Origin of the sequence: Kitasatospora sp. NPDC048298 (assembly GCF_043201465.1) — a bacterium.
In the GTDB taxonomy this organism is placed as follows: domain Bacteria; phylum Actinomycetota; class Actinomycetes; order Streptomycetales; family Streptomycetaceae; genus Kitasatospora.
In genome coordinates this window covers 1-228,111 of the sequence record NZ_JBICYZ010000008.1, presented here as the reverse complement: position 1 = coordinate 228,111, position 228,111 = coordinate 1, and the positions used below count along the sequence as shown (strand labels likewise).

At 72.7% G+C, this 228,111-nt stretch carries 145 protein-coding genes and 5 pseudogenes; 72 read left to right on the top strand and 78 right to left on the bottom strand.

From position 1 onward, the window contains the following. Window positions 1-188 precede the first annotated feature (188 nt). From ACGF0D_RS09995 to ACGF0D_RS09975, 5 genes are all read right to left on the bottom strand, one after another. On the bottom strand, window positions 189-404 hold the full coding sequence (locus tag ACGF0D_RS09995) for an MbtH family protein (RefSeq protein WP_392878922.1): 216 nt from the start codon (window positions 402-404) through the stop codon (window positions 189-191). Between the two features lie 3 nt (window positions 405-407). After that, window positions 408-24,380 (bottom strand): non-ribosomal peptide synthase/polyketide synthase, encoded by a 23,973-nt coding sequence (locus tag ACGF0D_RS09990; protein ID WP_392914580.1) that lies wholly within the window; start codon window positions 24,378-24,380, stop codon window positions 408-410. 103 nt (window positions 24,381-24,483) lie between these two features. Continuing rightward, window positions 24,484-26,736, bottom strand: a complete 2,253-nt coding sequence (locus tag ACGF0D_RS09985; protein WP_392914579.1) for an ATP-binding cassette domain-containing protein — start codon at window positions 26,734-26,736, stop codon at window positions 24,484-24,486. A gap of 232 nt (window positions 26,737-26,968) precedes the next feature. Beyond that, window positions 26,969-27,313: a DUF5132 domain-containing protein gene (locus ACGF0D_RS09980; RefSeq protein WP_392914578.1), complete on the bottom strand. Its 345-nt coding sequence runs from the start codon at window positions 27,311-27,313 to the stop codon at window positions 26,969-26,971. A gap of 309 nt (window positions 27,314-27,622) precedes the next feature. Continuing rightward, window positions 27,623-29,311 (bottom strand): DUF885 domain-containing protein, encoded by a 1,689-nt coding sequence (locus ACGF0D_RS09975; protein ID WP_392914577.1) that lies wholly within the window; start codon window positions 29,309-29,311, stop codon window positions 27,623-27,625. Window positions 29,312-29,551: 240 nt separating this feature from the next. On the opposite strand from ACGF0D_RS09975, the gene ACGF0D_RS09970 reads away from it, so the two are divergent. Genes ACGF0D_RS09970 through ACGF0D_RS09950 form a run of 5 tightly spaced genes read left to right on the top strand, consistent with a single transcriptional unit; the run spans window position 29,552 to window position 36,086 of the window. Continuing rightward, entirely contained in the window at window positions 29,552-31,135 is a 1,584-nt protein-coding gene (locus tag ACGF0D_RS09970) for an ABC transporter substrate-binding protein (protein ID WP_392914576.1), read from the top strand. Between the two features lie 14 nt (window positions 31,136-31,149). Next, window positions 31,150-32,118 carry an ABC transporter permease gene (locus ACGF0D_RS09965; protein WP_392914575.1) on the top strand — a complete coding sequence of 323 codons (969 nt, stop codon included), beginning with the start codon at window positions 31,150-31,152 and terminating at the stop codon, window positions 32,116-32,118. A gap of 1 nt (window position 32,119) precedes the next feature. Then, entirely contained in the window at window positions 32,120-33,997 is a 1,878-nt protein-coding gene (locus ACGF0D_RS09960; RefSeq protein ID WP_392914574.1) for a dipeptide/oligopeptide/nickel ABC transporter permease/ATP-binding protein, read from the top strand. Beyond that, window positions 33,994-34,770, top strand: coding sequence for an ABC transporter ATP-binding protein (locus ACGF0D_RS09955; RefSeq protein WP_392914573.1), 777 nt, complete (start codon window positions 33,994-33,996; stop codon window positions 34,768-34,770). The genes ACGF0D_RS09960 and ACGF0D_RS09955 overlap by 4 nt, the downstream gene beginning before the upstream one ends. Then, window positions 34,770-36,086, top strand: a complete 1,317-nt coding sequence (locus tag ACGF0D_RS09950; protein WP_392914572.1) for an NAD(P)/FAD-dependent oxidoreductase — start codon at window positions 34,770-34,772, stop codon at window positions 36,084-36,086. Before ACGF0D_RS09955 ends, ACGF0D_RS09950 begins: the two co-directional genes overlap by 1 nt. On the opposite strand, the gene ACGF0D_RS09945 is transcribed toward ACGF0D_RS09950, so the two are convergent. The 3 genes from ACGF0D_RS09945 to ACGF0D_RS09935 all read right to left on the bottom strand — a co-directional run bounded on the left by ACGF0D_RS09945 (window position 36,076) and on the right by ACGF0D_RS09935 (window position 38,983). Next, window positions 36,076-37,158 (bottom strand): alpha/beta fold hydrolase, encoded by a 1,083-nt coding sequence (locus tag ACGF0D_RS09945; RefSeq protein WP_392914571.1) that lies wholly within the window; start codon window positions 37,156-37,158, stop codon window positions 36,076-36,078. The genes ACGF0D_RS09950 and ACGF0D_RS09945 overlap by 11 nt on opposite strands. 98 nt (window positions 37,159-37,256) lie before the next feature. Next, a complete protein-coding gene (locus ACGF0D_RS09940; protein WP_392914570.1) occupies window positions 37,257-37,814 on the bottom strand; it encodes a GNAT family N-acetyltransferase in 558 nt (185 codons plus the stop codon). Beyond that, window positions 37,811-38,983: a type III PLP-dependent enzyme gene (locus ACGF0D_RS09935; protein ID WP_392914583.1), complete on the bottom strand. Its 1,173-nt coding sequence runs from the start codon at window positions 38,981-38,983 to the stop codon at window positions 37,811-37,813. Before ACGF0D_RS09935 ends, ACGF0D_RS09940 begins: the two co-directional genes overlap by 4 nt. Before the next feature lie 554 nt (window positions 38,984-39,537). On the opposite strand from ACGF0D_RS09935, the gene ACGF0D_RS09930 reads away from it, so the two are divergent. Further along, window positions 39,538-40,878 (top strand): glutamine synthetase, encoded by a 1,341-nt coding sequence (locus tag ACGF0D_RS09930; protein ID WP_392914569.1) that lies wholly within the window; start codon window positions 39,538-39,540, stop codon window positions 40,876-40,878. Between the two features lie 313 nt (window positions 40,879-41,191). Here ACGF0D_RS09930 and ACGF0D_RS09925 read toward each other — a convergent pair whose 3' ends face one another. Then, the gene (locus ACGF0D_RS09925) at window positions 41,192-42,052 is read right to left on the bottom strand and encodes an enoyl-CoA hydratase/isomerase family protein (protein WP_392914568.1); all 861 of its coding nucleotides are present in this window, start codon (window positions 42,050-42,052) and stop codon (window positions 41,192-41,194) included. Window positions 42,053-42,206: 154 nt separating this feature from the next. Between ACGF0D_RS09925 and ACGF0D_RS09920 the strand changes: the two genes are divergently transcribed. Both ACGF0D_RS09920 and ACGF0D_RS09915 read left to right on the top strand, forming a co-directional pair. Then, entirely contained in the window at window positions 42,207-42,806 is a 600-nt protein-coding gene (locus tag ACGF0D_RS09920) for a TetR/AcrR family transcriptional regulator (protein WP_392914567.1), read from the top strand. A gap of 396 nt (window positions 42,807-43,202) precedes the next feature. Then, window positions 43,203-44,306: an acyl-CoA dehydrogenase gene (locus ACGF0D_RS09915; protein ID WP_392914566.1), complete on the top strand. Its 1,104-nt coding sequence runs from the start codon at window positions 43,203-43,205 to the stop codon at window positions 44,304-44,306. A 354-nt stretch (window positions 44,307-44,660) separates the two neighbouring features. Here ACGF0D_RS09915 and ACGF0D_RS09910 read toward each other — a convergent pair whose 3' ends face one another. The 5 genes from ACGF0D_RS09910 to ACGF0D_RS09890 form a co-directional block, all read right to left on the bottom strand. Beyond that, window positions 44,661-45,170, bottom strand: a complete 510-nt coding sequence (locus tag ACGF0D_RS09910; protein WP_392914565.1) for a hypothetical protein — start codon at window positions 45,168-45,170, stop codon at window positions 44,661-44,663. Window positions 45,171-45,322: 152 nt separating this feature from the next. Beyond that, window positions 45,323-45,772: a hypothetical protein gene (locus ACGF0D_RS09905; protein ID WP_392914564.1), complete on the bottom strand. Its 450-nt coding sequence runs from the start codon at window positions 45,770-45,772 to the stop codon at window positions 45,323-45,325. 78 nt (window positions 45,773-45,850) lie between these two features. After that, the gene (locus ACGF0D_RS09900) at window positions 45,851-47,026 is read right to left on the bottom strand and encodes a hypothetical protein (protein WP_392914563.1); all 1,176 of its coding nucleotides are present in this window, start codon (window positions 47,024-47,026) and stop codon (window positions 45,851-45,853) included. A 701-nt stretch (window positions 47,027-47,727) separates the two neighbouring features. Next, entirely contained in the window at window positions 47,728-50,061 is a 2,334-nt protein-coding gene (gene secD, locus ACGF0D_RS09895) for a protein translocase subunit SecD (protein WP_392914562.1), read from the bottom strand. 176 nt (window positions 50,062-50,237) lie between these two features. Continuing rightward, window positions 50,238-50,651, bottom strand: coding sequence for a hypothetical protein (locus ACGF0D_RS09890; protein ID WP_392914561.1), 414 nt, complete (start codon window positions 50,649-50,651; stop codon window positions 50,238-50,240). Between the two features lie 488 nt (window positions 50,652-51,139). Here ACGF0D_RS09890 and ACGF0D_RS09885 point away from each other — a divergent pair, with 488 nt between their 5' ends. Further along, a complete protein-coding gene (locus ACGF0D_RS09885; RefSeq protein WP_392880795.1) occupies window positions 51,140-51,664 on the top strand; it encodes a hypothetical protein in 525 nt (174 codons plus the stop codon). 94 nt (window positions 51,665-51,758) lie between these two features. On the opposite strand, the gene ACGF0D_RS09880 is transcribed toward ACGF0D_RS09885, so the two are convergent. The 3 genes from ACGF0D_RS09880 to ACGF0D_RS09870 all read right to left on the bottom strand — a co-directional run bounded on the left by ACGF0D_RS09880 (window position 51,759) and on the right by ACGF0D_RS09870 (window position 55,647). Then, window positions 51,759-53,090: an NADH-quinone oxidoreductase subunit D gene (locus ACGF0D_RS09880; protein ID WP_392880793.1), complete on the bottom strand. Its 1,332-nt coding sequence runs from the start codon at window positions 53,088-53,090 to the stop codon at window positions 51,759-51,761. A gap of 475 nt (window positions 53,091-53,565) precedes the next feature. Beyond that, a complete protein-coding gene (locus ACGF0D_RS09875) occupies window positions 53,566-53,838 on the bottom strand; it encodes a hypothetical protein (RefSeq protein WP_392880791.1) in 273 nt (90 codons plus the stop codon). A 741-nt stretch (window positions 53,839-54,579) separates the two neighbouring features. Beyond that, on the bottom strand, window positions 54,580-55,647 hold the full coding sequence (locus ACGF0D_RS09870) for a protein kinase family protein (RefSeq protein ID WP_392914560.1): 1,068 nt from the start codon (window positions 55,645-55,647) through the stop codon (window positions 54,580-54,582). A 990-nt stretch (window positions 55,648-56,637) separates the two neighbouring features. On the opposite strand from ACGF0D_RS09870, the gene ACGF0D_RS09865 reads away from it, so the two are divergent. Continuing rightward, window positions 56,638-57,759, top strand: a complete 1,122-nt coding sequence (locus ACGF0D_RS09865) for an IS630 family transposase (RefSeq protein ID WP_392914559.1) — start codon at window positions 56,638-56,640, stop codon at window positions 57,757-57,759. A gap of 35 nt (window positions 57,760-57,794) precedes the next feature. Here the strand turns inward: ACGF0D_RS09865 and ACGF0D_RS09860 are convergent, their stop codons facing one another. Further along, the gene (locus ACGF0D_RS09860; protein WP_392914558.1) at window positions 57,795-58,073 is read right to left on the bottom strand and encodes a hypothetical protein; all 279 of its coding nucleotides are present in this window, start codon (window positions 58,071-58,073) and stop codon (window positions 57,795-57,797) included. A gap of 63 nt (window positions 58,074-58,136) precedes the next feature. Here ACGF0D_RS09860 and ACGF0D_RS09855 point away from each other — a divergent pair, with 63 nt between their 5' ends. The 3 genes from ACGF0D_RS09855 to ACGF0D_RS09845 are packed head-to-tail and all read left to right on the top strand — an operon-like array spanning window position 58,137 to window position 59,451. Then, window positions 58,137-58,688, top strand: coding sequence for a hypothetical protein (locus tag ACGF0D_RS09855; protein ID WP_392914557.1), 552 nt, complete (start codon window positions 58,137-58,139; stop codon window positions 58,686-58,688). 39 nt (window positions 58,689-58,727) lie between these two features. After that, window positions 58,728-59,177 carry a hypothetical protein gene (locus ACGF0D_RS09850; RefSeq protein ID WP_392880779.1) on the top strand — a complete coding sequence of 150 codons (450 nt, stop codon included), beginning with the start codon at window positions 58,728-58,730 and terminating at the stop codon, window positions 59,175-59,177. A gap of 37 nt (window positions 59,178-59,214) precedes the next feature. After that, entirely contained in the window at window positions 59,215-59,451 is a 237-nt protein-coding gene (locus ACGF0D_RS09845) for a hypothetical protein (RefSeq protein ID WP_392880777.1), read from the top strand. Window positions 59,452-59,690: 239 nt separating this feature from the next. Here the strand turns inward: ACGF0D_RS09845 and ACGF0D_RS09840 are convergent, their stop codons facing one another. The 3 genes from ACGF0D_RS09840 to ACGF0D_RS09830 all read right to left on the bottom strand — a co-directional run bounded on the left by ACGF0D_RS09840 (window position 59,691) and on the right by ACGF0D_RS09830 (window position 60,907). Further along, window positions 59,691-59,927, bottom strand: a complete 237-nt coding sequence (locus ACGF0D_RS09840; protein ID WP_392914556.1) for a hypothetical protein — start codon at window positions 59,925-59,927, stop codon at window positions 59,691-59,693. Window positions 59,928-59,967: 40 nt separating this feature from the next. Beyond that, entirely contained in the window at window positions 59,968-60,279 is a 312-nt protein-coding gene (locus tag ACGF0D_RS09835) for a hypothetical protein (protein WP_392914555.1), read from the bottom strand. A 337-nt stretch (window positions 60,280-60,616) separates the two neighbouring features. Beyond that, window positions 60,617-60,907, bottom strand: coding sequence for a hypothetical protein (locus ACGF0D_RS09830; protein ID WP_392914554.1), 291 nt, complete (start codon window positions 60,905-60,907; stop codon window positions 60,617-60,619). On the opposite strand from ACGF0D_RS09830, the gene ACGF0D_RS09825 reads away from it, so the two are divergent. Then, a complete protein-coding gene (locus tag ACGF0D_RS09825; RefSeq protein WP_392914553.1) occupies window positions 60,863-61,834 on the top strand; it encodes a DUF4157 domain-containing protein in 972 nt (323 codons plus the stop codon). The two genes, ACGF0D_RS09830 and ACGF0D_RS09825, sit on opposite strands and share 45 nt — an antisense overlap. A gap of 84 nt (window positions 61,835-61,918) precedes the next feature. On the opposite strand, the gene ACGF0D_RS09820 is transcribed toward ACGF0D_RS09825, so the two are convergent. The 3 genes and pseudogenes from ACGF0D_RS09820 to ACGF0D_RS09810 all read right to left on the bottom strand — a co-directional run. Continuing rightward, window positions 61,919-63,232: an ATP-binding protein gene (locus ACGF0D_RS09820; protein WP_392914552.1), complete on the bottom strand. Its 1,314-nt coding sequence runs from the start codon at window positions 63,230-63,232 to the stop codon at window positions 61,919-61,921. Further along, window positions 63,232-63,954, bottom strand: a complete 723-nt coding sequence (locus ACGF0D_RS09815; protein WP_392914551.1) for a response regulator transcription factor — start codon at window positions 63,952-63,954, stop codon at window positions 63,232-63,234. The genes ACGF0D_RS09820 and ACGF0D_RS09815 overlap by 1 nt, the downstream gene beginning before the upstream one ends. Window positions 63,955-64,030: 76 nt before the next feature. Continuing rightward, window positions 64,031-64,297: pseudogene (locus ACGF0D_RS09810) on the bottom strand (alpha/beta fold hydrolase); the annotation flags it as partial. A 505-nt stretch (window positions 64,298-64,802) separates the two neighbouring features. Between ACGF0D_RS09810 and ACGF0D_RS09805 the strand changes: the two are divergent. After that, window positions 64,803-65,192 carry a hypothetical protein gene (locus tag ACGF0D_RS09805; protein WP_392914550.1) on the top strand — a complete coding sequence of 130 codons (390 nt, stop codon included), beginning with the start codon at window positions 64,803-64,805 and terminating at the stop codon, window positions 65,190-65,192. 116 nt (window positions 65,193-65,308) lie between these two features. Here ACGF0D_RS09805 and ACGF0D_RS09800 read toward each other — a convergent pair whose 3' ends face one another. Genes ACGF0D_RS09800 through ACGF0D_RS09785 form a run of 4 tightly spaced genes read right to left on the bottom strand, consistent with a single transcriptional unit; the run spans window position 65,309 to window position 108,976 of the window. Beyond that, a complete protein-coding gene (locus ACGF0D_RS09800) occupies window positions 65,309-66,472 on the bottom strand; it encodes a macrolide family glycosyltransferase (protein WP_392914549.1) in 1,164 nt (387 codons plus the stop codon). Further along, window positions 66,472-68,724, bottom strand: coding sequence for a cytochrome P450 (locus ACGF0D_RS09795; RefSeq protein WP_392914548.1), 2,253 nt, complete (start codon window positions 68,722-68,724; stop codon window positions 66,472-66,474). The genes ACGF0D_RS09800 and ACGF0D_RS09795 overlap by 1 nt, the downstream gene beginning before the upstream one ends. Further along, window positions 68,721-86,180: an SDR family NAD(P)-dependent oxidoreductase gene (locus ACGF0D_RS09790; protein ID WP_392914547.1), complete on the bottom strand. Its 17,460-nt coding sequence runs from the start codon at window positions 86,178-86,180 to the stop codon at window positions 68,721-68,723. Before ACGF0D_RS09790 ends, ACGF0D_RS09795 begins: the two co-directional genes overlap by 4 nt. Before the next feature lie 2 nt (window positions 86,181-86,182). Further along, a complete protein-coding gene (locus ACGF0D_RS09785) occupies window positions 86,183-108,976 on the bottom strand; it encodes an SDR family NAD(P)-dependent oxidoreductase (protein WP_392914546.1) in 22,794 nt (7,597 codons plus the stop codon). A gap of 788 nt (window positions 108,977-109,764) precedes the next feature. Between ACGF0D_RS09785 and ACGF0D_RS09780 the strand changes: the two genes are divergently transcribed. Further along, complete coding sequence (locus ACGF0D_RS09780) at window positions 109,765-110,934, top strand: cytochrome P450 (protein ID WP_392914545.1); 1,170 nt, start codon at window positions 109,765-109,767, stop codon at window positions 110,932-110,934. Between the two features lie 186 nt (window positions 110,935-111,120). Here ACGF0D_RS09780 and ACGF0D_RS09775 read toward each other — a convergent pair whose 3' ends face one another. Both ACGF0D_RS09775 and ACGF0D_RS09770 read right to left on the bottom strand, forming a co-directional pair. After that, entirely contained in the window at window positions 111,121-113,916 is a 2,796-nt protein-coding gene (locus ACGF0D_RS09775) for a VWD domain-containing protein (RefSeq protein WP_392914544.1), read from the bottom strand. Between the two features lie 245 nt (window positions 113,917-114,161). Continuing rightward, on the bottom strand, window positions 114,162-114,656 hold the full coding sequence (locus tag ACGF0D_RS09770; RefSeq protein WP_392914543.1) for an EF-hand domain-containing protein: 495 nt from the start codon (window positions 114,654-114,656) through the stop codon (window positions 114,162-114,164). 228 nt (window positions 114,657-114,884) lie between these two features. On the opposite strand from ACGF0D_RS09770, the gene ACGF0D_RS09765 reads away from it, so the two are divergent. Then, complete coding sequence (locus tag ACGF0D_RS09765) at window positions 114,885-116,225, top strand: cytochrome P450 (protein ID WP_392914542.1); 1,341 nt, start codon at window positions 114,885-114,887, stop codon at window positions 116,223-116,225. A gap of 12 nt (window positions 116,226-116,237) precedes the next feature. Further along, window positions 116,238-117,359 carry a hypothetical protein gene (locus ACGF0D_RS09760; protein WP_392914541.1) on the top strand — a complete coding sequence of 374 codons (1,122 nt, stop codon included), beginning with the start codon at window positions 116,238-116,240 and terminating at the stop codon, window positions 117,357-117,359. 363 nt (window positions 117,360-117,722) lie between these two features. On the opposite strand, the gene ACGF0D_RS09755 is transcribed toward ACGF0D_RS09760, so the two are convergent. The 6 genes from ACGF0D_RS09755 to ACGF0D_RS09730 form a co-directional block, all read right to left on the bottom strand. After that, a complete protein-coding gene (locus ACGF0D_RS09755; protein WP_392914540.1) occupies window positions 117,723-118,892 on the bottom strand; it encodes a copper resistance D family protein in 1,170 nt (389 codons plus the stop codon). Between the two features lie 157 nt (window positions 118,893-119,049). Next, window positions 119,050-120,471: an MATE family efflux transporter gene (locus ACGF0D_RS09750; RefSeq protein WP_392914582.1), complete on the bottom strand. Its 1,422-nt coding sequence runs from the start codon at window positions 120,469-120,471 to the stop codon at window positions 119,050-119,052. Between the two features lie 23 nt (window positions 120,472-120,494). Then, on the bottom strand, window positions 120,495-121,523 hold the full coding sequence (locus ACGF0D_RS09745; protein ID WP_392914539.1) for a cysteine synthase family protein: 1,029 nt from the start codon (window positions 121,521-121,523) through the stop codon (window positions 120,495-120,497). 22 nt (window positions 121,524-121,545) lie between these two features. Then, window positions 121,546-122,874 (bottom strand): Y4yA family PLP-dependent enzyme, encoded by a 1,329-nt coding sequence (locus tag ACGF0D_RS09740; protein WP_392914538.1) that lies wholly within the window; start codon window positions 122,872-122,874, stop codon window positions 121,546-121,548. Next, complete coding sequence (locus ACGF0D_RS09735) at window positions 122,865-123,854, bottom strand: ornithine cyclodeaminase family protein (protein ID WP_392914537.1); 990 nt, start codon at window positions 123,852-123,854, stop codon at window positions 122,865-122,867. Before ACGF0D_RS09735 ends, ACGF0D_RS09740 begins: the two co-directional genes overlap by 10 nt. A 43-nt stretch (window positions 123,855-123,897) precedes the next feature. After that, the gene (locus ACGF0D_RS09730; protein WP_392914536.1) at window positions 123,898-124,887 is read right to left on the bottom strand and encodes a TauD/TfdA family dioxygenase; all 990 of its coding nucleotides are present in this window, start codon (window positions 124,885-124,887) and stop codon (window positions 123,898-123,900) included. A gap of 381 nt (window positions 124,888-125,268) precedes the next feature. On the opposite strand from ACGF0D_RS09730, the gene ACGF0D_RS09725 reads away from it, so the two are divergent. The 4 genes from ACGF0D_RS09725 to ACGF0D_RS09710 are packed head-to-tail and all read left to right on the top strand — an operon-like array spanning window position 125,269 to window position 130,122. Then, window positions 125,269-126,828, top strand: a complete 1,560-nt coding sequence (locus ACGF0D_RS09725) for an ABC transporter substrate-binding protein (protein ID WP_392914535.1) — start codon at window positions 125,269-125,271, stop codon at window positions 126,826-126,828. Then, window positions 126,825-127,823 (top strand): ABC transporter permease, encoded by a 999-nt coding sequence (locus ACGF0D_RS09720; protein ID WP_392914534.1) that lies wholly within the window; start codon window positions 126,825-126,827, stop codon window positions 127,821-127,823. The genes ACGF0D_RS09725 and ACGF0D_RS09720 overlap by 4 nt, the downstream gene beginning before the upstream one ends. Continuing rightward, window positions 127,820-128,662, top strand: a complete 843-nt coding sequence (locus tag ACGF0D_RS09715) for an ABC transporter permease (RefSeq protein ID WP_392880669.1) — start codon at window positions 127,820-127,822, stop codon at window positions 128,660-128,662. The genes ACGF0D_RS09720 and ACGF0D_RS09715 overlap by 4 nt, the downstream gene beginning before the upstream one ends. Continuing rightward, a complete protein-coding gene (locus tag ACGF0D_RS09710) occupies window positions 128,659-130,122 on the top strand; it encodes an ABC transporter ATP-binding protein (protein ID WP_392914533.1) in 1,464 nt (487 codons plus the stop codon). Before ACGF0D_RS09715 ends, ACGF0D_RS09710 begins: the two co-directional genes overlap by 4 nt. A 75-nt stretch (window positions 130,123-130,197) precedes the next feature. Here ACGF0D_RS09710 and ACGF0D_RS09705 read toward each other — a convergent pair whose 3' ends face one another. The 5 genes from ACGF0D_RS09705 to ACGF0D_RS09685 all read right to left on the bottom strand — a co-directional run bounded on the left by ACGF0D_RS09705 (window position 130,198) and on the right by ACGF0D_RS09685 (window position 134,011). Next, window positions 130,198-130,773 (bottom strand): hypothetical protein, encoded by a 576-nt coding sequence (locus ACGF0D_RS09705; RefSeq protein WP_392914532.1) that lies wholly within the window; start codon window positions 130,771-130,773, stop codon window positions 130,198-130,200. 112 nt (window positions 130,774-130,885) lie between these two features. Further along, window positions 130,886-131,827 carry a M56 family metallopeptidase gene (locus tag ACGF0D_RS09700; RefSeq protein ID WP_392914531.1) on the bottom strand — a complete coding sequence of 314 codons (942 nt, stop codon included), beginning with the start codon at window positions 131,825-131,827 and terminating at the stop codon, window positions 130,886-130,888. Further along, window positions 131,824-132,243, bottom strand: coding sequence for a BlaI/MecI/CopY family transcriptional regulator (locus tag ACGF0D_RS09695; RefSeq protein WP_392914530.1), 420 nt, complete (start codon window positions 132,241-132,243; stop codon window positions 131,824-131,826). Before ACGF0D_RS09695 ends, ACGF0D_RS09700 begins: the two co-directional genes overlap by 4 nt. 348 nt (window positions 132,244-132,591) lie before the next feature. Beyond that, complete coding sequence (locus tag ACGF0D_RS09690) at window positions 132,592-133,392, bottom strand: hypothetical protein (protein ID WP_392914529.1); 801 nt, start codon at window positions 133,390-133,392, stop codon at window positions 132,592-132,594. Window positions 133,393-133,447: 55 nt separating this feature from the next. Then, window positions 133,448-134,011, bottom strand: a complete 564-nt coding sequence (locus tag ACGF0D_RS09685) for a hypothetical protein (protein ID WP_392914528.1) — start codon at window positions 134,009-134,011, stop codon at window positions 133,448-133,450. A 129-nt stretch (window positions 134,012-134,140) separates the two neighbouring features. Here ACGF0D_RS09685 and ACGF0D_RS09680 point away from each other — a divergent pair, with 129 nt between their 5' ends. Together ACGF0D_RS09680 and ACGF0D_RS09675 are read left to right on the top strand one after the other, a co-directional pair. Beyond that, on the top strand, window positions 134,141-134,818 hold the full coding sequence (locus tag ACGF0D_RS09680; protein ID WP_392914527.1) for a response regulator transcription factor: 678 nt from the start codon (window positions 134,141-134,143) through the stop codon (window positions 134,816-134,818). Between the two features lie 16 nt (window positions 134,819-134,834). Beyond that, window positions 134,835-136,286, top strand: coding sequence for a sensor histidine kinase (locus tag ACGF0D_RS09675; protein ID WP_392914526.1), 1,452 nt, complete (start codon window positions 134,835-134,837; stop codon window positions 136,284-136,286). 58 nt (window positions 136,287-136,344) lie between these two features. On the opposite strand, the pseudogene ACGF0D_RS09670 reads toward ACGF0D_RS09675, so the two are convergent. The 4 genes and pseudogenes from ACGF0D_RS09670 to ACGF0D_RS09655 all read right to left on the bottom strand — a co-directional run. Continuing rightward, a pseudogene (locus ACGF0D_RS09670) lies at window positions 136,345-136,785 on the bottom strand (flavodoxin family protein); the annotation flags it as partial. Window positions 136,786-137,365: 580 nt separating this feature from the next. Further along, complete coding sequence (locus ACGF0D_RS09665) at window positions 137,366-138,148, bottom strand: hypothetical protein (protein WP_392914525.1); 783 nt, start codon at window positions 138,146-138,148, stop codon at window positions 137,366-137,368. A 136-nt stretch (window positions 138,149-138,284) separates the two neighbouring features. Further along, window positions 138,285-139,856, bottom strand: coding sequence for a CATRA conflict system CASPASE/TPR repeat-associated protein (locus ACGF0D_RS09660; protein WP_392914524.1), 1,572 nt, complete (start codon window positions 139,854-139,856; stop codon window positions 138,285-138,287). After that, window positions 139,846-140,178 (bottom strand): CATRA system-associated protein, encoded by a 333-nt coding sequence (locus ACGF0D_RS09655; protein ID WP_392914523.1) that lies wholly within the window; start codon window positions 140,176-140,178, stop codon window positions 139,846-139,848. The genes ACGF0D_RS09660 and ACGF0D_RS09655 overlap by 11 nt, the downstream gene beginning before the upstream one ends. Window positions 140,179-140,365: 187 nt before the next feature. On the opposite strand from ACGF0D_RS09655, the gene ACGF0D_RS09650 reads away from it, so the two are divergent. The 4 genes from ACGF0D_RS09650 to ACGF0D_RS09635 all read left to right on the top strand — a co-directional run bounded on the left by ACGF0D_RS09650 (window position 140,366) and on the right by ACGF0D_RS09635 (window position 152,285). After that, complete coding sequence (locus ACGF0D_RS09650; RefSeq protein ID WP_392914522.1) at window positions 140,366-143,623, top strand: CHAT domain-containing protein; 3,258 nt, start codon at window positions 140,366-140,368, stop codon at window positions 143,621-143,623. 348 nt (window positions 143,624-143,971) lie between these two features. Continuing rightward, a complete protein-coding gene (locus tag ACGF0D_RS09645; RefSeq protein WP_392914521.1) occupies window positions 143,972-149,986 on the top strand; it encodes a tetratricopeptide repeat protein in 6,015 nt (2,004 codons plus the stop codon). A gap of 5 nt (window positions 149,987-149,991) precedes the next feature. Beyond that, window positions 149,992-151,251, top strand: a complete 1,260-nt coding sequence (locus tag ACGF0D_RS09640) for a CHAT domain-containing protein (RefSeq protein ID WP_392914520.1) — start codon at window positions 149,992-149,994, stop codon at window positions 151,249-151,251. Next, complete coding sequence (locus tag ACGF0D_RS09635; RefSeq protein WP_392914519.1) at window positions 151,248-152,285, top strand: hypothetical protein; 1,038 nt, start codon at window positions 151,248-151,250, stop codon at window positions 152,283-152,285. The genes ACGF0D_RS09640 and ACGF0D_RS09635 overlap by 4 nt, the downstream gene beginning before the upstream one ends. A 1,272-nt stretch (window positions 152,286-153,557) precedes the next feature. On the opposite strand, the gene ACGF0D_RS09630 is transcribed toward ACGF0D_RS09635, so the two are convergent. From ACGF0D_RS09630 to ACGF0D_RS09620, 3 genes and pseudogenes are all read right to left on the bottom strand, one after another. Further along, window positions 153,558-153,743, bottom strand: a complete 186-nt coding sequence (locus ACGF0D_RS09630) for a hypothetical protein (RefSeq protein WP_392914518.1) — start codon at window positions 153,741-153,743, stop codon at window positions 153,558-153,560. Between the two features lie 402 nt (window positions 153,744-154,145). Further along, window positions 154,146-154,349: pseudogene (locus tag ACGF0D_RS09625) on the bottom strand (flavodoxin family protein); the annotation flags it as partial. 472 nt (window positions 154,350-154,821) lie between these two features. After that, complete coding sequence (locus ACGF0D_RS09620) at window positions 154,822-155,151, bottom strand: hypothetical protein (RefSeq protein WP_392914517.1); 330 nt, start codon at window positions 155,149-155,151, stop codon at window positions 154,822-154,824. A gap of 207 nt (window positions 155,152-155,358) precedes the next feature. On the opposite strand from ACGF0D_RS09620, the gene ACGF0D_RS09615 reads away from it, so the two are divergent. From ACGF0D_RS09615 to ACGF0D_RS09600, 4 genes are all read left to right on the top strand, one after another. Then, window positions 155,359-155,739 (top strand): hypothetical protein, encoded by a 381-nt coding sequence (locus ACGF0D_RS09615; protein ID WP_392914516.1) that lies wholly within the window; start codon window positions 155,359-155,361, stop codon window positions 155,737-155,739. Between the two features lie 92 nt (window positions 155,740-155,831). Beyond that, window positions 155,832-157,499 (top strand): relaxase/mobilization nuclease domain-containing protein, encoded by a 1,668-nt coding sequence (locus tag ACGF0D_RS09610; protein WP_392914515.1) that lies wholly within the window; start codon window positions 155,832-155,834, stop codon window positions 157,497-157,499. Next, a complete protein-coding gene (locus ACGF0D_RS09605) occupies window positions 157,496-158,632 on the top strand; it encodes a hypothetical protein (protein WP_392914514.1) in 1,137 nt (378 codons plus the stop codon). The genes ACGF0D_RS09610 and ACGF0D_RS09605 overlap by 4 nt, the downstream gene beginning before the upstream one ends. Window positions 158,633-158,693: 61 nt before the next feature. Then, entirely contained in the window at window positions 158,694-160,484 is a 1,791-nt protein-coding gene (locus tag ACGF0D_RS09600) for a prolyl oligopeptidase family serine peptidase (RefSeq protein WP_392914513.1), read from the top strand. Here ACGF0D_RS09600 and ACGF0D_RS09595 read toward each other — a convergent pair. Then, a complete protein-coding gene (locus ACGF0D_RS09595) occupies window positions 160,462-161,799 on the bottom strand; it encodes a helix-turn-helix transcriptional regulator (RefSeq protein ID WP_392914581.1) in 1,338 nt (445 codons plus the stop codon). The genes ACGF0D_RS09600 and ACGF0D_RS09595 overlap by 23 nt on opposite strands. Window positions 161,800-162,079: 280 nt before the next feature. Between ACGF0D_RS09595 and queC the strand changes: the two genes are divergently transcribed. From queC to folE, 13 genes are all read left to right on the top strand, one after another. Further along, the gene (gene queC / locus ACGF0D_RS09590) at window positions 162,080-162,790 is read left to right on the top strand and encodes a 7-cyano-7-deazaguanine synthase QueC (protein ID WP_392914512.1); all 711 of its coding nucleotides are present in this window, start codon (window positions 162,080-162,082) and stop codon (window positions 162,788-162,790) included. Beyond that, window positions 162,787-163,188 carry a 6-pyruvoyl tetrahydropterin synthase family protein gene (locus ACGF0D_RS09585; RefSeq protein WP_392914511.1) on the top strand — a complete coding sequence of 134 codons (402 nt, stop codon included), beginning with the start codon at window positions 162,787-162,789 and terminating at the stop codon, window positions 163,186-163,188. The genes queC and ACGF0D_RS09585 overlap by 4 nt, the downstream gene beginning before the upstream one ends. Continuing rightward, entirely contained in the window at window positions 163,185-163,895 is a 711-nt protein-coding gene (locus tag ACGF0D_RS09580) for a 7-carboxy-7-deazaguanine synthase QueE (RefSeq protein WP_392914510.1), read from the top strand. Before ACGF0D_RS09585 ends, ACGF0D_RS09580 begins: the two co-directional genes overlap by 4 nt. A gap of 160 nt (window positions 163,896-164,055) precedes the next feature. Next, entirely contained in the window at window positions 164,056-164,838 is a 783-nt protein-coding gene (locus ACGF0D_RS09575) for a reverse transcriptase domain-containing protein (RefSeq protein WP_392914509.1), read from the top strand. Window positions 164,839-164,849: 11 nt separating this feature from the next. Then, entirely contained in the window at window positions 164,850-165,413 is a 564-nt protein-coding gene (locus ACGF0D_RS09570; protein ID WP_392914508.1) for a formylglycine-generating enzyme family protein, read from the top strand. Next, entirely contained in the window at window positions 165,410-165,853 is a 444-nt protein-coding gene (locus tag ACGF0D_RS09565; protein WP_392914507.1) for a hypothetical protein, read from the top strand. Before ACGF0D_RS09570 ends, ACGF0D_RS09565 begins: the two co-directional genes overlap by 4 nt. Further along, window positions 165,853-166,890 carry a glycosyltransferase gene (locus ACGF0D_RS09560; RefSeq protein WP_392914506.1) on the top strand — a complete coding sequence of 346 codons (1,038 nt, stop codon included), beginning with the start codon at window positions 165,853-165,855 and terminating at the stop codon, window positions 166,888-166,890. Before ACGF0D_RS09565 ends, ACGF0D_RS09560 begins: the two co-directional genes overlap by 1 nt. Then, window positions 166,887-167,834, top strand: a complete 948-nt coding sequence (locus ACGF0D_RS09555) for a radical SAM protein (protein ID WP_392914505.1) — start codon at window positions 166,887-166,889, stop codon at window positions 167,832-167,834. Before ACGF0D_RS09560 ends, ACGF0D_RS09555 begins: the two co-directional genes overlap by 4 nt. Beyond that, on the top strand, window positions 167,831-168,388 hold the full coding sequence (locus ACGF0D_RS09550) for a phosphoribosyltransferase (protein ID WP_392914504.1): 558 nt from the start codon (window positions 167,831-167,833) through the stop codon (window positions 168,386-168,388). The genes ACGF0D_RS09555 and ACGF0D_RS09550 overlap by 4 nt, the downstream gene beginning before the upstream one ends. After that, a complete protein-coding gene (locus ACGF0D_RS09545) occupies window positions 168,385-169,518 on the top strand; it encodes a glycosyltransferase family 4 protein (protein ID WP_392914503.1) in 1,134 nt (377 codons plus the stop codon). The genes ACGF0D_RS09550 and ACGF0D_RS09545 overlap by 4 nt, the downstream gene beginning before the upstream one ends. Continuing rightward, on the top strand, window positions 169,518-170,381 hold the full coding sequence (locus tag ACGF0D_RS09540; RefSeq protein WP_392914502.1) for a 5'-3' exonuclease H3TH domain-containing protein: 864 nt from the start codon (window positions 169,518-169,520) through the stop codon (window positions 170,379-170,381). Before ACGF0D_RS09545 ends, ACGF0D_RS09540 begins: the two co-directional genes overlap by 1 nt. Next, the gene (locus ACGF0D_RS09535; RefSeq protein WP_392914501.1) at window positions 170,375-170,995 is read left to right on the top strand and encodes a PIG-L deacetylase family protein; all 621 of its coding nucleotides are present in this window, start codon (window positions 170,375-170,377) and stop codon (window positions 170,993-170,995) included. Before ACGF0D_RS09540 ends, ACGF0D_RS09535 begins: the two co-directional genes overlap by 7 nt. Before the next feature lie 54 nt (window positions 170,996-171,049). Then, entirely contained in the window at window positions 171,050-171,643 is a 594-nt protein-coding gene (gene folE / locus ACGF0D_RS09530; protein ID WP_392914500.1) for a GTP cyclohydrolase I, read from the top strand. A gap of 106 nt (window positions 171,644-171,749) precedes the next feature. Here the strand turns inward: folE and ACGF0D_RS09525 are convergent, their stop codons facing one another. Continuing rightward, on the bottom strand, window positions 171,750-172,775 hold the full coding sequence (locus tag ACGF0D_RS09525) for an NlpC/P60 family protein (RefSeq protein WP_392914499.1): 1,026 nt from the start codon (window positions 172,773-172,775) through the stop codon (window positions 171,750-171,752). 219 nt (window positions 172,776-172,994) lie between these two features. Between ACGF0D_RS09525 and ACGF0D_RS09520 the strand changes: the two genes are divergently transcribed. The 8 genes from ACGF0D_RS09520 to ACGF0D_RS09485 all read left to right on the top strand — a co-directional run bounded on the left by ACGF0D_RS09520 (window position 172,995) and on the right by ACGF0D_RS09485 (window position 181,222). Continuing rightward, a complete protein-coding gene (locus ACGF0D_RS09520) occupies window positions 172,995-173,411 on the top strand; it encodes a hypothetical protein (protein WP_392914498.1) in 417 nt (138 codons plus the stop codon). A gap of 3 nt (window positions 173,412-173,414) precedes the next feature. Beyond that, the gene (locus ACGF0D_RS09515; RefSeq protein WP_392914497.1) at window positions 173,415-173,699 is read left to right on the top strand and encodes a hypothetical protein; all 285 of its coding nucleotides are present in this window, start codon (window positions 173,415-173,417) and stop codon (window positions 173,697-173,699) included. Between the two features lie 317 nt (window positions 173,700-174,016). Next, entirely contained in the window at window positions 174,017-174,502 is a 486-nt protein-coding gene (locus ACGF0D_RS09510) for a hypothetical protein (RefSeq protein WP_392914496.1), read from the top strand. Beyond that, window positions 174,499-175,950: a hypothetical protein gene (locus ACGF0D_RS09505; RefSeq protein WP_392914495.1), complete on the top strand. Its 1,452-nt coding sequence runs from the start codon at window positions 174,499-174,501 to the stop codon at window positions 175,948-175,950. The genes ACGF0D_RS09510 and ACGF0D_RS09505 overlap by 4 nt, the downstream gene beginning before the upstream one ends. After that, a complete protein-coding gene (locus tag ACGF0D_RS09500) occupies window positions 175,950-177,398 on the top strand; it encodes an SCO6880 family protein (protein WP_392914494.1) in 1,449 nt (482 codons plus the stop codon). The genes ACGF0D_RS09505 and ACGF0D_RS09500 overlap by 1 nt, the downstream gene beginning before the upstream one ends. A gap of 281 nt (window positions 177,399-177,679) precedes the next feature. Continuing rightward, a complete protein-coding gene (locus ACGF0D_RS09495) occupies window positions 177,680-178,924 on the top strand; it encodes an ATP-binding protein (protein ID WP_392914493.1) in 1,245 nt (414 codons plus the stop codon). After that, entirely contained in the window at window positions 178,921-180,654 is a 1,734-nt protein-coding gene (locus ACGF0D_RS09490; RefSeq protein WP_392914492.1) for a type IV secretory system conjugative DNA transfer family protein, read from the top strand. Before ACGF0D_RS09495 ends, ACGF0D_RS09490 begins: the two co-directional genes overlap by 4 nt. Then, window positions 180,647-181,222 (top strand): DUF4913 domain-containing protein, encoded by a 576-nt coding sequence (locus ACGF0D_RS09485; RefSeq protein WP_392914491.1) that lies wholly within the window; start codon window positions 180,647-180,649, stop codon window positions 181,220-181,222. Before ACGF0D_RS09490 ends, ACGF0D_RS09485 begins: the two co-directional genes overlap by 8 nt. Before the next feature lie 10 nt (window positions 181,223-181,232). Here the strand turns inward: ACGF0D_RS09485 and ACGF0D_RS09480 are convergent, their stop codons facing one another. Together ACGF0D_RS09480 and ACGF0D_RS09475 are read right to left on the bottom strand one after the other, a co-directional pair. Beyond that, a complete protein-coding gene (locus ACGF0D_RS09480; protein ID WP_392914490.1) occupies window positions 181,233-182,888 on the bottom strand; it encodes a hypothetical protein in 1,656 nt (551 codons plus the stop codon). Continuing rightward, the gene (locus ACGF0D_RS09475) at window positions 182,885-183,271 is read right to left on the bottom strand and encodes a hypothetical protein (protein WP_392914489.1); all 387 of its coding nucleotides are present in this window, start codon (window positions 183,269-183,271) and stop codon (window positions 182,885-182,887) included. Before ACGF0D_RS09475 ends, ACGF0D_RS09480 begins: the two co-directional genes overlap by 4 nt. Before the next feature lie 855 nt (window positions 183,272-184,126). On the opposite strand from ACGF0D_RS09475, the gene ACGF0D_RS09470 reads away from it, so the two are divergent. Then, window positions 184,127-184,273, top strand: coding sequence for a hypothetical protein (locus tag ACGF0D_RS09470; RefSeq protein ID WP_392914488.1), 147 nt, complete (start codon window positions 184,127-184,129; stop codon window positions 184,271-184,273). 572 nt (window positions 184,274-184,845) lie between these two features. On the opposite strand, the gene ACGF0D_RS09465 is transcribed toward ACGF0D_RS09470, so the two are convergent. Both ACGF0D_RS09465 and ACGF0D_RS09460 read right to left on the bottom strand, forming a co-directional pair. After that, the gene (locus ACGF0D_RS09465; protein WP_392914487.1) at window positions 184,846-185,067 is read right to left on the bottom strand and encodes a DUF397 domain-containing protein; all 222 of its coding nucleotides are present in this window, start codon (window positions 185,065-185,067) and stop codon (window positions 184,846-184,848) included. After that, window positions 185,064-185,909, bottom strand: a complete 846-nt coding sequence (locus ACGF0D_RS09460; RefSeq protein WP_392914486.1) for a helix-turn-helix domain-containing protein — start codon at window positions 185,907-185,909, stop codon at window positions 185,064-185,066. Before ACGF0D_RS09460 ends, ACGF0D_RS09465 begins: the two co-directional genes overlap by 4 nt. 339 nt (window positions 185,910-186,248) lie before the next feature. On the opposite strand from ACGF0D_RS09460, the gene ACGF0D_RS09455 reads away from it, so the two are divergent. After that, window positions 186,249-186,800 (top strand): ATP-binding protein, encoded by a 552-nt coding sequence (locus ACGF0D_RS09455; protein WP_392914485.1) that lies wholly within the window; start codon window positions 186,249-186,251, stop codon window positions 186,798-186,800. Between the two features lie 133 nt (window positions 186,801-186,933). Here the strand turns inward: ACGF0D_RS09455 and ACGF0D_RS09450 are convergent, their stop codons facing one another. The 5 genes from ACGF0D_RS09450 to ACGF0D_RS09430 all read right to left on the bottom strand — a co-directional run bounded on the left by ACGF0D_RS09450 (window position 186,934) and on the right by ACGF0D_RS09430 (window position 192,219). Beyond that, on the bottom strand, window positions 186,934-187,128 hold the full coding sequence (locus ACGF0D_RS09450; protein WP_392914484.1) for a hypothetical protein: 195 nt from the start codon (window positions 187,126-187,128) through the stop codon (window positions 186,934-186,936). Between the two features lie 56 nt (window positions 187,129-187,184). After that, on the bottom strand, window positions 187,185-187,415 hold the full coding sequence (locus ACGF0D_RS09445; RefSeq protein WP_392914483.1) for a hypothetical protein: 231 nt from the start codon (window positions 187,413-187,415) through the stop codon (window positions 187,185-187,187). A gap of 91 nt (window positions 187,416-187,506) precedes the next feature. Beyond that, entirely contained in the window at window positions 187,507-188,955 is a 1,449-nt protein-coding gene (locus tag ACGF0D_RS09440) for a carboxylesterase/lipase family protein (protein WP_392914482.1), read from the bottom strand. Window positions 188,956-189,096: 141 nt separating this feature from the next. Further along, window positions 189,097-190,911, bottom strand: coding sequence for a glycoside hydrolase family 3 protein (locus ACGF0D_RS09435; protein ID WP_392914481.1), 1,815 nt, complete (start codon window positions 190,909-190,911; stop codon window positions 189,097-189,099). 54 nt (window positions 190,912-190,965) lie between these two features. Next, complete coding sequence (locus tag ACGF0D_RS09430; RefSeq protein WP_392914480.1) at window positions 190,966-192,219, bottom strand: MFS transporter; 1,254 nt, start codon at window positions 192,217-192,219, stop codon at window positions 190,966-190,968. A 236-nt stretch (window positions 192,220-192,455) separates the two neighbouring features. Here ACGF0D_RS09430 and ACGF0D_RS09425 point away from each other — a divergent pair, with 236 nt between their 5' ends. Next, the gene (locus ACGF0D_RS09425; RefSeq protein ID WP_392914479.1) at window positions 192,456-193,133 is read left to right on the top strand and encodes a TetR/AcrR family transcriptional regulator; all 678 of its coding nucleotides are present in this window, start codon (window positions 192,456-192,458) and stop codon (window positions 193,131-193,133) included. A gap of 242 nt (window positions 193,134-193,375) precedes the next feature. Then, a complete protein-coding gene (locus ACGF0D_RS09420) occupies window positions 193,376-194,773 on the top strand; it encodes an NAD(P)/FAD-dependent oxidoreductase (protein ID WP_392914478.1) in 1,398 nt (465 codons plus the stop codon). Between the two features lie 207 nt (window positions 194,774-194,980). Here ACGF0D_RS09420 and ACGF0D_RS09415 read toward each other — a convergent pair whose 3' ends face one another. From ACGF0D_RS09415 to ACGF0D_RS09385, 7 genes are all read right to left on the bottom strand, one after another. Then, entirely contained in the window at window positions 194,981-195,952 is a 972-nt protein-coding gene (locus ACGF0D_RS09415) for a Gfo/Idh/MocA family oxidoreductase (protein ID WP_392914477.1), read from the bottom strand. 4 nt (window positions 195,953-195,956) lie between these two features. Further along, on the bottom strand, window positions 195,957-197,264 hold the full coding sequence (gene ligA, locus ACGF0D_RS09410) for a protocatechuate 4,5-dioxygenase subunit alpha (protein ID WP_392914476.1): 1,308 nt from the start codon (window positions 197,262-197,264) through the stop codon (window positions 195,957-195,959). A gap of 27 nt (window positions 197,265-197,291) precedes the next feature. Beyond that, a complete protein-coding gene (locus tag ACGF0D_RS09405) occupies window positions 197,292-198,212 on the bottom strand; it encodes an amidohydrolase family protein (protein ID WP_392914475.1) in 921 nt (306 codons plus the stop codon). A gap of 2 nt (window positions 198,213-198,214) precedes the next feature. Continuing rightward, complete coding sequence (gene ligK, locus ACGF0D_RS09400) at window positions 198,215-198,904, bottom strand: 4-carboxy-4-hydroxy-2-oxoadipate aldolase/oxaloacetate decarboxylase (protein ID WP_392914474.1); 690 nt, start codon at window positions 198,902-198,904, stop codon at window positions 198,215-198,217. Window positions 198,905-198,921: 17 nt separating this feature from the next. Then, the gene (locus ACGF0D_RS09395) at window positions 198,922-199,944 is read right to left on the bottom strand and encodes an amidohydrolase family protein (protein WP_392880705.1); all 1,023 of its coding nucleotides are present in this window, start codon (window positions 199,942-199,944) and stop codon (window positions 198,922-198,924) included. A gap of 26 nt (window positions 199,945-199,970) precedes the next feature. After that, entirely contained in the window at window positions 199,971-201,182 is a 1,212-nt protein-coding gene (locus ACGF0D_RS09390; RefSeq protein WP_392914473.1) for a 4-hydroxybenzoate 3-monooxygenase, read from the bottom strand. A 105-nt stretch (window positions 201,183-201,287) separates the two neighbouring features. Further along, window positions 201,288-202,055 (bottom strand): IclR family transcriptional regulator, encoded by a 768-nt coding sequence (locus ACGF0D_RS09385; protein WP_392880700.1) that lies wholly within the window; start codon window positions 202,053-202,055, stop codon window positions 201,288-201,290. 74 nt (window positions 202,056-202,129) lie between these two features. On the opposite strand from ACGF0D_RS09385, the gene ACGF0D_RS09380 reads away from it, so the two are divergent. From ACGF0D_RS09380 to ACGF0D_RS09360, 5 genes are all read left to right on the top strand, one after another. Beyond that, window positions 202,130-202,831, top strand: a complete 702-nt coding sequence (locus ACGF0D_RS09380) for a substrate-binding domain-containing protein (RefSeq protein WP_392914472.1) — start codon at window positions 202,130-202,132, stop codon at window positions 202,829-202,831. Window positions 202,832-203,188: 357 nt separating this feature from the next. After that, on the top strand, window positions 203,189-203,983 hold the full coding sequence (locus ACGF0D_RS09375) for a crotonase/enoyl-CoA hydratase family protein (protein ID WP_392914471.1): 795 nt from the start codon (window positions 203,189-203,191) through the stop codon (window positions 203,981-203,983). Further along, window positions 203,980-205,950, top strand: a complete 1,971-nt coding sequence (locus ACGF0D_RS09370) for an acetoacetate--CoA ligase (RefSeq protein WP_392914470.1) — start codon at window positions 203,980-203,982, stop codon at window positions 205,948-205,950. Before ACGF0D_RS09375 ends, ACGF0D_RS09370 begins: the two co-directional genes overlap by 4 nt. Next, complete coding sequence (locus ACGF0D_RS09365) at window positions 205,947-206,831, top strand: 3-hydroxyacyl-CoA dehydrogenase NAD-binding domain-containing protein (protein ID WP_392914469.1); 885 nt, start codon at window positions 205,947-205,949, stop codon at window positions 206,829-206,831. The genes ACGF0D_RS09370 and ACGF0D_RS09365 overlap by 4 nt, the downstream gene beginning before the upstream one ends. 8 nt (window positions 206,832-206,839) lie before the next feature. Beyond that, window positions 206,840-207,700, top strand: a complete 861-nt coding sequence (locus ACGF0D_RS09360) for an amidohydrolase family protein (RefSeq protein WP_392914468.1) — start codon at window positions 206,840-206,842, stop codon at window positions 207,698-207,700. A gap of 60 nt (window positions 207,701-207,760) precedes the next feature. On the opposite strand, the gene ACGF0D_RS09355 is transcribed toward ACGF0D_RS09360, so the two are convergent. Together ACGF0D_RS09355 and ACGF0D_RS09350 are read right to left on the bottom strand one after the other, a co-directional pair. Then, window positions 207,761-208,165: a carboxymuconolactone decarboxylase family protein gene (locus ACGF0D_RS09355; RefSeq protein ID WP_392914467.1), complete on the bottom strand. Its 405-nt coding sequence runs from the start codon at window positions 208,163-208,165 to the stop codon at window positions 207,761-207,763. Continuing rightward, window positions 208,162-208,827 carry a class II aldolase/adducin family protein gene (locus ACGF0D_RS09350; protein ID WP_392914466.1) on the bottom strand — a complete coding sequence of 222 codons (666 nt, stop codon included), beginning with the start codon at window positions 208,825-208,827 and terminating at the stop codon, window positions 208,162-208,164. Before ACGF0D_RS09350 ends, ACGF0D_RS09355 begins: the two co-directional genes overlap by 4 nt. A gap of 125 nt (window positions 208,828-208,952) precedes the next feature. Between ACGF0D_RS09350 and ACGF0D_RS09345 the strand changes: the two genes are divergently transcribed. Further along, complete coding sequence (locus ACGF0D_RS09345; RefSeq protein WP_392914465.1) at window positions 208,953-209,345, top strand: MerR family transcriptional regulator; 393 nt, start codon at window positions 208,953-208,955, stop codon at window positions 209,343-209,345. A gap of 157 nt (window positions 209,346-209,502) precedes the next feature. Here ACGF0D_RS09345 and ACGF0D_RS09340 read toward each other — a convergent pair whose 3' ends face one another. After that, the gene (locus tag ACGF0D_RS09340) at window positions 209,503-210,504 is read right to left on the bottom strand and encodes a LacI family DNA-binding transcriptional regulator (RefSeq protein WP_392914464.1); all 1,002 of its coding nucleotides are present in this window, start codon (window positions 210,502-210,504) and stop codon (window positions 209,503-209,505) included. Window positions 210,505-210,755: 251 nt separating this feature from the next. On the opposite strand from ACGF0D_RS09340, the gene ACGF0D_RS09335 reads away from it, so the two are divergent. Then, window positions 210,756-212,492, top strand: a complete 1,737-nt coding sequence (locus tag ACGF0D_RS09335; RefSeq protein WP_392914463.1) for an amidase — start codon at window positions 210,756-210,758, stop codon at window positions 212,490-212,492. Between the two features lie 266 nt (window positions 212,493-212,758). On the opposite strand, the gene ACGF0D_RS09330 is transcribed toward ACGF0D_RS09335, so the two are convergent. The 6 genes and pseudogenes from ACGF0D_RS09330 to ACGF0D_RS09305 all read right to left on the bottom strand — a co-directional run bounded on the left by ACGF0D_RS09330 (window position 212,759) and on the right by ACGF0D_RS09305 (window position 216,743). Continuing rightward, entirely contained in the window at window positions 212,759-213,976 is a 1,218-nt protein-coding gene (locus ACGF0D_RS09330) for a cytochrome P450 (RefSeq protein ID WP_392914462.1), read from the bottom strand. 93 nt (window positions 213,977-214,069) lie between these two features. Next, complete coding sequence (locus tag ACGF0D_RS09325) at window positions 214,070-214,288, bottom strand: ferredoxin (RefSeq protein WP_049653036.1); 219 nt, start codon at window positions 214,286-214,288, stop codon at window positions 214,070-214,072. Window positions 214,289-214,505: 217 nt separating this feature from the next. Beyond that, a pseudogene (locus ACGF0D_RS09320) lies at window positions 214,506-214,795 on the bottom strand (ATP-dependent DNA ligase); the annotation flags it as partial. A gap of 209 nt (window positions 214,796-215,004) precedes the next feature. Next, window positions 215,005-215,406, bottom strand: a complete 402-nt coding sequence (locus tag ACGF0D_RS09315; RefSeq protein ID WP_392914461.1) for a hypothetical protein — start codon at window positions 215,404-215,406, stop codon at window positions 215,005-215,007. Between the two features lie 815 nt (window positions 215,407-216,221). Next, window positions 216,222-216,545: pseudogene (locus tag ACGF0D_RS09310) on the bottom strand (flavoprotein); the annotation flags it as partial. Between the two features lie 6 nt (window positions 216,546-216,551). Then, window positions 216,552-216,743, bottom strand: coding sequence for a hypothetical protein (locus ACGF0D_RS09305; RefSeq protein WP_392914460.1), 192 nt, complete (start codon window positions 216,741-216,743; stop codon window positions 216,552-216,554). A gap of 91 nt (window positions 216,744-216,834) precedes the next feature. Between ACGF0D_RS09305 and ACGF0D_RS09300 the strand changes: the two genes are divergently transcribed. Genes ACGF0D_RS09300 through ACGF0D_RS09290 form a run of 3 tightly spaced genes read left to right on the top strand, consistent with a single transcriptional unit; the run spans window position 216,835 to window position 221,419 of the window. Then, the gene (locus tag ACGF0D_RS09300; RefSeq protein WP_392914459.1) at window positions 216,835-217,791 is read left to right on the top strand and encodes a hypothetical protein; all 957 of its coding nucleotides are present in this window, start codon (window positions 216,835-216,837) and stop codon (window positions 217,789-217,791) included. A gap of 11 nt (window positions 217,792-217,802) precedes the next feature. Beyond that, entirely contained in the window at window positions 217,803-219,149 is a 1,347-nt protein-coding gene (locus tag ACGF0D_RS09295; protein WP_392914458.1) for a cytochrome P450, read from the top strand. Window positions 219,150-219,193: 44 nt separating this feature from the next. After that, the gene (locus ACGF0D_RS09290; RefSeq protein WP_392914457.1) at window positions 219,194-221,419 is read left to right on the top strand and encodes a haloacid dehalogenase-like hydrolase; all 2,226 of its coding nucleotides are present in this window, start codon (window positions 219,194-219,196) and stop codon (window positions 221,417-221,419) included. Window positions 221,420-221,590: 171 nt separating this feature from the next. Here the strand turns inward: ACGF0D_RS09290 and ACGF0D_RS09285 are convergent, their stop codons facing one another. Further along, entirely contained in the window at window positions 221,591-222,043 is a 453-nt protein-coding gene (locus tag ACGF0D_RS09285; RefSeq protein ID WP_392914456.1) for a nuclear transport factor 2 family protein, read from the bottom strand. 179 nt (window positions 222,044-222,222) lie between these two features. On the opposite strand from ACGF0D_RS09285, the gene ACGF0D_RS09280 reads away from it, so the two are divergent. The 3 genes from ACGF0D_RS09280 (at window position 222,223) to ACGF0D_RS09270 (ending at window position 224,569) form a co-directional block, all read left to right on the top strand. Next, a complete protein-coding gene (locus ACGF0D_RS09280; protein ID WP_392914455.1) occupies window positions 222,223-223,065 on the top strand; it encodes an MBL fold metallo-hydrolase in 843 nt (280 codons plus the stop codon). Window positions 223,066-223,085: 20 nt separating this feature from the next. Next, on the top strand, window positions 223,086-223,796 hold the full coding sequence (locus ACGF0D_RS09275; RefSeq protein WP_392914454.1) for a flavin reductase family protein: 711 nt from the start codon (window positions 223,086-223,088) through the stop codon (window positions 223,794-223,796). A 152-nt stretch (window positions 223,797-223,948) separates the two neighbouring features. Further along, entirely contained in the window at window positions 223,949-224,569 is a 621-nt protein-coding gene (locus ACGF0D_RS09270) for a CGNR zinc finger domain-containing protein (protein ID WP_392914453.1), read from the top strand. Between the two features lie 19 nt (window positions 224,570-224,588). On the opposite strand, the gene ACGF0D_RS09265 is transcribed toward ACGF0D_RS09270, so the two are convergent. Both ACGF0D_RS09265 and ACGF0D_RS09260 read right to left on the bottom strand, forming a co-directional pair. Then, a complete protein-coding gene (locus tag ACGF0D_RS09265) occupies window positions 224,589-225,506 on the bottom strand; it encodes an alpha/beta hydrolase (RefSeq protein WP_392914452.1) in 918 nt (305 codons plus the stop codon). A 92-nt stretch (window positions 225,507-225,598) separates the two neighbouring features. After that, window positions 225,599-226,318 carry a hypothetical protein gene (locus ACGF0D_RS09260; RefSeq protein ID WP_392914451.1) on the bottom strand — a complete coding sequence of 240 codons (720 nt, stop codon included), beginning with the start codon at window positions 226,316-226,318 and terminating at the stop codon, window positions 225,599-225,601. A 155-nt stretch (window positions 226,319-226,473) separates the two neighbouring features. Here ACGF0D_RS09260 and ACGF0D_RS09255 point away from each other — a divergent pair, with 155 nt between their 5' ends. Continuing rightward, a complete protein-coding gene (locus ACGF0D_RS09255) occupies window positions 226,474-227,334 on the top strand; it encodes an enoyl-CoA hydratase/isomerase family protein (RefSeq protein WP_392914450.1) in 861 nt (286 codons plus the stop codon). Window positions 227,335-227,400: 66 nt separating this feature from the next. Beyond that, window positions 227,401-227,955: a TetR family transcriptional regulator C-terminal domain-containing protein gene (locus ACGF0D_RS09250; RefSeq protein WP_392914449.1), complete on the top strand. Its 555-nt coding sequence runs from the start codon at window positions 227,401-227,403 to the stop codon at window positions 227,953-227,955. Window positions 227,956-228,111: the final 156 nt, after the last annotated feature.

Genomic DNA, 228,111 nt, shown 5'->3' with positions numbered 1-228,111 from the left:
GCGATGCGGGGTTTAGACGGGTTCGGGGGGGGGGGGGGCGGGGGGGGTGCCCTGGTCGGGGGGGTGGTCTGGGGGCGGGGGGTGGGGGGGGGGGGGGGGGGTGTGCTGGCCGGGGGGGGGGGGGGGGGGCGGGGGGGGGCCCGCGGTGTCGCGGGCCCCGTCCGTGGTGTCGGTGGTGGTCACGTCGGCTACCGCCGGGCGTCCATGGCCTCGGCCAGGCTCCTGGGCCGCATGTCGGTCCAGGACTTCTCGACGTACTCCAGGCAGGCCGCGTGGGTGTCCGGGCCGTGGGCGACGGTCCAGCCGGCCGGGACGTCCGCGAACTGCGGCCACAGCGAGTGCTGGTTCTCGTCGTTGACGAGCACGAGGAAGGTGCCGTCCTGGTCGTCGAAGGGGTTGGTCATGGGTCAGTCCTCCTGGTGGTGGGAAACGGTGGCGTCGCCGGTGACGTCGGCGATCCTGGCGGCCAGGACCGGTCCGATCTGGGCCAGCGAGCCGGGTTGGGTCATCCGGTTGTGCCGGGTGGTGACCTCGTGCGATTCGATCCGGCCGGTGACGTAGGGCTGCCAGATCCCCGGCCCGGCGTTGTCCTCGGCGCTCCGGTCGATCGTGGAGTTGAAGAGCAGCAGGTCCCCGTCGAACGTCCCGGGGACGAAGTCGACCGCCAGCTTCGCGTTGTTGATCATGATCTGGACGACCACCTCGACCTGCCGCTCGGTCAGGCCGGCCAGCGCGCTGCCCCGCCGGTTCAGCACCTCGGCGACCTCCGCGTAGGTGATCTCCCGGTCGCCCAGCTCGTCCGGGTCGACGTCGAGCACCCCGACGAGCACGTCCCGCTCGGTGGGCACCGGCACCTCCTCGAACTTCACGTCCTTCACCGGGTAGGCGTCGAGGATCGCCAGCAGCGCGGTCCGCTCGCCGCGCGACTGCAGCTCGCAGGCGAGCGCGTGGGCGATCAACCCGCCGGCGGACCAGCCGAGCAGCAGGTACGGGCCCTCCGGCTGGATCTTCCGGATGTGGTCGGCGTAGTCGGCCGCCATCTCCTCGTAGGACGTCGGCAGCGGTTCGGGCCGGCCGAGGCCGCGCGCCTGGATCGCGTAGACCGGGTGCTGCGGGCCGACGTGGTTCAGCAGCCCGCTGTACGACCAGCTGATGCCGCCGCCGGGGTGGACGCAGAACAGCGGCGTGCCCGTCCCGGTCGAGCGCAGCGGCAGCACCACGTCCAGCGCGTCGTCGGGATCGTTCATGACCAGGCGCTCGGTGAGCCCGGCCACGGTCGGCGCCTCGAACAGCATGCGCAGCCCCAGCTCCAGGCCGAGGGTCTCGCGGACCCGGGAGGCCAGCCGGGCGGCCAGCAGCGAGTGCCCGCCCAGGTCGAAGAAGTTGTCGTCGATGGACACCAGCTCCCGGCCGAGGACCTCGGCGAACAGGCCGCACAGCAGCTGCTCCTGCGGCGTCCGGGGGCCGCGGCCGGCGTCCGACGTCCCGTACTCGGGGGCGGGCAGGGCGGCCCGGTCGAGCTTGCCGTTGGCGGTCAGCGGCAGCGCGTCCACGGTGACGAACGCCGCCGGCACCATGTAGTCGGGCAGTTCGCGGCGCAGCCGGCCGGACAGCTCGACCGCCTCGGGCGCGCCCTCGGCGGCGGGCACCAGGTAGGCGACCAGCCGCTTGTCGCCGGGCCGGTCCTCGCGGGCGACCACGGCCGCCTGGGCGACGCCCGGGCAGCCCGCCAGGACGGCCTCGATCTCGCCGGGCTCGATCCGCAGACCGCGCAGCTTGACCTGGTGGTCGGCGCGTCCGGCGAACTCCAGGGTGCCCTCGGGCCGCCACCAGGCCAGGTCGCCGGTGCGGTACATCCGGCTCCCGGACGGCCCGTACGGGTCGGCGGTGAAGCGCTCCGCGGTGAGGCCGGGCCGGCCGTGGTAGCCGCGGGCGACGCCGACCCCCGCGAGGTACAGCTCGCCGACCATCCCCGCGGGCAGCGGCCGCAGGTGGTCGTCGAGCACGTAGGCGCGCATGTTGGCCATCGGGCCGCCGATCGGCACGGAGGCGGCCTGCTCGGGCAGGTCGCGGACCGGGTGGCAGGTGGCCAGGGTGGTGGCCTCGGTGGGGCCGTAACCGTTGACCACCTCGATGCCGGGGCAGGCCTCCAGCACCCGGGCGGCAGCGGCCGGGGAGACCACGTCGCCGCCGGTCCACACCTCGCGCACCCCGGCGAGCAGGCCGGGGCGCTCCTCAGCCACCAGCCGGAAGAGTCCGGCGGTGAGCCACAGTCCGGTCACCCCGTGGGTGCCGATGGTGTGCTGGAGCAGGTCGAGGTCGAGCTGCTCGGGCGGTGCGACCACGATCCGGCCGCCGTTGAGGAGTGGCACCCACAGCTCGTAGGTCGAGAGGTCGAAGGCCGTCGGGGAGTGCATCAGCACCCGCTCGTGTCCGCCGCCGCGCCATTCGGGGGTCAGCGCGTGGCCGACCACGTCGCGGTGGGTGACGGCCACGCCCTTCGGCCGCCCGGTCGAGCCCGAGGTGTACATGATGTACACCAACTGCTGTGGCTCACACGTGACTTCGACGTCGGACGGATCGGGTTCGGCGTCCACCAGAGCGGCCAGCACCTCCTCGGTGAGCACCAGGGCCGCGCCGCTCTCCCGCAGGATCAGTTCGATCCGGGACGCCGGGAAGCGCGAGTCCAGCGGCACGTAGGCGCCGCCCGCCCTGACGATCGCCAGGATGGCCGTGACCAGGTCCGCCGAGCGTTCCATCAGCACCGCGACGGGTGTCTCCCGCCGGACGCCCCGGCGGACCAGTGCCCGGGCGAGCCGGCTGGAGCGCCGGTCGAGCTCCCGGTAGGTCAGCTCGGTGCCGGCCGCCACGACGGCCACCGCGTCCGGGGTGGCCCGCACCTGGCGGGCGAACAACTCCGGCACCGCGGCCCGGGGCAGCTCGGCGGCCGTGTCGTTGAACCCGTGCAGCAGCCGGTGGCGTTCCGCCTCGGAGAGGAGGTCGATCCGGCCGATCGGCCGGTCCGGGTCGGCGACCGCGGTACGCAACAGCCGGGCCAGGCGGTCGAACAGCAGCTCCACGGTGGGCGCGTCGAACAGGTCGGTGGCGTACTCCACCGCGCCGACCAGGCCGTCGGGGGCACCGTCCGGGCCGAACTGCTCGGCCAGACTGAAGGTCAGGTCGACCCGGGAGGTCCCGGTCGGCGCCTCCAGGTGGCCGGTCTCCAGCCCCGGCAGCGCGAACTCGCCCAGCGGCGCGTTCTGCAGGGCCAGCATGACCTGGAACAGCGGGTGGCGGGCCAGCGACCGCGCCGGGTTGACCACCTCGACCAGGTACTCGAACGGCACGTCCTGGTGGTCGTACGCGGTGAGCGCCTTCTGCCGCACCCGGCCGAGCAGTTCGGCGAATCCGGGGTCGCCGCCGGTGTCGGTGCGCAGCACCAGGGTGTTGACGAAGAAGCCGACGAGCTCGTCCAGTGCCTGGTCGGTGCGGCCGGCGATCGGGCTGCCGATCGGGATGTCGGTGCCGGCGCCGAGCCGGGTGAGCAGCGCGGCGAGGCCGGCCTGGAGCACCATGAACATGCTGGCGCCGCGCTCGGTGGCGAGGTCCCGCAGGGCCTGGTGCAGTTCGGCGTCCAGCCGGACCGCGACCCGGTCGCCCAGCTGGGAGGCCACCGGCGGGCGGGGCCGGTCGGCGGGCAGCTGGAGCTGCTCCGGCATTCCCGTCAACTCGTCCTTCCAGTAGGCCAGTTGCCGGGCGAACAGGCTGTCCGGGTCGGCGGCGTCGCCGAGCAGGTCGCGCTGCCAGCCGGTGTAGTCGGCGTACTGCACCGCCAGCGTGGTCCACCGCGGCTCCTCGCCCCGGCAGCGGGCCGCGTAGGCGGCGGCCAGGTCGGCGGAGAGCGGGCCCATCGACCAGCCGTCGGCGGCGATGTGGTGCACCACGACCAGCAGCGCGTGCCGGTCGGGCGCGAGCGCGTACAGCTCCGCCCGCAGGGGCGGCTCCGCGGCCAGGTCGAAGCCGCGCCGGGCCGTCTGCGCCAGCCGTTCGGCCAGGCGGCCCTCGTCGAGCTCGACCAGCGGCAGCTCGGGGTACGCGTCCGCGGCGCTCAGCACGACCTGGTACGGCACGCCGTCCGTCTCGCGGAAGACCGTCCGCAGGCTCTCGTGCCGGGCGACCACGTCCGCGAGCGCGGCGTGCAGGGCCGGCGGGTCGAGGTCGCCGGTCAGGCGCAGCGCGAGCGGCATGTTGTAGGTGGCGCTCGGCCCGTCCATCCGGTGCAGGAACCACAGCCGGCGCTGGGCGAAGGACAGCGGCACGTGCTCGGGGCGGGACTGGGCGGTCAGCGCGGGCCGCGCCGTTCCGGAGCCGTCCAGGCGGGCCGCCAGGGCGGCCACGGTCGGGGTCTCGAAGAGCGTGCGGACCTCCAGTTCCGCGCCGAGGGTCGCCCGGACCCGGGAGGCCAGCCGGGTCGCCAGCAGGGAGTGGCCGCCCAGGTCGAAGAAGCTGTCCTCGACCCCGACCTGCGCCAGGCCGAGCACCTCGGCGAACAGCTCGGCGAGGAGCTGTTCCTGCGGGGTGCGCGGCGCCCGCCCGGCCACGGCCGGGCCGAGGTCGGGGGCGGGCAGGGCACGGCGGTCGAGCTTGCCGCTGGCGGTCAGCGGCAGCGCGTCCAGCGCCACGAACGCCGAGGGGACCAGGTAGTCGGGCAGCCGGCCCCGCAGCCAGTCGCGGAGTTCGCCGATGAGGGCGCCGGTGCCCCGGCTGCCGGTCGGGCGGTTGGTCAGCGAGGACAGCGCGGTGCCGCCGCTGCGCACCGGCCGGTAGGCCTCGACGGGTGCGTCCGCCGGCCCGTCGGTGGAGGCGGTGGAGCCGGTGAAGAGCGCGTCGAGGGCTTCGGGCGCGTCGGCCGACCAGGTGAGGTCCACCCGGCGGCCGAGCTCCCCACCGAGGGCGTGGAAGTCCTCCGGGTCGGGCAGGTCGGCGCCGTCCGGGCCGTGCAGCCGCTCCAGCAGCCCGGCGAGTGTGCCGTCGCCGTCGCGCACCGCCCGGGCCAGCTCGGCCTCGCGCGCGACGCGGCGGTTCGGGATCCCGGTAAAGCGCACCGGGCCAGTGCCCGGTCGCCCGAGCAGTTCGCGCAGCTCCGCCAGGCCGGCGACGTCCCGGCCCCAGGCCAGGTCCAGCGGCCGGACGGGTACGGCGGGCCGCTTGTGCAGCGTCACGTCGTAGCGGTAGCGGCTCAGTTCGTTGTGGTGGCGGCCGCGCTTGACCTCCACGGCCACCGCGCCGATGTCCGTGCCGTGCTCCGCGCCACGCTCCCGCAGGACGGTGAAGAAGTCCGGGTCGACCAGGAGTTCCTTCTCGACCCGCAGGGCCTGCTCCACCGCGCGGCGCACGGCCGCGAGGTCGGCGCCGTCCCCGGCCCGGTGCAGCTGGACGGCCGTGGCCAGCGGGCGCAGCAGCCTCAGGTTGCGGACGTCACCGATGAACAGCGCGCCACCGGGGGCGAGCAGCGCCGTCAGCTTCCCGATCACGTCGGCGAGGTACTCGGCGGACGGGAAGTACTGCACCACCGAGTTGATCACGATGGTGTCGAACGCCCCGGCCGGCAGCCCGTCGGTGTCGTGTGCCGGGCGGGTCCGGAGCACGACGCGCTCGGCCAGGTCCGGTCGGCGCGCCACCTGGGCGGCGAGCGCGTCGATCGCGGTGGCGGAGAAGTCGGTCGCCCAGTAGGTCTCACAGTGCGGGGCGATCCGGGAGAGCAGCAGGCCGGTGCCGACGCCGACCTCCAGGACCCGGCGGGGGCGCAGGGCCAGGATGCGGGAGACGGTCGCGTCGCGCCACTCCCGCATCTGCTCGACGGGGATCGGGGCGGCGTCGTAACTGCTGTTCCAGCCGACGAAGTTCTGGCCGAACGTGGCTTCCTCGGGGGTGATGGGCAGGGCGTCGTAGATGCCCCGCCACTCGTCCACGTGGTCGGCCTCGATGCCGCTGTCGCGGGCGGGTTCCTGGCGCGGGACGACGTAGCCGATGAGCCGGTCGTCCTGGGCGAGGACGGCGGCCCGGGCGACGGCGGGGTGCTCGGCCAGGGCCGACTCGACCTCGCCGGGCTCGACCCGGAAGCCGCGCACCTTCACCTGGTCGTCGGCCCGGCCGAGGTACTCCAGCTGGCTGTCGGCACGAAAGCGGACCACGTCACCGGTGCGGTACATCCTGGCGCCCGAGGGATCGAACGGGCAGGCGACGAACCGCCCGGCCGTGAGACCGGGCCGGTTCAGGTACCCGCGCGCCAGCCCGGCGCCGGCCACGTACAGCTCCCCCGGCACTCCCGGCGGCACCGGCCGCAGCCGCTCGTCCAGCACGTAGACGCGGGCGTTGGTGATCGGACGGCCGATCGGCGGCACGCCGGACGCCGGCGACAGCGGGTCGCTCATCGTCGCGCACACGGTCGTCTCGGTCGGACCGTACGCGTTGATCATCCGCCGGCCCGGCGCCCAGCGGTCCACCAGCTCCGGCGGGCAGGCCTCACCGGCCACCACCAGCGTGGACACCGCCACCGAGCACACCGGCAGGGCGGCCAGGACGGACGGCGGCACGGTCACATGGGTGACCGCCAGGCGCGGGTCGGTCAGCGCGGACACCGGCTCGGCCGCCGGGGGCAGCACCAGGGCCGCGCCGCGCAGCAGGGCGGTGAAGATCTCCGACACCGAGGCGTCGAAGCTGGGCGAGGCGAACTGGAGCACCCGGCTGCCGGGCTCGATCGCGAACCGCTCGATCTGGGCGGCCACCAGACTGGCCACACCGCCGTGGCCGACCACGACGCCCTTGGGGCGGCCGGTCGAACCGGAGGTGTAGATCACGTACGCCGGGTGCCGGACGTCGAGCGCGACCTCCGGGTCGGTGTCCGGCCAGTCCCCGCCCGAGACCATCGCCGGATCGTCGACCAGCAGCGCCGGACGGGCGTCGTCCAGCATGAACGCGATCCGCGCCGGCGGGTACGCCGGATCCACCGGCAGGTACGCCGCCCCGGCCTTCAGCACACCCAGGACGGCCACCACGGCCTCCACCGAGCGCGGCAGCGCCACCGCCACCAGCCGCTCCGGGCCGACACCGCGCGCGATCAGCGCATGCGCGAACCGGTTCGCCCGCGCGTTCAACTGATGATACGTCAGCTCGATCTCGCCATGGACGAGCGCGACCGCGTCCGGGGTCGCCGCGACCTGCGCGGCGAAGGCCCGCGGCACCGGGACGGCGTCCACCTCGCGGGCGGTCGCGTTGCCGCGCTCCAGCAGCCGGTGCCGCTCGTCGGCGCCGAGGAGGTCGATCCCCTCGATCGGCTGTTCCGGGTCGGCGGTGACCGCCTCCAGCAGCCTGGCCCACCGTGCGGCCAGGGTGGCGACCGTCGAGCGGTCGAACAGGTCGGTGGCGTACTCGACCGCGCCGACGATCCCGGCGGGGCTCCCGTCCGGGCCGAACTGCTCGACCAGGCTCACTCCGAGGTCGAACTTGGCGGTTCCGGTGGCCACCGCGTAGGTGGCGACGTCCAGCCCGGGCAGCGAGAACCGGCCCATCGGCGCGTTCTGCACGGCCAGGATCGTCTGGAACAGCGGGTGGTGGGACAGCGAGCGGGCGGGGTTCAGCACCTCCACCAGGTGCTCGAACGGCACGTCCTGGTGCGCGTACGCCGACAGCGCCGTCTCCCGCACCCGGCCCAGCAGCTCGGCGAAGCTCGGATCACCGCTGGTGTCGGTGCGCAGCACCAGCGTGTTCACGAAGAACCCGACCAGCTCGTCCAGCGCCTCGTCGGTACGACCCGCGATCGGGCTGCCGATCGGGATGTCCGTCCCCGCACCCAGCCGGGTGTACAGCGCCGCCAGCGCCGCCTGCAGCACCATGAACAGACTCGTCCCGGTGCGCCGCGCCAACTCCGTGAGGGCGGCGTGCAGTTCGGCGTCGAGCCGCAGGCCGACGTGGTCCCCGTGCCAGCCGGCGACGGCCGGCCGGGGCCGGTCGGTGGGCAGCGCGAGCAGCTCCGGGAGGTCGGACAACTGCCGCTTCCAGTAGCCGAGTTGCTCGGCGAACCGGCTCCGCGGGTCGGCGGCGTCGCCGAGCAGCTCGCGCTGCCACAGCGTGTAGTCGGCGTACTGCACCGGCAGCGGGGCCCACTGCGGCTCCTCACCCCGGCTGCGGGCCGCGTACACCTCGGCCAGGTCCCGGGCCAGCGGGCCGGTGGACCAGCCGTCGCCGGCGATGTGGTGCATGACCAGCAGCAGCACGTGCTCGTCGGCCTTGTCCGCGAGCGCGAACAGCCCGATCCTCAGCGGGGGTTCCGCCGCCAGGTCGAACGGCTGCCGGGCGAACTCGGCCAGCCGCTCGAAGAGTTCGGCCTCCGGCACCTCGGTCAGCCGTGCCCGGGGGCGGGCCGCGGCCGGGTCCAGGACGCGCTGGCAGGGGACGCCGTCGATCTCCGGGAAGACCGTCCGCAGGCTCTCGTGCCGGGCCACCACGTCGGCCAGCGCCTGGTCCAGCGCCGCCCGGTCCAGCGTCCCGGTCAGCTGGAGCGCCAGCGGGATGTGGTAGGTCGCGGCGGCGGCGTCCATGCGGTGCAGGAACCAGAGCCGGCGCTGTGCGAAGGACAGCGGCACCGCCTCCGGTCGCTCGTGCGGCGTCAGCGCCGGACGGGCGTGGCCGGCGCCGGTCAGCGCCTCGGCCAGGCCCGCCACGGTGGGCGCCTGGAAGAGCGCGCGCAGCCCCAGCTCCACGCCGAGCACCGAGCGCACCCGAGCGGCCAGTCGGGTGGCGAGCAGGGAGTGCCCGCCCAGGTCGAAGAAGTCATCGTCGACGCCGACCTCGGCCACGCCGAGCACCTCGGCGAACAGGCCGCACAGGATCTGCTCCTGCGGGGTGCGCGGCGCCCGGCCCGCCTCCGTGGTCGCGGCCTCCGGCGCGGGGAGCGCGGCGCGGTCCAGCTTCCCGTTCGGCGTCACCGGCAGCGCGTCCAGCACCACGAACGCCGACGGCACCAGATAGTCGGGCAGCCGCTCGCGCAGGTGCGCCGCCAGCTCCGCCGGCCGGACCGCCGCGCCGGGACGGGCCGCCACATAGCCGACGAGCCGGTCGTCCCCGGCCACGGCAGCGGCCTGGGCGACGGCGGGGTGGTCGGCCAGGGCGGCCTCGACCTCACCGAGTTCGACCCGGAAGCCGCGCACCTTCACCTGGTCGTCGGCGCGGCCGACGTACTCCAGCTCCCCGCCGGCACGGCGCCGCGCCAGGTCGCCGGTCCGGTACATGCGGTCGCCGTCCCCACCGAACGGGCAGGCGACGAACCGCCCGGCCGTCAGACCGGGCCGGTTGAGGTAGCCGCGCGCCAGCCCGGGGCCGGCGACGTACAGCTCCCCCGCCACCCCCGGCGGCACGAGACGCAGCCGCTCGTCCAGCACGTACGCCCGGAACTCCGCGACCGGCCCGCCGATCGGCGGCACGCCCGCCCCCGGCGACAGCGGCTCGCTCATCGTCGCGCACACCGTCGTCTCCGTCGGACCGTACGCGTTGATCATCCGCCGGCCCGGCGCCCATCGGGCGACCAGCTCCGGCGGGCAGGCCTCGCCCGCCACCACCAGGGTCGACGCGGTCACCGCGTCCTCCGGCAGCGCGGCCAGGGCCGAGGGCGGCAGGGTGACGTGGGTGACGTCCAGCCGGTGGTCCGTCAGGGCCTCCAGCGGGGCCTCGGCCGGGGCCAGGACGAGGGCGGCACCGGTCAGCAGGGCGCCGCACAGGTCCCAGAAGGAGGCGTCGAAGCCGGGCGAGGCGAACTGGAGCACCCGGCTGCCCGGCGCCACGCCGAGCCGCTCGGTCTGCGCCGCCACCAGGCCCGACACCCCGCTGTGGCTCACTGCCACGCCCTTGGGGCGGCCGGTCGAGCCCGAGGTGTAGATCACGTACGCCGGATGCCGGACGTCCACCACGACACCCGGGTCGGTGTCCGGCCAGTCCCCGCCCGAGACCATCGCCGGATCGTCGACCAGCAGCGCCGGACGGGCGTCGTCCAGCATGAACGCGATCCGCGCCGGCGGGTACGCCGGATCCACCGGCAGGTACGCCGCCCCGGCCTTCAGCACACCGAGGACGGCCACCATGGCCTCCATCGAGCGCGGCAGCGCCACCGCCACCAGCTGCTCCGGGCCGACGCCGCGCGCGATCAGCGCATGCGCGAACCGGTTCGCCCGCGCGCCCAGCTGACGGTACGTCAGCTCTGTGTCCCCGCAGACGAGCGCGACCGCGTCCGGCGTCGCCGCGACCTGCGCCGCGAACAGCTCCGGCAGGCTCGCCGCGGCCGCCTCGCCGTCGACGGCGGGCAGCAGCTCGCGCCGCTCCTCGGCGGACAGCAGGTCGATCCCGCCGATCGGCCGGTCCGGGGCGGCGGCGACGGCCGCCAGCAGCCTGGTCCACCGGGCCGCCAGCGCCTCGACCGTCGAGCGGTCGAACAGGTCGGTGCTGTACTCGACCGCCCCGCTGAGCCCGGCCGGCGCGCCGTCCGGCCCGTGCTCCTCCGCGAATCCGAAGGTCAGGTCGAGCCGCGCGGTCCCGGTGAGCACGGTCACCCCGGAGACCCGCAGGCCGGGGAGGTCGAAGTCGCCGCCCGGCGCGTTCTGCACGACCAGCCCGGTCTGGTACAGCGGGTGGTGGGACAGCGAGCGGGACGGGTTCAGCGCCTCGACCAGGTGCTCGAACGGCACGTCCTGGTGCGCGTACGCGGAAAGCGCCGTCTCCCGCACCCGACCCAGCAGTTCGGCGAACGACGGATCACCGCTGGTGTCCGTCCGCAGCACCAGCGTGTTGATGAAGAACCCGACCAGCTCGTCCAGCGCCTCGTCGGTACGACCCGCGATCGGGCTGCCGATCGGGATGTCCGTCCCCGCACCCAGCCGGGTGTACAGCGCCGCCAGCGCCGCCTGCAGCACCATGAACAGGGTCGTGCCCGAGCGGCGCGCCAACCCCACCAGCGCGGTGTGCAGTTCGGCGTCGATCCGGAGTTCCAGCAGGTCGCCGCCGTACGACATGGTGGCCGGGCGCGCCCGGTCGGCGGGCAGCCGCAGCTGCTCGGGCAGCCCCGCCAGCGCCTCGCGCCAGTAGCCGACCTGGCGGGCGAACACGCTGTCGGCGTCCTGCTCGTCGCCCAGGATCTCGTGCTGCCACAGGGTGTAGTCGCCGTACGTCACCGGCAGCGGCGGCCAGGTCGGCGCCCCGCCACCGTGCCGGGCGGTGTAGGCGGCGGCCAGGTCGCGGGCCAGCGGGCCCATGGACCAGCCGTCCCCGACGATGTGGTGCATCACCAGCAGCAGCACGTGCTCGTCGGTCCGGTCCGCCACCGCGAACAGCTCCGCCCGCAGCGGCACCTCGGAGGTGAGGTCGAAGCCGCGCACCGCAGCCTCGCGCAGCAGGGCGGGCAGTTCCGCCTCCCCGGCCGCGCGCACGGTCAGCGGGACGGCGGCCTCGGCGGCGTCCAGCACCCGCTGGTACGGGACTCCGGCGAGGTGCGGGAAGACGGTGCGCAGGGTCTCGTGTCGGGCCGCCACGTCCGCGAGCGCGGCGCTCAGCGCGGGCCGGTCGAGGTCGCCGGACAGCCGCAGGGCGAGCGGCATGTGGTAGGTGGCGCTCGGCGCGCCGAACTGCTGGAGGAACCAGAGCCGGCGCTGGGCGAAGGACAGCGGCATCGGGTCACGGCGGGGCCGGGGCACCAGGGCCTGCCGTGCGGTGCCGGCGTCGTGCAGCCCGGCCGCCAGTCCGGCAGGTGTCGGGGTCCGGAACAGGCTGCGCAGCTCCAGCTCGACCCCGAGGGTGGCGCGGACCCGTGAGACCAGCCGGGTGGCGAGCAGGGAGTGCCCGCCCAGGTCGAAGAAGTCCTCGTCGACCCCGGCCCGGGCCACTCCCAGCACCTCGGCGAACAGCCCGCACAGGATCTGCTCCTGCGGGGTGCGCGGCGCGCGGCCACCGGTCGTGCCGGTCGGCTCGGGCGCGGGCAGCGCGGCGCGGTCCAGCTTGCCGTTGGGCGTCAGCGGCAGCGCGTCCAGCAGCACGATCGCGGACGGCACCAGGTAGTCGGGCAGCCGCTCGCGCAGGTACGCCGCCAGCTCCGCCGCCGTCGCACCGGTCCCGGCCGGGGGGACGACGTACGCGACGATCCGGGTCTCGCCCGGCCGGTCCTCGCGGGCGAGCACGGCCGCCTGGGCGACGCCCGGGTGGGCCGTCAGCTCGGCCTCGATCTCGCCCGGTTCGATCCGGAAGCCGCGCACCTTCACCTGGTGGTCCACCCGGCCGGCGAACTCCAGTTCCCTGTCGGCGCGCCAGCGGGCCAGGTCGCCGGTGCGGTACATCAGCGCGCCCGCCGGGCCGTACGGGTCGGCGACGAACCTGCTCGCCGTCAGCCCCGGCCGGTTCAGGTAGCCGCGGGCCAGCCCCGCCCCCGCCAGGTAAAGCTCTCCCAGCACCCCGGGGGCGACCGGTCGCAGAGCCGAATCCAGCACGTACACCCGGCAGTTGGCGATCGGCCGGCCGATCGGCACCGGCAGCGGGCAGTCCGCCGGGTCGGCCGGCAGCGGGTAGGCGGTGATCACATGGGTCTCGGCGGGGCCGTAGTGGTTGTGCAGCACCCGGCCCGGGCGGCGGGCCCGGAAGCGGCGCACCGCACCGCCGAGCCGCATCGCCTCGCCGGCCTGGGCGACCAGCCGCAGGTCCGGCAGCTCCAGCCCGGCCTCCTCGGCGGCCTCGGCCAGCGCCTCGACCACCAGGTTGGGCGCGAAAAGCTCGCCCACCCGGTGCCGGTCCAGCCAGTGCGCGAACAGCTCGGCGCTGCGGCGCTGCTCCTCGGTCGGCACCACCAGGGTCTTGCCGTACAGCAGCGCGGAGAGCAGCTCCTGCACCGAGACGTCGAAGCTGATCGCGGTGAACTGCGCGGTGCGGGTGCCGGGTTCGCCGCCGACGGCCTCGTGGTGCCAGGCCAGCAGGTTCAGCAGCCCGCCGGCGGGCATCACCACGGCCTTGGGCCGGCCGGTGGAGCCGGAGGTGTAGATGACGTAGGCCGGGTGCCGGGCGTCCACGGCGACGGCCGGGTCGTGCTCCGGCCACTCCCCGGCCGGGGTGACGGCGGCGAGGTCGTCGAGCACCACGGCCGGGCGCGCGTCCTCCAGCATGTACGCGATGCGGGCGGCCGGGTAGTCCGGGTCGACCGGCAGGTACGCCGCACCGGTCTTCAGCACCGCGAGGACGGCGACCACCAGCTCGGCGGAGCGCGGCAGCCGCAGGGCGACGACCTGCTCCGGCCCGACCCCGCGGGCGATCAGCGCGTGCGCCAGGCGGTTGGCCCGGCGGTTCAGCTCGCGGTACGTCAGCACGGTGGACTCGAACACCACCGCCTCGGCCTCCGGGGTGGCCCGGACCCGCGCCTCGAACAGGGCCGGCAGCGTGGCGGCGGGGACCGGCCGGGCGGTGTCGTTGCGCGCGACCAGCAGCTCGTGCCGCTCCTCGGCGGTGAGCACGTCGATCCGGCTGAGCGGCCGGTCCGGCTCGGCGACCACGGCCGCCAGCAGCCGCAGCCACCGGGCGACCAGCGCCTCCACCGTGGCGTGGTCGAACAGGTCGGTGCTGTACTCGACCCGCCCGACGACGCCCTCGGCCGGCCCGCCGGTGCCGCCGCGCTCCAGCAGGTGGAAGCCGAGGTCGAACATCGTCGTCGGCGTCCGCACCGGGACGATCCCGGCGGCCAGACCGCTCAGCGCGAACTCGGTGCGAGGTGTGTTCTGCAGTGCGAGCAGCACCTGGAACAGCGGCTGGCGGGCGAGCGACCGGGACGGGTTGAGCGCCTCCACGACCTGCTCGAACGGCAGGTCCTGGTGGGCGTACGCGCCGAGCGCGCCCTCCCGGACCCGGCCCAGCAGCTCGGCGAAGGTCGGGTCGCCGCTGGTGTCGGTCCGCAGCACCAGGGTGTTGACGAAGAACCCGACGAGGTCGTCGAGCGCCTGGTCGGTCCGGCCGGCGATCAGGCTGCCGAGCGGGATGTCCGTGCCCGCGCCGAGCTTCTCCAGCAGCGAGGCCAGGGCGGCCTGCAGCACCATGTACACGCTGGCGCCGTGCTCCCGGCCCACCCGGACCAGCCCGGCGTGCAGCTCCGCGTCCAGTTCGACCGCGAGGTGGCCGCCGGAGTGGGAGGGGGTCGCGGGGCGGTGGCGGTCGGCGGGCAGCCGGATCTGCTCCGGCAGGTCCGCCAGCGTCCGCGTCCAGTAGTCCAGCTGACCGGCGAACAGGCTGTCCCGGTCGGCCGCCTCGCCGAGCAGCTCGCGCTGCCACAGGGTGTAGTCGGCGTACTGGACGGGCAGCGGCGCCCACCGCGGCTCCTCGCCCCGGCGGCGCGCCGCGTACGCGGTGGCCAGGTCGGCGGCCAGCGGGCCCAGCGACCAGCCGTCACCGGCGATGTGGTGGATCACCAGGAGCAGCACGTGCTCGTCGGTCCGGTCCGCCACCGCGAACAGCTCGGCGCGCAGCGGCGGTTCGGCCCCGAGGTCGAATCCCCGCGCCGCGACGGCCGCCAGCCGCCCCGGCAGCTCCGCCTCGCCGACCCGGGTGACGGGCAGCCGCGGCGGGGCGGCCGCGGCGTCCAGCACGTGCTGGTGGGGCACCCCGTCGGCCTGGGGGTAGACCGTGCGCAGGCTCTCGTGCCGGGCGACGACGTCGCCGAGCGCCGCGTGCAGGGCGGCCCGGTCGAGCTCGCCGGACAGCCGCCACGCCAGCGGCATGTTGTAGACCGAGCCGGCGTCCTCCAGCTGGTGCAGGAACCAGAGCCGCTGCTGCGCGAACGACAGCGGGACGGTGCCGGGCCGCTCGGCGCGGCGCAGCGCGGCCCGTGCCCGGCCGGCCCCGGCGAGCCCGGCGGCGAGCCCGGCCACCGTCGGGGTCTCGAACAGGGTGCGCAGCTCCAGCTCCACCCCGAGGGCCGCGCGCGCCCGGGCGACCAGCCTGGTCGCGAGCAGCGAGTGCCCGCCGAGGTCGAAGAAGTCCTCGTCGACCCCGACCCTTGCCACGCCCAGCACCTCGGCGAACAGCTCGGCGAGGACGTGCTCCTGCGGTGTGCGCGGGGCCCGGCCCGCCCGTGCCGCGGTGTACACGGGCTCGGGCAGGGCCCGCCGGTCCAGCTTGCCGCTGACCGTCAGCGGCAGGCTCTCCAGGAACACGAACGCGGCCGGGACCATGTAGTCCGGCAGCCGCTCGCGCAGGTGCGCCCGCAGCGCCTCCGGCTGGAGTTCCGCCCCGGCGACGGGCACCGGGTAGGCGACCAGGCGCCGGTCCTCCGCCCGGGCCTGTCGGACGAGCACGGCGGCCCGGGCGACCTGCGGGTGTTCCGCCAGGGCCGCCTCGATCTCGCCGAGTTCGATCCGGAAGCCGCGGACCTTGACCTGGTCGTCGGTGCGGCCGAGGAACTCCAGGTTCCCGTCCGCGTCCCAGCGCACCAGGTCCCCGGTGCGGTACATCCTGGACCCTGCCGGTCCGGACGGGTCCGCCACGAACCGTCCCGCGGTCAGCCCCGGCCGGTTCAGGTAGCCGCGCGCCAGCCCCGCGCCGGCGATGTACAGCTCGCCCGGCACGCCCGGGGGCACCGGCCGCAGCGCGGCGTCGAGCACGTGCAGCCGGACCCCGCCGAGCGGCCGGCCGATCACCGGGCGCGGGCTCGACTCCAGCGGCGCGGCCACCGAGTCCACCGTGCACTCGGACGGCCCGTAGTAGTTCAGGGCGAACACCCCGTCGGCCGCCCGCAGCCGCTCCCACAGCTGCTCCGGAACGGCCTCGCCGCCCAGTCCGACCATCGAGGGGCGCCACTGCGGGTGGTCCAACAGGCCGCGCTCGACGAGGACCTGGAGGTAGGACGGGGTTCCGCCGACGGTGGCAAGACCGGTCCGCGCGGCGTACTCGAGGTAGGCGTCCGGGTCGGTCCAGGTCGCCTCGTCCAGGACGTGCAGCTCGTGGCCGGCGAACAGGGCGAACAGCTGGTCGCAGGAGGCGTCGAAGGACACGGAGGTGGTCAGCCCCACCCGCATCCGCTCCCCCGTCCGGAAGACCAGCGGGCGCTGGTCGGCGAACAGGTTGGCCAGGCCGCCGTGCGTCGCCACCACGCCCTTGGGCCTGCCGGTGGAACCGGAGGTGTAGATGACGTACACGGGGTGGTTCGGGTCGACGGCCACCGCCGGGTCCGTCGCCGGGCCGCCCGCCACCAGGCGGGCCGTCTCCGGATCGTCGACCACCAGCCACCCGGCCGGACCGTCCGGGCCGTCCGGCAGCCGGCCCCGGAGGGCGGCGTCGGTCAGCCCCAGAACCGGCCGGGCGTCGTCGAGCATGTGCCCGATCCGCGCGGCCGGGTACTCCGGATCGACGGGGAGGTACGCGGCGCCGGTCTTCAGCACCGCGAGGATCGCCACCACCAGCTCGGCCGACCTCGGCAGCGCCACGGCCACCAGCCGCTCCGGCCCCGCCCCGCGCGCGATCAGCGCGTGCGCCAGCCGGTTCGCCCGGGCGTCCAGCTCCGCGTACGTCAGCGAGGCCTCCGGTGCCACCACGGCGACGGCGTCCGGGGTCGCCCGCACCTGGGCCCGGAACAGTTCCGGCAGGCTCGCGGTGTACGGCCGGGCCGCCGGGCCGGTGCCCAGCGCCGTGAGCTCGTCGTGCTCCTCGGCGGTGAGCAGGCCGATCCGGCTGAGCCGCCGCCCAGGGTCGGCGACCGCGGCGCGGAGCAGCCGCTCCCACCGCTCGATCATCGTCTCGACGGCGGCCGGGTCGTACAGGTCGGCGGCGTACTCGACGGACCCGTCGATCCCCTCGGGGGTGCCGTCCTCGGCGTGCCGCTCGGACATGGTGAGGATCAGGTCGAGCTTGGCGGTGGTCGACGCCGACGGCACGTCCTCGACCCGCAGCCCGGGCGGCGCGAAGTCGGCCCGGGGGGCGTTCTGCAGCACCAGCATGACCTGGAACAGCGGGTGGTGCGCCAGCGACCGGGCCGGGTTGAGGAGCTCGACCAGGTACTCGAACGGAAGGTCCTGGTGGGCGTACCCGGCCAGCGCGGTGTCCCGGACCCGGCCCAGCAGTTCGGCGAAGGTCGGGTCGCCCGAGGTGTCGGTGCGGAACACCAGGGTGTTGACGAAGTAGCCGACCAGCTCGTCCTGCGCCTGGTCGGTCCGGCCGGCGACCGGGCTGCCGACCGGGATGTCCTCGCCCGCGCCGAGCTTGCCCAGCAGCGCCGCCAGCCCGGCCTGGAGCACCATGAACAGACTGGTCCCGTGCGCGCGGGCGAGCTCGCGCAGGCCGCGGTGCAGCCCGGCGTCCAGCCCGGCGGGCACGGAACCGCCCCGGTGCGAGGAGACCGCCGGGCGGGGCCGGTCGGTGGGCAGCTGGATCCGCTCCGGCAGTTCCGCCAACTGTCGGGTCCAGTAGGCCGACTGGCGGGCGAACGGACTGTCCTGGTCGGTGGCGTCGCCCAGCAGCTCGTGCTGCCACAGGGTGTAGTCGACGTACTGGACCGGCAGCTCCTCCCAGCGGGGCTCCTCGCCCCGGCGGCGCGCCGCGTAGGCGGCGGTCAGGCCCTGCGCGAGCGGGCCCAGCGACCAGCCGTCACCGGCGATGTGGTGGAGCACCAGCTGGAACACGTGGTCGTCCGGTGCCAGCTCGAACAGCCCGGCCCGCAGCGGCACGTCGACCGCCAGGTCGAACGGGCGGTCCTTCGCCGCCGCCAGCGCGGCCGGCAGCCCGGCCTCGGTGGTCGGGCTCACGAGCAGCCGCGGGCGGGCCGCCGCGACGTCCAGCACCCGCTGGTGCGGCACGCCGTCCACCGCCGGGAAGACGGTGCGCAGGCTCTCGTGCCGGGCCACCACGTCCGCCACGGCGCCCTCCAGGGCCCGCCGGTCCAGCGCCCCGGACAGCCGCCAGGCGAGGGAGATGTGGTAGTTCGCGCCGGCGCCCTCCAGCTGGTGCAGGAACCACAGCCGCCGCTGGGCGAACGACAGCGGGATCGCCTCGGGGCGCTCGCGCCGCACCAGGGCGGCCTGCGCCGGTCCGGCCGCCACCAGGGCGGCGGCCAGGCCGGCCGGGGTCGGCGCCTCGAACAGGGTGCGCAGCGGCATCTCCACGCCGAGCGTGGCGCGGATCCGGGCGGCCAGGCGGGTGGCCAGCAGCGAGTGCCCACCGAGGTCGAAGAAGCCGTCCTCGACACCGGCCGACGCCACGCCGAGGACCTCGGCGAACAGCTCGCAGAGGATCTGCTCCTGCGGGGTGCGCGGCGCGCGGGAGGCGGCCGCCGGGGCGAGGTCGGGGGCGGGCAGGGCGCGGCGGTCGAGCTTGCCGTTGGCGGTCAGCGGCAGCGCGTCCAGCGGGACGAACGCGGACGGCACCAGGTACTCCGGCAGCCGCTCGGCCAGGTACCCGCGCAGCTCGGCCGGGCGCGGCGCGGCCGCGGCGGCCGGCACCAGGTAGGCGACCAGCCGGGTGTCGTCGGCGCGGTCCTGCCGGGCCAGCACGGCGACCTGGGCGACGCCGGGGTGCGCGGCGAGGGCCGCCTCGATCTCGCCGAGCTCGATGCGGAAGCCGCGGACCTTGACCTGCTGGTCGGCCCGGCCGACGTAGCGCAGGCTGTGGTCCGCCGCGCGGCGCACCACGTCGCCGCTGCGGTACATCCGGGAGCCGGCCGGCCCGAAGGGGTCGGCGAGGAACCGCCCGGCGGTCAGGCCGGGCCGGTTCAGGTAGCCGCGGGCCAGGCCGGGGCCCGCGACGTACAGCTCGCCCGCGACGCCCGGGGCGACCGGGCGCAGGCCGGCGTCGAGCACGTACGTCCGCAGGTCCGGTAGGGCCGTGCCGATCTGCCCGGCGGCGGCGCCGGAGCCGTCGAGGGCAGCGTGGGTGACGTGCACGGTGGTCTCGGTGATGCCGTACATGTTGACCAGCCGCGGCGCGTCCTGCGGGTGCCGCTCGTACCAGCTCGCCAGCCGGGCGTGCTCCAGCGCCTCGCCGCCGAACACCACGGTGCGCAGGGCGAGTTCGGGCCCCGCCTCCTGGTCCGCCCGCATCAGCTGGTAGAAGGCGGAGGGCGTCTGGTTGAGCACCGTCACCCGCTCGCGGGCGAGGAGTTCCAGGAACGCGTGGGGCGAGCGGCTGGTCTCGTGGTCGACGACCACCAGCCGGCCGCCGTGCAGCAGCGGGCCCCACAGCTCCCACACCGAGAAGTCGAAGGCGTAGGAGTGGAAGAGCGTCCAGACGTCCTCGGCGGAGAAGCCGAACAGCTCCTGGGTGGTGTCGAACAGCCGCACCACGTTCCGGTGCGGGACCACGACGCCCTTGGGGTTGCCGGTGGAGCCGGAGGTGTGGATGACGTAGGCCGCCTGGCCGGGGTCGACCGCGACCTTCGGGTCGGTGTCCGGCTGTCCGGCCAGGTCGGCGGTGTCCAGCGGCAGCCGGTCCACGCCGTCCGCCCCCGGCATCTCACCGGCCGCGCCGGTCGTCACCAGCAGCGCGGGCCGGCCGTCCTGGAGCAGGTAGGCGATCCGGGCGGCCGGGTAGTCCGGGTCCACCGGGAGGTACGCGCCGCCCGCCTTGAGCACGGCGAGCACCGCCACGACCTGCTCCGCCGAGCGCGGCAGGGCCAGTGCGACGAGCTGCTCCGGGCCCACCCCCCGGTCGATCAGGGCGTGCGCGAGCCGGTTCGCCCGGGCGTTCAACTCGCCGTAGGTCAGGGTGACTTCGCCGTCCGTGAGGGCGGCGGCGGCCGGGTTCGCCCGCACCTGCCGCTCGAACAGCGCGGTCAGGCCGAGTTCCGGCGGCTGCGTGCCCCGGTCGGTGCGGGCCGGGAGCAGCGCGCCGAGTTCCTCGGCGGACAGCACGTCGACCCGGCCGATCCGCCGGCCGGGGTCGGCCGCCACGGCGCGCAGCAGTCGCAGCCACCGCTCGACGATCCCGGCGGCGGTGGCCTCGTCGAAGAGGTCGGTGCTGTACTCCAGGACGCCCGAGAGCCCGTCGGGCTGTTCGGCCAGGACGAAGGTCAGGTCGCACTTGGCCGTCCCGGTGTGGACCAGGTCGGTGGCCACCCGCAGCCCCGGCAGGTCGAAGGTGCCGAGCGGCGCGTTCTGCAGGGCCAGCATGGTCTGGAACAGCGGGTGGTGCGCCAGTGTCCGGGTCGGGTTCAGCGCCTCCACCAGGTGCTCGAACGGCACGTCCTGGTGCGTGTACGCGGCGAGGGCGTCGGCGCGCACCCGCCCGAGCAGTTCGGTGAAGGACGGGTCTCCGGAGAGGTCGGTGCGCAGCACCAGGGTGTTGACGAAGAAGCCGACCAGGTCGTCCACGGCCTCGTCGGTGCGTCCGGCGATCGGGGTGCCGATCGGGACGTCGGTGCCCGCGCCGAGCTTGCCCAGCAGGGCGGCCAGCCCGGCCTGGAGCACCATGAAGAGGCTGGCCCCGCCGTGCCGGGCGAGCGCGCGCAGGCCCTGGTGCAGCTCGGCGTCGATCCGCACCGGCAGGTGGGCGCCCCGGTAGGACATCGCGGCCGGCCGGGGCCGGTCGAAGGGCAGCTCGACCTGCTCCGGGAGGTCCGCCAACTGTTCACGCCAGTAGGCGAGTTGGCTGTTCAGCAGGCTGTCCGGGTCGGCGCCGTCGCCGAGCAGCTCGCGCTGCCACAGGGCGTAGTCGGCGTACTGGACGGGCAGCGGCGACCACTGCGGCTTCGCGCCCTCCGCGCGGGCCGCGTAGGCGGTCGTCAGGTCCCACGAGAGCGGCCCCATCGACCAGCCGTCACCGGCGATGTGGTGCACCACCAGCAGCAGCACGTGCTCCTCGGCCGCCGTCCGGAAGAGTTCGGCGTGCAGCGGCGGTTCCCCGGCGAGGTCGAAGCCGTACCGGGCCGCCGCCGCCAGCCGCTCCGGCAGCTCGCGCTCGGCGGTCTCGGTCACCCGCAGCCGCGGCCGGGCCTCCTCCGGGTCCAGCACCCGCTGGCACGGCACGCCGTCCGCCGCCGGGAAGACGGTGCGCAGGCTCTCGTGCCGCTCGACCAGGTCCGCCAGGGCGGCCGCCAGGGCCCGCTGGTCGAGGCTTCCGGACAGCCGCAGGGCCAGCGGGATGTTGTACGTGGCGCTCTGGGCGGGTTCCATGCGGTGCAGGAACCACAGCCGCCGCTGCGCGTAGGACAGCGGTACGGTGTCCGGCCTCTCGCGCCGCCGCAGCGCCGGGCGCGCCCGGCCCGCGACGTCCACGGCCGCCGCCAGTTCCGCCACCGTCGGCGCGTCGAACAGGTCGCCGAGCCGCAGTTCCACGCCGAGGATCGAACGGGCCCGGGCGACCAGCCGGGTGGCGAGCAGGGAGTGCCCGCCGAGGTCGAAGAAGCTGTCGTCCAAGCCGGGTTCGGACACCCCGAGCACCTCGGCGAACAGCCCGGCGAGCAGGTACTCGGTCGCGGTGCGCGGAGCGCGGCCCCGGACGGCGGTGGTCTGCTCGGGCGCGGGGAGGGCCCGGCGGTCGAGCTTGCCGTTCGGGGTCAGCGGCAGCGCGTCCAGCAGCACGTACGCGGCCGGCACCATGTGCCGGGGGAGCCGGTCCCGCAGGTGGTCGCGCAGGACGGTGTCGGTCAGCGCGGCTCCGGGCTCCGGAACGGCGTAGGCGACCAGCCGGGGTTCCTCCTCGGTGCGCACCAGCACGGCGGCCCGGGCGACCAGCGGGTGCTCGGCGAGGACGGCCTCGATCTCGCCGAGTTCGACCCGGAAGCCGCGGACCTTCACCTGGTCGTCCGTGCGGCCGAGGAACTCCAGGTTCCCGTCCGCGTCCCAGCGCACCAGGTCCCCGGTGCGGTACATCCGGGAGCCGGCCGGCCCGAAGGGGTCGGCGACGAAGCGCCCGGCGGTCAGCCCCGGCCGGTTCAGGTAACCGCGCGCCAGCCCGGCGCCCGCGATGTACAGCTCACCCGCCGCGCCGGCGGGCAGCGGCCGCAACGCGCTGTCCAGTACGTGCAGCCGGGCGTTGGTGACCGGCCGCCCGATCACCGGGCTCGGGCTCGAACCCACCGGTGCCACCACCGAGTTGACGGTGCACTCGGACGGTCCGTAGAGGTTGAGGCAGCGCACCCCCTCCGCCGCCCGCAGCTGCTCCCAGAGCCGCTCCGGGACGGCCTCGCCGCCCGCCGCGACCACGGCCGGCCGCCGCCGCGGATCGCTCAGCAGCCCGTGCTCGACGAGCACCTGGAGGTAGGACGGGGTCGCCTCGACGAAGTCCAGCCCGCACCGCGCGGAGTAGGCGACGAAGGCGTCCGGGTCGGTCCAGGTCGCGTGCTCCAGGACGTGCAGCTCGTGGCCCCCGAACAGGGCGAGCAGCTGGTTCCAGGAGGCGTCGAAGGACACCGAGGTGGTCAGCGCCACCCGCAGCCGCTGCCGCTCCGCGAGCACCGGCGCGAGCTGCACCTGGCGGAGGTCGGTGAGCAGGTCGAGCAGGCCGCCGTGGGTCGGCAGCACGCCCTTGGGCCGCCCGGTGGAGCCGGAGGTGTAGATGACGTACGCCGGGTGGTCCGGGTCGACGGCCACCATCGGGTCGGTGTCCGACAGCCCGTCCAGGTCGGCGGCGTCGAGCACCAGCCGGTCGACGGGCCCGGCCTCCGGGAGCCGCCCCTCGCTGCGGGAGTCCGTGACCAGCAGGGCCGGCCGGGCGTCGTCGAGCAGGTAGGCGATCCGGGCGGCCGGGTACTCCGGGTCGACCGGGACGTACGCCGCGCCGGTCTTCAGCACCGCGAGGATCGCCACCACCAGCTCCGCGGAGCGTGGCAGGGCCACCGCGACCCGCCGCTCCGGCCCGGCTCCCCGCTCGATCAGGGCGTGCGCCAGCCGGTTGGCCCACCGGTCCAGCTCCGCGTACGTCAGCAAGATGTCGCCGCAGACCAGCGCGACCAGGTCCGGGGTGGCCCGCACGTGCTCCCGGAACAGCTCCGGCAGGCTCGTGGCCGGGGCCGGCGCGACCGGACCGGCGCCGAGCACCGCCAGTTCGCGCCGCTCCTCGGCGGTGAGCAGTTCGATCCGGCCCACCGGCTCGTCCGGGTCGCAGTCCGCGAGGGTGTCCAGCAGCGCGAGCAGCCGCTCCTGGTGGCCGGCGAGGTCCTCGTCGCCGTAGGCCTCCGGCGAGCCGTGCAGCCGCAGCAGCGGGGGGTTGCCGTCCCGGTAGTCGAAGACCCAGACGGCGAGGTCGGTGGTGGACCCGGACACGAAGTGGTGCACGTCGGCGGGGTGCCCGCCGAAGCTCGGCCGGGAGTTGAAGGCCATGATGTTGACGATCAGCGGGAACGCCGTGCCGATGCTGCCGGGTGCGCCGAGGTCGCGCAGCAGGTCCTCGCTGCGGTAGCGCTCGTGTGCGACGGCCGTCTCGACCTCCCGCGCCGCCTGGGCGACGAGCTCGCGCCACGGCAGGTCCGGCCGCACCGTCAGCCGCAGCGGCACCACGTTGGACATGGTGCCCGGCACCGCCGTCAGGTCGCGGTCGGCGCCCCGGCGCGCGGTGACGGGCATGGCGAGCACCACGTCCTGGTCGCCGGTCAGCCGGTGGGCGTAGAGCGCCGTCGCCGCGATCACCAGCCGGGACCACCGGACGCCGGAACGCCCGGCCGCCGCCCGCAGGGCGTCCGGGCGGCGCAGTTCCCGCTCCTCGGCCAGCCGGAGGGCGCGGTGCGGGTCGGTGGCGGAGGTGTCGGTGAGCCGGGTCGGGGCGGGCCGGTCGGCGAAGCGCCCGGTCCAGTGGGCGCGGTCGGCGGCGAAGTCGGCGGACGCGCGGTAGGCGGCGTCGCTGTCGACCAGGTCCCGTAGCGAGCCGAACGGGCACGGCGGCACGGCGCCGCCCTCGGCGAGCGCCGAGTACACCTCGCCGACCCGCTGCCGGAGCATGGAGCTGCTGATCGCGTCCAGCACGACGTGGTGGTAGTTCAGGTACCAGAGGAACTCCGTCGGCGACGCCTTGATCAGCGCGTGGCCGAACAGTGGGTCGCGGGCGAGGTCCAGCGGGCGCAAAAGGTCCCGCTCCATCCATGCCACGGCCGCCGCGCGGGGGTCCGGCTCCCCGCTGAGGTCGAGGTGCGCGGGCGCCCAGTCCCAGCTCTCCCGGAGGACCTGGCGCGGGCCCTCGCCGTCCTCGACGAAGGTCACGTGCAGGGCGTCGACCTCGTCGACGACCCGGCGCAGCGCGGTCTCGAAAAGGTCCCGGTCCACCGGTCCGTGGATCTCCAGGCACTCGCCGACGCGGTAGCCAGGGATCGGTGTCCGGGAGCGTTGCTCGGCGAGCCAGATCTCGCGCTGGGCCGCTGTCAGCGGCAGGACGTCGCCGTCGCGACGGGACATGGGGGTACCTCCAGAAGTGTGGGCAGGCATGGGGGCAGGGCGCGCCGGGCCCCGCCGACCGCGGTGGCGTCACGCGGTCGGCGGGCGGGCGCCGCTGCTGTGGTCAGGCGGCGAGTTCGCCGGCCTGGAGCTGCCAGAGGGATGCGTAGAGCCCGTGCAGGGCGAGGAGTTCGTCGTGGGTGCCCTGTTCGGCCACCACGCCGCCCTTGTCCATGACGTAGATCCGGTCCGCGTGGCGGACGGTGGAGAGCCGGTGGGCGATGACGACCATGGTCCGGTCGGCCGCGAAGCCGCGCAGGGTGCGCTGGATGGCGGCCTCGGTCTCGTTGTCCACGGCGGAGGTGGCCTCGTCGAGGATCACCACCGGCGAGTCCTTGAGGATCGCCCGGGCCAGGGCGATCCGCTGCCGCTGGCCGCCGGAGAGCGCGGCGCCGCGTTCGCCGATCAGGGTGTCGTATCCGTCCGGGAGAGTCGCGACGAAGGTGTGGGCCTCGGCCATGGTGGCCGCCCGGGCCACGGCCTCGTCCGAGGCCCCGAAGCTGCCGTAGCGGATGTTGTCGGCGATGCTGCCGTCGAAGAGGAACGGGTCCTGGGCGACGAAGCCGATGGCGTGGCGCAGGTCGTGCCGCCGCAGCTCCCGGACGTCCTGCCCGTCGAGCAGCACGCTGCCGGACTCGGCGTCCTGGAAGCGCATCAGCAGCTTGGCGACCGTGGTCTTGCCGGAGCCGGTGGCGCCGACGAGGGCGGTGACCTGCCCGGCGGGGATGGTCAGCGAGAGGTCCTCCAGCACCGGCGGCCGGCCGGGGTAGGCGAAGGTCACGTCGTCGAGGACGATCTCGCCGCGCACCTTGTCGCTGTCGAGCGGGTCGCCGGTGCCCTCGGCCTCGACGGGCAGGGCGCGCAGCCGGTGCACCCGGTCGTAGGCGGCGAGGGTGCGCTGGTACTGGTCGACGATGCCGCCGAGCCGGTTCATCCGCAGCAGCACCATCTGGGGCAGCCCGATCAGCGGGCTGAACACCTCGAACGGCAGGCTGCCGTTGAGCACCGACCGGCCGCCGATCAGCAGGGTGCCGGCCATCGAGCTGGTCGTGCAGACCCGGACGGTCTCGGCGTGCCGGATCGTGCTCCGGTCGGTCTGCTGGGTGCTGTCCTGGGCCCGCGCGCTCAGCCGGTCGACGCGTTCGGCCTCGTAGTCCTCGGTGCAGAAGCTCTTGACGGTGGCGCCGGCCTCCAGGGTGTTCACCAGCTGGCTGTGCAGCCTGGCCCGGTCCTCGCCGGCGGCGGCGTAGTCGGCGGTGACCTTCTCCTGGTAGCGGAGCGACAGCCAGGCGATGACCGGGATGGGCAGGAAGGCGATCCAGGCGATCTGCGGTGCCAGCAGCAGGAACACCGGCACCAGGACGGCCAGGCTGGTGCCCATCTGGAGCACGTCGCTGGCCGAGGTGGCGAAGAAGGCGCCCAGCTGGCGGGCGTCGTCGGTGAGCACTCCGGCGATCCGGGTGGTCCGTTCGCCCTCCAGGTGCCGCAGTTCGAGGTGCTGCACGTGCTCGTAGGTGCGGCTGCGCCAGTCGTGCTCGATGTCCTGGCCGAGTTGGCGCCACTGGAGGTTCGAGGAGTAGGACAGGCCCGCGACGGCGGCGCAGGCGACGGCCACCAGCCCGGCCAGGCCCCAGAGTTGGGCGGAGGCGGTGGTCAGGCCGAGGTGGACCAGCGGTGCGGCCTCGCCCTTGATGAGGACCAGGGCGGTCCAGCCGAGGAAGGTCGCGAGCGCCATCTCGGAGAACTGGCAGGCGACGGAGAGCGCGGAGGCGCGCAGGAGCCGCCGCCGGTGCGGTCCGACGATCTCCAGCAGGGGATGGCGTTCGTCCGCGAGCCCGGCCGGTTCGCCGGCCGTGTCGACGGTTCTGCGCCAGGCCTTCCGCAGGACGGCCACGGTCGCGGCGGCGACCCCGCCGAGTGCGACCAGCTGCTTACTGAGCGCCGATCCGCGGATCAGCGCGACGCCGGCCGCCACCCCGCCGCCCACGGCGAGGACCGGGCGCACGACGGTGCCACGGTCCGGGCGCGGGGCCGGCGCGGCGGCGGGCCGGGCCGGCGGCGGGGTGGCGGCCGGCCCCTGGGTGACCAGGGCGACCGCCCTGCGGATGATCCGGCCGACGTCCGCGGCGCGCACCCGCGCGTCGTACCGGACGAGGACCCCACCGGTGATCGGGCTTGCCTGCGCCTCGGTGATCCCGGGGACGCGCCGCAGCGCGGCGGCGAGGATTTCGGCGGTCCGGGGCCGGCCGAGGACCGGCTTGACGTCCCAGCGCTGGCGCCCCGGGACGACCGAGCGCGGGCGCACGTCCGAATCCACGGAAAGGTTCCCGACTGCGGCACCCAGCAGAGATGGCATGTGTACGATCACCTGTTTGCGGAGGTCGCGGATGGGCCGTCATTGGGCATGGCGGAGCACTGCGACGAAGTGGGAAGTCTGAAGGGGAATGCGGTTCGGCCTGCGGGCCGACGGCCGACCCGCCGCTTGGACACATCCTCCGGGTTCGGCCGGAACATGCGCCCAGGCGGTGGGTCGGGCCCGCAGCGGGACGTCAGTTCGTCTTGGCGCCGGCGCCGGCAGTCGCGCGGATCTTGGGGGCCCTCGCCTCGTTCTCGGCCCGGTGGACGGACTCGTCCTCCTTCTCGCCGTTCGGCGTGGCGCTCTCGGCGGCCCTGTGGTGGTGCTCGTCGGACGCGACCTGCGCGGCCACCATGTCGGCGGCCACCTCGGCCGCGAGGTCGTGGATGTTCTCCCCGGCCTCGTGGGCCGCCTTCTTCACCTCCATCACGATTCCGACGGACGTCTTGACGACGCCGCGCACCAGCGGCTTGAGGAGGCGCTTGGCCAGTGGCGCGACGATGAGGCCGACCAGGAAGGGCGGTACTACGGGCGGCATGTTGCTCCAACCTCTCTACGCAGACGGATGACAGGGGACCCCGGGGGCACTGCGAACTCCGGAGCACACACAACAGAGCGGACCGAAGCACCCATGTCCGGAATTCTCGATTCCCGTGCCGGATTTCCCTGCTGGGCCGAATTCCTCGTCGATGGGGTCCACCGCCCGCTCCTTGGCCACCGTAGTCGAGCCGGGCCCGTCGGGACCAAATATCCTCGGCGGATTCACCCGTGCGAGTGCTTTACAAGGCCCCTTCCATGGGTTGCGACATACAGAACCGTCGAATTAACACATGATCCGACTTTCAGATCAATACCGATTGTCGGCCTCCCGCTCCACCCTCCGCCCCAGCGCCGGAAACGGCAGCCCACCACCCCCCAGCACCGCCTCGTGGAAGGCCCGCACCTCGAACCCGGCGCCCAGCCCGGCCTCCGTCCGGGCCCGCAGCCGGACGAACTCCAGGTAGCCCGCCCGGTAGGAGAGCGCCTGCCCGGGCAGGTCCGTCGCGTAGCGCAGCAGGTCCGAGGCGATCTGGCCCTCCGCCTCGGTGGAGTTGGCGCGCATGAAGTCCCGGGCCTGCTCCAGGCCCATCGTCCCGAGGTTGAGCCCGGTGTCGACGACGAGGCGCTGCGCGGTGAACCGCTCCTGCGCGAGGCGCCCGTAGGCGTCCCACGGGTCGTCGTAGAGGCCCATCTCCCAGCCGAGGCCCGCCGCGTACTCGGCCCAGCCCTCGTTGAAGGCGCCGAACTCGGCCACCTCCCGGCGCAGCTGCGGCAGGGCGCGGTTCTCCGCCTGCCGGGCGAGGTGGAAGTGGTGCCCGGGAGCCAGCTCGTGGTGGATCAGGGAGGCCGCACCGATCAGCGAGCGCCCCTCCAGGCCGGACCCGTTGTAGCGGTAGCGCCCGACCGGCGTGGCCGGAGTCGGCTGCTCGTAGTACCCGAAGGTCATCCCCGCCTCCAGCGCCGGATCCAGCCGCGCCAGCCCGTACGGCGCGTCCGGCAGCACCGTGAACCAGCGCGGCAGCAGCGGGGCGAGCCGGTCGAGGTAGCCCTGGTAGCGGGCCTCGACCTCCTCGGGGGTCCGGGCGTACAGCCGGGGCTCGGTGCGCAGCCGCTCGTGGAACTCGGCCTCCGAGCCGTGGAAGCCCAGCGTCGCGCGCACCTCCCGCATCCGCTCGGCGAGTTCCAGGCACTGCTCGCGGCCGAGCTCGTGCAAGCGCTCGGGCGGCGTGTCGCCCCCGCTGTGGGTCCGGGCGAAGTCCCGGTAGGCCTCGTCGCCGCCCTCGTACCGCGCCCAGCCGACCTCCCGCGGCGCCTCACGCAGGTAGTCCGGGTCGTCGAGGAGGGCGAGCAGCCGGTCGAACCCCGGCACCAACTCGGCCTCCACCAGCCGCCGTACGCCGTCCCAGAGGTGCCCGCGCTCGGCCGCTCCCAGCCCACCGAGCCGGCCGTCGTCCACCTCCACCCGCTGCGCCACGGAGGTCCGCAGGCCGACGAGGGTGGCGCGCGCGCCGGCCAGGGCCGGGGCGGGCACCCGGAAGCCACGGGCGGCCTGTTCCGCCGTCCGGTCGGCGATCGAGCCGACCACCCGGGCCAGCTCGCGCACCAGCGACACGTACCGTTCGGAGTCGGCCCGTTCGGCGAAGACGAACGGGCGGAACACCGCGTCGACGTACAGCGACAGCGGGAAGAGCCGGTACGGCGTGGCCGCGGGCGTCAGCCAGTAGCAGCGCTGGGCGCGCACCTCCTGCTCGGCCAGCCCCGCGAGGAATCCGACGGTGTCGGCATCGGTGCCGGACAGCTCCGCGCCGTCGAGCGCCCGCACCCCGGCCAGCACCCCCTCGGCGAACCGCGCCCGCTCCTCGGCCTCGACGGGCGAGGCCGGGGGCAGCGTCTCGACCGGCAGCCCCTGGCGGACTCTCAGCAGTGGCTCGCGCTCCAGCAGGAACTCCCAGTAGCGGTCGGCCAGATGGCCCGGCTCGTTCGTCCTCACGGTCATGCGGCCAGTGTGGCGGTGACGGGCCGCCCTGCCGCCCGGTCCACGGGACGGCAGCCCCCGTGTCCCTCGAACGGGTGAGGCGAGGGGTGCCGTCCCGGCGCGGGCTTCCAGTGGGGCACCCTCCGCCTCCGCCTCCGCCTCCGCCACGCCTGACCCCGATCGCCACGCGACATTCGAACACGCTTACTGTGCAGGCGAGTTGACTCGCCAGCGGCAGAACTCGGTGGCACCATGACGCCCATGCCCCGTCGCACCCCGTCGGCCGCCCGCTCCCTCACCGCCGCCGCACTGGCCCTCGCGACGGCCGGTTGCGGGGGTGCCGCCCCGTCCTCGACGAGCACTCCGCTCGTGGAGCACGGCACCGTCCGGATCGCCGCGTCCAGCGAGACGCCGAGCTTCGACCCGTACTCCACCTTCGGGGCCGGTCAGGCCCGTTTCTCCTACGACTCGCTGGTCAACCTCGCCCCCGACGGCACCGTGGTCTCCGGCCTCGCCTCCTCCTGGCAGGCCTCCACCACCACGGCCACCTTCACCCTCCGCCCGGACGTCACCTGCTCCGACGGCACCCCGCTCACCGCCTCCGCCGTGGCCCGGGCGCTGACGTACGCGAGCGACCCGGCCAAGCAGCTGGCCGGCGCCCAGACCGTCCTGCCGAACGTCCCGTTCACCGCGAGCGCCGACGACCGGGCCGGCACGGTGTCGGCCACCACCACCGCGCCCTTCCCCTTCCTCACCCGCTCCCTCGGCCTGCTGCCGATCGTCTGCCCCGCCGGGTTCGACGATCCGCGGTCGCTCGGCCGCGCCACCCGGGGCACCGGCCCGTACGTGCTCACCCGCTACTCCCCCGGCGGGCCCTACGAGTTCACCGTCCGCGAGGGCTACACCTGGGGCCCGGCCGGGGCGACCACCGCGGCGCCCGGCCTGCCGGCCCGGATCGTCCTCTCGGTGGTGCCCCAGGCGGCGACCGCGGCGAACCTGCTGCTCACCGGCGGCATCGACATCGCGAGCGTGAACGGTCCTGACCGCGCCCGGCTCACCGGCCACGGCCTGACCGCCGAGGACGTGGCGACGGTGGTCGGGCTGACCTTCTTCAACCAGCGCCCCGGCCGCCCGCTCGCCGACCCGGCCCTGCGCCGGGCCCTGGTGTCCGCCCTCGACCGCCAGGGCCTCGCCAACGTCGCCGTCGGCGGCACCGGCCACCCGGCCGGCGACTTCGGCGCCGAGGGCGCCGTCTGCCACGCCGACCTCGCCGCCGCCAACCTGCCCGCCCGGGACGCCGCCGAGGCCCTGCGCGCCGCCGGCTGGGCCCGCGGGCCGGACGGCCGGCTGGCCAGGGACGGCCGGCCGCTGCGGCTGCGCCTGATCACCAGCCCCGACCTCGGCCCCACCCTGCCGCCCGCCGCCGAGCTGATGGCCCGGACCTGGACGTCGCTCGGCGCGGACGTCAAGCTGGTCACCGAGAGCCTGCCCGCGCTCGTCAACGTCATGTACCAGACCGGCGACTTCGACGTCGTGGTCGGCACCACCCCGGGCTTCGCCCTGCCGGTCGGCTTCATCCCGTTCTTCTCGGGCCCCACCCCCGCCCAGGGGCTGAACTTCGCGGGCGTCACCAACCCCGAGTACGACGCCCTGGTCGCCCAGGCCCTCCGGGAGCCGGACACCGAAGGCTGCGGCACCTGGAACCGGGCCGCCGCCGCGCTCTTCCGCTCGGCCGACGCCCTGCCGATCGCCGACGGCCGGAGCACCGTGTACGGCCGGAGCACCACCTTCACCACCACCTTCGGCGGCCAACTCGTCCCCACCAGCATCCGCCTCCACCGGTGACCGGGAGGCCGACCGTGTCCCTGCCCCGCCTGCTGCGAAACCCCTGGACGGCGTTCCTCGGCCGCCGCACCGCCCGGCTGGTCCTCTCCCTCGGAATCGTGCTCACCGCCTCCTTCGCGATGATCCGCCTCGTCCCCGGCGACCCGGTCCGCGCCGCCCTCGGGGTCGACGCCGCCCCCGCCCTGGTCGCCGCGCGCCGACACCAACTCGGCCTCGACGCGCCGTTCCCGACCCAGTTCCGGCACTACCTGGGCGGCCTCGCCCACGGCGACCTCGGAACGTCGCTGGTCACCGGCACGCCGGTCGCCGAGCTGGTCCGTACCCGACTGCCGGCCACCCTGGAGATCGCCGGCCTGGCCTTCCTGGTCACCCTCGCCGTGGCCCTGCCCGGCGGGCTGCTCGCCGCGGTCCGCACCCGCGACGGCCGGCGCCCGCGCAGCGAGCTGGCGTTCACCGTGGTCACCGCCGGCCTGGCCGGGGTGCCGGACTTCGTGCTGGCCGCCGGGCTCACCGCGCTGCTGGCCGTCGGCCTCCAGCTGCTGCCGGTGGCCGGCGCGGCGGGTGCCGAGTCCTTCGTGCTTCCGGTCCTGGCGCTCGCCCTCGCGCCGACGGCCGTCCTGCTGCGCATCGTCCGGGTGGAGGCGCTGAAGGTGCTGGGCGAGGACTACCTGCGCACCGCCCGCGGCAAACGGCTGTCCCCCGCCCGCCGCTACCTGCGGCACGCCGCGCCGAACATGGCCACCGCCGCGCTCACCGTCGCCGGGAGCCTGCTGCCCGCCATGATCGCCGGCACCGTCCTGGTCGAGAAGGTGTTCGCCTGGCCCGGCATCGGTTCGGCGATGGCCCAGTCCGTGGTCAGCCAGGACTATCCGGTGATCCAGGCGATGGTGCTGATCCTGGGCTCCACCGTGCTGCTCTCCGGCCTCCTGGTCGACGTGCTGCTGGCGGTGCTGGACCCGCGTTCGACGATCCGGGAGAGCTGAGATGTCCCTTCCCGCCCGGTACCTCCGCTCACCGATGGCCTGGACCTCGGCGGTCATGCTGGCCTCGCTGCTCCTCCTCGCACTGGTCGCACCGCTCCTGTGGGGCACCGCGGCCGACCGTCCCGACCCCTTCGCGGTACTCCAGGGCCCTTCCACGGCCCACCCGTTCGGCACCGACAACCTCGGCCGGGACGTGCTCGCCCGGGTCCTGACCGCCACCCGGCCCTCCCTGCTGCTGGCCCTGGCCGCCACCCTGCTCGGCGCCACCGGCGGCGTCCTGCTCGGCGCGGCCACCGCCGTGGTCGGCCACCGCGCCCGCCGGCTGCTCACCGCGCTGATCACCCTGCTGCTCGCCTTCCCCGCACTGCTGGTCGCGATGTTCCTCGCCGTCGTGTTCGGCGCGGGCGCCGCCGGAGCGGTGCTCGCCCTCGCCGTCGCCGGCGTCCCCGGCTTCGCCCGGCTCGCCCAGACGCTCTCCGCCGCCGTCGCCGGCACCGACCACCTGGCCGCGGCCCGGGTGCTCGGCCTGCGCCGGCACCGGCTGCTGTGGCGGCACGTCCTGCCGAACATCGCCGAGCCGCTGCTGCTGGCCACCACCACCGCCGCGGGCACCGCCCTCGTCGCGCTCGCCGGGCTGAGCTTCCTCGGCCTGGGCGTCCAACCGCCCGACTACGACTGGGGGCAGCTGCTCAACCAGGGACTCGACCGGATCTACGCCGACCCGCTGCCCGCCCTCGCCCCCGGTCTGGCCGTCCTCTACGCGGCGGTGACGTTCCAGCTCCTCGGCGAGGTCCTGGCCGGCGGCGTCGCCCGGCGCACCCCGGCACCCCGTGCCCCCGCGCCACCGCCCGCCCCATGGGGGTCCCCCCGGCCGAAGGCCGGGGGAGGGCCCGCCGAGGACGGCCTGGTGCTCCAGGTCGAGGACCTCAGCGTCGAACTCCCCACCCCGGGCGGGGTGATCCGACCGGTGCGCGACGTGAGCCTCTCCCTGCGCCCCGGCGAGATCGTCGGGCTCGTCGGCGAGTCCGGCTCCGGCAAGTCGCTCACCGCGCTCGCCATCGCCGACCTGCTCCCCGAACGGGCCCGCGTCACCCGGCGGACCCTCCGGCTGCTCGGCGCCGACCTCGCCACCATGACGCCCAAGCAGCGCGACCGCCACCTCGCGACCGGCCTGGCGACGGTCTTCCAGAACCCGGCCTCCGCGCTCAACCCCTCCCTGCGGATCTCCACCCAGCTCACCGAGGCCGTCCGGGCACACCGCGGCGCGAGCCGCGCCCAGGCGCTGTCGGAGGCCGCCGACGCGCTGCGCAAGGTCGGCCTTCCCCCCGAACTGCTGCGCTCGCGCCCCCACCAGCTCTCCGGCGGCCAGCGCCAGCGGGTGATGATCGCCGCCGGGCTGATGCTGCGGCCGGGCCTGATCATCGCCGACGAGCCGACCACCGCCCTGGACGTCACCGTGCAGCGGCAGATCACCCGGCTGCTGTCCGACATCCGCCGGGAGACCTCCGCCACCGTCCTGTTCATCAGCCACGACGTCGCACTGGTCGGCGAGTTCTGCGACCGCGTCCTGGTGATGTACGCGGGGGCCGTCGTCGAGTCGCTGCCCGCCGACCGGCTCGCCGGCGGCGCCCGGCACCCCTACACCCGGGCCCTGGTCGCGTCGGTACCGGACCTCGCGGCGGACCGCGACCGGCCGCTGCCCACGGTGCAGGGCGCACCGCCCGACCCGCTGGCGCCCGCCCCGGGCTGCCCGTTCGAGCCCCGCTGCCCGCGCCGCCGGGACCACTGCGCCGAACAGGCCCCGCCGCTGGAAGACCTCGACGCGGACCACCGGGTCGCGTGCTGGAACCCGGCGCCGGTGGAGGTCCTCGCCCCATGACCACCCTTCAGGTCCTCGACCTCACCGTCCGCCACCACGGCCCGTACGGCCCCGTCACCGCCGTCGACGGGGTCTCGCTGGAGATCCCGGCCGGCACGACGCTCGGGCTCGTGGGCGAGTCCGGCTCCGGGAAGTCGAGCCTGGCCCGCGCGATCGTCGGCCTCACACCCGTGCACGGCGGCCGGGTCCTGCTCGACGGCCGGGAGATCCGGGTCCGGACGGTCGGCGACCGGCGCCGGCTCGGCCGACTGGTCCAGATCGTCCTCCAGGACCCGGACACCGCTCTGGACCCCAGGATGACCGTCCGCCGGACGCTCCTCGAAGCGGCCACCGCGTTCCACCGGCTCGACCGGCCGGCCCGGGCCGAGCGCGTCCCCGCCCTGCTCGAACTCGTCGGCCTGGGCAGCGAGTTCGCGGACCGCCTGCCGCAGCAGCTGTCCGGCGGCCAGCGCCAGCGGGTCGCCGTCGCCCGCGCCCTGGCCGTCGAGCCCGGCCTGCTGATCGCCGACGAGATCACCTCGGCCCTGGACGTGTCGGTGCAGGCCGCCGTCCTCAACACCATCCGCGACCTCCAGCGGCGGCTCGGCCTGTCCATGCTGTTCATCGGCCACAACCTGCCCGCGGTCTGCCACGTCTCCGACGTGCTGGCGGTCATGCGGGACGGCCGGATCGTCGAAACCGCCCCCACCGAGGCCCTGTTGCGCACGCCGCGGCACCCCTACACTCGGGCGCTGCTCGACGCCGTGCCCCGCCTGCCCTCCGGGAGGTCCTGATGCCCAGTCGCCCAGCGGACGCCGTGGTGGTCGGAGCCGGAGTGATCGGCGCCGCCATCGCCCTCGAACTCGCCCGCACCGGACGGCAGGTGACCGTCGTCGACAAGGCGGGCGCGGCCGGCCATGGCTCCACCAGCGCCTCCAGCGCGATCATCCGGTTCAACTACTCCACCTTCGACGGGGTCGCCACCGCCTGGGAGGCCCAGCACCTCTGGACGTCCTGGCCCGAGCACCTGCGGCTCACCGGCCACCGACCGCTCGCCGCCTTCCACCGCACCGGCGTCGTCCTGCTCGACTCCCCCGCCGCCGACCCGTCCGCCGTCACCGCCCTGTTCGACCGTGCCGGCGTCCCGTACGAACGGTGGGACGCCGGCGCGCTGCGCCGCCACCTGCCCGGGATCGACGCCGGCCGGTACTGGCCGCCGAAACCCGTGGACGACGACGCCTTCTTCGACGCGCCTTCCGGTGAACTCGGCGCGCTCTTCACCCCGGACGCCGGGTTCGTCGACGACCCGCAGCTCGCCGCCCAGAACCTCGCGGACGCGGCCGGCAAGCTGGGCGCGCGCTTCCTGTTCCACCACACCGTGGTGGCCGTCGACCGCGCTGCGGGCCGGGTGGTGGGCATCCGGCTGGCCGACGGCACCCGGATCGCCGCACCGGTCGTGGTCAACGCCGCCGGCCCGTGGTCGGGCGGCCTCAACCGGCTGGCCGGCGTCGGCGACGACTTCACCGTCGGCGTACGGCCGCTGCGCGAGGAGGTGCACCAGGTCGCCGCGCCCGGCTTCGGCCCGGTGGTCGCCGCCCCTGGCTTCGGCCCGGTGGTCGCCGACCTCGACCTCGGCACCTACCTGCGAGCGGCCCCCGGCGGCCGGCTCCTGGTCGGCGGCACCGAGCCGGCCTGCGACCCGCCGCAGTGGATCGACGACCCCGACGACGCCGACCCCCGCCCGACCGCCCGCCGCTTCCGGACCCAGGTCACCCGGGCGGCCCGCCGCTTCCCGGAGATCGGCGTCCCCAACCGGCCTCTCGGGATCGCGGGCGTGTACGACGTCGCCGACGACTGGACCCCGATCTACGACCGCACCGCGCTGGCCGGCTACTACGTCGCCATGGGCACCAGCGGCAACCAGTTCAAGAACGCCCCGCTGGTGGGCCGCTACCTGACCGCCCTGATCGACGCGGTCGAGTCCGGCCACGACCACGACCGCGCCCCGGTCCGCCACCGCTGCGACCACACCGGCAACGTCGTCGACCTGGGCACCTTCTCCCGCCTGCGCCCGGTCCGGCCCGGCTCCGCCCGGACGGTCATGGGCTGACCGCGCCCAGCTCCCGCACCAGGTCCTCGACCACGCCGACCACGAACTCGGGTGCCTCGTGCGGGAAGTCGTGGCCCGTCCCCGCCGGCGTGTGCACCAGCCGGGACGACGTCGACGCCGCCAGGTACCGCGTCCTGCTCCGGAGGTAGAAGCGGCTGATCCGCTCGGCCTCGGCGGCGTCCCGGGCCCCGGCCAGCACCGCCTCACCGCCGATGAGGTCCCGCGGTATCACCAGCACCAACGGCAGGTCCCCGAGGTCACCGTCGTACACCACGGTCTCCCAGCCCACTCTCGCCAGCCCGGACGGGGTCAGCTCGGCGAAGACCGACGCGGCGGCGCAGCCCGGCCCGGTCCGGGGCCCGGGGCCGCGGCGGGCGCCGAACAGCTGCCGCACCGCCGTCCGCAGGAGGCCACGGCGCACCGCCGCGAGCTGCCGGTTGGGCGGCGCGAAGGCGATGACCTCCAGGGGCGTCGGATCCAGCAGCACGAGGCCGGCCACCAGGTCCGGCCGGCGCCTGGCCACGTTCGCGACCAGCAGCCCGCCGAAGGAGTGGCCGACGAACACGAAGGGAGCCCGCTCCCCCGCCTCCTCCAGCGCCGCCGGAAGCTCCTGCGCCTCGACCGCCGTCGTCCGCGGGAACGGCCCGACGTCGCTCCAGCCCGTCCCGAGGCGGTCCACCAGCACCGACCGGGCCCTCGCCGCCAGCATCGTGTGCAGCTCCCGGAGGTCCTCACCCGGGGCGTGCCCGCCGGGCACCCAGACCACCGTCGGCCCGCCCCCGGCCTCCCCCTCGGAGAGGAGGTGCATCCGGTGACCGCCCACGTCCACCAGCCGCCCCGGCGGCGGATTCCCCCGCGCCTCGCGGGCCACCAGCACCAGGTGCCGCACGGCTCCCGCCGCCAGCAGCACACCGACGGCCATCACCAGGCCACCGAGCGCCACCGCCCAGGCCGCCCCCGTCCCGACCAGCAGGCCACCGCCTGCCACCACCAGCACCGCGACCGGCACTCCCAGCCAGTCCCGGCTCAGCAGCGCGAGCAGGGAGTCCGCGACCCGTCCGTCCTGGCGCATCGGTCCTCCGCGAGGGCAGTCGAAAACCGATCCTTGCCAGTATCCTCCCCCGGGCCGTTCACCCCAATGCCCGCCGTCCGACATGGCGGGACCGGCGATCACCCCGCGTCGACTCCAGGTGAGATCCCGGGCATCGGATCGGTGACGGCGGGTTCCAGCGGCTTCACCATGTAGACCGCCTCGGTGCCGTAGCTCGCGGGCAGCCCGATCTCCGGCCGGGCGCGGTAGCCCAACGGGGTCCACAGCACCTGCGAGCCACGCACGGCGACCAGGGAGAGGGTCCGGCAGTGGGCCGCCCGCCCGATCTCCTCCAGATGCCGCAGCAGCCGGTGGGCCAGTCCCCGGCCGCGCGCCCGCTCGGCGATCACCAGGTCGTGGGCGTGCAGGTTGCCCTCCCGGTCGCTCCCCTGGACGGCGCCTTCCTCGGACAGGCTCAGGTCCGGGCAGCGGAACCGCGGGTACGGCAGGGCCAGCAGGTAGCCGCCGAAGCCGCCCGCGTGCTCCAGCACGAAGCAGGTACCCGGCGAGGCACGGTGCCGGGAGCGGAGCGCCTCGCGACCCTCGGACAGGCCGCTGGCGGCGTAGGCGCGCTCCTCCAACGCGACCACCTCGTCCCAGTCCTCCTCCTGAAACAGCCGGATCCGGGTGTCGGTCATGCGTCCTCTCCGTTCTGAGCCGGGCCGCCGACGCAGGTGTACGGCAGCGGAACGAAGCCGTTGAACCCCTGGGTGGCGTACGCGGCGGCGTACGCGCCGCAGGAGTGCACCCACACCGGGTCGCCGGAGGCGGCTGCCTGCGGGACGCGCACCAGGCCGTCCTCCCGGGCGTACGCGTCGTCGCTGTCGCAGGTCGGGCCGGCCAGTACGGCGTCGACGAACTGGCCGCCGGGGTGGGTGGGGAACTCCAGCCGGTACTGCAACTGGTCCATCTCGTACAGACCGTTGAACTTGCCGCAGCTCAGATAGAGCCAGTCCTCCCGGGTGCCGTCGAGGCGGCGGCGGGAGGTGAGCCGCGCCACCTGGGCGCGGATCGCGCCGTGGTCGGCGACCAGGTGCCGCCCGGGCTCCAGGACGAACTCCAGCGGCCCGGCGTTGACGGCGCGCAGCCGCTCCATGCCCTCGCGGATCACCGAGAACATCTTGTCCAGCGGCGGGTCCAGCGGGCGCCCGCTCCGGTCGAGGACGCCGAGGGCGGGCAGGCCTCCGCCGAGGTTGATCCGGGTCGGGGTGATACCGCGCCGGTCGAGCGCCTCCAGGACTTCCGCCAGCGAGTCGATCGCCGCGGCCCAGGCCTCGGTCGTCATCTGCTGGGAGCCGACGTGCACCGACAGGCCGGAGGGCACCAACCCGGCGCTGCGGGCGGCGTCGAGCACCAGCGGGGCGTCCTCGGGCGAGCAGCCGAACTTGTGGCTCAGGCCCCACAGCGCGCCCTCGCCGCTGGTCGCGATCCGGCAGAACACCCGTGCGCCGGGGGCGTGTTCGGCGATCGCCGCGACGTCCTCCACACAGTCGGTGGCGAAGTCGCGCACGCCCAGCCGGTGGGCCTCGGCGATGTTGCGGTCGGACTTGACGGTGTTGCCGTAGTGGATCAGCCCGGCCGGTACTCCGGTGCGCAGCGCCTGGGCGATCTCCTGCGGGCTGGCCGCGTCGAAGCCGGAGCCGAGCGCGGCGAGGTACCCGAGCACCTCGTCCACCGGGCAGGCCTTCATCGCGAACCGGACGGCCACACCCGGCAGCTCGGCACAGAGCGCGGCGTACTGGCGGCCGACGCCGTCGAGGTCGTAGATGATGACGTCCTCGGTGGCGGCGGCCAGTGCGGCGCGCAGCGCGGTGCAGTCGTACTGGTCATCGGGGAGAGGGCCGGTGACTGCGGGCGCGGCGGCCGGGGCGGCCGGGGCGCGGTGACCGGCTCTTGCACGGCCCGCTGTTGTGCCTGGTTCGGCGATCTGGCGCACGTCGATGCTATGAGGCCTCACGGGTGAACTCCCGGTCCGACTGGATGATTGACGTCAAGGGCTTGCTGGCACCCATGAGATGAAACGAGGGAGTCCAAAGGTCGGCTGTGATGCCCGACTTGGACCCCCTATCCCCCGCACTCTACGGACCTCCGGGGCCTGCGCCCGCACCTGCCGCGCACCAGCTCCCGCCCGCTACCGTCGGGCAGGTGCAGCGTCGTTGAGCCACCGCCCGGCGCGTGGAATCACCCGAACGGCATCAAGCCGCCCCCTCACGACATTGACGACCGGGCCCCGCCGGACGCTGCCGAAGAACGCCCGCCTCCCAGGTCCTGCGTCACCCCACAACCCCGGCCTCGCACGAACGGGTGAATTCCAGGCCGACCCCTCACCCACCCGCTGCCACGAACGCCAGCATGAACCGCATGACCACCACGCACCCCCGAGCCGAGCGGGCCGCCCAGGCCCGGGCCGCCCAAACCCAGCTCGCCGCCGACGGAATCGACGGGGTGGTGTTCGGCTGGGTCGACAACGCCGGGATCACCCGGGTGAAGTCCGTCCCGCTCACCCAGCTCCAACACGCCGCCGAACACGGTGTCGGCGCCGTACCCTGCTTCGACGTCTCCCTGGTGGACGACTCCTTCACCACCGCGCCCTCGAGCACCGGCCCCGTGGGCGACCTACGGCTCGTCCCCGACCTCGACCGGCTCACCCCGCTCGCCGCCCAGCCCGGCTGGGCCTGGGCGCCCGCCGACCGCTACACCCAGGACGGCACCCCGCACCCCGGCTGCCAGCGCGGCTTCGCCCGCCGGCTCACCGAGGCCGTCGAGCGGCGCGGGTTCTCGGTACGGGCCGGGATCGAGGTCGAGTGGGTGGTCGCCGACGCCGCCGGAGCCCCCGCGACGACCGCTCCGGGTTACGGGATGACCCGCTTCATCGAGCACTCCGACTACCTGCGGGAGGTGCTGCGCGCCCTCACCGACCAGGGGCTGGCCGTCGCCCAGCTCCACCCCGAGTACGCCGCCGGGCAGTTCGAGGTCTCGGTCGCCGCCGAAGGGCCCGTCGAGGCAGCAGACACCGCCATGCTGGTACGCCACACCATCCGGGCCGTCTCCGCTCGACGCGGCCTGCGGGTCTCGTACGCGCCCCTGTTCACCGAGGGCTCGGTCGGCAACGGCGGCCACCTGCACCTCAGCCTCTGGCGGGACGGCCGGAACCTCGGGCACGGCGGCCCCGGCCGCCACGGACTGCACCCCGAAGCCGAACAGTTCCTCGCGGGCATCCTGGCCGAACTGCCCGCCCTGCTCGCCCTCGGCGCACCCAGCGCCGCCTCCTACCTGCGGCTGGTCCCCTCCCACTTCGCCGGGGCCTACCGCTGCTGGGGCCTGGAGAACCGCGAGGCGGCGCTGCGCCTGATCACCGGCTCCGCCGCCGGGCAGGCCAACGCCGAACTCAAGTGCTTCGACGCCGCCGCCAACCCCTACCTGGCGATCGGCGGCGCACTGGCCGCCGGCCTCGCCGGCCTCGACGCCGCCCTCCCCCTCCCGCCCGAGACCCCGACCGACCCCGCCGCCCTCGACGACGCCGAACGCCTCCCGGCGACCCTGCCCGAGGCGATCGACGCCTACGAGAAGTCCGCCGTCCTGCGCCAGTCACTCGGCCCCGAACTGTACGAAACCGTCTTGGCCGTCCGACGCGCCGAGGCCGACCTGTTCGCGATGCGCACGGACGCCGAAGTCATCGCCGCCACCCGCTGGCGCTACTGACGCCCGGACCGTCGCGCCGCCTGCCCGAGCCCGTCATCCTGCCTGGAGGACTGCTCGGTGGTCCGGCCGGGTTACCAAACCGGTTCGAGCCCGGCGTCCTGGTCATGGGCGGCGGTACCGGGGCTGGTTTCCGGCGTCCGGGTCTCGTCGCGGAGGAGCTCGGTGATCCGGTCGGCGACGCCGGTGGGGAGGCGGACGGTGCGCTGTTCGATTCCGTACGGGGTACCGATGGTCGGCCGGCCGTCGTCCCCGGCAATGGCCGAGGAACTCTTCCCACGGAGCCTCTGCGCACGGATGGCGAGAGCTTGGGCGCTCAGATGCTGTTGGCGATGCGCTCGTGGTCCCGTTCGCCCTCGCGGGTCTGGATACCAGCGGCGAGCAGCTTGTGGGCGAGTTCGGTGACCTCATCGCCGAACGCCGCGAACAGGCCCTCGTTCTCAACGGCGTACGCCGCACGCGGAATCGGCGGCGCGACCGCGTCGACCGCGGCCTTCGTGATGGAGATCACCTCCGGCCGGAGGCCGGCGATCCGTCGGGCGAGGGTGTCGACGAAGGAATCGAGTTCTGCGGCGGGCAGGGCACGGTTGATCAGGCCGTACCGTTCCGCGAGCTCCGCACCCACGAGTTCGGCGCCGAGGATGAGCTCCAGCGCACGGGCCCTTCCCGCCAGGCGCGTCATATTCACCGTGCCGCCGCCTCCGGGGAGGATCCCCATCAAGGACTCCGGCTGCCCCTGCCCCGACTTACCGATGGCCGCGAATCGCATGTCCAGGTACATGAAGAACTCGTTGCCCGCGCCGCGCGCGAAGCCCGCCAGCTTGCCGATGGTGACCTGCGGCAGCGAGCGGACCTCCTCGCTCATCGCCTGGAGGATGTTCAGGCCCTCCGGGACGGTCGAGCCCGGCGCGGCCGCGATCGCAGCGCGAGTGGCTGCAGGCAGCGCGTCAGGGTCGGTGAGGTACGCCATGTCACCGTGCGCAACGAAGAACTCCGGGTCAGCGCTCTCGAAGACAATGACGCGGACGTCGGCGTCGTCCCGCACACGTGCGACGAATGCCCGGAGTGACGGCAGGAGGACCGCGTCCATCAGATTGAGCGGCGGGTGATCGATTGTCACCGTCGCGACCCCGTCCGAGATGTCGATCGTCAGGGCGGGAAGGTCTTCGTAGCTCATGAGGTGGCTCCATATCGCGGCAAGGGACGGTCCGTGACCGGGCCGCCGGCTGGGGACAGCGTCGCGAATCTCAGCATCGCGACTGACACTGAGTATCAGATTAGAAACCTGTATCCGAAGAAGCAAACGAGTGTGTCGGAGTACACTCGTCCCCATGAGTGCAGCGCCAGTCGGTACCCGTGAGATCAGCCGCCACGCGGTGCGAGCAGAGCTGGCCCGCGTCGCGTTCAACCGGTTCTGCCTCACCGGCTTCAACCAGGTCACCTTCGCCGACCTCTCCGAAGCCGCCGGAGTGTCACGGAGCACCTTCCTGCGCTACTTCGGCACCAAGGAAGACGTGGTCCTGTTCGTCTTCGACCCTGTCGGTGGCGTCATCACCGACGCGCTCGATGCCGAGCGGGCCAACCAGGACGACTGGAGCAGGCTGCGCAACGCCCTGGAGTCAGCCGTGAGGTTCCTCGTGGGCGACGTTCAGGAACTCGTGACGATCCTCGGCCTCATTGAGCAGACCCCCGCCCTGTGCGCACGCCTCCGCGAGAAGCAGGCTGAATGGCGACCGGAGATCGTCGCCCGACTGCAGAAGACGACCTCCTCGACCGACGGGTCATCGGTCATCGCCAACGTTCGCGTAGCGGCGGCGCTCGAAGTCCTGTGGATCGTCCTCGGGCAATGGAGTGCGAGCGACGGCCAAGAGGACCTCGGCAGACTGCTGGACGCTGCGTTCGCTGCCTTCTCGACCCCTGCATGCCAGTAGACGGACGCTCCGTTGTAAAGGGCCGGCGCGGCGGCTTCAGACCGAGCGCAGGTCGGTGGCCGCACGTCCCGAGAGCCATGATGATCTGGTACTGCGTCTCCCAGGTACGGGTGTCGCGAACCTCCCTCCGAAGGGCCTCCAGCAGCGACGGACCCGCGCTGGAGTCATCCGGGCGCCGGCCCGTCCGCCCGGGCCCGGGCTCCGGCAGAGGGCATGCGGCACGTTCGGAATGACGCTCCCACCGGTCAAGTCGCGCGAGTGGGCGGTGCGCCTGCCACCGCACGGATAGATTGCGTGGTGGGGTCGGCCGGCTCCGGGGCGGTGGGACGACCACCGTTCGTCACCTGGGTCCGTGGGCGGGCCCGGGAGCGTCGACTTGGGGAGTTGGGGGAACAGATGCGGTTTCTGGAACGGGAACGCGCCGCGGTGGCGAAGCTGTTGCCGGGCTTGGACGAGGCCCTGCGGGCGGTGCCGCTCATGGAGTTGGAGGGCACGGGCAGCCCCGGCATTCGATTCTTCCGCGAGAGCGGCGGCGCCGCGCTGTTGGCGCCGGCCTCGCAACAGGGGCGGGGCGCCACCACGTTGGACGCCCTACGAGTGCAGCGCGCCCTGGGCGCCCGGACGCCGTCCGTGGCCTCGGCCACCGCCGCGCACCACTTCTCGCTGGCCGTCCTGCTCGCCTTGGCCTCCGTCGGCGACAGCATGCTGCCGCAGCTCGTCGAGGGTGTGGTCACCAGCGATCGCCTCATGGCGTTCGCGTTCTCCGAGGAACACTACGGCGCCGGGATCCTCTCCCCGGCGGTGACAGCCGTGGCTGAGTCCGACCTGGTGCGAGTCAGCGGCGCGGCGCGCCCGGGCGGTCTGGCCTCCTCGATGGACCTCCTCATGGCCGCCGTCACCGTCCCGCGCTCGGACGGCAAGGGCGAGGAAACGGCGGTAGCGCTGCTGCCCGCCGAAAGTGACGGCCTGAACGTGGACCGAGCGGACAACGAGCGGGTCACCCTGGACGGTGTCGCCGTACCGCCCGACCTGCTGGTGCGGTCCTCCGCCCTGGACGGACACCTCGAAGCCGCGCTGACCACGGGCCTCGCCCAGTACCAGCTGCTGACGACGGCCGGTTGCCTGGGGGCCGCGAGCGCGCTGGTCGAGCAGGTGCTGCTCGACACCCGGGTGCCGGAGTCCGAGCGGGTGCGACTGCTGGTGGAGACCGAGGCCGCGATGGCGGCCGCGGAGGGCGTCGCCCGCCGGATCGACGACGGCGCCGCGGATACCTCGATCCTCGCCGACGCCCTCTACACCCGGTACAGCGTGCAGGACACCCTCTACCGGGTGATCCCGCGCGCGACGGAACTCCTCGCCGACCTCGGCTCCGTCGGCGCCGACGAGGTCGCCCACCTCGCCGGCCGCGCCAACGACCTGGCCCTGCGGCCGCCGGCACGGCTCCGGGCGAGCGGCCCGCTGGCGGCGTACCTGGCGGGCGGACCGCTCACCGTCGTCTGATTCGCGCCCGGCATCGACGCCTCCGGATTGCGGCGTGGGCGGGTCGGGAGGGCACGCGCCGTCCCGGCCCTGGGCCACCTCGCGATCCGCCAGGGCGCGAACGTCCGCTTCACCAAGACGAGCCGGTCGCCCACTGAAGGAGGGGTGGCCTAGGGTCACAGCCGTGACCTATCCGGGTCCTTCCCCGGCTCTCAAGGAGTTCCTGGCGGCACTCCGTCGTGGCGAAGAACGCTCGGGGGTGGTTACCTCGATCGAGACCTTCGGCGTGTTCGTCGACGTTGACGGAGCCCCCGAGCCCACGGCACCGGACTGGCACCGGCGGCCCGGCGCCCGCGCACCACAGAAGCCGCGCCGTCAACCTCGCCCGTCGGAATCGGCGGCGAGGCGGCCGAGCATCGCCATCACGATGATCCGCGTCTTCTTGTCGTTCGTCACCGCGCAGTGGGCGTCGACGCCCCGCTCGTCCGGTGCCGCATCCGGGTCGGTCAGGCCCAACCGGACCAGGTCGACGGCGTACTCGTGACACCGGGAGTAGTCCGCCGCGGCGCTCACCGCCTCGACGTGGTCGATGCGGACAGGATCCTCGGCACGGAACAGCGCCGGGGTGGGCACAGGGCCCAGCGTCTCCCCGATCCACACCGACACGGCCTCCCGGGAGCAGCCCTGCCCGAGCTTCGAAGCGTTCGCGGCGGTGAGTGCCAGATGGACAAGGAGCAACCCGAACCACTGGGCGACCTCGTCCGGAGGGGTGTCCACGCCCGTCGGCGGCATCACGGCCTGGTACAGCGCAGCCACGTCATCGTCGCGCGCGGCCGCGACGACGGCCTTCACGGCGCTGCCGAGGGCAGCCTGGTCGATGGTCACGTCGGTGGTTCTCCTCGTAGTCGGCAGCGCCAACGTACCGCTCCCGTTGGGGGATCGGTGCGGCTTGCGCACGGTTCGGCACCCAGGCCCGAGCCGACGCTCTGGTGGGGTCGGTCGCAGAACGACCCCACCAGGCTTCGCGGTGGTGTCAGCTACCCGAGGCTCTCTGCGACGTGGACGAGTTCCTCGTCCGAGAGCCGCGGCGGACCACCGGTGGTGACGACGAAGGTGTACGTCCCGTCGGACCATGTCACCGAACGGGGCGCGCCGTTGGAGTCCGGTGGCGTGATGGTCGCAGGGTGGCCCTTGACGACGGCGGCCCGGCCGACCGGCGGTGTGCTGTTCCGGAGGGTCTGGCTGATGATCAGGGACCCCTGTTCGGGCCCGGTTCCCAGCCGGTATCCGCTGGCCCAGGGCGGGATGTCGGTCGGGAGCGGAGCCAGGCCGGGCAGGTGGACCATCCTGCCCGCGGGGTAGGGGTAGTAGTTCTCCGGAAGGAACGCGGGCCGCCGGAGGTCGCGCTCGTCGAAGTGCACGGCGGGCTTGCCGGTGGCGTCGTTCAGGGCCCTGGTTAGAGCGGCACAGCGACCCCACCACAGCACCACCGGGCCGCGAAGGGCCAGGCCTCCCGCGAGCGGTGGGAGGCCGGGCCGTTCGGCGTCAGGTGCGGGCTTGCGGTGTCAGTGCTGGATGGTGGGGTGCAGGGTGGTGACGGCGCCGTAGTGGCCGTCCGAGGCGGCGCCGACCTCGATTCCGACGGGCGCGGTGGGGGTTCGCTTGAGGCCGACTCGGAAGGTGTACGTGACCGGGTTGCCGTTCATCGCGCCGTCCAGCTGGGCCGGTGCGACGCCGAGCCGTCCGTTGCAGTCCTCGGTCACTTCGAAGGACTTCCACTCGTTGCCGATCTTGGCCTCGACGGTGACGTCCTGCCCGGTCAGGCCCTGGCTGGCGGGCAGGGACAGGTACACGGTCGGGCGCAGCCGGTGCGGGCCGTCGGGCGAGGTGATGTTGAAGGTGAACTCGGTGGGGGTTGTGCCGATGACGAGCGGGGAGGGCTTGGAGGCGGAGGCCACGGCCGGGCGGTGGCTGTCGACGACCGAGGTGGTCACGGTGCCCTTGGTGAGCACCTGGTAGGTGGACGGTGTGACGGCGTCGGCTTCGACGAGCAGCCGGCCCGGCTGGTTGCTCGCGTCGAGCACCATCCGGTACTCGACGGTGCGGCTCTCGCCCGCGGCCAGGGTGAAGGCCGCGTCGTTGCCGGTGCCGGCGTAGTCCGTGCCGCCGCCCTGGCTGAGTGAGGGCATGGCCTTCCAGCCGGAGGTGTCCTTGCGCTCCAGGGTGCCCTGTGCCATGGCGAGTATCCGCTGGCACTGCGCGCCTTCGTACTGCTGGGTGGCGACCACCGGGGCCACGCTGCGGGTGCCCGAGGGGTCGTTGTTCTTCCAGGTGACCGAGAACGAGACCTGGTTGCCGACCTGGATCTTCTGGCCCTGGTGGAGGCCGTTGAAGGTGATCCCGATGCCGCCGGCGGGCTTGGCCGGGGCCTTGGTGGGGGGCTTCGCGGTGGGCTTGGTGGCGGCCTTGGTGTCGGTCTTGGCGGGCACGGCCGCGGGGGCCTGCTCGGCCGGGGCCTCGGCGGCGGGCGTGGCGGTGGTCGGCGCGGCCGGGGTGGTGTCGGCCGGGGCGGGGGTGGTCGGGACGGCGCCCGCGCCGGGGGTGGCCGAGGAGCTGACCGAGGGGGCGGAGGCGGCGACGGACGATCCGCCGTTGGTCGGGCCGCAGGCGGCGACACCGGCGGCGGCGACGACGGCCAGCGGAACGATCTTCGCAATACGGGCGATAACGGACGCGTTCATGTGACAGTCCCCCCGAGGACACGGTGATGGTGGTTTCGATCGGATGAGCGGGCGCCCACTGTCGCGCCCCGAGGAGCCGGCCCGAGCCCCCCGGCTTCGCCGGCTCGCTCTCCCCGCCTCTCACCCTGATAGACGTCCATCCCGCCGGGGGGTTGCAGCCGGGTTCGAAGAAATTTTTCGCGACCCGCCCCGGAACGCCGAAAGGCGCCGTGACCAGGGAAGAACCCCGGCCACGGCGCCCGCACCGTCAGCACCCCGAATGCCCCGGTCCGCGACGACGTCGAGCTCTTCTACGACGGCCTGGACGCGGCCAAGACCCGCGCGACATCGACCGACTGCTCGCCCGGGCGCTGGACGAGGACTGCTTGCGCGACGGCGAACAGCACCCTTCCCTGCGCCAGCCCCTCCCAGGAGTAGCCCCTGGGGCCCGGATCTGTTGCGGTCCGGGCCCCAGGTCAACGTTCGCCAACCGACCGACGGATCGGATCAGGGGTCGTCGCGACCGACTGCCCGCCTTGGCGTGATCATGGTTGCGGCCACAATCCGGCGGCCCGGTCGAGCCTCCCCCGCCCGGTACGACAATCCGCTCGAGCCCCCATGGTGCGGTCAGCGCGCCACAACCCTCCCCAGCGACCGGCCGGCCGACCGCACTCGGCCGGCCGGTCGCGAAACGCACGGCCACCCCACCGAGCCAGCGCCGCTCAGACCACCGCCCCGTTGCGGTCGCGCGCCCGCGCCGCGCCCGCCGCGTACGGCGCCCGTGCCTCCCCGGTCTCCCGCTGCCGCTCCGGGGACCGCCCCTGGAGCAGCACAACCACCGGCATCGCGGTGAACACCGTCGACGCCGTGCCCATCAGGACGCCGGCCAGCAGCGCCACCGAGAAGTCGGCCAGCGAGTCGCCGCCGAGGACCGCCAGTGCCACCAGGACGAACAGCGCCCCCATACCGGTGTTCACCGTCCGGGGGAGGGTCTGCGCCACGGCGCGGTCCGCGAGGTCCGCCCAGCTCGCCTTCGTCCCGGTCCGGCGCAGCTCGCGCAGCCGGTCCAGGACCACGACCGTGTCGTTGACCGAGTACCCGACGATGGTGAGCAGCGAGGCGAGGAAGACACTGTCCACCGGCTTGCCCAACCAGGCGAAGAGGCCGAGGACGAGCAGCAGGTCCTGCGCCATCGCGATCACCGCGGCGGCCGCGAAGGTCCACCGGAAGCGGATCGTGAGGTAGAGCAGCTGGGCGGCGACCGCGAGCCCGAGCGCGGCCAGCGCGTAGCCGCGCAGCTCGCTGCCGAGGCTCGGCCCGATCAGCTCGTCGCGCTCCACGGACAGCTCGCCGGTGACGCCGGTGAGCGCCTCCCGGATGCGCTGCTGCTGGTCGTCGCCGGCCTCCTTGGTGCGGACGGACACGCCGGTGTCGCCGGTGGTCTGCACCACGGCCTGCGGGAAGCCGGCGTCGACCACCGCCGCGCGGGCGGCGTCCGCGTCGACCCGCTGCGCGGCGGTGTACTGCGCCACCCGGCCACCGGTGAACTCGACGCCGAGGTCCAGGCCGCGCCCGCCGATCCCGGCCAGGGCGAGCAGCAGCAGGCCGGCGCAGGCGCCCAGCCAGCGCCGCCGGTGGCGCATCAGCCGGGGCGGCCGCCGGGTCAGCCGGGTCCGGAGCCGGCCGACGGTGGCCATGCCGGTCAGGGTGGGCCGCCGGGCGACGGCGGGCCGGCGCACCGCCCACTCGGCGAGCAGCCGGGTGATCAGCATGGCCGAGAACATCGAGGCCAGCACGCCGATCGAGAGCGTCACCCCGAAGCCCTTGACCGGGCCGGTGGCGAACACGAAGAGCAGCCCGGCGGCGAGCAGCGTCGTCACGTTGGAGTCGGCCACCGCGCTCCATGCCTTCGCGAACCCGACGCGGAGCGGGCGCCGCAGGTCGCGCTCCTTGCCGGGGCCGGCCGCCCGGGGCGCGGTGTACTCCTCCCTGGCCCGTTCGAAGACCAGCACGTTGGCGTCCACCGCCATGCCGATGGCGAGCACGAAGCCGGCCAGCCCGGGCAGGGTGAGCGTCGCGCCGAGCGCGACCACGGCGGCGTACGAGATCAGTCCGTAGAGGGCGAGCGCGACGGTGGCCAGCACGCCGAGCAGGCGGTAGACCGCGATGATGAAGGCCCCGGTGCACAGCAGGCCGACGACCGCGGCCAGGGCGCTGGCCCGGATCGCCTCGGCGCCGAGGGTGGGGCCGACGGTGCTCTGCTCGATCACCGTCACCGGGACGGGCAGGGCGCCGCCCTTGACCAGGGCGGCGAGGTCGCGGGCCTCGTCGGCCGAGAAGCCGCCGGTGATCTGCGTCGAACCGCCGGTGATCCCCTGCCCGCAGGGCACGCTGTCCTGGACGCCGGGGGCGGACAGGACGCGGTCGTCGAGCACGATGGCGACCCGGCGGGCGGGGTCGGCCGGCGCGGCGCACGCCGCCTCCCCGGTGAGCCGGGCCCAGGCGTCGCCGGCCGCGCCGCGGAAGGAGAGGTCGATGCTCCAGCCGAGGCCCGTCCGGGTGTCGAGGACGGCCGAGGCGTCCTTGACGCCGTCGCCGGTCAGCACCGGCGGGCCCAGCCGCAGGTGGCCGCCGGGGAGGCCGGGGTCGGCGAGGACCCGGGAGCCGTCCGCCGCGGGGGGTCCGGCCGGGCCGTCGGCGGCCGCGGTGACGGGGTGGAAGGTGAGCTGGGCGGTGCGGCCGATGACCCCGGCGGCCTCGCGGGGGTCCTGGACGCCGGGGAGTTCGACGACGATGCGCCGCTCCCCGGCGCGGGCGAGCGAGGGTTCGGCGACGCCGAGCCCGTCGACCCGGCGGCGCAGCACCTCCAACGCCCGGTCGGTGGCGTCCGCGTCGGCGCGGACGGTGGGCGAGTCCTGGGTCTCCAGGACGATCCGGGTGCCGCCGCGCAGGTCGAGGCCGAGGCGGGGCGGGGTGGTCAGGGCGACGTAGAGCGAGACACCGACGACGGCGAGCGCGACGAGCGCGCGCCAGAACACGGCACGGCGAGTAGACATGGGTACTCCACGGGCGGTCCGCGGGAGCCGGGCGTCCGCGGGGGACGCCGCACCCGGGACGGGCGGACGCGAGGGGACGGCGCGCCGCCGGGAACGCTCCGGGCACGGTGGCCGGAGTCCTCCCGTCCGGGCCGCGGGCAGGCCGCGACACCCGGGTCGGCGGGCGTGGTGGGACGTCAGCTGGACCGGGTGGAGGGGGGACCGCGGGTGTGGCGGGGGTCGTAGTGGTCGGACGGCGGCGCCCGCTCCTGGCGCGGCCCCGGGGCGTACACCCCGAGCCGGGGCCGGGGGGCGTCCGTCCGGGCGGCCGGGAGCGCGGCCGGCGGGAGCGCGGGCAGCCGGACGCCGGGCTCGGCGGCAGCCGTCTGCCGCTGGACGACGTCGGAGCGGGGGCGGTCCGCGGTGCGCCGGACCTCCGTGCCCGCCGGGCCGAGCCGTACGGCGGCCGGGGTGACGACGGCAGGCGGCGCGCCGGGGGCCGGCTGCGCCGCGCCCGTCGCCGTGCCGAGGAGAACCTGGCAGACGGCCCAGGCCACGAGGAACGCGCAGGACAGCGCGGCCGCCGCGGTACGACGTACGTGTCGTTCCACTCCGGCCCCCTCCCCGCTCGTGCCGTCACCCGGTCCCGTCCGCAAGAAGATCTCACTCTAGGCGACGGCGCCGCCGCGCGGGGAGGTTCGGGCGGCGGAGCGGACCGGCCGGAGCCGGGTTCACCGTCCGGCGGGGGCTTACGCGGTGCTCTCCGTCAGTGGGTCTCCCCTGCTGTGCCGCCCGCGCGGCCGAACCGGGGCAGGCGGTCACTTTCCCGAACCGGTGACGAACCGTCAGCGCCCCGGGTCGCGACGTCGCCGTCGACCACCACACCATCCGGCACACCCACGACCCGGCCGAGTCCGCCGGCCGCGCCGCCAGGATCCTGACGGAACTCCCGCCCGCCGCGGCCGGAACGGGCTGCGCGCCGGTGGTGTGCGACGTCGTTGCCGACGCCCAGGCAACGACGAAGATGCTCGCCGAACAGTTGCCCTGACGGCGTGTGGTCTAGCCTTGCGCGGTTTGCTGGTTCGACAGGGGGTTGCGAGTGAGTGATGTGTTGCGGGCGATCCATCGCTGTGATGAGGTCCCCGTGGTCATTGTCGATGGGTTCGATTCCGCTGAGGACAGTGTTGCGGGTTCAGGTCCGGCGGTGACGGTGACAGTGTGCGAGGGCCATCTCGGAGCGGCCGAGGCCTGGACGAAGGACTTCCATTCGGTCGTACGCGCGGATAAAAGCGTCGGGCAGCGGTGTGGATGGGTGCACGACTTCCGCCAGTTGGAGGTCGTCCTGCAGGCTCATGTCGATGCCTGGCTCAGCCGACTGAGTGGCTTGGACCTTGCGGACTACGACGACTGGGCGGCCTACCTTTCTGCGGCACATGAATGGCTCTGCACTCTGCACGGGCTTGAGCCAGGCCACCTTGGAGGCGGCGGGGCCGTGTCCGCGATTGGCATGGCCGCCTCCGAAGGAGGCGCCGACGGCTTGGAGGTCGCCTTGCACTTCCTTGGTCACGCCGAAATCCTCGCCGCGGTGGGGATGCTGACCGACAGCCCTGGTTCCTACTGTTGAGTGGTACGTCGGCCCCGGCTGCCATCCGGCGGATGCCGGGGCCCGACACCACGAGCTCAACCTGAGTAACGGCGCGTCCGCGGTGCGCCGGTTCTCATCGGTCCACGCCCCCCATCACCGGGTCGATGCTCGCCACGGAGACGATGACGTCCGCGACCTGCCCGCCCTCGCACATCGCCGCCACCGCCTGCAGGTTGGTGAACGACGGATCGCGGAAGTGCACCCGGTACGGCCGCGTGCCGCCGTCGGAGACGACGTGCACGCCCAGCTCGCCCCTGGCGGACTCGACCGCCACGTACGCCTGCCCCGCCGGGACGCGGAAGCCCTCCGTCACCAGCTTGAAGTGGTGGATCAGCGCCTCCATGGACTCGCCCATGATCTTGCGGATGTGGTCGAGGGAGTTGCCCAACCCGTCTGGTCCGACGGCCAGTTGGGCGGGCCAGGCGATCTTCTTGTCGGCCACCATGACCGGGCCGGGAGCCAGCCGGTCGAGGCACTGCTCGACGATCCGCAGCGACTGGCGCATCTCCTCCAGCCGGATCAGGAACCGGCCGTAGGAGTCCGCGGTATCGGCCACCGCGACGTCGAACTCGTAGGTCTCGTAGCCGCAGTACGGGTCGCTCTTGCGCAGGTCGTGCGGCAGGCCGGTGGCCCGCAGGATCGGCCCGGTGGCGCCGAGGGCCAGGCAGCCGGGCAGGTCCAGGAAGCCGACGTCGACCAGTCGGGCCTTGAAGGCGGGGTTGTGGGTCGCCAGCTTGTCGTACTCCGGGATCCGCGAGCGCAGCAGCCTGACCGCCTCGCGGATCTGGTCCGGCGCCCCCGGGGGCAGGTCCTGCGCGAGGCCGCCCGGCCGGACGTAGCCGTGGTTCATGCGCAGGCCCGTCACCAGCTCGAAGACGTCCAGGACGACCTCGCGGTCCCGGAAGCCGTAGACCATCAGTGTGGTGGAGCCGATCTCCATCCCGCCGGCGGCCAGTGCCACCAGGTGCGAGGAGATCCGGTTGAGCTCCATCATCATCACCCGGATGACGCCGGCCCGGTCCGGGACCTGCTCGGTGATCCCGAGCAGCTTCTCCACCGCCAGGCAGTAGGCCGTCTCGTTGAACAGCGGGGTCAGGTAGTCCATCCGGGTCACGAAGGTGGTGCCCTGGACCCAGCTGCGGAACTCCATGTTCTTCTCGATGCCGGTGTGGAGGTAGCCGATGCCGCAGCGGGCCTCCTTCACCGTCTCGCCGTCGATCTCCAGGACCAGGCGCAGCACGCCGTGGGTGGACGGGTGCTGCGGACCCATGTTGACGATGATCCGCTCGTCGTCCACCCGTCGCTGCGCGGCGGCGACCTCCTCCCAGTCGCCACCGGTGACGGTGTAGACGCGGCCCTCGGTCGTGTCCCGCGCTCCTGCCGACTCGTGCTCGATGCCGCTCATCAGCCGTACGACCTCCGCCCGGGTCCGTCGGTCACGGTCCGTGCGCCTGTGCCGCGGCGCACGATCGGGCGCGACGGGCCGCGGTCTCGGCAGGCCGGCCTTCGCGCCGGCCACACGGGCCCGACTCGGCGGCGCGGACCGCTCACGTCCAGGATCTCGCACATCTGCCGTGAACACCCGGCCTGACCGGCAACGCACCGGCCACGGCCATACTGCGGAACAGTCACGGGTAACGGGCCAGACAGACCGCTTTCATGATCGGCACGCGCCGCGCCGAAGGTCCGGCGGGACCGCGCAGCCGGGGCGCAGCGGCTTGCCGGGACGCGAGAGGCGGGGCACATCGACTGGCTGCCACAGGATCGGCGATTCATCACGCCTCAGGGCAGGCCGTAGCGGGCGCCTGCGTGCCGGTTACGGTTCCCCGCCTCGTCCTTCCGATCGGGGCGGGCGTCGGCGTCGGCCGAGTACCGGCGATTCAGGACTCCTTGGGCAGTGCAGGGCTGCCGTACTCCTCGAGCGCGTCGATCACGGTCCGTAGGTCCAGTCGGGTGTCCGTGCTGCCGGGACCGTTCGCTCTGGCGGACGAGAACCGGCCGTCCGGGGAGAATGCCACCCGCAGCGTCCAGTCGAACAGTGAGAACCGCATCGCCCCGTCCTGCTCGCGCGTGACCTGCCAGCCGTAGAGGTGGGCTGTCGCGCCGAGGTAGTGGGCGTCGTGGCTCACCGGTGGAAGCTCGGATTCCGTCATGGCCCGATGCTCGCGTGACCAGCGCCTCGGCGCCAGCCGCCATACTCGGCGGGGGCGGCCGAGCCGACCTGCCGCTGCGAGAAGCCCGCTCTACCGTGAAGACACGGGCGGCGCCAAGGCAGTCCCCGGCGTCGACGCCTTTTCCGAAGTGTCGCTGTCGATGCATGCCTCGTCGGTGCCGGCAACGACCGACGGCTCCGACCACCGACCGGGCGTAGCTGACTCCGCGCGGGCGATCGCGCTCACGCGGCGTTCACCGGCGGACACGTTGAACCGGAAGGAGCGAGAGGATGGGTACACCTCCGAACGATCCGGTGCCGCCCAACCCGACACCGGCGCCGGGCCCCGGCGGACCGGCGGACCGGAGCCCGTGCCCGTGCCCGGCCCGGTTCCCGCACCGGGTGGCCCCGACCCGGTACCGCCGACTCCTCCGCAGCCCGATCCGCAGCCGCCCCCTGTGCCCGCGCCGGAACCGGGGCCTCACCCTGGGCCGATGCCGGGGCCTGTACCGGCACCCGAGCCGGTCACCTGACCGGCGCGACGGACAGGGTGATTCATCGGGTCATATGGGCACCACGTCTCCGGTGAGAGTCGGCCCCTGGTTGGGCCGTTCGTGACGCGGATGTAATTGATCGTGCTCAAGGTTTTTCCGCGAGATTGGGAGCCACTGATCGAGTGACCTTCTCGACCGGAACGGAGTGTCCAGGTGCTGGAGTACCAGGGATCCCGCTCCTCCGAATGTCAGCGCGATGCCTCACCGGCGTCTGCGACGCGGTTGAGCTCGGCACCGGGGAACGGAGTCTGCTTGCTCTCCGACAGCAGCCGGCGGTGAAAGCCGTCCAGGACGACGCTGGCCCGGGCATGCCGTTCGACGATCACAGCGATCTCCGGCGGAACAGCCTCGGGCCTTCGACCTGCGATCCACTCCTGAAGGAACACGTCTGCTTCCATGCCGCCCCGGACGCGGTCGACGAGGTGGCGGATCAGATGGCTCGCGGTGTGGTAGCGGTCGTACCCGAGATGGTCCGAGAAGAACTGCCACTCTGCTGCTGAGAGTTCGAAGCCTGAGCTCAGGGCCAGTCCGAAGTCCGCGAAGTAGATCAGCCTGCCGTCGGTCAGCAGGTTGTTGAAGTGGGCGTCGAAGTGCACGAGTCCGTGAGAGCTCATGAACGCCGTGCCCCGCGCCAAAGCATCCTCCGCCCACGCAGGAGAGCCGCCGCCAGTGGCCACCGCAGTCTCCCCGTGCTCGTGCAACCACGTGCGGAGTGTCTGCGGCAGGTGTTCCAAAAACAGCACCAGGCTGCGGGAGGATCGGCCGATGGCTTCCAGTCGCTCGCGTACGGCCTGCGAGCCTTCCCAGTAGGCAACCGCTCCGTCGATGCCCCCGAACTCGTCCACGAAGCCCTCGGGAGGGGAGTCGGGCAGGACCCGCCAGTGGTACATCAGGGGAAAGCCCTCGTACTCCTTCCCGAGGACCCAATTGGTGGTCATGATGTGGACGGCCAGCTCTCGCCAGGCACCGAACCCGGCCGAGCCCACTCCGTACTGGTAGAACATCGGCAGACCGAAGAGGTTCGCCGTGGACCGGATGTTCTCCGGCTCGGTCTCGACGTCCGTCAACGGCACCCTCTTGACGAAGACCCGCGTCCCGTCGATGTCCAGCTCCGCCGACCTGCCGCCGATACCGGATCCGACCGGAGGAGCGGACGCCACGATCTCGCCGAGACGCCGGTCGCTCAGCAGGGACAGGCGGGTAGCAACGGTCCCGTAGGCGGCCAGACGTGCGTCGTGCTGAGATTCGTGGCGCATCGACGGCTCCTCTGTGCCCCGGGACCAGGGCGTCGGTGATCGCTCAAACGTAATCGACTCCCGCCGCCAAGGTCTCCCTCGGACCGCAAAACCGCTCGGCATCTGATCTGCCGTTGGCGGGCCGTTGCCCGCACGACGTGCGACGCCGACCGGTCGGCCTCTGCCGGAGGTCATTGCCCTGGTCGCCCTCTGGATCTCCATCAGGGCCCACTATCTGATGGAACGTCAGCCCCCGGCCGACTACAACACTCTGACCGGACTGACAACCGCGCTGGCACTGTGGTTCTGGAAGGACCTGGAGAACCACCACCCCGGCATCGACTCGCTCCGGACCGCTCCCGACATCGCCGCGGCCCGGAAGAGGCGGCTTCAAACCCGCGCGGTCCGCACCACCAACGAGCGCGGCAACATCGTGGAGTCCACGGTGGAGCGGGCAACCGCATCCGACAGCCTCATGACGGTGCGGGCCTTCTACCTGGACCTCGCGCGATGGGCGCTCGACGAGCCCTCCCACTGGGGCCCGTGGGCGGCCCCCTGCCCGGTCCGCGTCGACGACATTCAACACCACAAGATGAAGGCTCGCCGCAAGGCCCGGATGGACCAGCGCACCCACGAGCGCTTGCCCGTCCTCCCGGCCCTCGTCGAAGCCGTCGACCGGAACCGCAGGGCCGCCGCGGCCCGTCTGGAGGCCGCCGGACGTGTCCGGCCCGACGAGGTTGTTCACCGCCGGCGGCCAGACGCTGCAGCGCGCGGTCCTCAAGCGGCACCCGCCCCACCTCTGGGCCGAGGAACCCGGGACAGGTCGGCGCCGGAACCTTGCCCGCGAGGAGAGCAACTCGTTCTGGGGCTGGGCTGCGGTCGAGGTCCTGCACATGACCGGAGTGCGCCTCGAGGAGCTGAGTGCTGTGACCGCATAGGTTCGCCGGGTTGGCGCTGGCGGGCCCTCGGCCGGTTGGATGTCGCGAGACGTTCAGCTCGGGAGGGGGCACGATGGCAGAGCCGGTCAGGGCCCGCAGGCTCACGGACCAAGAAGGCCAGCAGTTACAGAGGATCGTGCGTCGGGGCAGCACCAACTCGGTGCGGTATCGGCGGGCGATGATGCTGCTGGCCTCGGCCGGCGGCAACCGGGTCCCGGTCATCGCCCAGCTTGTGCAGGCAGACGAGGACACGGTGCGGGACCTGATCCACCGGTTCAACGAGATCGGCTTGGCCTGCTTGGACCCTCGGTGGGCGGGAGGCCGTCCCCGCCTACTCAACCTTGACGACGAGGACTTCGTCGTCCAGACGGCCACCACCCGCCCGACCAAGCTCGGCCAGCCTTTCACCCGCTGGTCCATCCGCAAACTCCTGGCCTACCTGCGCAAAGTCCACGGTCGGGTGATCCGCATCGACCGTGAGGCCCTGCGCTGCCTACTCGCCCGGCGAGGCGTCACCTTCCAGCGCACCAAGACGTGGAAGAAGTCCACCGACCCCGAGTACGACGCCAAACTCGACCGGATCGAGCTCATCCTGGAACGCTTCCCGGACCGCACGTTCGCGTTCGACGAGTTCGGCCCGCTCGGCATCCGCCCCACTGCGGGCAGCTGCTGGGCCGAACAGGGACGGCCGAACCGGCTGCCGGCGACCTACAAGCGGACCCACGGTGTCACGTACTTCCATGGCTGCTACTCGGTCGGCGACGACAAACTCTGGGACGTCAACCGCCGTCGCAAGGGCACGACGAACTCCCTGGCCGCGCTCAGGTCGATCCGGGCCGCGCGGCCGGACGGCGCTCCGGTCTACGTGATCTTGGACAACCTGTCCGCCCACAACGGCAAGAGGATCCTGCGCTGGGCGAAGAACAACAACGTCCACCTCTGCTTCACCCCGACCAACACCTCCTGGGCCAACCCGATCGAGGCGCACTTCGGACCGCTGCGGCAGTTCACGCTCGCCAACTCGAACCATCCGAACCACACGGTCCAGACCCGCGCGCTGCACGCCTACCTGCGCTGGCGCAACGCCAACGCCCGCCACCCCGACGTCCTCACAGCCCAGCACAGAGAGCGCGCCCGTATTCGCAGCGAGAAGGGCCTCCGCTGGGGAGGAAGGACGCTCACCGAAGCGGCGTGAATGGCCCGCCTCGGCAGGATCGCTCACCCGAAGACCTAGACCGGCACGCGGACGAAGCCCTCGGTCCAGTGGTCCTCATCGAGGTCATACTCTCCGATCTGGAAGCAGTCTGGCTCGTCGGCGAAGCCCGGTAGAAGACGCGCGCGGCGCATCCGCTCTTCGACGGCGGCCTCGGAGGAGTAGATGCCGAGCAACTTGACGTCGTCGCCGTCCTGCTCGTCGATGAACACGCCCCCGTCGTCGAGGTGAATCGCCTCGTCGTTGGGGCCGGCTTCGTTCTGGTGGCTGATGTGCCAGAGGGGATAGACCTTCACGGGCGCAGGCTACCCCGGGCCCAACCGGTGAACGTTCCCGGTCAGAGCACTGAGCGCCCGGCCATGCCGCTGCTGTTCCAGCACAAGATCGGGCTGGAGGACCGCCCGATCCCCATCGACGGCATCCGCACCCTGCTCCAGGAGGCGCGCTCTGAATATCCATGGCCGCGGAGAACCTGTACCACCTACGCTCCACCCATGCGCACCGTGTTCGTCTTCCCTACAGGTGAGCGAGCTGAGACCGTTGCCTCACTCGATCGGCATTTGCCCCAGCAGCGCAAGCCGTGGGTTCTGGCTGGCGGCCTCTACATCGACATCGACGATGAGCAGACCGGCTACCTCTTCTCCGACTGGGATCCCGACGACGTGGCGGCCGTCGAAGCGGCCCTCGGTCACCAGCCAACCTGGGCAGTCCAGATCGACATCTCCGCGCGGATCGATGGAACCGCGGAGGTCCACCAACTGGTCGCACTGCTGCTTGAGCACGGAGGCGTCGCGACTGACGACTACTCCGACCGCCCCTGGACTCTGCAGGAAATCGAGTCCGGGGCCGAGTTTGACGGCCTGCGCTTCTTCGAATTTCGCACTTACCACGAGCTCTACCACCAGCGCTGACAGCACCAGCCAGACCAGTGCAGAGAAGACAATCAGAATATGACCAACCAGGATATCCACTTCGACTGCCGACGCCACGCTGAACGTGGCGTGCTCGAGGTCGTCCCGTGCATCGACCGAATACCACTCACCAACTTGATCGACCAGTTCGAAACGGATGCCGGGATGCAGCCAGCCGGAGACGCCTACGGTGGACTTATCCCGCAGTTCTTTCGGTTCGGCCCGATGGAAGACCATTTCCACGGACAGTCCACCGGAGCCATGGGGCCGAAGACGCCCGTGCTCGGCTGTGAATGCGGCGAGTGGGGATGCTGGCCGCTGATGGCCAGCATCACAGTGGAATCTGACCACGTGACCTGGGACTCCTTCGAACAGCCCCACCGCAAGGCACGCGACTACTCGGGATTCGGTCCGTTCCATTTCGACCGCCATCAATACGATGACGCCGTGAAGGCTCTGAGCGCAGTAGTCAGCTCCAATGAGACGTGAGTACAACCCACCGGATCAGCATGGGAAGGAAGCAGTCGTGTTTGACCACGTGATCGGACTACGTCCCGAGGAAGCCGCACGCTTGGCCGCGATTGTCGAGGAGTCCCGGCCAGTCCTAGAGAGCGATGGAATGGAGGCTGTTCAGACCCTCCTGGCCAAGCGCGGGATGAGCGTCATCCAGGCGATCGCAATCACCCGGGCACTACTGGGGAACGCGGAGACACCGCTCCGAGTCGCCATCGACATCGTGGCCACGAGCAAGGCTCGGCAGTAGGTTCAGAGAAGGCGGTGGGACCGGGTGCTTGCGGCGGAGGCGGCCGCCTTCATGCTCCACCCCGCCCTTCTCGTGGGCGCCGTCTTTCACCGGGCGCTCAGCAGAAAGCGGAGAACTGGATCTTCCGCGAGTTCAGAGATTCTGAAGTATCGCCTGGGCGAACCCAAGGAAGCTCAGGTGGAATTGCGACATAGAGGAGCGGAGTTCGGTTCGGAAGAAGGCGAGACTGACGGGTCGGCTCAGCTGGGGGCGGAGAACGGCATGGCATCGGCCCACTCCCAGAACGCTCGGCCTTCCGTCACCTCGCGTTCCATGATTTCGAACAGCTGAGATGCGTCCGTATCGGGTGGGATGTCGACAGCGACGTGACGGTCACCGCTCCATTCGCTCAGCAGTCCCGCTGCACTGATCCCGCTCTTGATGCGATCGACTGCCTGGGCCAGTTGTGCCGGGGCCAGGCCGGGGACGAAGAGCAACCGCAGAACACGGTGCCACCGGCGCCACCGCCAAGCTGACCTACAGCGTCACGCTCCACAACCCGGCCGCCGGGGACCACACCCTGCGCAACACCGTCACGGCGGACCGACCCGGCGGCAACTGCCCGCCCGCGGCGACCGTCGGCGAGTGCACCGCGACCGTCACGGTCCACACCTCGACCCCGGCACCGACCGGCTCGCCCACGCAGAGCCCTGGTGCGAGCACCGGCCCGAACGGTGACAGCAGCCCGGCGCCCACCGGCCAGCCCAGCCAGCCGTCCTCGGGCGGCGGCATCCTGGCCAGCACCGGCAGCCAGATCGCCCTCACCACCGGCATCGCCGCGCTCGTCATCGACGGCGGCCTGATCCTGCTGGCGGCTTCCCGCCGCAAGCGCCACCGCCGTTGTGCCGTCGGGGGCCGGCCGGGGCGCGGTCGTCCCCGGCCGGCTCCCGCACCGCACCGCCGGCGCGGGCGGCCTGACGTTCCTTCCCCGCCGCCCTTGTGGGCACCCCGGGCGTATCAGCTGGTACACGAACACTGCCCCTCTCGGCATGGTGGGTTCACGCTCGGGCTGTTGTGCTGTCCGGGTAGTGACATCGGATACCGGAGTGTGCCCATGCCCGTACACGACCATGGCCGTGAGACCGGCCGGCGCAAACCCGCTCAGCGGCCTGCCTCGCGCTCCTCCTCAACGCCCGCCCCGGGGCTGACCCCTGATCAGGGACTCCTCGGACTGCAGGCTTCGGCCGGCAACGCCGCCGTCGTTCAGATGATGCGCCGGGCCGGACTCCTCGACGACAGGCGGCGACCAGGGCACGGTGGTGGCCTCGACGACTGGCAGGCCGCGCACTCCGCGCCCGCGGTGCAGCGCTCCTCCGTCCATGCCGTCCTGCGCACCGCCGGACGGCCCCTCGACGAGGCCACCCGCACCGACATGGAGAACCGCTTCGGCGCCGACTTCACCGATGTCCGCGTCCATGACGACGGTGCCGCCAGGGCTTCCGCCGCCGAGATCGGTGCTCACGCCTACACCAGCGGGAGTCACATCGTCCTCGGCGACGGCGGCGGCGACCAGCACACTCTCGCCCACGAACTCACCCACGTCATCCAACAGCGCCAGGGCTCCGTTGCCGGCACCGACAACGGAGCGGGCCTGAAGGTCTCCGACCCCTCCGACCGCTTCGAACGCGAAGCGGAGGCCAACGCGACCCGGGTCATGCGCGCGAACGCCGGTGAGACCGCGGTCCAGCGGACACCGCGCGCGGGAACGGCCCCGGGACCGGTCCAGCGGATGGGCAAGAAGAACAGCGGTCAAGGGTCCTCGAAAGGAGATGCCGCGAAAGGCAAGCCCGTGGACGGCCCCAAGCAGGGCGACCACCTGTTCAACGCCCTCGGGGACGCGATGATCAGCCTCATCCCGAAGCTCAGGGAACAGAACGAGAACCTGCCGTCCGACCGTCCGGACGCGCAGCAGGCGGTCGGTGGCCTGATCGACGAGCTGCAGACGCTCGCGGAGCAGGCGAAGAGACTGCGGGCGAACGAGGAGTACGAATCGGCGCAGGCCGTGGTGGGGGGTGGTGCCGGCCGGGCCGGTGACGCGAACTCCCAGGTCTACGGAGAGTTCGTCCGGGCCATGCGGCACGCGGCCGCCACCGTGCACTACGGCGTCGCCTGGGAGGAAGAGCAGATGGTGGTGTCCGTGACCGACGTGACGACCGTCGCCGACCTCGAGGCGAAGATCTTCGACCAGGACGCCTACCGGAGGAAGACACAGGAGAACGGGATGAGGGGGAAGAAGAAGCAGGACGCGCTCAACGCCTGGGTCGGAACGACGAAGACTCACATGTGGAACCTGTTCCAGAAGTATCTGCAGGTCATGCGCAGGATCAACGAGGAATCCAGGTAGCCGCCGATCGTCGGACAGTTCCCATCGCCCCGCACCGAGGTCCTCACGGCACGGGGCGAGCGGCGACGGCTCCCCGACGGGTGGTCACTGCTCAGGGGCGGGCGGCAGGTGGAAGCCGACCTCGGCGCCGCCGCCGGGGGCGGCGGTCGCGAAGACGGTGCCGTGGTCGGCGGCGACGAGGTCGTGGACGATGGCCAGCCCCAGCCCCGAGCCCGGGGTGGCCTGGGTGCCGGCGGCGCGGAAGAAGCGCTCGAAGACGGCCTGCCGGTCGCCGGGGGCGATGCCGGGCCCGTGGTCGCGCACGGTCAGCCGGGTGCCGGTGATCCGGATCTCCACCGGGGTGCCGTCCGGGCTGAACTTGACGGCGTTGCCCACCAGGTTGTCCACGCAGCGTTGCAGGGCGCGCGGGCGGGCCAGCACCGGTACCGGGTCCTCGACGGTGACGGCGATCTCGCGGCCGGTTCGGCGGTGGAATCGCCGGGCGCTGTCCTCGGCGGCGGCCGGCAGGTCGAGCGGTTCCGGGTCCTCCGCGGTCTGCCGGTCGGTGGCCAACTCGACGAGCTCGCGCACGATTTCGTCGAGCGCGACGGTCTCGTTGACCAGGGTGGCGAGGATCTGCTCCTCGTCTTCGGGGGCGAGCCGGCCGCGGGCGCGCTGGAGGAGTTCGGCGCAGCCGCGCACCGAGGTCAGCGGGGTGCGCAGCTCGTGGCTGGCGTCCTGGACCAGGCGCTGCTGCTGCTCGCGGGAGCGGCGCAGCGCGCCGACCATCGACTCGAAGGCCCGGGTGAGGCCGCCGATCTCGTCGCGCCCGGCGGCGGGCAGCGGGGTGGCCAGGTCGCGGGTGGTGGTGATGTGTTCGGCGGCGGCGGCCAGGCGCCGCACCGGGCGCAGGATCCGGCCGAGGACGAGCCAGCTGAGCAGGGCGCAGGAGGCCGCGGCCGCCGCGCTGGTGACGGTGATCCGTTGCAGGAACGCCTCGTCGACCTCGGTGACCCCGGCGTAGGTCTGGCCGACCATCACCGCGCCCCGCCCGTCCGGGCGGGCCTGTGTGAGCACGCCGTAGGAGGTGCCGTCGACGGTGGCGTCCTCCTGGTGGGAGCCCTGCCCGGTGCGGGCCACCTCCAGGGCGCGGGCCGAGACCGGCAGTGCGGGACCGCCCGGGGTCAGCGGGCGTGCGGTGCCGTCGGCGGGCAGCAGCTGTTCGACGGTGTCGGGCCTGGCGGGCGGCAGGCGGCCGAGGTCCAGGGCGGCGAGCACGGTGTGGGCCCGGTCCTGGAGGCTCCGGTCGAGCTGGTCGGAGACCAGGGTGCTGACGCCGCGGTAGGCAGCGGTGACGGGCACGGCGATCGCCAGCAGGACGGAGGCGAGGACCACGAGGCCGATCCTGGTGCGCAGCATCAGACGGTCCTGACGGTGTAGCCGACGTTGCGCACGGTGTGGATCAGCCGGGGCTCGCCGTCCTCCTCGGTCTTGCGCCGCAGGTAGCCGACGTAGACGTCGAGCGAGCGCGAGTCGGTGTCGAAGTCGTAGCCCCAGATGCGCTGGTAGATCTGATGACGGGTCAGGACGGCGCCCTGGTTGCGCAGGAGCAGTTCCAGCAGGTCGAACTCGGTCTTGGTCAGGTCGAGTCGGCGTGTGCCGCGGTGGGCCAGGCGGGCGGCGGGGTCCAGGGCGAGGTCGGCGAGGGCGAGGTGGGCACTGTCGGTGCCGTCGCCGTCCTCGGCGCGGGGCGGCTCGGTGCGGCGCAGCAGGGCGCGTATCCGGGCCAGCAGTTCCTCGGTGGCGAAGGGTTTGGCGAGGTAGTCGTCGGCGCCCGCGTCCAGCCCGGCGACCCGGTCGCCGAGCTGGTGGCGGGCGGTGAGGACCAGGATGGGCAGGCGGTCGCCGCGCCGGCGCAGCATCCGGCACAGCGCGAGGCCGTCGAGGCGGGGCATGACCACGTCCACCAGCGCGAGGTCGGGGCGCCGGTGCTCCAGGAGTTCCAGGGCCTCCTGGCCGTCGGCGGTGGTGAGCACCCGGTAACCCTCGAAGCGCAGCAGGTGGTCGAGGGTACTGCGGACGCCGGGGTCGTCCTCGACGACCAGGACGGTACGCCGGGCGTCGACGATGGGATCTGTCATGGCATCATCTTCGCTGGTGGCGGGCGTGGTCATGCCGGTCGGGGGTGGCCGGTCAGCGGGTCAGCTGGTCAGCGGGTCAGCGCGGGACGGGGACGACGGTGACCGGCGGGATCGCGGACAGGCAGGAGGTGTCGCCGACCTCCCCGGTGCGGATGAAGCGGCTGGAGATCTCCAGGGCGCAGCCGGTGGACTCCATCTCCGGGAGGTGTCCGCTGTTGGGTACCGAGACGAACGCGCTGTGGCGGAACTGGGCCGCCGACAGGCGGGAGTTGACCTCGGGGGTATTGGTGTCGAGGTCTCCGGAAAGCACCAGGACGGGCACGTCGGGCAGGTTCCTGAGGTCGGTCGGCTGCGGGCGGGCGGTGCCCCGGCTCGGTCATCGCCGTGCCCTCCATGCGTCCTGCGGTCGGTGTGGGCACGACTCTGCCGGGCGCCCGTCAGCCGCCCGGCAGAGCGACGGCAAAGGCGTGTAAGAACCCGCAGGAGATGTACGCCCCCGAGCCGGGGCCCGGCGAGCCGCTCCCCCGGCGGCGGCCGGGCCTCGGTCGCGGGGCGGTCCGACCGGCCGGCAATCAGTCACCACGGCCGCTCCAGCGGCACATCGCCGCAGGGCGCCCGGAACCGGGATCGAGGTAGGAGCGGACAGCCGGCACCTGCTGTCAGGCATTCGGCCAGATGGAGTCGATCACCCTTCTCGTCCCCGAGGGGTGGCAGGATGGCCCGCATCACGCACCCACCCGGTCGGATGTCACGCGTCCTGACATCTTCGGCCCCGGTCAGCGCTCAACACACTTCTTCAAGCGCGGAAATGCCCGGACGGCAACGTCCGGCGATCTCGGAGGAACGGAATGAATCTGCATCGCCCGGCCGCGACCCTCATGGCGGCCACTGCCCTCCTGCTCTGCAGTCCCGCCCACGCCTCGGCGGTGGACGGGAAGACGCAACGGGAGAAGATCGTCACCTGCGTCAACGCGGAGATGGAGAAGGAGAACACCGCACGCAAGGGAGACGGTCATCTCACCGACGCCCAGCTCAAGGCGCTCCAGAGGATCGTCGACGCCGAAGTCATGAACGGCCCCCTGACGAAGACCTCGGCTGACGAGCAGAAGAAGCTCCTGAAGAGGATCGAGGATGCGGCCAAGAAGGACAAGGACCTGCAGGATCTGCCCACGGCAACCATCGACAAGATCCTGGTGGAGCTCAAGGAGAAGGGGGCCTATTGCGAAGCCCAGAAGTAACGTTGGCGGCTTCGCGCCCAGTGTGAAGGCGCCCGAGCGCCGGGCGCGGGAACGGGCTCCACCGGGCGGCGCGTCAAAGGGGGCGCACCCGCGCCCCGCCCGGTGGAGCCCGGCCGTTACCGCGTCAGCAGCTCCTCCAGGACGTCCGCCCCCTTGGACGCGCCGCCCGCCCCGCGCACGATCCGGCTCAGGGCCGCCGCCCGGGGGCGGTGGGACCGGACGTCCTGGACGGCCTCGCGCAGGCCCTGCACGGTCGGCTCGGCGAGCGTCCTGCCGACCTGCAGTTCCTCCGCCCGCCGGGCGATCGCCCGCTGTTCCGGGATCTGCGGCACCGCCACGAAGGGCACCCCGTGGTAGAGGGACTCCATCGTCGAGTTCATCCCGGCGTGGCTCAGGAACACGTCGGTGTGTCGCAGCACCGCCACCTGCGGCACGTGCGCGTGCACTTCGACGTTCGCCGGGATCGGGCCCAGCGACTCCCGGTCCAGCCCGCCCACCGCCATGACGACCTGCCAGTCGCTGTCCCCGAACGCCTCGATGCAGGTCCGGTAGAACTCGGGCCGGTCGTTGAAGACGGTTCCCAGCGATATCAGCAGCACCGGGGCCTGCGACCGGGGGCTCCACTCCTCAGTGGTCTGCCGGCTGCTCAGCGACGGCCCGACGAAGTGGAAGCGCTCGTCGAAGGTGTCCCCCGACAGCTGGAACTCGCGGGGGACGAACACCAGGCTCGTCGGGGCCACGTAGCCGAACATCAGGTTCGGGTCCTTGACGAAGGTGTGGCCCTGCGCGAACGTCCCCATGTCCTGGATCGCGGCCACCAGCCGGGGGTTGGTGTGGTCGAAGTCGGCCGGTAGGTACACCTGCGCCGCCGAGAAGGACTCGTTCTCCGCGAAGGTCGGCACCAGGGAGATCTCCGGCACGTCGAGCAGGTTGGCCAGCATCCTCCCGGTGAAGGTCACCGAGTCGTAGCACACCGCGTCCGGCGGGTCGGCCGAGAAGTGCTCGGCCAGGACGGGGAAGGAGGCACGCGCGTCGTCGAGGTAGTACTCCATCGTCACGGCGAGCTGTTCCGCCGTGAACTCGCCCCGCGCCGCCATGTCGGGCGGCAGCTGCGAGGGCAGGGTCACCGGCGACGCCCCGGCGGCGACGGCGGCGTCCATGGTGGCCGGTCCCGTGGCGTAGCTGACCCGGTGACCGCGCCGGACCAGCTCTTCGACCAGCGGCAGGGTCGGGTTCACATGCCCGGACGCGGGCGCGCTCACGAAGGCGACATGGGCCATCAGCCCTCCTCCAGGATGACCGGAAGAGTCTTGTGTCCGTTGGTGAAGAAGGAACCCAGCGGCTCGAGTTCGGACGACGGGACGGCCAGCCGCAGCCGGGGGAACCGGGAGAACAGCGCGGACAGCGCCGTCGTGGCCTCCAGCTTCGCCAGGGGGCTGCCGAGGCAGAAGTGCACGCCGTGCCCGAAGGTGAGGTGGTCGGCCCGCGACGGCCGGGTGACGGAGAAGTCCTCCGCGTCGTCACCGTGCTGCGCCGGGTCGCGGCCGGCCGCGCCGTAGGACAGCAGGATCGCCTCGCCCTTGCGGATCTGCACGCCGTCCGCGGAGATGTCCTCCACGGCGTACCGCAGCGGCAGGTTCGGCACCGGTGCCTGCCAGCGCAGGGTCTCGTCCACCACGTCCTCCCACGTGCTGGTCCCGGACCGGACCAGGTCGAGCTGGGACGGGTGCGTGGCCAGCGCGTGGATGGCGTGGTCGAGCAGGTTGACCGTCGTCTCGAAGCCGGCGGAGATGGTCAGCAGCAGGGTGTCCAGCAGTTCCCGCTCGGACAGTCGTGTGCCGTCCGACTCCTGCGCGGCGATCAGGTCGCTGGTCATGTCGTCGCCGGGGTCGCGCCGTTTGGCGGCCACGAGGTCCTTGAGCAGCATGTACAGCTCGCCGGAGGCGGCCTGCACGCCCGCCGGGTCCGCGTCGAGGCTGAACACCGCGTCCACCAGCCGCCGCAGGTCCGCGCCCGTCTGCGTGGTCACCCCGAACAGTCCGGTGATGACCTGGATCGGCAGCGGGAACGCGAACCGTGCGCGCAGGTCGACCGTCTGCCCCGGTGGCACCGCGGCCAGGTCGGCGATCAGGCCGGCCGTGATCTCCTCGACGCGCGGCCGCATCGCTTCGATGCGGCGCTGGGTGAACGCCTTGGCCACCAGGCTGCGCAGCCTGGTGTGGTCGGACCCGTAGGCGGTGAACATGTTCTGCATCGCGACCCACATGATCAGCGGCCAGTCCGGCGGGATGTCGCCGTCGCGCCACATGGGCCAGTGCTTGTTCGCGTCCTTGGAGACCTTCGGGTCGAGCAGCAGCTTCTTCGTCAGGTCGTGCCCGGTGACGGCCCAGGCCGACACGCCACCGGGCAGTTCGACGGGCGTGGCCGGGCCGCGCTCGCGCAGGGCGGCGGCCTCGCCGAAGATGTCGCCGCCCGAGGGGTCGATGACGTACGTGTCGGCGGACGGGGCCTGCGCGCGCACCGGTTCGGTGAAGACGGTGGTCGTACGGGGCTTGGGGGGCTCGGTGACCTCCAGCAGGGTCGCGGTGAACCGCGAGCCCATGCCGAGGCCGATCGACATGATGGTGTCGCCGGGCTTGAGGGTCTCGTCGTGCAGCAGGTGGTCCATGCCGAGCAGTTGGTCGCACGGCCCGACGTGGCCGAGCTCGCGCAGCATCGGCCAGGTGGTGCGGCTCAGGTCGATACCGAGCGGCTCCAGCACGACGACCTCCAGTTGGGCCAGGCCCAGACCGGTGACGACGAACCTGGTGATGTCGGCGATGTCGACGCCGCCCTCCTTGGCGGCCTGCTCGACCGCGGTGACCAGTGCCCCGCTCATCAGCGTCAGATACGGGGCCAGGCCGGTGACCTCGATCGGCGTACGGTTGCGGTGGCCCTTGGGGTCCGGGATCGTCGGGGTGGCGAGGACCTCCATCTGGGTCGCGGAGCTGTTGGCGGTCGCGACCAGCCGCGCCCGGCCGCCCTCGCGGTTGAGCACGGCCGCGACCGCACCGTCGGCCAGGAAGATCCCGACGGTGGGCTGCCAGCGTTCCCACCGCGGCGGCAGGAACCGGGCGGTGGCCGTGACCAGGGTCGCGGTCGCGGCCGGGTCGGCCACCAGGTGCGCGGCGGCGGACTGCAGCGCGGCCGAGCCGCCGTTGCTGGTCGCCTCGACCTCGTAGACGAGGGCGTGGCCGAGGCCGAGGACGCGCTGCAGGTGGCAGGAGGACGCCATGTGGTCCTGGTGGTCCATCTGCGCGTAGGCGGCCATGGAGATGTCGGCGCCGCTGAGGCCGGACTCGCGCAGGGCTCCGATCGCCGCGTGCACGGCCATCGCGTGCTCGGTGACGTCGTCGGAGCTGGTGAACGACACGAAGTCCGACAGCGCGAGCAGCCGCCGCATGGTCTCGGTGTCCGGCACTGCCTGCGTCGCGGGCGTGCGGGGCGGCAGGTACCGCCCCGTTCCGCCGATGTAGACGTTGTCCCAGATCATGCTTGGTCCTTTCCCCTGAGTTCGGACAACCCGGCCCCGTACCCGTCGAAGTCGAGGAGCCATGTACTGATGGCCAGCGCCGTGGCCGCGGAGTTCTCCTCCAGTGCGGTGAAGTGGTCGCCAGGGACGGTGAGCACCTCCTGGACGGTGGTGGACAGCCGGGGCCACGAGCGCTCCCCGGTGCCCACCAGCAGCACCGGCGCGGTGACGGGCTCCGGGGCGCCGGCCAGATCGAGGTAGCGGCCCATGGCCACCAGCCGGTCGTCGTCGACCGGGTGGACCTGGTGGCCGGCGTCGAGCATGCCGGTGAGCACACCCGGCAGGTCGTCGGGGTAGCCGTCGATGAGCACCACGGCGCTCGGCCGGGCCCCCCGCCGTTCCAGTTCCCTGGCGGTCGCCAGGGCCATCCACGCGCCCACCGAACGGCCGACCAGCACCGGCGCGGCGACGGTCGACGCGGCCTCGGCGAGTGCCTGGACCAGGACGTCGGCGTCCGCGGGCAGCGGGTCGCCGGCGAAGCCCGGCAGGGTGACCGCCGTGACGTCGCGGGCGGCCTCCAGCGCCGCGGCGAACCGCCCGTACTCCTCGATGCCGCCGGACGCCAGCGCGGACGGCAGGCAGACCAGCGACGGCTGGAGGAAGCCGGTCGCGAGGGCGACCGCCTCGGCCTTGGGCGCGTCGGTGGCCGGGCTCAGCCGGGACACCGTGGCCAGCAGATCGAGGCCGTCCTGCGCGCGGCCGACGTCGACGGCCTTGCGCAGCAGGCGTTCCATCGGCCCGGCGACCCGGTTCTCCGGCGAGCACAGCTGCCCGTAGAGGTGGTTGACGAGCTGTTCGGGGGTCGGGAAGTCGAAGACGAGGGTCGCCGGGAGCTGGAGCCCGGTGGCCGCGTTGAGCTGGTTGCGCAGCTCGATGGCGGTCAGCGAGTCGACGCCGTGGTCGCGGAACAGCCGGCGCGGGTCGTCGATCCCGCCGGGGGCCATCCCGAGGATGCTCGCGCTGTGCCTGACGACCAGGTCGAGCAGCAGGGCGCGCTGCTCGGGCTCGGGCAGGGCTTCGAGCCTGGCCCGCAGGTCGCCGGGGCCGGCTGCCGGGGCCGGCGCGCGCCGCGGCCGGGCGAGTCCGCGCAGCAGCGCGGGCGGGGTGTCGATCGCCGCGAGGTCGAGGCGGACCGGCACCAGCGCCGGGCGTTCGCCGGCCAGGGCGGTGTCGAACAGGCCGAGGGCCTGCTCGGTGGCCAGCGGCAGCATCCCGGTCCTCGCCAGCCGGCGCTGGTCGGCCTCGGTCAGGTTCCCGGTGATGGCGCTGGACTCGGCCCACTGGCCCCAGGCCAGGGAGGTGGCCGGCAGACCGCGCGCGTGCCGGTGCTCGGCGAGCGCGTCGAGGAACGCGTTCGCGGCGGCGTAGTTGGCCTGCCCGGGGGCGCCGAACACCCCGGACGCCGAGGAGAACAGCACGAACGCCCGCAGGTCCAGGTGCTCGGTGGCCTCGTGCAGGTGCCACGCGGCATCGGCCTTCGAGCGCAGCACCGTGTCGATCTGCTCCGGTGTCATCGATCCCACCACGGCGTCGTCGACGACCCCGGCGGCGTGCACGACGACCCGCAGGTCGGGGATCGAGGCGACGAGGTCCCTCAGTGCCCCGCGGTCACCGGCGTCGCAGGCGACCACGGTGAGGGCGGCGCCCAGCTCCTCCCGGAGCCCGGGCGGCTCGACGCCGCGACGGCCGGCGAGCACCACGTGCCGGGCGCCGTGCCGCTCGACCAGGTGCCGGGCGACCAGGACGCCGAGGGTGCCGGTGCCGCCGGTGATCAGCACGGTGCCGTCCAGGGACGCACCGTCCAGAGGCGCAGCGTCCAGGGGCGCAGCGTCCAGGGGCCCGGCCGGGGCGGCCGGGGCGGTCAGGGCGGCCCGCACCAGCCTCGGCACGAGGGCGGTTCCGTCGCGCAGCTGGATCTCGGGCTCGCCGTCGCTCACGGCGGCGCGCACCGCGGCGGGGATCGCCCGTCGTGAGGCGGCCGTGCCGTCGTGCCGGACGGTCAGGATCCGCCCGGGGTTCTCGCTGTGCGCGCTGCGCAGGAAGCCGCGGGCGGCGGCCGAGGCCAGGCCGTCGCCGGTGAGGACCACCAGCCGGGCCGGTGTGTCGGTGGCCAGGAACTCCCGGACCGTGCCGAGCAGTTCCCGGGTCACCGCGTGGGCGGCCGCGACCGGTTCGCCCTCGCCGACGACCTCGTGGAGGACCGTCTCGGTGTCCGGGCCGTCCGGTGCCGCCATCGGGGTCCAGTCGACGGCGAACAGCGTGTTCGGCCGGCGCCCGACCCCGTGACCCGCCGCTTCGACGGGCCGCAGGACGATCTCGTCGATGTTCACGACCGGTGTCCCGGCGGTGTCGGTGATCCGCACCGCGTAGGTGTCCGGCCCGGTCGGGTGCAGCACCACGCGGGCCGTCGCGGCCGCCCCGGTGACCGACACGCCGGAGAACGAGAAGGGCATCCGCGCCTGGCTGCCGCCGGCGCCGCCGTCCTCGGCCGCGAGGCCGGCGAGCAGGGTCAGCGGCTGGATGGCGGCGTCCAGGAGCGCGGGGTGGACGCGGTAACCGGTGAGCTGCGCGGGGTCCGCCGGGAAGCTCACCTCGGCGTGCAGGTCCTCGCCGTGCCGCCGGATGCCGGTGAGCCCCTGGAAGGCCGGCCCGTACTCGTAGCCGGCTTCGGCGAGCCGGTCGTAGAGCGAACCGATGTCGATCGACGCGCCCTCGCTGTCGTCCGCCCCGGGCACGGCCATCCGGTCGGCCCCTGTCGCCCGGTCCGGCGGACTGAGCACGCCGGTCGCGTGGCGGGTCCACTCGTCGGGCTCGGCGGAGGTGCGGGAGTGGACGGTGACGGGCCGGCGTCCGGTGTCGTCGGGCGCGCCGACGGTGACCTGCACGTGCACACCGTCGTGCTCGGACAGCACGAGCGGCGCCTCCAGGACCAGTTCGGACAGGACGGGGCTGGCCGTGTGCTCGCCGGCGTGGACGGCCATGTCCACGAACGCCATCGCGGGCAGCAGCGTCGAACCGAGCACGGTGTGCTCGGCCAGCCACGGGTGGAGGGAAGCGGAGAGCTTCCCGGTCAGCACCACGCCCTGCCCGTCGGGGAGCTTCACCAGGGACCGCAGCAGCGGGTGGTCGGGCGTGTCGAGGCCCTCCGACGGGGTGGTGGGGTGGAGCCAGTAGTGCTGGTGCTGGAAGGCGTACGAAGGTACACGCACGTCCGGCGTTCCCGCCGTCGTGGTCGCGGGTGGCGTCCAGCGCGCGGCGCCGTCCGCCCACAGCCGGCCCAGCCCCGCGAACAGCCGCTCCGGAGAGTCACCATCACGCCGCATCAAGCCGTTGCCCACCAGCACCGGATGCGGGCCCACCTCCACGAACCCCGTAACCCCCTGGCCCGTCAGCCACTCCAGGGCGTCGGCGAACCGGACCGGTTCCCGTACCTGCCGCACCCAGTACCCGGGCTCCCCCAGGTCCACCGGACGCCCGGCCACCGTGGAGACCACCGGGATCACCGGCTCACCGAACGACAAACCCTCAGCCACCCGGTCCAGTTCCTCCAGCACCGGATCCATCCGCGCCGAATGGAACGCGTGACTGACCTCCAGCCGCCGCACCCGGCGCCCACGGCCCTGCCACACCTCAGCGACCGCCTCCACCGCGGCCTCGTCGCCCGACACCACCACCGCGTCCACCGCGTTGACCGCTGCGACCTCGGCACCCGGCACCAGCGAGCCCTCCACCTCCTCCAGCGACGCCTGGAGCGACACCATCGCCCCACCACCGGGCAACTCCTGCATCAACCGGCCGCGCGCGCTCACCAGCGCACACGCGTCCTCCAGGCTCAGGACGCCCGCCACATGGGCCGCCGCCACCTCACCGACCGAGTGCCCGACCACGAAGTCCGGCCGAACCCCCAACGACTCCACCAGCCGGAACAGCGCCACCTCCAGCGCGAACACCGCGCCCTGGGTGTACAGCGTCTGCCCCAGCACCCCCTCCGCGTCCTCGAACAACACCTCCACCGGCAACCCCAGCAACCCGCAGACCTCGTCCAACGCCCGCGCGAACACCGGGAACTCCCGATACAAGCCCCGTCCCATCCCCGCCCACTGACCACCCTGACCGGAGAACACGAACGCCGACCTGCCGGAGTCGCGGGCTTCGCCGGTCACCAGCCCGGGATGCGCCTCCCCGCGCAGCAGGGCCGCCAGTGCCTCCGGTCCGGTCACCACGGCCCGGTGGGCGAACCGGGTCCGCGCGGCGAGCGCGGCGGCGATTCCGTCCGCGTCGGGGGCCTCGGTGTCGGGGGCCTCGGCCGCGTACGCCTGCAGCCTGCGGGCCTGGGCCCGGAGCGCCTGCTCGGACTTGGCCGACAGCAGCCACGGCACCGGCACGACGGCTGCGGGAGCGGCGGGGGACTCGGGCGAGGTCTCCTCGGCCGGCTCCGGGGCCGGGGCCTCCAGGATCACGTGCGCGTTGGTACCGCTGATGCCGAACGCCGACACGCCGGCACGGCGGGGGCGCCCCGTCTCCGGCCACGGCCGGGCCTCGGTCAGCAGGGAGACCTGGCCCTCCGACCAGTCGACGTGGGAACTCGGCGCGTCGACGTGCAGCGTCGGCGGCAGTTCACCGTGTCGCATCGCCATCACCATCTTGATCACACCCGCCACGCCGGCCGCCGCTTGGGTGTGCCCGATGTTCGACTTCACCGACCCCAGCCACAACGGCTCCACCCGGCCCTGGCCATAGGCGGCCAGGAGTGCCTGCGCCTCGATGGGGTCACCGAGCGTCGTCCCCGTACCGTGCGCCTCCACCGCGTCCACCTCGGACGCCTCCAACCCGGCATTGGCGAGAGCCTGACGGATCACCCGCTCCTGCGACGGACCGTTCGGCGCGGTCAGGCCGTTGGACGCCCCGTCCTGATTGACCGCCGAACCCCGCACCACCGCCAACACCCGGTGACCGTTACGACGGGCGTCCGACAACCGCTCCAGCAGCACCAGGCCGGCGCCCTCACCCCACGCCGTACCATCGGCAGCCTCGGCGAACGCCTTCACCCGCCCATCGGCCGCAAGCCCCCGCTGGCGGGAGAAGTCGATGAAGGCGGCGGGTGTCGCCATGACCGTCACACCGCCGGCCAGGGCCAGTGAGCACTCCCCCGAGCGCAGCGCCTGCGCCGCCAGGTGGATCGCCACCAGCGACGACGAACACGCCGTGTCCACCGACACCGCCGGACCCTCCAGCCCCAGCAGGTACGACACCCGCCCTGAGGTCACACTCGTCGCCGTGCCGGTGGCCACGTAGCCGTCCGCGTCGCGCGAGATCTGGTCCACTCCGCCCGCGTAGCCGGATGCCCAGATGCCGGTGAAGACGCCCGTCTGGCTGCCCCGCAACGACGTCGGATCGATCCCCGCGTCCTCGAAGGTCTCCCACACCGTCTCCAGCAGCACCCGCTGCTGCGGATCCATGGCGAGCGCCTCGCGCGGCGAGATCCCGAAGAACGCGGCATCGAAGCCGCCCGCATCCCCCAGGAAACCACCCGACCGCGTGTACGACGTCCCCGGGCCACCGGCCGGATCGTAGAGACGACCCACGTCCCAGCCACGATCCGACGGGAAATCACCCACCGCATCGACCCCACCCGACACCAGGCCCCACAAGTCCTGGGCCGACCCGACCCCACCCGGGTACCGGGCCCCCAACCCGACCACCACCACCGGATCACCCGACACGGGAACCCCGGCCGGCGCGGGCGCGACCGTCCCGCGCTCCTTGCCGAGGACCACCTCCCGCAGGTATTCGGCCAGCCGGGCCGGGGTCGGGTGGTCGAAGACCATCGTCGCCGACAGCCGGGTCCCGACCGCCGTGGACAGCCGGTTGCGCAGCTCCACGCCGGTCAGCGAGTCGAAGCCCAGGTCCTTGAAGGCCAGGTCGCCACCGATCTCGTCGCTGCGGCCCAGCACGGCCGAGGCGTGGGTGCTGACCAGGTCGAGCAGGATCTCGCGTTGCCGGGCCTCGGGAAGCGATCCCAGCTCGCCCGCCAGTCCGGTGGTCCGCACCGGCTTGCGGGCGCGTGTCAGCGCGCGCAGCACCGGACGGTCACCCAGTGCGGACACCTTGATCCGGGCCGCGACCACCGCCGGTTCCGCGGTGTCCAGGCCCCCGTCGAACAGCCCGAGTGCGTGGTCGGTCGCCATCGGCAGCAGCCCCGCGCGGGCGAGGCGTTCACCGTCGGCCTCGGACAGCTGCCCGGTCAGCCCGCTGGCCTCGGCCCAGTAGCCCCAGGCCAGAGACACCCCCGGCAGGCCCTGGGCACGCCGGTGCGCGGCCAGGCCGTCGAGGTAGGCGTTGGCCGCTGCGTAGTTGGCCTGCCCTGCCGCGCCGAGCATACCGGCGGCCGAGGAGAAGAGGACGAAGGCCGTCAGATCCAGCCCCCGGGTGAGTTCGTGCAGGTTCCACGCCGCCCGGGCCTTGGGCTCCCAGACGGCGGCGAGACGGTCGGGGGTCAGGGACTCGACCACGCCGTCGTCGAGCACACCGGCCGCGTGGACGACCGCGGTCAGCGGGTGCGCGGCCGGGATCGAGTCCAGGACGGCCGCCAGCGCGTCCCGGTCCGCCACGTCGCAGGCGGCCACGGTGACCTCCGCGCCCAGCCCCTCCAGCTCCTCGCGCAACGCCGCCCCGCCACCGCTGCGGCTGACCAGCACCAGATGCCGCACACCCCGCTCGGCCACCAGATGCCGGGCCACATGGCCCCCCAGCGTCCCCGTACCACCGGTGATCAGCACCGTGCCGGCCGCATCCAGATCCGCCGGAACGGTGAGGACGATCTTCCCGACATGAGCGGCCCGGCTCATGAACCGGAAGGCGTCCCGCGCGCGGCGGACGTCCCAGGTGGTGAGCGGTGGCAGCCGCAGCTCGCCCGCGCCGAGCAGCCGGACGGCCTCGGCCAGGATCTCCGCCAGCCGCTCCGGTCCCGCGTCGGCCAGGTCGAAGGCCAGCACGCCGGGCCGGACGTCGGCCTTGCCCATCTCCACGAACCGCCCGCCGGGCGCGAGCAGCCGCAGGGAGGCGTCCAGGAACTCGCCGGACAGCGAATTCAGGACGACGTCCATGGGCGGGAAACTCTGCTCGAACTCCAGGGTGCGCGACGAGGCGATGTGGTCCTCGTCCAGCCCCAGGGAACGCAGCGCGTCCCACTTGCCCGGGCTGGCGGTCGCGTGGACGTCCGCACCCCGGAGCCGCGCGAGCTGGACCGCCGCCATGCCGACACCACCGGTACCCGCGTGGATCAGCACCCGGTCACCGGCCTTCAGCCCGCCCAGGTCGCGCAGGCCGTACCACGCCGTCATGAACGCGATCGGCACGCTGGCGGCCTGGGTGAACGTCCACTCGTCGGGGATGCGCACCAGCACCCTGTGGTCGGCGACGGCCACCCGGCCGAACGCGCCGGACAGCAGCCCGGCGACCCGGTCACCCGGCCGCAGCCCGGTGACCTCGGCGCCGACCTCGGTGACGACGCCCGCGCCCTCGCTGCCGAGCAGCGCCGGGTCCGGGTAGACCCGGAGGGCGATCAGCACGTCCCGGAAGTTCAGGCCCGCCGCCCGCACGGCGACGCGCACCTCCAGGGGCCCGAGCGGGGCCTGCTCGTACGGCAGGAAGGCGAGGTCGTCCAGGCTGCCCGTGACCGCCTGCGTCAGCCGTCCGTCGAACGCCTCCTCCGGTGTGGAGCGCACGAGCCGGGGCACGTAGACGGCCCCCTGGCGCACCGCCAGCTGGTCCTCGTCGCCGACCGACAGGCCGTCGGGCAGCTCGTCGGCGTCCACGAGCACGAACCGGCCGGGGTGCTCGGACTGCGCGGACCGGACCAGGCCCCAGACGGCCGAGGCTTCCGGGTCGCTCACCGCGTCACCGGGAACGACGGCGACCGCGCCCCGCGTGCGCACCACGAGCCGTTCGCCGGGCCCGGCCAGGAAGTCCTGGACGGCCGTCAGCGCCTCGGCGACCGAGCCGGGCGAGACGACGGCGTCGCCGAGCGCGCCTTCGCCGGGGGTCAGCGGAATCCAGTCGAGGGCGTACAGCGGGCCGCGTTCGGCCATCGGACGGGTGGTCAGCGCCTCGATGGTCGCCACGGGCTCGCCGGACCGGTCCGCCAGGTGGACGGCGTACGTGCCGGGGCGCACCACCGTCAGCCGTACGCGCGCGGAGGTCACGCCGGTGCGGTGGACCGCGATCCCGCTCAACGAGAACGGCAGCCGTACGTCGCCTTCCGTGCCGGCCAGCAGCGCCAGCGGTTGCAGGGCGGCGTCCAGCAGGGCCGGATGGACGGAGAACCGGGCCGCGTCCGGCACGGTGACCTCGGCGAACACCTCGTTGCCGCGGCGCCACACCGCCTGCACGGCCTGGAAGGCCGGCCCGTACTCGTAGCCCGCCGCGGCGAGCGTGTCGTAGAGCCCGGTGACCGGTTCCGCGCCGGCCGGCGGCCATTGCGTCAGGTCCCGCCCGACCACGGCCCGCCCGACCACAGGCTGCCCGCTCACCGTGCCGGTGGCGTTCCGCACCCAACCGTCCGTACGGGACCGGACGTCGACCGTGCGGCGGCCGGTCTCGTCCGGCTCGCCCACGACGACCTGCACGTCCACCGCGCCGTCCGCGGGCACCACCAGCGGCGCCTCCAGGACCAGTTCCTCGACGGCCGCCCCGGCCGCGTGCACCACCAGTTCCACGAACGCCGTCGCGGGCAGCAGCACCGTCCCCAGGACGGAGTGGTCCGCGAGCCAGGGGTGGGTGGCCAGGGAGAGCCGACCCGTCAGGACCCTCTGCTCGCCCACCTCGACGGCGGCGCCGAGCAACGGGTGGTCCACCGAGTCGAGCCCGGCCGCGGACACGTCTCCCGCGCCGCCGGCGAGCCAGAACCGCGTCCGCTGGAAGGGGTAGGTGGGCAGCGCCACCGGCTCCCCTTCGGGGAACGGCCACCGCACCGGCACACCCGCGACGAACAGCCGCGCCGCGGCGGCCAGGAACTCGGCCGGGGTGCCGTGGTCGCGGCGCAGTGTCCCGGTCACCACACCCGCCTCGTGCTCCTCCAGCGCGGGTGTGAGCACCGGGTGCGGGCTGATCTCGACGAAGACGGGGTCGCTACCCGAGGCGAGCAGCGCACGGGTGGTCTGGTCGAACAGCACGGGTTCGCGGAGGTTGCGGTACCAGTAGTCGGCGTTGAGGGCGGAGGTGCCGATCTCCTCGCCGGTCACCGTCGAGTAGAACGGGATCGCCGCCGGGTGCGGTGTGATGTCGGCGAGGTCGGTGAGCAGTTGCTCGCGGATCGCCTCGACCTGGACGGAGTGGGCGGCATAGTTCACCGGCAGGCGGCGGGCGCGGATGCCGTCGGCCTCGCAGGACTTCAGCAGTTCGTCCAGCGCGTCCAGATCACCCGATACCACCACGCTGTCCGCGGAGTTGACCACGGCCACGGTCAGCCGGCCGTCCCAGCGGGCCATGAACTCGGCGGCCTTCTCATGCCCGAGGCCGACCGACACCATCCCGCCCTGGTCGGCCAGGGCGACGAGGGCCTTGCTGCGCAGGGCGACCGCCTTGGCGGCGTCGTCCAGGGACAGCGCCCCGGCCACGTACGCCGCCGCGATCTCCCCCTGGGAGTGCCCGACGACGGCATCGGGTTCGACACCGTGGGCACGCCACAGCGCGGCCAGCGCCACCATCACCGCGAACAGCGCCGGCTGCACCACATCCACCCGCTCCAGCGAGCCACCGCCCGTCAGCACCTCCACCAACGACCAGTCGGTGTACGGCGCCAACGCCGCGTCACACGCGTCGATCGCCTCCCGGAACACCGGCTCCGAGGCGTACAACTCCCCACCCATGCCGACCCACTGCGCCCCCTGCCCCGGGAACACGAACACCGAACGACCCAGCGGGCGGGCGGTCCCGGTGACCAGACCCGGCAACGTGCCGCCCTCGGCCAGGGCGTCCAACGCCTCCACGCCGCTCAGCACCACGGCCCGGTGCTCGAACACGGTGCGGGCAGCCAGAGCGCCCCCGACCGCCGCCGGGCTCACCTCGGGATGCACGGCGGTGAAGGCGCCCAGCCGGCGCGCCTGCTCCCGCAACGCCGCCTCGGACCTGGCCGACAACACCCACGGCACCACCCCACCCGTGGGCTCCGTCGAAACCCCGACCGGCTCCTCGGCAGCCGCCTCGATCACCACGTGCGCGTTGGTACCGCTGATGCCGAACGCCGAGATGCCCGCGCGACGCTGGTGGCCGTTGTCGGGCCAGGGCCGGGCCTCGGTGAGCAGCCGGATGTTTCCGGACTCCCAGTCGACGTGCGAGGTCGGCGCGTCGACGTGCAGCGTCGGCGGCAGTTGCCCGTGCCGCATCGCCATGACCATCTTGATCACACCGGCCACGCCGGCCGCCGCCTGGGTGTGGCCGATGTTGGACTTCACCGACCCCAGCCACAACGGCTCCACCCGGTCCCGGCCATAGGTCGCCAACAGCGCCTGCGCCTCGATGGGGTCACCGAGCGTGGTGCCGGTGCCGTGCGCCTCCACCGCGTCCACGTCCGCCGTCGACAGTCCGGCGTTGGCGAGGGCCTGACGGATCACCCGCTCCTGCGACGGACCGTTCGGCGCCCCGAGGCCGTTGGAGGTGCCGTCCTGGTTCACCGCCGAACCCCGGACGACCGCCAGCACCCGGTGGCCGTTGCGACGGGCGTCCGACAACCGCTCCAGCAGCAGCAGGCCCGCACCCTCGGCCCAGGCCGTACCGTCGGCCGCCTCGGCGAACGCCTTCACCCGGCCGTCGGGAGCCAGGCCGCGCTGGCGCGAGAACTCCGTGAACCCCAGCGGGGTCGCCATCACGGTGACCCCGCCGGCCAGGGCCAGTGAGCACTCCCCCGAGCGGAGCGCCTGCGCTGCCAGGTGGATCGCCACCAGCGAGGACGAGCAGGCGGTGTCCAGCGAGACCGCCGCGCCCTCCAGCCCCAGCAGGTAGGCGATCCGGCCGGAGGTCACGCTGGTCGCGGCGCCCGTACCGAGGTAGCCCTCGGCGTCGGCGGGTGCCTGGTCGCCGTAGCCGGATGCCCAGATGCCGGTGAAGACGCCCGTCTGACTGCCCCTCAGCGACGTCGGATCGATCCCCGCGTCCTCGAACGTCTCCCACGCGGTCTCCAGCAGCACCCGCTGCTGCGGATCCATCGCCAGTGCCTCACGCGGCGAGATCCCGAAGAAATCGGCATCGAACCCGGCCGCGTCGGCGAGAAAACCACCCGACCGCGTGTACGACGTCCCCGGATGATCCGCATCCGGGTGGAACAGCCCCTCGACGTCCCACCCGCGATCAGCCGGGAACCCCCCGATCGCATCCACCCCGCCCGACACCAGGCCCCACAGGTCCTCCGGCGACCCGACCCCACCCGGATACCGGGCCCCCATGCCCACGATCACCACCGGATCAGCGCCGACAGCCACCCCACCCATCGGCACCACCGGCACCACATCCGCACCCTCACCGAGGATCCCGCTCAGCAGGTGCTCGGCGAGTTGCCGCGGGGTGGGGTGGTCGAAGGCGAGGGTGGCGGGCAGACGCAGGCCGGTGGCGGTGTTGAGCCGGTTGCGCAGTTCGACGGAGGTCAGGGAATCGAAGCCGAGGTCCTTGAACGGCTGCCGGTCCCATCCGGCCCCCGGTTCGCGGTGACCGAGCACGGCGGCGGTGTTGGCGGTGACCAGGTCGAGTGCGGCGCGCAGCCGTTCGGCCTCCGGCAGTGACCGCAGGCGGGCGGCGATCGCGCCGTGCCGCGCCGGGCGCCGGGCCGCCTTGCGGGAGACGAGGCCCTTGAGGGCCGCCGGAGCCGCCGGGGAGCCCGCCATCACGGACAGATCGAGGCGTACCGGCACCAGCGCGGCCCGGTCCGTGGCCAGGGCCGCGTCGAACAGCGACAGGGCGTGTTCGGTGGCCAGCGGCACGACCCCGGCTCGCGTCAGCCGGTCCTGGTCGGCACCGGTCAGGTGCCCGGTCATGCCGCTGGCCTCGGCCCAGTAGCCCCAGGCCAGCGAGGTCGCCGGCAGGCCGAGGGCGCGCCGGTGCACGGCGAGGGCGTCGAGGAAGGTGTTGGCCGCGGCGTAGTTGGCCTGCCCGGGGCTGCCGAGCGTGCCGGCGGCCGAGGAGAAGAGGACGAAGGCCGTCAGATCCAGCCCCCGGGTGAGTTCGTGCAGGTTCCAGGCCGCCCGGGCCTTGGGCTCCCAGACGGCGGCGAGACGGTCGGGGGTCAGGGACTCGACCACGGCGTCGTCGAGCACGCCGGCGGCGTGCACGACCGCGGTCAGCGGGTGCGCGGCCGGGATCGAGTCCAGGACGGCCGCCAGCGCCTCCCGGTCCGCCACGTCACAGGCGGCCACGGTGACCTCCGCGCCCAGACCGGCGAGTTCCTCGCGCAACGCCGCCCCGCCACCACTGCGGCTGACCAGCACCAGGTGCCGCACACCCCGCTCGGCCACCAGATGCCGGGCCACATGGCCCCCCAGCGTCCCCGTACCACCGGTGATCAGCACCGTGCCGGCCGCATCGAGATCCGCGGGAACAGTGAGGACGATCTTCCCGACATGAGCGGCCTGGCTCATGAACCGGAACACGTCGACCGCGTCCCGGACCCCGCGGACGTCCAACGGCAGCGGTGCGAACCCGCCGTCCGTGAAGGCCCGTACGACGGCGTCCAGGATCTCGCCGAGCCGTTCCGGCCCCGCGTCGGCGATGTCGAACGCCCGGTAGACGATGTCGGGATGGTCGGCCGCGTCGCGGATGTCGGTCTTGCCCATCTCCACGAACCGCCCGCCGGGCGCGAGCAGCCGCAGGGAGGCGTCCAGGAACTCGCCGGACAGCGAATTCAGGACGACGTCCATGGGCGGGAAACTCTGCTCGAACTCCAGGGTGCGCGACGAGGCGATGTGGTCCTCGTCCAGTCCCAGGGCACGCAGGATGTGCCACTTGGCCGGGCCGGCGGTGGCGAACACCTCTGCCCCGAGCCGCCGGGCCAGTTGGATCGCCGCCATGCCGACACCACCGGTGCCGGCGTGGATCAGCACCCGGTGCCCGGCCTCCAGCCCGCCCAGGTCGCGCAGGCCGTACCAGGCGGTCAGGAACACCACGGGCACGGACGCGGCCCTGGCGAACGACCAGTCGTCGGGCATCCGGACCAGCAGCCGCTCGTCGGCGACGGTGACCGGGCCGAAGGCGCCGGGGACCAGGCCCATGACGCGGTCGCCGGGCCGGAACCGGCCGTCCGGGCCGGTTGCGAGGACGACGCCCGCGCCTTCGCCGCCCATCAGGGCCTCGCCGGGGTAGACGCCGAGGGCGATCAGCACGTCCCGGAAGTTGAGCCCGGCCGCCCGCATGGCGATCCGGACCTGCCCGGGCCCCAGCGGCTCCATGAGCTCCGGGCGGGGCACCAGCGCCAGGTCGTCGATGCTGCCGGTGCCCGTGTCCTCCAGCCGCCAGGTCCCGTCCGGCGGGGTGAGGCTCGCGCCGACGCGGACCAGGCGGGGGACGCGCAACGTCCCCTGGCGTACCGCCAGTTCCGGCTCGTCCGTGCCGGCGATAAGCGCCGGGTCCCAGGTCGGGTCGGCGTCGACCAGGACGAACCGGTCGGGGTGCTCGGCCCGCGCGCCGCGGACCAGACCCCAGACCATCGAGTGGTGGAGGCCGACCACGTCACCGGGCGCGGCGGCGACGGCGTTGCGGGTGACAACCGCCAGCCGCGTCCGCTCGCCCGCCAAGTGGTCTCGGATCACGGCGAGTACGCTCCGCGCGCTCTCGTACGCCGCCTCGACGGTGTCCGCCTCGGGCTCCGGCCCGGGCACCTCGTAGACGACCAGGTCCGCGGGGTCACCGCCCGTCGATGCCGGTTCGAGGGCCGGCCGTTCGAAGGGCAGCCAGTCGAGTGCGTACAGGCTGTCCGGGACGGCGGTGGCGTCCCGGACGGTCAGCGACGTGATGACCGCGACCGGGGTGCCGTCCGGATCGGCCACGGCCACGGTGTACGTGTCCGGCCCGGTGGCGGACAGGCGTACGCGCAACGTCCGGTGGCCCGTGGGCCGTATCGCCACTCCGGTGAACGCGAACGGCAGGCCGGTGCGGTCGGTGAGGAACGCCATGGGGTGCAGTGCGGCGTCGAGCAGCGCGGGGTGCAGAGCGAACGGTTCCTCGGCGGGAAGCTCCACCTCGGCGTAGACGGTGTCGCCGACCCGCCGGGCCGCCGTGACACCCTGGAACGCCGGCCCGTACTCGTAGCCGAGCACGGACAGCGAGTCGTAGAGCCCGTCGACGTCGAGGGGCTCACCGGCCTGCGGCCAGTCCCAGGCGCTCAGCGCCGGCTCCTCGCCCAGGGTCCCGGTGGCGTGCCGCACCCACTCGTCGCCGTCACGCGAGTACACCGTGAGCGGGTTGCGGCCGTCCTCCTCGGAGCCCACGACGACCTGGAGGTCCACCGGGGTGTCGTCGAGGACGAGCGGCGTTTCGAGCACCAGCTCCTCGACCGCGCGGCCGAGCCGGCCGGCCGCGTAGGCCGCCATCTCCGCGAACGCTGTGCCGGGCAGGAGGACGGAGCCCCGCACGGCGTGGTCGGCCAGCCACGGGTGGGTGGCGAGCGAGATCCGTCCGCTGAGCACCGCGCCGTCGGGCAGTTCCACGAACGTACTGAGCAGGGGGTGGTCGCCCGACGCCGTCGGGACGGGCCGCAGCCAGTACGGCTGGCGCTGGAAGGCGTACGTCGGCAGGCTGACGGGCTCGGTGTCGTCCGGGAACCGCCAGTCGACCGGGACACCATGGACGTGCAGGCGGCCGAGCGAGGTGAGGAAGTCGTCCTGGTCGCGCCGGAGCGTGCCGGTGACGAGGAGGTCGGAGCCGTGGTGGTGACCGGTCTCCTCGACCGCGGAGACCAGGACCGGGTGCGGGCTGACCTCGACGAAGACGGTGTGGCCGTGGTCGAGCAGCGCACGGGTGGTCTGGTCGAACAGCACGGGTTCGCGGAGGTTGCGGTACCAGTAGTCGGCGTCGAGGGCGGAGGTGTCGACGGGTTCCGCGGTGACGGTGGAGTAGAACGGGATCGTCGCCGGGCGCGGTGTGATCTCGGCGAGTTCGGTGAGCAGTTGCTCGCGGATCGTCTCGACCTGCGCGGAGTGGGCGGCGTAGTTGACGGGCAGGCGGCGAGCGCGGATGCCCTCGGCCTCACAGACCGTCAGCAGTTCGTCCAGCGCGTCCAGATCGCCCGACACGACGACCGAACCGGGGGCATTGACCACCGCCACCGTCAGCCGGCCGTCCCAACGGGCCATGAACTCGACGGCCTTCTCATGCCCGAGGCCTATGGAAACCATGCCGCCCTGGTCGGCCAACACCGCCAGCGCGCGGCTGCGCAGCGCGACCACCTTGGCGGCGTCCTCCAACGACAGCGCCCCGGCCACGTACGCCGCCGCGATCTCGCCCTGGGAGTGCCCGACGACCGCATCGGGTTCCACACCATGGGCACGCCACAGCTCCGCCAGCGCCACCATCACCGCGAACAGCGCCGGCTGCACCACATCCACCCGCTCCAGCGAACCACCGCCGGTCAGCACCTCCACCAACGACCAGTCCGTGTACGGCGCCAACGCCGCCTCACACGCGTCGATCACCTCCCGGAACACCGGCTCCGAGCCGTACAACTCCCCACCCATACCGACCCACTGCGCACCCTGACCCGGGAACACGAACACCGAACGACCCGGCGCACCGGCCACACCCATGACGACGCGCGGGTCTCCGTCGGCGAGGGCGGCCAGCTCCGCCACGAGGTCCGCCCGGGTCGCGCCCACCAGGGCCGCCCGGTGGGCGAGCAGGGTACGGGTGGTGGCCAGGGCCCGGCCGACCGCGGCCGGCCGGAGGCCGGGGTGCGCGGTGACGTGCTCCGCGAGCCGCCGGGCCTGGGCACGGAGGGCATCGTCCGTCTTACCGGACAGCAGCCACACCGTGGGCTCCGCGGAGCCGTCCCCCACGGGCAGTTCGGGGGTTTCCTCCGGGAACTGTTCGATGACGACGTGCGCGTTGGTGCCGCTGATGCCGAACGCCGACACGCCGGCGCGGCGGGGACGCCCCGTCTCCGGCCACGGCCGGGTCTCGGTGAGCAGGGAGACCCGGCCCGCCGACCAGTCGACGTGGGAGGTCGGCGCGTCCACGTGGAGGGTCCGCGGCAGTTCACCGTGCCGCATCGCCATGATCATCTTGATCACACCGGCCACACCGGCGGCGGCCTGGGTGTGCCCGATGTTCGACTTCACCGACCCCAGCCACAAGGGCTCGTCCCGCCCCTGACCGTAGGTCGCCAGGAGTGCCTGGGCCTCGATCGGGTCGCCGAGGGTGGTGCCGGTGCCGTGGGCCTCCGCCGCGTCCACGTCCGCCGTCGACAGTCCGGCGTTCGCCAACGCCTGCCGGATGACGCGTTCCTGGGACGGACCGTTCGGCGCCGCGAGCCCGTTCGACGCGCCGTCCTGGTTCACCGCCGAGCCCCGCACGACCGCCAGCACCCGGTGGCCGTTGCGGCGGGCGTCGGACAGGCGTTCCAGCAGCAGCAGGCCGGCGCCCTCACCCCAGCTGGTGCCGTCGGCCGCCTCGGCGAACGCCTTCACCCGGCCGTCGACGGCGAGCCCCCGCTGCCGCGAGAACTCGACGAACCCCGCCGGCGTCGCCATCACCGTCACACCACCGGCCAACGCCAGCGAGCACTCCCCCGCCCGCAGCGCCTGCGCCGCCAGGTGGATCGCCACCAGCGACGACGAGCACGCCGTGTCCACCGACACCGCAGGACCCTCCAGCCCCAGCAGGTACGACACCCGCCCGGAGGTGGCGCTGGTGGCCGTTCCGGTGGCGAGGAAACCTTCGAGGTCCGGCGGCGGCTGGTTGCCGTAGCCGGAGGACCACAGGCCGGTGAACACGGCTGTGCGGCTGCCGCCGAGCGTGGTCGGGTCGATGCCGGCGTACTCGAAGGTCTCCCACGCGGTCTCCAGCAGCACCCGCTGCTGCGGGTCCATCGCCAGTGCCTCACGCGGCGAGATACCGAAGAACCCGGCGTCGAACCCGGCGCCGTCGGCGAGGAAGCCGCCGGATCGGCTGTAGGTCGTGCCCGGCCGGTCCGGGTCGGGGTCGTAGACGACGTCCCAGCCACGGTCCGGCGGGAACTCGGTGATCGCGTCGGCACCGTCCGAGACGAGCCGCCACAGGTCGGCCGGGGACTCCACTCCGCCCGGGTAGCGGCAGCCCATGCCGATGATCGCGATCGGTTCGCGCGCGGCCTCCTCCATGTCGGCGAGGCGCTTGCTGAGCACTCCCAGGTCGGCCGTGGCGCGCTTGAGGTAAGTGCGGAGCTTCTCTTCGTCGGACATCGCTACTTCTCCTCAGCGTTTCGGGACTCGCCCGATCGGATGACCTCGGTCCTGCGGTGCGCATCGTCCAGAAGGCTGAACAGTTCGTCGTCGCTGGCCTCGTCGACACCGGCCTCGGAGCCGGTGCGTTTGGCGGTCCAGGCCGCGAGAAGTGCTTCGAGGCGGGCCGCGACGGTCTCGTAGTCGGCGTCGGCGGCTGCCGCGTCGAGGGTGGACTTGAGCTGGTCGAGTTCGGCGAGCAGGGGGTCGGGTTCGGTGCCGGTGCCGTGCAGCCGTGTGTGCAGGAAGGCGGCGAGGCGGGACGGTGTGGGGTGGTCGAAGACGAGCGTGGCGGGCAGGCGCAGGCCGGTGTCCGCGTCGAGCTGGTTGCGCAGTTCCACGGCGGTGAGCGAGTCGAACCCGATGTCGGTGAACGCCTGGTCGGGGTTGACCGCCTCCGGTGACGAGTGCCCCAGGACGAGGGCGACCTGGCCCACGACGAGTTGCAGCACCTCGGCCTGCGTCCACCCTCGGTCGGCGGCCTGCCTGCGCCGGGGCCGTACCAGCTCCCGCAGCAGAGCGGGCGGGTCGCCGGCCCGTCGCAGCGCCGGCAGGTCGAACCTGACGGGGGCGAGGGTGGGGGTGCCCGCGGTCAGCGCGGCGTCGAACAGGGCCAGCGCGTCCGTCGTCGGCAGCGGCCGTACGCCGGCCCTGGCCAGGCGGTGCCGGTCGGTGGCGCTCAGACCTCCGGTCATGCCGCTGGCCTCCGCCCAGTAGCCCCAGGCGAGCGACACGGCGGGCTGTCCCTGGGCGTGCCGGTGTGCGGCGAGGCCGTCGAGGTACGCGTTCGCCGCCGAGTAGTTCGCCTGGCCCGCGCCGCCCAGCACCCCGGCCGCCGACGAGAACAGCACGAACGCCTCCAGGTCCGAGGTCAGTTCGTGGAGGTGCCGCGCCGCGAGGGCCTTCGGCTCCCACACGCGCGCGAACTGCTGCGGGGTGAGGGATTCCACGACGGTGTCGGCCAGCGTGCCCGCGGTGTGGATCACCGAGGTGACCGGGTGTTCGGCGAGCAGCCGCGCCACCGCCTCGCGGTCGGACACGTCGCACGCCACGATGTCGGCGGTCGCGCCCAGCGCGGCCAGGTCGGCGGTCAGCGCGGCCGCGCCGGGGGCGTCCGGGCCGCTCCGGCTGACCAGCAGCAGGTGCCGCACGCCGTGCCGTTCGGCGAGGTGGCGGGCGATCGTGCCGCCCAGGGTTCCGGTGCCGCCGGTGACGAGCACCGTGCCCTCGGGGCTGAGCGGCGAGGGCAGCGGTTCGGTCCGCGCCCGTTCGAGGCGGGGGACGTGAACGGCGCCGGCGCGGATCGCGAGCTGGGGTTCGTCGCCGGCCAGCCGGACCCCGTCGCCGTCGTCACCGTTTTCACCGTCGACCAGTACGAACCGGCCGGGGTGCTCGGTGGCGGCCGACCGGACCAGGCCCCAGACGGCGGCGGCCCGCGGGTCGACGTCCTCGCCCGGGCGGACCGGCACGGCGTTGCGCGTGGCGATCACCATGCGCGGGGTGTCCGTGGTGAGGAAGTCCTGGATCACCCGCAGGGTCTCGACGGGCGAGGTGGCGTGGTGGACCGGGATGTCCGGTTCGGTGGTCGCCGTGTCCAGGACCGGCCACACCACCTGGTACGGCACGTCCTGCGTGGTGGCCCCGGCCGGCCGGCGCAGGGTCAACGAGGCGATCTCGGCGATCGGCGCGCCCGACTGGTCGGCGAGGCCGATCGCGCAGGTGTCCTGGCCGGTCATGGTCAGCCGGACCCTGGCGTGCTCGGCACCGCGCCACCAGGAGATCCCGGCGAAGGAGAACGGCATCTTCGCCCGGTCGTCGGCGACCGTCACGGTCTGGATCGCGGCGTCGAGCAGGGCGGGGTGCAGGGCGAACCGGGTGTCGCCGGGGGGTGCGGCCACCTCCGCGTAGAGGGTGTCGCCGTCGCGCCAGGCCGCCCGCAGGCCTTGGAAGGCCGTGCCGTAGGCGAATCCGGCGTCGGCCAGGTTGTCGTAGAAGGCGTCGAGGTCGACGGCTTCGGCGTGCGGCGGCCACTGCCGTGCCCAGGGATCCCGTGGTGCGACGGGTACGGCGCCCAGGGCGCCGGTGGCGTGCCGCACCCACTCGCCGTCCGTGCGCGAGTGGATCGCGACGCTGCGCCGGCCCGCCCGGTCGGGGCCGACGGTCACGGACACCTGCACGCCGTCGGCGACCACCAGCGGTGTCTCCAGCGTCAGGTCCTCGACCGCCGGGCAGCCGACGTGTTCGCCGGCCCGGAGCGCCAGGTCCACGAACGCCGCGCCGGGCAGCAGGGGCGAGCCCGAGATGACGTGTTCGGTGAGCCACGGCTGCGCGGCGGTGGCGAGTTGTCCCGTCAGCACCACGCCGTTGTCGTCGGGGAGTTCCATGGCGTCCCGCAGCAGCGGGTGGTCGATCCGGCCGTCACCGGCCGGTGCCGGAGTGGTGGGGTGGAGCCAGTAGTGCTGGTGCTGGAAGGCGTACGAAGGCACCCGCACGTCCGGCGTTCCCGCCGGTGTCGTCACGGGTGGCGTCCAGCGCGCGGCGCCGTCCGCCCACAGCCGGCCCAGCCCCGCGAACAGCCGCTCCGGAGAGTCACCACCACGCCGCATCAAGCCGTTCCCCACCAGCACCGGATGCGGACCCACCTCCACGAACCCCGTCGCACCCTGGCCCGTCAGCCACTCCACGGCGTCGGCGAACCGCACCGGCTCCCGCACCTGCCGCACCCAGTACCCCGGCTCCCCCAGGTCCACCGGACGCCCGGCCACCGTGGAGACCACCGGGATCACCGGCTCACCGAACGACAAACCCTCAGCCACCCGGCCCAGTTCCTCCAGCACCGGATCCATCCGCGCCGAATGGAACGCGTGACTGACCTCCAGCCGCCGCACCCGACGACCACGGCCCTGCCACACCTCAGCAACCGCCTCCACCGCGGCCTCGTCGCCCGACACCACCACCGCGTCCGACCCGTTGACCGCCGCCACCTCGGCACCCGGCACCAGCGAGCCCTCCACCTCCTCCAGCGACGCCTGGAGCGACACCATCGCCCCACCACCGGGCAACTCCTGCATCAACCGGCCCCGCGCACCCACCAGCGCACACGCGTCCTCCAGGCCCAGAACGCCCGACACATGAGCCGCCGCCACCTCACCCACCGAGTGCCCGACCACGAAGTCCGGCCGAACCCCCAGCCACTCCACCAGCCGGAACAGCGCCACCTCCAACGCGAACACCGCACCCTGGGTGTACAGCGTCTGCCCCAGCACCCCCTCCGCGTCCTCGAACAACACCTCCACCGGCAACCCCAGCAACCCGCAGACCTCGTCCAACGCCCGCGCGAACACCGGGAACTCCCCGTACAGACCCCGTCCCATCCCCGCCCACTGACCACCCTGACCGGAGAACACGAACGCCGACCTGCCCGGGGAGGCAGTGCCCGTGACGATTCCGGGCTTTCCGTCGATCAGCGCGTCCAGGCCGGCCGGGTCCGTCAGCACGGCACGGTGCGGGAACCGGGCCCGCGCGGCCAGGTCCGCGGCCACCTCGGTCGGTGTGACCTCGGGGTGCTCGGCGAGGAACCCGCGCAGCCTGCGGGCCTGGTCGCGCAGGGCCGCGTCCGACTTGGCCGACAGCAACCACGGCACCGGCACCGCGGCCGCAGGGGCGGACGTGGGAGCGGCAGGGGACTCGGGCGACGTCTCCTCGGCCGGGTCCGGGGCCGGGGCCTCCAGGATCACGTGGGCGTTGGTACCGCTGATGCCGAACGACGAGATGCCCGCGCGACGCAGGTGCCCGTTGTCGGGCCAGGGCCGGGCCTCGGTGAGCAGCCGGACGTTTCCGGACTCCCAGTCGACGTGCGAGGTCGGCGTGTCCACGTGGAGGGTCCGCGGCAGTTCACCGTGCCGCATCGCCATCACCATCTTGATCACACCCGCGATGCCGGCGGCGGCTTGCGTGTGGCCGATGTTGGACTTCACCGACCCCAGCCACAACGGCTCCACCCGGTCCCGGCCGTACGTCGCCAACAGCGCCTGCGCCTCGATGGGGTCACCGAGCGTCGTCCCCGTACCGTGCGCCTCCACCGCGTCCACCTCGGACGCCTCCAACCCGGCATTCGCCAGCGCCTGACGGATCACCCGCTCCTGCGACGGACCGTTCGGCGCGGTCAGCCCGTTGGACGCACCGTCCTGGTTCACCGCGCTTCCCGCGACGACCGCCAGCACCCGGTGGCCGTTGCGGCGGGCGTCCGACAGCCGCTCCAGGAGCACGACACCCGCGCCCTCACCCCACGCCGTACCGTCGGCGGCCTCGGCGAACGCCTTCACCCGCCCATCGGCCGCAAGCCCCCGCTGCCGCGAGAACTCGACGAACCCCGACGGCGTCGCCATCACCGTCACACCGCCGGCCAGGGCCAGCGAGCACTCCCCCGAGCGCAGCGCCTGCGCCGCCAGGTGGATCGCCACCAGCGACGACGAGCACGCCGTGTCCACCGACACCGCCGGACCCTCCAGCCCCAGCAGGTACGACACCCGCCCGGAGGTCACACTCGTCGCCGTGCCCGTCGAGAGGTAGCCCTCCAGGTCGGGCGGCTGTGCCCCGGCGCCATAGCCCGAGGACCAGATGCCGGTGAAGACGCCCGTCTGGCTGCCCCGCAGCGACGTCGGATCGATCCCCGCGTTCTCGAAGGTCTCCCACACCGTCTCCAGCAGCACCCGCTGCTGCGGATCCATCGCCAACGCCTCACGCGGCGAGATCCCGAAGAACGCCGCGTCGAAGTCGCCGGCGGCGTCGAGGAAGCCGCCCCACCGCGTGTACGACCTCCCCGGACCACCGGCCGGATCGTAGAGACGACCCACGTCCCACCCACGGTCCGACGGGAAATCACCCACCGCGTCCACCTCACCGGACACCAGGTCCCACAGCTCCTGGGCAGACCCCACCCCACCCGGGTACCGGGCCCCCAGTCCCACCACGACCACCGGATCATCCGTCACCGGAACACCGACCGGCACGGGTGCGGCAGGGGCCTGGCGCCGGGCGCCGACCAGGAGGTTCCGCAGGTGGCCGGCCAGCGCGTCGGGGGTCGGGTAGTCGAAGACCATCGTCGCGGGCAGCCGTACCCCGGCGACCGCGGACAGGCGGTTGCGCAGTTCCACCGCGGTGAGCGAGTCGAAGCCCAGGTCCTTGAAGGCCCGCTCGGCGCTGACGGCCGAGGTGTCGGTGTGGCCGAGGACGGCGGCCGTCTGGCCGGTGACCAGTTCCAGGACGCGGCTGTGCTGCTCGGTCTCGGGCAGGGCCGCCAGTTCCCTGCCCAGGGTCGGCCGGTCGGTGCGACGGGCGGGCCTGGTGCGGGTGAGGCGGCTGAGCAGGGGGCGGGTGGACGCCGCCGACAGGTCGAGGTGTGCGGGGACCAGCACGGGATCGGCGGCATCCAGGGCCAGGTCGAACAGTTCCAGCGCCTGGTCCGTGGGCATCGGCAGCACGCCGGCGCGGGCGAGGCGCTTGAGGTCGGTGTCGGTGAGGTGTCCGGTCAGCCCGCTGGCCTCGGCCCACTGTCCCCAGGCCAGCGACACGCCCGGCAGGCCCTGGGCACGCCGGTGCACGGCGAGGGCGTCCAGGAAGGCGTTCGCGGCGGCGTAGTTCGCCTGGCCCGGGCCGCCCAGCACACCGGCGGCGGACGAGAAGAGCACGAACGCGCTCAGGCCGAGGTCCTTCGTCAGCTCGTGCAGGTGCCAGGCGGCGTCGGCCTTGGGCCGCAGCACCTGGTCGATCCGGCCGGGCGTGAGGGATTCGACGACGCCGTCGTCGAGCACGCCGGCGGCGTGGACGACCGCGGTCAGCGGGTGCGCGGCCGGGATCGAGTCCAGGACGGCCGCCAGCGCGTCCCGGTCGGCCACGTCGCAGGCCACCACCTCGGCGTCGAAGTCCACCTCCGCCGCGGTCCTGCTGAGCAGGAGCAGGTGCCGGATGCCGTGCCGGTCGCGCAGGTGCCGGGCGACGAGGCGGCCCAGTGTTCCGGTGCCTCCGGTGATCAGCACGGTGCCGTTCGGGTCGAGCGGGCCGGGTGCCGGGGCCGCTTCGGCCCGTACCAGGCGGGCGGCGCGAGCTTCGCCGTCGCGGACGACCAGCTGCGGTTCGTCCCCCGCGACGAGGACGCGGTCGTCGGTGTCGACGAGCACGAACCGGTCGGGGTGTTCCGCCTGGGCCGCGCGGACCAGGCCCCAGACGACGCTGGACGGCAGGTCGACGGGGTCCGGCCCGACCGCCCCGCGGGTCACGACGGCCAGCCGGCCGTCCCCGTCGCGCAGGAAGTCCTGGAGCACGCCCAGCGTCTCGGCGGCGACGGTGTGCGCGGCGGCCACCGGGTCTCCCGCCGGGGGCGTGACGTGGTGGACGGCCGGGGGTTCGCCGGTACTCTCGACGGGCACCCAGTCGAGGCGGAAGAGCTGGTTGGCCCCGGCGACCTGCATGCCCGGCGGCCGGTGGCGCACGGTCAGCGCGTCGATCACCGCCAGCGGCCCGGACTCGTCGGCGAGCGCGACCCGGAAGGTGTCGGGGCCGGTGGGGGTGAGGCGGACCCGGGCCGTGGAGCCGGCCTTCCGCATCGACACCCCGGCGAAGGAGAACGGCAGGCGGCCGGCCGCCAGCAGGGTCAGCGGCTGGAGTGCGGCGTCGAGCAGCGCGGGGTGGAGACCGAAGCGGTCGCGGGTGTCGGTGGGCAGCGCCACCTCGGCATAGAGCTCGTCGCCCTGCCGCCGGATCTCGCGTACGCCCGCGAACACCGGCCCGTACTCGTAGCCCTGGGCGGCGAGGGTGTCGTAGAAGTCGGTCAGGTCGACGGGCTCACCGGCCGGCTGCCAGGGCTCGCCGGTGTCGTACGGGTGGGGGCGGTCGCCGGTCGCCAGCATGCCGGTGGCGTGCCGCAGCCAGGTGCCGCCCGTCCGGGAGTGCACGGTGACGGGGCGTCGGCCCGTCCCGTCCGGCGCGCCGACGACGACCTGGACCGGCACGGAACCGTCGTCCGGCAGGATCATCGGAGCTTCCAGCACCAGTTCGTCCAGGACGTCGCAGCCGGCCTGCCGTCCGGCGTGCATGGCGAGTTCGACGAACACGGTGCCGGGCAGCAGCACGGAGCCCAGGACGACGTGATCGGCCAGCCATGGCCGGGTGGCCGTCGAGAGCCGCCCCGTGAGCAGGACGCTCTGGTCCCCGGCCAGTTCGACGACGGCCCCGAGCAGCGGGTGCCCGGCCGAGTCCAGTCCCGCCGCCGACACGTCGCCCTTCGCGGCGGTGGGCGTCAACCAGTACGGCCGGTGCTGGAAGGCGTACGTCGGCAGCGGGACATGGTGGGGCTCGCCGGGGAAGACCGGCGTCCAGTCGACGGCCACGCCTTGGGTGTGCAGGCGCGCCAGGGCGAGGTGGAATTCCTGCCTGCCGCCGCCGCGGCGCAGCGTGCCGGTCACGACGCCGTCCATCACCGGCGCCAGGACGGGGTGCGGGCTGACCTCCACGAACACGCCGTGCCGGTCCTGCGTGAGGGTCTCGACGGCGAGGTCGAAGCGTACGGGTTCGCGGAGGTTGCGGTACCAGTAGTCGGCGTCGAGGGCGGAGGTGTCGACCGACTCGCCGGTGATCGTGGAGTAGAACGGGATCGTCGCCGAGTGGGGCGTGATGTCGGCCAGTTCGGTGAGCAGTTGTTCGCGGATCGCCTCGACCTGCGCGGAGTGGGCGGCGTAGTTGACGGGCAGGCGGCGGGCGCGGACGCCGTCGGCCTCGCAGACCGTCAGCAGTTCTTCCAGCGCGTCCAGGTCGCCCGATACCACCACGCTGTCCGCGGAGTTGACCACGGCCACGGTCAGCCGGCCGTCCCAGCGGGCCATGAACTCGGCGGCCTTCTCGTGCCCGAGGCCGACCGACACCATCCCGCCCTGATCGGCCAACACCGCCAGCGCGCGGCTGCGCAGCGCGACCACCTTGGCGGCGTCCTCCAACGACAGCGCCCCGGCCACGTACGCCGCCGCGATCTCCCCCTGGGAGTGCCCGACCACGGCATCGGGTCCGACACCATGGGCACGCCACAGCGCGGCCAGCGCCACCATCACCGCGAACAGCGCCGGCTGCACCACATCCACCCGCTCCAACGAGCCACCGCCCGTCAGCACCTCCACCAACGACCAGTCCGTGTACGGCGCCAACGCAGCAGCACACGCGTCGATCGCCTCCCGGAACACCGGCTCCGAGGCGTACAACTCCCCACCCATACCGACCCACTGCGCACCCTGCCCCGGGAACACGAACACCGAACGACCCAGCGAACCGGCCACACCCGTGATGACGCGGGGGTCCGCGTCGGCGAGCGCGGCCAGTTCCGCCATGAGGTCGGTCCGGGTGGCGCCCACCAGGGCCGCCCGGTGGGCGAGCATGGTGCGGGTGGTGGCCAGGGCCCGGCCGATCGCGGCCGGACGGAGTCCGGGGTGGGCGGTGACGTGGTCCGCGAGCCGTCGGGCCTGGGCGCGGAGGGCGTCGTCCGTCTTGCCGGACAACAGCCACACGGTGGGCTCCGCGGAGTCGTCCGCGGCGGCTTGTCCGGCGGTTTCCTCCGGGAACTGTTCGATGACGACGTGCGCGTTGGTGCCGCTGGCCCCGAAGGCCGAGATGCCCGCGCGGCGGGGACGCCCCGTCTCCGGCCACGGCCGGGCCTCGGTCAGCAACCGGATGTCACCGGTGTCCCACTCGACGTGCGGCGTGGGCTCCTGGACGTGCAGCGTCGGCGGCAGTTCGGCGTTCCGCATCGCCATGACCATCTTGATCACACCCGCCACACCGGCTGCCGCCTGGGTGTGGCCGATGTTCGACTTCACCGACCCCAGCCACAACGGCTCCACCCGGTCCCGGCCGTACGTCGCCAACAGCGCCTGCGCCTCGATCGGGTCACCGAGCGTCGTCCCCGTACCGTGCGCCTCCACCGCGTCCACCTCGGACGCCTCCAACCCGGCGTTCGCCAGCGCCTGGCGGATGACGCGTTCCTGGGAGAGGCCGTTGGGCGCGGTCAGCCCGTTGGACGCCCCGTCCTGGTTCACCGCCGAACCCCGCACCACCGCCAACACCCGGTGACCGTTACGACGGGCATCGGACAACCGCTCCAGCAGCACCAGCCCCGCACCCTCACCCCACGCCGTACCGTCGGCCGTCGACGAGAAGGGCTTGCACCGGCCGTCAGGGGCCAGGGCACGCTGGCGGGAGAACTCCGTGAACTGCAGGGGGGTGACGCTCACGGTCACTCCGCCGGCCAGGGCGAGTGTGCACTCCCCCGAGCGCAGTGCCTGCGCGGCGAGGTGGATCGCCATCAGGGACGAGGAGCAGGCGGAGTCGACGGACACGGCCTGGCCCTGGAGGCCCAGCACGTAGGAGACCCGGCCGGAGGTGATGCTCGGCGAGATGCCGGTGGCGAGGTAGCCCTCGGTGTCGGGCGGTGCCTGGTCGGGGCTGCCGACGTAGCCGGAGGACCAGATGCCGGTGAACACGCCCGTCTGGCTGCCCCGCAACGACGTCGGATCGATCCCCGCGTCCTCGAACGTCTCCCACGCGGTCTCCAGCAGCACCCGCTGCTGCGGATCCATGGCGAGCGCCTCGCGCGGCGAGATCCCGAAGAAGTCGGCATCGAATCCCGCCGCGTCCGCGAGAAAACCACCCGACCGCGTGTACGACGTCCCGGGGTGATCCGCATCCGGGTGGAACAACTTCTCGACGTCCCACCCGCGATCAGCCGGGAACGCCCCGATCGCGTCCACCCCACCCGAGACCAGGCCCCACAGCTCCTCCGGAGACCCCACCTCACCCGGCAACCGGCACCCCATGCCCACGATCACCACCGGATCGGCCCCGACATCCACTCCACCCATCGGCACCACCGGCGCCACCTCCGCACCCTCGCCGGAGAGTTCGGCGGTGAGGTGGTCGGCGAGGTCGGCGGGGGTGGGGTGGTCGAAGACGAGGGTCGCGGGCAGCCGCAGGCCGGTGGCGCCGGCGAGGCGGTTGCGCAGTTCGACGGCGGTCAGGGAGTCGAAGCCGAGGTCGCGGAAGGCGAGTCCGGGGCTGATCGCGGCGGCGTCGGAGTGGCCGAGGACGGTGGCGGTGTGGGCGGCGACCAGGGACAGCAGGTCCGACGCAGGCGCCTTGGGCGTCGGCAGGGTCTGCGGCATCGAGAGGTCGGCCGTGGTCAGCGCGGGACGTCCGGCGGCCAGCGCGGTGTCGAACATGGCCAGGGCGCGTTCGAGGCTGATGGGACGGATGCCCTTGCGGGCGAGGCGTTGGCGGTCGGCCGCGGTGAGGTGGGCGGTCATGCCGCTCTCCTGCTCCCAGTAACCCCAGGCCATCGACACGGCGGGCAGTCCGAGGGTCTGCCGGTGTGCGGCGAACGCGTCGAGGTAGGAGTTCGCGGCCGCGTAGCCGGCCTGGCCGGCGTTGCCGAGTACGCCCGCGGCCGCGGAGAACAGCACGAAGGCGGCGAGGTCGTGCTCGCGGGTCAGCTCGTGCAGGTGCCAGGCGCCGTCGACCTTGGGACGCAGCACCCGGTCGAGCTGCTCCGCGGTCAGCCGTTCCACGACGGTGTCGTCGAGCACGCCGGCCGCGTGGACGACGGCGGTGAGCGGATGCTCGGCCGGGATCGAGTCCAGGACGGCCGCCAGCGCGTCCCGGTCCGCGACGTCGCAGGCCACGACCCGTACGTCGACGTCCTCTTGCGCCTCCAGGTGCGGCACCGCGCCGCCGCCGCGGCTGACGAGCAGCAGGTGCCGTACCCCGTAGCGGGACACCAGGTGCCGGGCGACGGCCTGGCCGAGGGTGCCGGTGCCGCCGGTGATCAGCACGGTGCCGTCGGGGTCGATCGGCCGGGGGACGGTGAGGACGATCTTGCCGGTGTGGCGGGCCTGGCTCATCAGCCGGAAGGAGTCGACGGCCTGGCGCAGGTCCGCGGCGGTGACCGGCAGCGGCTCCAGCGTCCCGTCGGCGACCATCTCCACGACCATGGAGAGGATGTCGCCCTGCCGCGCGGGGTCGACGTCGTTGAGGTCGAAGGCCCGGTAGATCAGGCCCTCGGGTGAGCGGACGTCCGTCTTGCCCAGCTCGACGAACCGTCCGCCGTCGGCGAGCAGCCGCAGGGAGGCGTCGGTGAGTTCTCCCGCGAGCGAGTTGAGGACGACGTCCATGGCCGGGAACCGGTCGGTGAAGCGGGTGTCGCGGGACGAACCGATGTGGTCGTCCGCCAGTCCGAGGCGCCGCAGGGTGTCCCACTTGGCGGGGCTCGCGGTGGCGAAGACCTCCGCGCCGCTGTTCAGGGCCAACCGGATGGCGGCCATGCCCACGCCGCCCGCGCCGGAGTGGACCAGGACCCGGTCGCCGGGGCGCAGTTCGCCGAGGTCGAACAGCCCGTACCAGGCGGTGGTGAACGCGACGGGCACCGACGCCGCCTCGGTGAAGCTCCAGCCGTCGGGGATCGCGGTGAGGAGCCGGTGGTCGGCGACCGCGCGCGACCCGAAGGCGCCGGGCATCAGTCCCAGGACGCGGTCGCCGGGCCGCCAGGCCGTGACGCCGGGCCCGACCTCGAGGACGGTGCCGGCCCCTTCGCCGCCCAACGGGGGCCGGTCCGGGTACATGCCGAGGGTGATGAGCACGTCGCGGAAGTTCAGGCCGGCCGCGCGTACGGCGACCCGTACCTGTCCGGGTTCCAGCGCGGCCTCCTGCCAGGGCAGCAGGGCCAGGTCGTCCAGTTGTCCGGTGCCGGACTCGCTCAGCCGGTACGCGCCGTCGGGGGCGGTCGGTTCCGGCGCGTACCTGGCCTGCCGCGGCACGAGGACGCCTTCGCGGCGCAGGGCCAGTTCGGGTTCGTCGCCGGCTGTCATGGCGGCCCGGACCGCGTCCTCCTCGGACGCGTCGCCCAGGTCGACCAGGACGAACCGGCCGGGGTGCTCGGCGGCGGCGCTGCGGACCAGGCCGCGTACGGCCGCGCCGGCCACGCCGCGGGTCAGGACGGCCAGGCGGGCGGCCGCCCGCTCCGGCTGCTCGGCCAGGAAGTCCTGGACGAGCGCGCGGGCCCGCTGGACGAGGGCGTGCACGGAGTCCGCGTCGGCTTCCGCGGTGAGCACCGGGCTCGGCACCACCTCGGTCGGTGTGCTCGCGGTGAGGGGCACCCACCGGGTGTGCAGCACCGCGGCCCGGGCCGCGGCGGCCGGACGGACGGTCAGCGCGGTGATGTCCGCGACCGGGTTGCCGGACAGGTCGGTCAGGGTCGCGCGGTAGGTGTCGGTGCCCGTGCGGGCCAGGTGGACCCGGGCGGACGACACACCGGTGGTGTGCACGGCGACGCCGGAGAAGGAGAACGGCAGCCGGACCCGGGTGTCGGGGCTGAGCAGGATCAGCGGTTGGAGTGCGGCGTCCAGGAGCGCGGGGTGGATGCCGAAGCCGGCGCCGTCGGGGACGGACACCTCGGAGTACAGTTCGTCCTCGCCCTGCCACAGCTCCCGCACGCCCCGGAACGCGGGTCCGTACTGGTATCCGAGTCCGGCGAGGAAGTCGTAGAACCCTTCGGGGTCCACGGGTTCGGCGTTCCTCGGGGGCCAGTCGAGGCGGCCGGCCGTCACCTGGCCGCCGAGGGTTCCGGACGCGTGGCGGACCCAGCCGTCGCCGCCCTTGGAGTGCACGGTGACCGGGCTGCGGCCGGCGTCGTCCGGGGCGCCGACCGAGACCTGGATGTCCGTGGGTGTGTCCGGGAGCGCGAGGGGCAGGTGCAGGACGAGGTCGTCGACGGGCCCACCGGCCAGGGTGGCGAGTTCGAGGAAGGCGGTGCCCGGCAGCAGGACCGTGCCGTCGACGGCGTGGTCGGCCAGCCAGGGGTGGGTGCGGGTGGAGACGCGGCCGCTGTGCACGGTGCCCCCGTCGGGCAGCTCGACCGTGGTGCCCGCCAGCGGGTGCCCGGTGCCGTGGTCGCCGGCCGCGGGGGTGAGCCAGTAGGTGCTGCGCTGGAAGGCGTAGCCCGGCAGCCTGACGCCGTGCGGGCGGTCGTGCGGCCAGGTCACGGCGACGCCCTGGACGTGGAGGCGGGCCAGGGCGGTGTGGAACTCCCCGATGGCGCCCTGGTCCCGGCGCAGGGTGCCGGTCGCCACGCCGTCCAGGTCCTGCACCAGCACCGGGTGCGGGCTGACTTCCACGAACACCTCGTGGCCGTCGGCGGTGAGCCGGGCGGTGGCCAGGTCGAACCGTACGGGTTCGCGGAGGTTGCGGTACCAGTAGTCGGCGTCGAGGGCGGAGGTGTCGACCGGCTCACCGGTGACGGTGGAGTAGAAGGGAATCGCCGCGGGCCGGGGCCGGAGGTCCGCGAGGTCGGTCAGAAGCTGCTCGCGGACCGTCTCGACCTGCGCCGAGTGCGCCGCGTAGTCGACGGGGATTGCGCGGGCGCGGATGTCGTCCCTGGCGCAGGCTGCCAGCAGTTCGTCCAGGGCCCCGGGTTCGCCGGACACGACGACGGTCGAGGCGGAGTTGACCACCGCGACGGTGATCCGGTCGCCCCAGGGGCTCAGGTAGCCGGCGGCGTCGTCCGCGGACAGCGCGACCGAGACCATGCCGCCGTGTCCGGCCAGAGCGACCAGGGCCTTGCTGCGCAGGGCGACCGCCTTCGCGGCGTCGTCCAGGGACAGCGCGCCGGCCACGTACGCCGCCGCGATCTCCCCCTGCGAGTGCCCGACGACGGCATCGGGTTCCACACCATGGGCACGCCACAGGTCGGCCAGTGCCACCATCACCGCGAACAGGGCGGGCTGGACCACATCCACCCGCTCCAGCGAGCCGCCGCCGGTCAGCACCTCCACCAACGACCAGTCCGTGTACGGCGCCAACGCCGCAGCACACGCGTCGATCGCCGCCCGGAACACCGGCTCCGAGGCGTACAACTCCCCACCCATGCCGACCCATTGCGCCCCCTGCCCCGGGAACACGAACACCGAACGACCCAGTGGACGGGCGGTCCCGGTGACCAGGCCCGGCGCGGTGCCGCCTTCGGCCAGGGCGTCCAGGGCCTCGGCGGTGCCGACCACCACGGCCCGGTGCTCGAACACGGTGCGGGCGGCCAGAGCGCCCCCGACGGCTGCCGGGCTCACCTCGGGACGTACGGCGGTGAAGGCGCCCAGCCGGCGCGCCTGCTCCCGCAGCGCCGCCTCGGACCTGGCCGACAGCGGCCAGAGGACCTGGTCGTCCGCGCGGCCCCGGGGAGCGGGTGCGGCGGAGTGGGCCTCGGCGGGCTGTTCGAGGTTGCTCTGCTCGATGATGACGTGGGCGTTGGTGCCGCTGATGCCGAAGGCGGAGACGGCGGCCCGCCGCGGCCGCCCGGTCCCGGGCCAGGCGATGGGTTCGGTGAGCAGGCGGACCGCGCCGGAGGCCCAGTCGACGTGCGGGGAGGGCGCGTCCACGTGGAGGGTTCGCGGCAGTTCGCCGTGCCGCATCGCCATGACCATCTTGATCAGGCCGGCCGCGCCGGCCGCCGCCTGGGTGTGGCCGATGTTCGACTTCACCGACCCCAGCCACAACGGCTCCACCCGGTTCCGGCCGTAGGTCGCCAGGAGTGCCTGGGCCTCGATGGGATCGCCGAGGGTGGTGCCGGTGCCGTGGGCCTCCACCGCGTCCACCTCGGACGCCTCCAACCCGGCACTGGCGAGGGCCTGACGGATCACCCGCTCCTGGGAGGGGCCGTTGGGCGCGGTCAGGCCGTTGGAGGCGCCGTCCTGGTTGGTGGCGGAGCCTCGGACGACCGCCAGCACCTCGTGGCCGTTGCGGCGGGCGTCGGACAGGCGTTCCAGCAGCAGCAGGCCGGCGCCCTCGGCCCAGCCCGCCCCGTCGGCCGCGGCGGCGAAGGACTTGCTGCGGCCGTCGGGCGCGCTCGCCCCCTGCCGGGACATCTCGGTGAACAGCGTGGGTGCCGCGTTGACGGTGACGCCGCCGGCCAGGGCGAAGGAGCACTCTCCCGAGCGCAGTGCCTGAGCGGCCAGGTGCAGGGCCACCAGGGACGACGAGCAGCCGGTGTCCAGGGACAGTGCCGGGCCGAGCAGGCCCAGCTGGTACGCCAGCCGGCCGGAGCCCACGCTCGACGCGGTGCCGGTGACCTGGTAGCCCTCCAGGTCGTCGGGGACCGGCCCGGCGGCGTAGCCGGTGGACCAGATGCCGGTGAACACGCCGGTGGGTGTGCCCTCCAGCGTGGTCGGGTCGATACCCGCGTACTCGATGGTCTCCCACGCGGTCTCCAGCAGGATCCGCTGCTGCGGGTCCATGGCGAGCGCCTCGCGCGGCGAGATCCCGAAGAACGCCGCGTCGAAGTCGCCGGCGGCGTCGAGGAAGCCGCCCCGGGACGTGGTCGACGTGCGGGGACGGCTTCCCGTCGGGTCGTACAGGCGGTCGATGTCCCAGCCCCGGTCGGCCGGGAAGTCGCCGACCGCGTCCACACCGTCCGCGACCAGCCGCCACAGGTCCTCGGGGGTGCCGACGCCTCCGGGGAAGCGGCAGCCCATGCCGATGACCGCGATCGGCTCGTCCGTCGCGGCCGGGGCCGCGGCCTGCGGCGCGCCCTGCTCGCCGGACCCGCCGGACAGGTGGGCGGCCAGCCGTGCCGGGGTGGGGTGGTCGAAGACGAGGGTGGCGGGCAGTTTCACCCCGAGCGCGGCGGTCAGGCGGTTGCGCAGTTCCACCGAGGTCAGCGAGTCGAAGCCCAGGTCCTTGAACGCCTGCCGGGGGTCGAGCCGCTCGGGGGTGGCGTGTCCCAGCACCCCGGCGGCGTGGGTGGTGATCAGCTCCAGCAGGTCGGTGCCGCCGGCGGGGGGCGCGGGTCGGGGGGCCTGCGGCCGGCTGTGGGCCTCGGGCAGGTCCCGCAGCAGCCGGCTCGGCCGCGCATGGGTGTAGGCGCGGGCGAACTGTGCCCAGTCGGCCTCGGTGACGACCGCGAGGGCCTCGTCGTGGTCGAGGACGTCCTGCAGCGCGTCGAGTGCCCGGCCCGGGTCCAGTTCGCCGAGGCCGAGCAGGGTGCGCTGGCGCTGCACGGACTCCAGGGCCGCCATGCCGCCTTCGGCCCAGATGCCCCAGGCGACGGAGGTCGTGGCGCGGCCCTGGGCGCGGTGCTGTGCGGCCAGGGCGTCGAGGAAGGCGTTGCCGGCGGCGTACGCCGCGCCGTGGCCGTCGCCCCACACGCCCGCGGTGGAGGAGAACAGGACGAAGGCGTCGAGGTCCGGCAGGAGTTCCGCCAGGTTCGCCGCCCCGGCGACCTTGGCCGTGACGACCTCGGCGAACTCCGCCGGTGTCGTGTCGGCCAGCCTGGTCGCCCTGATCACGCCGGCGGTGTGGAAGACCGCGCGGATGTCTCCGACGCGCTCGACGAGGTCCCGCAGGGCGTCCCGGTCGGCCACGTCGCACGCCGCCACGGTCACCCGCGCCCCGGCCGCCTCCAGTTCGTCGCGCAGGCCGGCCGCGCCGGGTGCGTCGGGCCCGCGGCGGGCGGCCAGCACGATGTGCTCCGCGCCCTGCCGCGCGAGGCGGCGGGCCACGTGTCCGCCGAGCGCGCCGGTGCCGCCGGTGACCAGCACCGTGCCCCGCGGCCGCCAGGTTCGCGCGGCCGGGCCCGACGGGGCCTTGCGGCGCAGCCGCTTGGCGAAGCGCCGGGTGCCGCGGATCGCCACCTGGTCCTCGCCCGTGCCGGCGAGCACGACGAGCAGCGCGTTCACGCTCTCCTCGTCGGGCACGGCGGGAAGGTCGACCAGGCCGCCCCAGCCGTGCGGGAACTCCAGCGCCGCGGACGCGCCGGTGCCCCACGCCAGGGCCTGGGCCGGGCTGGTGACCGGGTCGGTGCCCGAGGTGCTCACGGCGCCGCTGGTCGCGCACCACAGCGGGACGGCCGCCCGCACCGGGTCCAGGGTGCGGACCAGATCCAGGGTGCGGACCAGGCCCGCCGGGAGCACCGGGCGGTCGGGGTGCGGCTCCTCGTCCAGCGCCAGCAGCGACAGCACGCCGTCCGGCCCGGGCCGAGTGTCCCCGGTGTCGGCCGCGTCCCAGCTGTCGGCCACCGCGAAGCCCCGTTCGCGCAGGGCCTCGGCCCACGGGTGCCCGGTCGTGGCCAGGACGAGCCAGCGGGCCGGGTCCACCGGGGCCGCGGTAGCGCTCGTCGGCGCCCATGCCACCTGGTACCGCCAGTCGTCCCGGGGCACCGGCGGGGTCGCGGTCACCCAGTAGGGCTCGCGCTGGAAGGCGTACGTGGGCAGGTCCGCCCTGGGTGCGGTGCGGGGCAGGACCGGAGTCCAGTCGACGTCGGCTCCGGCGGCGTGGAGGCGTCCCGCCGCGGCGAGGAACTCGGTGAGGCCGCCGTGATCGCGGCGCAGTGTTCCGGTGGCGGCGACGTCCAGCGCGGGCACCAGCACCGGGTGCGGGCTGACCTCCAGGAACAGGTCGTGGCCGTCGGCGGTGAGCCGGGCGGTGGCCAGGTCGAAGCGTACGGGTTCGCGGAGGTTGCGGTACCAGTAGTCGGCGTCGAGGGCGGAGGTGTCGACCGGCTCACCGGTGACGGTGGAGTAGAACGGGATCGCCGCCGAGTGGGGCGTGATGTCGGCCAGGTCGGTGAGCAGTTGCTCGCGGATCGCCTCGACCTGCGCGGAGTGGGCGGCGTAGTTGACGGGCAGGCGGCGGGCGCGGATGCCGTCGGCCTCACAGACCGTCAGCAGTTCGTCCAGCACGTCGAGGCCGCCGGACACCACGACCGCCGCGGGTCCGTTCACCACGGCGGTGGTCAGCCGCTCGCCCCAGCGGGCCAGGTAGTCGGCGGCCTGTTCGACGGACAGCGCGAGGGACACCATGCCGCCCCGGTCGGCGATGTCGGCCAGTGCCCTGGACCGTAGCGCCACGACCTTGGCGGCGTCCCGCAGCGACAGCGCGCCGGCGACGTACGCGGCGGCGATCTCCGCCTGGGAGTGGCCGACCACGGCGTCCGGCTGCACGCCGTGGGACCGCCACAGGTCGGCCAGCGCCACCATGACGGAGAACAGGGCCGGCTGCACCACGTCGACGCGGTCCAGCGAGCCGTGGCGCAGTTCGTCGACCAACGACCAGTCGGTGTACGGGGCCAGGGCGGCGGCGCAGGCGTCGATGCCGGCGCGGAAGACCTCGGACTGCTCGTACAGGTCGCGGCCCATGCCCGCCCACTGCGCCCCCTGTCCGGGGAAGACGAACACGGTCCCGCCGGTACGGGCCGGCAGGCCCGGCAGTCCCTGCGGGAGCGCGGCCAGGCCGGAGAGCAGGTCGTCCCGGTCGGCGCCGACCACCGCGGCCCGGTGCTCGAACCGGGTGCGGGCGGCCAGTGCGCGGCTGATCGCGGCGGCCGGGACGTCGGGGTGGGCGGTCGCGTACGCGTGCAACCGCTCGGCCTGGGCGCGCAGCGCGGCGTCGGTCTTCGCGGACAGCAGCCAGGCGGTGGGGGCGGTCCGGTCGGCGGGTTCGGCAAGGTGGCCGGGGTCCGGCTCGGAGGACTGTTCGATGATCAGGTGGGCGTTGGTGCCGCTGATGCCGAAGGCCGAGATGCCGGCGCGGCGCAGGTGCTCGTGCTCCGGCCACGGCCGGGCCTCGGTGAGCAGCCGGACGCCGCCGGAGGCCCAGTCGACGTGCGGGGAGGGGGCGTCCATGTGCAGGGTGCGCGGCAGTTCGCCGTGCCGTATCGCCATGACCATCTTGATCAGGCCCGCGATGCCGGCGGCGGCCTGGGTGTGGCCGATGTTGGACTTCACCGACCCCAGCCACAACGGCTCGTCCCGGTCCTGACCGTAGGCGGCCAGCAGGGCGTGGGCCTCGATGGGATCGCCGAGGGTGGTGCCGGTGCCGTGGGCCTCCACCGCGTCCACCTCGGACGCCTCCAGCCCGGCATTGGCGAGGGCCTGACGGATCACCCGCTCCTGCGACGGACCGTTCGGCGCGGTCAGGCCGTTGGACGCGCCGTCCTGGTTGACCGCGCTTCCCGCGACGACCGCCAGCACCCGGTGGCCGTTGCGGCGGGCGTCCGACAGACGTTCCAGCAGCACCAGGCCGGCGCCCTCGGCCCAGCTGGTGCCGTCGGCCGCGGCGGCGAAGGGCTTGCTGCGGCCGTCCGCCGCGAGGCCGTGCTGGCGGGAGAACTCGGTGAAGCCCAGCGGTGTCGCCATGATCGTGACACCGCCGGCGATCGCCAGCGAGCACTCGCCCGCGCGCAGGGCCTGGGCGGCCAGATGGACGGCGACCAGGGACGACGAGCAGGCGGTGTCCACGGACAGCGCCGGACCGCGCAGCCCGAGGTGGTAGGCGACCCGGCCGGACGTGACGCTGGTCGCGACGCCGGTGAACAGGTACCCCTCCAGGTCCTCCGGCAGGCCAGGACCGGTCGCGTAGCCGGACGACCAGACGCCGGTGAACACGCCGGTGTGGCTGCCGCGCAGCGAGGCCGGGTCGATCCCGGCGTGCTCGAAGGTCTCCCAGGCCGTCTCCAGCACGAGCCGCTGCTGCGGGTCCATGGCGAGCGCCTCGCGGGGCGAGATGCCGAAGAACGGGGCGTCGAAGCCGGCCACCTCCTCCAGGAACCCGCCCCGGGTGATGTACGTGGTGCCCGCGCCGCGCAGTTCCGGGTCGTACAGGCCGCCCAGGTCCCAGCCGCGGTCGTCCGGGAAGTCGCCGATCGCGTCCACGCCCTCCGTGACGAGCCGCCACAGGTCGTCCGGCGAGGCCACCCCGCCGGGGAAGCGGCAGCCCATCCCCACGATGACGACCGGGTCGTCGTCGTGGGCGGCCTGGGCGGCGGGGGCCGGCCGGTCGCCGGGGCCGGTGCGCAGCCAGTCGATCAGCTCCGCGGGCGTCGGGTGGTCGAAGACGAGACCGGAGGGGAGTTGCCGGTCCAGGGCGCCGGCCAGGCGGTTGCGCAGTTCGAGCCCGGTGACGGAGTCGAAGCCGAGGTCCTTGAAGGTGAGCGCGGGATCGATGTCCGCGGGGTTCTCGTGGCCCAGCACGAGCGCGATCTGCGCGGTGACGACGGCGGCCGCGTCGGCCGCGTCGCCCGACTCGGGGTCGCCCGTGTCCGTGCCGCCGTCCGGCCGGCCGGGCGCGGCGGTCTGCGCTGCCTGCGTCCCCGGGCCGGCCGGGGTCAGCCCGCTCTGCCCGGCTGTCGTTTCGGGCAGCCAGTACGAACGCCGTTGGAAGGCGTACGTGGGCAGGTCGACCGGCGCGGCCCCGGCGACGGCCGGGGACCAGTCGACCGGCACGCCGGCCACGAACAGCCGGGCCAGCGCGGTCAGGAAGGCGTCCGGCCCGCCCCGGTCACGGCCCAGCGTGCCGGTGGCGACGCCGGGCACGCCGGTCCTCTCCCGGGCCTGTTCCAGGCTCTGTTCGATGGCGGGCAGCAGCACCGGGTGCGGGCTGACCTCGACCACGACGTCGTGCCCGTCCGCCAGCAGCGCGGCGGTGGCCAGGTCGAAGCGGACCGGCTCGCGCAGGTTGCGGTACCAGTAGCCGGCGTCGAGCTGCGTGGTGTCGTCGAGGAGGCCGCCGGTGACCGCGGAGTAGTACGGGATGGTGCCCTGCCGCGGCCGCACACCGTCCAGTTCGGTGTGCAGCCGCTCACGGATCGCCTCGACGTGCGCGCCGTGGGAGGCGTAGTCCACCAGGACGACGCGTGCGCGGACACCGTCCGCCGCGCAGGACTCGACCAGTTCGGACAGGGCCTGCGTGTCGCCGGACACCACGACCGAGCCGGTGGCGTTGACCACGGCGACCGTCAGCGCGCCACCCCAGCGCGACACGTAGTCCTCGGCCCGCTCGGCGGACAGGGCCACGGACACCATGCCGCCCCGGCCGGTCAGCGCCACCAGCGCGCGGCTGCGCAGTGCCACGATCCGGGCCGCGTCGGACAGCGACAGCGCGCCCGCGACGTACGCCGCGGCGATCTCGCCCTGCGAGTGCCCGACCACCGCGTCGGGCTCGACTCCGAAGGAGCGCCACAGTTCCGCCAGGGACACCATCACCGCGAACAGGGCTGGCTGCACGACGTCCACGCGGTCGAGCGGGGCGCCGTCCAGGACATCGGCCAGCGACCAGTCGGTGTACGGGGCCAGGGCCTGGGCGCACTCGTCCATGGCGGCCCGGAAGACGGGGTACGCGGCGTACAGCTCCCGGCCCATGCCGACCCACTGGGCACCCTGGCCGGGGAACACGAAGACGGTACGGCCCGGGGTGCCGGCCCGGTCGGCGGCGACCTGGACGGAGTCGAGCAGGACCGCGCGGTGCGCGAAGCGGGTCCTGGTGGTGGCCAGCGCGTGCGCGACCTCGGCGGCGGTCAGGTCCGGGTGGCTGCGCACGTGTTCGCGCAGGCGCCCGATCTGCGCCCGTAGCGCCTGCTTGGTCCGCGCCGTGACGATCCACGGCGCCGGCCGGGCCTCGGGGGCGGGCCGCCGGGCCGGCGGCGCGGCCGCGTCGGGCGCCTGCTCGACGATCACGTGCGCGTTGGTGCCGCCCATGCCGAACGACGACACCCCGGCGAGCAGGGGCGCGTCCGGACGCGGCCAGGGGGTCAGCGCGGTCTGGACCCGCAGCGCCAGGGCGTCGAGAGGGATGCCGGGGTTGGGGGTTTCGTAGTTCAGGCTCGGCGGCAGTGCGCGGTGGTGCACGCTGAGGACGGCCTTGAGCAGACCGACGATGCCCGCGGCGCCTTCCAGGTGGCCGACGTTCGTCTTGGCGGATCCGACCCGCAGGGCGTCGCCGGACTCGGCCGGGTCGCGGTAGGCCGCCGCGAGGGCGGCGGCCTCGACGGGGTCGCCGACAGCGGTGCCGGTGCCGTGCAGCTCCACGTACTGCACATCGGCGGGACGCACGCCGGCGCGGGCCAGTGCTTCGCGGATGACCTGTTCCTGGGCCTGCGCGCTGGGCACGGTCAGGCTCCGGGTGGCGCCGTCGTTGTTGACCGCGCTGCCCCGGATGACACCGTAGACGCGGTCCCCGTCGGCCAGGGCCCGGTCCAGCGGTTTCAGGACGAGGAAGGCGCCGCCCTCGCCGCGCACGAAGCCGTTGGCCCGGGCGTCGAAGGTGAAGCAGCGGTCGTCCGGGGACAGGCCGCCGAACTCCGCCGCTCCCTCCTCGCGGGCGGCGGTCAGGTTGAGGTTCACCCCGCCGGCCAGGGCGAGCGCCGACTCGCCGCGGCGCAGGCTCTCGACCGCCAGGTGCACCGCGACCAGCGCCGACGACTGGGCCGTGTCGACCGTCATGCTCGGTCCGCGCACACCGAGGAAGTGCGAGACGCGGTTGGCGATGACGCCCCGGTTGGTGCCGGTCAGCGTGTGCGGCGTGATGTGACCCGGGTAGGCCAGGGACGTGTAGTCCTCCCACATCGCGCCGACGAACACCCCGGTCGGGCCGCCCGTCAGCGCGCTCGGCACGATCCGGGCGTCCTCCAGGGCCTCCCAGGCGAGTTCGAGCATGAGCCGCTGCTGCGGGTCCATGCCGACGGCCTCACGGGGGGACACACCGAAGAACGCCGCGTCGAAGCCGTCCACCCGGTCCAGGTAGCCGCCGCGCCGTACGCCCTGCCGGCCCTCGGGCGGCGCGGTGATCGCGTCGGCCCCGTCGCACAACAGTCGCCAGAAAGCCTCCGGATCCGGGGCTTTCGGCAACCTGCCCGCCATTCCGATGACAGCGACACGATCGGCGTCCGAATCCAGGGGGAAGCGCATCACATCGACACCTCGTGAGCCGGGGGGATGAAGGAAGGCGGGGTGTTTCCGTAGCAGTCCCGATGGTGCGGCTCCGGCCGCGCGAGCGGCCGGATCATCGAGCGCGCGGGCAGCCCGGCGACCGGGTGGTATCCGAACCCGGACTCGCCCGCGCTTCGGGCTTTCTGAATCAGTGGAGCGGTCCTCGCAAGCGCCGGCGTCGGCGACGCTCTTCGAGGAAATGCACTGGTGAGCTGAGCGTAGGAGGCGTGGCGATGATCGTTCCGCCACGCACTTGAGCATGGCAGCAACATCACACCATCGCCACAAGCCAGGCGAAGGCTGTCTCGAAGGAGGCACATCACGGCGTCATATGCCTCCACGAAAGAGGCACCGTGGCGAGATCCGTCCCGTGTCTTTTATGAAACGCGTCGTTTCTCACGGACGGCCCGTCGCAGTGTCAGTCGGCTGACCTGCTGGTGAACCCGCCGATGCGGTCGGGAAGTTCGTCCACACCCTGCACCGTCAAGGCCGGGCCGGGTTCATGGAAACCGTCGACGCCGCCGGTGACAACGTCCTAGAATCCCGTTCGCACTCGCGCAGAAGCGTCACTCGACCGTCATCCGGCCACCGGCGCCGCCGACAGTTCCGGCCGAACCGTTCGCCCCCATCGACTTCGAGACGATCGCGAAGCTCCACCGCCCCCGGCGGCCCACAACCCAACTGTCACCGATCCGTGCATCGGGTCCCGGCCGTTCGCGCCCGGCACCCGGCGCCCGGTCCTGGTGACATCCAGTCAGGAGGCAGCGATGCAAGCCACGTTCCCCCTCGCCACACCACACCACCTCGACAACGAGCCCGAAGCCGAGGCCCTGCTCGCGCAGGCTCCGGTCGTCCGGGCGACGATGGGTCCGGCAGACGTCTGGCTCGCCCTCTCCTACAAGGCGGTGCGCCAGGTTCTGAGCGACAGCCGGTTCAGCCGGGAGGCGGCCACACTTCCGGGCAGCCCGCTGAAACTGTCCGTCGCCTCCGACCCGCTCCTGATCTCCAGCCAGGACGGCGACCGCCACGCCCGGCTGCGCAAGCTGATGTCGCAGGCGTTCAGCCCGCGCATGGTCGATCAGCTCGAACCACGCGTGCAGTCCATCGTGGACTCCCTGCTCGACGACCTCGACCCGACCGCGGACCTCGTGACGGGTCTCTGCGCTCCACTGCCGTTGATGGTCATCTGCGAGCTGCTCGGCGTGCCCTACACCGAGGCGGAGGCCATCCGCAGGTGGACCAGGCGGCTGTTCGTCACCAACATCACTCCGGACGAACTGCGGGCCGCGCAGTCCGAGATGCAGGACTGGCTCGCCGACCTGGTGCGGCACAAGCGGGCGCAGCCGGACGGCGGGTTGATCTCGGCGATGGTCGCCGCCAACGACGAGGGCGACCACCTCACCGAACCCGAGCTGCTGGCCAACCTCGAGGGCCTGCTGATCGCCGGCCACGAGACGACCGTCAACCAGCTGGGCAACTCCTTCCTGACCCTGCTGCGCCACCCGGACCAACTCGCGCTGCTGCGGTCGTCGCCGGACCTGATCGGACCGGCGGTCGACGAACTACTGCGCTACAGCAGGCTCTTCACCTCTGCCGAGGTCCGCGTCACGACCGAGCCCGTCGACCTGGAGGGCGTCGAACTGGGGGCGGGCGAAGCGGTGTTGCCGGTCATCGTCGCGGCCAACCGCGACCCCGGTGTGTACCCGGATCCCGGCCGCTTCGACATCACGCGCGAAGGACCGGCAGCGCACCTCGCCTTCGGGCACGGGCCGCACTTCTGCCTCGGCGCGATACTGGCCCGCCGGGAGATGCGGGTGGCGATCGGGTCCGCGGTGAAGCGGTACCCGGGACTGCGCCTCGCCGTCGACGAGTCCGAGCTCAGCTACGTGCCGGAACTGGTCTTCCGCGGCCTGCAGGCGCTGCCGGTCACCTGGTGATCCCTGGCCTCTCGTACCGCAGGCGCGGGAACCGGACGGGACCGACCGGTCGGGGCACGACACGACCGACGGCCCTTCCACCACCTTCGGCCTGCGGTACGGCCGGCACGGCGAACCCGAGGCCCAGCGTGCCGCACTGGATCCGGCACTGATGCCACGGCGCACCCGTCGTCCTCGAACCGGCCGTCAGCCGCCCGCCTCCAGGCGGAAGGTGTATCGGCCGGTGTCCAGGTTCCTGGAGCGGATCACGACGGCGTAGCGGTGCGTCGGGTCGGGCAGGGAGACGGGGCCGACCGGGTTGCCGCAGAGCGCGTTGTTGCCGCTGAGTGGCGTGCCCGAGGTCATGTCCCGTAGGTCGGCGACCAGGTCGGCCCCGCAGCCGGGCGGCAGGTCGGTGAGCCGGGCGGTTGTCGCCCCGGCCGCGTCGAACTCGTACCGGTCCTCACGGCCGCGCACGTCGAGGGAGCCCTCGACACGTTGGCCGGGAGTTGCCCCGAGGGTTCGAGGCTTCACCGTGACGAGCCGGAACCGGTACGGGCCGGTGCCGCCCGTGGGAGAGGAGATCTGCACCTCGTGGGAGCCGGCCGGGTCCGGGACGGTGAACTGGACGTTTCCTCCGGTGCAGGGGAAGTTGTTGCCGGAGCCCCCGACGAGGTCGATGGTGAAGGTCTGGTCGCAGCCGTCGCTCGTGCCGCGCCAGTCGGCGACGGCGAAGACGGTGGCTCCGTCGAGGGCCACCTGGTACCGGGCCGACTGCCCCCGTTCGGTGATGTTCCCCGTGACGAGATCGCCGTCGTGCACGATGGCGGGGGCGCTACCAGTCGGCGGCGTGGCGGCGGCCCCGAGTACGAATGACGCTTGTCCGGTCAGGGCGGCATCCATCACGCATTCGTCCAGAGGCGGACCGGCTGCGACGCCCGCGGCCTGACACAGTACCGTCGCGACGCTCCGGTTGGGCACGGTCCCCAGCGTGGTCGGGCGCTCGGGGAAGTCGCGCAGGGTGAAGGTGCCAGTGCTCTCGCCGGATGCGTAGTCGAAGAGGGAATCGGCCTGGTTCACCCGCCAACTGTCCGCGAAGGCGTGGTAGAGCCGGTCGAAGGGCGGGTCCTTGGGCAGCGTCTCGCCTTCCCGCGTCCGTACGTCCTGGTCCGGATCGCCGTTGAAGTCCCCGAGCAGTCCCCGGACGTGGGCCCGGTGAGCCGGTGCGAGGCGGACCTGGACGTTGAGTCCCCAGCTGCCGACGACGTTGGCGGTCAGGAATGTGCCGTCGGGCCACGTGACCCGGTACGACTCCAGGCCGTCGGCGCTCGCGCGGGTCACCGTACCGCCGTGCGGCAGGGCGGTGTCGCCCTCCGGGACGGGCCGGAGCGTTCCGTTCACGCGCACGTCGATGCCGCTCTCGTCGAGGTAGAGGCCGACCCGGTCTCCGGCGGCGTTCGCGGCCACCGCCTTGTTGACGCTGACGAGGGTGGAGCCGGGGTAGGGAACCTGCCGTACCTGGATCCTCAGGTCGCCCGTGGTGGACTCGACGGCGGTGAACTCGCCCGCGGCCTGGAAGTCGTAGCGCAGTCCGTCGAAGGTGGTCACGTGCGGGTCGCCGTTGCTGCCTCCGCAGCCCTCGGCCGGGCAGTCGGTGCCCGCCGGCCCGTGCTTGGGGAACTTGCGCTGTTTCTCCTGGTTCGCTTTGCAACTGTCCACGGAGGGTGGGAGTTTGATGCCGCCGTACGCGGTGCGTTCGGGCAGGCCGCGGAAGCGGCGGTAGGCGTTCTCCGCGAGAGTGGCCGCGACCTCGTCGGTCTGCAGGCCGGGGCCGGCGCCGCTGCACTGGTGGAGGTCGAGGGTGCCGTGGGCCATGTCCCGCGCGTGGTTCATCTCGTGGTACAGCTGGGCGCAGGGGTCGCTCGGGGTGCCGTCACTCAACGGCAGGGTGCTCTGGCTGTTCCAGTAGATGACGCTGTCGGTGCCCGTGCCGTTCGTCGCCTTGTCCCACGCGTCGCCGGCGGGGACGGTTCCGGTGTCTCCGGGGTTGGCCTTCGTGCCGTTGTTGAGGACGATCCGCACCTTACGCTGGGAGAACTGGAGGTCCCGTACGACTCCGGCGGGGTCGCCGCTCTCGTCCTCGGCCCGGTAGGTGCTCATGCACCGGCCGAAGGCCGCCGCCGCGGCTGGGCTCGCGCTGATCTCCGCCCGGGCGTACGTGGCGTCTCCGAGGACCAGCGCGCCGGCGGAGACGAAGGCCAGCAGCGTGAGTCCCGCCGCCGTGGGTGGTCTGCGCCGGGACCGGACCCGGAGCACGACGGCCGCGCACACCACCGTGCCCCCGCCCAGCGCGACCCACGCGGCGGGCCACCCCGACGTGCGACGGGGGCCGTCGACAGTGAAGGCGACGCTCACCGGCCGACTCGTGCCGGGGCACACGTCCTCCGGCCGACCCGGCACCGGTGGGAAGGCGTAGGCCACGGTCGCCTCGTACCGGCCAGGAGTGTCGACCGGCCACAGGGCCTCCACGCTGCCGGACTCCTCGGACCAGGTCACCGAGGGAAGGGCTGCGGGGAGCCCTGCGGCGCTCAAGTCCGTGCTCTCCAGGCTCAGCTGGGCTTGCCCACCCGCTGCAGTGCTCGCGAGTCCCCGTGAGGTGACCGGCCCGAGTCCGTCCTGGAGGAGCAGCGGGGAGACCACGGGCGTGAGGGACTTGCCGTCACGCGCCACTGCGGTGACGGTCAACGATCCGGTGGCCGCCGTGGTCAGCGCACACGCCGTCGCGCCGGCATTCGTCGCGGTGAAGTTCAATCGGACTGGCCGGCCCGCCGAGAACCGTGCCGACTCGGGCTCGCCGCTCAGCGTCACCGGTTGGGGCACCTCCTGCGTGAACACCACCCGTGGGGGCACGGCAGCCTCCACGGGCGGTGCCAGTAGGACGCCGGAGAAAATGCCCAGGGCACCGGCGCACAGCGCCCCGGCGCGGAGGAGGCTGGGCTGCATCGCTTCGACCCTTCTGACAGCTCGCCATGGAACCAGGGACACAGACGTCAACCATGCCAAGACGGGTTGATCACCGCCGTGGAATCACCCCATCCGTGGCGCGTCGGCACTGTCCGGTTCCTTCCGCTGGATCGCGTCGGGCAACGTCCGGGAAGGGGACGTTCGTGATCGCTCACCTGCAGGCGATCCGCCGGCCCAGGCCAGAGCAGAACTCGACCTGCCCTGCCGACCTTCCGCAGCACGTGTCAGCTGCTGTACGTCTGCTTGATGTGCCGGACGCACTCGTCCCGGGTGAGGTAGCCGTCGCCGTCGGCGTCGACCTGCTGGAACTCCTCCAGGGCCTCGTTCTGGCCGACACCCTTGGCCTGCTGCCAGGTCAGCCACTCCGCCCGGGAGATCCTGCCGTCGTTGTCCGTGTCGGCCACGTCGAGGAGGGAGAGCTCGAACGGGATCGCCACCTGGTCGAGGAACTCGGGCCGCCGGTAGGCGGCGACGAACTCCCGGGCGGTGACCTTGCGGTCCGCGTTCTCGTCCGCGGTGGCGAGCAGTTCCTGCCACAGCCGGTTGCCCAGGCCGACCACCCGCCGCCAGGTCGGCGTGCCCGGGTAGCCGGCGCCGGAGCTCTGGAGCATCTCCTGGACCAGTTGGTCGATGTCGACCTGCTCGATCACCCCGTCACCGTCGACGTCCAGCTTCCTGAACATCGCCTGGAAGTGTTCGCGTTCTGCCCGAGTCACCACGGAACCCACCTGTCCCTTTCTGCGTACGACGGAGGTGTCGGGCTCACCATGTCGCACGGCCGGCCTTCGACAGCGGGTGTCGGGCGGCTGATCACTCGAAAGTCGCGCTACCGCGGAGGCCGAATTTCGATCTGATGATCGACTGAAACGCGAGTGTTCCCACGCCCCCTCCGTATCTAGGCTGCTGGAAGGCACGTCGCGAACCGTGAAAGGGCTCCGGAGGTCGAAGTGGACGGGACAGGCGCTGACACGGTTCCGCTCGCGGCCGGCGGACTGCCGCTGTTCGGGCACCTGCTCGGGCTGGTGCGGGGGCGGGCGGTGTTCCTGCAGGGGCTGCGGACCGGTGGCGACATCGTCGAGATGAGGCTCGGGCGGCGGTCGTTCTACGTGCTCAACGCCCCCGAGGCCATTCACGAGGTGCTGGTCACTCAGAGCGGGAAGTTCAGCAAAGGGATGCTGTTCGACCGCGTCCGCCCGTACATCGGGAACGGCCTGGCCACCTCCGACGGGACCTTCCACCTCCGGCAGCGGCGCTCCCTGCAACCCGCGTTCCACCGGGAACGGATCACCCGGTACGCCGAGACGATTGCTGCCGTCGCGGAACAGCGGGTGGGCCGCTGGCGCACCGGGCGGACTCTGGCCATGGAACGGGAGATGCGCGAACTCGCCGTCGCGATGATGCTGCCGACCCTCTTCCCGTCCGCCGACGGGTCCGGGGCCGGGCGGGCCGTCGAGGACCTGGGCGCGCGGGTCGGCGAGGACCTCGGGATCCTCGTGCGCGGCGTCCTCCGGGCCACGGTCCTGCCGCCCGCGCTGGCCGAATGGCCGACCCCGGGACGGCGGGAGTTCCTCGCCTCGGCGGCGTCTCTGCGCGGGCTGGCCGCGGCGGCGGTGCGACAGGCCCGCCGCAGCCCGCAGCACGACGGCGTCCTCGCGCTGATACTCGCGCACGAGGACGGCATGTCGGACGAAGAGGCGTGCGACGAACTCCTCACCCTCCTGGTCGCCGGGGTCGAGACCACGGGCACCACCCTGGCCTGGGCCCTGCACGCGCTCGCCCGCGACCCGCAGGCCGCCGACCGGATGCACGAGGAGGCATCGGCCGCCGGACCGGGCCCCGCCACTCCCGCCGCCCTTCCGTACACCACCCGGTTCGTCCAGGAGGTGCTGCGCCTCCACCAGCCGCTGTGGTTCATGGGGCGGCGCGCCCTGGAGACCGTGCGGATCGGGCGGTACGAGATCCCGGAGGGTGCCGAGGTGGTCTACAGCGCCGCAACCCTTCACCGCGACCCCGCCTGCTTCCCCGACCCGTTGCGCTTCGACCCCGACCGGTGGCTCGTCCGACCGGAGAGGAGCCTGCCGCGCGGCACCTACCTGCCCTTCGGGGCCGGCAACCGCAAGTGCATCGGCGACGGCTTCGCCTGGGCGGAGATGCTCGCCGTACTCGCCACCGTCACCACCCGCTGGCACCTGCACCCCTCACCGGGCCACCGGGTCCGGGCGGTCGCCGACGCCCAGATCCGCCCCGACGCCCTGCCGATGTCGGTCACCCCGCGCCCGACGCACTGAGCGGGAGGAACGATGCTGGAGTTCCATCTGGACGAGATCGGACTGTTCGACACCGCACGGTCGCTGGACCCCCACCTGGACGGACTGGCCCGCTTCGTCCCGCAGGCGGCCGGAGCGCTCGGCGGAGCCGCGGCGTCGGACCTGGCGCAGCTGCCGGCCGTCGAGGACGAGTGCCGCCGCCGTCGGCTCGACCTGCTCGACGCCACCGACGAGGCGTACCAACACAGTGCCCAGGGGCGGGCCTTCGCCGACTGGCTGGCCGGGGCACGGCCCGCGGAGCTGATCTGCACCCGCAAGGGCGACACCTCGCTCGACGACGTCCACCGGTACATCGTCCGGGACGCCGTGCAGTGGCTCACCCTGTGGTCGGCAGGCTACCGGCGCGACCCGCTGTGGCACGCGATCGCCAAGGCCGTGGCGCTGCTGGCCGTCCTGGACGACATCGTCGTCCCTCCGCAGGACGTGGCGAGCGGAGCGCACCGGATCGGGGGCGAGAGCCTGGCCGAGGTCCTGGAGCGGGTGCACGCGCTCGGCGGGGACCGCGACGGGCGCTGGCTCGCCGAGGCCCACCGGGAGACGCTGTTCAGCGCGCGGATCCAGTTCCACGAGAAGTGGTCCGCCGCCGGACCCGGCCTGGCACCACCGGCCCGCTTCGACGCGATCCAGGCGTACGTCAGGGAGCCGGACATCCTCCGCGCGAGCGTCCTCCGGACGTACGCGGCGGAGACCTTGCCCGTCATGGGCCTGCTCGCCTACTACTTCCGCCTCCCCTTCGACGAGTGTGACCGTGCTTCCTTCCTCGCCGCCGGGGTGGCACAGACCCTCGGGATGGACATCTCCAAGGACCAGTACGGGATCGGCGTGAAGGAGGTGACCAACTTCGGTGTCCGGCCCGCTCGGCCCGAACCGGAGAACGCCCGGCACCGCACCGCGATCTACCGCGTCTTCCTGCGGCTGACCGCCCACCTCCACAACGCCTCCGACCGCGCCGGTGTCGTCTACGACCGCTACTCCCGGGTCTCGCTCTCCTACGCCGGACTCGTCGACCGCTACCTCGAACGCCGCCGGATGACCCGCCTTCCCATGAACGACACGCTGGCCAGGGTCGTCGACGAGGTCATCGCCACCGGGTGATCGGCCCGACCGCCCGGGGAACGCGGAACCTCCGCCGCCACCCGGCGGGTGCTCGCCACCGAGCTACCCGAACTCCTGCCGCACGCCGTCGAGATCATCGACTACCTCGGCCGGTACTTCGGCATCGACGACTGACCGCCGCCCGGCCCTCCGGCTCCCCGGAGGGCCGGGCCGCCGTCGGCCACCAGCCCGGGCGGCGATCACCCGTGAGGCACCGACGACCGCCACCCGCCCCGGGGTCGAGGTACGACGACCCCGGGGGCTTGGTCCGCCCGGCCCACGGCACCGATCCGCGCGGCACCGTGCGCAACGGCCGGCCACGGCGTCCCCGCATCCCCAGGGCAGGTGTACCGGCCGGCACGGTCACCCGGCAGCGGCCACCTCACGCCGGGCGAGCGCATCGGCGACCTTGGCGGTGGCGTAGAGGGAGAGAGCGAGCGCGACGGTGAGGGCTGCTCCGCCGGCGAAGAGAGTGCCGGAGGAGACGGCCTTCGGGCTGCCGGCCTCGGTGCGGGCCGAGCCGGAGATGAACGGCAGCACCGCGAGCACGGCTACGCCGAGGGCCACCTCGCCCCAGACGACCTTGGGGAAGTGCCGCAGCGTCAGGTGCAGCAGGGTGACGGTGTCATCGGCGGTGCGGGCGCGGGCGATGCGGGGCATCAGCCAGAACTGGTTGAAGGCGCCCGCGGCGACCAGGCCGGCGACCAGGAGGACCTTGACGAGCAGGGCGATGCCGTAACCGGTGGTCCAGAGCTGGGGGACGGCACCGACGTGCTTCCAGCTGAGCCAGAGCCCGGAGACGGTGACCGCCCCGACGCAGATCATGGCAAGGAGACCGAAGCGCCTCCACACGTCGGCCCAGAACAGCCCGGCCCCGTCGCCGAGGCGCTTGCGGGTGCCGGCCAGCGCGACCAGCAGGGCCAGCCCGCCGAGCCAGACCGTGCCGGAGACGATGTGGCTCTGGTCGAGGACCAGGTTGAGCCACGCGTCGAGGTCGGCGGGGGTGGTGGTCGGCACGGCGGCGATCAGGGTGACGGCCAGGGAGAGCGGCAGAGCCGTGAGGGCGATCCGGTCCGTGTGGCGGCGGGCGCCCGGGGCGAAGAGCGCGATCAGCGTGGCGGCGGTCGCCACCAGGACGAGGTTCTGGACCAGGTAGACGGTGCCCTGGGCCATCCAGGCGCCCTTGGCTGCGGGGGCCCGCAGGTAGTCCCAGATCCGTTCCGGAGCGAGGGCGTCACCGAAGGGCATGCCCTTGCCGGCCCGGGCGACGCGGGCGGCTAGCTGGAAGTAGCCCGCGACCAGCAGGATCACGCCGGCCCAGGCGAGGTAGTGGGCCGAACGTCTCCTCAGAACCTCGGCGTCTTCGGTGTTCGCTTTCGCGGCTCGCAGGGCCGGGCGGATCGTGGTCGCGTAGGTGACCGTGGATCCGATGGCCCCGCTGAGGCCGATGAAGTAGCCGGTCTTGCTGAGGGTGCGCCAGAGCTGGGGCATGACGTATCCGGCCGTGGCCGCGGCCAACGAGGCAGTGTGCATTAGGTAAGGCTAACCTAAGATTTGCAGGGCCTGGGTTGGCCGGGGCCAGTCACGCCCATCGTCACCATTTCGTGAGAAACGGGCTCTTGAGCTGGGTGGATACCCGTGGACCGGAGCCGCCGACCCGGTCCACGGGAGTGCGGGACCGTGCCCCGCTTCAGCCGGCCGCCACGGGCTCCGGGGCGGCGGCCGCCTTGGCGGTGAGGGCGAGTCCGTACCGACGCAGCAGGAGGACGGCTGTGGTGGCGAGGCCGACGAGAAGACCGAGCCACAGGCCGCGGGTCTCACCGCCGAGCGGGTAGGCGAGGAGCCAGGCGGCGGGCAGGCCGACGAGCCAGTAGCCGACGAGGGTGATGCGGAAGCCGCTCCCGGTGTCGTCGAGGCCGCGGAGCAGGCCGACGCCGATGTTCTGGGCGCAGTCGAAGAACTGCAGGACGGCGACGACCGTCAGGAGGCCGGTGGCGATGTGCAGGCCCTGCTGGTCGGCGGCGGTGTCGGGGTCGAAGTAGGGCCGCAGGACGAGGCCGGGGGCCACGAGGTAGACGATGCCGACCGCGGTGGTGACGACGGCGCCGCAGGCGAGGGCGGTGTTCTTGATCCGGCGGGCGGCGGCGTACTCGCCGAGGGCGAGTTCGCGGCTGACGTTGATGGATGCCGCGTGCGAGAGACCGACGGCGACCTGGAAGACGATGTAGATCAGCTGGTTGACGGCGGTGTGGGCGGCGAGCGCGGCGGCGCCGAAGCTGCCGGCGAGCAGGGCGGTGACGGAGAAGAACCCGGCCTCGGAGCCGTAGGTGGCGGCGATCGGTGTGCCGAGGCCGAGCAGCCGGCGCACGGTGGGAACGTCGGCGCGCCAGAAGTCCAGGCTCAGCAGCGGCGCGAGTCGGGGGTCGCGGCGGGCGGAGGCGTAGAGGGCGAGGAAGGAGAGCAGGTGGACGCTGCTGGTGGCGACGCCGATGCCGGTGAGTCCGAGCTTCGGCAGGCCCCAGGTGCCGTGGATGAAGACCCAGTTGAGCCCGGCGTTGACGGCGACGGAGGCGATGGTGATCCGCAGCAGGGCCTGGGGGCGGCGCATGCCGACGGTGAACTGGCGGATCGCCTGGAACCAGAGGCAGGGCAACAGACCGGGTGCCAGGGCGGCGAGCATGCCCTGGGCGCGGTGGGCGACGTCCGCGTCCTGGCCGAGCCAGGTCGCGGCCTGGCCGATCAGGACCATCAGGACGGCGCCCGCGAGGCCGGCGAGGGTGGCGACGGCCATCGCCGCCCGGACCAGGCCACGGACCTCGTCGCTGTCCCCGGCCGCGGTGGCCTCCTCCGGTGCTCCGGCCTTCTCGGCGCGGGCCGCGGCCGCCGCGACCTGGTTCCCGACGGAGGTGACGAGGCCGACGCCCATGGTGCGCAGCTGGTTGAAGATGACCAGGGCGAGGCCGCCGGCAGCCAGGGCCTCCGTCCCGAGGACGCCCATCATGACGGTGTCGGTGGTGGTGAGGGCGACCTGGGCGAGTTGGGTGAGGGCGAGCGGGACGGCGAGGGCGGCCAGGGCCCGGCTGTCGCGGGCGAGGGTGGTCAACTGCTGCATGGTGAGGGTCACGCTTCTCAAGGTCACGGCCTGCGGAGTTTGGTGAGGGTCTCGTCGATGTCGGCTTCGACGGCGGGGTCGGTGAGGGAGCGGGCGTCCATCCAGTCGTCGTTGAAGACGGTGTCCATGTACTTCTCGCCTCCGTCGTTGATGAAGGCGACCATAACCGCGTCCGGTGGCAGGGTCTGCAGCCGGTCGAGGGCCTCGTACACGACTCCGCCGGCGGAGCCGCCGATCAGCAGGCCGGTGCGGCGGGCGACGACGCGGGCGGTGGCGAAGGCCTCGACGTCGCCGACCTTCACCCCCTCGTCGATGAGGTCGTAGTCGACCAGGAGTCCGATGGTGGCGCCTTCGGGGGTGCCGGTGCCGGACTGGTAGTAGTCGTGGGCGGGCGGGCCGAACGCGATCGAGCCCTTGGGTTCGACACCGACGACGGTGAGGTCCGGGACGGTCTTCTTCAGCTCCAGTCCGGTGCCGCACAGGCCGCCGCCGGTGCCGACGGCGCCGATCAGCACGTCCACCCGGTTGTCCAGGGCCTGGGCGATCTCGCGGCCCACGGCGTGGTAACCGACGGCGTTGCTGGGGTTGTTGTGCTGTTCGGTGAAGAAGGTGTTGTCCTTGCCGCGGGCCATCTCCTCGGCGAGTTCCTCGCGGGCGGCGGTGTGCAGTTCCTCGCCGCCGTCCTCGTCGACGTAGACGAGTTCGGTGCCCATGGCCTTCATGCCGCGCAGCTTGTCGGCGGCGGCGTGGTGGTCGACGACGGCGGTGAAGCGGTAGCCGCGTTCGGCGGCGACGACGGCCAGGCCCAGGCCGGTGTTGCCGGAGGTGGACTCGATGATGTGGCCGCCCTCGCGCAGCTCGCCGCGTTCCTCGGCGTCGAGGACCATCTGGCGGGCCATCCGGATCTTGGCGCTGCCGGTCGGGTTGTACATCTCCAGCTTGAGCAGGAGGCGGGCGCCGTTGTCGGCGCGGGCGAGTTCGAACAGCGGGGTGTAGCCGATGAGGTCGGATATCCGGCTGACCACCGGAGGGCGGTGCAGGGCGTCGGTCATGGCGGGAGTACTCCAGTGGGGGTCAGCGATCGAGGCGCCAGCGCGGGCGGTCGCCGTCCTGGTCGATGACGACCTTGGGCGGCAGGGGCAGTTCGTGGAACGGGGACTCGTTGGAGTCCATCTGGTAGCCGGCGGTGTTGGGGTAGACGAGCAGGTCACCGACCCGGGGCCGGGCGGGGAATCGGATCCTGCGCCAGGTCAGCAGATCGGAGTCCAGACAGCTGGCACCGCCCACACAGGCTTCGTACGGGCCGTTCTCGCGGTCCCCCTGGGGCAGCAGGACGGGTTCGGGCAGGTACTCGCTGTCGAACCACTGCTCGGACAGGCTGAGGCTGGTGCCGTCCACGGTGAGGATCCCGTACCCGGTCCGGTCCTTGACGCCCTGGATCCGGAACACCGACGATCCGGCGCGGTCGAGCAGCGCACGGCCGGGCTCCAGCAGGAGCATCACACCAGCCTGCCGCAACCGCTCCGCCAGGCTCGCCGCGCTGCCCGCCGGCCGGGCGGCGAGGATCGCGCGCAGCGCGTCGGCACCGGCGACCGGCGAGTGGTAGGGGTAGAAGTCGGCCGCGGCGAAGGACTTCCGGCCGTGGTAGTGCCCGGGCTCCTGTTCGGCGAGGAAGGTGTCCCACGCGTCGGCGGCGACGTAGTCGACGGGAAAGCCGCCGCCGATGCTGATCCGGTCCGCCTGCAGGCCCAGCGTCCGGGCCTGGAGGCAGAGTTCGACGAGCTCTCCGGCGAGGTCGGCGCGCGGCTGCACGTCGTAGCCGGAGAGGTGGAAGCTGAAGCCCTCCATCCGCACGCGGTCCCCGGCCGCGGCGCAGCGCTCCAGCGCCTCCTGCACCTGTGCGTCGTCCAGACCGAACCGGCTGCGGGGCTGGTCCGGCGGGTAGCGGCGCAGCAGCACCCGGACGGGGCGCTCGTCGCCGAGGGTGAGCAGACGGTCGAGCTCGTCCAGGGCGTCGACGGCGAGCAGCGCTCCCTGCCGGACCGCGACCCGCAGCAGCTCCACGGCCTTGGCGGGGCCGGTGACGACCAGGTCCTCGCCGCGCACGCCCTGGCCGAGGGCGTCGCGCAGTTCGCCGAGGGAGGCGACGTCCGCTCCCCCGCCGGCGGCGGCGCAGCGGTCCATGAACACCGAGGCCTTGTTGGCCTTCTTGGCGTAGTAGACCCGGCCTTCGACGCCGGCCTCGGTGAGGGCTCGGCGGAAGGCGGCCAGGTTGGCGTCGAAGCGTCCCGGGAGCAGGTAGTGGAAGGCGCCGCCGAGGCCGTGGGCCAGTTCCTGGAGCAGGCCGCTGTCGTGGATCCGGTCGGTGAGCGGGTCGGGGTGGGCGGGCAGGGTCAGCGCCACAGGGCCACCTCGGCACCGAGGTTCTGGTCGATGGCCAGCTGGGCGAAGCGGTGGCCGAGGGCGATGTCGGTGACGACGAGTCCGCTGTTGTAGGCGAAGATCCGCTGCTCCGGGGCGGTTCGGGCCCTGGAGACGCCGGAGATGACGACGGGCAGTTCCAGGTCGACGTCCGGAAGGTTGCCGTCCTGGTCGGCCATGTCGGTGCCGGTGACGCGCATCTGTGCCTCGCTGGTGGCGATCACCCGGTCCGCCCGGTGGAGCGTGGACGGGGCGAGACCGTGGCCGACGAGGATCGAGGCCGCGCCCGGCTTCAGCCAGTCGGCCTCGACGGCGGCCTGGGTGTGTCCGCCGGCGGTGGCGACGATGACGTCGGCATCGCGGGCGGCGGCCCGGAGGTCGGCGACCAGTTCGATCTCACGGTCGGGAAAGTGCCGGGCCAGCTCGGTGCGGACGGCGGCGATGCCGTCGGGATGAGTGCCAAAGAGCAGCAGCCGCTCCAGCTTCGGCAGGGTGGTGAGGAGGAACGGCAGAGCGAGCCGGCCCTGGGTGCCGGTGCCGATCACCAGCGCCGTGGATGCGTCTGGGGCGGCGCACTCGCGGGCCAGCAGCGCGGAGACGGCCGGGGTGCGCAGCGAGCCGATGCGTGAGCAGTCCATCATCGCCACGGGCAGGCCGGTGACGTCGTCGTAGATGGTCAGCGTCGTGTAGTAGTGCTGCTCTTCGCGGCTCTCGTGGAGACCGTGCTTGTACGAGGTCTTGACGGCGACGACGTTGCGCACGCCGTCGCGCCCGAGCATGGCGTAGGAGACGGAGTGGCCGTCGGCAGGCTTGACGGTGAGCTTGCGCGGGTTGTCGGACTGCCCGGCGGCCAGGGTGCGGTAGGCCTGTTCGACGGTGTCGACGACGTCGGCGAGGGTGATGTCCAGGCCTGCGAGGTCGCTGGTGGACAGTACGCGCAGGGTGGTGTCGTCCCGGTCCATGGTGAGCCCTTTCGAGGTGGTGGGGCGGCGGCAGGTGCGGGGTTCAGGCGGCCCAGGCGGTGAGGGCGGCCTGGCCGTAGCCGTGTTCGTCGTTCTCGGCGGCCGGGCGGGTGGGACGGTTCTCGACCCGGACGGAGGCGCGCTTGAGCCAGCGGTCGGTGCCGTCGTAGCGGGCCCGGAACGGCACGCGACCGTGGACGACGAGGTCGTTGTCGACGACCAGGACGTCGCCGGGTTCCAGGCTCACCGCGACCGAGACCCGGGCCAGTTCCTCGCCCAGGCGCCCGTACGCCTCGCGCCACGGCCCGTCGGCGCCCTCCTGCGGCGTGTAGGCCGGGTCGTAGCGCATGGTCAGGCCCTCGGGGGTGGCGAAGAGCGTGGGCACCGGCGCGGGCCGGCCGCCGAACCTTTGCGCCTGCTCGTAGGCGTCGTCGGGCAGGATCGGGGCGACGGGTCGCTTCAGCTGCTCGATGTCGGCGTCGGACAGCTCGGCGAGGCGCACGCTGGCCGCGGTGGTGGCGATGGCGTCGTGGTTGCGCATGCAGCACAGCAGCAGCAGGTGGGCGCGGCCGGGGTGGAAGGCGTCCTCGGTGTGCGGGGTGAGCAGAACGGAGCTGGAGGCACCGGTCTGTTCGCTCTCATGGCCGGGCGAGGGAACGATGTTGTGCACGAACCTGCCGTCCTGCTGGCCGTCCCACGCGATCGGGGTGCCCATCAGCGCGGAGACGAGCAGCAGCACCACGTCCCACAGCGCGCCGGCGTCGCCGACCGTCGACCAGTGGCCGGGTGTGGGGCCGAGGTCGGTGTCCCTGACGTCCAGGCCGCGCAGGACGAACAGGCCGTCGGCGGTGTCGACGGGGCGCAGTTGGCGGCGCAGCTCCTTGCTGAGCTGCGCGCACGTCACGGGCAGGTCGGCCAGCAGGCCGGGACTGGTGGCCAAGCCGTGGAAGGCCAGCAGTCTGGCGGCGGTGGAGGTGAGTTCCGTGACGGCGTCGGCGTCGAGATGGCGTACCGGGGCAGGGCAGGTGGGCACGGCGGGGCCTTCCGGGGACAGGAGAGGAAGAAAGGGGCGCGGGCACGTGGCATCACCGCGCCGTTGTGGGACGGCGACGGGAGCTGCGCGTGGGGCGTTGGTCCGGGGGCGGCTCGAACGGCCGGACGACAGGAAACGTAACAACGTCCCTGATGTTAGGCAAGCCTTACCCAGCTGGATGTCTACATTTACGTAGTGTCAGTTTCGGGTGGCGGCGCATGGCCGGCGCAGGCCCAACCACCCTGATCAGAAGGGCCCTTGAGGCGGCCGGGCGCACGACGGGAAGCACCACGCGCTCCGCCGGACAGCTTGCGCGCCCTCTTGAATTTAGGGTAGGTAAACCTAAGTAAATCGAGCTCGACCCCGAAACGAGGAACGAACGTGGGCGTCACCCGACGACAGCTGCTGTGGGCCGGTGCCGGCGTGGGGGCGGCCGGCGTGCTAGCCGCCTGCAGCAGCGGCACGGGCAGTTCCAGGGACGCCGCCCCCTCCGGCGGCGCCTCCCAACAGCCCCGCGCGGGCGGCACCTTGAAGGTCGGTGCGCTCGGAAAGGCCTCGGCCATCACCCGCGACCCACACGGCACCCAGGCCAACGAGAGCGACTACCTCATCATCAGCCTGCTCTACGACACGCTCGCGATACCCGGGGACACGGCCAACACCGCTCCGCGTCTGGCCGCCTCCTGGAAGCCCTCGGAGGACCTGAAGACCTGGCGCTTCACCCTCGCCGACGGCGCCGTCTTCCACGACGGCACCCCGGTCACGGCCGACGACGTCGTCTGGTCGCTGAAGCGGCTGCGCAACACCCCGGCCGGCAAGAGCCGCCTGCCCGGTATCCAGCCCGAGGGCATCTCGGCCGAGGACGCCAAGACCGTCGTGCTGGTCTCCGACTACCCCAACGCCGACCTGCCGCTGCTGACCCGCCTGACCACCTTCGTCCTCAAGAAGGACACCAAGGACGACGCCGTCGCCGGCGCCCCGGGCACCGGCCCCTTCAAGCTCGACTGGTACCGCGACGGCAACGCCCGCCTGGTGCGCAACGACAAGTGGTACGGCGGCAAGGTCCTCCTGGACGCCGTCGAGGTGCGCCTCTTCGAAAGCCCCCAGGCCATGGCCAACGCCCTGCTCGCCGGACAGATCGACGTCGCCTCCAACGTCGGCGCCGTCGCCGCGCGCACCGCCGAGGCCCGCAAGGACGTCCGGATCGTCCGCCGCCCCAACGACATGGCGATGCCCATCGTCATGCGCACCGCCGACGGTCCGTTCGCCGACGTCCGGGTGCGCGAGGCGCTCAGGCTCGCCGTCGACCGCGACGCCATGGTCAAGCAGGTCCTCTCCGGCTACGGCAGCGTCGCCAACGACATCCTCGGCACCGGCGACCCGGCCTTCGCCAAGGACATCCCGCAGCGCACCCGCGACCTGGCCAAGGCCAAACAGCTGCTCGCCGACGCCGGCTTCGACACCTCGAAGACCTACGACCTGATCACCACCGAGGACATCGCCGGCCTGGCGGAGTCCGCGACGCTGTTCGCCACCCAGGCCCGAGAGGCCGGGGTGAAGATCAACGTGGTGAAGCAGGACTCCAAGGTGTTCTGGGACGACACCTGGCTCAAGGGCACGCTCTACACCGGCTACTGGGGGACCAACGACTCGGTGGTCTTCTTCGCCTCCAAGACGATGCTCTCGGACGCGGGCCAGAACGAGTCCGGCTGGAACGAGCCGAGCTTCGACGAGACGTACCGCAAGGCCATGGGCACCGCCGACGCCGCCGAGCGCGACAAGCTGCTCCACCAGCTCCAGGAGATCGAGTTCGCCAAGTCCGGCTACCTGCTGTGGGGAATGGCCGACGGCATCGACCTCGCCGGTGCGGCCGTCCGTGACCTGCCCAAGCTGCCCGGCTACGGCCGCGTCCAGCTTGAGAAGACCTGGCTGGCGCGTTGACCACCCTTCACCCGGTGGGCCCGCCGGCCTCCCGGAGCCTCCCGGCCCGCATCCTCCCCGGTGCGGGCCGGGTCGCCCGGCAGGCCGTCCGACGCCTGCTCATGCTCGTCGTCCTGCTCGCGGCCGTCTTCGCCGCCATCGAGCTCCTGCCGGGCGACGCTGCCGGCGCGAGCTCCGACCGGGGCGTCACCGCCGCCGACCTCGCCGCCAGGCGCACCGCCATGGGCCTCGACCGGCCGGTCGCCGAACGGTTCTGGGACTGGATGACCGGCCTGACCACCGGCGACCTCGGCACCACCGCCCGCGGACAGCACGTCACCGACGTCCTGGCCGGCCCCTTCCCCAACACCCTCCTGCTCGGCGGCCTCGCCCTCGCCCTCAGCACCGTCGGCGCCCTCGCCCTCGGCGGCTGGGCCACCCTGCGCCCAGGCGGGCGCGTCGACCGCGCGATCGACGCCCTGTCCACCGCGGCGTTCGCCCTGCCGGAGTTCGTCGTCTCCGTCGCCCTGCTCCTGCTGCTGTCCCAGTGGACCGGCTGGCTGCCCGCCGTCACCCTCACCGGCCCGGACGGCAGACCCGAGTCCTGGACCATGATCGTCCTGCCGCTGCTCTCCCTGGCCGTCCCGCAGATCGGCTGGAACACCCGCATCGTGCGCGGCGCACTCGCCGACCAGTCCGCCCTGCCACACGTCCAGGCGGCCGTCCTCGACGGCCTGCCCCGCCGACGGATCCTCAGCCACCACATGCTCCCCGGCGCCCTGCCCGCCATCGCCGTCGGCATCGCCACCTCCGCCGGCATGCTGCTGGGCGGCACCGTCGTCGTCGAGACCCTCTTCAACTACCCCGGCATCGGCGCCGTCCTGGCCGGAGCCATCACCGACCGCGACACCCCGCTCGTCGCCGGAGTCGTGGCCGCCGCCGGCGCCTCCATCAGCCTGCTCCTGCTGCTCGCCGACCTCGTCCGCACCACCACCCTCGGAGACGAGCGCCGATGACCACCACCGCCCCGACCCCCGTACGCACCGTCCGACGGAAGCGACGGGTCCTCCTGCGCGCGGCCCCCGCACTCCTGCTCGTCGTCCTCGCGCTCGCCGGACCGCTCCTGGCCCCGCACCCGATCGACACCCCTGTCACCTTCCCCTACGCAGAAGCGGGCGCAGACGCACCGCTCGGCGGCGACCAGCTCGGCCGCGACGTCCTCAGCCGCCTCCTGACCGGCGGCGCGCCCCTGATCGCCACCGCCCTGGCCATCGCCCTGATCGTCACCGCGGCCGCCACCGCCATCGGCATCCTCGCCGTGCTGCGCCCCACCCTCGGCCGGTGGATCGAACGCGCCGCGGACCTCACGATCCTGCTGCCCTCGGTCCTCGCCATCATGCTCATCGCCCTGGCCTGGCCCGGCGGCGGACGCCTCGCCGTCGCGGCCGCCGCCACGCTCCTCGGCGTCCCCTACGCCGTACGGATCGTCGCCGCCGCGGCCGCGCCCATCGCCACCGCCGGCTACGTCGAAGCCGCCGCGGCCGGCGGGGAGAACCTCTGGCACCTGACCGTCCACGAAGTCCTCCCCAACCTGCGCTCCACCGTCCTCGCCCTGTTCGGCCTGCGCTTCGTCGAAGGCGTCTACATCGTCTCCGTCGCCGCCTTCCTCCAACTCGGACCCCAACCCCCCGAAGCCGACTGGGCGTTGATGATCCGCGAGAACGCCGCCGGGATCACCCTCAACCCATGGGCCGTCGGCGCGCCCTGTTTCGCCATCGGTCTGCTCGCCATCAGCGTCAACCTCGCCGCCGAAGCCCTCGCCCCCGCCCGGCCCACCCCGGAGACCCCGCTGTGAGCACCACCACCCCCGCCGCCCAGGCCAAGGGACTGTCCATCACCCTCCAGGGCAGCACGCTCCTCGCCGACGCCACGCTCGACCTCGCACCGGGCCGCATCACCGCCATCACCGGCCCCTCCGGCGCCGGCAAGACCACTCTGCTGCGCGCCCTCGTCGGCTCCCTCCCGCCCGGCGCGCGCGTCACGGCGGGCAGCCTCACCGTCCTCGGCCACGACATCCTCACCCTCCCGCCAGAGGAACTGCGCCGACTGCGCCGCCACCGACTCGCCTTCGTCGGCCAGGACCCGGGCTCCGGGCTCAACCCCCGCATGCGCGTCGACCGGCTCATCACCGAGACCGCCGTCGACCGTCGCGGCGTCTCCGTACCGGACCTGCTGCGCGCCGTCCGGCTGCCGGTCGACGAAGGACTCGAACGACGCCGGACCGCGAACCTCTCCGGCGGACAGCAGCGGCGCGTCGCCCTCGCCCGAGCCCTCGCCCGACGGCCCGCGATCCTGTTCCTCGACGAACCCACCGCCGGCCTGGACGCCGCCCTGCGCGACGACATCGCCGACCTGCTGCGCGACCTCGCCGACTACGACGCCATCGCCATCGCCCTCACCAGCCACGACTCCGACTTCGTCGCCCGCTGCGCCGACGACGTCCTCGCGCTGCGGCCCGCCCGCCCGGTCGCGACCCCGAACACGCCCGCAACGCCCCCGGTACCCGGGCAGGCGTGCGTTCCCGCCGGTGCGAAGCACGTCGTCGAAGTGAAGGCACTCGATGCCCGGGTCGGCACCGGCCGGACCCGCCGGCAGGTCTTCGCCGGCCTCGACCTCTCCCTCCCCCCGGGCACTCTGACCGGGATCACGGGCCCCTCGGGGTGCGGCAAGACAACGCTGCTGCGCACCCTGGCCGGCCTCCACCGCCCCGAAGCCGGAAGCATCACCCTCGGCGGCGAACCCCTGGCCCCCTCCCACCAGCGGCGCACCCGCGACCAGCGCCGCCGCATCCAACTCGTCCCGCAGAACCCGCTCGGTGCCCTCAACCCGGCCCACACCGTCGGCGCCACACTCACGCGCCCGCTGAGGCTCCACTTCGCCCGGCCCGCCGACGGGTGCGGCACCCGCGTCGCCGAACTGCTCACCGCCGTCGGTCTCACCCCCGACCACGCCGCCCGGTATCCCCACCAACTCTCCGGTGGACAGCGCCAACGCATCTCCATCGCCCGCGCGCTGGCCGCCGAACCCGACGTCCTGCTCTGCGACGAGGTCACCTCCGCCCTCGACGCCGACACCGCCGACGGCATCATGGACCTCCTCCAGCGCCTGCGGGACGGCCGGGGCCTCGCGGTCGTCCTGGTCAGCCACGACCTGCCACTCGTGTCGGCCTACGCCGACACCGTCCTCCGCCTCACCAGTGCCGGAGAAGCCCTCCAGGCAAAGCACCACCCGGTCCCGAGCCCAGTGCCGAACTGAGCGAGCGCGGGCACCGCGTTCGGGGGCGAGGCCACGGACGGCACGGGCCTTCGACGGCCGTCTCCGCGCGACGCGTCAGCCGGCTGCCTCGGCAACCGGACCTGCCGTGGCGTCGGCGCCTTCGCGCGCCCTCGTCCAGGTCCGCCGCGGCCCGGCGGTCAGCGTCCAGCCGGCGCTCTCGCGGACCACCGGCCGCGGGCCGACTCCGCGGGCGGCCGTCGCGCACACACGACGGAGCAGAGAGTTGAGCTCGACGCGCTGCCCCTTCGTCAGCGACGCCAGCAGGTCCTCCTGCGTGGCCGACGCGTCGGCGTGGAGCACGTCCAGAGCGGACCGGCCCACCGTGGTGATCGTCAGCACCTCCTGCCGACCGCCGATGTGGACGACCATCGACCGCAGCAGCTCCGCAGCCACGAGGTCGTCCAGCGCCTGGTCCGCCTCGGCCGCGGGCGCCGTGACGCGGGCGATGAGGTCATGCCGACCGTGGGGTCCCAGTTGGGCCAGGGTCGACAGCAGGGCACGGTGGACCGAGGTCATCCCCCGGTGATCCAGCCGGTCCGCCAGCAGGCGCTCGGCAGCCCGGCCGGCCTCCGACAGGAGGTAGACGGTTTGCTCGAACGGGCTCGACGAGCCATTTCGTCCGTCGTACAAACCGTGTCCTCGTCATCGGGTGGGCTCGACGCCCCTTGGCGTCCAGCAAGCGAGCCGAGGCTCACCATACCCACGCACCCGACCATCGGTCTACATCGATGTCGTCCGAACGTCACCGCCCGACGACCGTCCGCGCGACCTCCTCCACGTACTCGTGAAGGCCGTAGGCGAGGCCCAGCGCCAGCAGGCCCGACACCACCACCACGGCGACCAGCCCGGCCGCGGCGGCACGCGGTCCGCGCCCATCCGGCCCGGTGGGCTCCGGCTCCAGCAGCGCCCGGACCCGCCGGGGCACCGGCCCCGTGCTGACGGACAGGAAGCCGTGACCGCGCCCTCCCGGCCCGGCCGAGCCGGCGAGCGCGGCGCGGGCGATGGCGGTCGCGGCGACCTTCCGGTCCCCCACCACCGCGGCAGCGGCTTCGTCCGCCCACCGCTCCAGGTGGAACTCCAGCGCGGCCCCCAGCTGCCGGAGCGCCGGATGCACGGCGGTAGCGAGGTCGGCGACGGAAGCGAGCACATGATGCCGTCCGCGGAGGTGAGCCCGCTCGTGCGCGAGCAGCACCGCGCGCTCGGACGGCGCGAGGGCCCTGAGCATGCCCTCCGTCACGACGACACGGCCGGCGCGCCCACGATGACGCGGCAGCGCGAAGGCCTCCGCCTCCTCACCCGGCACGACGAGCACATCGCCTTCGGCCGCCCCCTCGCCGGTCAGCTTCCACGCACGCGACAGCAGCACACGGTGCCGACGGACGGCCAGCGCCAGCCGCACCGCCTGGACGCCGAGAAGCACCCCGGCGGCGCAGGACACCGGCACCACCACCGGCCAGTTCGTGATCACCTGAGCGAAGCTCAGGTCCTCCAGCGTCGCGAGGAACGGCACGTGGAAGAGCCCGATCAGCGCCGCGGCCGTGCCACCGGCCAGCAGCACCGCCGCTCCGGTCAGGGCCAGGGAAGCCTCACGCGGCGGAAGGAGCCCCGCCAGGCGACGGGCCGCGGGTGCCGCGGCCCACGGAAGGACGACCGCGAGCGCCACGACCACCAGGAACGCCGTCACGCGTCGCCCTTCGAGGCGGTCTCGCTCCCGGCAGGAGCCACCCCGGCCTCCACCTCGATGAGGAGACGCCGCAGGACTTCGCCGTCGTCCGTGGACAACGAGGACACGAACCGCTTCAGCACCAGGTCCCGTTGCGGTTCCTTCTCCAGCTCCCGGCGCATGCGCCCGGCCGCCAGGCCCGCGGCATCCGAAACCGGCGCATAGGCGAAGGAACCCCCCGGCCGCGTACGGTCCACGGTCCCGTTCTCGTGCAGGCGGGCAAGGATCGTGGCCACGGTCGTCCGGGCGAGGTCCTGACTCAGCGCGCCCTTGACCTGCCTGGCGGTCATCGGCTCACCGGCCGCCCACAGCACCGCCATCACGTCCGCGACCAGTTCCCCGTGCGGACGCCTGGCCTCCCGGCTGCCGTTCGCCATCTCTCCCCCTGTCCCCGATGTCCTTGGCCGGCACACCCGAGCACCGACGGCCGTCGGCGACGAGGGCCGCTCGCGCCCGTGTGGCGAGAAGGGGTGCGGCCCGTGTGACTTAGGTGTGCCTCAGCTAAGTTTAGGGGCTCGCGATCTTTCGGGGGCCCAGCGGTCGACGGTGAGGTACGGGCCACCGTCGACCGGGCGGCCGTCGAGGGCGAGCGCGCGGGAGCCGGACGCCACCAGGAGTGATCCCGCGCCCAGCGGATTGACGGCCAGGAGGCTCGACGAGAGGGTCAGCGCGTTCAGCGCCCTTCCTCGGGAAACGAGTCGATCGGTCGGGTACGGGGTGGGGCGTCAGGCCGGCACCCGGGAACGATGCCGCTCGGCCCTGCCCAGCCACGCCACGGCCGCCACGATGACCACCGCGAGGACGAGGCTGACCGGCCCGGTGCCGAGGTCCAGGCCGCCGCGCTCGCGGCTGACCCCGGCCCAGTCCGCGAAGCAGGCGCCCAGCGGCCGGGTGAGGACGTAGGCCCACCAGAAGGTGAGCACCGGCGAGAGGTCGGACAGGCGGTGGGCGAGCGCCGGCAGGGCGATCAGGGCGGCGAACAGCAGCCCGGAGGGCAGGTAGCCCCAGCCCAGGGTGGCGGCGGTCAGGTCACCCACGGCGGTGCCGAGCGCGAAGGTGGCCATGACCGCGCACCAGTAGAAGACCTCCCGGCGCCCGCCCGCGACCGTCTCCACGGCGAGCGTTCCCTCGGTACGTCGCCACAGGGCGAACACCAGGGCCAGGGCCACGGCGAACGCCACCGCCGACCCCGCGTACGGCACTCCGAGGGCGATGTGCGCGACGTCGGCGGCCATGGTGCCGAACACGCTCACCATGACCACCGCGGCCCAGTACACGACCGGGACGTAGCGGCGGGTGCGGGCCTGTGCGAACAGTGCGGCGGCCAGCAGCAGGGCCGCCGAGCCGACGGCGGGCACCGGCCCGAGCACCCGGGCGAGATAGTCGGAGGTGGTCTCGCCCATGCCGGTGGTGAGGATCTTGACGATCCAGAACACGGCGGTGACCTGCGGAACCCTGCTCAGGACGGGCCCGGCGGCCCCGGCCCGGTGTCGACGGATCCCCGCGGGGACGATCGTGGCGCCCAAGACGACGGCGCTCCTTTCCGTGGGGCGCGGCCGGGGCCACGCCGGGGCGAGTGGGTCAGCCGCCCAGGACGGTGTTGGCGGTGATCGTGTCGGTGGTTCCGTCGACGGTCACCAGGTGCCGCACCCCGTCCGGGCCGAGGACCACTGCCTGCCAGGCGCGGCCACCGCCCTGCTCGGTGACCGGGGCCAGCGACTCGACCTTGCCGGCGGGCACCGCCGACGAGGCCTTGACCACCGCGTCGGCGGCGTCGGTCGACGGCAGCGGCGCCGGTGCGCCGTCCGTCCCCGGTCCCCGCTGCGCGCGACCGCCGTGACGGCCCTCACCGCCGTGACGGCCGCCCTGGTCGCCGTGACGGCCGCCCTGGTCGCCGTGACGACCGCCTTGGTCGTCGTGCCGCTCCCTCTCACCGGCGAGCTTGCGGTCGCCGTGGCCCTCGCCCTCGTGGTGGAGCGCCACCGCGGCGGCGCCACCGCCCAGCACGACCACCGCCGCACCGACCACGGCCCAGCGCCCGGACCGCCGGCGCACCCAGCGCCCGGCGATGCCCAGCCCCGTACGCCTCCGTCCCGCGGACTTCTGCGGCTCGAAGGGTTCCCCGGCCTCCATGGGCTCGCTCACGGCACCCACCCCGTTCCTCGACAGGCCCGGGCCGTTCCCCGGGCGGTACGGCCAGCATGTCCGGCGGTCGCTGAAGATCGGCTGAAGACCTGAAGGCACCTTCAGCTCCGCACTGTCACCCTGGTGGGTATGCGCGTACTGGTGGTGGAGGACGAACGCCGACTGGCCCTGGCGGTGCAGCACGGCCTGACCGCGGAGGGCTTCACCGTCGACGTCGCCCACGACGGGCTCTCCGGCCTGGCCAGGGCCATGGACCACGCCTACGACGTGATCGTCCTCGACATCATGCTGCCCGGCCTCAACGGCTACCGGGTGTGCTCGCGCCTGCGGGCCGCGGGCAGCGACGTCGGCATCCTCATGCTGACCGCCAAGGACGGCGAGTGGGACGAGGCCGAGGCCCTGGACACCGGCGCCGACGACTACCTGTCCAAGCCGTTCTCCTTCGTCGTCCTCGTCGCCCGCCTCAAGGCGCTCGCCCGGCGCATCGGCAGCCGCGCACCCCGCGAAACCGTCCTGGGAGACCTCGTCGTCGACTCCGCCGCCCGCACCTGCACCCGGGCCGGCACCGTGATCCCGCTCACCCCCCGCGAGTTCGCCATCCTCGACTACCTCGCCCGCCGCGCCGGTGAGGCCGTCTCCAAACGGGACATCCTCGACGCCGTCTGGAACAACGCCCTCGACAGCGACCCCAACACCGTCGAGGTCCACGTCAGCGCTCTGCGACGCAAGATCGACACCCCGTACGGGAGAGCGGCGGTGCAGACCGTCCGCGGCGCCGGATACCGGCTGGCGGCCGACGGTGGCTGACCGGACCGCCGCCCCCGTGAGCGCCCGCGTCCGCGCGGCCGGGCGCCGCCACCTCGCCCGGCACCCGCGCCTCGCCGCCCTCGTCGACCGGCTGACCCCGCGCTCGGTCCGCGCCCGCACCACCCTCGCCGCCTGCCTCAGCGTGGCCGTCGTCCTCGCCGTCGCCTCGGCCGCCGTCGTCCTGCTGCTGCGCGCCAACCTGGTGCGCACCGTCGAGACCGGCGCCCACGAACAGGCCCAGGCCGTCGCCCGCCTCGCCGGCGAAGGACGCCTCACCAACCCCCTCCCCCTCGACCACGGCACCGACTTCATCCAGGTCGTCGACGCCGACGGCCACGTCGTCGCCGCCAGCCAGAACCTCGCCGGCCACCCCGCCATCGCCCCCGGGAACCGACGGGCCGGTCACGACACCTTCGACCTCGGCGCCCTGGGCGACCAACACCACCAGCGCGTCACCACGCTCACCGCCGACACCCCGACCGGCCCCGTCACCGTCCACGTCGGCGCCTCGCTGCGCACCGCCGACACCGCCGAGGACCTCGCCACCGCCGCCCTCGCCGCCCTGAGCGGACTCCTGCTGCTCACCGTCGGAGCCCTCACCTGGCGCGCCACCGGCCGGGCGCTGCGCCCCGTCGAGGCCATCCGCGCGGAGGTGGCCGCCATCGGCGACCGCGACCTGGACCGCCGCGTCCCCGGCCCCCGCAGCGACGACGAGATCGCCCGCCTCGCCGACACCATGAACGCCATGCTCGAACGCCTCGAAGCCGCCGGGGCCCGCCAGCGCCGCTTCATCGCCGACGCCTCCCACGAACTGCGCAGCCCCCTCGCCGTGCTGCGCACCCAGCTCGAAGTCGCCCTCACCCACCCCGACCCCGAGGTCCGCAACGACCTGGTCAGCGGCGCCCTGCAGGACACCGAACGGCTCCAGGCCCTCGCCACCGACCTGCTCCTGCTCGCCCGCCTCGACGCCACCGGCCACGACTGGCCGCACGAACCCGTCGACCTCGCCGACCTCGTCCGCAGCACGGTCGCGGCCCGCGGCAGCGAGCCCCACCCGGTCACCGTCCACGCGTCCACGCCGGTCACCGTCCACGGCAACCCGCTGTGGCTGGGCCGCCTGCTCACCAACCTGCTCGACAACGGCCAACGCCACGCCCGCCACCACGTCACCGTGCGCCTGCACGTCGACGGGGCCACCGGCCACGCCCTCCTGGACGTCTCCAACGACGGCCCCCCGATCGAACCGGCGGACCGCGAGAAGATCTTCGAACGTTTCACCCGCCTCGACGACGCCCGCAGCCGCGACGACGGCGGCACCGGCCTCGGCCTTCCGATCGCCCGCGACATCGCCGCCGTCCACGGAGGCACCCTCACCGTCCTCGACACCCCCGGCACGGCCACCTTCCGGACCCGGATCCCGCTCCCGGCCCGCCGCTCTGCGTTCTCCACCGGGGGACACAGAACGTGAACCACCGGCCGTTCGCGGACGAGGACCTCTGCCCCGCGGACCGGCCGGCCCCGGCGGTTCAGCGGTGTTCGGGGTTCTCGAAGTCGAAGCGGCAGCCCGCGTCCCACTCGGAGCGCTGGTTGCCGTGGGCCGGGATGCTGCCGGCGTCCTTCAACATGCGCGCCAGGTGGAGCTGGTTCCACGTCATGAAGGTGGTGTTGCGGTTGGTGAAGTCGTTCTCCGGCCCGCCCGACCCGGGGTCGAGGTACGACGGCCCCGGGCCCGCCTCCCCCACCCAACCCGCGTCAGCCTGAGGCGGGATGGTGTACCCGAGGTGCTGGAAGCTGTAGAGCACGTTCATCGCGCAGTGCTTGGCGCCGTCCTCGTTCCCGGTGATCAGACAGCCGCCGACCCGGCCGTAGTAGGCGTACTGGCCCTCGGAGTTGAGAATCGACGAGCAGGCGTACAGCCGCTCGATCACCCTCTTCATCACCGACGAGTTGTCTCCCAGCCAGATCGGCGGAACACTCTGGCACCCTACCTGACCAGCCACAAAATCCGGAGTGGTCCAACGCCCTCTCCTGCCCGAGCGTTCGCCCGCAGGCGATCGTCGTGCCGCCGCCTCCCAAGAGTCGCTTTACCCTGCCCGGCACTCTGTCCGCCCCAGGATCTCAGAGCCGGAATGCATCTTCCAATTCAGCTGCGCCCCGCTACCGCAGGCAACGCGATGTCTGCAACGCCCTCGCGGGGTTGATCCAGAACAGCACCCTCCTCAAAGCCACCCTGGAGGCCATCCCGGGTCCCGAGGGCCGGGCGCGGGCGCCCGCGCACTAAGCCCGCCCACGTCATCGCAGACGAGGGCTACACCTCCCGCAGAACCCGCGCCTACCTGCGCCGGCACGGCATCCCGCACACCATCCCCGAACGCACTGACCAAGTCCCGAACCACCTCAACCGAGGCACGCGCGGCGGTCGCCCGCCCGGCTTCGACCGCCGCACCCATCGGGCGCCGCAACGTCGTCGAATGCGCCTTCAACCAGCTGAAGCAAGGCGCGGAAGACGGGCTCAGGTGGCCGGACCGGAGTTCCGGCGACCACGAATCAGGCATTTCCCTCCGCCTCGGTGGGGCTGTCGGCGGCGATGGACGACTCGTCGGCGCGCCACGCCGCAGCCGTCAGAGCGGTGGTGCCCATCGCCGCGAAGCCCGCGAGCGCGTAGAGGGTCAGGATGACGACCGCGCACCAGAAGTAGCCGACATCGGCCCAGGAGACATCGTCGGAGCCGAAGACCGCGAGCAGGCCGTAGACGAGCGTCGCGAGGACGGCGAACAACAGCAGCAGCCCCGCAGACAGGGCCGGCAGGACGGCGGGCAGGACACCGAGCGCCGAGGTCATCTCCCGGTTGCCGGTGACGGTCAACGCGTATGCCGCCACCACGAGCAGCGAGCAGCCGACGGTGTAGTAGCCGTTGACGCCGCCCCATCGGAGCAGATCGTGCAGGTCGCCAACCGGCGCGCCGCCGAACATGGAGCGCACGTTGGCGACGAGCACACTGATGAAGAAGTACGTCCCTGCAAGCCACAGGGCCTGCAGGACGAGGACCGCCAGGGTCGTCAGGCTCGCGTAGAGCTTCCGGTGTCCCGGGATGCGGCCCAGGTGTCGAGCGCTGAAGCGGGCGGCGGCCACGACGGTGCGACCACCGGCCCGGGCCGCCCGGTAGCCCTCCCGCCCCGCCAAGTACCACATCCGCACCGCGATGAGGGTCGCGGTGACGGTGGCGGCCACGCTGCCGACGCCGAACCACGAGGTGAGGACGTCACTTACGACATCCCAGAACTGGGGAGCGCCGGGCAGGAGGCTGTCGTTGTCAGCGAGGGTCGTCACCTGGATCTCCACACATCGGTTCGGGGTCCGTCCGCAGACGGCCGGACCATCGACTTGCGGTCGGCCGGCCGCGGTCGGGGCGTTCACCGCGCGCCGGTGCGGCCCTTCGTCTCGGTACGGCAGCGGGGGACGGAATTCATCGGATCGCGCGGCGCGCGTGCCACGCGCCACCTGTACCGAGCAGGGCGGCACCGGCGACCGCGAAGGCCGCCGTCACCGCCGTGGACCAGTCTCCGTGGCCGGCCCCGCGAGCGAGCAGCCACCCCACTGCGGCACCGGCCCCGGCCAGACCGGCTATCTCGAAGACCGCTCCCGGCCGTCCCCCGTTCCCGCCACTCCAACGCCGGATGATCACCACGGGCAGCGAGACCGCGAGCGTGGCGAGCAGGGCGATGAACGGCCCCTGAACGTGCTCGGTCAGCGGAAGCCTGAACCCCAGCGTCTGCACCGCGGTAAGCGCCATGAGCAACCCCCCGATCACGGAGGTCTGCACGAGCGACAGGTACTGCTGGTGGCTCTGAAGGCGCTGCGTGGCCGACTCGGTCGCGATGCGGGCCGCTTCCTTGACGCGCTCGCGCTCGACACCGAAGGAGAAGGCGTCCTCCTCCAGGACGTCCGCCAGGCGCGTCGCGCACTCCGCGTCCGAGAACAGGAGGCCGGGACTCGGGTCCGCGGGCGTGCTCAACGCGGCTGTCATCGCGGCGGAATGGACCCCGATCGTACGGCCCATGGTACGCAGCTTCAGCTCCCTGTCGGCGGCGATCCCGTCCTCGAGCAACAACCGGTGTGCCCGCTCTGCCAGTTCCTCCCAGCGGACCAGCTCCCGCCGTGCGGCACGTCTGTGGTAGCCGCTCGCCGAGAGCAGCCGGTGACAGTCCAGGAGCAGGAGCTGCCCGTCCTCCCGCAACGCGGTCCTACGCCGCGTTAGGCCCGGGTTCGCGGCTCGACGGATCCCGTACTGGTCCCGGACGGCGGCGGCGTGCAACAGGTATCTGGTGACCGGCGTCATCGGGCTGCGGACGTCGAACCAGGACCATGCGTCCAGCGAGGCCTCGTCGGCATCAGTGGCCCTCGTGGTGGTGACGAACGTCCGATCCACGTGGTCCTCCCCGGCCCCTCGGGACATCACCTCCCGCATGGAGAGTTCGGCCGGCAGCGACAACCGTTCGGAGATCCGGTCGGTCCCGTCCGTCGCAGCACCCGGCACGATCCCGGCGAGTCGGCCTGCCACGACATCGAGGTCGAGGGCCGCGCCGGGACTCGCATCGGCGAGGGCGCGGTAGATCCGGACGCTGCCGATCAGCGGGTTCACACCCCCTTGCGCCGGTGGCGTGTAGGCACCGTCCCATGCCCGCTCCAGGTCGGCCCAGATCGTCGCCGTCTCCGCCATGCCGTGCGAGGCGCCGGCGTCCGGTGGCGCGAGCATCACGACCAGGCCCGCAATCCCGCCGAGCACGTACACCCGGGCCTCGAGGACGCCGGGCCCACTGCTCCGGCGACTACGCACGGGGTGGAAGCTCGAGGACGCCTCGATCGTGTGAGGCAGGACCATATCGCCGGTCGACGGAACCGGTCGGTCCATCCCGATCCTCCCGCACGCGGACCAGAGGGCGTCCAGCACGGTCCGGCCCGGGCCGGTGAGTTGCTGAACGTCCATGAAGTAGTGGAGTTGCAGAGCCTCCCGCGCGAAGCGGACCTCAGTGCTCATCCGTGTCGTCCTGCGAGCTCCCGCCCTCGTCGGCGTCCTCCAGCGTCCGGATCAGCACCCCGTGGGCTTCGAGGAGTTGTGGCGGCATGGGCTCGTTCTCCCCCTCGGCCATTGACCGGGGGGCCCGCCAGACGTCGACGAGGTCGGAGAGCCGCCCGGTCGCACGCCTGAGTGCCGTCGAATCGCCCGCTTCGGCACCGGTTTGGAGGGCCGCCAGGCACTCCCCCGCCCGGGACCACCCGCGGGTGGAGAGCCGCCACGTCGGCGCCTCGGACAACAGATCAACGGCCTGCCGACGGACTGCCCGGATGTCGTACGACATGCACCCCCCTCACCCACGCGATCCTGATCGCCCCACAGGATATGGCAACAACCGGCCTGTGACTGCCGACTACTGACGAACGCTAAGGTGTGCTCACTTGCCTGCCCGGGACGGGGTCGAGGACTCGGAGGCGCTCACGATGGACGTCTGGCCACGCCGGCACCGGTTCTCCGTGGAACGGGGGTGGGTGCTGTTCCGCAGGTACGCGGTGATCGCCGACGAAGCGCTCTTCGAGGAAGCCGTAGCGCTCTGCTCCACCCAGTTGGGCAGATGGCGAACGTCGCCGGATCCGGCGAGCAGCCCGGAGGTCGGCGTCCAATGGCTCCACCTCGCCGGAAGACTCCGGCAACTGCGCTACGAACTGCGGGGCCGTCTCAATGATCTCAGAATCGCGCACGATGCCCTGGAGGAGGCTCTCGGACTGACGGTCTCCCATCGGCAGAGGAGCCGCGCTGACCTGCAGTACCACCTCGCGCAGGTTCTCCTCCACAAGTACGATGCGTCGCTGACGTCCGACCTCACCGTGCCGGAGCGGCTGGCGCGCGAGTCCTTGGCCGTCCAGGTGCCGGATGACCAGAGCTACGGCCTCCATCTGCACCTCCACGCCGATGTGCGCCGCCGACAGGGCCTCCAGGCGGAGGATCCTGCGATCCTTCGGGATGCGGTGCGTCTCCTCCAGGGCGCGGCGGAAGCGACGGCGACGCTTCCCTCGTTCCACTGGCGGGCGCTGAACACCCTCGCCGTGGCGCGGATGCAGTTGTATCTCGCCACCGGTGACCGGGACGAGTTGCCGTCCGCTGTCGCTGACGCCAAGCGGGCGCTTGCATCGGCCTCCACCCAGATGCTGTCCACCGACAACAGGGTGCGGCTGTCCTCCACGCTCGGCGACATCGAACGGCTTCAGTACGAGGCGACCGGTGACCCCACACTCCTGCACCAAGCACTGCTCCACACGCGCGAGGCCATGGAGGCTGCATCCCCCGACACGGCCGCGTGGAGCACGGCCTTGTCCAACCACGCCAACGTCGTGACCCTCTCGGATCGCCCGGAGGACCTCCGTGCGGCAGAGCAGATCCTTCGGCAGGCCATCGCAAGGAGCAGTCTCCCGGGGATCCGCGCCCTCGCGTCGCACAACTGTGGTGTCGTCATGAGTCGTACCGCGGAGCTGACGGGGGACGGGGTGCTGATGGCGGAGGCCATCGGCCACCTGGAGGACGCGATCATGGTGGCCGATCCCAGCGACCTCCATCAGATCTCCTTCCGGCGGAACCTGGCCCATGCGTTGGTGAGGCTCTGGGTCATCACGTCCGATCCGGGGGCCCTCGACCGCGCGATCGACATCGTCGCCCACGCCCTCGTGGAGACTTCGCGAAGCGCCGTGCACCGCCACATGCTTCACAGCCTTCAGGCCTCCCTCCTGGTGGCGCGGTTTCGTGAGGGCCGGGATACGGACGATCTGGCCGCCGCATGCAGGGCCGCGCGCAGAGGGCTCGCGCTCGCTCCGTCCGGCCACGTGACGCGCCCCGCGTACCACACGCAGTACGGCGAGGCACTTCTGGGCTGGTCCGTTCACGGGAATCAGCCGGAGGCGGCGTCGGAGGCCTACCACCACATGCGGCAAGGCCTCGAAGGAGCTGAGGACTCGCCCGGCTGGGTGAAACGGGCGCTCTTCCTCGCCGACGCACTGATCTCCGGTGCATCTGACTCATCTCGCAAGGCCCGCAGAGCGCGCAAGGCGATGCGAGCCGAAGCACTGGACCTCTATCGGCGTGCCGCCACACACCGCTTCGGTTCACCAGCCGAGCGCTGGGCGGCGTCGTTCGCCTGGGCCCATCTGATGGCCGAGGAGCGGGACGTGGACGGCGCCCTCGAAGGCCTGAGTGCGGCGATCGAGGTATTGCCGCAGCTCGCCTGGCCGGGCCTGTCCAGAGAGGACCAGCTGCGTCCGCTGGGCGGCAAGTCCGAGGCCGTCTGCGATGCGGCGGCGTTGGCCATCCTGCTGGGGAAGCCCCAACGCGCGGTGGAGCTCCTCGAACAGGGCCGGGCGCAACTCCTGTCACACGCCCTCGACATGAACGCGGACCTCGAGGACGTCCGCGTGCTCGATCCCGCGCTCGCCGAAGACCTGGAGGGCGTCCGCCGTCAACTGACCGACAACGGCCCATTCATCTCTGACCGGCATCTTGCCGTGGGGGACGCCTTCGCCCACGCCGGCCGGCGGCGTGAGCTCCACCTGCGCTGGACGGACCTGGTCGAACGGGCCCGCCGCCTTCCGGGAATGGCCGGGTTCCTACGCCCGCCGTCGTTCGACGATCTGGTTCACGCGGGCGATCACGGACCTGTCGTCCTCTTCAACATCAGCGGCGTGCGCTGTGACGCGCTCATCCTGACGCAGGGGACCGTCGTCGTGGTGCCCCTTCCCGCGTTCGACCGCAAGAAGGCCGAGGCCCGGGCGGAGGCGCTGGCCGGGCTGTTGGAGGCGGCGGACTCCTCTGTCGACGGCGTCGAGGAACTGCGGGAGTACTTGGTCGATCTCCTGGGATGGCTCTGGCAGACCCTGATCCGGCCGGTGATGGACCGCCTCGGGAGCAGCGGGTCGCGTGACGGCCGTGCTCGCCGGCCGATGCGCCTGTGGCTCTGTCCGACGGACGTTCTCAACCGCTTGCCCCTCCATGCCGCCGGTCTACTTCCCGAGGACCCGTACGACGGCGAGTCCGCTCCCCCCGACCTGCTCGTGGACCGCGCCATCTGTTCCTACGTCCCGACCCTCCGGTCCCTGCTGTCCGCACGAGAGGGCGGCCCGAACCGGCCCGCTCGCGCTCCACGTATGCTGGCAATCGGCGTCGGCGGGCTCGAGAACGGCACGACCGGGCTGAGGGCCCTCACACACGTCTCCGGCGAGATCGACGCGGTCGTCGCGCGGTTCCCGAGTGCCACGCCATTGAGAGAGCAGGAAGCGACCCGGGAGGCGGTGCTGGCCGCGCTGCCCGCGCACGACTGGCTGCACTTCGCGGGTCACGGCAGTCAGGACGCCTCCATCCCCGACGGAACCCTCTACACCTGGGCCCCAGTCGGCGGCGACTACCTCAAGGTCACCGAGATCGCCGCCCTGCGTCTGCGTGCTGCGGAGCTCGCCTACCTGTCGGCGTGCCACACGCAGCGTGCCACCGTCGACCACCCCGACGAGCCGGTGACCCTCGCCGGGGCGCTTCGGCTGGTCGGCTTCCGGCACGTGATCGCCACCTACTGGAGCCTGCGCAGCAGACCCGCCCGGCAGGCGGCCGTCGCCTTCTACGACCACCTGCTCGCCAGACGGTCCTCCGACGCCCTGGCGCTCAGCTCCGACGACGCCGCAGCCGCCCTCCGGTCGGCTGTCCGACAACTCGTCCGCGACCGGCCGGAAGCACCAGAGATCTGGGCTGCACTGGTCCACGTCGGACCGTAGGCCCGCCGCCCACTCCCAGCTCGCTTGGCTCGCCACCACCACCGTCCTCACCATCGACGCCACCGACTCGGCCGAACTCCACCACCTGCTGCGCCGCCCCAACGACGGCGACCTCCGGGTCCGCGCCGTCCGGACCACCGACAACAGCGTCCGCGTAGCGGCCCCGACCTGCTCGCCCCGCCCCAGACCCCCTGGGCCTGACCGACTGACCGGCCCCGCCCCCGCTTCGCGGAGAACCGCTGACACTGCGCCTGACCTGCACTACGGTAGGCGGGCAGAGCGGGTCACGGAGGCGGGGGCAGCGCAGTGTTGATGTCCATGACGGCACACGTCAGCCCTGAGAGCGGCATGCCCGACCCCGAACCCTACGAACAGCGCCGCCGCCCCGGCTCACCCTCGGCCGCCGGGGGCGACCCGCACACCGCCGTCCTCCCGCCCGAGGCCGCGCGCGCCGCACAGACCGTCCAGGCCACCACCCCGGCACCCAACCTGCCGCCCCGCGCCGCCGGCCGGCTCATCGGCCGGGAGCGAGAGTCGCGCGCCGTCGCCGACGCCCTGGCCCACGGGGACGGCGGCGGACTGGTCACCCAGGCCACCACCCTGCACGGCCTCGGCGGCGTCGGGAAGACCAGCCTCGCCCTGCACCACGCCTACGCCCACGCCAGCCACTACCGGCTGATCTGGTGGCTCACCGCCGAGTCCCCCGAGCAACTCGCCGAGGCCTTCGCCGGGCTCGCCGTCCACCTCCACCCCTCCTGGGCCCTCACCGCCCCGCCCGGCCAGCAGGTCGAGTGGGCCATCGCCTGGCTGCACGCCCACGACCGCTGGCTGCTGGTCTACGACAACGCCGAGGATCCGGCAGACCTCACCCCCTACGTCGGCCGCCTGCTCGGCCGCGGGCACCAGTTGGTCACCAGCCGGCGGGCGAGCGGCTGGCACCCGGGGATCCGCCCGGTCCGCGTCGACGTCCTCGACGGCCCCGAGGCCGCCCAGCTGCTCTGTGGGACGGCCTACCACGGCTCGCCGGTCGGTCCGGCCGAACGGGACCAGGCCAGGGCGCTCGCCGACGAGCTCGGCCACCTGCCGATCGCCCTCGCCCAGGCCGGCGCCTACGTCCAGCAGACCGGCACCTCCTTCGCCGCGTACCGCGAACTGCTGCGTGACACCGGGCCGGTGGGGCCCGGTGCCGAGTCCACCGTCGCCCGGCTGTGGCGCACCACCCTGCGGACCGTCCAACACACCGCGCCCTTCGCCGTCGAGCTGCTGCGCACCCTGGCCTGGTACGCCCCCGAGGCACTGCCACGCGAGGTGCTCACCCCGTTCGGCTCGCGCCGGCCCGACGAGGTCGACCGGGCGCTGCGGCTCCTCGCCGACTACCACCTGATCACCCTCGGCGAGACCGTCACCGTGCACCGACTGCTCCAGGCGGTGCTGCGAGACGTCGACTTCCGGGGTCGCGCCGAGCAGCACCTGGCGCGGGCGGCGGCCCGACTCTGGCCGGACGCCCGTCCAGAGCTACGGCGGGCGCTGCTGCCGCACGTCCGGGAACTGGCCGACAACGGTCCAGCGCCGGAGCCGACCGCCGAGAGCATCGCCCTGTACGGGTTGGCGGCGGCCGAACTCACTGACCGGGCGCAACGGGTGTACACCGTCCGGCTGGTGGAGGCGATGGCGGACGGGCAGCGGCGGCTGCTCGGCGAGGATCACCCGGACACCCTCACCTCCTTCGGGCGGCTCGGCTGGCTGCAGGCCAAGACCGGCGACCCCGCCCGGGCCGTGGAGCTGTGCCGGGACGTCGTCGCCCGGCGCACCCGGGTCCAGGGTGCGGACCACCCCGCCACCCTCGCCGACCGGCACACGCTCGCCCAGGGCTACCGCCGGGCCGGCCAATACGCCCTGTCCGTAGAGGAGTTCCGGGGCGTCGTCGCCGACCGGGCACGGGTGCTGGGGCCGGACCACGCCGACACCCTGTACAGCCGGGCGAGTCTGGCGTACGCCCTGCAAGCCGCGGGGCAGCATCGGGAGTCCGTCGCCGAGTACGAGCGGCTGGTGGCGGACACGGAGCGGGTGCTCGGGCCGGACCACCCGACGGTGGTGACCCACAGCAGCGGCCTCGCCTTCGCGCAACTCGCGGCGGGACTGCACGGGTTGGCGATCGCCCGGTACGAACAGGTGGTCGCCGACCGCATCCGCCTGCTGGGCGCGGACCACCCGGACACCCTGAACAGCCGCCGTTGGCTGGCGGCCGCCCACGCCGACACGGACGACCACCTCGCGGCGATCGCCGCCTACCGGACCCTCGTCGCGGACTGCACCCGGGTGCAGGGGCCGGACCACCCTCAGACGCTCTACGCCCGCAAGCGACTGGCCTCGGCCCACCGCAAGTCCGGCCGCCCCGCCCTCGCCGTCGCCCAGTTCGAGGAGGTCGTCCCCTCCTACGGCCGAGTACTCGGCCCCGATCACCCGCACACCTTCAACGCGCGCAGCGGCCTGGCCCGCGCCCACCGGGAGGCGGGCACGCCCGTCGTCGCGGTCGAGCAGCACCGGGCCCTGGTCCGTGACCGCACCCGCGTCCAGGGCGAGGGCCACCCCGACACCCTGGAGGAGCGCAGCTTCCTGGGGTTCGCGCTACGCGTCGCGGGACTGCCCGCTCTCGAAGTCGAGGAGCTGGAGCGCCTGGTGGCCGACCGGGCCCGGCTCCAAGGCCCCGACCACCCCAACACCCTGGAGGAACGCTCCGGTCTCGCCCGCGCCCTGCACGCCGCCGGCCGCCCGCGCGAGGCACTCGCCCTCCGGGAGCGGCTGGCCGCCGACCGGCTTCGCGTCAACGGCCCCGAGCACTTCGAGACCTTCGACGCCCGGCTGCGGCTGGCCCGCTCCGTCGACGAGGCGGGCGAACACCGACGGGCGGCGGACCTGTGCGACCGGCTGGTCGCCGACCGGCAGCGGATCCTCGGCCCGGACCACCCGGACGTGCTCACCACCCGGTGGTGGCAGGCCTCGATCCACACCAACGCCTGCGAACACGGCGAGGCTTTGACGCTCTTCGAGGCGCTGCTCGCCGACCGTACCCGCCTCCAGGGGCCCGACCACCTGGCGGTGCTCAACACCCGCTGGTGGCTGGCAACCGCCCACCGGAACCTCGGCCGGCACCGCAAGGCGCTGGCACTGTACGAAGCGCTCGCGGCCGACCGTACTCGCCTCCAGGGGTCCGACCACCCCGATGTCCTCAGCACCCGCTTCTGGATCGGTCACAGCCATCAGGTGCTGGGCGACTACCGTCAGGCCTTGGACCTCTACGAAGCCCTGGTGACCGACCACGTCCGGATCAACGGGCCCGATCACCCCGGCAGCCTCAACGCCCGCTTCAACTGTCTGTCGGCCTGCCTGGGCGCCGGCCACCACCGGCAGGCCGTCGAGCTGGCCGAGTCCCTGGTGACCGACCGGATCCGCGTCCTGGGCGCCGACCACCCCGACTCCCTGACCGCCCGCCAATGGCTGGCCGCCGCCCACGGAGGCGCGGGCGACCACCACCGGTCGGCCGGCCTGCTCGAAGCGCTCATCACGGACCGCGCCCGAATCCAGGGCCCCGACCACTCCGACACGCTCTTCGCTCGACTCGCCCTCGCGCTCACCCATCGGAACGCCGACGACCATCGGCAGGCGGTGGCCCTGCTGGAGGAACTCGGTCACGACTTCGCACGAGCCCTGGGCCCCGACCATCCGAGCACCCTCGACGTCGGTGTCTGGCAGGCGTCCACCGGCCAGCTCGCCGGTGACCACCGCCGGGCCGCCGCGCTGATCGAGGAACTCGTCACCGATCACACCCGGGTGTTCGGGCCGGACCACCCGAGCACCCTGCGCTGCCGTCGCGAGCGTGCCTCGATCCGGCGGGCCTCCGGCGAACACCTGCGGGCCATCGCCGAGTTCGCCTCCCTGGTGGCCGATCACACCCGCGTCGACGGGCCGGACCACCAGCAGACACTGGAGATCCGCGAAGAGCTGGCACGGTCGCACTCCCAGGCGGGCGACCACCGCATCGCCGTGGAGTCGTTCCTGAGCCTGGTCGCCGACCGTATGAGGGTTCAGGGCGCCGACCACCGGGACACCCTCACCACCCGCTGGTGGCACGCCCTTGCCCAGGACAAGGCCGGGGAGCACGGCGTCGCGAGCGAGCTCTTCGGTGACCTGGCCGCCGACCACGCACGGGTCCTCGGCGCCGAGCACCCGGAGACCCTGCTCGCCCGGGAGTCCCAGGTCTCCTCCTGCCGATCAGCCGGCGACCTCCGGCGGGCGCTGCACCTGGGCGAGGCCCTGGTCGCCGACCGCGCCCGGATCCAGGGCCCCGACCACCCGGGCAGCCTCCACGCCCGCCTTCTCCTCTCCTTGGTACACCGGACCTCCGGCCGCCACCTGCTCGGCATCCGGCTCGACGAGGCCCTGGTGCACGACCGCACCCGGATCTTCGGCCCCGACCACCCGAGCGTACTCACCGCCCGGAGCATCGTCGCCACAGGCCGCAGGCTCGCCGGTCTCTACCGTCAGGCCGTCATCGACCGGGAACTGCTCGCGGCGGACTGCGTCCGCGTCCACGGGCCGGAGCACCCCGACAGCCTGCTCACCCGTTCCCTGCTGGCCCAGGACATCCGCGCGACCGGTGAACTCGACCGGGCCGCCGGCCTCTTCACCGAACTAATCGCTGCCCGGGCCCGGAGCCAGGGCCCCGACCACCCGGACACCCTCAATGACCGGTCCGAGCTCGCCTACACCCACCGGCTCGGCGGCCACCATCGCCAGGAGGCCGCCGAACGGCAGTCGCTCGTCTCCGAGCACATCCGCGTACACGGTCCCGGTCACCCCGCCACACTCGCCGCCCAGGAGCGCAGCGGCCACGCGCTGCGCCACGGATGGGACCACGACGGCGCGGACTCGCTCTACCGGTCCGTCCTCGCGGACCGCGACCGGATCCTGGGAGCCGGCCACCCGGACACCCTCCACGTCCGGGACAGCATCGCGCTCAACCTCTTCGAGGCGGGCCGCCACGCCGAGTCGGCCGGGTACTACGACGAGACGCTGGCCCTCGCCGTCGAGGCCCTCGGGCCCGATCACCCCTCAGTGCGGAAGCTCCGGCACGACCGCGCCACGGCCCTGATCCTCGACGGTCGCCCCGACGTCGCCGCCATCGAACTGTCCCCGATGACGCGCGACGCGGCCGAGCCGGTCGCGGTGGGCCTGCCGGACCGGATCCACGCCGGCTGCCTGCTCGCCTTCGCCCAGCACCTGAGTGGACAGCCGGAGACGGCCCTGGGCCTGGCCGGTGAGCTGGTCTCCGCCGCCGCCGAAGCCCTCGGCGACCCGGACGACGCGACGGTCACCGCCCGGCTCACCCAGGCACTCCTGCTGGCCGGTGGCCGCCACCCGCTGCGTGCCGTCGTGCGACTGGAGGAGCTGGCAGAAACCTGCGCCGAAAGCCGGGGACCGCGTAGCGCCCTCACCCTGGAGGTCCGGCAGGCCCTCGCCCACGCCCGGCTGTGCGCTGGGGACCCCGACGGCGCCGTCCGGGTGTACGAACGGATCATCGCCGACCGGATCCCGGCCGCGGAAACCGCACCCACCACCACGCTGCTGGCCGGCCATCGGGAGGCCGACGACCTCACCGTCAGCGTAGGCGCCGTCCGCCCCGGGCCCCTGCCGCTGTACCCCACCCTCGCCATCGACCTGGCCCAGGCGCTCGCCGCCGCCGGCCGCCGGGACGCCGCCCGGACGCTGCTGGAAGCAGTCCGCGTCGGCCGCGAGGCACTGATGGGCACCGGCCACCCGCTGACCGCCGAGGCCCGTAACGTACTGGCTCGGCTCACCGGCGGATTCCAGCCCGACCACCACCCGCAGCTCGCCCCGCGCGGGACCGCTCCCGCGCCCACCCCCGCGCTGCGCCCCCGGCGCTCACGCGGCGCGATGCACCGCGGGAGCGAGTCGGCGACGCGCCACCCCGCCTGGCAACCGCGCCTGACCCTCACCACCGATCCGGTCGTGGGCGCCACCACCCACCTGGAGCTGCGCCTCGAATCCGCCGACGCCTCCGCCGACCCGGCCGCCCTGCCGGACCTGCACCTGGTCGCCGCGGTGACCCCGGACGCGGCGCTCGACCCGCCCGTCACGGACTACTCCCCCGCCGACGGGCCCGCCCGGTTCGCGCTCACCCCGGCCGTGCCCGGGCCGCACACCGTCCGGATCACCGTCTTCGACCAGAGCCACGGCGCCGTCCTCCAGGACCTCTCCGCCGTCCTGGACGTCCCTGCCGTCATGGACCAGCTCGCTGTCCTGGACGAACCCTCCGCCACCGCACCCCAGGAGCAGGAGTAATCGACGTGCCCCGGGACCTCCAAGTCCTCGTCCGGCAGAACCCCTCCGCCGACTACACCCGGCTGCCCCGGCAGGCGGGCCTGGCCGACGCCGGCCCACCAAAGGGCCCGGCGCCACTGGACCTCGTCGTCTCCCTCCGCTGTCACGGTGACGAGCTGCACATCAGCGCCTTCCGCCCGGGCGAGCGCACCCCCGGCACCCGCATGCACCGGGCGCGACTGGCCGTCTCCGCGCCGGTGCTGCTCAACAAGGCCGCCCGGCTGCGCTCCGTCTGGCGCGACCGGCTGATCGGCTACGACCCCGACCCGTTCGACCCGTACCCCTTCGCCACCGCCGTCGACTTCACCCCGCACGCCACCGTCGCCGAGCGCAAGGTCGCCGAACTCGCCGAGGAGGGGCGCTACTTCCTGGAGACCATGTTCGACGGGACCGACCGCAGCTTGGTCCGCTTCCGGGAGTACCTCACCGCCACCCTCACCGAACACGGCTCACTGCGGATCAGCTTCGACTCCGACCTCCACCTGCCCTGGCCGATGCTCGCCGTGGACACCGGCCGGCCCGACCCCTGGGCGGACTTCCTCGGCCACCGCCACCAGATCGAGCAGACCGGCGCCGCCTACCCGCCGATCCAGCCGCCCAACTCCGCCCGCGCCAAGCCCGTCACCAGCCTCAACACGGACGACCAGCTCACCGGCATCGGCCGGGCACCGGAGGTGCGCAAGCTGCTGGAGGACCGTTCCCAGCTCACCGTCCGCACCGACTCGGACCTCCTGCTGGAGGCGCTGTCCGCGGCCGTGCTGGACGAGGACGTCATGTACTTCTGGTGCCACGGCCAGTTCGTCGCCAACGACTCCCCGTACGAGCAGCTCGCCGTCCGGCTCTCCGACGACCGGCACATCGACGCGGAGCTGGTGCGCCGGCACCGCCGACGCCACCTGGACCGGCCGGACGCCGTCTTCCGGCCGTTCGTGCTGCTGAACGCATGCCATACCGGGCAGTCGGCGGCGGCCGAACTCGACCACCTGGGGAGGGCCTTGGTCGACCTCGGCGCGGACGGGGTGCTCGGGCCGCAGCTCCAGATCCCGCAGGAGTTCGCCGCCGAGTACGCCTTCGCCTTCCTCGACCACTACCTGACCGGCGAGTTCACCGCCGGGGAGATCACCCAGCAGCTGGTGCGCTGGTTCGCCCGCGAGTACTGCAATCCGCTGGCGCTCGCATACTCCCTGCACTGCGGCATCGACAGCATCCTGGAGCTCAACCCGTGAACCCCACTCCCCCGGCCTCCGTACGGCCCACGACGGTCGACCTGGACGAGCACGGCCGGCTGCTCGTCCCCAAGACGACGACGCCCGTCCCGGACGCGCGGGTCGCCGACCACCTGGCCCGCCACCTGCGGATCCCCGAGTGGGCGACCGACCTGTTCGTCTACGTCCACGGCTGGCAGACCAGCCCCGACGCCGCCGACCGGACCGCCGCCGCGCTGATCGACCGGGCCACCGCGCTCCACCACGCCGCACCGGCCGCCTACCCGGGGCTCGCCGCCGGGTTCCGCCCCTGGTGCGTGGTGGTGCGCTGGCCCTCCTCCAGCCTGCCGAGCCTGCACGGCTACCGGCGCATCCGGGAGCGCGCACACGCAATGAGCGCCCGCGGCCAGGCCGGGCGGATCCTCGGCCACCTGCTGGGCTACCTCGACTCCGGCCGCGGTCGGCCGGACACCCCACGCGTCCTGGCCAACCGTCACGGCCAGTACCTTCACCTGCTCGGGCACTCCTTCGGCGGCCGGTTCCTCTGCGAAGCCGTTCAATACGCGGCCGACCGCCCAGCCGGTCCCCCGGTGCTGAGCTGGTCTTCACGGCCCGGCGACCCGAGCCGTCCGTTCACCGTCGACAGCGCCCTGGTCTTCCAGATGGCCGCGCCCCGCGATGCCTTCACCCGGCTGTTCCCCCGGCTGTTCCTCGGCCCCGGCCGGGCCGGCGCCCCGCTACGCGGCCCGCTGGTCCTCACCCACTCCCGGTGGGACCGCGCCACCGGCTTCTGGCACCTGCGCGCCGAAGGCCTGCCGGGCATCGGCCACTCCGGCACCGGCTCCGCCCCGGTCCCCCAGTTCAGCACCCGGCTCCGCCCGGCGGACTCGCCGTACCCGCACGCCGAACTCGACCACCCGATCGTCAACATCGACGCCGGCCACGTCTACCGGGGCGGCCTCGCCACCCGGCTACACCCCTCCGGCGCCCACTCCGACTTCCAACACCCGGAATCCGCCCACCTGCTGCTCAGCCTCGCCGCCCACTCCCGCTGAGGCGAGGGCTCCACGCTCCGGGGGGGGGTGACCCTCCACCGGATCTGGGACAGTGTGGGAGGACGCGGACACGGCGGCGGCGCGGGGCGCCCCGGAACAACCGAAGGGCCCGGGGCGGGGACGCCGGACGGCCGTGAAACCGCACACCTCCGTACAGAGCGTGACGATCCCGCTGTAGCGGTAGTTCGCCCGGCCCCAGGAGATCGTGTGCACCATCAGCGTCTCCCGCAGGGTCGGCTGGTGGCAGCGCGGGCAGACAGCCTGGACTGGCTTGCCCCACGGGCGCTTGGGGTCGAGCTTGGTGACTGCCACGACCATCAGGGCCACCGACAGGCCGGTCCCGACAAAGCCGACCACCCGCCACACGCCTTTGCCAGACTCCCGCCGGTGCCGACACCGGAGTAACCCGACGCGGCCCGGGCAACCGGCGCTCGTGGCGGTCGAATCGGATAGGTGGCCTACCACAAGGCGCAGGGCCACCTATCTCCGCCCCTTGCTGAGTCTGGAAAGCGAATATGCTCCCCTCCGCAGCGACCAACGCGCCGCGGTCCCACCCGACCCGCAGGATCAGCACGCCCGCGGCCACCGTGGGTCTGGTGCCCGGCACGGCTGCCGGGATGAGGAGCGCAGGCCTGGCAGGCCCTCCAAGAGAGCCTGGCCGTTGACGCCCTCACCACCCAGCAACTCGGGAGTTTCCGTGGACACCGCCACCTTCACCAAGACCCTGCCCGATGGACAGGCCATGTTCGGCGTCCTGTTCATTACCGTCTTCGACGCGGTGACCTACACCGTGACGAAGCCGGTCTGATTCACGCCCAGCGAGACCGTGGAGGTGGCCGCGGTGGGCAACGCGGCGCTCACCGCCTTCGCCGAGTCGGGGAGCCTTCGGATCGACCGGGCGCGCCGAGGTGGACGCGGTTCTACGTGTCCAGGTTGATCAGCATGACGATCCACACGGCGGCGGCCCTCACCACTCCGAGGGCCTCGATCCGCTTCATCTCCAGGTCCTTCGAGCCGCCGCCGTGACACACCCACGGCATGGAGGAGCCGTAGTTGTGGAGCGGGTTGATCGCGCCGCGCAGCGGCGTGCGCTCGCCTTCCGGGAACAGCTTGATCAGCCCGGCATTGATGCTCCCCCCGAGGCGATCCTGACGACGCCTTCCAGGGCATTCACGGCCAGGGCGACGGCCTGGCGGTCGTCACCAGCCTTCTGCGCGGCCAGGGCCTTGGACCAGTTCGCGCGGGCGGAGGCGTACTTCCCGGTGAGCAGGGTCAGCGGGCGGACAGTGGTGTCTTGGACGTCCAGTTCCTCGGCCCCTCGTCGTCCTCGACGAAGTTGCCGTCGATCATGACAAGTCCGATCCCCGCCTCCTTGAGGACCCTGTTGACCCGCTCGTCGTAGGACGACCACCCCATGCCGTCCGCGTTCAGAGCCTGCTCCAGCAGGTCGAACACCATGGGGTCCGGCAGCCGCTGCAGCCGCTCGTTGATCCAGTCGTACTTCAGGCCGATGCTCGCGTCTCAGGTGAGCAGCCGGCCCGGCTGGCTTCGCGTGATAGCCACAGCTCCAGGAGGTAGCCCATCGCGCAGCAGCGGGTGGGCAGTCTCGGGGTCCTCCGGCAGGCCATGGCCGTCGGTACCAGGGCGAAGAGCGGGGTCGGCGAATCGGATACCGAATCAGTGAGTGTCCACGGGGCGGCAGAACACAAACCAGATAGCTTCCATCGGCCCGGTTGGTGCGGCCGGAACCCCCAGGTAGTGTCCAGGGCGCCAAGAGAGCGTGCAGCGCTTCGCGGGTAGGTGGAGCGGCCACCGAAGACCTGGACCAGCCTCACGCTCATGACATGTATCGCCGAATCACACGGGTCCGGCCAGCGTGAGGATGTCGGCGGCCATGACCTGCGAGTAGATCACCGGCCACTCGTCGGTCTCCCAACCGTGCTCCGTCATGTCCGGCCAGACGCCCGTGGCGATGTCGATGTCCACCGCCCGCAGGACGTCGACGGCGACGCCCTGCCGCTCCAGGATGCGGGTGCTGACGTCGATCAGGCCCTGGGTGTTGCTGCGGTTCCGGCCGGCCGCTGCGGACGCCCGGCTCCCCGGGGTGACAGCACCTGTGCCGACCGCCCCGGCTGCTTCCGAGACGGCGGCGGTGCGGTCGGCGGCGGCGAGCGCGGCCTGGCGTTCGGCGGGGGTGTTTGCGACTCACCGCAACCACGGTCGGCGACGCTCGTCAACCTCTCGACCGGATAAATCACGAAGTCACACTGGAGTTCTGGTTGCGCGTGTACAGATACTGCTTCCAGTTCGGATCCGGTTGGTGAAGGTGTTCGCCAACAGCCTCACCCGCGACCCTCAGGCCACTGGAGCGGTCACCCCGGGACAGCACCAGCGGCTGCCGCTCGACCTCGACCACCCCTGGCACCGCGCACCTCGCCCCAGAGTTGATGGAACAGTAAGCACTAACTCGCTGTAGACGGCTACTCTGCGAGGATTCACCGCCTCCCACCAGTCGACGGCGAAGCCGTGTCGGCGCTCAGCAGGCGTGCACACCGGCGCCGTCGAGACTCTCCCCGTCACCGGGCGAGGGGGCAGGGAGAGTGGTCTTGGCGGTCGGGGCGTGCTTCCGGGGCCGCCCTTTGGGGCGCCGCGCAGGCACCTCCGCGCCCAGCCTCGCGAGCTCCTCCGTGCTCCAGCCGGCTGCCTCTGCGGCTGCGTAGGCCCTTCCGTACGGGACCTCGGTTTCGGTCAGCAGGTCCTTGAGTCGCTGTCGCTCCGCCATGACGGCTGCGAGCGAAACGATGGCCTTCTCACGGTCGGCCTGAATCTCGCGCATTCGCTTCAGGAACTCGTCTTCCCTCGTCATGTCGCGGATCGTAGACCCACCCCTTCCGGTGGTTTCGGACCTGCCCACAGAGGTCACCCGTGTCGGTGATTTTCGGCTGCCACTCCGGCGTATCCACTGGCAGTCAGGTCGACCGCGAAGCAGGGTGGCGCAGCAGGGAGTCGCGGCGAGGGCCGCGTTCGTTCCGGCCTCCGGAACGCCGGCCCGCGGTGCCGAGGAGGATCGACGGTGAGTGGTATGGAGGGCGCGCGGCGGCGGGAGCGACAAATGGCGTCGCCGCGGTCGAGGCGGGTGAATCTGGCGTACAACGATGCCGAGCTGATGATCGTGCACGAGGCAGCGAAACGTGAGGGCATGGTGGTGTCCGCGTGGGTGGCTCAAAAGGCGCTGGCGGTCGCCAAGGATCAGCTCGTGCCGGTATCCGCGGACGCCCGGGAAGTACTGGCGGAGCTCATCAGATCGCGCGGGGAACTGGTGCGGATCGGTGAGTGGCTCGGGTCGATCGGCCCCTTCGACACGCACTCCGCCACACGTCTCGTCCAGGAGGCCGTTCAGCGGGTCGACCGGGCGACGCTGCAGTTGATGCGGGAGCGGGCGTCGCGCTGGTGATCCCCAAGAGAGCGAAGGGCGGAAGTGATTCCGCCGGGCTGCTGTTCTACCTGTACGGCCCCGGGCAGCGGGATGAGCACGAGGAACCTCGCATGGTCGCTGCCTGGGCGCCGTGGGTACCCGACCCCGCGCGGTCGCCGGGCACGACGGTCGGGGATCTCGGATTGCTCCTGGACGCTCCGGTGCACGCCTACCGGGGCAACACTCCGGCCGAGCACGTGTACCACGTCGCGGTGCGTGCGGCGCCCGAGGATCCGCTCCTGACGGACGAGCAGTGGGCCGAGGTCGCCCGGGCGATGATGGATGCCGCCGGTGTCGCTCCGCAGGGCGAGAAATGGGGCTGCCGCTGGGTCGCGGTCCGGCATGCGGACGACCACATCCACATCGTCGCGACGAAGATCCGCCAGGACGGGATCCAGCCGGACCTGTGGCAGGACATCGTACGGATGCAGCAGCTCGCCCGACAGTTCGAGGTGCGGTGGGGACTGCGCCGGCTGACGTCAGGAGATCGAACCGCGAAGCGGTGGCCCACGACGGGCGAGACACGGAAAGCCTCACGCCGTCACCTGCCGCAGAGTGCGCGCGAGCAGCTCGAGCGGACCGTCCGTACGGCGGCAGCAGCCGCTGCGAGCGAGGACGAGTTCTTCGCCCGCCTCCGTTCCTCCGGCCTGCGAGTGGCGCAGCGTTACGGCCCGGGAAGCAGCACCCCGACGGGCTACACGGTCGCGCTGCCCGGCGACCGGGACCGGGTCGACCGGGCGGTGTGGTTCGCGGGCTCGAGCCTGGCCTACGACCTGTCGCTCCCCCGGGTTCGCGAACGCTGGCAGATCCCGGTCCCGGAGCCGGAGGCGGCGCTGTACGCGCTCTGGCAGACGCTCGAGCGCAACCTCCGCGCGACGTCGAGTTCGCTCGGCTCCGGCGGACGGCAAGCGGGGGCCGGCGAGGTCGCCGCGCTCGGCGACCTTCTCGTCGTGGCGTCCAACGCCGCGCCTTCCCTGGTCGAGACAAATCTGCGCGCTTCGGCGACGGAGTTCGAGCGGGCTGCCAGGGCTCCGGGCAAGCGTGTTCTGGACAGCGAGGCACGGATGCTGCTCCGTTCCTCGGCCCGGATCCTCGTGTCGTCAGCCAGGTCGTCCGGTCACAATGACGCGGCCGCCTTCTTGGGGTTCCTCCTGGCCCTGGTCACAGCCGTCACGGCTGCGCAGCTCTGGCATGAGGAACAGGGGTATCGCCTCCAGGCCGAAGCGGCCGGTAGAGCCGGCCGGTCACTGGTAGAAGCCGTGGAAGTGAGTACCGGGGCATCCGTGGATGCCTGGGCTCGGACGCCCAGGAAGCGGGCGAGGTCGGCGACATCGGGAGTCAGCCGATCGTTCCTGCTGACCGACGTGGTGACGAGGGCTCTGCCGGCCCATGCGTCGGCGGTGCTGGTGGATTCCGCCTGGCCGGTCCTGCGCGACCGTCTGATGGCCTTGGAGCGGCAGGGCTTCGACCCCGCCGTGGTTCTTGAGGCGGTGGCGGCGCGGCGCGAGCTCCGCTCGGCGGAGTCCATCGCGCAGGTTCTCGTCTGGCGGTTGGACGGGTGGGCCGGCACTCACGGCGCAGCGCCGGACACGTGGGCAGCAGCTGCCCCACGGTTCCCCGTCACGCCATCGCGACGTGCCATGAAGACGTCCGGTACGTCGGCCGAGGCGAAACGCTTTCCCTTCAACGATCCGGAAGGGCCCCAGACGGGGCCAGTGAACGACAGGAGGCCACGATGACCATGCCCTACCCGGGTGAGCCGTTCGCCGAGGCGGTCGGCGAGGCGGTGCAGACGTCGACGGCGGCGGTGCGCCTGGTGCTGGCCGTCGCGGACACGGTACGCCGCACGGCACAGCGGAGGTCGGGGCGGGAACACCCGCTGCCGTCGAGCGACCAGGCCGTCTCCGAGGCGGCCGGGGATCTCAAGGCGCTGCTCGCCCCGGACGTGGCCTGGATGCTGATGTCCGGTCCGGACTGGCCGGTCATGGCACAGCAGTTGGTCGCCTTGCGGCGGTCCGGTGTCGACCTGGAGCAGTTCCTGCCTCGCGTGGGAGACATCGCGGTGTCGGTGCGGGATGCCGTCCTGGCCGACTCGGCGCGGATCGCGGCCGAGCGGACGCGGGAGTGGGCGGGGCTGCTCCGCGCAAGCATGCCGGCGGGCCCGGTCCGCGCGGCGATCCTGGCCTCCCCCATGTGGCCGGAGATCGCCGCGACGATGCAGGAGCTCCAGGAACGGGGCGTCGACGTCCGTCGGCTCCTGGCGGCCGCCTACGCGGAGGGGGTCGGTGTCGATCGGACGGTCGGCCGGAGGCCTGATGCCGCTCGGCGGCCGGCGGGCCCGCCGAGCCGGGATTCCCTTCGCTCCTACGGTCCGCTGACGGTGGGGCTGGATCTACCGAGGGATCTCGACCTGGGAGACCGCCGAAGGGCGCTGGCGCAGCTGGGTGTGAGCCAGACGGAGAACACCCGCTTCGTTCGCTTGGTCTATGAGGCGATGCCCGGCCGGGAACGTGAGGCGGCGCTGCTGGTGAACTCCCGCCAGTGGCCGCTGCTGGCCGCCCGGATGGCGCGGATGCAGGACGACGGCAAGCCGGTCCAGGACCACCTGGCGCGGCTGATGGGCGACCGCAGATGGGAGTCCGGCCCCGTCTCCCATCTCGTGCCGCGCCTCGTCCAGGCCGCCACCGAAGCGCTGCGCAGACCGACGCACGACGCCGTCGCGTCGGCCGCAGTGGTGACCGACGCGGCCAGGGCCACCTCCGCGAGCGCGGGGCCGCCTCCGCCATGGACGCGTGGCGCAAGGCCCAGCAGTCCCAAGCCCACCGCCCATCGAGCCCCCATCCCGAACCCCAACGCGGGACGGTCAAGGTAACGACCTCATCAAAGCCTCGCGCCGGTGGCACTTGCGGGCGTGATTCGGCAGGATCCATTCCATGAGGTCTCAGGGCAGCGGACTGTCACCGGCGTGGGTCGCACGAAAGGTCGTCTCCTACGACGAACTCCAGGTCGTGGCAGGCTCGCTGTGGTGGCTGCAGTCCGATCCTGACCACGGTGGAGTCCGGCGCGTCATGAGTACGGACCGCACCGGCACGGTCTTCGCGGTGACCCCACCCGATTTCTCCGTGGGAAGCCAGCTCCACGCGTACGGCGGCGGCAGCTTCGCCGTGGTGGCGGACGGAGTGTGGTTCGTCGGCGACGACGGTTCCCTCTTCCACCAACCGTTCGGCTGCGCGGCCGACAAGATCGTGCCCGTCCGTGGCTCTGCACAGTACGGGGAGCTCGCGCCGGCCGACGACGGCGGTGTGCTCGCCGTTCGTGGCGACGGCACTGCGGACGAGATCGTCGCGGTGTCTGCGTCCGGATCCGTTCGGGTGTTGGTCCGCTCCTCCGAGTTCCTCGCCTACCCTCGGCTCGCAGAAGGGGATCTGGCGTATCTGGCTTGGAGTCGGGACCAGATGCCGTGGGACAGTTGCCGTCTCCTCATGGCCAACATCCGGTCGACAAGCCCCCGTCCGGGTCGCCTCGTGGCCGGCGGCCGCTCGGAGTCCGTGGTCCAGCCTTCTTGGGGTCGGGACGGATTGCTGTACTTCATCTCCGATCGGACGGGTTGGTGGAACCTGTACCGGCTTCGCGGTGACGAGGTGACGGCGGTCCTGCCGATCGGCTCCGACTGCGCGCCGGCGCCGTGGGAAGGGGGCTACCAGTCGTACGGATTCGCCCCTGACGGCACCATCCTCCTGACCGTCCTGAACGGCTTCTCCACCGAGCTCGTGGCTGTCGATCCTGCGGGCGGCCGGCGTCGGCTCGCCGCGAACCTCACCTCCGTGAAGCCGTACATCGCGGTCGACGGCGAACGGCTCGCCGTGATCGGATCGACTCCGTCGTCCGCTCCGGGTCTGTGGTCACTCGACCTCACGGCACAAGCCGACGCGCTTGCTGTCCCGTTGGGCGTGGCCTCCGAGCCAGCTCCGCCCTGGACACCCGTCTCTCCGTCGATCGACGCCACGTCGGGCGCGGGAGGTCGTGTGCGCTTCCTGCTGCACCGGCCGGCGGGGGCGGCAACACCGGTACCGCTGCTCGTCCGAGCGCACCCCGGTCCGACCGACGACGTACCTCTGCGGTTGGACTGGGTGACCCAGTACTTCGTCAGCCACGGCTTCGCCGTCGCCGAGGTCCTCTACCGGGGCAGCACCGGCCAAGGCCGTGCGTTCCGCCAGACCTTGCACGGCCACTGGGGCGACTACGACGTCGAGGACTGCGCCGCGGTGGCCGAACACCTGCGATCAACCGGCGTGGCGCGGCCCGACGCCATCTTCATCAGCGGAGCGAGCGCCGGCGGGTACACAGCGCTTCAGGCAGCGAGTCGCCCCGGCCCCTTCGCCGGTGCGACAGCCACCTCGGCCATCATCGACCCCACACGGTGGGAGCTTTCCGTACCTGCGTTCCAGCGCCCTCACGCGGCCGCGCTTCGGGGACCTGCCGGGGCGGCGGTGCCGGACCGGATCCTCTGCCCCGTCCTGGTGGTCCATGGCACTGCCGACACGATCACGTCCGCCGAGGAGGCACTGCAGTTCGCCCACGAGCTGGCCGACCTGGGCGGTGACCACGCCAGTCTCCTGCTGGACGGCGGCGACCACTACCTCTCGGCGCCCGCAGCACGCGAGCAGGCTCTCCGCGCCGAACTCGACTTCTATCACCGCATCATGCGCCACCCAGAAGGGTGAGAGCCACGTCGTCGGCTTCCGGAAGCACGGCACGGGCGAACTCGCGCAGCTCCCGAACCGGGGCGTAGTCGGAATGGACCTGCACGTCGGCCAGGACACCGGCGACCCGCTCGATGCATCGGCCCGACCCAGTTCTGGCCGCGTAGGCGACGGCCTCACGGCCTGCTGCGCACGCCCGGTCGAGGTCCCCGCTGCGCAGCCAGGTGGCGGCGAGCAGCGCGGCGTCGATGGCGCGTCGGCGGACCCTGTCCTCCCCCACGCCGTTGAGGGCATCGGCGAGCTGGCTCCTCGCGGCCGGAGCGCGACCGAGGTCGTGAAGGCAGTGGGCCGCCTCGTCCGCGAGGTAGGCGTGATTGAAGTAGCGGATCCAGTCGGGTTCGTCCTGGCGGTCCGCGCTGTCGACCAGCATCTCGGCCTGCACGATCAGCCGGGTCGCCTCGCGCTCCCTGCGCATCCTGGCGTTCGCGCGCGCCACGACCGCGGTGATGGCTGCCCGGATCGCCGGGCTCACGGCCGTCCCGGCCGCTGCTTGAGCCGAACTCGCCCAGCGCAGGGCGGTCTCCGGATCGCCGCAGTGCAGCGCCAGGTGCCCGAGGTTCACCGCCACGAGGTAGGCGCTGTACGCCTGGTCGTTGCTCACAGCCGTCAGGGTGAGGGCACGCTGGTAGTACGCCTGGGCCTGGTCGGGACTGCCGGTGTCGATCGCCTGGTATCCGGCGAGCTCGCAGAATCCGGCCGTTAGTCGCGCGCGTCGCCGCGCGACCTGCTCGTCCGAGACCGGGCGACGGAGAAGTGCTTCGATTTCGTTGTCGATGTAGGAGCTGACCTGCCGCCGGTACTGCCGGGCCCCGTGCGTGTGGTCGAGCTGACGGAACATGTCGAGCATTCCCTCGGCGACATGGATGTCGGCCTCGGTCACGGGCAGCACCGCCGTGCTGGCTCCGCCGCTGAAGTTGACGGACAACCAGTCGGTGACCAGGCCGCCGACGTGAGCCAACGGAGACGCCACGGGCTTATTCATCTGCTCGTCCTGGCCCTGCTGCTTCAACACCTCCGATCGGCCGGCGCCGCCGCCTTCCGGGGAGGGTGCCGATTCAGCGACGGCGACCGTGCTTCCGGGAAGAAGGGAGCGCAACTCAGCTGCGGAGACCTTCAGGAGTTGGGCGAGCTTCGGCATCTGCCAGGGTTGCGGTGTCGCCGTGCCCTTCTCCCACCGATGGACTGTTGTGCGGTCGACATCCATCTGCTGTGCCAACTGCTCCTGGGTGTAGCCGGCGGCCCTACGCTGCACGGCAAGAGGTCCCCATCGCGCCATCGCGTTCTCCCGAGAATTCTTTGGTCCATCAACCGCGCAGGTCATCGGCACACTTTCAACATCACTGCCGAATGGTGCAACAAGTCTGCACTGTTGCAGTGGGATTGACAGGTGCTTCCGTATGGCCCCCGAGGATTTTGCTCCTCGGATTGAGCCGCCCTCCGCGCAGCAGAGCCGTACGCCCTCCAGCGTCACGGGTCTCGCGCGCCCGTCGTGGGGCAGCTCTTCGGTCCGGACTCCGACCTCCGACAGCGGAGGACTACGAGGAAGACGTATGGAGATGACTGAACACACTCCCCCGCAGCACGCGGTGGTGATCGCCTCCGGTGGGCTGGACAGCACCACCGTCGCCTACTGGCTCGCCGAGAGCGGCAGCCGGCTCACGCTGCTGTCCTTCGACTACGGGCAGCGCCACCGGAAGGAACTCGACTTCGCCCGGCGGATCGCCGGCCGCCTCGGCGCCCGCCACGAGGTGGTGGACCTGAGCGGCCTCGGCCGCCTGCTGTCCGGCTCGGCGCTCACGGACCCGGCGGTAACGGTGCCCGACGGCCGCTACAGCGCCGGGAGCATGCGCAGCACCGTGGTGCCGAACCGGAACGCAATCATGCTCTCGATCGCCGTGGGCGTTGCGGTCGCCGCGGGGGCCGACGCCGTGGCGTTCGGTGCCCACTCCGGCGACCACGCGCTCTACCCGGACTGCCGCACCGCGTTCTTCGACGCGTTCGCCGAGGCGGCCCGGGTCGGCAACGAGGGGTTCGTCCCCGAGGGCTTCCAGCTGCTGGCGCCGTTCATCGACCAGGCGAAGGCCGACATCGTGCGGGTCGGCGGTCAGGTCGCGGTGCCGTTCGCGGAGACCTGGTCCTGTTACCGCGGCGGCGAGCTGCACTGCGGGACCTGCGGGACGTGCACCGAGCGGATCGAGGCGTTCGCGCTCGCCGAGGTCGAGGACCCGACCACGTACGCCACCGGGACCGCCGGAGCGGCCCGATGAGCGGGGAGGTCCTGGCCGGACGGCACCGGATCGGTAAGGCGTTCCGCTTCGAGGCGGCCCACTTCCTGCCCGGGCTGCCGGAGGGGCACCAGTGCTCGCGGATGCACGGCCACTCCTACGAGGTGGTGTTCGTCCTCACCGCCGACCGGCTGGTCACACCCGGGTTCGTCACGGACTTCGGCGATCTCGCCCGGGTGAAGAAGCTCATCGACAGCACGCTCGACCACCGGACGCTCAACGACGTGCTGCCGGTCGCGCCGACGTCGGAGAACCTCGCCGGCTGGCTGGCCGACTGGTTCGTGGCGCACGTGGAGCCGTCATTGCCGGGTCGACTGGTGTCGGTGCGAGTGTCGGAGACGGCGAGCAGCTGGGCCGAGTTCGTGCTGGAGGAGCGGTGAGCCTGTCGGGAGGTGAGGACACCAGCACGGGGCTGCTGGTGGCGGACTGCTTCGGGCCGACGTTCCAGGGCGAGGGCCCCAGCGTCGGGCAGCAGGCGCTGTTCGTCCGGCTGTCGCGGTGCAACCTGCGTTGCCCGGGGTGTGACACCCCGGAGACGTGGGACTGGTCCCGGTTCGACCCGCGCGAGGTGTCCACGCGGCACAGCGTGGAGGATCTGGCGGCGTGGGTCATGGCCCGTTCGCCGCGGCTGGTGGTGGTCACCGGCGGTGAGCCGCTGCTCCAGCAGGCCAAGGTCATCGACCTGGTGCAGCTGCTGTCGGGGCGACGGGTGGAGGTGGAGACGAACGGCACCGTCGTCCCGCTGCCGGAGCTGGTCAAGTCGGTCGCGGCGTTCAACGTCTCGCCGAAGCTGGGGGCCTTCGCCGCGCCCGGGGACCGACGGATCGTCCCGGAGGCAATGTCGGCGTTCGCGTCCTGCGGCAAGGCCCGGTTCAAGTTCGTCGTCCAGGCGGCCTCCCAGCTCGACGAGATCGCTTCCCTGGTAAAGGAGTTCTCGCTCTCCGATGTCTGGATCATGCCGGAGGGAACGGGCAGCGAGACGGTTCTCGGCCGGATGCGGGAGCTGGCGGATGGGGTGCTGGGGCGGGGCTGGAACCTCACCCCGCGGCTGCACACGCTGCTGTGGGAGGACGAGCGTGGCCGGTGAGAACAACAAAGCGCCTGGACGGCGCGGTCGTTCCGACTCCCCGAGGCCGCGCGTGTTGGATAGCGGCCAAGAATATGGTGCGGAGGGGAGCGGGATCCTGCATGCCGCCCAGGCACGGCCCACTATAGCCAACTCCCGTCCTCCGCGCGCACATTCGCTGATGTCGTTCCTCGTCGAGCCCCGGCATCTCAAGGCCGCCGCGCGGGCCTGCATGCGCCGGGCCGGCTCTCCGGGTGCCGACGGGATGAGCTGGGCGCAGTTCCGGCAGGGCATGGACGGCCGGCTGGAGGCTCTGGCCGAGGAGCTGCGAACGGGCTCCTGGTCGCCCGGTCCGCTGCGCGAGGTGGGGATCACCGCCTACACCGGCAAAACGATGCCCTCGGTGATCCCGACGGTGGGCGACCGGGTCGTCCAGCGGGCGATGCGGGCAGCGGTCGAGCCGGTGCTGGAGCAGCGGGCGTTCGCCGACTGGGTCTCGGGCTACCGGGCCGGGCGGAACCGGATCACCGCTCTGCGCGACTCTGATCGGCACCTGCGGGAGGGGTTCCGGTGGGTAGCGGACGTGGACGTGCGACGGGTGTCGGAGGGATCGAGCGCGGCCGAGGTCACCGACTGGCTGGCTGAGCACGTGGCGGACGGCTCCTTCCTGCGCCTGGTCGAGCGGGTCCTGGAGCCGCTTCCCTTCCCGATCGTGCCGGGGACGGCGCTCGCGCCCCTGCTGATCAACCTGCGGCTGTCCCGCGCGGACGCCCGGCTCGCCGGGCACCGGGCGGTGCGGTTCGCGGACAACTACTGCATCTTCTGCGAGGGCGCCGAGCAGGCCGACGACGCCCTCGAAGCCGTCACCCGGGCGTTGGCACTCTGCGGACTGCGGCCGAACCTCGCCAAGTCCAAGGTCTGGGCCGGGGTGAACGCCGAAGACCTGTTCCTGATCGCCGGATGAAGGGGGCAACGATGCCAACGAACCTGGCCGACCACGCGCTCGCCTGGGTGCCGGTTCCGGGCGGTGTGTGCCTGTTCGGCGACCGGCAGAGGCCGTTGCGGGTGGTCGACCTGGAGTGGGCCGCGACGCCGGTCACGCCCACCCAGCTCGGACTCGCCCCGGACAACCGGCCGATGGTCGGAGTCGCCCACGCCCAGGCGGCCCGGATCGCCGCCGACCTGGGCGGCCGGTTGCCGTTGTCGAAGGAATGGGAGTGGGCGGCCTCCGGGACCGAACGCCGCCTGTACCCGTGGGGCGAGGAGGTGCCGGACGAGGGACGGGCGAACCTGCGCGACTCCTGCGGACGGCTCGCCCCGGTCAGCTCCCACCCCCTTGGGCGGACGCCGGACGGGCTATGGGACATGGCGGGCAACTGCTGGGAGTGGACCGCCTCCAAAACGATCGGCGACGGCTTCGTGATCCGCGGCGGCTCCTACAACTCCCTCCCGCTGTACGCCCGGTGCACGTTCCTGAACGCCGCGCCGGCCGAGCTGGCCTCGCCGGGCATCGGCTTCCGGGTGGTGAGAGCAGCGTGATCGGCGACCTCGTGATCGCGGGCTGCTCGCGCCGCAAGGCGCCGGGCACCGGCCTCCTGCCCGCCATGGAGCTGTACACGGGGGGCATCGCCCCAGAGTTGAACGCCCGGTTCGCCGGGCACCCGCACGCCCGCAGCCGGATCCGCTTCCTGTCCGCGGCCTACGGCCTGGTGGGCGCGGACGACCTGATCGCCGCGTACGACCAGTGCCTCACCCGTGATCGGGCCGAGGGGCTGCGTCGGATCGTGAACGGTCAGTTGTCGCGTGACTTCACCGCCAACGGCGTCCCGCGGCGGGTGCTGCTGATCCTCGAACCCGACTACCTGGTCCTGTTGGCCGACCTCCTGGCTCTGCCGGAGCGCCCGGCTCTGCACTGGATCTCCGACCCCCGCGGCTGGCCCCAGGCCGCCGCCGTACTCGACGAATGGAGGTGGCCGTGATGGACACCAGCCTTGCGGACACGCTCAAGACCCAAGCCAACGCCCACCGGTACTTCACGACGGACTTCACCGAACGCACGGGTCTGGGCTGGCACCAGCCCACCCCCGCCAATGCCAGCGCCGGTAGGGCGCTGTCGGTGGTGATCCCGGCCCGCAACACCGCCTACGCCCTGCCGACGGTGCTGGAGGCGCTCGCGGCCCAGCAGCACGCGGCGGACGTGGAGGTGATCCTGGTCGACGACGCCTCCACGGACACGACGTTCGACATCGCCCGCCAGCACCCGGCGGTCACCACCGCGGTCAGCCTGGCCGAGCGGCGCGGCTCCGCCACGGCCCGCAACGTCGGCGCCCGCCTCGCCCAGGCTCCGACCATCCTGTTCCTCGACGCGGACATGGTGCTCCCCACGCACGTCTTCGCCGACGTTGCCGCACGGGCCGAGGCCGACACCGTGCTGACCGGGTTCCGGCACAACCTCACCCACCGGACGTCGCCCTGCGGCCGGCCGCTGCTGCCCGACAGCCCGCCGCTCCTCTCGGCTGACCACCGTGTCACCTGGAAGCCCCCGGTGGGCACGGTCCTGCCGTACTCGGGCATCATGCTCGCCGAGGAGCTGGACGGGCGGCCGCTGGATGCCACCAACGACTTCCAGAGCCTCGGCTACGGGCGGTTCTTCTTCGACTGGGACCTGCCCAGGATGGTCGTCACCGCGCTGCTCGCCGTGCCGCGCGAGCAGCTGGTGGATGTCGGCGGGTTCGACGAGGAGTTCGGGGCGCTGGGCTGGGGCATGGAGGACACCCACGTCGGTGCGGCGCTGATCGCCGCCGGCTGCCTCGTCGTCCCGCTGCGCCAGGCCGTCGGCTTCCACCTCGACCCGCCGGACGCCGCCGCCCAGTGGCAGGCCAAGCTCACCGCCTGGCCCGCTACCCTCGCCCGCTACCGCCACCTGCTGTCGCTGCCGGCCCCGACCGATCGCGGTCAGGCCTTCACCACCGCTGCCGACAAGCACCTGACCGACGCCGAGGTGATCACCCGATGATCCGCGCCTTCGCCGCCGCCACGTTCGGTGGCACGACCGTCGTACACGACCCGGCGGTCGGCACCAACCACCTTCCGCCCCAACCGCTGCCCGCCGGCTGCGTCGCCCTGGACGACCAGCAGGTCGCCGCGTGGCCCGAGGCCGACCCCGCCGGCCTCGCCCCCGAATACCCGCTGAGCATGTGCTGGTCCCCGATCGTGCGCTGCAACCTGGCCTGCCCGCAGTGCCTGGACGACAAGAGCGTTCGCGAGTCCACCACGACCGAACGGCGCATCCTCGCCGGCCACATCGCCACCTCGGGGGTTCTGGGCGTGGACATCTCCGGCGGCGAGCCGCTGCTGCTGCGCGACCTGCCCGACCTCGCCCTCGCGATCCGCGACCAGGGCACCAGCGTGGTCAGCTGCACCACCAACGGCTGGCACCTCGCCCGCCGTGCCGGCGAACTCGCCGGCACCGTCGACGCGATCCGGGTCTCCCTCGACGGCGCCACGGAGGCCACCCACGACACCTGGCGCGGCCAGGACAGCTACCGGCGCGCCATCGCGGGCATCCGCGCCGCCGTCGGCGAAGGCCTGTTCGTCCAGCTCCAGATGGTCCTCATGCAGGCCAACAAGCACGAGGCCCAGGACCTGCTGGAGCGTGCCGCCCAACTCGGCGCCGGCGGGGCGACCTTCCTCCAGATGCTCCCCATCGGCGACGGCGCCGCACTGGCCTCCGAGCAGATGCTCACCGACGAGCAGGCCCAGGAGATCGTCGGCTCGCTCGCCGTCCCCGACGGCGTCCGGGTCCGGCTGCGCACCCGCACCAGTGCGGGCGGCTTCACCGTCCTGCGTGCCGACGGCTACGCCTGGCGCAACACCCGGGGCGCCGCCGGGATCGCTGCGGCCGTTCCCGTCGTCGGCCCGGCCGACCTGCGCCTTCCCGCCTCCGGGAGCACCTCATGACCAACACCCCGCGCACCGGAAGGCGTGTCTTCGCGCAGCACGTTCCGTACGCGCCGACGCACTACCAGTGCTTCGACGCGGCCCGGATGATCGCGGAGTCCGTCGTCGGGATCGACCCGGACGTCTCCTGCGTGATCGGCATCGCCTCCGGCGGGACCAAGCCGGCCCGCCTCGTGGCCGACTACCTCAAGGTGCGCTTCCACACCGTCACCGCCAAGCACAACAAGAACAACGCCCCATTCCAGCAGGCCACCGGCGACGTCGAGGTCGCGCTCCCGGACACGCTGCCCGAACACCTCTCCGGGACGGTGCTCCTCGTCGACGACATCGCAGGCACCGGCGCGACCTTCGCCGCCGTCGCCGACGCGTTGAACGACCGGCTCGACTACAGCGCCGAGATCATGACGGCGGCGCTGTTTCGCAACCGCGGCTGCCCCAAGAAGCCCGACCGGTGGGCCTGGACCGTCGACGACTGGGTCGTCTTCCCCTGGGAGTCGCCGCACCACGGCCCGACCCAGCCCGTCCCGGCCCTGAAGCAGGTGAGCGCCCTGTGATCACCCGTCCCACCTCCCGCGGCATCCTGCTGGTCCTCGTCTCCTGGACCCCAGACGCCCCGGCCGGCATCGAACGCGCGACGGCCGCCCTGGCACTCGGCCTCGCCCAGAACGGCCACCGGCCCGTCATCGCCACCGCCGCGCCCCAGCCCGAGGGCCCCGGCCTTCCCGGCGTCACCGTCGCCCAACTGCGTCTCGACGACGTGCACTTCCCGTGCGACGACGACACGCTGCGGCGCGCCGTCACCTACCAGGACACCAGATTGACCCGGCAGATCAGGGCCCTGATCACCGAACACCGCATCGACACCGTCCTGTTCACCGACGCGTTGTGGGGCCTCGGCCGCCTGCGCGGCGACATCCCGGGCCACGTCCGCCGGGCGCTCGCCGCCCACGTCAAGCCCCACACCCTCGACGCCGGGCCCGCGCTCGCACGCGCCACCCGCGTAATCGTGCCCTCCACGGTCGTACGCGATGAGCTGGCCAGCTGGGGCCCGCGCAACCTGCGCGTCGTGCCCAACGCGCTCCTCTCCGACCCGGCTGTGGTCCCTCCCCCGCCGAAGCTCCGCGAGCAGCTGCGCCGCACCGGCCCGGTGCGCATCCTCGCCCGGCTCGGGCCGGAGAAGGGCGTGCTCGACCTGCTGGAGGCCGCCTCCGGCTGGGACCGACCCATCGACGTGGCGCTCGCCGAAGCCGGGTTCGAGGCAGACCAGGGCTCGCAGTCCGAACTCCTCGCCGCCTGCCAGGCGGTGGCGGCCCGCACCCCGGGCGTGCTCCTGCGCGGGGCACTGGCCTGGGACGAGGTGCTGCCCTGGCTCGCCGGGGCAGCCGTGGTGATCGTGCCCAGCCACAAGGAGACCTTCGGCCTGGTGGCGCTGGAGGCGATGAGCGTCGGAACCCCGGTCGTCGCCTACCGGGTCGGCAACCTTTCCGCCCTGCTCAGTCCCACCGGCGACGGCGACCACCTGCTCGTCTCCCACGACGAAGGCCCAACTTCCCTCCACAAGGCGGCACAAACCCTTCTGGAAGATGACATACTGTACGACGCGACTACACAGACCGTGTATCGGCAGGCTGCCAAGTTCGAGCCCCGCCGAATCGCTGACTTCTTCCTGGAGGCGGTGTCGTGATGCCCGAAACCCCCGCAGCCCCTGCGCCGTTGCTGCTCGTCGACGGGTTCAACCTTCTGTGGGCCGGCACCTTCGGATTCCCCGCCCCGATCTTCTCCCGCGACAAGTCCCGCGAGTTGACGGGCCTGTTCGCCTTCTTCGCCCTGCTGCGCGCCACGATCCGCGACGACCTCGACGTCGACGCACCCGAGGTCCTGGTCGTCTTCGACGGCCAGCACGGTGCCGCCGAGCGCGTGGCCGCCGACCAGGAGTACAAGGCGAACCGGGAGACGACCCCGGAGGCGCTCAAACCGCTGCAGTTCCTCGCCCCGGTCAAGGACGGCCTGGACGCGCACGGCATCCGGTGGGTCGAGATCGACGACGCCGAGGCCGACGACGTCATCGCCACGCTGGCCACCCTGGCCGCTGCTTCCCGGCCGGTCCTGATCATGTCGCGGGACATGGACTTCTACCAGCTCCTCGACGACCGCGTGCGCATCCTCAACCGCTCCCGAAAGTCGTCCCAGCGGATCATCACCGCCGACAAGGTCCTCGCCCGCTACGGCGTCGCCCCCGCCCAGTGGCCGGCCTTCCGCGCCCTGACCGGCGACAAGTCCGACAACATCCCCGGCGTCCGCGGCATCGGCCCGAAGGTCGCCGCCACCCTGCTGCGCGACGGCATGCAACTGCCCGACCTGCCCGGCTCCGGAAGGCTGACCGGCGCCAAGGGCACCGCGATCACCACCGCCTGGGCCGACGTCCTGCGCTGGGAGGCGATGATCACGGTGCGCCGGGAACTGGACGTGCCCATCCTCCTCAGCGGCGAAGCCAGCCCCCGGCTTCCGAAGCCCGCCGACGTCGTCGAAAAGCTGGGGCTGTGGTGAGCGACGCCGCGCCGGGCTCGATCCTGGCCGCCTTCGCGCACCCCGACGACGCCGAACTGTGGGCCGGCGCCACCCTCGCCCTCCACGCCAGGTACGCCGCCGTCACCGTCGTCGTCCAGCACCACGACGAGGTCCGCGACGCCGAGGCCCGCAAGGGCGCGGCGGCCCTCGGCACCGAGTTGCACCAGGTCCCCCAACTCGACCCCGCCACAGCGCGGGAGCTGCTATTGGAGGCGCAGCCGGACATCGTCATCACCCACCCGCTCGACGACGTCCACCCCGAGCACCGGGCCGTCGCCGCCGCCGTGCTCGCGGCGGTGCCCGAGCCCCGGATCGCCACCGGCCGTCCGAGCCGTTTCTACACCTGCGACAGCTACAACTCGCTCACCCTCGGCGGGCCGGTGCGAGCCGACGTGATCGTGGACGCCAGCGCGACCTTCGACACCAAGATGGCCGCGCTGCGCAAGCACGCGAGCCAGCCGATCGAGCAGCACTTCGGCCCCATGGCCGAGACCCTCGGCCGGCTGTGGGGCGCCCGCATCGGCACCCGGTACGCGGAGGCGTTCACCGCCGTGCCGATCCTCGGCTGCCTGCCCGGCGCCACCCACCTCTGACCCGCTGCGTTTCGCGGCCCACCCACCGTCAACTCACCCCGAAAGGGATGACTCATGGCGTCCATGCCCACGCACGCCCAGCGCCGCCCCGTCGACCGCCCGCGCGTCGAAGTGCTGACCCGCGAGCTGCTGATCGCCCTCGGCGAGGACCCCGACCGCGACGGTCTCAAGGACACGCCCCGCCGGTTCGCGGCCTGGTGGGGCGAGTTCCTCGACCACGCCCCCGGCCGGCTCGACACCAGCTTCGCCCACGAGGGCCAGTACGACGGCTTCGTCCTGCTGACCGGCATCGGAGCGTGGAGCGTCTGCGAGCACCACCTGCTGCCCTTCCGCCTCGACGTCTCCATCGCCTACGTGCCGGGCACCACCGTCCTCGGCCTGTCCAAGCTCGTTCGGCACCTGGAGGCCCACACCCACGCCCTCCAGCTCCAGGAGCGCATCACCCACGACGTCGCCCACGACCTCGCCAAAGCCGCCGGCAGCGACGACGTCGCCGTCTTCACCACCGGCGAGCACCTGTGCATGAGCATGCGCGGCGTCAAGACCCCCGCGGTGCGCACCACCACCATGTGCCGTCTCGGCCGCACCGAGAGCGACCCCGACCTGGCCGCCCGCATCGAACGCCTCGCGCTGCCCGTGCAGGCGTGACCAACACCCTCAGCACCCCAGGAACCGACACATAGCGGCAAGCCGTCCGGCTGCTCGCCGATTGCGGCTCCAGCGGGACCGTGCTCGATCCGCTCGACACGACCCGCTACGGTCGTGTGGCGCCCGCGAAGTCAGAGGCGGGCAGGTCCGCAACGGGGACCTGCCTGACGGCGTCGCCGGTCTTTGGTGCGGAGATCATCAGTCCGTCACCGACGTAGAGCGCCACATGGTAGACGTGGCCACCGCCGTTGTGGCGCCAGAACAGCAGGTCGCCGGTTCGGAGGTCGGCCTGGGCGACGGGGCGGTCGGCCGTGGCGGAGTACTGCTCGGCGGCAGTGCGGGGGAGCTGTCTGGCGGGCCAGTAGGCGAACTGGACGAGAGCCGAGCAGTCCCAGCCGACCGTGGCGTCGGCCAGGCACCGTCCGTCCCGGTAGCCATCGTCCCCGTCGCAGTGGCCACGACTCGGACCGGCCGGGCTGCCGCCACCGTAGCTGTAGGGCACACCAAGTTGGGTGGCGGCCCGGCGTGCGGCGTCCGGGCCGACGCCGTACCCGGTGATCTCCAGACGATTGCCCTGAAAGCGGCCCAAGTTTCCCATGATGTCCGCCACATAGCGCTGGGTCTCGGGGTAGGGCGGCACGCCGTGGCTGGCCTCTACCGCGGCCCACCCCGCGTTGTATCCGGCCAGTGCCAGGCGGCGGGGGTCGTCGGCGAACCCGGGCACCGCCGTCTGCCCGAGCAGACTGCACATCAGCCGCCCCTGTGCCATCACGGCGTCTCCGATGTCGAAGGGCGACGCCGTTCCACTGTGGTCGTCGTCTCTCCCCCAGGTCGCCCAAGTACCCGGCATGAACTGCGCCGGCCCTTCCGCGCCGACCGGGCTGCGCACGTCGACGCGGAATCCGCTCTCCTCGAACAGCTGGGCCGCGAGCAACTCGGGTGTGAGAGCCGGGTCGTGGCAGTCGCCGGCGGACCGGAGCACCCATGCCCGGTACGCCTCGGGCAGCTCGCCGACCAAGGCGTCGCCCGTCTCGGTGGCGGCTCCTGCCGTCACCATCAGAGCGAACGCCGCGACGACCGCGACGAGCAGCAGCACAAGGGGCGCTGAGCACCCGAACAGAACCTTCTTCACGGAGACCCGCCTTGCGAGGTGCGCCGATAGGCCCGAATGGGCGGATGGCCGTGCCTTCCACACCACCAGGGGCGTTACGCCACGTGGCCAAGTGATGACGACCTCGGTCGTGGTCGAAAGGCCGCTCTGACAACGCGAGTTACCGGGAGAGGTTGCGACGTGGCACCCAATCCGGTGGTATCTGCTCAGCAGGCACGCACCGTCCCGAGGTACGGGCTGATGCCGGTTCACGGCTACGACATCGCCTCCGCCGTGGTGCTTCGGATGCTCGACGACGACAACGGCCGGAGCCTGCGGGCCTGCGGACTCCGCCCGGGAGAACCGGTGCCGTACGGCGTCCAGCCGGTGATCGTCGCCCCCAGCACCGTCTACGGCACCGTGCAGGTGGAGGCGATCGTCCGGAGGTGGCCCGGCGCTCTTCCGAAGCCCTGGCTCGTCGTGGTGGCCGACGTCCCCGCCCGTCCTGCGGCAGCTGCCCGCTACCGCCTCCGCGCGCTGGGCGGACGCCTCAGTGGTACGGCGTACCTGCCCTACCTGCCGGCGCTCCGCTCGGTCGAGCGTGCCGAGGACGCCCTGGCCGACGCCGCCGTGGCACGCGCGGCCGTTCGACTACGTGCCCAGCTCGAAGGGAAGTGACTGATGTTCATCGCCGAAGACCCCAAGAACTCGGGGCTGATCCCCGCCGCCAAGCCGACCAAGATCCCGGGGATGGACGGCATGGTCTCGACCATGTTCGGCTACGGCCTCTGGCTCCTGGTTCTCGCCGGTGTCTGTGCCACCGGCTACGGCGTCTGGAAGCTGGCCATCACAGAGAAGAGCCGCCATGGTGGCGGGAGCGAGCCGTTCAAGTGGATGGGAGCAGGGATCGCCGCCATTCTGTTGTCCGGCTCGCTGATCTCCATCCTCAACGGCATCGTGGGCTGATGGCGCGCCTCCGGAGGAGGGACGGCCTCGTGTCCCGTGCCGCGCTGAGGGGCGCCGGGGCGATGCTCGCCGTCGTCGTCGGCTTGACCAGCTATACGATCGTGTCCCACGACAACCGACCCACGGCCCCCCAACCCGCCGCTGAATCCCCTTCGCCATCGAAGGCACCGGCAACGGCCGCCCCGGTACCGGTGTCCACCTACAGCCTCCCGGCCACCTGGACCGAGCCTGATCGCTGGCTCGCCGTTCCCCGAGGGGCTGGCGTCCTCAACGGTCGGCAAGTCACCTTCCCTCACAGCACCGACGGAGCGATCGGCATGCTGGTGGCTTCCTCCGGGTTCGACGTCGAGGGCTCGACGACCCTGGTGGACGAGCAACTCACCTTCTACCGCACCTACACCGCGACTGCCGACCAGACCGCGGACAGGGAGCAGCGGGTCCGGCAGGGAGCAGCGAGGGCCGACGCACGTGCCCGCGCCACCATGGGCCTGCCGGAGTCCGGTCCGCTTCCGGTCGGTGCGTGGGTGCGCACCGGCATGGTCGGCTTCAAACTCGTCCAGGCCCGGCCCGACGCTGTCACCGCCCATCTGCTGCTGCGCACCGCACGAAAGTCGGCCGAGAGCAGCCCGGAGTCGGTCTCGTACGCGGTGGGGACCGTCGGGGTGGTGTGGCGGGAGAGCGACTGGAGGCTCGACCCTTCCGGTGGCTCCTCCCCTGCCCCTGAGGCCGTGCCGGGGATCGCTGCGCCCGGCGACGCCGCGTTCAACGCGCAGGGCTGGACCGCGGTCAGGCAGGCATCGTGAGGCGTCGCCTGTCCGTTCTGCTGCTCACCCTCATCATGCTGCTCGGCGACACGATGGCCGGCCAACCCGCGATGGCCGACGACAAGGACGGCATCGTCGGCTCGATCGTCGAAGTGGGCTGTGACTTCGGGCTGGTCGGCGTGTACGACCACTTCACCGACGGCCATCACTGCGAGAAACTCGGCGAGACCGTCAACGAGGCGATCTCCACCGAGTGGAGGGACATCTGGGACTCCGCCGTCGGGGAACTACTCAAGGCCGGAATCGAGTTCGTCAAGGGGCTTGTGAGATTCACCCTGACCGTCGCCCTGCAAGGGCCGTCGCTGAGGCTTGAGGACACCGGGCTGTTCGGTGAACAGGCCACACTGGCTGGGATGTTGGTGTGGTTGGGGCTGATCGTCTCGGTATCCGGCCTCGTGTGGCAGATCGGACGCATGGCCGTCACCGGCCAGATGCGTCACCTTGGCCAAGCCCTCAGCGGGTGGTTTCTGAACTGCCTGTTGTGCGCGGGTGGGGTCTCCGGCGTAGCCCTCCTGCTCAGGACGGGGGACGCGCTGACCGACGGACTGGTCGACCGGACTTTCGGTGACTCCGGAGCCGCCACCGGGCACATCGTCGACGTCCTGGTACCGCACGTGGTCAACCCGTTCATCGTCATCTGCGGTCTGCTGGTTCTGGTGCCGGTCGGGTTCGTCCAGCTCGTGCTGATCTTCCTGCGCAATTCGGCGATCCCGATCCAGTGCCTGTTGCTACCGATCGCAGGCGCCGGGCGGGTCGGTGGCGAGACCACGCGCAAGTGGGCGCCGCTGCTGATCCGGTCGATCCTCGTCAGCATCGCCTACAAGCCGATGGTCGCAGTGATCATCTGCAGCGGGTTCGCGGAGTTCGGACACGCCGGAACCGTGGTCGAGTGGCTGCGGGGCCTGACGACGCTGATGCTGGGGGTACTCGCCCCGGCCGCGCTGGTGCGGATCTTCGGTCCGGTTGCGGACGAGGTCGGCAGCGCCATGAGCTCGGGCGGGGCGGTCGCTGCCATGTCTGCGGCCGGGTCCTACGCCTCCCGCAGGAGGCACGGAGGGGCCGACACCGAAGACACCGGAAGCGGTGGTGTCGATAGCGATGCCCGTCCGGTCAGCGCGGTCGAGCACGCGCGCCGTGTAGAGCAGTCGCTGTCCGCGAACTCCAACGCCGACAGGCAGGCGGGAACAGGCGACGTGGCGCTCTCCCATGCGGCCCGGAACAACGCGGCACAGGCGGGCCACATCCCCGCACCCTCCACACCACCGGACTGCGCGCCCGGAGCATCGGGCACGGCGGGTGCCGGCGCCGGTGTCGCAGGCGCAGCAGCGGGCGCGGCCGGCCTGACCATCCAGGTCCTGGACGGGTTGAGCGAGGTCGTACAGCGCGGCGCGGGCGAGATCGGGAACGGGCATGGAGGAGGACAATAGTGAGTGCCCGGGAAGTACCTGACGGGCTGATGGTGAGCGGTCTACGCACCCGCCGCTCCTTCGGCATGGGAAACCTGTCGAAGGAAGCGACGATCGGCGCCGCCGTGGTACTGACCGCTGATGGACTCATCGGCAGCCGCCACCCGGCCAGCCTGCTCGTCACCCTGCCACTGACCGGTGCCGTCGTAGGGCTGGCGGCCGTACGACGGCGCGGAATGTCGGCGCTGGCCTACTATCGGGCCCGGCTGGCGTGGTGGCGCGCGTACCGCGCGGGCGCCACCTCCTACCGGCGCGTCCTTCTCCCGCAGCCCTTCTCGCTCGACCTGCCCGGGGTGGGCGCGAGCTCGTCGCTGATCGCCGCTCACGACCCCACGACCGGCCGTAAGGTCGGGGTCGTCCACGACCGTTCCACCGGTCGCATGACGGTCTCCACCTTGCTCGCGCCCGGCGGGAGCCTCATGGCGCAGACCGGCACCGTGCGCTCCGGGCTGCGCACCTGGGGCGAGGTCCTCAACACCATGGCGACGGCGGAGCAGATCAAGGGCGCCTCGGTCACCATCCAGATCACTCCGGGCGCGGGCGAGGCCCTGGCCGACGACGTCCGGACCCGCCGTCGACCGGACGCTCCCCAGCTCTCACTGGACACCATCGACGAGCTGGTTCGCACCACGCCGCAGGCCACCGCACAGGTCGTCTCCTGGATGAGCGTGACCACGGACCCGTGCGCCACCATCAATCCCCCGTCCGACCTCGCGGAGCAGGTCGGCGAGACCCTGCGGGTGGTGGATACCCTCGATATGAGCGGAACCGGCACCGACATGTTGCGCAGGGCCACCCCGACCGACCTGCGCCGTATCGTCCGCTCCGCGTATGACCCCGGTGTGGCTCTTGCTCGGGACGAGCAGTTCGACGAGCTGCAGTGGGGCGAGTGCGGCCCGGTCGCCGCCGACGACTGGATCGAGTCCTACGCACACGACGGTGCAGTGTCGGCCAGCTGGGTCCTGGAGGAGATGCCGCGTCGACCGATTCCGTACAGCGTGCTGCTACCGCTGTTGGCTCCTGGTCGATTCCAGCGGAGGATCACCCTGGGCTACCGCGTGCTGGAGCCGCGTGAAGGCGAGGCGTTGCTGGAACGGGAGATCTCCGCCGCCGAGCACCGCGCTCAGGCCACTGCGGAGGTCAAGGGCCGTGCCCGGTGGTCCCAGAAGGCGGACTACCAACGCGCGGAGCAGGCCGCTCGGCAGGTCGCAGCCGGCGCCCAGGTCGTCGACTGGACCTTGTCGGTCACCACAACCGCCCGAACAGCTGCCGACCTGCCGGCGGCTCTTCAGGAGCTGAAGCTCGCGGTCGCGGGGACCCGCGGAATCCGGATGCGACCGGCGTTCGGCGCCCAGGCAGCCGTCTTCGCCGCCGGGTTGCCCATCGGCTACAACCCCCTTGTGAGGTAGGTAAGTTCGTGAGGTTGGGAAAGGCAAGACTACTGACCCCTTGTTGGACCCCGGACGCTGACCACAGGACAGGACCACGGCGGGCACGGACCGGCCGTGGAGTCCACGCCCCGCGACTGGGTTGGGGAGGCCCTTTCGGTGGCCGTGCGGCCACGGAGGACATCGGCACCGTCTACACCGGCCCGACCAGCCAGATCGCGCGGATCGGTCCGTTCCTTCTCGGCGCAGGCCTGCCCGCACGCGGAGTCCCGGTCGGCCCCGACGTGCTTACCGGGGAGTTGGTGTGCATCGATCCCTCCGGCTGGACCGGAAAACTCACCACCAACCCGGGGGTGTGGGTCATGGCGCAGCCCGGTGTCGGCAAGAGCGCTCTGGTGAAGCGCTTCTGCCTCGTCTACACCGCATTCGGTCACATGATGTGTGTGCCGGCGGACGTCAAGGGCGAGTACACCACCATGATCCGCGAACTCGGAGGCAGCGTACTGAGGATCGGCACCGGGATCGACCGGATCAACCCACTCGACTCCGGCCCGCTACCGGGCCGCCTGGCGTCGCTGCCCGCCGCCGAACGAGAAGCCTTGCTCGACGGCCTGAACGGCCGCCGCTTGGAGACCCTCGGCGCCCTGTTGGCCACCAGGTGTGGACTCGGCCGCCAGCCCAACGAGATCGAACGCTCGGCACTGACCACCGCCGTGCAGCTCGCAGCCGACGCCACACCGGGCACCGACCCGGTGATCCCCGATGTCATCGCCGTACTGCGCCAAGCCCCCGAGGCGCTGCGGGCCAAACTCGCCGCCGAGGGAGAGACCTACCTCGACCTGACCCGCTCGGTCGTGGCCGGCCTGGACAACCTGGTCGACGGGCCACTGAAGGGCATGTTCGACGGGCCGACCACAACTCCGATCGACCTGAACGCCCCGGCGGTGTCCGTGGACATCGACGCCCTACGTGCCAGAGGTCGTGACGTCGTCTCTGCCGGCATGATCGCCAGCTGGGCCTACACCTACAGCACGATCGACAGCGCCCGCAGCCTCGGCGTGATTCGCCGCCGGTTGGTGCTGCCCATGGACGAGATGTGGCGGGCCCTGCGCTCCGGCCCCGGCCTGGTCGATGCGATGGACTCCATCAGCCGCCTCGGTCGCACCACCGACGACGTCACCATCTACGTCACCCACTCGCTGCAGGACATGGAGGCCCTGCCCACCGAGGAGGACCGGGCCAAGGCCCGCGGCCTGATGGACCGCTGCGACACCTGGGTGATCGGCGGTTCGACGGACGAGGAGCTGAGTCGCGTATCCGGCAAACGGGCCCTCACCGAGCAGGAACGCATGATGATCACCTCCTGGGCTTCGGCGACGAGCACTGGTCTCGACACCTCCGACCGAATCCATCCCGGCCGCGGCAAGTACCTGATCAAACTCGGCAGTCGGCCGGGTATCGCCGCAGCGATGACGCTCACCGCGACCGAGCATCGGCTCTACCACACCGACGCAGCCGAGAACGTACCTGAGAGGAGTCGCCGATGATGACCGAGAACGACCGGGCGTGGCTCGCCGGCGGTGTCCTCGTCGGCGGCTCAGTGACCGTGTCCGCTTCCACCTGGGCCGGGGCCGCCGCCGGCGCCGTCCTTGCCGGAGCCGAGGTCCCGCCGCTCAGCCCGTACACCGTCTTCGCGATGGCGCGCGACTGGCGCTCCGTCTGGCCGCACTCCCCCACCGCCAGCGGCATCGGCGCCGCGCTCCTCGACCTGGCCGTCGTCGCCGGACTCGTCTGGGGCCTGTGGGCGGGCCTGCGCTGGTTCCACAACGCCTCCCACCTCGCCACCCTCCACCAGGTGCGCGACCTCACCCCCGAACGGGCCGCCCACACCGCCACCCGGCTCCGGGCCTCCCTGCGCAATGTCAAGCCGCGCACCGTCGCCCCGCGCGATCGTGGCGTGCTGCTCGGGGACCACCTGCCCACCGGCGTGGAACTGCGCGGGTCCGATGAGGACACCTACCTCGCCCTGATGGCACCCCGGGCCGGCAAGTCCACCGCGATCGCGATCCCGGTAGCCGAGGAGGCGCCGGCGGCCCTGCTGCTGACCAGCAACAAGCCGGATGTCTACGCCGCCACCCTGGCCTCCCGCCGAGCGGCGGGCAACGTCTGGGGGTTCGACACCCAGGGCGTCGCCCGGATCGAGCGGACATGGTGGTGGGACATCATCACCGAGGCCGAAACACTCGACCGCGCAGAGCGCCTTGCCTCGCACTTCGTCAACCAGGTCAAGTCGGACGCAGACCCGTTCTGGACCCAGGGCGCCAGCGATCTGCTGGTCGGCATGTTGCGAGCCGCCTGGTGGGACGGCGCCACCGTGCGGCACGTCCTCAGCTGGCTGGCCGACCCCAAGGAGCGGGCGCCGCTGCGGATCCTGTATCAGCACGAGGACGTCCTCGCCGAGCAGGTCGACAGCTCCATCCACATCGCCGCGGAGACCCAGTCCGGCATCTACCAGAACGCCCGTACCGCCGTCAGCGCTCTGCGAGACGAGAACGTGCTCGCCTGGCTGCTCCCCGACAAGCACCGGCCCCGCTTCCGGCCGGAGGAGTTCGCACTCAGCCGGGACACCCTCTACCTCCTCAGCAGGAAGGGCGGCGCCGCCTCGGCCGTCGTCGCCGCCCTCGCCGACTCCGTGTTCACCGCGGCATCCGAAGCCGGCGAGCGCCACGGCGGACGTCTGCCCGAGCCGATGCGCGCGGTCCTGGACGAGGCGGCCAACGTCTGCCGGATCGAGGACCTCCCCGACCTCTACAGCCACCTCGGCTCACGGGGCATCACCCCGTACACGATCCTCCAGTCCTACCGGCAGGGCGTGCGAGCCTGGGGAGAGGTCGGCATGGACACCCTATGGAGCGCGGCCACGAAGAAGGTGATCGGTGTCGGCCTGGACGACCCACGCTTCGTCAGCGACATCGCCACTCTGGTGGGCAATCACGACATCACCCGCGAGTCCCATTCCAGGAGCCGCGACGGTGGCTCGACGTCCTTCAGCGAGCACCGCGAGCAGATCCTCGAACCGGCCCAGGTCCGCGCCATGAAGCGCGGCACCGCCCTGCTGCTGTCCACCGGCATGCCCGTCGCCCAGATCGCCCTGCGGCCCTGGTACGAGGAACAGGCCATGGCCCACCTCGGCCCGGCGATGACGGCCGAGGAGGACGCCATCGCCAAGCGTGCCGCCGTCGCCTGGGAGCAACGGAAGACGGCACGCCGTGGCTGACGAAACCGCGCATCGGGCGCTCACCGAGGACGTGGAGGACCTCAAGGCCATGCTCCAGGCCGTCCAGGCCGAACTGCGGGACCTTCGGGAGGCCGTCCCGGGCGCGGCCGGGGCGGCGGGCGACGGAGACACGACGCCCGACGGCGCCGGAGAAGAGCAGGAGGAAGACGTCGAGTGGCAGTACCCGCCCTTTCTCTTCCTTCTCGAAGGTGAGCAACGGGACGCCGAGCTGCGGCTGCTCGCGGAGTGGGTCGAAGGCGTCCTCGTCCCCGGCTGCCTCACCGAGGTGTCGGCCGACGCCCGGTGGTGCCACCGGTGGATCGAACACTGGGACGCCGTCGGCGTGCTGCACGCGATGTGGCTGGCCTGGCAGGAGCTCACCGATCCCGCCACCTGCGGCCACACCGGGCCCAGCGTCTGGTACCGGGATCACTACCGCCCCCACGTCGCCGCCCTGCGCGGCCCGGGCGGCCCGTTCGGCAGCTGCACCAAGGGCGAGCACCGAACCGAACACCGGCTCCCCAGCAAGGTGCCCAGCGCCTGGTGCGCCACCGAGGACGAAGCCTGATCGGCCGACGCTACCGGGCTTTTCTGCGCGGATGGAGCGCGCCGAGCTCCCGGGACAGGTCGGCCGCCCGGTGCGCGGGCAACCGCACCGGGCCCGGCGGGCGGGCCGCCGTCGTGCTGCGGGCACGCGCGGCGGCGGCCTGCACGCGCCGGGTGTCTCTGAAGGGGTCGCCGGTGAAGCCAAGCGTGGTCCGGCGGTCGGCTTCGAGCAGGGCACGGCCGAGCGGGTGGCCGGCCGCCTCGGCCGAGCGGGCGATGGCGATCTGCGCTGCCGCGGACGCTTGACGGGCGCTGTTGTAGGCACTCGTGACCTGGCTGATCTGCTCCGCCGACGCCGGGTACCACCTGGTCCAGCCGTCCTTGATCTGGTCGGAGGGCTTGCTGCCGCGCGGGTTGTGGGCTGGGTCGGAGCTGAGGAGTGCCCCGCGCCGGACCAGGGCCGCGGCGATACGGGGGACGTGTTCGGCGAGGACCTGTCCGGCGGCGGGGACCGTGTAAACAGCGGCGAGCAGCTGTGACGCGTCGCCGGGCGTCGTGATGATCTCGTGCGCGGCCCTGGGTGTACGCCGCCCACCGTCGCGTCGAGTCCAGCCTGAGGAGAAGAGGGTGCGGCCGAGCCGGACCACGACGAACTCGGCCTCGCGCACGAAGCGAGCGTTCGAGACGGCGGGCGCGCTGCCAAAGCCTGGCTTCCAGCTGGTCGCGGCCTTTTGCCAGGCCTGGGCCGACGCACGCAGAACGCCGCCGGCCGCCCCGAGGACGCCCTGGGCAACCGGATCGGAGGTGAGGAGATCCCGGGTGTGCTCGATCAGTCGGGCGGCGAGCAGGTGAGCGACCGCGGAGTGGTCGGCGGCGATCGACAGTTCGGCGACGGTGGCGTCCGGCAGGCGCTGGGCCGCCTGCTGCGCCACGTGAGCGGCGAGCCAATCCAGACCTGCACCGACCGCCCGAAGCGCTTCCCACTGCGGCTCGCCCGGCCTGACCGGGAGCGGCGCCATCGTGGCCGCCGCCGGGAGGTGGTCGAGACCGGGAGCGGGCATGGACAGGCGAGGCGAGCGGAGCTGACGGCGGATCCCGATCGCCGCGCGCTCGATCAGCACCGCGCGCTCCCCGAGCCGGTGGGCCACCTCGTGGCTGCGGACCACCCGGCGACCGGGCGGGCACAGCCGGCCGATCCGTACGGCCACGCGCCCTGCGATGCTGGCGAGTTCGGCCATCTCGGCGACCACGTGGCGCGCGACCCCGGCGCTGTCCAGGTACGCGGCGTAGGGGCTGCGGGGCTCTCCGTCCGGCCCGTGGTGGCTGGCGAGCAAGTCCCCCGCGAAGCGGAGGAAGCGCACGGCCTCGGCAAGGTGCGAGGCCGCTGGGTCAGGCTCGGGCCAGGCGTAGAAGGCCTCGTCTCGCAGGAACCGGCCGAGGATCTCGACGTTGCTGTGCAGTCTGGCCACGTCGCCCTCGGCGATGCCGAGCGGGTCGGGGGCGAGCGGTCCGAATCGGCCGGAGAAGCCGTGAAGGACCTGGAAGACGTCTGCCAACGCCTCACTACGGGCCGCGTGTTGACCTGGTGCGCTCGAACCCTCCGCGTCGGCGAGGGTGAGGGCCGCCAGGGCGTACTCCATCCTGGAAGCTGCCAGGGTGACGAAGTCACCCCAGGTGGCGTCGGTCATCCGGCCGCTCCCTGCTCGACGGGCAGAGCGTTTCGCAGCGCGATGGCCGCATCCCGGGTGTGAAGGGCGGCCATGTGACGGTCCCGAATCTGCCGGAGGTCGGACGAGCGCTGCCCCAGTTCGTCGAGTGCGTCGGCGAGGTCGCTCAAGCGGTCGACCAGGGTGAGGTCGGCCCCGCTGTCACCGTGGTCGGGAACAGCTTCGGGCAGCGGGAGGTACATGCTCGCCTCGGTGGCGTAGGAGGCGGCGGCGAGCGCGGCCGCCTGGTCGTAGCGCTCGTCCCGGACGGCCAGCTCCGCGAGTGCGTGTGCGGCAACGACGGTCCTCTCCAAGGTGCTGGCGGCAACCTGTTCGAGGTCTTGCCGGCCTGGGCTCAGGTTCATGATTCGGTCCTCCGGTCGGGCTGTGGGGCTGTGGGGCGACAGACAAGCACGGTTCGCGGCGGTCCGGGGTGACAAACCGGGTTCCTGTGGATAGACACGGGGCGCGGGCAGGGCGATTCACCAGAACGCGTGAACCTGCTGAACTCGCTCCCGGTTCGGCACTGACGAGAAGTGAAGCGTTCCAGACGAGCGCCGCCTCACGGGTACGGGTGCCCCCGGTGTAGCACACGCATGCCGGGTGTCTACCGATCAACGCGACCACCGTGTCCGAACTCATCGGCCAATCCGCTGCTCAACAGAGCGCAACGTCAAATCGGCGCCAAGCAGTTCACACCACGGACTGTGCGAGTACCGACTGACGAGGGAGTCGCCCGCATCGAGATCGCCGAGACACCCGGCGCCTTCACGACCTGATGGTCGCCCTCCGACGCGTTGGCGACAGCACTGCCGACAGTTCCGGTCGCTCCGGTCACAAGGACCTTCGAGTCCCCGATCACGGCGGTGGTAGCACCTCAGGCACCTCCATTTTCGAACGCCGCCCAACCGGCCATCGGATATGAGCTACCACCGAACCATGTCGACGAGCGCCGGCCCGAAAAATGGACGAAGTCAGCGATGACCGAGAACAGCAGCGAGAACAGCAGCAGCAGCAGCGAGTTAGTGGTTGTTGTTACATTCCCCCGGCCGACGGGGGCCCGCAGGGTCGGTGTTCCCCCCTCTCCGCGCGACTGAAGATCAGCTGACCACGGGGCGGGAGTGGCAGCGCGCAGCGATGCACCTGCCCGAGTACGGCCGAGTCCGGGAGTTGCCTAGCGGTCGTCCCCCGTGTGCCCCTCGGAGCAGGAGGTGAGGGTCGTGCCCAATGCCGACTCCGTCTTTTTGACGCCCGCTCCCGATCCCGGGGAGGCCGACATACTCGTCAGCGAGTTCAGCGCCGTCCAGTCCCCGGCCGCCACCTACTGGGCCCTGCAGAACTGGAACCAGGGAGCCAAAGTGTGGTGATCCGGTGCCGGCAGGACGACGGCGGCACGTGCGTCGGCGAGTGGGTACAAGACCTTGCCGGGGACCGGTGGGGACGGCCTTGCGGCCATCCGCTTCACCTCCACGGAATGCGGCTGGGCGGGCGCCCTTGAGATGCTCCATGAGAACTGGACCGGCATCGGCGAGAATGTTCATGAAGGCCACACCCCGCATCAGCTGGTTACGTCGCGTCACTGCGTCCGGCGCCCCGGACGCGTGGGTTTCCTGGTACCGGGCGAACTGCCCCAGGAACGGACTACAAGGCCGAGGTCTCCGTGGTCAACCTCTTCGACAAGCCCTCCTCCGCCATCCTGCAGCTCAAGGCCTGACATCCGCAGACGGCCCGGCAAGCCACGCAGGTTTCCGCCTGAGGGTCGCAGAGCCCGCCGGACGCGGACGGGCCCGGCAAGCTCAGTCCTGTTGCCGTCCGTGCGGGTGAGGTGGTTGACGGCCCGGCGCCGACGGCGCCCGTGGTCGACGACCTGCAGACCATCGCCTCCTACAGCACCAGGTCCAATGCACTTCGTTTGCGACGGACCCTGGTGCTGCATAGGTCAGATGAGATCGAAGTCGAACCTGCCGGTTGCTACGGCAGCGATGAATGAGCTGTGGGCGGCAGCACTGAAGGCCAGCGCGGGACCTGTTGGGTCCTTCGAGTCGCGGACGTACCGAATGTCTTCGCCGGTAGCCACCTCCAGGCAGTCGCCGTTGCCTCCGCTGTAAGTGCTCTTCTTCCACCTGACCGTCAGAGTTGCCGAGTTGAGGACGAATGTCACTTCAGCCTGTCTTTCTGTGCGGTGATGAAATCGAGCGACTGGTCGAGCGACCAGGCCTCGGCGACGATGTCGCGGAACGCTCGGTCGAAGACAGTGACACGCTCGGGTTCCTCGACCCACTCGCTGGTCAGCAGCCCTTCGAGCAGCACGACGTCGAGATTGTCATTGGGAAAACCGAGGATGGAGAACGGGCCGTTCATCCCCTGGTGGACACCGGTCTCCGACGGCATCACCTGGATGGTGATGTTGGGGAGCGCCGCGAGCTCAAGCAGCTTCTCCAGCTGATCGCGCATCGTCTGAGCGCCCCCGACCAGACTGCGAATCGCTGTCTCGTGGATGACCGCCTGCATCTCCAGCGGCTTGGGCTGAGTGAGGATGGCCTGTCGTTCCCTTCGGACCCGGACGCGCGCCTCCACGTCTTCCGAAGTCGCCCCGATCGCCAACCGGGCGTGGACTGCACGAGCGTAGCCTGCCGTCTGGAACAGGCCCGGGATGAGCTGCACCTGGTAGGTCCGGAACGTGGTGGCGTCCTCCTCCAGACTGATCTGGTCGGCCAGCCATGGCGACAGGACCTCCCCGTAGTTGAGCCACCATCCGCGCTTCTTCCCATCCCGGGAAACTGCCACAAGCGACTCGACCAGCTGTTCGTCACACTCGTACATCTGGGCAAGTGCCAGGACGTCGGCCGGCTTGGCGGCTGACCTGGCCAGCTCTATCCGCGACAACTTCGCGCTGGTAATGCCCGTAGCCTGCTCGACGTCCTCCAACGTGAGGCGCCGCGCCTCTCTGATCGTACGGAGCTGGCGGCCGAGCTGGCGCTGCCGAACCGTGGCTTCCGCCATGGGTACCCCCAATTCTCGTTCTCCGGGCCTGGGTGGCCAGTGTGCCCCGTCAGTCGAGCAGGCCGCCAGCGACCCTCCGTTCGACAGATGCCAACTCTCATCGTGAAATGAGAATTCATAAACTTCACAGATGGACTTGCACCGACGCTGGGTCAGCCGTCATGCTCAATGTGACGGACCGTATGGGATCACCTCCGATGGGTGACCAGCGGCCGTGACGTCTGAGCACGCGTAGAACGACAGCGAGCGAGGCACCTTGCGCCGTCGTGCGGTCCGTTGACCGCTTTCCCCGAACACCTGCCGAGGGCCTCGACGGGTGGCTCACATCGGAGGTATGTCGTGTATGCCGCAAGCAGTACAAGCTCCTCTGACGAGACTCGGGGGCCGGACGCCCGCCTCACGGCCGACATCCAGTTCCCCGCCGAACGGGAACGGATCGGCGATCTCCGCCGCTGGGCGAGGACGGCGTTGCCGGTGCTCGGCTTGGACGGTGGGCAGCAGGAGGCCGTGCTGGACGACGTGCAGCTCGTGCTCTCGGAGCTCGGGACGAACGCCGTCGTGCACGGCTGTGGCGGTGAGCGGCCGAACGTGGTGCTGACGGCCTGCCTGCGTTACACGGCGGGTGTGTTGCGGGTGTCCGTGACCGACCCGGGACTCGCCCGGCCCGAGTACAGGTCGGCCGACGACGAGGCGACCTGCGGCCGTGGGCTGATGCTCGTCACGGCGGTCGTGTCGCGGTTCGGCCTCGACGACCGCCCCAAGGGCGGCAAGGAGATCTGGGCCGAGATCGAACTCCCCGAGCCGGTGCACCCGACGGCCACGGTTGGCGAGCAGGCCGGCCTTCGGGGAGGCGGCGCTCGATCGGGAGCCGGCATGACCGGCACCCGGTAGAGCTCCGATAGCGCCCTCCGCACTCCCCCGCCTGTCCCGGCTCCGTGCCCGGGTACGGGGCTGGGCCGGTCTGGGACCGCCCCACGCGGGTTGGGGTCGACCCGGTTCGACCCCTCTCTTTCCCGTCTATCCATCACCTCGCGTGTAAGGCCTGCATCGTGAGCTTCGGACCCCGCACCAGAACGCTGCTCAAGACCACCACCTCGGCCCGCAGGCTGGACATCGCGGTGTCCTTCCAAGCCCTGACGCAGGCCTGTCCGGCCACCGGCGACAACACCGCCCGGGCCGAACAGAGCTTCGCGGCCTCCTCCTGGGGTGCGAGCGTCACCGATGCTCGCACCCCACGCGGAGGAGGCGAGGCGCTGATTGGGCGTGCCGTGGTGCTCATCGCTGGTGAAGCCGCAGTCGCCGACCTGGTTGAAGGTCTTCTCGGAGTCCAGCACCCGCTGGGCGGTACGTGCCGAACGCGTCCGTCATCAGCTCGGTGCGCCGGGTAGCCTCCGGCCCGGTGAGCTTGGTGTTGTCGAACAGGCCGTCCGCATAGTGCACCTGGTAGCCGAACTCGTGGGCGAGAATGGCGCGCGGGGCGGTGTCGCCGAAGCCGACGGCCTTCATGCCCTACAGGACACCGTCGCCCATGATGATGCGGTCGGAGACGCCCAGCGGTGCCGGCTGCCTTTGTCCGAGTACCCCTGGCCGTTCCGGGTCAGGCGAGCCAGATCTCCCGGACGGTGCGCAGCGGGTCGCGTTCCAGCCGCGGTTCGGCGCGCCAGCGCATCGTGGAGCGGCCGTCTCCGTACGCGGGCCAGGCGGTTCCGGGATCGAGGTCGCGCACGAAGGCGACCCAGGCCGCATGGACGGCGTCCGCCAGTGCCTGCGGCGGGCGGGCACCGAGGGCGGCCTCGACGCCCTCGGTGTGCAGGAGGTCGAAGGCGAAGGGCAGGTCGCTGCAGTGGTAGGCCTGGTCGGTCCGGCCGGGGGCACTACCGGACCAGTCGAACTGGTAGAGCCAGGTGGGGTGTTGGCGTTCGGTGCGGGCCTCGGCAACGGCCAGGGCGGGGGCGCGGAACAGCCAGTCGGTGATCGCGTCGCCGGCGGCCGCGTCCGGGTGCTCGGCGAGGAACCGTGCGGCTCGGCCGTCGTCCAGGCCCAAGTCGCCTAGCAGTCCGAGGAGTTCGTCCTCGGCGGCCGGCTCGGCCGCATCGGCCGGGGCGGCGAACTCGTGCGCGGTGAAGCCGAGCAGCAGCGGGACGTCCGCGTCGGCGAGCGCCTCCGGCACCGGGCGGGGCACCAACTCGCCGTCGGTGAAGGGTGCGAGGAGCAGCGCGGGCAGTTCGTCGCGGTCCGGGCCGGGGGCGTCGAGCGTGTCCTGGAGGGCGAGCAGTTCGGTGTCGGTGGCGTCCCGGAGGGCGGCCGCGGTGGCGGGCACGCCGGTGCGCTCGGCGAAGGCCCGGCTGACGGCCTCGGCGGTGTCCCGGTCCTGCGGGCGCATCACCGCGCCGGAGGCCGAGATCGCCGCGCGGAACAGGCCCCGGGCGGCCGGCGTGGCGAGAAGTGTCTGGACGGCGCCGCCGCCGGCCGACTGTCCGGCGATGGTGACCTTCGCGGGATCGCCGCCGAAGGAGGCGATGTTGTCCCGTACCCATTCCAGCGCCGCGATCCAGTCCCGTACGCCGCGGTTGTCGGGGGCGTCGGGCAGGTGGAGGAAGCCCTCGATGCCGAGCCGGTAGCCGATCGAGACCACGACCACGCCGTCCCGGTTGAAGGCCGCGCCGTCGTACCAGGGGCTCGCCGAGCAGCCGGCCACGAAGCCGCCGCCGTGGATCCAGACCAGTACCGGCAGGCCGGCCGCCGGGGCGAGCTCCGGGGTGAACACGTTGAGGTTGAGGGTGCCGGCGCCCGGGATGGTCGGTTCGGGGATGGTGGTGACCTCGCCGAACGGGCGGCGCTGGGCCGTCGGCCCGTAGGCGGTGGCGTCCAGCGCCTCGGCCCACGGCCGGGGCGGCACCGGGGCGGCGAACCGCAGTTCGCCGACCGGGGGTTGGGCGTACGGGATGCCCAGGAAGCGGACGCTGCCGTCGGCTCGGCGCTCGCCGCGCACCGGGCCCCGGCGGGTGGGGACGACCGGGTGCTGCTGAGGGGTCGGGGCGGTCATGCGGGTCCTCCGGTGGGGGTCACGGGCGCGGCGCCTCGTGGTCGGTGTGGTGCCGGAGCCGGTTCGGCTCCTGGGGGTCGGCCGTGCGGACACCGTAGGTCCGCTCGGGGGTGACGACGAGGAGTCCTCGGGCCACCGGTCTCAGGCCAGGCGTCCTTCGGAGCCGGTCGGGTCCAGGTCCAGACCGGCACCGTACGGGAAGACCGGGTCGACGGTGTCGTGGGGGACGTCCGGGCGGGAGGCCTCGACGGCGGCCATCGAGCGCGGCAGTTCGAAGGGCAGCCGCCCTTCGGCGCGGGCGCGGCCGAAGACGGCGTCGAGCATCGCCTCGTCGCTCGCGCCGTAGTCGGCGATCACGGCGGCGGCGCGCTCGGCGATCTCCGGGATGACGGCGGGCCGTTCGAGGTTGATCAGCACGACGGTGGGGACGGCGTCGAGCACCCGCAGGATCGCGGCGGACTCGGCCTCGGGGAAGTCGAGGTGGCCCGAGTGGAACATCGACTCGAAGCGGTTCGCCCGGTACTCGTACGGGGTGAACAGCCGCAGGACGGCGAGGTCGGCCTCGGCCGGGGTGGCGGCGAGGCGGCCGTAGCGGGAGACGGTCGCGCGGTCCAGGCCCTCGGTGTAGAGGCGGGGGGCGGTGCGCTTGACGGGCAGGGTGCGGTCGCGGTTGGTCAGGACGGTGAGCGAGCGGCGTTGGGCGGCGGCCCCGGCGGCCCGGAACTCGGCCTTGCCGACGGTCTCCTCGGCGGCGTCCGGGTCGACGTAGCGCCGGTCGTCGAAGAGCCCGAGGACGAACTTCTCGCGCAGCAGGCGCCGCACCGAGCGGTCGATCCGCTCCTCGGCGATCCGGCCGGAGCGCACCAGGTCGACGATCACCTCGGGGCACTCCTCGCCGCCGAACTGGTCCACCCCCGCGTCCAGCGCCTTGGCCGCGCGCTCGGCGACGGTGAGGTGTTCGACGCCCCATGCCCGGGCCTGGTGCGGCTCGCCGAAGATCTCGTCGTCGGTGAGCAGCCCCCAGTCGGTGCAGACGATGCCGTCGAAGCCGAGTTGCTCGCGGAGCAGGCCGGTGACCACGCTCCGGTTGAAGCCGAAGCCGACCTCCTCCCAGTCGGTGCCGATCGGCTGGCCGTAGTACGGCATCATCTGCGCGGCGCCGGCCGCGATGGCGGCGCGGAACGGCGCGAGGTGCAGTTCGCGCATCCCGCCGGGGTAGACCTGTTCCTTGCCGTGCGGGAAGTGCGGGTCCTCGCCGTCCTTCTGGGGGCCGCCGCCGGGGAAGTGCTTGACCATGGTGGCGACGCTGTCCTTGCCGAGGTGCTCGCCCTGGAAGCCGCGGATGTAGGACTGGACGAGTTCCGAGGTGAGCGCGGTGTCGGCGCCGAAGGTGCCCGTCTGGCGGGACCAGCGGGGCTCGGTGGCGAGGTCGATCTGCGGGTGCAGGGCGACTCGCAGCCCGACGGCCAGGTACTCCCGGCGGGCGATGTCGGCGAAGCGGTGGACCAGTTCGGGGTCGCGGACGGCGGCCAGGCCTATCGCCTCGGGCCAGGCGGAGAACGCTCCGGCGTGGATGGAGGCGCCGATGTTGAGGGTGAAGGAGTGCCGGGGGTCGGTGGAGACGGTGACGGGGATGCCGAGCCGGGTGTCGGCGGCGATCTCCTGCACGGCGTTGTGCCACTCGGCGAGCTGCCGGGGGGCCGCGGTGCCGACCAGGTTGAAGTGGTTCAGCCCCTGATCGTGGATCAGTCCGGTGGTGTCGGCGGGGAATTCGGTGTCGTCTCCGTCCGCCGCTTCGACCGGGCGGCCGTCCTGGTGCATCGGGATCATGGTGTGGAAGAGCAGGCCGGCCTTCTCCTCCAGGGTCATCCGGGCCAGCAGGTCGGTGACCCGCTCGTCGACGGGCCGGGACGGGTCCTGGTACGGGTGGACGGCGGCGGTGGTGGTGGTGCGCACGTGCGGGGTCTCCCAGGGAGGTTCGGGGCGGGCGGGCCCTCGGCGGACGGATCTTCAGCGGACGGTCTTGATCGGAGCCACCGCGAGCGCCCCGACGAGGATGATCAGCGCGGCGACCAGGTACAGCGCGTCGTAGCCGGCCGCGCCGACCACCAGTGAGGCCACGAAGGGCGCGATGATCTGCGGCCCGGCGTTGGCGATGTTCAGCACGCCGAGGTCGCGGGCGGCGTCGTCGGCGCTCGGCAGCACCAGGGTGACCAGCGCGGTGTCCACGGCCATGAAGCAGCCGAAGGCGATCCCGGCGAGCACGGTGTACAGCAGGATGCCGGTCCAGTCCGGGAGCAGTACCGGGACGGCCATGGTGGCGGCGGCCAGCACGCAGGAGACCGCGACGAACGGCTTGCGCCGCCCGAGCCGGTCGGAGAGCCAGCCGCCGAGGGCGGTGGCGGCGAGGGTGGAGACCGCGTCGATCGGCGCCAGCACGGCCTGGGCGCCGGCCGCGTCCATGCCGTCGGGCAGTTCGATGTGGTCCTGGAGGACGTAGAACTGGAACAGCGAGACCGCGAAGAAGCCGAGCATCATCAGGAACCGGCCGATGAACGCCCAGCGGAAGTCCGCGACCCGCAGTGTCGCGGCGAAGGCGAGGAGTTGACGGCGCAGCGGCACGGCTTCCACCGGCGGTAGCTTCTCCTCCCGGACCAGCACGGTGAACAGCACGGCGGTCAGGCCGATCACCGCGCCGATCACCAGGTAGCCGGTGCCGACGGAGTCCGGGACGTAGCGGGTGGCCAGGGTGACGCCGACGACCGAGCCGATCGGGGTGCCGATGCCGACCATCGCGGAGGCGAGCCCCCGGCGTTCGGCCGGTACGCGGTCGGGGACGATCGCGGTGAGTGCGGACTGGTAGACGTTCATCGCGGCCTGGACCAGGCACCAGGCGATGGTGACCAGCAGGATCGTGCGCACCTGCCCGAGCAGGGCGAGGGTGGCGAAGGCGGCGAGGCCGCCGCCGAGGATCCACGGGTTACGGCGGCGGGAGCGGTCGGAGAGCAGGCCGGCCAGCGGGTTGAAGAGGGTCGCGAAGACCGCGGCGACGCCGGAGACCAGGCCGAGGCTGCCCACTTTGCCGTCGGGGTCGAGCAGTTCGATCTGGGCGGGCAACAGGACCTGTCCGATGCCCAGGTAGACCAGGTACATGGCGGCGTTGCCGAGGGTGAGCATCGGCAGCAGCCGACGGCCGCCGGCGATCGGGGGCGGCTTCTCGGCCCCGTCTCTCCGGGCGCCGTCGGCGGTGTCGGTGGTGGTCATGACCGGCCTCCTGGGTGGCCACAGGTCCCGTGCGTCGGGAAGTCGGGGAGGGGCCCGGGGGCACGGCGCGGCTCGGCTCCGGTCGGCGGGCGGGTGGGGGCCGACCGGGCGGCTCAGGGCGCCGGCCCGGGTGCGCACACAGCGAACCATGAAAACCGAGTAGGCAGTAGGTTTTCAACCTGTGGCCCAGATCACACCTGACCTGGAGATGCGATCCAGTGGCTAAGGTGACAGTCATGGACGTCAAGGACGGGTCGGCGACCCGCGGCACGGGCAGGGGCTCGGCACGCGGCACGTACGCGGTGGGCGACGAGCGGCGCTCGCGCATCCTGGACGCCGCCGTCGAGCACTTCGCGCAGTGGGGCTTCCACGCCACCTCGCTCGCCCGGATCGCCAAGGACGTCGGCATCACCCAGGGCGGCCTGCTGCACCACTTCCGCACCAAGGAGGCCCTGCTGGTGTCGGTGCTGGAGGCGAGCGACGAGCACGACACCGAGCGGTTCTTCGCGCAGGAGTGCGCGACCGTCGCCGAGTGGTTCCACCGGCTGCTCGCCCTGACCGCCCACAACAGCCGCCGGCCGGGCCGCACCCGGATGTTCAACGCCCTGGTCGGCGAGTCCGGGGACCCGGACCACCCGGCGCACGCCTTCTTCGCCCGCCGCTACCGCACCCTGGTCGCCGACGCCGCGCAGTCGCTGCGCCGGGGGGTGGACAGCGGCGAGCTGCACGCCGACACCGACTGCGCGGCCGAGGCGCGGCAGCTGCTGGCGGTCATGGACGGGCTGCAGCTGCAGTGGGTGCTCGACCCGGAGTCGGTGGACATGACCGAGCAGTTGCGCCGATACCTGGACCGGCTGTACCGGGGGCTGTCCACCGCGGGCACGGGCCTGCCGCCGCATCCCGCCGGATCCTGACCGCACCACCACCAGCCCGGTCCTGATCGCACCACCACCAGCCCGGTCCTGATCGCACCACCACCAGCCGGGCGCCGAGGCGATCGCCACCCGGTTCCCGGACCGGATCAGCTCCCGTCCACCGAGCCGGGCGCGCTTATGTCAACGCCATTGACGTTGGGTCCGGCACGACGGTCTGATGGCGGCACACGGAGGCCCCGGGCCTCCGCGCACCGCAGCCATGCACCGAAGGAGCCACCGCCATGGCCGACCCCCTCCACGCCCTCCGGGACGCCCAGCCCGTACCGTTCTGGCTCGACCACCCCGACCGGCCCGCGCCTGCCCCCACCCTGGTCGGCGACGTGCGCTGCGACCTGCTCGTGGTGGGCGGCGGCTACAGCGGCCTGTGGACCGCGCTCATCGCCAAGGAGCGCGACCCCTCACTCGACGTCGTCCTCGTCGAAGCACAGGAGACCGGCTGGGCCGCCTCCGGCCGCAACGGCGGCTTCTGCGAGGCCAGCCTCACCCACGGCCTCGCCAACGGCCACCAGCGCTGGCCCGGCGAGCTCGACGCCCTGGAGCGGCTCGGCGCCGCCAACCTCCAGGCCATGGAGGACACCGTCAAGCGCCACGGCATCGACTGCGACTGGGAGCGCACCGGCTCCCTCGTCGTCGCCACCGAGCCCTACCAGGTCGACGGGCTGCACGAGTTCGCCGAACTCGCCGCCCGCTACGGCAGCCGGCTCGACTTCCTGGACCGCCCGGCCGTCCGCGCCGAGATCGACTCCCCCACCTTCCTCGGCGCCCTGTGGGACCGCGAGGGCGTCGCCATGCTCAACCCCGCCCGCCTCGCCTGGGGCCTCAGGCAGGCCTGCCTCGACCAGGGCGTGCGGATCTTCGAGCACACCCGCGCGACCGGCCTCACCGACTCCCCCCGCGGGATCACCGTCCGCACCCCGTACGGCCGCATCGGCGCCCGCCGCGTCGCACTCGCCACCAACGCCTTCCCCTCGCTGCTGCGCCGCCACCGCCCGTACACCGTGCCGGTCTACGACTACGCGCTGATGACCGAACCGCTGACCGAGGCGCAGCTCGCCTCGGTGGGCTGGCGGGGCCGCCAGGGCTTCTCCGACAGCGCCAACCACTTCCACTACGTCCGGCTCTCCGCCGACAACCGCATCCTGTTCGGCGGCTACGACGTGGTCCACCAGTACCGCGGCCGGGTACGCGCCGAACGCGACCAGCGGCCGGAGACCTTCGCCACCCTCGCCCGGCACTTCTTCCGGACCTTCCCCCAGCTGGAGGGCCTGCGCTTCACCCACGCCTGGGGCGGAGCCATCGACACCTGCACCCGGTTCAGCGCCTTCTTCGACCTCTCCCACGACGGCCGGGTCGCCTACGCCGCCGGCTACACCGGCCTCGGCGTCGGCGCCACCCGCTTCGGGGCCGAGGTGATGCTCGACCTCCTAGCCGGCGCCCGCACCGAACGCACCGCCCTGGAGATGGTCCGCCGCAAGCCGCTGCCCTTCCCGCCCGAGCCGGCCCGCTCAATCGGCATCGGCATCACCCAGTGGGCCCTCACCCGCGCCGACGCCGACGCCGGCCACCGCAACCTCTGGCTGCGCACCCTCGACCGCTTCGGCCTCGGCTTCGATTCCTGACCGGGCCATCGAGCCGCGAGCGCTCCGCGTGACGTCGGTTCACGGGACCGCCCGTCACGCGGGAGCCGAAAAGCCGGGCCGGGGACCGGGACCGACGACAGGTCGGTTCCGCTCCCCGACCCGGCTCTCAGCCTGCCCGCGCCGGGACCTCGAACGGCCCGGGCCTCCGCAGCACGCGGCGGCCCGGGCCCGAGGTCTTCCCCGCGGTCAGGAGGCGGCGGCCGCCAGCTGCTCCTCGAGGGCGGCCAGCGTCCGGTAGCAGTTCAGCACCTGGGCGATGGACGCGTTCGGCTCGCGGCCCTCGCGGATGGCGGCGACGAACTCGCGGTCCTGCAGCTCGATGCCGTCCATCGAGACGTCGACCCCACTCACATCGATCGGCACGTCGTTGCCGGTGAACAGGTCGTCGTAACGTGCGAGGTAGGTGCCGGTGTCGCCGATGTAGCGGAAGAAGGTGCCCAGCGGACCGTCGTTGTTGAAGGACAGCGACAACGTGCAGATGGCCCCGTTCTCCGCGCGCAGCTGGATGGACATGTCCATCGCAATGCCGAGTTCGGGGTGGATCGGTCCCTGGATCGCGTTGGCCTGCACGATCGGCGCCCCGGCCTGGTACGCGAACAGGTCGACGGTGTGCGCGGCGTGGTGCCACAGCAGGTGGTCCGTCCAGGAACGTGCCTGACCCAGTGCGTTGAGGTTCTCGCGGCGGAAGAAGTAGGTCTGCACGTCCATCTGCTGGATCCGGTAGTCCCCGGCCTGGATCCGCTGCCGCACCCACTGGTGGCTGGGGTTGAAGCGCCGGGTGTGTCCCACCATGGCGACCAGGCCGGTGCGTCGCTGCGCCGCGTCGCAGGCCTCGGCGTCGGCCGGCGAGTCGGCCAGCGGGATCTCGACCTGGACGTGCTTGCCCGCCTCCAGACAGGCGAGGGTCTGCCCGGCGTGCATCTGGGTGGGCGTCGCGAGGATCACCGCATCGACGTCGTCCATCGCCAGCACCTCCTCCAGCGTGGCGACGGCGCGGCCCACGGCCTGCTCCTCGGCGAACCGCCGCGCCTTCTCCAGGCTGCTGCTGACCACGGCGGTCACCTCGACGCCCTTGATCCGGCGCAGCGCGGCCGCGTGCTTGGCGCCGAAGGCGCCGCCGCCGACCAGGGCGATCCGGACGGTCTGCTCGTCGGTCATGTCGTCACTCCTTCGCGGCGGGCGTCTCGCCCACCGGGTGGTTCTCAAGGATCAGGTGGCCGACGGCGGTGTTGGACGCCGGCACGTGGTAGAAGCGGTGCTTGACCTCGATCTCGCCGCTTCCGTCGATGTCGCTCATCGCCCCTCGGGCGATCAGCCACATGACCAGCTCGATCCCCTCGGAGCCGGCCTCCTCGACGTACTCCAGGTGCGGCACCCGGGCCAGGCCCTCCGGGTCCGCGATCAGCCGGTCCAGGAAGGCGTTGTCCCACTCCCGGTTGATCAGGCCGGCGCGCGGCCCCTGGAGCTGGTGGCTCATGCCACCGGTGCCCCACACCTGGACGTTCAGCGGCCTGTCGTAGGACTCGATCGCCCTGCGCAGCGCCTGGCCGAGCCGGAAGCACCGCGCGCCCGAAGGCACCGGGTACTGCACCACGTTGACGTGGAACGGGATCACCTTGCACGGCCACCGCTCGACGTCGCCGAACATCAACGACAGCGGCACGGTCAGGCCGTGGTCGACGGTCATCTCGTTGGCGAGGGTGAGGTCGAAGTCGTCGCGGATCAGCGAGTGCGCGATGTGCGCGGCCAGCTCCGGGTCGCCCTCGATCCCGGGCACCGGCCTGGGTCCGTAGCCCTCGTCGGCGGTGGGGTAAACCGCGCCGGTGCCGAGCACGAAGGTCGGGATCATCGACAGGTCGAAGGTGGAGGCGTGGTCGTTGTAGACCAGGACGATCACGTCGGGGGCGTTGTCCCGTTCCCACTGCCTGGAGAACTCGTAGCCCTCGAAGACCGGCCGCCAGTAGGGCTCGTCGGTCTTGTGGTGGTCCATCGCCGCGCCGATCGCCGGTACGTGCGAGGTGAACACCGCGCCGGTGATGACGGCCTGTCCCCGCGGCGACCGCCGGTCGGTGTGCGCCGCTTCGAGGACGGCGTGGTCGATCCGGTTGCCGGCGACGGAGCGGCCGCCGGCGACCATCATGTCGCGGTAGTCCTGCTCGGTCATGCCGGTCATCGAGCCTGCCATCTGCTGGAACGACAGCCCCAGCGTCGCACCCCACTTGGCGAGGAAGTAGATGTTGCCGCCCTCGCGTATCGCGGCGTTGAGGTCGCGGTCGAGCAGCGCCTGCTTCTGTTCCTCCCGCAGTGGCCACGCGTCCAGGTAGGCGCGCTCGTCGGCGAGGTAGCGGTCCCGGTTCTCGGCCGTCATCAAGGACATGCAGAACTGGTTGAGGTGGTAGCCCTTGGCGGACTGCTCGGCGTCGAAGACGGTCGTCCCCGGGACCAGCTTGTAGCTCTTGTCCAGCGACATGGGTGGGTCCTCCGTTCGTGGGACGGTTCAGTCCGGTTCGGGCCAGTACAGGCGCGTCGGGTTGTCGACGAGGAGCCTGTGCCGAAGCTCCGGCGTCGGCGCGATGTGCGGCACGAAGTCGACGAGCAGGCCGTCGTCGGGCATGTGGTCGGTGAGGTTCGGGTGCGGCCAGTCGGTGCCCCACAGCACCCGGTCGGGGAACTCCTCGACCACGCGCCGGGCGAACGGGACGACGTCGCGGTAGGCCGTCCGCTCCCCGTCGAGGGCCGGCGGGCCGCTCACCGACAGCCGCTCCGGGCAGGTGACCTTGCACCAGATGTCGGGCCGGGCCCGCATGAAGTCCAGGAACTCCTCGAACTCCGGGCCGTGCGGGTCCTTGGTGACGTCGGGCCGGCCCATGTGGTCGACGACCAGCGGCACCGGGATCGAGAGGAGGAACTCGCGCAGGTCGGCGAGGTCGGCCGCCTCGAAGTAGACGACGACGTGCCAGCCGTACGGTCGGATCCGCTCGACGACGTCCCACAGGTCCTGCTGCGGCGCCGCGTCGACGAGCCGCTTAACGAAGTTGAACCGCACGCCGCGCACACCGGCCTCGTGCAGTTCCCGCACCTGCGCGTCGGGGATCCCGGGGCGCACCGTCGCCACCCCGCGGGCCAGGCCCCCCGATGCCCGCAGGGCGTCGACCATGGCGCTGTTGTCGGCGCCGTGGCAGGTCGCCTGGACCACGACGGTGCGGGCGAAGCCCAGGTGGTCGCGCAGCTCGAAGAGCTGGTCCCTGGACGCGTCGCACGGGGTGTACTTGCGTTCGGGGGCGTAGGGGAACTGCCCGCCGGGGCCGAAGACATGGCAGTGTGCATCGACCGCACCGGCGGGCAGTTCGTGTGCGGGGCTGCTGGGATCGGCGTACCAGTCCAGCCAGCCGGGGGTTTTCTCGAAGTCCATGAGCATCCTCAGTTCTGGTAGCGCAGCCCGAGCGCGGCCAGCGGGCCGCGCATGTCGTAGATGTCCAGGCCGAGTTCGCCCGCGCGGAACCTCGCGCGCTTGCCCGCCTCGCCCGCGTCGCGCCTGGCCGCCGCCTCGGCGACCTCGGCGGCCCGCTCACGCGGCACGACGACGACGCCGTCGCCGTCCGCGACGACGACGTCGCCGGGCCGGACCAGGGCGTTGGCGCAGACCACCGGCACGTTGACCGAGCCGAGGGTGGCCTTGACCGTGCCCTTGGCGTTGATCGACCGCGCGAAGACCGGGAAGTCCATCTCCTCGAGCTCGGCCACGTCGCGCACGCCGCCGTCGATGACCAGGCCCCGGCATCCCCGGGCGCGGAAGGAGGTGGCGAGCAGGTCTCCGAAGAAACCGTCCTCGCTCTCGGTCGTGCAGGCGGCGACGACGACGTCGCCCTCGCGGATCTGCTCCGCGGCGACGTGGAGCATCCAGTTGTCGCCGGGTTGCAGCAACACGGTCACGGCCGTGCCGCACGTGCGCGCCGTCGGGTAGACCGGACGCAGGTAGGGGCGCATCAGTCCGACCCGGCCCATCGCCTCGTGGATCGTCGCGACGCCGAACTCCGACAGCGCGGCGACGGTCTCGGGGTCGGCGCGGGTGATCGCCGTGTGGACGACACCGATCTCGGTGTGTTCCATGCCTTCTTCTCCTCGGGTCAGCGGCCGGCGGCGAGGCGCGCGGCGAGGCGGGGGTAGACGCGCAGGGCGTTGCCGGCGTAGACGGCCGCCCGCTCCTCGTCCGAGAGGTTCGGCGTCGCGTCGACGTACCGCTTCGTGTCGTCGAAGTGGTGGCCGGTGCGCGGGTCGATGTCGCGGACCGCGCCGATCATCTCGCTGGCGAAGAGGACCGACCGGCTGGGGATCACCCGGGTCAGCAGGTCGATGCCGGGCTGGTGGTAGACGCAGGTGTCGAAGAGGACGTTGTCCAGCAGCGTCTCCGGGTCCGGCCTGCCGAGCGCCATCGCCAGGCCGCGGAACCGCCCCCAGTGGTAGGGCACCGCGCCGCCGCCGTGCGGGATCACGAACCGCAGCGTCGGGAAGTCGGCGAACAGGTCGCCCTGGACCAGCTGCATGAACGCCGTGGTGTCGGCGTTGAGGTAGTGGGCACCGGTGGTGTGGAAGGCCGGGTTGCACGAGGTGCTGACGTGGATCATGGCGGGGATGTCGTACTCGGCCATCGCCTCGTAGACCGGGTACCAGCTGCGGTCGGTCAACGGCGGTGCGGTCCACCGGCCGCCCGACGGGTCGGGGTTGAGGTTGACCGTCACCGCACCGAGCTCCTCGACGGCGCGGCGCAGCTCGGGCAGGCAGGTGGCGGGGTCGGCGCCGGGCGACTGCGGGAGCATCGCGCCCATCGCGAAGCGGTCGGGGTAGAGCGTGCTGACGCGGTGGACCAGGTCGTTGCAGATCCGTGCCCACACCGAGGAGACCGCGAAGTCGCCGATGTGATGGGCCATGAAGCTGGCCCGCGGGGAGAAGATCGTCAGGTCGCTGCCGCGCTCGTCCATGAGCCGCAGCTGGTTGCCCTCGATCGCCTGGCGCAGGTCGTCGTCGGTGATGACCAGGTCGTCGGGGTCGGGTGCGTCGCCGGCGGAGCCGGCCGCCGCCACCTGCCGGTCCCGCCACTGCGCCAACTGCGGTGGTGCGGTGGTGAAGTGACCGTGACAGTCGATGATCATGTGTGCTCTCCTGAAGGGCGTCCGGGTCAGTCCCGGGCGGCGGTGGGCCAGCCGGTGTACTGCTCGGCGAGGAAGGTGCGGCCGGCCCGGGTGCCCACCGCGTTGTCGAGCTCGCCGAGCTGACGCCGCAGGTCGAACGGCGTGGCGCCGGGCGCGGTGTGCAGCAGCCGGGTCATCCAGTACGAGAAGTTCTGTGCCCGCCAGACCCGTTGGAGGGCGCGCGGCTGGTAGTCGTCCAGCGCGGCCGCGCCCTCGCTGCCGAGCGCCCGCAGCAGCACACCGGCGAGCACCTTCACGTCGTGCAGCGCCAGGTTCAGCCCGCGGGCGCCGGTCGGGGGCACGGTGTGCGCGGCGTCGCCCGCCAGCGCCATCGAGCCCCAGCGCATCGGCTCCTGCACGAACGAGCGGAACCGCAGCACCGTCTTCTCCAGGATCGGCCCCTCCTTGAGCCGGAAGCCGTCCTCGCCGGCCACCCGGGCCTGGAGCGTCTCCCAGATGCGGTCGTCCGACCAGGCCTCCACGGGCTCGTCGGGGGCGCACTGGAAGTACATCCGCTGCACGGTCGGGGTGCGCTGGCTGATCAGCGCGAACCCGTGCTCGGAGTGGGCGTAGACCAGCTCGGGTGCGCTCATCGGCGCCTGGGCCATGATGCCGAACCACGCGAAGGGGTACTCCTTGCCGTAGCGCACCCGCCGGTCCTCGGGCACCAGGTCGCGGCACATGCTGCGCGACCCGTCCGCGCCGACCACGTACCGCGCCCGGACTTCGTGGCGGGTCCCGTCGGGCGCGGTCCAGCGGACCCGGGGAGCGTCGGTCGTCACGTCGAGGGCCTCGGTCTCCCTGACACCGAAGTGGACCGTGCCGCCGTCGCGTTCCCGGGCGTCGGCCAGGTCGACGAACACGTCGGTCTGCGGGTAGAGCCACACCGACGCGCCGACCAGCTTCTTGAAGTCGACGCGGTACGGCCGGCCGCCGAACCGGAGCTCGACGCCCTCGTGCTCGTGACCGTCGAGCAGGATCCGCTCGGAGACACCGGTCTCCACCAGGTCCCGGGCCGCGTCGGCTTCGAGGATGCCGGCCCGGTGCGTCGTCTCGATCTCGTGCCGGGTGCGGGTGTCGAGCACGATCGTCTCGACTCCGGCGCGCCCGAGCAGGTGGGCCAGCATCAGTCCGGCCGGGCCGGCCCCGACGACGGCGACTGGGACCGAGGCAACGGTGTCGACGATGGCATCGGCCATGGCATCTCCTGAACGGTGGCGCGGGGTTTCGAACACCCCGAACGCTCGCATCCGGGCCCTCGACCGGTCGCCCCCCTTTCCGTCAGGCGGAAACCGCCCCGGGTTTCAGACCGCCGTCCGGGCCCGCCTGCCGAGTTCCTCGGAGATCCCCCGCACCGCCCTCAGCAGCGGCTCGCGCAGCCCGCGCGCCCGGCTCGCGCCCCGCGCCGCGACGACGATCCCCAAGGCGGCGCTCACCGGGCCGGACCGGCCGATCCGCACCGGCGCGGCCACCGCGACGGAGCGCTCCGAGAGCTGCCGGTCACTGACGAAGACCTGCTCGCGGCGGATCCGGTCCAGCTGCGCCCGCAGCGCCTTCGGGTCGGTGACGGTGTGCGGGGTCCACGCCCGGAGCGGCGATCCGAGCACCTCCTCCTGGATCTCCCGGGGCGCGTGCGCCAGCAGCACCCGCCCCATCCCGGTGGAGACGACGGGGAACCGGGACCCGACCATCGTGACCACCTCCACCGACCGGTGCCCCGCGATCCGTTCCACGAAGACCAGCTCCGTGCCCTCGCGCACCGCGAGCTGGACGTTCTCATGGGTCGCCTCGTAGAGGTCCTGCATGAACGGCAGCGCCGAATCGCGCAGGATCTGGGTCCGGGGACACCCCGAGGCGATCTCCCACAGGCGCAGCCCGACGTGCCACGACCCGTCCTCCGCGCGCTCGAGCGCTCCCCACCCCGCCAGCTCCGTGATCACTCGGTGCGTGGTGCTCAAGGCCATGCCCGTACGCTGAGCGATCTCCGACAGTGTCTGCGACGGGTGCTCACGGTCGAAGGTCGAGAGGACCTCAAGGACCTTGCCGGCTGCCGTACTTCGGGTTGTGCTCATCCGGCCAGTGTCGCAGACCGGCGTCGGGCCCCCTGATCGCACGTCGTACCATCTGCCGAACTCAAGGAGGCGATGTGAACCAGGAGATCTCCGGGCTGTCCTCGATGGCGACACGGCCGATCCTGACCGACCTTTCCGAACACATCCGACACACCCACGGCACCGCCGTGCGCTTCGACTCCGCCGGCGGGGTCGAGATCGCTCGGCGGGTGCGCGAGGGCGCCGAGGCCGATCTGCTCGTCCTCGCCGAGGGAGCACTGACCGAACTGGAGGAGGAGGGGCACCTCCTGGGGGGCACGGCGCGCCCGCTGTGGGTCTCCCAGGTCGTCGCCGCCGTCCCGGACGGAACGCCGGTTCCGGCCTTCGACGCGGAATCCGACCTGCGAGCCGCTCTCCTGTCCGCGGCGAGGATCGCGTACTCCACCGGTCCCAGCGGGACGGCTCTCGTCGCACTGGTCACCCGGCTGGGGCTTGCCGACGCGCTGTCGGACCGGCTCGTCCAGGCACCGGCGGGGGTGCCCGCCGGCAGCCTGCTCTCGTCCGGCCGGGCCGACCTGGCCTTCCAGCAGCACAGCGAGCTGATGGACCTGCCAGGCGTCGTCGTCGTCGGCCCGCTGCCGGGCGACACCAGGATCGACTCGGTCTTCGGCGGCGCCGTACTGGCCTCCTCCGTCCGACCGGACCGTGCCCGCGAGGTCCTCGACCTCCTCGGTTCCGACGCGGCGTCGGGGATCGCCCGCGCCAGGGGCATGCGGGCGTTCGGGCAGCAGAGCTGACGCGGCGCTCCGAGGCGGCGACCGGGGTCGGCGGACGGTCGTCCGGCCGCCGACCCCGGTCTTCTTATGACAACAGCATTGACGTTTCATGTCGCCCCCGGTTTCATGACTCGCACTTCCCCCACCCCCGCCGCCACCAGCAGCATCGGGATCGGCCCGGGCTCGATGGCCGGGGTGGTCGGCCTGCGCCTGCCGGCGGTCGTACACCTCGTCGACGGTCGGCGTCACGTGCCCGCCGCCGCCCGCACCGGACGGCGGCGGACGACGAGGTCCACCCCGGCCGGACCATCCCCCCTGCCCCGGTACGGGCAGGTGCATCCGCGGTGCCCGACCGCCAGCGAATTGAGGAGCCTTCCCTTGAGCACGATCTCCATCGAACACCGCGACGGGGTGGCGGTGCTGACACTCCGTCGCCCCGCCAAGCGCAACGCCCTCGACGACGCCACCGTGCTGCGCGTCGAGGAGTTCTTCCGGAAGCCGGGCGCGGACGTCCGCGCCGTCGTCCTGGACGCCGAAGGCGATCACTTCTCGGCCGGGCTCGACCTCGGCGAGCTGACCGAGCGCTCCACCGAGGAGGCGCTGGAGCACTCGCTCATGTGGCACCGCGTCTTCGACACCATCGAGGGCGGGCGCGTCCCCGTGGTGGCCGCGCTCAAGGGCGCGGTGATCGGCGGCGGCCTGGAGCTCGCGGCCTCCGCGCACATCCGCGTGGCCGAGCCGTCCACCTTCTACGCGCTACCCGAGGGACAGCGCGGACTCTTCGTCGGCGGTGGCGGCTCGGTCCGGATCCCCCGGCTGATCGGCGCGCACCGGATGGCGGACATGATGCTCACCGGCCGCGTCCTCGACGCCGCGGAGGGCCAGGCCGCCGGCCTCTCGCAGTACCTGACCGAGGAGGGCGGGGCGCGGGCCCGGGCCCTGGAACTCGCGAAGCGGATCGCGGCCAACGCCCCCCTGACCAACTTCGCCGTCCTCCAGGCGCTCCCCCGGATCGCCGAGGCGTCGCCCGCCGGCGGCCTGCTGCTCGAATCCCTCATGTCGGCCGTCGCCGCGGGCAGCCGCGACGCCCAGGAGCGGATGCGGGCGTTCCTGGACGGCCGCGCCGCGAAGGTCTCCGCCGGACAGGACTCCCACGGGAAGGACGCCCGATGAGCGAGATCCTCAGCACCCCCGGCCCGGCGGTCAGGGACGACTCGGAGATCGGCCGCTACCTCCGCTGGCTGGAGTCGGAGCGGCAGCTGGGCTTCGCGGACTACGACAGCCTGTGGCAGTGGTCCGTCACCGATCTGGACGGCTTCTGGTCGTCGGTCTGGGAGTTCTTCGACGTCCGCCCCCACACCCCGCCCACGGCCGCCCTGGGCCGCAGGTCCATGCCGGACACCGAGTGGTTCCCCGGCGCGACCCTCAACTACGCCGAACACGCGCTCGGCCGCGAGGAGGACCTCGACGCCGTCGCGCTGGTCGCCCGCTCCCAGACCCGGGCGCCCGTCGAGCTGACCTTCGGCGAACTCCGCGACCAGGTCGCCCGGGCACGCGCCGGGCTGCTGCGCCTCGGCGTCCGCAGGGGCGACCGGGTCGTCGCCTACCTGCCGAACATCCCGGAGACGCTGGTGGCCTTCCTCGCCACCGCGAGCATCGGCGCGCTCTGGGCCGCCTGCGCTCCGGAGTTCGGCCCGCGCAGCGTGGTCGACCGGTTCGCCCAGCTCGAACCGAAGGTGCTGCTGACCGTCGCCGGATACCGCTACGGGGACCGCGACATCGACCGCCGTACCGAGGTGGCGGAGATCGCCTCCCTGCTGCCCGGTGTGGAGCGGGTCGTCCACGTCCCGTACGGACCGAACGCCCTCCCCGACGCGCTGGGCTGGACGGAGCTGCTGGCCGAACCGGCCGAACTGTCCTTCGAGGCCGTGCCGTTCGACCATCCGCTGTTCGTGCTCTTCTCCTCGGGCACCACCGGCATCCCCAAGGCGATCGTCCACCGGCACGGCGGGATCCTCCTGGAGCACCTGAAGAACAACGCGCTGAGCTGGGACCTGGGGCCGGGCGACCGGATGCTCTGGTTCAGCACGACCGCCTGGATGCTGTGGAACACCCTGGTCTCGGCGCTGCTCGTCCGCGCCTCGATCGTCATGATCGACGGCAATCCGGTCCACCCCGACCTGCGGGAACAGTGGCGGATCGCGGAGGAGACCGGGGCGACGCTGATGGGCGTGAGCCCCGGCTACCTCATGGCCTGCCGCAAGGCCGGGATCCGGCCCGCCGAGGAGTTCGACCTGTCGCGGCTGCGGCAGCTCGGCGCGGCGGGCAGCCCGCTCGCCGCCGACGGTTTCCGCTGGGTGGCCGAGCAGTTCGGGGACCGGGTCCTCCTGAACGTCGGCTGCGGCGGCACCGACGTCTGCACCGGCATCCTCCAGGGCAGCCCGCTCCAGACCGTGCGCGCCGGAGAGATCTCCGGCCCCTGCCTCGGGGTCGCCGCGTACGCCTACGACAGCGAGGGCCGAAGGGTCGTCGGCGAGCTGGGCGAGCTGGTGATCACCGAGCCGATGCCGTCGATGCCCGTCGGCTTCTGGGGCGACACCGACGGTTCCCGCTACCGGGCCGCGTACTTCGAGGAGTACCCGGGCGTGTGGCGGCACGGCGACTGGGTGCGGTTCGCCCCCGAGGGCCACTGCGTCGTCGCCGGCCGCTCCGACGCCACCCTCAACCGGGGCGGGGTCCGGCTCGGCACCGCCGAGTTCTACGCCGTCGTCGAGGACCTGCCCGAGGTCGAGGACAGTCTCGTCGTCCACATCGAGGACCCCGAGGGCGGCAACGGGGAGCTGCTGCTCTTCGTCGCGGGCCCTGCGGAGCTGGACGACGCCCTGCGCACGAGGATCGCCCGCGCGCTGCGGTCGGCGCTGTCGCCGCGGCACGTCCCGGACGTCATCGAGCGGGTGCCGGCCATCCCGCGCAACCGCACCGGCAAGAAGCTGGAGGTGCCGGTCAAGCGGATCCTCCTCGGCGCGCGTCCCGAGTCCGTCGCCAGCACCGACGTCCTCGCCGACCCCCGTTCGCTGACCGCGTTCGTCGCATACGCCGCCGGCCGGGCCGCCGGCACCGGGCACGGGAGCGCGTCGTGAGGGTCGCCGTCGTCGGCACCGGGGTCATCGGGGCCTCCTGGACCACGCTCTTCCTGTTGCACGGGCACGAGGTCGTCGCCAGCGATCCCGCGCCCGGCGCGGAGGAGCGGCTCCGGGCGGCCGTCTCCGCCGACCAGCGCCGGCTGTCGTTCACCCCTGACCTCGCCGAGGCCGTCGCGGACGCCGGCTTCGTCCAGGAGAACGGCCCGGAGCGTCCCGAGCTGAAGGACGAGGTCTTCGCCGTCCTCGACGCCGCGGCCCCGCCGGGGACGATCCTGGCGAGCAGTTCCTCCGGGCTGCCGCCGTCGCGGATCCAGCGGGCCTGCGCGGCCCATCCCGAACGGGTCCTCGTGGGGCATCCGTTCAACCCGCCCCACCTCATCCCGCTGGTCGAGGTCGTGCCGGGCGAGCGGACCGGTGAGGCCACCGTCGAAGAGGCCATGGGCTTCTACCGCAGCCTGGGCCGCCACCCGATCCGGCTGCGCAGGGAACTGCCCGGCCATGTCGCGAACCGGCTCCAGGCCGCGCTCTGGCGGGAGGCGTACTCCCTCGTCGAGCGGGGCGCGGCGAGCGTCGCCGACATCGACGCGGCCATCGCCCACGGTCCCGGCCTGCGCTGGGCGCTGCTCGGGCCCTTCCTCAACCAGCACCTCTCGGGCGGTGCTGGCGGCATCGCGCACGTCCTGGAGCACCTCGGCCCGCCCATGGAGGAGTGGTGGGCCGACCTCGGCGCACCGCGCCTCACCCCCGAGCTGACGCGCGCGATCACCGAAGGCGTCAGCGACGAGCTGGCCGGGACCGCGGAGGCCGACCTCGTCGCGGAACGCGACGCCCTCCTCTCCCTCCTCCTCGACGCCAAGAACCGGACCGACCACCTGTGAGCACTCCGATGAACCCCACCGATCCGATCGCCATCGACTTCCACGTGCACGTGGAGCAGGACGCCCACGGCCGTCTCGCGCTCGACGCGGAGCTGATGGACGCCTCGGCCGCCTACTTCAGGTCCGGCCAGGACCGCACGCCGACCGTGGAGCGCCTGGCCGCGTACTACCGTGAGCGCCGCATGGCCGCCGTGATCTTCACGGTGGACGCCACCACGGGCCTGGGCCACCCCGCCCTGTCCAGCGAGGAGATCGCCGAGGCGGCGGCCGCCCACCGCGACGTCCTCATCCCGTTCGGCTCGGTCGACCCGCACCGCCCGGACGCCGTCGCCCGGGCCCGCTCGCTCGTCCTCGACCACGGCGTCCGCGGCTTCAAGTTCCACCCGAGCCTCCAGGCGTTCGCGCCGAACGCCCGCGAGCACTACCCGCTCTACGAGGCCATCCAGGAACTCGGTGTCCCCGCCCTGTTCCACACCGGGCAGACCGGGATCGGCGCGGGCCTGCCCGGCGGGCGCGGCATCAAGCTGCGCTGGTCCGACCCGATGCTCCTGGACGACGTCGCCGCCGACTTCCCCGGCCTGACGATCGTCCTGGCACACCCGTCGGTGCCCTGGCAGGACGAGGCGATCTCCATCGCCACGCACAAGGCCAACGTCTACATCGACCTGTCGGGGTGGTCGCCGAAGTACTTCCCGCCGCAGCTCGTGAAGGCGGCCGGCTCCTTCCTCCGGCACAAGGTGCTGTTCGGCTCGGACTTCCCCGTCGTCACGCCCGACCGCTGGCTGGCGGACTTCGACGCCCTCGACATCAAGCCGGAGGTCCGCCCCCTGATCCTCAAGGAGAACGCCGTCCGCGTCCTGGCCCTCTGACGACGCCCACGGCCGAGCCGTCACCGCGGCCGCGGCCTCCCGCGGCCGCAGGTCCGACGGTCACCCCTCCCCGTCGTCCGCGCGCGGCAGGAGTTCGGCGATGATCTCGGTGCCGAGCGCGTACGCCGGCACGCCCGCGGTGATGAGCGCGGTCTCGGCGACGCCGATGAGCTCGGCGATGCCCGCTCCGGCGTGGAGCGCGCCCCGGGCGTGGATCCGGGCGGGGTGTTCCCGGCCGAGGGCCAGCAGCTGCCCGAAGTGGACGAGCTGCTGCACCCGCGCTCCGAGCGGGCTGTCGGTCAGCACGATGTGGCGCAGTCCCGCGATCGCCTCCTCGGTCGGCAACCGGTCGAACTGCCCGGCCAGGCGCAGCCGTTCCCGCACCCCGCCGGGGACGGTCCCGAGGGTGGCGCGGTAGCGGTCGCGTACGGCCTCGGTGCGGGAGGCGAGGGTGTCGTCCGTCATGACGCGACCCGCGCGATCGAGGCGCGCACGGCCTCCTGGGCACCCGGAGGGAAGTCCACGGCCCCGCCGATCGCCGCGGCGGCGATCTCGGCTTCGGCGCTCTCCTCGATCGCCACCACGAGGTGGGCGCTGGCCGCGGCGTCGGGGCCGAACACGAGGAGGCCGTGGTTGGCCAGCAGGACGGCCGCCGTCGTCGGGCGCCGTCGCAGCACGTCGGCGATGCCGCGCACCGACACGTCCGATCCGCGGGGTCCCCAGGGCACCACGGGGACCTCCTCGGCCTGCCCGAAGCGCAGCATCGGCTCCGTGCGGCAGGGCAGGGGACGGTGCGCCACGGCGAAGGCGGTCGCGGCGGGCGAGTGGGTGTGGATGATCGCGCCCACCTGGGGCCGGGCCTCGTACACGGCGCTGTGCATGGCGATGATCTCGGCGCTGACGGACCGCAGTTCACCGTCGAGGACCTGCCCGTCGAAACCGACGGTCGCCAACTCTTCGGGCCTCAGACCGCGGACGAACCCCGGCGTCAGCAGGAGACGCTCGCCGTCCAGCCTGGCGCTGAGGTTGGCGTGCCCGGAGTGGGACATCACCCCGGCCGCGAACAGCCTCTCCGCGGCTTCCACCAGCTGGTCGGCGCGCTCTTCCCGTACGTTCCTGTCACTCATGGCGGTTTCTCCAAGTGTGTTGCCGGCGGCTCTCGTTCGCCGCCTTCCACGTGCCGGCCACTCTTCTGCTTGAACTAAGGTTCAAGTCAAATGCCCGGATCGACGAGGAGCAGGGGAAACGGAACGTGCGCGTCACGATCGGCAGACTCGCCGAGATCACCAAGGTGCCCGCGTCGGCCATCCGGTACTGGGAGCGCCACGGCCTGCTGCCCGCGCCCGAGCGTGAGAGCGGGCAACGGCGCTACCCGCCTGAGGCCGCCGAGCGGATCACGGTCCTGCGCACGTGCCAGCAGGCCGGGCTGAGCCTGGCCGAGATCAAGGAGTTCCAACAGGAGCAACAACGCCGGGACGCGATGATCCGCGCCAAGCTCACCGAGATCCGGCAACTGATGGTCGATCTCGACCACGCACAGCAGCTCCTGACCCACGCCCTCAGATGCGGCGAGAAGGACATCGTCATCTGCCCGAAGTTCCGGGAGCAGATGGCGCAGTGGCGAGTGGCGGATCCGGCACCGTGAACCGCGGGTCCCGGGCTCCCAGCGAGTTCCGTCCTCCGGTTCGCCCCGCCTCGCAGTCGGGGCGAACCGGCCGCGCGGGATCACTCCCCGTCCACTGCTCCGGTCCGTGCTCGCCCATGCCCCGCACCGGCGGCTCGAAGGGACGCGTGAACCGGTATCAGGCCCGGCCGGCCGTGGACGCCCGGACGTTCAGCGTCCAGTCATGGCGACGGACGGTGCCGGGCTCGGTCGTCCCGGCCAACAGGTCACCGAGAAGGGCCGCACAGGCCCGGCCGTAGTCCGCGGGCCGCAGGTCGACCGCCGTCACCGGCGGGCCGGATCCGCGTGCGGCGGCGCCGTCGACACACGCCGCCACCAGCAGATCGGTCCCCGGGCGCAGGCCGGCCCGCGCCGCGGCCGCGAGCACCCCGACTACCGCGCCGTCGGGGGCGCTGACCACCGCGTCCAGACCCGGGACGCCGGCGACCAGGTCCGCGGTGACGGCCTCGACTTCGGCCGGCGTCGCCGCGAACGGCACCGTCCGCACGATCACCTCGGCGCCCTTCCGGTGGCTCCAGGTCCGCGCGGCGCCCCGCAGCGCCGCCGCCCAGTCCGAAGCCGGGCCGGGCACCAGCAGCGCCGGGCGGCGGGCGCCGCGCTCGGCGAGGTGGTCCAGCAGAGCGAGCAGCGAGGCCGCGTTGTCGCACACCACCGCGCCGCTCGGCGCGGTTCCCCCGCCGAGGTGGCGCTCGCCGGTGACAACCGGCACCCCCGCGTTCAGCAGGTCCGGCACGGTCTGGTCGTCGACCTCGGGGTCGATCACCAGCAGGCCGTCGACCCGGGAGGCGAGCCTGCCGCCGGATGCCGTTCCGGGGGCCAGGAGGACGAGGTCCAGACCGTCCTCCCTGGCCCGCTCGACCGCGCCGAACGCCAGGTTCATGTAGTAGTCCAGGCGGGTCGCCGTGCGCGGCAGGTGCAGCCCGATCGCGCCCGTGCTGGAACGACGCAGGCTGCGCGCCGCGGTGTTCGGCCGGTAGCCGAGCTCCCGGGCCACCTCCCGGATCCGCTCCCGCGTGGTCCCGGCGACACGGCCGGAGCCGCCCAGCGCGTTGGAGGCGGTGCTCTTGGACACCCCGGCCGCCCGGGCCACGTCGATCAGGGTCACGGAGCGGCTGGTCACAGCCCGGAAGTCTAGACCCAGCCCCACACCGATCCCCATTCCGGCTCCCGCCGCCTTGCTGGAACGTTCCAGCAGTACGTAAGGTGCAATCGCTGGAACGTTCCAGCACCAGCTGCCGAGCTCCGCACCCGGCCGTACGACCGGACGCATGACCAGACGCACAACCAGACGCACGACCGGACGCACGCCGACCGCGAACCGCCCGACCGGCGGTTCGCACACCCCGACCCGACCTTCCAGGAGACACCCGCATGACGCGCGGATTCGATGTTGTGGAGACCGGTATCGCCGAGCTGCGCGCGGCGCTGGAGAAGGGCGAGACCACCGCGGTCGGCCTGCTCGACGCCTACCTCGCGCGGATCGACGCGTACGACCGGCCGGGCACCGCCACCGCGCTCAACGCGATGGTCGTGATGAACCCGGACGCCCGTGCCGAGGCCGAGGCCTCCGACGCCCGCCGCGCGCGCGGCGAGACCCTCGGCCCGCTGGACGGCATCCCGTACACCGCCAAGGACAGCTACCTCGCCAAGGGCCTGACCGCCGCGGCCGGCTCGCCGGCCTTCGAGCACCTCGTCGCCCAGCGCGACGCCTTCGCCATCGAGCGGCTGCGCGCCGGCGGGGCCGTCCTCATCGGCCTGACCAACATGCCGCCGATGGCCAACGGCGGCATGCAGCGCGGCGTGTACGGCCGCGCGGAGAGCCCGTACAGCGCCGACTGGCTCACCAGCGCCTACGGCTCCGGCTCCTCCAACGGCTCCGGCACCGCGACGGCCGCGTCCTTCGGCGCCTTCGGCCTCGGCGAGGAGACCTGGTCCTCGGGCCGGGCGCCCGCCTCCAACAACGCGCTGTGCGCCTACACGCCCAGCCGCGGCGTCATCTCGGTGCGCGGCAACTGGCCGCTCGTTCCGACCATGGACGTCGTCGTCCCGCACACCCGCACCATGGCCGACCTGCTCGAACTGCTCGACGTCGTGGTCGGCGACGACCCGGAGACCCGCGGCGACCTCTGGCGCGCCCAGCCCTGGGTGCGGCTGCCCGCCGCCTCGCGGGTCCGCCCCGCCTCGTACCCGGCGCTCGCACCCGCCGACCCTGCGGCGGCGCGCGCCACGCTGGCCGGCAAGCGCGTCGGCGTCCCCCGGATGTACATCAACGCCGACCCCGACGCCGGTACCAACCCCGAGGGCGGCATCGGCGGGCAGACCGGCCGGCGGATCGACACCCGCCCCTCGGTGATCGACCTGTGGAACGCCGCCCGGCGCGACCTGGAGGCGGTCGGCGCCGAGGTCGTCGAGGTCGACTTCCCGGTCGTGACCAACTACGAGTCCGACCGCCCCGGCGCGCCCTCGCTGTTCACCCGCGGCCTGGTCGGCCGTGACTACCTCACCGTGGAGATCGAGGACCTCTCCGCCTGGGCCTGGGACGACTTCCTGCGCGCCAACGGCGACCCTGCGCTCGCCACCCTGGCCGAGGTCGACGGCGACCGCATCTTCCCCAAGCACGAGGGTGAACTCCCGGACCGCTACGACAACTTCGACGACTCGGTCGGCGACTACCCGCGCTTCGTGCGGGAGCGCCCGTACGCGTCCTTCACCGACATGCCGCACCTGGAGCAGGGGCTGCGCGGGCTGGAGGAGACCCGCCGGGTCGACCTGGAGCTGTGGATGGACGGACTGGGCCTGGACGCGCTGGTGTTCCCCGCCGTCGCCGACGTGGCGCCCGCCGACATGGACGTCTCCGAGGCGTCCGCCGACCTCGGCTGGCGCAACGGCGTCTGGGTCGCCAACGGCAACCTGGTCCCCCGCCACCTCGGCATCCCGACGGTCACCGTCCCCATGGGCACCATGGCGGACACCGGCATGCCGGTCGGCCTGACCTTCGCGGGCCGCGCCTACGACGACAACGCCCTGCTGGCCCTCGGCGCCGCCTTCGAGGCGACCGGCAGCCGCCGGACGGAACCGCCGCGCACCCCGCGCCTGTCGGCGCGCTGAGGACGGCCTCGGGGCCCGGGTCGGCAGCACCACTGCCGGCCCGGGCCCCGGTCGTGCGCCCGGCCGCGCGGCCCCGCGGCTCCCTCGCCCCCCGACCCACGGGTCCCGCGGTCAGGAGGAGTCGCGGGCGACCAGCTCGATACGACAAGCGCGGATACGTCTACCTCGGCACCGCCACCGCAGCCGCTCTCGTCATCTGGCTCCGCACATGATCACCCGGACAGCTCCGCCCAGTACTCCAGTGAGAGTTGTCCATTGGGCCCCGCTCACCAGGTCACGGGCAGTGACCGCATCCCGTAGATGAACGACTCGGTACGGAACTCGCGCTCGCCGGCCGGCCGCAGTCCCGGCAGCCGGCGGAACAGCGTCTCCAGGGCGATCTGGAGTTCGGCGCGGGCCAGCGGCTGGCCCAGGCACTGGTGCACGCCGAAGCCGAACGCCAGGTGCCGCCGGGCGTCCCGGTCCAGGTCCAGCTCGTCCGTCGCCCGATGGCCGGCGCCGCCGAACACCGCCTCGTCCCGGTTGGCGGTGGAGAGCATCGCCATCACGCCCTCCCCGGCCCGGACGGTGACGCCGCCCAGCTCCACATCCTCCAGCGCCACCCGGGGCAGGCCGGTGTGCACGATGGTCAGCAGCCGCAACAACTCCTCCACCGCGCCCGGCAGGGTGGCCGGGTCGGCCAGGCCGGGGATCTGCTCGGGGCGCTCCAGCAGCAGCGCGGTCGACAGCGAGATCATGCTCGCGGTCGTCTCGTGCCCTGCGATCAGCAGCAGCACGGCCATGCCGGCCACGTCGTCCGGGGTCAGGTCGTCCCGCGCCGCGAGTCGGCTCAGGGCGTCGTCCTCCGGCTGTGCGCGCTTGCGGGCCGTCAGGTCGCGCAGGTAGTCCCGGACCTCCTCCTGGGCCTCCCGGAGCTGCTCCACGGTGCTCTCCCGGCTGAGCATCGTGCGGCTCAGGCTCTGGAAGCGGTCGTGGTCCTCGTACGGCACGCCGAGCAGCAGGCAGATCACCAGCGAGGGCACCGGCAGCGCGAAGTCGGTGACCAGGTCTGCCTCGGTGCGGCCCGCGGTCATCCGGTCCAGCGCCTCGTCCACGATCCGCTGGATCTCCGGGCGCAGCGCCTCCACCCGCTTGACCAGGAATTCCCCGGTGATCATGCGGCGCTGGCGGGCGTGCTCGGGGTCGTCGAGCCGCAGGAAGTCCGGATTGTCGGTGATCAGCTCGCGAGCACCGGCGACCAGCAGCGGGAAGGCCGGGTGGCGTATGTCGGCACTGAACCGGCGGTCGGACAGCACGGTGCGGACCTCGGCGAAGCCGGTGACCAGCCAACAGAGGTCGCCGTCGGGCAGCTCGGCCCTGGTCACCGGCCCGGTGGCGGCGGCCTCGGGGTACGCGGGCGGCGGGCCGAACGGGCAGCCGCCGGAGTGCCGGGCCGGCAGCAACGGGACGGCGGGGGCGATGGGTGTGGTGGGTGTGGTGGTCAAGGTGGGAGTCTCCTCACGTCGCGGGTGTCCTCGTGGGGTTCAGGGAGCCCAGGAAGGTGCCCAGCGGCCTGCGGGGCCGGCGGCGGAGGTCCGTCAGGCCCCGGTCCGCGCGGGCTCGTCCCCGGTGACGGTGATCGCCCGGCCCGGGCAGAGCTCGGAGGCGAGTCTGACGTCGTCGAACTGCTCGGGCAGCAGCACGGTCTGACGAAGCCTCACAAGACTGTCCCGCTCGTCCTGGTCGAAGACCGCGGGGGCGTTCGTCACGCACATGCCGGAGCTGCAGCAACGGTCCCGGTCGACGCTCACCTGCATGTCGGGCACCTTTCGCCAGGGTGGCGCCGGCTGCCCGGCGGCCGCCTCTCGTTGTCACGGTCAACCTAGCCGTCGCCGGTCCGCTTACGGAGGGGTACGGTGGCCGGATCGAGAATGGCCGGTTCGGTCCCTGTGCGTGAACCCCGTTGCGGCGTAATGCGTTTCAATCGGCGGTACGTCGCCGGACGGGTCGGCGGACCCGGCCACGCGGACGGCCTCACAAGCCTTCGGCGGTGGCCAACTCCCCTACGGAGGCCGCCGTGTCGGCCTTGGCGGCGGTCCTGTCCATCCGGTAGCGCACCACCCGGGCGAACCGCAGGGCCGGCCCGGCCGGGTAGCGGGAGCTGCGCTGGAGGCCGTCGAAGGCGACCTCGACGACCAGTTCCGGCCGGACCAGCACCATCCGGGCGTCCCGCGCGGTCTCCCGGGCGGGCAACTCGGCGGTCTGCCAGCGAGCGTCCGGTCGGTCAGCCCCTTGAAGGTCTTGCCGGGCATCACCCACGGGCCGAGCCCCGGCTCGCCGGCCGCCCGGGCGGCCGGCGAGGCCCTCGGACGGTCCCGAGGCGGTCGCACCACCAAGATCCACCTGAGCGCGGAGGGCCGCTGCTGGGCGTTGTCCCAACCGCACCGCCTCAGGCCTGCGCCTGGGGGACCGGATCAGCCACCAGCGCGCCTTCTACGCGGCGGGGCAACTCAGCCGCGACCGGATCGCTCACCTACGAGCGCACCGGGAAGAGCACGGGCACCTGCGAATCGTCCGAGACCGCGCACAAAGCGGACCTGACGGACAACCGTACAAACTGGCGGCCCTTCACGACGCCGAGGCCGGCGAAGCGGTCGAACTGCTGGTGCGCCGCGAGCCAGCCGGCAAGGCCGACATCACCGACCCCGGCATCTTCCGCCTGCTTGAAGCACTGCACCAAGTCGGCGCCCATGACGCCGTCAATGAACTCCTGGCACGCGACCCCGCCGAACACGTGGACCTGTTCTCTCCGAAGTACATTGCCAGGGACGTGGAGACGTTGCGGGGCCTCGGCGCCGGCCAAGCCGCTCGACGGCTCGCCGACCGGGCCGACCAGACGGGACTCGCCTTCCCGAACGGGCATCACGTCGCCCACGGATATGAGATCGACGGCCGGCCGGCCGCCGCGTGGACCTGGCGCGACCTCGACTGACATCGTCAGCCAGTCCTGCTCCTCTAACTTCCCTGTTTCGGTTCGGGGCGGTTGATCTGGGGTGATCCCTGCGCCGGCGGTCGCGGGGCTGCTGTCGGACGGTGGGCACGCTGAGGGCCCGGCGCGATGGCCGGGTGCTCCTGGGGTCCTCGGGTCGTGGGTAGTCAGTGGCGGTTTCGTCAGGTCAGGTGGCTGGAGGATCGATTATCTGATGGTCAGTCAGAAACTCGCGGACACGCCGTCGAGGCCTACGTCGAGCGGGCGGCCTCCCATGCCGAGCGATGGAGCGATCACGCACCAGTGACCACCGTCTTCGACATCGGTCAACTCCTATAGCACTGCGAAAGGTTCGGGCAACGGGTCTCGGCTGCAGCAGCCGTCGCACGACCCGCCCGGAGCGGCGACCGCAGCTGCCACTGACCCTGCAACTGGACTACGCGGCGATCCACTGTTCTGACTGAAAGTCAGCTGATGTTCTGGAAACGCCTCGGTTTGTAAAAGCCAAGGCCGTCTGGCGGGAGTCGGCACAGGTGATGACTTGAGCAAATCGATCAACGCCTGGATTGAGGCCCAGCCGGCCGACTCACCAGAGTGGGCGCCCGAGAGCAGTACACGGCGATCCGCCAGCTCCTGGACGGCGACGCCGCCGCCGAGGAGTAAGCGCACGAGGTCGCAGATCGCGGCCAACAGAAGAGGTGCCGTGCGCCGGGCCGACTGGCCCGCCGCACGGCATCACAACGAGCGGCAGATTGGCGATGTCAGCACCCGCCCCCCGTGGTGGAGAAGGACGCGCCGGACCCGGAGGCGCCGAGGGTGATCAGCTGCGGGGTGGCCGGACTCGAACAGCACCCGCCGCCCTGGGCGGCTTCGGGTTCGTCGAAGAGGCCAGCTCCGCCGCACACTCCCGTTTCCGGGAGGCTGAGTTCGACGCGGGCGGCGGCTTCGTGATCGCCAGCGAGGGCGGCGACAACCGAGCGGACCTGCTCGTAGCCAGTCATGGCGAGGAAGGTCGGGGCGCGCCCGTAGGGCGGGGCCCGTAGGCGCTCGTCGAGGCCGAGGTGGATCTCGGACAGGAACAACAACAAGACTCAGCGGTCCTCGACGATGAAGCATGCCCGCTGGTAGAGCTCGTCGAACGTGATGATCTCGTGGACGCCGTGCTCCAGCGCGACCTCAACACGGTGCGCTACCTCGACGGCATCGGAATGTACGAGATCGACTGACGACCCGACACCACGCCCGGTCACGGAAGACCTGCCCGCACCCGCGGCGCTTTCCACGGACGACCGTTTCCGGACATCCCGGATGCATGATCGGCCGTCCCATCCGGATGTTGATCATCCGCTGCGGGAGAGGAGTAGCTTGTCGCGCATGCGAGCGATACCCGACGCCGAGCATCAGAAAATGGTGATGGAGGTCCTCGAGGAGGACATCCTCGGGATCTACGTCGCCGAAGCCGCGAAGTGCGTTCCGCGCATCGACCGGCCACAGGCCGAGTTCTGCGCCGTCACGATCGGAACTGAGCTGCGGGACGCCGGATTCCGCTGCCCGCCCTCCCTGATTCGGGACCTCGTAGCGATGCAGCAACTGCTGGTCCCCACCCCCGACGATGCGCTGGCACTGGCACTGGCGCGCGCATACGTCTTCTGGGTCCACCTGGACGACACGTGCGGCCGCAGCAGGAGCGGCGTGCTGGAGCTCTTCGCGGACATCGGGGCCGGGCCGAGGACGCCGGGCCCGCGCGCGTCCCGCTTCAGCCACTACGCCGAGCTGGTGTTCACCGAGCTGGCCGGCTTCTGCAGCCCCGCGTTCCTGGGAATATACCGGTCGTTCATCCACGAAGCGCTGACCGGCGTGCTCCTGGAAACGGAGTGCGGCACGGATCGCGACGGCTTGCTGGACACCGGGTACATTCGCTCCCGGTCCGGGTTCTGCGAGGCATACGCCACGGCCCTGCAGTTCCTCGACCCCTGTATGGACTTCGTGGGAAACCTGGCCTTCTGGGGTGCCGCCATGGGCCAGATCGTGGTGTTCCTCAACGACATCAACGATGTCCTCTCGTTCTACAAAGAGGCCCTTGACGGTCGGGATTTCACCGCCAGCAGCATCTACGGTGAATCGATTCGGAACGGGGTCCCCTACCGGGACGCCTATCGCGCGAAGCTCGACAGCGGCTTGCGTGCGCAACGGCGCATCATCGAACTCGCCGGCCCCGAGCGGAAACCGCATGTCGAGAACTACCTGCACGGGTACTGGTACTGGCACCTGCACGTCGACCGATACGGCTGGGGCGACCTGATCCCGGGCTTGGAGCAACTCGAAATCTGACAGGAGCCACCATGGCCACGGCCTCCGCACCGACCCCACCACGACCACCGCTCGCCCCGCGCGCACTACCGCTTCTGGGCCACAGCCTCGCCCTGGTGAGCGATCCGCTGGCATGGCTCCGGGAGTGCGACAGCACCGAACCCGTACGCACCGTCAGAACCGGGACGCGCGAGGCGTACCTGGTCTGCCGCCCCGACCTCGTCCACCGCATGCTCGTCACCCACGTCGATGCCTTCGACAAGGGCGGGCCATTCTTCAGCCGGGTCAGGGAGCTCCTCGGCGACGGCCTGGCGTCGGCCTCGCACAGCGATCACCAGCAGCAGCGGCGGATCGTCCAGCCCGCCTTCGCGCCTCACCATCTCGCACGCTACGAACAGGCCTTCCGCGAGGAGTCCGAGGCGCTGGCGGCGTCGTGGCATCCGGGCGGGACCGTCGATCTCCTGGCCGACGCACAGGCGATGATGACGAAATTGCTGTGCCGGACCGTCGTTCCCAGCGTCGAATCCGCCGAAGCGGCGCTGATCGCCGCGCAGTTCCCGGTGCTGATCGCCGGACTCTTCACCCGGACCGTCGTCCCCTACCGCTGGATCAACAGCCTGCCGACGCCCGGAAACCGCCGGTTCACCCGCGCTCGTGACGGGGTGTGGGCCGCGGCCGACCGCATCGTGGCCGCCGCGCACGCGGACCCCGAGGCCGAGGGAATGCTCGCCGCCCTCCTCGCCGCCGGCGCCGACAGCCCCGACCTGCCGATCACCGACGAGAACCTCCGCCACCAGATCTGCACGTTCTTCCTGGCGGGCATCGAGACCACCGCGAGCCTCGTCGCCTGGACGTTCTTCCTCCTGACCGGGCATCCCGCCGCCGAGCAGCGGCTGTACGAGGAGATCGACGCGGCGCCCGAAGCCTCCGCCCGGCAACCCGGAGGACTCCGCGACCTTCCCCATCTGCGCAACGTGCTCACCGAAGCGCTGCGCCTCTATCCGCCGGTCCCCATGCTCACCAGGGCCTCCACCGCGGAGGTGACCCTGGACCGCCACACGTTCCCGCCCGGAACGGACTTCTACTTCAGCGCCTACCAACTCCAGCACGACGAGTCCGTCTTCGCGCAGGCCGAACGGTTCCTCCCCGACCGCTGGAACTCCCCACCGACCGCCGCCCAGCGCCAGGCGTTCATCCCGTTCGTCGCGGGCAAGCGCAAGTGCATCGGGGACACGTTCGCCCTGACCGCCGCCGCACACCTGGTCGCCGCCATCTGCGCGCGCTGGCGCCTGCGCGCTCGCCCCGGGAGCACGGTCCGACCCGTGATGCGCGCCAGTCTCACTCCCGCCGGCCTGCGACTGATCGCCGAACCGCGGTGACCGGCATACCCACGCGCCGGCCCGGTTCCGCGCACCGGCCCGGCGTGCGCCTCGCGGTACTGGACGTGGACGGCACGCTGCTGCCGCAGAGCCCCGGAGCCGAACTGCCGCGCAGGCTGGCGGCAGCGGGGCTGGTCCGGGACGACGGGTGGCGAGCGCTGTCGGACTTCCTGAGCGGCCTGCCGGAGGGCGCGTTGGAGCAGCCGGCGACCGCGGCAGCGGCCTACGCGCTGTTCGGCGCCATGCTGGAGGGTGCGCCGGCGGACGCCGTCGAGCAGGTGACGGCCCAGGTGTGGGCGTCGCGCCGCGATCAGGTCTTCGCATTCGCCCGCCCCCTGGTGCGGGCCCTTCGCGCTCGGGGGTTCGTCCCGGCACTGGTGTCCGTCGGCCCGCACGGGCTCGTCGCCGCACTGGCACGGGAGTTGGGCATCGCCCTGTACCGGGGCACCCGGCTGGACGTCGCAGCCGACCGCTGCACGGGCCGGATCCAGGCCGTGGCGGGCCGAAAGCCCGAGGTGGCGGAGGAACTCGTGGCTGACGCCGGGGGCGGCACGATCGACTGGCCCGGATCGCTCGCAATCGGGAACTCCCTCGCCGACGTCCGGCTGCTGGAACGCGTCAGCACCCCACTGGCCTTCGAACCGACCCCGGCGCTTCGCCACCACGCGGAAGCACGTGGCTGGCCCGTGGTGAACCGCACCACCCTGCTTCCCCGCTTCCGCGGAACGGACCCCGCACCGGCCGCCCGGCGGAACCTCGACGACGGACCCGCCGCCACGGCCCGCTCACGGCTGGTGGAGCACGTCAGCCGCCAGGTCGGTGCCGACGGGGCGGTGGCCGGCCGTTGCCGAAGCCGGGTCATCGAGTCGGCGCTGATGCTGGAACTGCTCCGCCGGGAGGACGTCGAGCCCCTCGCGCTAAGGAAGTTGACCGGCTTCCTGACCCGGGCGGCTTCGGCCCCCGCGGCCGGCCCGGCGGGCGAGTTCGACACGGCCCTCGTCGCGGCCGTACTGCACGGCAGGCCGGTCCGTGAGCCGACCGCACTGATCCGACGCATCCTGGAGGGGTTCGAGCACGGCACCTCGGCACGCAAGAACGCGGCCCTGCACGCGATACTCGCCGTCACCGGCGCCGCGCCCTGGCCTCGACCTCGCCCCCTCGTGGTCCCGAACGACACGGAGGCAGAAGCCAGTTGGACCCGGCTGCTGCTCGCCGCACTGGCGGTACTCGCCGCACCGGACGCCCCGGCCCCCTCCTCCCCCGGCGCGACCCGGCTGCTGCGGCTGCTGGAGTCGCGGCCGGACGGCGTGTGGGAGCAGAACGTGCTCGCGCACCTGATGGCCCTCCTGGCCGTCCAGCGGGTCCGGCCCGGCCACCCGGTCGTGCGCCGGGGCATCGCCGCGCTGCTGGCCTGCCGCAACACCGACGGCGGGCTGCCGTTCATCGCCGCGGAGGAGGTGTTCTGCACCGCCACCGCCGGGCTGGCCCTCGCCCGATCCGGCGCCGCCGACCCGGCGCTGCTGCGCACGATGGGCGACCAGCTGGCCGGGCTCCAGGCCCCGGCCGGCGGCTGGGGCTACGCCCGCGGTGTCACGCAGACGGACGTGGACGACACCGCCTACGCGATGCGGTTCCTGCACGCGCTCGACCCCGCGCGCTACCGCGAGCCCCTCACCCGGGCCCGCGGCTACCTCGCCACGATGCCCGGCCCGGACGGCGGCGTGCCCACCTTCCTGCCCGGCGGGCCGTCCGAAGCCGCCATGACCGCCGCCACGATCACCGCCCTCGCCCCCTACCACCGCCATCACCGGGAACTCCTCACCCGCGCCACCGCCCACCTCCTCTCCGCGCAGCACCCCGACGGTACCTACGAACGCAGCTGGAGCCTCGCCGAGGCCAACGCCGTGTTCCGCGCCCACCTGGCCCTGCGTGCCGCACAACGCCTGAACACGGGCCCCGCGAACCGCACGGCCGAAGCGATCCGCCACGCGCACGACAGGCTGATCCGGACCCAGCACCCGGACGGCGGCTGGGGCCACACACCCGACCGTCCCAGCGACGCCACGAGCACCGCGTACAGCCTGATCGCGCTCGCCGACTCCGGCCACGCCGCGGTGTGCGCCCGTGCCGTGGCCCATCTCATCGAGCGTCAGGATTCGGACGGGGGCTTCACGGACGTCACCGACCAGGCGGCCCCTCGCCCCCTGCCCTATGCCATCCCCGTCCTCACCGGCAACTTCGTCCTCCTCGCCCTGACCTGCGTGACGTGACCGGACCGCCCCGGAAGCGGGACGAACCCACCGGAGGCCGCGCGAGAGGCCGACGAGGGCACGGCGCCGGAGCAGTCCGCAGCTGCAGGAGCTCCGGCGCGACGCGCCGCCGTTCGCGACGCTCGACGCGCGACGCTGACGGCGACGAGTCACCTACTGGTCCAACCGGGCTCATTCCACGGGCCGGTGGAACAGGTCGCCGTCGACCTGTCCCACCAGCAGTCGCCCCATCTCGGCGGAGAAGGCGAGCAGGCCGGGCAGCGGCCGGTGCTGGACGACCGCTTTGACGATCCGCCCCTCACCGTCGCGCACGAGGATGGTCGAGCCCAGCAGCGCGGTCCCGCCCAGGGCGGTCGCCTCCCACTCGACGTAGGTGCGGTCGCCGTGGTGCGCCTCGTGCGTGAAGACCAGCGACTCGTAGACCCTGCTCGCGGTTGCCATGATCAGGGCGACCTCCTCCCGTCCTCGGACCGGCCGGCTCAGTGTCGGCCCTTCCAGGACGACGTCCTGGGAGAGGGCGTCGGCGAAGGCGTCCTCCTCGCGGGCGGCGAACGCCCGTGTCCACACGCCGCCCTCCACCCCGGGCGCCGTGTTCCCGCCCGGCCGTGCCGTCGATTCACCCATGTCGCGACCTCCTGATCGTCCGCCTGTCCCGCTTCCGTGACAGCGAGTACCAACCAATCCTTTTTGCATCTTATGGATGCGAGAGCTCCAAGCGCCAGATGCAGTGTACGAAAGAGTCATGAGCTGTATGGTTGTTTCGGACCGCAACTCCCCCGCATCCCGGCTGGAGGAACAGCCCCATGGCTTCCCACCTCGGTTACGACGTGCTGGTCACACCCGGCGCGGAGCGCGCCGGAAAGACCCTCCCGAACGGCGATCCACTCGTCTCCTCGCCCGTCTCCACCGTCCTGGTGTACGGGCGGGAGGAGGCGGTGCTGGTCGACCCGCCGTTCCTGGACTCCCAGATCGCGCAGGTACGCGACTGGGTGGCCGCCTCCGGCAGGAAGGTCCGGTACGTCTTCGCCACCCACGGTCACGGCGACCACTGGTTCGGCACCGCCACGCTGCTCCCCGGCTTCCCGGACGCCCGGATCTACGCGACCCCGGGCACGATCGAGGTCATGCACCAGCAGGCCACCGAGGGGCGGGCGGCCCTGTGGGACGTCGACTTCCCCGGCCGGGTCCCGCCCTCCCCCGTGCTCGCCGAGCCCGTGCCCGACGAGGGGTTCCTGCTGGAGGGTGAGCTGCTGCGGGCCGTCGACGTCGGCCACACGGACACCGACCGCACCTCGGTGCTGCACGTGCCGTCGATCGGCCTGGTGGTCGCCGGCGACGCCGTCTACAACGGCGTGCACCAGTACCTCCTGGAGGCCGGGGAGGGCGGACTGGAGTCCTGGCTGGCGGCGCTCGACGTGATCGAGGCGCTCGATCCCCGCCACGTGGTCGCCGGCCACAAGAACGCCGCGCTGCCGGACGACCCCGCGGCGATCGCCGACACTCGGCAGTACCTGCGGGACGTGATCCGCCTGCTGGAGCAGAAGCCGACCGCCCGCGACTTCTACCGGGAGCTGCTGCGGCTCCACCCCGACCGCCTCAACCCGGGGCCGGTCTGGTACGGCGCCGTCGGCCTGCTGGGCGCCTGAGACGGAAAGAGAGAGCACCCATGGACATCGACTCGCACACGCTGGACGCGAAAGCGGCGTACAAGCTGCTGATCGGCAGCATCATCCCGCGGCCCATCGCGTGGATCAGCACCCAGTCGGCGGCCGGCGTCGGCAACCTCGCCCCCGTCTCCTTCTTCACCTGCGTGGGGCGCAAGCCCCCCAAGGTCTCGCTGTCCATCCAGCCCAAGTCGGACGGGCTGTCACTCAAGGACAGCTTCCTGAACATCCGTGACACCGGAGAGTTCGTCACGAACCTCGCGACGCTCCCGCAGATCATGCCGCTGCACCGCAGCGCCATCGAGTTCGAACCGGACGTCGACGAGTTCGACGCGGTGGGAGTCGAGAAGGAGCCGTCCGCGCTGGTCACCCCGCCCCGGGTCAAGGGCGCGCCGGTCGCCCTGGAATGCAGGGTGGACAAGATCTTCTCCGCCCCGGACGGACTGCACCACGTGGTGTGGGGGGAGGTCGTGAGCTTCCACGTCCGCGACGACGTCTACGTCGACGGGCGGATCGACTTCGGCGCGCTCGCCCCCGTCGGCCGTCTCGCGGCGGAGTACACCGTGGTCGACAACGCCTTCGTCCCCCCGCTGCTCGACGAGGTCATGGCCGAGCGGGCGACGCGGCGGATGCGGCGGATCGACCGCCACGGGGACGAGTACTCGGCGGTCGACGGACCGGGCTGGTCCGCCTCCGGAGCGGTCCGGGAGTGAACCCGGCGCAGCACGGCCGGCCCCGCCCGGGCAGGGCAGTGCATCTGTCCGGGCGGGGCCGGCGGGCCCTCGGGAAGGACCGACTAGGATCGGTCGTTCGACGTGCGGGAGGGCGGTCGTCACCGCCCCGGGACAGGAAGGCGATGGGTTCCATGGACGCCACGTGGCAGGCGACCGGCCGGTACGAGCTCGCGTCGGCCCCCGGCCCGCTGGGCCTGGTCCAGGACCTGCTCAACACCCTCCCGGCTGGCCGGCCCCGCAGGCCCGACCTGCTGGCGGACGCCGAGTCCGCACAGGCCTGGGCGGACTCGGCGCTGGCCGCCTGGACGGCCACGACACGGCAGCCCGCCCCCAGGCCGCGCCTCCACGAGGAGGACCTGACCCGGCTCCGCGACCTGCGCACGGCACTGCGCGACGCCCTGACGCCGCCGCTCGACGGAGCGCCGGAGCCGAGCGGGGACACCGGATCCCCCGTCGTGGAGACCGCACAGGCCGCGCTGGAGCTCGACGCCACCGGCACGGTGCGCCTGGAGCCGCGCGGCGGCGGCGCGGGCTTCCTGGTCGCCACGCTGCTCCTGACACTGTGGCAGGCCCAGAACAGCGGTGACGACCGGCGGCTCAAACTCTGCCGCAACCCGCGGTGCGCGGTCGCCTTCTACGACCGGTCCCGCAACAACAGCGGCGTCTGGCACGACGTACGCACCTGCGGCAACGCCGCGAACCTGCGCGCGCACCGCGCGCGCAGGCGAGACACCACGGCGGGCGGGGCCTGACATCCCGGCCGCGTACCGGTCACGGCGCGCCCGGCTCCCCGGCCCGCCCGAGGTGTTCCCGGAACCAGGCCAGCGCTGCGCCGCTCGACTGCTCGAACCGGGCGGTGTAGGGCGCGAAGTGGCCGCCGGGGATCAGCTCCAGCCGCTTGGGTTCCAGGGCGCGTTCGTAGGCCGCGAGGGCGAGGTCGGTCACGGTGACGGTGTCGGCGAGGGCGACCACCATCAGCAGCGGCGTCGGGGAGACCCGGGCGATCCAGGTGCCGGGCTCGTACATGCGGGCCGCGCGGGTGGAGCGGATGGTGACCCGGTTCTCCCACGCGCCGTCGGGCACGGGCTGGAGGTAGAAGTCGACGGCCTCCCGCGTGCGGTAGGACGCCGCCACCGCGGGGTCGTCGCTGACGACGGCCTGGGTGCGCGGAGCCTCGCCGCGCAGCTGGGCCCGCTCGTCCTCGTCGAAGGCCTGCTCCAGGGCGGCGACGGCCTCCGGGGCGACGCGGCGCAGGCCCTGCTCGTACCCGCTGATCGTCGGCACCTGGGCGACCACGGCGCGCAGCCGGCGGTCGGTCGCGCCCAGCACGAGGGCGTGGCCGCCGGCGTAGCTGGTACCCCACAGCCCGATGCGGCCGGGGTCCACCTCGGGCCGGCTCTCCAGGTAGGAGACGGCCCGCCGCCAGTCGGCGATCTGCCGCCAGGGGTCGACGTCCTGGCGCGGCAGGCCGTCGCTGGCCCCGAAGCCGCGGTGGTCGTGGAGCAGCACGACGAACCCGTTCTCGGCGAAGGTGCGGGCGAACGGCTCCAGGCCGTGCTCCTTGACCCCGGCGTAGCCGTGGGCCATCGTGATCGCCGGGTGGGGGCCCGGCCCGTCCGGCAGGTGGAGCCGGCCCCGCAGCATCACCCCCGCGTCGGCCTCGAACTCGACGTCCTTGCGTTCGACCATGGAAAGTCGCCTCCTCGGGCTTGTCGGGGTTCGGCCCCGGTGGAAGGGTTCGGCCCCGGTGGAGGGGGCCTGGTCGGCGGCGGGCGCCGGGTTCAGCTGAAGTGGATGTCGCTGAGGTCGATGGCGACCATGACCTGGCCGGGGACGGGACGCAGGTCGGCGTCGCGGTTGTAGGCGCGGCGCCGGGTGGGCACGAGGATGCCGTCGGCCTCGACGATGTCGTGGACGTACTGGGCGGCGGCGAGGCCGCCGGCGATGTCGACCCGGTAGTCGTGGCGGCGCAGCAGCCGGTCCGGGCCGAAGTAGAAGTCCTGAACGGTGCTGTGACTGGCGATCGAGGCGGGGAAGGTCGCGCGCAGTGCGCGCCACTCCTGGCCGTCCTCGTGCCAGGGCCGGATCTCCCGGACCTCGACACCGGGCATCGCGAGCAGGAACGGGGTGGTCAGGTAGGTCCACAGGGCGTAGCCGTTGAAGTACGCCCGGTCCAGCGCGTCCCATGGGGTCTGCAGGACGTGCCCGTCGAAGGCCTTGCGCGGCTGTGCGCGCTCGGCGACCACGGTGCCGTCGGTCCGCTCGATCGCGATGCGGTCGGGGGTGAAGTCGGTCCGCTGGTCGGGGGCGCCGAACGGGGCGACCGAGGCGCGCTCCTCGTGCAGCCGTACCGTCATCTCGCGGGGCGTCGGGTCCTGCGGAAGTCCCTTGATCGCGAACAGGTCGCCGCCGCTGACGATCGTCGCGCGAACGGAGGTGAACCGGCGCCAGCGGTCCATCCCGCCATGGGCTTCGAGCACCTCGTCGAGCAGTGTGTTCATCCGCACCCCTCCTGGCTTCGGTGATGGTCCGTGCGACCATGCACCGGACTTAAATATGACCGGTCGTCTTGATAGTGTCAAGGAGGTCCTCCGCGGGCTCGCCCGGCGGGCTCCGGGCCGCAACTGCCCGCATCCATGAACCTTCGGGAGTCATCGTGAGCTTCGACCACCCCTCGATCCGCACCCGGCTGGAGGACGGCGTCCTGTTCGCCACCCTCGACGCCGGCCCGCTCAATCTGATCGGCGTCGACCTGGTCCGCGACCTGGCCGGGCTCGTCGACACGCTGGACGCGGACCCCGGCGACGTGCGGGTCGTCGTCCTCGACAGCACCGCCCCCGAGTACTTCTCGGCGCATGTGGACCTCGCGGCCGTTCCGCAGTACACCGCCGAGGCCGCGAAGGCCGGCGGCCCGGGCGACGCCTCGCTCGGCATGTTCCTGCACAGGCTGGCGCGGCTTCCGGTGATCACCATCGCCAAGGTCCGCGGTCGGGCCCGCGGTGACGGCAACGAGCTCGCCCTGGCCTGCGACATGGTCTTCGCCTCGCGGGAGAACTCGGTCTTCGGGCAGTTCGAGGTCGGGACCGGCGCCCTGCCCGGCGCCGGCGGCATCCAGCACCTGACCCGACGGCTGGGCCGGGCGCGGGCCGTGGAGGCCATCGTGGGCGCGGACGACTTCGACGCGGACCTCGCCGAGCGCTACGGCTGGATCAACCGCGCCCTGCCCGACGACCAGCTGGACGGCTTCGTCGAGCGCCTGGCCAAGCGCATCGCCGGCTTCCCGCCCGAGGGGGTCAGGGCCGCCAAGCGCGCCATCGGCGATCTCACGCTGGCGGACCCCGCGCAGGTCCGCTCCGACGCCGCCGTATTCCAAGGCCTCATCGCCTTGCCGCAGACACGCGCGCGCCTGGACCACCTCGCGAGCCGGGGCCTCCAGACGCCCGGCGACCTGGAGCGGAACCTGGGCGAGGCCGTGGGGCAGTTCCCGCACCGCCCCGACGCCGACCGCACCGTTTGACAAATCGAAAGACGACCGGACATATTGAAAACAATAGAAGGAGTGTGCACAATGCCGCGACCCAGCATGCGCGAACATCTGATCGAAGCCGCGCACGATCGCTTCCACGAGCACGGCTTCAACGGCATCGGCATCAAGGACATCACCGACACCGCCGGCACGCCGAAGGGTTCGTTCTACAACCACTTCGACAGCAAGGAAGCCATGGCCGTCGAGGTCATGCACCGCTACGCCGAGTCGCGCGGGATGGACATGCTCGCCGACAGGTCGGTTCCGCCCGTCGACCGCATTCGCGGCCACTTCGCCTACCTGATAGCGGACTTGGAGCGGTACGACTACACCCGGGGCTGCATGTTCGGCAACTTCGGGGCGGAGCTGTCCACGCAGAGCCCCATGGTCCGGGACGAAGTGGGCAACAGGCTCGGGCGGTGGGCTTCCGCGCTCGCCTCGGCGCTGGACGAGGCCCGCGCGGCCGGGGCCCTGGCGAGCGAGGTGGACAGCGCGGTCCTGGCCCGGTTCCTGGTGAGCGCCTGGGAGGGGGCGGCCATGCAGGCGAAGGTCGTCCGCGGCAGCGCGCCGCTGGACGACTTCTTCACCGTGTTCGATTCGCTGACCGCCTGACCCGGCGGCCTGCGCCGAAGACGGACGTGGGGGGGGCCCGCCCCCGGGGGGGGGGCCCCCCCCCCGGGGCCGGGGGGGGGGGGCGGCCCGGCCCCCCCCCCCCCCCCCGGGGGAAGGGCCGCCCGGGCCTGCGGGGGGGGGGTAGTGGCCGACCCC

Excerpts from the sequence above, each read along its gene's own strand:
- ACGF0D_RS09995 (WP_392878922.1), bottom strand. The coding sequence starts at position 404 with ATGACCAACCCCTTCGACGACCAGGACGGCACCTTCCTCGTGCTCGTC.
- ACGF0D_RS09990 (WP_392914580.1), bottom strand. The coding sequence starts at position 24,380 with ATGTCCCGTCGCGACGGCGACGTCCTGCCGCTGACAGCGGCCCAGCGC.
- ACGF0D_RS09980 (WP_392914578.1), bottom strand. The coding sequence starts at position 27,313 with ATGCCGCCCGTAGTACCGCCCTTCCTGGTCGGCCTCATCGTCGCGCCA.
- ACGF0D_RS09975 (WP_392914577.1), bottom strand. The coding sequence starts at position 29,311 with ATGACCGTGAGGACGAACGAGCCGGGCCATCTGGCCGACCGCTACTGG.
- ACGF0D_RS09970 (WP_392914576.1), top strand. The coding sequence starts at position 29,552 with ATGCCCCGTCGCACCCCGTCGGCCGCCCGCTCCCTCACCGCCGCCGCA.
- ACGF0D_RS09960 (WP_392914574.1), top strand. The coding sequence starts at position 32,120 with ATGTCCCTTCCCGCCCGGTACCTCCGCTCACCGATGGCCTGGACCTCG.
- ACGF0D_RS09955 (WP_392914573.1), top strand. The coding sequence starts at position 33,994 with ATGACCACCCTTCAGGTCCTCGACCTCACCGTCCGCCACCACGGCCCG.
- ACGF0D_RS09950 (WP_392914572.1), top strand. The coding sequence starts at position 34,770 with ATGCCCAGTCGCCCAGCGGACGCCGTGGTGGTCGGAGCCGGAGTGATC.
- ACGF0D_RS09945 (WP_392914571.1), bottom strand. The coding sequence starts at position 37,158 with ATGCGCCAGGACGGACGGGTCGCGGACTCCCTGCTCGCGCTGCTGAGC.
- ACGF0D_RS09940 (WP_392914570.1), bottom strand. The coding sequence starts at position 37,814 with ATGACCGACACCCGGATCCGGCTGTTTCAGGAGGAGGACTGGGACGAG.
- ACGF0D_RS09930 (WP_392914569.1), top strand. The coding sequence starts at position 39,538 with ATGACCACCACGCACCCCCGAGCCGAGCGGGCCGCCCAGGCCCGGGCC.
- ACGF0D_RS09925 (WP_392914568.1), bottom strand. The coding sequence starts at position 42,052 with ATGAGCTACGAAGACCTTCCCGCCCTGACGATCGACATCTCGGACGGG.
- ACGF0D_RS09920 (WP_392914567.1), top strand. The coding sequence starts at position 42,207 with ATGAGTGCAGCGCCAGTCGGTACCCGTGAGATCAGCCGCCACGCGGTG.
- ACGF0D_RS09915 (WP_392914566.1), top strand. The coding sequence starts at position 43,203 with ATGCGGTTTCTGGAACGGGAACGCGCCGCGGTGGCGAAGCTGTTGCCG.
- ACGF0D_RS09900 (WP_392914563.1), bottom strand. The coding sequence starts at position 47,026 with ATGAACGCGTCCGTTATCGCCCGTATTGCGAAGATCGTTCCGCTGGCC.
- secD (WP_392914562.1), bottom strand. The coding sequence starts at position 50,061 with ATGTCTACTCGCCGTGCCGTGTTCTGGCGCGCGCTCGTCGCGCTCGCC.
- ACGF0D_RS09880 (WP_392880793.1), bottom strand. The coding sequence starts at position 53,090 with ATGAGCGGCATCGAGCACGAGTCGGCAGGAGCGCGGGACACGACCGAG.
- ACGF0D_RS09875 (WP_392880791.1), bottom strand. The coding sequence starts at position 53,838 with ATGACGGAATCCGAGCTTCCACCGGTGAGCCACGACGCCCACTACCTC.
- ACGF0D_RS09870 (WP_392914560.1), bottom strand. The coding sequence starts at position 55,647 with ATGCGCCACGAATCTCAGCACGACGCACGTCTGGCCGCCTACGGGACC.
- ACGF0D_RS09865 (WP_392914559.1), top strand. The coding sequence starts at position 56,638 with ATGGCAGAGCCGGTCAGGGCCCGCAGGCTCACGGACCAAGAAGGCCAG.
- ACGF0D_RS09855 (WP_392914557.1), top strand. The coding sequence starts at position 58,137 with ATGCCGCTGCTGTTCCAGCACAAGATCGGGCTGGAGGACCGCCCGATC.
- ACGF0D_RS09850 (WP_392880779.1), top strand. The coding sequence starts at position 58,728 with ATGACCAACCAGGATATCCACTTCGACTGCCGACGCCACGCTGAACGT.
- ACGF0D_RS09835 (WP_392914555.1), bottom strand. The coding sequence starts at position 60,279 with ATGACGAGCGCGGCGATGCCGGTGGTGAGGGCGATCTGGCTGCCGGTG.
- ACGF0D_RS09825 (WP_392914553.1), top strand. The coding sequence starts at position 60,863 with ATGGAGAACCGCTTCGGCGCCGACTTCACCGATGTCCGCGTCCATGAC.
- ACGF0D_RS09830 (WP_392914554.1), bottom strand. The coding sequence starts at position 60,907 with ATGGACGCGGACATCGGTGAAGTCGGCGCCGAAGCGGTTCTCCATGTC.
- ACGF0D_RS09820 (WP_392914552.1), bottom strand. The coding sequence starts at position 63,232 with ATGCTGCGCACCAGGATCGGCCTCGTGGTCCTCGCCTCCGTCCTGCTG.
- ACGF0D_RS09815 (WP_392914551.1), bottom strand. The coding sequence starts at position 63,954 with ATGACAGATCCCATCGTCGACGCCCGGCGTACCGTCCTGGTCGTCGAG.
- ACGF0D_RS09805 (WP_392914550.1), top strand. The coding sequence starts at position 64,803 with ATGAATCTGCATCGCCCGGCCGCGACCCTCATGGCGGCCACTGCCCTC.
- ACGF0D_RS09800 (WP_392914549.1), bottom strand. The coding sequence starts at position 66,472 with ATGGCCCATGTCGCCTTCGTGAGCGCGCCCGCGTCCGGGCATGTGAAC.
- ACGF0D_RS09795 (WP_392914548.1), bottom strand. The coding sequence starts at position 68,724 with ATGATCTGGGACAACGTCTACATCGGCGGAACGGGGCGGTACCTGCCG.
- ACGF0D_RS09790 (WP_392914547.1), bottom strand. The coding sequence starts at position 86,180 with ATGTCCGACGAAGAGAAGCTCCGCACTTACCTCAAGCGCGCCACGGCC.
- ACGF0D_RS09785 (WP_392914546.1), bottom strand. The coding sequence starts at position 108,976 with ATGCGCTTCCCCCTGGATTCGGACGCCGATCGTGTCGCTGTCATCGGA.
- ACGF0D_RS09780 (WP_392914545.1), top strand. The coding sequence starts at position 109,765 with ATGCAAGCCACGTTCCCCCTCGCCACACCACACCACCTCGACAACGAG.
- ACGF0D_RS09775 (WP_392914544.1), bottom strand. The coding sequence starts at position 113,916 with ATGCAGCCCAGCCTCCTCCGCGCCGGGGCGCTGTGCGCCGGTGCCCTG.
- ACGF0D_RS09760 (WP_392914541.1), top strand. The coding sequence starts at position 116,238 with ATGCTGGAGTTCCATCTGGACGAGATCGGACTGTTCGACACCGCACGG.
- ACGF0D_RS09755 (WP_392914540.1), bottom strand. The coding sequence starts at position 118,892 with ATGCACACTGCCTCGTTGGCCGCGGCCACGGCCGGATACGTCATGCCC.
- ACGF0D_RS09750 (WP_392914582.1), bottom strand. The coding sequence starts at position 120,471 with ATGCAGCAGTTGACCACCCTCGCCCGCGACAGCCGGGCCCTGGCCGCC.
- ACGF0D_RS09745 (WP_392914539.1), bottom strand. The coding sequence starts at position 121,523 with ATGACCGACGCCCTGCACCGCCCTCCGGTGGTCAGCCGGATATCCGAC.
- ACGF0D_RS09735 (WP_392914537.1), bottom strand. The coding sequence starts at position 123,854 with ATGGACCGGGACGACACCACCCTGCGCGTACTGTCCACCAGCGACCTC.
- ACGF0D_RS09715 (WP_392880669.1), top strand. The coding sequence starts at position 127,820 with ATGACCACCACCGCCCCGACCCCCGTACGCACCGTCCGACGGAAGCGA.
- ACGF0D_RS09695 (WP_392914530.1), bottom strand. The coding sequence starts at position 132,243 with ATGGCGAACGGCAGCCGGGAGGCCAGGCGTCCGCACGGGGAACTGGTC.
- ACGF0D_RS09680 (WP_392914527.1), top strand. The coding sequence starts at position 134,141 with ATGCGCGTACTGGTGGTGGAGGACGAACGCCGACTGGCCCTGGCGGTG.
- ACGF0D_RS09660 (WP_392914524.1), bottom strand. The coding sequence starts at position 139,856 with ATGAGCACTGAGGTCCGCTTCGCGCGGGAGGCTCTGCAACTCCACTAC.
- ACGF0D_RS09655 (WP_392914523.1), bottom strand. The coding sequence starts at position 140,178 with ATGTCGTACGACATCCGGGCAGTCCGTCGGCAGGCCGTTGATCTGTTG.
- ACGF0D_RS09645 (WP_392914521.1), top strand. The coding sequence starts at position 143,972 with ATGCCCGACCCCGAACCCTACGAACAGCGCCGCCGCCCCGGCTCACCC.
- ACGF0D_RS09630 (WP_392914518.1), bottom strand. The coding sequence starts at position 153,743 with ATGGTGTTCGACCTGCTGGAGCAGGCTCTGAACGCGGACGGCATGGGG.
- ACGF0D_RS09620 (WP_392914517.1), bottom strand. The coding sequence starts at position 155,151 with ATGACGAGGGAAGACGAGTTCCTGAAGCGAATGCGCGAGATTCAGGCC.
- ACGF0D_RS09610 (WP_392914515.1), top strand. The coding sequence starts at position 155,832 with ATGGTCGCTGCCTGGGCGCCGTGGGTACCCGACCCCGCGCGGTCGCCG.
- ACGF0D_RS09605 (WP_392914514.1), top strand. The coding sequence starts at position 157,496 with ATGACCATGCCCTACCCGGGTGAGCCGTTCGCCGAGGCGGTCGGCGAG.
- ACGF0D_RS09600 (WP_392914513.1), top strand. The coding sequence starts at position 158,694 with ATGAGGTCTCAGGGCAGCGGACTGTCACCGGCGTGGGTCGCACGAAAG.
- ACGF0D_RS09595 (WP_392914581.1), bottom strand. The coding sequence starts at position 161,799 with ATGGCGCGATGGGGACCTCTTGCCGTGCAGCGTAGGGCCGCCGGCTAC.
- queC (WP_392914512.1), top strand. The coding sequence starts at position 162,080 with ATGACTGAACACACTCCCCCGCAGCACGCGGTGGTGATCGCCTCCGGT.
- ACGF0D_RS09585 (WP_392914511.1), top strand. The coding sequence starts at position 162,787 with ATGAGCGGGGAGGTCCTGGCCGGACGGCACCGGATCGGTAAGGCGTTC.
- ACGF0D_RS09575 (WP_392914509.1), top strand. The coding sequence starts at position 164,056 with ATGTCGTTCCTCGTCGAGCCCCGGCATCTCAAGGCCGCCGCGCGGGCC.
- ACGF0D_RS09570 (WP_392914508.1), top strand. The coding sequence starts at position 164,850 with ATGCCAACGAACCTGGCCGACCACGCGCTCGCCTGGGTGCCGGTTCCG.
- ACGF0D_RS09560 (WP_392914506.1), top strand. The coding sequence starts at position 165,853 with ATGGACACCAGCCTTGCGGACACGCTCAAGACCCAAGCCAACGCCCAC.
- ACGF0D_RS09555 (WP_392914505.1), top strand. The coding sequence starts at position 166,887 with ATGATCCGCGCCTTCGCCGCCGCCACGTTCGGTGGCACGACCGTCGTA.
- ACGF0D_RS09550 (WP_392914504.1), top strand. The coding sequence starts at position 167,831 with ATGACCAACACCCCGCGCACCGGAAGGCGTGTCTTCGCGCAGCACGTT.
- ACGF0D_RS09540 (WP_392914502.1), top strand. The coding sequence starts at position 169,518 with ATGCCCGAAACCCCCGCAGCCCCTGCGCCGTTGCTGCTCGTCGACGGG.
- folE (WP_392914500.1), top strand. The coding sequence starts at position 171,050 with ATGGCGTCCATGCCCACGCACGCCCAGCGCCGCCCCGTCGACCGCCCG.
- ACGF0D_RS09520 (WP_392914498.1), top strand. The coding sequence starts at position 172,995 with ATGCCGGTTCACGGCTACGACATCGCCTCCGCCGTGGTGCTTCGGATG.
- ACGF0D_RS09515 (WP_392914497.1), top strand. The coding sequence starts at position 173,415 with ATGTTCATCGCCGAAGACCCCAAGAACTCGGGGCTGATCCCCGCCGCC.
- ACGF0D_RS09510 (WP_392914496.1), top strand. The coding sequence starts at position 174,017 with ATGCTGGTGGCTTCCTCCGGGTTCGACGTCGAGGGCTCGACGACCCTG.
- ACGF0D_RS09490 (WP_392914492.1), top strand. The coding sequence starts at position 178,921 with ATGATGACCGAGAACGACCGGGCGTGGCTCGCCGGCGGTGTCCTCGTC.
- ACGF0D_RS09480 (WP_392914490.1), bottom strand. The coding sequence starts at position 182,888 with ATGACCGACGCCACCTGGGGTGACTTCGTCACCCTGGCAGCTTCCAGG.
- ACGF0D_RS09475 (WP_392914489.1), bottom strand. The coding sequence starts at position 183,271 with ATGAACCTGAGCCCAGGCCGGCAAGACCTCGAACAGGTTGCCGCCAGC.
- ACGF0D_RS09460 (WP_392914486.1), bottom strand. The coding sequence starts at position 185,909 with ATGGCGGAAGCCACGGTTCGGCAGCGCCAGCTCGGCCGCCAGCTCCGT.
- ACGF0D_RS09445 (WP_392914483.1), bottom strand. The coding sequence starts at position 187,415 with ATGAAGGCCGTCGGCTTCGGCGACACCGCCCCGCGCGCCATTCTCGCC.
- ACGF0D_RS09440 (WP_392914482.1), bottom strand. The coding sequence starts at position 188,955 with ATGACCGCCCCGACCCCTCAGCAGCACCCGGTCGTCCCCACCCGCCGG.
- ACGF0D_RS09430 (WP_392914480.1), bottom strand. The coding sequence starts at position 192,219 with ATGACCACCACCGACACCGCCGACGGCGCCCGGAGAGACGGGGCCGAG.
- ACGF0D_RS09425 (WP_392914479.1), top strand. The coding sequence starts at position 192,456 with ATGGACGTCAAGGACGGGTCGGCGACCCGCGGCACGGGCAGGGGCTCG.
- ACGF0D_RS09420 (WP_392914478.1), top strand. The coding sequence starts at position 193,376 with ATGGCCGACCCCCTCCACGCCCTCCGGGACGCCCAGCCCGTACCGTTC.
- ACGF0D_RS09415 (WP_392914477.1), bottom strand. The coding sequence starts at position 195,952 with ATGACCGACGAGCAGACCGTCCGGATCGCCCTGGTCGGCGGCGGCGCC.
- ligA (WP_392914476.1), bottom strand. The coding sequence starts at position 197,264 with ATGTCGCTGGACAAGAGCTACAAGCTGGTCCCGGGGACGACCGTCTTC.
- ACGF0D_RS09405 (WP_392914475.1), bottom strand. The coding sequence starts at position 198,212 with ATGCTCATGGACTTCGAGAAAACCCCCGGCTGGCTGGACTGGTACGCC.
- ligK (WP_392914474.1), bottom strand. The coding sequence starts at position 198,904 with ATGGAACACACCGAGATCGGTGTCGTCCACACGGCGATCACCCGCGCC.
- ACGF0D_RS09395 (WP_392880705.1), bottom strand. The coding sequence starts at position 199,944 with ATGATCATCGACTGTCACGGTCACTTCACCACCGCACCACCGCAGTTG.
- ACGF0D_RS09390 (WP_392914473.1), bottom strand. The coding sequence starts at position 201,182 with ATGGCCGATGCCATCGTCGACACCGTTGCCTCGGTCCCAGTCGCCGTC.
- ACGF0D_RS09385 (WP_392880700.1), bottom strand. The coding sequence starts at position 202,055 with ATGAGCACAACCCGAAGTACGGCAGCCGGCAAGGTCCTTGAGGTCCTC.
- ACGF0D_RS09370 (WP_392914470.1), top strand. The coding sequence starts at position 203,980 with ATGAGCGAGATCCTCAGCACCCCCGGCCCGGCGGTCAGGGACGACTCG.
- ACGF0D_RS09360 (WP_392914468.1), top strand. The coding sequence starts at position 206,840 with ATGAACCCCACCGATCCGATCGCCATCGACTTCCACGTGCACGTGGAG.
- ACGF0D_RS09355 (WP_392914467.1), bottom strand. The coding sequence starts at position 208,165 with ATGACGGACGACACCCTCGCCTCCCGCACCGAGGCCGTACGCGACCGC.
- ACGF0D_RS09350 (WP_392914466.1), bottom strand. The coding sequence starts at position 208,827 with ATGAGTGACAGGAACGTACGGGAAGAGCGCGCCGACCAGCTGGTGGAA.
- ACGF0D_RS09335 (WP_392914463.1), top strand. The coding sequence starts at position 210,756 with ATGACGCGCGGATTCGATGTTGTGGAGACCGGTATCGCCGAGCTGCGC.
- ACGF0D_RS09325 (WP_049653036.1), bottom strand. The coding sequence starts at position 214,288 with ATGCAGGTGAGCGTCGACCGGGACCGTTGCTGCAGCTCCGGCATGTGC.
- ACGF0D_RS09300 (WP_392914459.1), top strand. The coding sequence starts at position 216,835 with ATGCGAGCGATACCCGACGCCGAGCATCAGAAAATGGTGATGGAGGTC.
- ACGF0D_RS09295 (WP_392914458.1), top strand. The coding sequence starts at position 217,803 with ATGGCCACGGCCTCCGCACCGACCCCACCACGACCACCGCTCGCCCCG.
- ACGF0D_RS09285 (WP_392914456.1), bottom strand. The coding sequence starts at position 222,043 with ATGGGTGAATCGACGGCACGGCCGGGCGGGAACACGGCGCCCGGGGTG.
- ACGF0D_RS09280 (WP_392914455.1), top strand. The coding sequence starts at position 222,223 with ATGGCTTCCCACCTCGGTTACGACGTGCTGGTCACACCCGGCGCGGAG.
- ACGF0D_RS09275 (WP_392914454.1), top strand. The coding sequence starts at position 223,086 with ATGGACATCGACTCGCACACGCTGGACGCGAAAGCGGCGTACAAGCTG.
- ACGF0D_RS09270 (WP_392914453.1), top strand. The coding sequence starts at position 223,949 with ATGGACGCCACGTGGCAGGCGACCGGCCGGTACGAGCTCGCGTCGGCC.
- ACGF0D_RS09265 (WP_392914452.1), bottom strand. The coding sequence starts at position 225,506 with ATGGTCGAACGCAAGGACGTCGAGTTCGAGGCCGACGCGGGGGTGATG.
- ACGF0D_RS09260 (WP_392914451.1), bottom strand. The coding sequence starts at position 226,318 with ATGAACACACTGCTCGACGAGGTGCTCGAAGCCCATGGCGGGATGGAC.
- ACGF0D_RS09250 (WP_392914449.1), top strand. The coding sequence starts at position 227,401 with ATGCGCGAACATCTGATCGAAGCCGCGCACGATCGCTTCCACGAGCAC.